Here is a 224,568-nt window from a genome sequence, read left to right as displayed (position 1 = left end):
TCCTGGGTGGAGGATGTCGCTCCCGTCGGGACCACATAGCGGGGGACCGAACCTCTTCGGTGGACAAGAGGCGCGCCCCATGTCACGAACCGACATCCGTGCACAGCAGTGCTGAGTATGTAGAGGAATGGAAAGCTTGGAAGGTTTGATATAGTTAATCTATGACGGGTGACGAGCGAGAGTTGAAGTCGGAGTTCAAGCAGGAGTTCCTGCGCGTCGCGGCGGCCGCCGAGTACGTGGGCGTGTCCGCCCAGACGCTGCGACGCTGGGACCGTGATGGGCGACTTCCCGCGGTCAAGCGCCCGGGCAGCAGCCATCGCTACTACCGGGAGGCTGACCTGGAGGAGTTCAGATTGGAGTACCGGCGTGCGCAGGACGCGAGCGGCAAGGTGTCGGTCTTTGCCACCGCGAACGCAGACATTGAGGCGAACGAACTGCTGCGCGAGCCGCAACGGGAGGCGCACCGCGCAGTGCGCGAGCACTTCGCCTCGTCGAACGAACCGGGAATCCTGCAGATCCCCGTGGGCTGCGGCAAGACCGGCATCATGTCGACCCTCCCGTTCGGAATCGCCGACGGCCGGGTGCTCGTCATCACGCCAAATCTGACTATCCGCAAGGGGGTGCAGGATGCCCTCGACATAACCAGCCGCGAATGCTTCTGGACAAAGACCCGGGTCCTGTCTGACTTTACAGCCGGACCATGGACTGCAGTGCTCGACGGTCCAGCGGCCAACGTCCATGACGCTATCGAGAGCGACTTCGTAGTGACCAATGTGCAGCAGCTCGCGAGCCGCGCCGACCGGTGGCTACCGAAGTTCCCACAGGACTTCTTTGACATGATCCTGGTCGACGAGGGCCACCACGCGCCTGCGGAGAGCTGGCAGAAGGTGCTCCGGCGGTTCCCGCATGCGAAGGTAGTGAGCCTGACCGCGACACCCTTCCGCGCCGACGACAAACAGATGCACGGCCAACTGCTGTACAAGTTCTCCTTCACCAAGGCGATGGTGCAGGGGTACATCAAGCAGATCCATTCCCGGAATGTCGCGCCGGCCGAGCTGTACTTCACCTACAGCGACGACAAATCCGTCAAACACACCTTGGACGAGGTGCTTGAACTACGCGAGGAGGCGTGGTTCCGTCGCGGTGTCGCGTTGAGCCCGGAGTGCAACCGACACATCGTGGAGGCCAGCATCCAGCAGTGCGAGGCAATGCGCGCGCAGACCGGGGTGAAGCACCAGGTGATCGCCGCAGCATGCTCGGTCGACCACGCGCGCCAGGTCGCGGCTCTGTATGAGGAGTGCGGCTACGACGCCGCGGAGATCCACTCGGACATGGACGAGGACGAGCAGGAAGCAGTTCTTGAGCGCCTGCGGACTGGGACTCTGGACTGCATTGTGCAGGTCCAGATGCTCGGCGAGGGGTTCGACCACCCACGGCTCAGCGTGGGCGCGATCTTCCGGCCGTTCCGGTCGTTGGCCCCATATATCCAGTTCGTCGGGCGGGTCATGCGCGTGGTCCAGCAGAACAAGCCCGACCACCCTGACAACCAAGGCACCGTGGTCTCGCACGTGGGCTTGAACAACGACGGGCGGTGGTCTGAGTTCCGGGAACTTGACCTCGATGATCAGGAACTTATCCACGGGTGGGTTGTTGGCGAGGAGATCAACCTAGAACCGACCGAGCCGACCGGCGAACCTCGTTCTCGGCGTTTCGACGGCGGCATGCTGGTGAATGATGAGATCCTGACCAGCTTCATCGACCAGGCCTACCTGGATCCGAGCGACGACCGCGTCCTGGAGGAGATGCTCGCCAAAGAGGTCGCCCCAGGCCTGACGCTCGGCGACATCGTGCCTTTGGAGCAGTTGCGAGCGGCCCTCCTGGAGCAACAGGCCGCGCGAGCCGCCCACGTACCGACCGCCATCCCGGTATCTCCGCAGCGTCGTCGCCAGTCGGCTCGGAAGCGGCTCAACCAACGGGCCGGGGCGGTCGCGAACAGGGTCCTTGACGAGCTGCATCTGCCGCGGCAGGGACGGCAGCTCGCGAAGCTGCTGAAGGGGCCGATGGCCCCGAACAGCCAAGTCGTGATTCGGCAGCTGAACAAAGCGGTCACCGCAGAGGTCAACAACGACCGCGGTGAAGCGTCCGTCGACGACCTTGAGCGCGCGTACAAGAAGCTTGACGCCATCGCGGACGAGGTTCGTGACGACATTGCCAAGAGGCTCTAGAAGGAGTGGTTCATGCCCCAGATCAAGTCCGTTCTCCGCCACGTTTCTGTGCAGACCGCCAAGCGAAAGCGGGACTGCTATCGCCACCGTACCGGCAAAGCAGCCCACGCCATCATCCAGGGAGAGGGGTGCCTGGTCATTCACGGCCCCGACGGCAGCGACCGCAACTACTGTCGTGATGCCGCCGAGGAAATCCTGGGCAAGGCGCAGGTCGATCTCGACGCGCTCAAAAGGGCTCTCGGTCTGTGAGGAGAATCAGACCTGATCGCCTGAGGGGGCTCACCCGTCAGGTCCCCGAACCTGTGCTCGGCCGAGTGAAGGTGGATGTTTGCTCGAACAGGCGCTGCGCCCGTTCCAGGGGACAGGCCGGTGCCCTTGGGGAAGTACTGGCGGAGCAGTTCGTTGGTGTTCTCGTTCCTCCCGCGCTGCCAAGGGCTGTGAGGGTTGGCGAAGTAGACCGGGATGCCGGTGTCGATCTTGAATGCCGCATGGGCTGAGAGTTCCTTGCCACGATCCCAGGTCAGCGACCGGATGAGCTGGTTGGGCATCGTCGTCATCATCGCCGACAACGCCTTGTTCATCGACACGGCCCCGTAGCCGCTGAGCGCGGGGCCGTTCTTCACCGGAGCTGTTGCGGCCCAGCCTTCCTCACGAGGGAGGTGGACGAGCATCGTGAACCTGGTCGTGCGCTCGACGATGGTGCCGATCGCCGAGCGTCCGGTGCCGATGATGAGGTCGCCCTCCCAGTGGCCGGGACCGCGCGATCTTCGGCCTCAGCGACGCCTCCACGGCGCCTACGTTCCGAGAAAGGCGGCGGCCGTTTGGTGACCGGGCCGGGGAACTCGTTCAAGAGGGCTTGCTGAGTCTAGAAATGGACCCACGGTTCGCGGTCTCCTCCGGGGGTACGGTCAGCGGCGCCCCGACGGAAGCTCGGCACTTTTCGACAGCGGTGCCCCCCGCCAAGCCACGCGCGCGAGCAGGAGACCAGCCCCTCCCAGTACGACGAGTATCGCTGCGGTGGGCGCGAGCCCGAGCACGGCTCCGAGCGTCCCTGCAAGGGGGTAGGTGATGAGGAAACAGGCGTGGGACAGGGAGAACTGCGCGGCGTACACCGCTGGACGTGACCGCTCGGTGGAGTTGCGTTGCAGGATGCGGGCCGACGGGGTGAGGGTCGCCGACGTCGCCGCGCCGATGATGAACCACAGCGCGAGCAGCAGTGGCCAGGCGCTGCCGGCGTCGGTCCAGGCGAGCATCCCCGCCACCGCTGCCAGGCCGATCGGTAGTGCGGCAGCACCAACGAGCATGACTCCCCTGTCCGGCAGACGATCGAGGAGCGGGGGCATCGTTAGTGCGACGATCATGGATCCGGCACCGTTGGCTGCCAGCAGGATCGCCAGATCCGTTTGGCCGAGTCCCAGATGAGTCCGCACCACCACGACCGAGTTGACGATCACCATGGCCGTCGTCGTTGCGACGACAAGGTTCAAGCCCAACAGACCTCTCAGTTCGAGGTTGGTCCAGAACTGGCGGGCTCCACTGGTGAGGCGCTGCAGGAACGGGGAGGCCGGGGGTGGTTCGATGTTTGGCAGCCTGCTGACAGCTACCAGCGACGCGGAACCGATGAAGCCCACTACCGTACCCACGAAGAGGTTCTGGTATCCGATGACCGCTAGCAGCGCAGCGGCGATCATCGGGCTCACGAGCGCCTCCATGTCGTAGGCCAACCGCGACAGCGAGAGTGCGAGCGTGTACTCACGCTCGCCGGGTAGCACGGAGGGGATGAGCGCCTGGAATGCTGGTGTGAACGTCGCCGATGCCGCCTGCAGGAAGAAGATGAGGAGGTGTATCTGCCACGGTTGGCTTACGAAAGGCAAAGAAAGGGCGACGGCGGCACGCACCAGGTCAGCTGTGATGAGCAGAGGTTTGCGCGGCACCCGGGCCAGGACAGCCGAGACGAGTGGCGCGACCCCGACGTAGGCGACCATTTTGATGGTCATCGCCAGCCCCATCACCGCGCCGGCGTCGTCCTGGGCTATGTCGAAGGCCAACAGCCCGAGGGCGACGGTGAGCAGGCCAGTTCCGAGGAGAGCGATCACCTGGGCGGAGAACAGCTTCCGGTAGGTGGCGTTCCGGAGGGTGTTGATCAAGGGATTCCCCTGGCTGGGTCAGGCGTCGCTGGTGTGGTGCAGTGGGATCTGTCCGGTGGCTGCCACCGAATGCTCCGCTTGCTTGACGGCTTCGAGGATCACGCGTGACGCATGCTCGTCTGCCAGCTTGTAAAGGACTCGGGTCCCCTCGTGGCGGGTGGTGACCATGCGTGCCATCCGGAGCCTTGCCAAGTGCTGGGAAACGCTCGAGGGGGCCCTGTCCACCGTGGCCGCCAACTCTCCCACCGACATCTCTTTGGCCGCTTCGAGAGCCAGAACGAGGCGGATGCGCGTCGGGTCGGAGAGCAGCGCGAGCACTTCCGCCGCGAGGGCAATGTCCTACGGACACTGGGCGGGATGTTTCATTTTCCGCATTCAAACGCACATGTTGACACAGTTCGATGCCGATGTCCCAATCCGGGGGTATTCTCGAGCCGAAACCGATGGGTTCTCTACGGTGGTGACCTCGGCGATCCGAGCGGAGCTACTGCCGGAATCACTGCAGACAAACCCGGCAGCCCCAGCATGCTCGAACCCGTACACATGCAACGGCTCGGCCGGTCGCTCGGCGCCGACGCGTGAACCTCCAAGGATGTCATCCCGCACAACGTGACAAAGGGTTCACGCAGCGCAGCAGGAGAGTCTGGCGACGTCTCTGGTGAATGACTGAGCAGTGAGTTTCAGCCCTTCTGCCATGGTCAGGTATGGGCTCCAGAGGTTGGCGACCTGGTCCACCGTCATTCCTGCGGCAAGGATGTAGACGCCCGCGGCGGCGATCTCTCCTGCGTCCTTCGCGAGGGCGGTGATGCCGAGGATGCGGCCGGTGTCCGCGTCGGCGACCATCTTGATGAACCCTCGGGTGTCCCTGTTCACGATGGCCCGGGGTACGTGTTCCAAGTGCACGACACGGCATTCGCATCGGATCCCGGCCTCGGCCGCCTGCCTGTGGGTCATGCCGACGGCGGCGAGGGCCGGGCTGGTGAAGATCACCCGGGGCAGGTGGCTGTAGTCGACCTGACGGTTGGCGCCGGAGAAGGCGTTGTCGACGGCCAGGGTGCCGTGGGATGCGGCTACGTAGACGAACTCGCGGTGCCCGGTGACGTCACCCGCCGCCCAGACCCGCGGGTGGGTGGTCCGCAACTGCGAGTCCACGACAACTTTCCCCAGGTCCTCGGTATCCACCCCGATCCCCTTGAGGCCGAGCCGGTCGGTGACCGGGCGCCGGCCGGTGGCGACGAGCAGTTGCGAGGCGCGAAGTTCTTCGATGGTGCCGTCTGTGAACGCGGCTGCGACCAATATGTCCCCCGAGGAGTCGTCACGGCGGGCAGCGAGCGGCGTGGCGTGTTGGAGCACGCGGATGCCCTCGTCGGCGAAGATCTCCAGGAGGGCCTCGGAGGCTTCGGGCTCCTCGTGGGAGGCCAGGCGTGAGCGAACCAACATGGTCACGCGTGAACCGAGGCGGGCGAAGAGTTGGGCCTGCTCCAGTGCGACGTAGCCGCCGCCGATCACCAGGAGGGAGTCGGGAACCTGCTGGAGTTCCATGGCGGTTGTGGAAGTGAGATGGCCGACGCTGTCGAGCCCTTCAACTGGTGGGGCCCACGGGGCAGAGCCGGTTGCGATCAGGTAATGCTTCGCACGCACGGCCCGGACCGAACCATCCGGCGTGGTTATCTGCAGTCCGGGCGACGTGGCGGAGCCGGTGAACGTGGCTTCGCCTCGGAGCAGGTGCCATCCGTACTCGGCCGCCAGGTCCAGGTATTTCTCTGCGCGCATGGCACGGACCAAGTAGTCCTTGCCTGCCGCCAGGGCAGGCATGTCGACCCGGCCGGCGTTGGTGGTGATCCCGGGGAAACGTGAATCATCCAGCGCGCCGTGCCGAGCCTCTGCCGCCGCGAGCAACGCCTTCGACGGCACGCAGCCAGTGTTCACGCAGGTTCCCCCGATGGTGCCGCGTTCGATCATCACCACCCGCTTGCCGAGTGTGGTGGCGCGGATCGCGGCGGCGAACGCTGCGCCACCGGATCCGATCACCGCGAGGTCGTAGTCGTCTTGATCGGTCATCGTCATGGGCCGTTTCCTCCAAAGTCGTTGTTGGAGTAGCCTCTACCTTCCAGTGCACTGGAAGGTCAAGCGGAGGATGCAGGCATGCGAATCGGACAGGTGGCCCAGGCCGCTGGAGTGACCACAAAGACGCTGCGCTTCTACGAGGACGTCGGGCTGTTACGGCCCGCTGGACGCACATCGGCCGGGTACAGGGACTTCGACCCGGACGTGCTCGAGCGTCTGGACTTCATCCGCCGCGGCCAGGCAGCCGGTTTGACCCTTGCCCAGGTCCGTCAGGTACTGCAGATCCGCGATGACGGCCAAGCACCCTGCGGGCATGTGACGCAACTGCTGACCAGTCGGCTCGAGGACATTGACCGGCAGGTCGCCCAGCTGGAGCGACTGCGCGCCACCGTCGCCGACCTGCGTGACCAAGCTGCCGGAGCGGACCCTACGGCCTGCCTACCCGAAGACGTCTGCCGCTACCTGTGAGAGTTCCTCAGTGGCGGTGACCTGAACCCATGAACTTGTGCATGACCATCATCATGGCCATGCAGGCCAGCCCGACGAGGAGGCCGCGGCCACCGCCCCCGCTGAAGAGCGACCAGAGTCCGATCGCGACCAGCGGCAGGCACATCAGGAGCATGTGCCACTTGTGTCCTCCATGGGAACTGTGGCGATGCTCGGCCGGGGTCCCGGCCTGAGTATGCGTCTCAGTGTGACTGGCCCGGTCGTCGGCGATTCGATGTTGGCTGTGGAGACTCATGGTCGGGTCCTCTCGGGTTGCTCCCTCAACTCTGCGGTGTCGGGCTGTGGATTCCGTTGCGGAAGGGTCAGCATGCGGTCAAGAATTCGCGGGAGGGAGACCTGGGACCGCCATTCGGAGCCGTTTGGGTCCGATCGCGTCCTGCAACCCAGCGTCCCTGCGACCCGGCCGCAACACGGTTGAGATCGGATCCGGCGGCTCGGATGCGCTCGCTGTGGGTGTCTCAGCCAACGGCCGGACCGGCTTTTCGGCTGACCTCCGCACACACCGAACTCGATTTGGTCGCACGCCCCACCGACGACCTGCCGGCCGGCATGCACCGGCCTCACAGCGACCGCTGCGGCCGTGCTTCGCCCTTGGCAAGAGACATCAGGCGTGCGCGGTTGATCGCCGACGCGAGAGCGGCGTGACTGTGGGCGCCGATGTAGCGGCGGCCGTTGACAAAGAAGGTGGGCGTGCCGGCGGCGCCGCTGTCGTCGGCACTGGCTACGTCGCGTTCGACGCGCAGTGCGTGACGGCGTTCCTCCAGGTCGTCTGCGAACCGGTCGCGGTCGAGACCAAGCGTGCCGGCGTAGCTGGCCAAGTCGCCAGGGGCGAGGGCGTCCTGGTGGTCGAAGAGGGTGGCGTGCATCTCCCAGAACCGCCCGTGCGCCGCGGCGGACTCGGCGGCCTCGGCGGCGAGCTGGGCGTGGGGATGGATCTCGGGTATGGGCAGGTGGCGGAAGGCCACCGTCAGGGTCGCCCGCGGATGCCTGCCGGAGGCGCTCCACGACGGGGCGGGACGCGCGACAGTGGCCGCACTCAAAGTCCCCGTACCACACGAGGGTGACCGGCGCGTCGGGGGCGCCTTGGAGATGGTCGATGTCGGGATCGACCGGTTCGGATAGATCGCTCAGCGGTGCGGCGAGCCGACCCGAGCCGGCCGAGCGTAAGGAGTGTGGTAGGTGCTCGATGATCCGGAAGATGACCCAAGTCAGGACCGCGGCGAGCCCGGACGCGACGAGAATCCCTGCCTTCGCGGCCTGCAGGTCGGTCCCGGTGAAGGAAGTGTCGGCGATGAGCAGGGAGACGGTGAAGCCGATGCCTGCGACCGAGGACGCTCCTACCAGCGCCGGCCACGGCAGCGGCAGCGGGAATGCCCCACCCAACCGGCGGGTGACGAGCCAGGTGGTCGCGCTGATGCCCACCAGCTTGCCCACCACGAGCCCGATCACAATCTCGAGCGTGATCGGCGACGTCGTCGCCCGCGCGATGGTGTCGGCGTCCAAGGGGATCCCGGCGTTGGCCAGGGCGAAGACGGGGACGACAAGGTAGCTGGCCCACGGGTGGAACAGGTTCTGGTAGCGCTCGTTGGGCGAGACGGCCCGGACCATGGCCCGGCCCGCCTGACGGGCGCGCACAGGAGAGGGATCCATGCGGAACCGCTGCCACACCGTCCCGGCACGGCGCAGCCCGGCGCGGCCGGGCGGGTACGCAGTGAACAGGCGGGGCTGATGACGGGGAGCCTGCGGTGCGGTCACGGCCCTCGCTCCAGCAGTCTCGTGCACGCCGACCCGCAGCCTGACACACGCGTCAGGCCAGGCAAGGCTGGCCTGTGACAGGCGGGGTGCCATCGTCGATCGAGTCCCGGAGGCGTTGCCCGCGCTGCCTCAGACGCAAGCTGAGGATGGGTGTGCAGCCCGCCCGGCACAGCGCTGTCCAAGTCCCCGGCCGTAGTATTCTCAGAGACCTGCGGCGGGACGCCCCGGTCGAGGCAGAGGTGACGGTGTCCGGCGTCGGGTGCGTCCTCCGGTATGTCAAGGTCCTCCCCCTGTCGGCGAGTCGGGTCTAGCGGCCGTCCCACGGCCCACGCCGCGGAACAAGTTCTGGTCCGACAACCGTCGGGAGCGCGGTGGTCGAAGGGTGATCCACATGGCCACCAGCACCGCGAACAGCCCGGCGGCGTTCCATCCGCCCGGGCGCTCCCCCAGTGCGACGGCACCCAGCACGACACCAAGCACCGGAGTGAGAAACGTCCACGCCGTCAACCTGTCGAGCCGGCTGCGGCGCGCCTCGGCGAACCACGCCAGGGTCGTCGCCGCGGTACCAACAAAGGCCAAGAACGCCAGAGAGAAGGTGAAGCGGGGGGTCCACGCGATCGCCGGCGCGCCCTCGACGGCAGCCGCGAGCACCATAAGTCCAGCCGCCCCAATCAGCAGGTGCCACGCGGTAGCCGTGACCAGATCCAACCCGGTCAACCGACGGGAAAGCAGCGTGCCGGCGGTCACAGCGGCAGCCGACACCAGCGACAATGCCGCGCCGCTGCCCCCGCCGCCGGGCAGCGCAACGACGACCAGTCCGGCGAAACCGACGATCAGGGCGGCCGACGTCCTGAGGGAGAGTTTCTCGCCGTGGAGCCACCAGGCAGGTAGCAGGATCAGCAGGGGTTGGGCGTTGGCCAGCACTGCGGCGGTGCCGGTCGCGCCACCGGCGACCCCGGCGAACATCGCGGCGAAAGCCACCGTGACGTTGACCAAGCCCAGGACGGTGAGGAGTCCCCATGCACGCCGGCCACGGGGAACCGGGCGGTGCAAGGCCGCACCCAAAACCAGCAGAGCCGCCCCCGCGACCAAGGCACGCAACGCGGCGAACCACAGCAGGGGGGCGTCGCGCAGGCCCCAGTCGATCGCTACGAAGCACGTCCCCCAGGCCGCTGTGATCCACAGCATCCGCAAAGGCTTCGGCCGCAGCCGTTCTCCGGCCACCGCTCCCGTCGCCGGAGCGGCCGGAGCGGTGGGGCCAACGGGGACGTCCACGCCGACCCCGGTCAGCGGGTGCCGACCGGTACCGGTGCGTTGGGCTCCGGCTCCCGAGCGGCGCGCTGCGGCGCGGCCGGGTCCTGCTGCGTGGGCAGCCTGAGCCGTTTGAGCAGCAGCGCGTTGATCGTGACGATGACCGTGGAACCCGACATCGTCAACGCCGCGATCTCCGGACGCAGCATCAGGCCGAAGGCGGGGTAGAACACCCCCGCAGCGATGGGCAGCGCGATGGCGTTGTACCCGACCGCCCACGCCAAGTTCTGGCGCTCCTTGCGCACCGTACCCTTGCCGATGCGCAGTGCGACGGAGACGTCCAGCGGGTCCGAGCGCATCAGGACGATGTCCGCGGTCTCGATCGCCACGTCCGTGCCGGCACCGATCGCGATGCCGATGTCGGCCTTGGCCAGCGCCGGCGCGTCGTTGACGCCGTCGCCGACCATCGCCACCGTCCTCCCCGCCTGCTGCAGCTCGGCGATCTTCTCGGCCTTGTCCCCCGGCAGGACCTCGGCGATGACGGTGTCGATGCTGAGCTGCTCGGCGATGCGCAGGGCGGTGGCCTCGTTGTCGCCGGTCAGCATGACGACCTCGACCCCGGACTCGTGCAGGGCGGCGACGGCCGCCGCGGCCGTGTCCCGGGCGGCGTCAGCCAGCGCGATCACACCCACCGCGCGCCCGCCCACCGCGGCGAGCACCGCAGTGCGCCCGGACGCGGCCAGCTCGTTCCGCCGCTCGGCCAGGTCGCCCAGGTCGACGTTCTCCGTGGCCATGAGGCGCAGGTTACCCACCAGGACTCGACGCCCATCGACCGTAGCCGTGGCGCCGTGGCCGGGGACGTTGAGGAACTCGCTCACAGCCAGCACGGGCACGCCGCGCTGGGCGGCGTGGCTGTCGATGGCGCGGGCCAGGGGGTGCTCAGACTCACGTTCAACGGCAGCGACCAGGGCCAGCATCTCCTCCTCGCTCATGCCGACCGCGATGATGTCGGTGACCTCCGGCTCGCCCTTGGTCAGGGTGCCGGTCTTGTCCATCACCACCGTGTCGATCTTCGCCGTCCCCTCCAGGGCGGAGGCGTTCTTGAACAGCACCCCCCGCTTGGCGCCGAGCCCGGTGCCGACCATGATCGCCATCGGTGTGGCCAGACCCAGTGCATCGGGGCAGGTGACGACCACGACGGTGATCGCGAACAGCATCGCCAGAGGCACACCCGCGCCGGCGAGCATCCACACGGTGAAGGTCACGGTGCCGCCGATGAGAGCGACGAACACCAGCCAGAACGCGGCCCGGTCGGCCAGCCGCTGGCCGGGGGCTTTGGAGTTCTGGGCCTCCTGGACCATCTTTACGATCTGCGCCAGCGCGGTGTCCGCGCCGACCTTCGTGGCCCGGGCCCGCAAGGTGCCAGTGGTGTTGATCGAGGCGCCGATCACCTCCGCACCGGGCGCCTTCTCCACCGGCATGGACTCTCCGGTCACCATCGACTCATCGACCTCGGACTCCCCCTCCTCCACCACCGCATCGGTGGGGATCTTCGAGCCCGGCCGTACCAGCAGCAGATCACCGACGACGACCTCGGCGGTGGGAACCTCCACGGGCTGGCCGTCACGAATCACGAGTGCCTGTGAGGGCGCCAGCTGCAGAAGCGTACGCACCGCGTCGTTCGCGCCGCCTCGGGCTCGCATCTCCAGCCAGTGCCCCAGCAGCACGAACGTGGTCAGCACGGTGACCGCCTCGTAGAAGACCTCACCACCGCCGGTGAGGGTGACCACCAGACTGTAGAGCCAACCGGCCCCCACTGCGACCGCCACCAGGACCATCATGTCCAGCGTCTTCGCCCGCAGCGCCCGGTAGGCGCCGTCGAAGAAGATCCACGCCGAGTAGAACACCACGGGCAGCGACAGGATCAAGGTGAAGACATCATCGCGCAGCCCGAACGCCAGCGGCGGGTTCAGCCCCAGCACATCACGCCCGAGCGGGGACCAGATCGTGATGGGGATCGACAGGATCAAGGCAACCAGGAACCGGTTCCGCATGTCCCTGGCCATGTCCTCCATCGACCCACCATGACCGCCGTGGCCCATCGCTGCCTGTGCGGAGCTGTCAGCCTCGTCCTCACCGCCCCTGTGCCCGGTATGCACTTCGTGGTGGTCGGCCTGGGCGTCATCGCCGGCGTTGGCATTGTGGCCGGTGGGGACCGGTTCTTCCATGGGGTGGCAGATGTGGCCCGGTACCGACTGTCCGGTGCAGTGGTAGCCGCAGTCGTTGATCCAGTCGACCAGCTGGGTGACCGAGGTCTTGTCCGGGTCGTAGGTGACCGTTGCGGTCTGGGAGACGGCGCTGGCCTCGACGGCCAACACGCCGGGCAGCCCCAGTAACGTCTTCTCGATCACCGATTCGGAGGTGGCCCAGTGCAGGCCACCGGCTTCCAGGACCGTGGTTTGACTCTTCATGATCGGGTCTTCCTTTCCGGCCGTGTGGCCGACGGGTCATGCGACGGGCTGGGCGGATGTTGGCCCGGCGGTCGGGTCTCAGGCCGTTGTCGCTGGGACCGGAGCGGGGAGGAATGCCCGCCGCATGCCCAGGGCCTGGTCAGTCATGGTGATCGAGGTGGCGCCGTCGGTCACGGCGCCGACCAGAGCGCGGATGGCGTCGATGGTCTCCGGGACAACGATGGCCTCGTTGTAGACTTGGTAGGTCAGGTAGGCCTCGTCCCCCTCGACGGTCAGGACGTCTTCCCACAGTGCGACCTCCCACATGTCCCCCCGCGGCCGGCCCAGGTCGCGCATGAGTTCGACCGTGGTGTTCAGGGCCGTCAGTCCGTCGGCCATGCGGATGAACGCGATCCTCGGTGCGGACCGCAGCGCATCGAGAATCTCCTCGCGGCCGGCCGGTCGGGTCAGTTGCAGCGTCCAGTAGTGGTTGTGGGTCTGGGTGTGGGCGGCCTTCGCGGCTATGGTCACCACGTCTAGGTCAGGCAGGACTGTGCGGGCGTCCGGGCCCTGGTGGGACGGGATGGACCCCTCGGGGACCATGGTGTTCATGATGCCGCTCTGATGGGACTCGCCGGGGTCGGTGGCCCGGCGGATGAGCACCCCTCGTGCGCGGGAGAGGAGCTCGGCGTTCTGCAGCGCGCCGAGGACACGCACGATGCTGGCGGTGTTGCACGACACCACCCGGGTCGTGTCCCGGCCGAGCGCAGTGGCGTAGTTGGCCTGAGCGACGAAGGAGTGCCCGATGGTGGCGTGGGACTCCCCACCTTGGAAGATGGCCTTGACTCCCGCGGCACGGTAGGCATCCAGGTTGGTGGCGGCGACCTTCTTCGGCGTGGTGTCCACTACCACGTCCACCCGGTCTAGCAGGTTCGGCAGGGTGCCAGCCAGGGGCACCCCAGCTGCCTGCATCGCGGTGCGCGCGTTCTCGGTCGCCGCGAACACCTCGAAGCCGAGCCCAACAGCGGTGCGCACGTGCCAGTCCGTTGCGATGTCTGCCACCCCGACGAGGTTCATGTCGGGCATTGCCAGGACCGCGTCTGCGACCCGCTTGCCGATCACTCCGTAGCCGTTGACGGCAACTTGGGTATTCATGACAGCCTCCGGTGCTTGTTTCGTGTCGTGTGTTCTCTGAGCCGTGCGTGGTGGTCGGTCGATAGGGCAGCGTGCAACCGTGAGCTCAGGTGCGCCGAGGCCCCCTGGTGCTCTGCCCCCGAGGCGGGGGTGGGGCAGAGCGCAGGGGGGCTGCCCTGTTCAGCTGCGCAGGAGTCGTCCGATCGCTTCGGATGCCTCCACGACTTTGGCTTCGTGGAAGTCATGATCTCCTGACTGGACCGCCTCGGCGAGGCAATGCTGAATGTGGTCCTCGAGCAGTGCCAGGGCGACCGACCGCAAGGCGCTCGATGCTGCGGAGATCTGAGTGAGGGTCTCGATGCAGTAGGCGTCACGCCCAATCATTCGGGTGATGCCTCGTACCTGACCCTCGATCCGGTTGAGCCGGGTGACGAGCGCGTCGCGGTCTGTGCCGGTTTCGGGCATGTCCTGCACCTCCTCTTGCGATACTTCCTAGCTGTGGCTGTGCCCCGTGCCGTGTCCGGGGGTGTGGGACTGCGGCTGCGGGTGGCCGTAGGTGTGTGGGTCGGCGTCGAACGTCTCGGCGCAGTGGGTTGAGCAGAAGTAGAAGGTGTTCCCGTCGTGATCACGGGTCGCGGCGGCCTTGGCGGGTTGGACCTTCATCCCGCAGACGGGATCGATCTGGGCGGTGCTGGACTTCTTCTTTCCGAACATGGTTGGTTCCTTTCCATTGAGTTGGGTGGGTTCGGTATTGGTGCCGCCGATTTCGACGGTCGGGATGTCGGTGGATGCGGGCCGGGTGGCGGCTGGGATCAGTTGGGGTTCCCATCGGCGTAGTCGGTTGGCGTTGGCGACCACCGACAGCGACGAGAGCGCCATGGCGCCGGCGGCGACCATGGGGCTCAGCAGGATCCCGAAGAACGGGTAGAGCACGCCGGCGGCGATGGGGATGCCGAGGGTGTTGTAGAGGAAGGCGAACACCAGGTTCTGTTTGATGTTGCGCATCGTGGCTCGTGACAGGTCGACGGCGGTGACCACCCCGGACAGTGCACCGGAGATGAGGGTGATGTCAGAGGATTCGATGGCGACGTCGGTTCCGGTGCCGATGGCGGAGCCGACGTCGGCCTGGGCCAGCGCTGGGGCGTCGTTGATGCCGTCGCCGACCATGCCCACGACCTTGCCCTCGTCCTGCAGGCGGCGAACCTCCGCGGCCTTGTGCTCGGGCATGACCTCTGCGACCACCCGGCGGATCCCGACCTGGCTCGCGATTGCCGCGGCAGTGGCACGGTTGTCGCCTGTCATCATGATCACCTCGATACCGCGCTCCTGCAGTGCCGCCACCGCCGCCGGAGATCCTTCCTTGATGGTGTCGGCCACCGCGATGACGCCTGCAGCTCGGCCGTCGACGGCCACCAGCATCGGGGTCTTGCCCTGGGAGGCGAGGGCGTCGTGAAGTGGAGTGAGGTTGTGGGTGGGCACGCCGGCTCCTTCCAGCAGCCTCCGGTTGCCGACCAGGATTTCGCGGCCACCGATGAGGCCTCGAACTCCTTGACCGGTGATCGAGTCGAAGCCGGTGACCTCTGGCAGTGTGAGTTCGCGATCGGCTGCACCGGTGACGATGGCCGCGGCGAGCGGGTGCTCGGAGCTCTTCTCTACGGCAGCCACCCACCCGAGCAGCTGGTTCTCGTCCAGTACGCCGACCACCGCGACGTCGGTCAGGGCGGGGACGCCCTTGGTGATGGTGCCGGTCTTGTCGAGGATGATGGCATCGAGCTTGTGGGCGGTTTCCAATGCCTCGGCCGAGCGGATCAGGATGCCGTGTTCGGCCCCCTTGCCGGTGCCGACGGTGATGGACATCGGGGTTGCCAGCCCCAGGGCGCAGGGGCAGGCGATGATCAGGACCGAGACGGCCGCGACGAGCGCGAACACGAACACTGGCGGGGGCCCGACCAGGAGCCAGATCGCCAGGGTCCAGACGGCGATCACGATGACGGCCGGGACGAAGTAGCTGGAGACCTTGTCCACCAGCCGCTGGATGGGGGCCTTGGATCCCTGGGCCTCCCGGACGAGCTTGATGATCTGGGCGAGCATGGTGTCGGATCCGACGCGGGTGGCGATGTAGCGCAGGGCGCCGGTGGAGTTGATCGTGGCGCCTATCACCGCGTCGCCGACGGTTTTTGTGACCGGTATGGACTCCCCCGTGACCATGGACTCATCGACCGCGGAGGACCCGCTGATCACCTGACCGTCGACCGGCAGCTTCTCGCCGGGCCGGATCAGCACGACGTCCCCGACGACCACGTCCTCGACGGGGACCTCTACCTCGGTGTCGTTGCGAAGCACGCGGGCGGTTCGCGGTTGCAGGCCGATGAGCTTGCGGATGGCTTCACCGGTGCCGGCCTTTGCCTTGGTCTCCAGGAGCCTGCCGAGCAGGATCAGGGTGATGATGACGCCGACGGCTTCGTAGTACACCTGCCTGAGCTCCTCAGGCAGGATCCCGGGCACAAACGTGACCACGAGGCTGTAGCCGAACGCCGCCACCGTCCCGAGGGTGATCAGCGAGTTCATGTCCGCGGTCCGGTGCGACAGCGCCCGCCACCCGACGCGATGGATCGGCCAACCCGACCAGAACATCACCGGCGCGATCAGGGCCAGCTGCAGCCACGGGCTCATCAGGATCTCAGGCACCCAGCCGGCACCGAACAACTCCACGGCCATCACCGCGATCAGCGCGGGGAGGGTCAGCAGGGCACCGATACTCAACCGACGCGTCAGGTCCCGGATCTCCGCGGCCCGTTCCGCCTCGTCGTCCTCCGATATCGCCGTCGACGCTTCGGCTGACGAGACTTGGCTCTCACTGTTGTCGTGTGCCTTGGCCGCGGTTGGGGCCGGTGATGCAGGAGGATCGCCGGTGACACGGATCAGGCCGGAGACCATGTTCATGCCGCAGGCGAAGCGGTACTCGCCGGCTGCGGCGGGCACGAACTCGACTGCCGTGGTGCGGAAGGCGGGCAGCCCGGCGTTGATCTTGAAGTCGGGCATCACCACCCGGGAGGTGCACTCGCCGCTCTCCTTGCGGTCGAACAGCATCCGGACGGGCATCCCGGGGCGGACCCCTTCGATCACTGCGGGGTTGTAGCCACCGTCGACCGTGACATCAACAACCTGGACTCCATCCTCGATGCGAACATTGCCGGCCCGCTTGGGGCCGAAGAAGTACCAGATCAGCAATCCCGTCAGGACGACCGCCCCGCCAATCACTAGCCAGACCATCACGCCTATCCCCTCACTCCTTTGATACCCGGGGGGGGTATCTCTATGAGGTGATGCTACGCCGGTGGTTCTCGGGAAACCACCAAGCTTGGGTCAGGATTTGATCAAGGTTGGAACTGCTGAGCGGGACTAGGTCCGGCGCTGTCGGTACGGAACGAAGGTCTCCCAGCCGCGGTGCTGCTCGCGACGCCGTCGGGTGAGCTCGAACCCTGCGGTTCCCAGGCTGGCGCGCACTTGGTCGCCGGTCACGGCGTCGGCCGGGGCGACGGTGAGTAGCGACTCACCCGACGGCACGAGATCCATCGCCACCGCCCGGACGCCGGGCAGCGCGCGCACGGCATCGAGCGCGCTCACCAGGCACCGCTGGCAGCTGAGTCCCCGCACCCCGTACGTGGTCTGAGTCATCTTCCGCATCTAGCACTCCTTTCGCGATTCGTCCCCGCTGTACCCATGATCACCCGACCGGTGTTGAAAGCCGGTAAGGCTTCGATCAAGATCCCGTCAACACCCGACGGCCCCATGGATCTTGACCAAGCCTTGGCAAGATCTGACCTGATGCTTGATCCGGCCGGCCGAGACTGGGGTCGGCTCCCCAGCACGGGGGCGCGACAAGACGGGTGTTCTCAACGATGGGAGTTGGCCGTGTGGCCTGAGCTGTTCTCGGTATTCGGATTCCAAGTCCAATCCTATGGAGTCAGCAAGGCCCTGGCCCTGTTGGTCGGGGGCTTCCTGCTCGGCCGCACCTTCCAGCGGATCGGCTACGACAGGGACCTCGCCTACTCGCTTGCGTTGTGGGCAACGGTATGGGGATTTGTGGGGGCAAAGTTGTACTTCCTAGTGGCGAACCTCGACCACTTGAGTTGGCACATGCTGGGTGGCTCCGGATTCGTCTGGTACGGGGGACTGATCGGCGGCTCACTAGCGGTTCTCGTGCTCACCCGCCGCAACCACCTGTCCCTTGCCAAGGTCGTCGGCGCGATGGCAGCGCCACTGTCGGTGGCCTACGGCATCGGCAGGATCGGCTGCTTCCTCGCCGGCGACGGCACCTACGGCAAACCCACCGACCTGCCCTGGGGCATGGCATTCCCCAACGGCGCAGTCCCCATCAACGTGCCCGTCCACCCCGCCCAGCTCTACGAGGCCGCCGGAGCGTTCCTGATCGCCGGAATCCTGTGGATCATCGCTCGTCGAATGCAGCCGGCCGCGGTGTTCGGGTCCTACCTGATCCTCAGCGGCTTGGCCAGGCTGCTCGTCGAGTTCGTCCGGATCAACAACCCGATCCTGCTCGGACTCACCGAGGCGCAAGTGTTCGGTGCCGCAAGCATCCTCGGCGGCGCAATTCTGCTGGTTCGCTACGCCCTGCACGGGCAGGCCACGACTCCAGAAGCCGACAGGACAAGCGAACCAGAGATTCCAGCTGTCCCGGTAGTGGCCGCACGCACGTCTGCGCTTCAGGGCTGAGCACCCGCCGGAGCGGCCGAGCCGATTGGACGCGAGTTCGCCGACCACGTCCGCATGTCCCAGACCCACATGGGCTTCAACGGCACGCACAACCCCGGCGTCATGCACCAGGGAGTGTCCGGCTGGGAAACTCATCACTCTTCCTGAACGGTTGGTCCGTGCGATATCAACTTCCCGATGCTGCTCGGACTCACAGCGTCGCTGGTCTTTTGCGCCGCCAGGATCCTCGGTGGCAGGTTCCCGCTGATCCGGTGCGCCGTGCAGTGGCGGCCACGTCTCCATGAGAGGACGAGATCATAACCGGGATAGATCAGGCTGTCGATGTCGTGGCCGCGTCCACGCCGGCGCCTCTGCGCTCACTATGGATCGGGCTCACAGGATCGTTTCGAAGGCCGAGGCCCACTGCCGCAGATAGGCGACGAGAATGGTCCACAGACCGGTCACCATGGCCAGACCGACCCCCACGAGCAGCCCGCCGCCGACGCGTTGGAGGATGCGTTGGTGGCGTTTGAGCCACTCGAGATGCCCAGCGAGCTTGGTGAAGGCCATCGCGAAGGCCAAGAAGGGCAGGCCAAGCCCCAGCGCATAGGCGAAAGCCAGCAGCCCGCCGCGAGCCGCTGAGCCTTCACTGAGAGCCAAGGTCAGTACCACCGACAGGGTGGGTCCGATACACGGCGTCCACCCCAGGCCGAATGCAATGCCCAGAAGGGGGGATGCGAGTGCTCCGGCGCGGGGGGTCCGCGGCCGTCGCTGTGCGGGTAGTGGGAGCCATCCGACGAAACCGAGTCCCATGACGATGATGAGGATCCCGGCAATGATGGTGATGAGGCGCTCGTGGGTGAGCAGCACCGCGCCGAGGCCTCCCAGGGCCGCGCCGGTGAGCACGAAAACGAGCGCGAACCCAAGCACGAAACCGACGGTACCGAGCACCAGTAGTCGGCGGTTGCCGGTGCCTTCGGTGATCTCGGCGGCCCCGAGACCCGAGGCGTAGGACAGATAGCCGGGCAGCAGGGGAAGGATGCACGGTGAAGCGAACGAGATGATGCCGGCCAACATCGCTACCGGGATCGCGAGGAACAGCGACGAGGACATCGCCTCGTTGGCCCAGGACTCAAGAAGGATCACGCGCCCTCCTGGGTGTCCTGGATTACGCCGGCCAGTGTGGACGCTGTTGTCTCGCCCAGTATCCGCGCTGCGACCTGCCCCTGCGCGTCGATGATCAGGGTGCTCGGGATCGCCTTGGGTGGCAGTTGTCCGAAGTCGAGCAGCAGCGCACCGTCGGGGTCATAGATGTTGGGGTAGGGGATGTCGAAGGCACGCACGAACGCTTGCGCCGGTGCTGGGTCGAGGTCGCGGGTGTTGATGCCGATGAACTGGACCTCGGGCAGCTGCGTGGCTACCTCCACGAGGGCGGGCGCTTCGGCCCGACAGGGGGCGCACCATGATCCCCACACGTTGAGTACGAGGGTCTGGCCACTGAAGTCGCCTGTGGACAGCGGCTCACCCTCCAGAGTCTGACCGGCCAGCACCGGTGCCTCCTGTCGGTGTTCAGGCGGGATGATCGTGACTGATCCATCACCTACCTGGAAGCCGACGGTGTCGGCGTCCACCCCTACTCCTCGGGGATCTGAGCAGGCTCCGAGGAGCATGGCGGCGGCTGCTGTCAGCCACACCACGGCGGCCTTCACGGGCTGCATCACGGCAGCACCCCGTGACAGTTGTTGCTCCTGGCCGCCAGATGGTGCGTTACGGGTGTGGGATGGCAGACGGCAGCGACAGCAACTGGCACCGACGGTGCACTGAGCGACGTCGGCGCGCTGCTTCTGGGATCAGATTCAGGAACCTGCCCATGTCCTACGGCATGGATGGTGCAGTGATTGGGGCCCACTGGTGCCTACCTCCAGAGTTGTGATTGTGCATGGGGGAAATGTGTCGTTCGGTGATGGGTTCCGCGCCGGGCATGCGGGGCTGGACAGCTGGTCAGGTGAGCTGGAGCGTCGTCAGACAGGTTGGGTCTTCAGGGTTTGCGGTGGAGATCGTCGTGCTCGCCGACTGCCCACCTGTTTCAACTGTGAGGGTCGCGTCGACGCCTCGGGGGAGCCAAAGGCCGAGGAAACCGTTGTCGTAGGTTCTGCGGGATTCGTCGATCAAGGTTTCGCCGGTGTCGTTGTCAGTCACAGTGACCTGGACGTCGATGTTCGCCAGTTCACCCTGACAGGTGGTGAGGCTGTGGAAATAGCAGTCGTGTGTCTGGCTGCGGAATGGGGCCAGCGACAAGTAGAACTCGTCGTCCGGCATCGGCAGGCTCGCCCCGGCCTGATCGTCGGTGAGGACGAGTTCATCCGGACGTACGGAGGCGATCAGACTGGGCCGTTGCGAGACCGGCATCGTGTCGAGCATTTCTATGATCTGCCTGGCGTCCAGTCCGGCGAGACCGTGGTCAGCCAGGTATGAGTCGGTGCCGCTGGGCGGTTCAACGGCCACGTCGGTGGTTGCTGTGGCGCAGCTGGCCAGGATGAGAGTTGCCAACAGCGAGGCGATGATGGCGTGGGACCGCCAGCGTGGGCGTGCGTGTTGGAGTGACATCGGGATCCTTTTGAGGGTTGGGAGAGGTTGTCAGAAAGATGGTGCGACCGCCAATTGAAAGGCCGCGCTGGATAGGTCACGGCTGCGATGGGAGAGTCGCATCGAGGGCCGCTGGACCAGGCGGTGCAGGGCCGTGGCCGTACCTGGCCCCAAAGCCTGGGGTTGCGGATCCTGACCGATCAGATGCGGCTGACGCAGAGAACGTGCAGCGATGGGGCACGGTTGAGAAGTCGTGTGACGACGGCGAGAGGGCTGGCCCTTCCGGCGCCGCTCATCCACGCTGGAAGAAGGACCGGGGGCGGAACCACAAGCAGGAGTATCACTAGTGCAAGCACGCAGGCTATCGCGATGCCCAAGTGGTCACCGGGGGTTCCACAGTCGGCGCATGACGCAACTGCGGGACCTGCCTGATGGTGTTGTTCCGCCGCGCCAGCGCCGAGGGGGGTCCCCTGAGTCGTGGAGATGGTCAGCATGGAGGGTCCGCGTGCGGCCGGGGTGCCGTGCAGGTTCAGAGTGTGCATCGTAAGCAGCCCCAGGATGACGGCGATCACCGAGAGGCTGGCGAGCAGCACGAAGGCGCGCACGAACCGGGGACGACCGCCGGTTCGCGCTGCCATCATCGATGCCATGGCGGCCAGTATATGGGTGCGCCATCGGTGCCGGGCTGCTGCGCCTTGCCGGGGCTGGGGAAGGTGCCTCGGAGCACCCCTATCGCCCAAGTCGTGGCCAAGGGAGGGACTCAGGAAACCGGTGCGCTTCCTACAGTTGAGGAGGCTGTGTTCCAAGTCGGCGAGTCGGGACTGCCTGCCCCCGAGCACTTTGGAGCCTTCCGCGACGCCGTGAACACCCAGGCCTGAAGGTTGCCTGCACAACCTTGGTGTCCACGTCGTCACCGCACCCCACCTGCCGAGACGTATGGCGAGACAGACGATGCAACTGCCAGGATGAAGGTGCTTTGCTTCTTGGCCGGATCTTGACCCAGTCGATGCCCTTCCCTGATGTCATCGCCGGATGCTTCAGACATGGACGCCACATCAGTCGAAAGCGGTCAAACCAACCCTGTTGTGGTTGTCCGTGCGCGGGGACGCTTGGGGACGATCTGGGCCGGCACACGCGCCACCGTCGGGGCATTGATGGGGCTCGCTCCCCACGTCATGCACCACGTCGGTTTCCTCGCCGGCGCCGCGATCCTCACCGGCTTCCTGGGCAACACAATCCTATATGTGGTCGGGCTCCTGTTGAGCATTCCCCTCCTGCGGCGCATCCGCCGTCGCTTCGGCACCTGGAAAGCACCGGCCATCGGGGTGGCGGTGTTCTCGGCATTGTTCGCCTTCTCGGCTTTCGTCATTGGCCCACTGTTCAACCCTGTCGCGCCCAGTGCCCCCGAGTCCCAGGTGCCCACACCCACAGCGACCACCCCCGACGAGCACACCGGCCATCACGAGTGACCGCTGTGCTGACTCACAGAAAACCCCCAGAGATCGAAAGGAAATCAGATGAAGAATCATCAGTGCAGCGAAGGGAACCACAGCGGGTGCTGTGGCGATTCGGGAGCCCACGGCGGCCACCCGCACGGTCACCGTCAGCGCCATGACGTGGTTGCGGGGCCGGGCGACGAGGTCGTCAGCTGTGTGGTGCGTGGCAACGCCACGCTCAGGTCCAGGGCCGAGGCTGACGGACTGGTTCGCGACGTCGGCGACCAACGGTATTTCTTCTGCTGCAGAGACTGTGTTGACCTGTTCGACGCCGATCCCACGTCTGCAGTCCCGGCAGCCTGATCCCGGGGCACCTGCTCAAGACGCCCCGCCCCGCCCCCGCTCGTCCAAGGACGCGTCTGCCCAGCACGGGGAAGAACCGCACCCACTCCGGCGGACGGCCGGGATGGGTGCGGTTCCTTGGGTGAGACGTGTCATAGCCCCGCGAGCAGTTCCTCCATCTCGGTGATCTCTGCTTGCTGGTCGGCGATGATCTTTTCGGCCAGCGCCAGTGCTTCGGGGTTCTGACCGTCGGCGAGTTCCTTTTCGGCCATCTCGACGGCGCCCAGGTGGTGGGCGAGCATCCCTTCCAGGAAAGCTTTGTCGAACTCGGCACCTGAAAGGCTTTCGAGTTCGCCCATCATCTCCTCCTGGCTCATGCCGTTCATGTCCATGCCGCCCATGTCCATCCCGCCGTGCCCTGACGGCGTGGTCTCCTCGCCCCAAGCTGTGAGCCAGGCGCTCATCTGCTCGATTTCGGGGCCCTGGGCGGTGGCGATCCGCTCCGCGAGCGCCTCGACCTCGGGGGTTTCGGCTCGCTCGATGGCCAGTTCGGACATCTCGATCGCGCCCTCGTGGTGGACGATCATCATCTGCGCGAACGTGGTGTCGGCCTGGTTGTGCTCGGTTGAGACGTCCGCGGTCGGATCAGACGTGGTGTTCGGGGACTCCGATGCCGTGGCCGAGGATGAGGCCGTGGGCGTGGCGGTGTCCGACGTGGTCGTTGGGGCTGCGCAGGCCGAGAGAGTAGCCGCGACCAGCAGACCGCCCAGAGTGGCTGCGATCTGGTTCTTGCGAGACATTTCTGGCTCCATTCCTGGCCGACGGGGGTGCCGGTCCGCAGTGGATGCTACGAAAGGTGGGTCAGGGTTGCGTCTGCGAATGGTCAAGATTCGGTCAAGAAGCGTCCCGGTTCGGAGACGCGCGGAAGATGCAGCGTGAACGTCGAGCCGCGGCCCGGTCCCGGGCTGGATGCCGTGAGGGAGCCGCCGTGTGCGAGCGCGAGGCTGCGTGAAATGGTGAGCCCGATACCTGACCCCCCGGCGTCCCGTGCGCGGGCCGTGTCGGCACGGTAGAACCGGTCGAACACCCGCACCAGCTGGTCTGCGAAGAGACCGTCCCCTGAGTCCCTGACCGTGATAACGGCATCCTCGCGGGCTTCTCGCGCCTCGATGCGCACGTGACCACCGGGAGGGGTGTGCCGTAACGCGTTGTCCAGCAGGTTCCCGAGGATCTGGCCGACTCGCTGCGGGTCCGCGGCGACGATGCTGCCGTCCGAATCGGACTCCAGGTCCACGCCCTTGGACACAAACCTGGCTTCGAATGAGGCGACGGCGTGGTCGGCGAGTTCGGCCACCGACAACGGCTGGGTGTCCAGTGAGAATCTGCCCTCTTCGGCGCGGGAGACGTCGTGCAGGTCGAGGGCGACCTTCTGGAGCCTGGCCGCCTGCAGCGCCAGGAGGTTCTCGCTGTCCTCGTCCCACGGGATCACGCCGTCGGCCAGGGCCTCGAGTTCGGCCGTGAGCGTTGCCAAGGGTGTGCGGAGTTCGTGCGCGACGTCGGACAGCAGCCGCCGCCGGCTCTCCTCTGTTGAGTCCAGCCTGCCTGCCATGTCGTTGAACGCTTTCCCGAGGGCTTCGAACTCCGGGCTCGTCCCACCCGCCGCGACCCGCGCCGAGTAGTCACCTGCCTCGAGCAGGCTGGCGGCGGCGGTCAGTTGCTCGAGCGGTAGTTGCAACCGTCTGGTCTCCAGCCACGCGAGGCCCAAAGCCAAGGTGAGCGCCACGACAAGTCCCATGCCCAGCGACCTGACACCGGCGTCGAGGAAGGCCTCCTCGACGTGCGCCATCTCCGCCGACCCGCCCGAGTGCCCGAGTTTCAGCAGGTGCTCGTGGAACAGGGGCGGCCCGACGACGACCGCGACGAGTGCGGCGGTGATCACGCTGGCCGTCACCACCAGCGCCTGGGTCAGGAACGTCCGGGTGCCCCACCGCAAACTGCCCACGAACTCCCCCGGCCGCCTCATCCCGCGCCCATCCGGTAGCCCACCCCGCGGACCGTGAGGATGTAGGCGGGTTCAGCCGGCGGGTCACCGAGCTTCTTGCGGAGGTTGGCCACGTGGACGTCGACGACGTGATCGTCGCCGACCCAGCCCGGCCCCCACACCTCGTCGATGATCTGGCGCCTGCTCAGCGCGAGGTTCGGGCGGGAGGACAGGACGTCGAGGATGTCGAACTCGGTCCGAGTCAGCAACACCAACTCTTCCCCGACCCACGCGTCGCGGCCACCCGGATCCACGCGCAACCCACCAAATTCGCGCCAGGGTTCGCCCGCCGCTCCATTCGGGGGTCGTCGGGGTCGTCGGAGCACCGTCTTCACCCGGGCGACGAGTTCCCTCGGGCTGAACGGTTTGGTGAGGTAGTCGTCCGCACCGACGGACAGTCCGATGAGTCTGTCGACCTCGTCGACGCGGGCGGTCAGCATCAGGATGTAGCAGTCCGAGAACGTCCGGACCTGCCGACATACCTCGATCCCGTCCAGTCCCGGCAGCCCGAGGTCGAGGATGATCACGTCTGGGTCGAGTTCCCGGGCCAGCGCGACGCCGTCGGGTCCGGTGTAGGCCTCGGCGATCCGGAACCCATCTTGCCGCAGGTAGGAGGAGACGATCCCTACCAGCGCGCGCTCATCATCGACCACCAACACCCGTGCACCCGTTGACTCAACCATGAAGACAAGTATTAGCCCAGGTTGACACCGCGTATGGCCTCCGCTGGTCGGACCATGATGGACCTTGGCTGAACCTTGACCGCACGTGGACCGATACCAGACTTCCGCCCGCGAGTCTGGACCCATGGACGAGATCACGGCATCGCCGCCCGACGTCGTGGAGGTCACACTGGTCACCACGACGGCGTGCCACTTCTGCGAAGACGCGCACGCGCGCCTCGGCGAACTCGCCGGCAGGGGGCTCCTGAAGCTGTCGACGGTGCCCGCGGACTCCCCCGCCGGCCAGGCCCTGATCGGTGAACATCGCCCCCGGATGTTCCCGCTCACCCTGGTCGGGGGGCGGTTCTTCAACGACGGCAGGATCTCCCGCGGCAAGCTCGCCCGGCTCGTCGAACAGCTGGACGCGCGCTGATGGGTGCCGACCTGCTGAGCGCCGGGGGCCCTGGTGTCGGTCTTCGTCCTGGCGACCCTGCGGGACCGCAGCAAGCACTCCCTCGCCCCGCCGTCGAAGAGCACGCCTGCTGCGACGACACGGAATCCGCCCCGGTCCCCGCCGGAACCCAGCCCTTGGCAACCGCCCCGTCGAAGGAGCACAGATGAGCCAGACCAAGCCCGAACGTTCCCGGCGGACGCAGCTCCGGGTCCAGCAGGAGGCCGAACAGGCACGCAACCGACGGAACCGCACGTTGACGCGCGCGCTCAGCGCCGTCGTCGCGGTGGTGGTGCTGGCCATCACCGGCTACGGCCTCTGGACGGCGGTCCCCGAGCAGGGCGACACCTCGCGCCTGGCTCCTGACTTCACGCTCCCCACCACCGACGGGGGCACGGTCACGCTCAGCGCGCTCCGGCCCAGCCCGGTCATCATCTACTTCAACGAGGGCGCGGGTTGCGCGTCGTGCACCATGCAGATGGCCGAGATCGAGAAGCATCCGGGCTTCGCAGAGGCCGGCATCGAGGTGATCCCGATCGTCATGAACACCGCAGAGCAGATCCTGCCTGACATGCAGCAGTTCGGCGTCACCACGCCCTACCTCCTCGACGACGGGACCGTCTCCAAGGCCTACGACGTCCTCGACAAGGGAATGCACCCCGGAATGCCCGGGCACGGCTTCGTACTCATCGACGGCGAGGGCGTCCAGCGCTGGAACGGCAACTACCCCTCGATGTGGCTCGAGCCGCAAGAACTCCTCGACGAGGCTGTCAAGCGACTCAGCTGATCTCGACTCTCCCTTGCGCCGAGATCAGGAAGGGTGCAGCGGCGGTCAATCTGTCACCAGCGCTGTGACGAGCGGGGCCTTACCCAATCGGGTTCGGCGCAACCCATCGACTGCGACAACCTCTATCGGCATCGTCTCGACCCCGAGATTCCGTAGCGCCTTCTCAACTTCTACCCCTGCCTGGTGCGGGTCGTCGACTGGGGAAACCAGACGGACGAGAAGGTGGTCGGAATGCTGTTCCACCTGCCAACCGTTGGGCGCCGAGTTCTGCAGCGCGGTGGCGAACACCACCGGATGGACCCTGACCTCCCGATCGTGGCCGGGCAGTGTCAAGGTGTCTTGGCTGCGTCCATCAACCGATTCGAGCAGGGCGAAGGGGAGACCGCACGAGCAATTCGCGGTTGACAGGCGAACACTGTCGGTGAGTTCGTAGCGGATCAGTGGGAGCGTGCGGGAGAACAGGACTGTGACGAGAACTCGTTCAGAGGGGCTGCCCGCAGGCACCGGCTGGTAGGAGGAGTCGACAGGCTCGATGATGACGAAATCCTCGTACAAGTGCCATCCGCCCCGCGAGCAGGTCGAGGCGATCCCTGCAGTCTCCGTCGCAGCGTAGGTATCCACCAGCGCGTGGTGCCCCCAGGCCGACATCGCTGCGGCGCGGGCCGGTGCGGGCAGGACTTCGGAGGCGGCGACAACCTTCTCAGGCGAGATCTGAAGGGTTCCTTCAAGTTGGGCGTTCGCCAGCGGCCCGACGAGGGAAGAATATGCCACCAGCAGGCGAGGCTGGAACGCGTTGATCTGGGCCACCATTTCCTTCACGGGGAGGTGGGCGTCCAGCCGCAGGGTGGGAACAATGCCGGACCGGAGGCTGGCTCCGACCACTGCTGACTGGTGGCTCGGGTCGCGGGAACTGACGATCACGGTCCGCAACGGTGCGCCGGGGCCAACGTGGACATCGGCCCAGTCATTCACCCGCGCGTAGGAGGCCAAGACCCTGGTCCACTCTCGTCTGTTCCACGCGAACGTCGCACGCACTCCGGTGGTGCCGCCCGTCGCCGCCAGCCACCGACGCCGCCACGCCCGCGCCGGGTCATCACCGGTGGTCTGGAGATCGCGCAGCCGCTGTTCGACATCAGCCAGCCGTAGATCGGCGGACGTGCAGATCCGATCCCAGTGCCTCATCAGGTCCTTCTTGGTCAGCACCGGCAGCGCTGATAGCGGCGCGCCTTCCTTCCCATCCAAGACCTCGCTGTAGTAGGGCGAGTGCGCCCTGGCGTAGTCCAGCAGGCGCCGAAGCTGAGCGTGCTGGAACCCCAGCAGCCGGCGCCGATCCCAGCGGTCACGGCGCCGCACCCGAGAGCGCATGACCAGCACTCCGCCGAGCAGGAAGAGATTGGGGTTCATCCGGCAACTCCTGCCCCCGCCGGCAGTAGCGGCCCGGCCTCACATCCACACCGCACGGGTGTGCTGACCAGGGTCCTGCTCAAGTGCTCCACGGCCACTGTGATCACCCCGTCGAGACGGTCGTTGATGCACCCCCAGGGTGGGGATGGGACCTATTGTGCGCCCCCGGCACCCGTGCATTCGCCAACGATCCGACGAAGTTTCGGTCAAGGTAGGCCGCGTCCGCGGTCAGTGCTCATCGTGGCTGCCCCCGGTTCCCGTGGCGTACTCAGGGACAACAACCTCCACGGCCGACGGACCGGCCGCGGGCGGCAGGGGGCTATAGCTGATGCCGTTGGGCTTGTCCCCGACAGGCACGGAGGCCACGCTCTCGTCCGTGGTCAGGTCGATGACGGAGACGGTGTCGTCGTAGAGGTTGGTGACCCAGGCACGCTTTCCGGTCGGTTCGATGACGACGCCGTGCGGACCAGACCCTGCGGCGATGGTGGCCTCCACCGTCATGGAGTCCGGGTCGATGACGGAGACGGTACTGCCCGGGGTGTCGTCGGTGCCTTGGTCGGCCGACAGCAGCCGCGTCCCGTCATCAGTCAGGTACAGCTGGACCGGCGGCGCCGGAACGGCGACCTCGCCGGTCACTTTCTGTTCCTCCAGGTCGACCTTCACAACCGAGCTGGTTCCGATGAGGCTGACGTAGGCGTATCGCCCGTCGGCGCTGACCGCCACCTGTGGTGGGGAGTCCCCAACCGGGATGGTGGCGGTGACCTGGTTCGTGGCCGTGTCCACGACGTCGACGGTGCCAGCGGTGGTGTTGGCCACGACCACCGCCGAGCCGTCCATGGTGGGGCGCAGGCCGTGGGGCCCCGCGCTGAGGTCAACGGTGGCGCGGACTTCGAGCGAGGCGGCGTCATAGACGGTGAGCGTGTCGTCCCCGGCGTTGGTGACGTAGACCCGATCGCCGTCGGGTGTCAGGACCACGTGGGCGGGGCTGGCTCCGGTGGGGGCGGTGCCCCGCAGCTCGTAGGTTTCAGCGTTCAACGCGACCAGCGCATTGTTGTGGCCGCTGACCGCCCATACGGTGGAACCGTCGGGGCTCACCTGCACGTTGTGCGGGCTCTCGATCCCCGTCACCGTGGTCACCACTTCACCGGTCGCCGCGTCGATGGCAGTCAGGGAATCACCGTCCTCGTTGGCGACCCACACCGTGCCCGTGATCCCAGCCGCGTCCTCGGACTGCCCCGGCTCCCGCCCCTGGTCGTTCGCCCGGGTGGCCGCGGATTGGCTGGCCCGCGTCGGGGCGGTGCTGGTCGGTTCGAGTGTCGAGCCTGGCTCTGTTGCGCTCTGCCCGCAGGCCGTCAGCGACAGGGCTACCGTCGCGATGAGAGTGGCCTGTAACGCTGGGCGGCGCCAGCCGCGTTGAACATGAATCACCGAATTTCTCCTTGTTTCTTGTAAGAACTCTGCAGGGACAGCATCGCGCCCCGTCCTGTGCGGCAGGTCCTGATTCGATCAAGGTCCCGTCAAGACCGGACGTTCGCATCGGAACCAAGCAGTCGAAGTAGGAGGCACATGAAACCTTGACCATTCCTGAACCTTCCGGGGATGGCTTCTCCGTGAGCGGGAGGCAGTATCGAATACATGAACTACCTGAATCGACGCCAGCTGCTCCTGGCGGGCCTCGGAGTCGCTGGCGGCGGCCTGTCGGCGTGCGCTGCCCCCTCAGAGCCGGCGACGCCGGGGGCACCGCCATCCAGCGCACCTCCCCCGTCCATCAGTCGGACGCCCGCGTTGAGTCCGGCGCCCGGTGGAAGCACCGTTGAATCTGTCCTGCGCCCACGACCCGTCACCCTCGACCTCGGCGGCGTCACCGCCAAGACCTGGGCCTACGACGACTCGGGCGCCACTGTCCTGCGCGGGACTGCTGGAGACCTGTTCCGCATCAACGTCGAAAACCAGTTGCCGACGTCGACCAGCGTGCACTGGCACGGCATCCGCCTCCACAATGCTGCCGATGGCGTGCCCGGCGTAACGCAGCAACCCATCGAGCCGGGTACCACCTTCAACTACGAGTTCGTCGCGCCCGATCCCGGCACCTACTTCTTCCACCCCCACTCGGGAGTCCAGCTCGACCGGGGTCTGTATGCGCCGCTGATCATCGACGACCCTGCCGAGCCGGGTGACTACGACGACGAGTGGATCGTCGTCCTCGACGACTGGACCGACGGAGTCGGCCGGAGCCCGGATGAGATCTTCGAGGAGTTCGCCGCCAAGGACGGCTCAGTTTCCATGGGCATGGGCCATGGAAACATGGGCGACATGGGGCACGGATCCGGTTCCGCTCTGGGAGATGCTGGAGACGTGGCCTACCCCCATTACCTGATCAACGGCCGCGTCCCCGACGCCCCAGCCAGCTTCGACGGCGAACCCGGACAGCGGGTCCGGCTACGGATGATCAACGCCGGTTCCGACACGATCTTCAAGATCGCGCTCGGCGGCCACACCATGACAGTCACGCACTCCGACGGCTTCCCCGTCGAGCCCCGCGACACCGCATCCCTCTACATCGCCATGGGTGAACGCTACGACGCCACCGTCACCCTCGGCGACGGAGCATTCCCGCTCGTAGCAAGACCAGAAGGGAAGCAGGGGCTGGCACTGGCGGTAGTACGAACCGCATCCGGGACCGCGCCCACCGCAGAGACACCCGTCCCTGAGCTCGACGGCGACGCGCTGCTCGGCACGCAGCTACGGGCCGCAGACGGTTCGCGGCTGACTGACGGCGATGTCGACCTCTCGTTCGGCGTAGAACTAAATGGCCAAATGGACCCCTACGGGTGGGGCATCAACGGCCGAAAATTCGGCGACCACGAGCCCCTCGAAGTTGCAGCCAACAACCGGGTGAGGATGCGGATGACCAATATGACCATGATGGCGCACCCAATGCACATCCACGGCCACACCTGGGGACTCCCAGACAGCGGGGGGCTGCGCAAAGACACCGTCCTGCTGACCCCGATGCAGACCCTGGAACTGGATCTGATCGCCGACAACCCAGGCGAGTGGATGCTGCACTGCCACAACATCTACCACGCAGAAGTCGGGATGATGACGTCCATGCGCTACCTCTGATCGCCGGACCTCTGGGGTGGCCAACCCGGCTCCGGCGCCTGTTCCAGCGCCAGCAGTCCAGCGAGATTCGTTAGCGCTCCAGCCAGGCAACGGCCGGCCTTGGGTTTCGGACCACCTGCTCGTCTCCGTGCGATTCAATCACCGTGCAAGTCTCCCTGACCGACACCATCAAGCCCGGCGTCGCCCGCGCCATCGCAGCCCGCCGCAAGCAGGGCTGGAGACGGTGCTGCTCACCGGGGGACTGGGCATCGGCTACAACGTCGCCGCAATCCCCATCGCAGCCGCCGGACTCCTCAACCCCCTCATCGCCGCCGCAGCGATGTCATTGTCCTGGGTGCTCGTTGTCCACAACAGCCTCCGCCTCCAGAACTACGGCAGCCACCGCTGAGCCGCCGCACCACGAACGGCCGTCCACTCTGACCGGGGACGGTCAGCGCACGCCGGGTTCACTCGTGTGTGGTGTATTCGTGTTCGGCGTGGGAGGCTGCTTCGAACTGGATGGTGGAGTGCTCTACCGCGAAGTCGTCGCGGATCTTGGCTTGGACGTCGTCGAGCATTTGTTGGAGGTGGCCGTCGTGGAAGCAGGAGTCGACGACGACCACGTGGGCTGTGAGGACGGGGACGCCGGTGGCGACCTGCGTGGCGTGCAGGTCGTGGACGTCGTGCACGTGGGGCAGGCCTTGGATGCTGGTCCGGACTGCTTCCAGGTCCAGGCCCGGTGGTGTTGATTCCAGGAGCACGTGTAGTGCGTCTCGTGCGATGCGGATGGTCCTGGGGACGATGAGGGCGACGATGACGAGGGAGGCGATCGCGTCTGCGCGTTGGAATCCTGTGGTGGCGATCACCAAGGCGGCGACCAGGACCGCGACTGAGCCGAGGGCGTCGTTGACGACCTCGAGGAACGCTGCGCGCATGTTCAGGTTGGCCTGCCGGGACTTTGCCAGGATCAGCATCCCGATGATGTTGCCGGCCAGGCCGATCAGCCCGAACACGACCATCCCCGTGGTCGTGACCTCGGGCGGGTCGAGGAGGCGCTGCATGCCCTCGAAGAGGATAAACATCCCGACTCCGAACAGCAGCAGCGCCTGTGCGGCGGCGCTGAGGATCTCCACCCGAAGGAACCCCCAGGTTCTGAACGGTGTAGCGGGGCGCCGGCCGAGCACGGCAGCCACGAGCGCCATCGCCAGGCCAGCCACGTCGGTGAGCATGTGTCCCGCATCGGCTAGAAGCGCCAGGCTCCCGGTGAGGGCGGCCCCGACCACCTCCACCAGCAGGACCGTGGCGGTGACCGTCAGGACCACGGCCAGCGGCTTCCTGTGGTCGTCTGGACTGGTGTTCTGGTTGTGGTTGTGGTTGCCGCTCATGCTGCAACCTCTTCTCGTGTGGTTTCCACGGTAGCTGCCGACCGGGAACGCAGGCCGGTTGCTCGGCCGGCGCGCATGCCGTTGCCGATCACGACCACCTCGGCCAGCTCGTGGATGAGGACTACTGCGGCCAGTCCGAGGACCCCGAACAGCGCCAGCGGGATCAGGATCGCGATCAAGGCGAGGGACAGGGTCACGTTCTGCAGCATGATCCGGCGGACTCGGCGGGCGTGGTCGAATGCCTGAGGCAGCAGCCGCAGGTCGTCGCCCATGAGCGCGACATCTGCGGTCTCGATGGCCACGTCGGTGCCCATCGCCCCCATAGCTACGCCGAGATCAGCCGTGGCCAGGGCGGGGGCGTCGTTGACGCCGTCACCGACCATGGCCGTTGCGCGACCCGACCGCCGTAGGCGGTCGATGCTGGCTGACTTGTCCTCGGGACGCAACTCGGCATAAACCTGACCGATCCCCGCCTCACGGGCGAGTCCGCGGGCGGTGAGTTCGTTGTCCCCGGTGAGCATCACGACCTGGTATCCCGCCACCTGCAACAGCGCCACCACCCCGGGCGCTTCGGGTCGCAGTTCATCACGCACCGCGATCGCTCCGACCACTTCCCTGTCGACCTCCAACAACACAGCCGTCGCTCCAGCCTGCTGCATCCGGGCCACATTGTCGGCCAGAGCGCCCGGCTCGATCCAGCCAGGGCGCCCGAGCCGCACCCTGCGCCCGTCCACGTGTCCGAGCAGCCCGGCACCGACCTCTGCTGCGACATCGTCTGCAGGCCACACATCCTCGGCCGCAGCGAGGATCGCACGGGCCAACGGGTGTTCGCTGCGGACCTCCAGTGAGGCAGCAAGCCCAAGGACACCACTGCGGGTGTGGCCTGGTGTGGTGACGACGTCGATGACAGCGGGCTTGTTGCGGGTGAGGGTGCCGGTTTTGTCCAGTGCGACGATCCTGATCCGGCCCAGGGTCTCCATGGCTGCCCCGCCCTTGATCAGGATTCCGCGGCGGCTCGCCGCACCGATCGAAGCCACCACTGTCACCGGCACCGAAATCGCCAACGCGCATGGTGAGGCCGCTACCACCATCACCAACGCCCGAGCCAACCACACCGACGGATCACCCAGGAGAGAGCCGATGATTGCGGTGAGCGCGGCGGCGATCAGGATGCCGGGCACCAGCGGCTTGGCGATCCGGTCCGCGAGCCTCTGCGTGTCGCCCTTGCGGGACTGCTCAGCCTCCACGATGTGCACGATCCGCGCCAACGAGTTGTCCTGCGCGCCTGCGGTCACGTCCACCTCGAGGGCACCGGAGCCGTTGATCGAACCCGCGAACACCTCGGCGCCGGGTCCGACCTCGACGGGCATGGACTCACCGGTGATCGCCGAGGTGTCCAACGCTGTCCGGCCCGCCTGAACCCGGCCGTCCGTCGCCAGCCGCTCACCCGGCCTCACGATCAGCAGGTCACCCACCGCCAGGTCACCGGCCGCCACCTCCACATCCCGACCCCCGCGCCGGATCGTCGCTTCACGCGGGACCAGATCCAGCAGGGCCCGCAGCCCGTGGCGGGTCTTGGTGATCGAGTAGTCCTCCAGGCCCTCGGCCAGGGAGAACAGGAACGCCAACATGGCCGCCTCTTCGACCCGACCCAGCAGCGTGGCACCGACCGCGCCGATCGTCATGAGCAGGCCGACACCGACCTTGCCCCGAATCAGCTTCTTCAGGGCGCCCGGGACGAACGTCGACGCCCCCACCACCAACGCAACAGCGCTCAACACCAGCTCAGCGGTCTCCCAGCCCAGCTTTCCCGAGACGAAACCGGCCAAGAGGAACGCACCCGAGACCAGCCCGAACTGGATGTCCCTGATCTGCCACCAACGCTCCACGCCCTCGTCAGCGCCGCTGCCACCAGGCTTGACAGGGTCTGGTGCCTCGCATCCGCAGGCGCCCTCGTTCCCGGCGGGTTCCCCATCGCCACGGCCGGTCATCGCTCCACCCCTTGGGAATCGTGGGGCCTCAGCTGCTCGACACTCGGGTTCGTGCCGGTTCCCACGCCGTAGTTCGGGCACAGCGCCACCCCCTGACCCGTCGCCTCCAACAGACGCTCCGCCGCCGCCAACACCCCCAACACCTCCGGGGCACTGGTCAGCGAGAACACAGACGCCCGACCCTCCGGCCGCGACACCACCAGCCCACACTCCCGCAGGCACGCCAAGTGACCGCTCACAGTCGACTGCGCAAGCCCGAGATGCTCGGTCAGGTCTCGGACCCGATGCTCACCCAACGTCAGATGCTGCAGAATCGCCAACCTCGAAGGATCAGACAAACCATGGAACAAGGCCGCCGCAACCGGCAAACCCTCCAACAAAGACACATCCCCACCCGCCGTTAACATCGTCATATGGCGATGCTAGCACGTGGGCGGCGGCGGGCTGGAATCGACGGCGCTGACCGGCGCCTGGAGGTCCATGCGGTTTCGGCCGAGCCCCGGTGGCTGTACAGGCATGGCCGATGTTCCCTGTGCCCGCTTCGACGCCCTCTGAGGCGTTTATGCTGATCAGCGGCGGATTGGTAGGTTCACTGCTATGGACCCGGTCACGCTTGCACGGTGGCAGTTCGGCATCACCACCGTGTATCACTACTTGTTCGTCCCGATCACCATCGCGCTGGCGATGATCGTGGCCGTCATCCAGACTGTCTGGGTGCGCACGGGCCACGACAAGTACCTGCAGTTGACAAAGTTCTTCGGCAAGTTGTTCCTCATCAACTTCGCTCTGGGGGTTGTGACCGGCATTGTGCAGGAGTTCCAGTTCGGCATGAACTGGTCGGAGTACTCGCGATTCGTCGGGGACGTCTTCGGCGCCCCGCTGGCGTTGGAGGCGCTGCTCGCGTTCTTCCTGGAGTCGACCTTCTTGGGGCTGTGGATCTTCGGCTGGGACAAGTTGCCCAGGCTGGTCCACCTCGCCTCGATCTACATGGTGGCGTTCGGGACGGTGCTTTCGGCGGTGTTCATCCTGGCCGCGAACTCTTGGATGCAGAACCCGGTCGGGGCCAGGTTCCGAAACGGCCGCGCCGAGATCGACGGCATCGACGGCTTCCTTCAGGTGCTGACGAATCCGGTGTTCCTGGTGACGTTCCCGCACGTCAACTTCGCCGCCTACATGGTCGGCGGGGCTGTGGTGGCAGGCGTCAGCGGCTGGCACCTCGCCAGGCTCAGCGGGCTCGGCACCGAGGCGTCGGCCGACGAGATCTCGGTCTTCCGTTTCGGTGTCAAGCTCGGCGCCTGGATCCTCATCGGCGCCTCCGCCCTGACCGCGCTGACCGGCGACTTCCAGTCCAAGGTGATGATCCAGGTCCAGCCGATGAAGATGGCGGCGGCAGAGGGGCTCTACGACACCGAAACCAATGCCGGGTTCTCCGTGCTGACCATCGGCAACCTCGATGGCACGGAGGAAGTGTGGGCCCTCAAGATCCCCGGCCTGCTGTCATTCATGTCCGGCCACGAGACCGTCAAGGGCATCAACGACCTGCGCGCAGACTTCGCCGAGGAGGGCTTCAAACGCTTCGACGGGAGCCGAACCACCCTCCAATCCGAGTTCGCAGAGGAGTTGGCCGCCAACTACCCCCAAATCGACCCGACACCGAACATCTTCCTGTCCTACTGGACGTTCCGGCTGATGATCACCTTGGGCATGCTGGGCGCCGTCGTGGGTGCGTTCCTGTTGTTTGTCGTACGCAGGGACCGGTTGCCGACGCCGAGCAAGTGGTGGACCGGCCTGATGTTGGCGATGCCGCTCTTGCCGATGCTCGGCAACTCCTTCGGCTGGATCTTCACGGAGATGGGCCGCCAACCGTGGGTGGTGGCTGGAGTCCTGCCCACCGCAGCCGGTATCTCACCAACCGTCAGCGTCGCCGAAGTGTGGACGTCGATGATCGTCTACACGCTGCTCTACGGGGCTCTGGCCGTCATCGAGGTGTGGTTGTTCCTCAAGTTCAGCCGGCTCGGGTTGCCCGACGTCACGGCGCCCGCCCCCCGCCCCGATGATGATCTCGACGCCCCCGCCACGTTCGCCTACTGACAAGGGTCCAGAACTTCCATGATGTTCCTTGAAACAGTCCCCGCACTCACTTCCGTCTGGTTCGCCCTGATCGCAGTCCTGTGGATCGGGTTCTTCTTCCTCGAAGGATTCGACTTCGGCGTCGCCATGCTCATGCCCGTCATCGGTCGCTCCGAGAAGGAACGACGCCTGATGATCAACACCATCGGCCCGGTGTGGGATGGCAACGAGGTTTGGCTCATCACCGCCGGCGGTGCCATGTTCGCGGCGTTCCCGGGGTGGTACGCCACCACCTTCTCGGCCCTCTACTTGCCGCTGCTGCTGGTGCTGGTCGGATTGATCCTCCGGGGCGTCGCGTTCGAGTACCGGCAAAAGGTCTCCGACCCTCGTTGGAAGACGATGATGGACACCTTCGCGATCGTCGGTTCCTTCCTGCCAGCGTTGGTGTTCGGGATCGGGTTCGCGAACTTCGTGGTCGGTCTGCCCAACGACGGGCTGCTGTGGGACGGCACCCTCCTGACCGTCTTCAACCCGTTCGGCCTCCTCGGCGGACTCATGCTCGTGCTCGTGTGCCTGAACCACGGCGCGACGTTCCTCACGCTCAAGACCCGCGGCTCGGTACGCGACAAGGCCCGCCTGGTCGCCGGCCGCGTCGGCTGGGTCACAGCCGCTGTGGTGACCGCGTTCGTGGTGCTCCAAAACACCTTCTGGCCCGCGCACAGCGAGTTCGGCCACTTCGGGTCGCTCGGGTGGATCACGGCGGTCGTCGCGATTGTCGCCACCGCCGCCTCGGTGACCCTCACCCGCGTCCGCCGGGAGGGCTGGGCGTTCCTGCTGGGCGGGCTCGGCATCATCGCGATCTTCAGCGGCATCTTCCTGCGGATGTACGGCAACCTGGGATTCGCCCAGGACACCACCGTCCCTGCGGGCGAACGGCTCAACATCCTCACTGCGGCATCGTCGGAGACCACGCTGGTGATCATGACGTGGGCAACGGTGATCTTCCTGCCGCTCGTGCTGGCCTACCAAGCCTGGACCTACTGGGTGTTCAGGAAACGGATCAGCACCAAGAACATCCCCGACGAGGTCCACCTCGAAGCTGCCGCCTGACCCGTGGCCGGCCCCATCCATCCGCGCCTGCTGCGACGTGCCCGCGCCACCAGGAACTACCTGGTGGCTTCTATCGTCGTCGGCATCCTCACCGCCGGTCTGTTGATCGGGCAGGCCTTGTTGCTCTCGCGGAGCATCGTCACGGTGTTCACTGCTGGGGCTTTCCCCAACGACTGGCCCCAGATGCTGACCGGGCTCGGGGCCATTTTCGTGGCCCGCGGGGCCCTGGTTTGGGTGAACTCGGTGCTGGCGCACCGCTCCGCCGCCGCTGTGAAGTCGCAACTGCGCCGCGAAGTAGTGGCCGCCCGGGCGTCCCGTCCACTTTCGACACGGGTGTCGTCGGCCACCCTCGTGCACGTAGCCACCACCGGACTTGACGCCCTGGACGGCTACTTCTCCAAGTACCTGCCGCAGCTCGGGCTGGCAGCAACGGTGCCGTTCCTCATCGGAGGTGCGATCCTCCTCACGGACTGGCCCTCGGCAATCATCGTCGCCTTCACCCTGCCGCTCATCCCCATCTTCATGGTCCTGATCGGGTGGACCACCGAGGCCGCGACCAGACGGAGCTTCGCCGTCGCCGAACGGCTGGGCAACCACTTCGCCGACCTGATCCAGGGGCTGCCCACGCTGCAGGCATTCGCACGCGCCCGTGCGCAACGCGTCGGCGTTGACCTGAACGAGTCGAATTACCGCGACGCCACCATGCGGGTGCTATACGTGTCGTTCCTGTCCGCCCTGGCGCTGGAACTGCTGGCCTCGCTGTCGGTGGCGGTGGTGGCCGTCACCGTCGGGTTCCGGCTCGTCTACGGTGACGTCGGGTTCGAAGCCGCGCTTTTCGTACTCATCCTGGCACCAGAGGCCTTCCTCCCGGTGCGGCAAGTGGGGGTCCACTTCCACGACTCAGCCGACGGTGTCGCCGCCGCTGACCGGGCGTTCACCATCATCGAGGAGGCCACCACGGCCGCCGGCTCGGACCGAGTCGCGGACCTGCGGGATGAGGTGATCACGCTGGAGGACGTCGACTTCACCCACGACGGTGCTCCCGCCCCGATACTGGACGGGTTCAGCCTGCGGCTTGCCCCCGGCGAGGTCGTGGCGCTGACCGGCCGCTCGGGCGCAGGCAAGTCGACGGTCCTGGGACTGCTCATGGGGTTCCTGGTCCCGGACCGCGGGCGGGTGCTGCTCGGCGGACAGGACCTTGCCTCCAGCGATCCTGCTCAGTGGCGCCGCAGCGTGGCCTGGGTGGCGCAGGAGCCGGGCCTCGTGCACGGCAGCGTCGCCGCCAACGTCCTGCTCGGGGACCCTGCTGCCGGCCCGGACGCGGTCGCCGAGGCGCTACGCCGCGCCGGAGCCGACTTCGCACCGGACAAGCCCGTCGGAGACGATGGGGAGGGACTCTCGGGCGGCGAACGGCGGCGGGTGGCCGTGGCGCGGGCGCTGCTGCGCATCGAAGCCGGCGGGACGCGGCTGCTGGTGCTCGACGAACCGACTGCCGGGCTGGACTCCCACACCGAGTCCGCCATCATCGACGCCGTGCGCGCCACCGGTGTGGGCGCCCTCATCGTGACCCACCGCCCGCAAGTGCTGGCGCGTGTGGACCGCGTCGTGGAACTCGAACCGGTCGGCGCCGAGGCAGGCGCGTCGTGATGGCACGTCCGCTGTCCACGTCCCGGCTGTGGCGCCTACTGCGCGACCTGATCGACGCAGTCCCCGGTGGCCGGATGCGGTTCCTGCTGGCCACGCTACTGGCCGCGCTGGCGTCGGCTTCGTCGGTGGCGCTCTTGGGCACCTCAGCGTTCCTCATCAGCTTCGCCGCGCTCACACCCCCTGTGCTGTTCCTTCAGGCCCCCGCTGTGCTGGTGCGGGCGTTCGGCATCTCCCGGGGTGTCTTGCGCTACCTCGAGCGGGTCGTGGGCCACGACATCGCCCTGCGGATGCAGTCCACCCTCAGGCTACGGATTTACGACAAGCTCGCGTCCACCACGTTGATCGGACGCCGCCGCGGCGACCTGCTGACCCGCATCGTCGCCGACGTCGCGGCAATCCAGGACCTTGTGGTGCGGGTGGTGATCCCCGTGCTGGCTGCTGCACTGGTGCTACTCGGCACCACCGTGATGCTGGCCTTCTTCGACCTCGGCTCGGCAGCCGTGCTGCTGCTCACTGCCATCCTCGGCGGCCTCATAGTTCCCTGGATCGCGCAGCGCGCCTCCCAACGCGTCGACCTGGCAGCCGTCCCCACCCGTGGCAGGCTCGCCGACAATGTGCGCGAGTTCTCCCGCACCGCCCCCGATCTGGTTGCCTACGGCGCAACCGACGCGGCACTGACCCAACTGCTGGACATCGACGACGAGCTACGTCGGCAGGAGTCCCACGGCGCCTGGGTACGGGGCATCGCGACCGGAGCACAGGTGGTGGCCGCCGGGATCGCCGTGGTGGCAGCCCTGGTGCTCGGCGGCTCCGCCGTGGTGGCCGGCACGATGGATCCCAGACTGCTGGGGGTGCTGGCCCTGACCCCACTGGCGCTCCACGAAGTGCTGGGCACCTTCACCCAGTCCGCACAGACCTACACCCGAGCCTGGGCAGCCCTGCAACGCGTCGCCGATACTCTGGACGCCGATCCCGTCGGTGCCGGCGACGTCACACTCGCCAACCGATCGGAACCCGGGCTGCTGCTCGACGACGTCACCGTCGGCTGGCCCGGCGGCAGCACCGTGCAGACCCGGCTGAACCTGCAGGTTCTCCCCGGGGAGCGGGTGGCGCTGGTCGGGCCGTCAGGGGTAGGCAAGACCACTGTCGCAGCCACCGTGATGGGACTGATCCCGCCGCTCGCTGGCACCATCCACCGCGGTGGCCGGGTCGGTTACCTGGCCCAGGATGCCCACATCTTCGCCACCTCCATCGCCGAGAACGTGCGGATCGGCAACAAGGAAGCCAGCAACGATGAGGTGCTGACGGCCCTGGCCCGCGCCGGTCTGGACCTCTCCCCGGACCACGTCGTAGGCGAGGGCGGCCACAACCTGTCCGGCGGTGAACGGCGCCGCCTCGCCTTCGCCCGTGTCATCGCAGCCGAGCGCGACCTACTCGTTCTCGACGAGCCCACCGAACATCTGGACCGCGCCACCGCCATCGCCCTCGTCGACGACATCCTCGCCACCACGCGCCATGACGCCGTGCTCGTACTGACCCACGACCAAGAACTGATCGCCCGCTGCAATCGTCAAGTCCGCCTTCGAAGCCCAGCGCCTGTCGCCCGGAGCGCACCATCGCCCGTCCGCCCCTGGCAGGGCAATCCGGTCTCACGGCGGCAGGTCACCTAGCGACCAAGCCGGCCCGGACGGGAATCCGGAAAGTGACTGACACCGTGGGTCAGGTGAAATGCCACCGGGGCCTTGCCATGTGGTGCCGTGCACGTGGGCGGGTCGGGGCTGGCCACGTCAGGCGGTCTTGAGGTAGTCCGCGCCAAGGAGGATTTCGACGGCCCTGGCGCTGGGATCGACCGGGTCTCCGCTGGTTCTCTCACCGAGTGCATCGGCGAGAAGTTCGTGCGCAGCGTGACTGTTGCCCTCCTGGACCATGATGCCGGCTAGGTCCAGGGCGGCGGTCTCCGACTCGGGACACACGCTCAGCGCTGTTTGGGCTGCCTGTCGGGCTGCCGTGGGGTTCCCGGCGTGGAGGTGGTGGGTGACGAGGGTGTGGGCGACGTCCCCGACAGCGGCGACCATGTGGTGGTCGATGCGGTCGCCCTGGGCGAGCCATGCCCAGCCGGTGGGTCGGAGTTGTTCGAATGGTCTTCCGGTTACAAGTCGGAGTGCGGTTTCGAGGTCCGGAATGCCTGCGGGACCGCGGGCGTGGGCTCGGGTCCGCAAGCGGCGGAACAGGTCGGCATCAATCAGGAGGTCATCGACGAGATAGAGCCCAACTCCTCTGGTGATTGCTTGAGGGGATGCCTTGGCGTCAGGGATGAGCGGCTTCCCAGTGGCGGGGTTGATGCCGACCCATTGCCGCAGGTTCGATATGACCGTGCGGGCGCGTTCTGGGGTGATGCTGAAGGCGTCGACGAGTTCGTCGTTGGTGACGCCATTGGGGTGGGCGGCGAGGTAGGACAACACTTCGGTGTAGTAGGCCTTCGACTTGGTAGGCGGCCTACCGTGGCAGCGGGCCTTGACCGGCCCCAGCCATGTGAGGCGGGGACGGGAGCAGCGGTCGGAGAACCAGTCCTCGACGTCCCGGTCGAGGTCCGGGTCACGCTCCATGATCTTCTCGGTGACCTTCGGGCTGGTGCGGGGCGCCAGAAGCTGCAGGTCAGTGGCGGTGACCGGGGCGGCGGCGATGAAATCCTCATCGGGAGCTGGCAGGACTGAGTTGCTGCTGCCGCTGGCGCTTGCTCCCCTGGGGACGGTGACTTCGGGTAACAGGTTGCCTGTCTTGTCGGTGAGGTCGTCGGCGGGCGGGACGGGCTCTCCAGGGGAGATCTCCTCTGCCGCGACGGCGAGGAGCGCGGCGCAGCCGGCTGCTTCATCGACTGTGAGCCCGACGGCCACCAGGTCGAACCCAAGTCCGGTGACTCGCCCGGACGACGTGACAACGAGGTCTGCGCCTTGCTCGACACATTGAAGGAGCGCCGCTCCGCTGCATCCGGCGTGGTCATCGATGAGCCGTCGGAACTCGTCGGCGGGGACGGTTTCGCTGCTGATCACGAGAATCGCTGGCCACGCTTCGTCTTCGAGCTGGTGCAGGCGGCCGGAAGCGGCGTCGGTGCCGGTGCGTGTGGCGCGATTCACGTTGTCTGCGGCCAGTCGCGTCACGCGGTCGGGTGTGGTGGTGAACCGCTCGGGTGCCATGGGGACGGTTTCGGTGGCGATGCCAAGGCAGGCGACTTGAACGTCGCCGGCCCAGGGGTTGACTGCCAGTTCTGCTGCGATGTATCGGAGTAAGTCGTCTCGCATCAGCGGGTCCCCGCCGATGGTGATCAGGCCGACGGTTTCGAGGTTCAGTAGCCAGGCTCCGTCGGAATCGTCGGCGCCGATGGTCACCAGCAGCGGGTACGGGGCGGGCTTGTCGGGGTTGAGCGGGCCGACGTCGGCGGGGGCTGCTTCTGTGGGGAGTTGCCATCCTTCAGGGACTGGCAGCCACGGTTCCTGCAGTTCACTGCTGGTGTGGAGGGTGATCGTGCCGTCGCGGGCGACGCAAACTGCTGTCACGGCCGGTGGGGCGGGGTGGGTGGCTGCGAGGCGGCGCAGGGTTGAGTCGAGGTGCGCGAGCCGGTCGGCTGTCAATCCGGCTGCTACGGTGGCGGTCATTTCGATGGGTGCGGTCACCGGGTCGGGCACGGCAATCGTGAGGCCGGGCTGGCGCTGCCGGAACTGGTCGCGTCGTTGGCGGGACAGCACCGCCAGTACCCCTGCTCCGAGGAACGCCCCGGCACCGAGCAGGCCAGCGACGTGCCAACCCGGAGCCGTGGGTGACTCAGCCACTTCCTGGAGCTCGTCACCTGGTGGCATGGTCGCCGCGGTGGGCCTGGCGGTCGGCACATTGGTCGGTGTGGACGGTGTGGCTGCCGGCGTTGGTGGCGGCGTTGCTGGCGATTCCGGTTCAGGCGTTTCCGGCCGGATGGTCTCCTCGCTGCCGGCGTCGGCCGGGTGCCCCGGAGGTGCTGGGACAGGCTGTACGACACCGTCGGGTTGCGGCGCGACGGCCGCGGGGATGGTGAGGACCCAGCCAGGGTGGATGATGTCGGGATCGGTGAGGACGTGCCCGTCTACTTGCTGGATGCCCTCGTTCGCGTCGAAGATCTCAGGCCAGCGGGCACCGTCGTGCAGGTGCCGCTCGGCCAGGTCCCAGAGCGTGTCCCCCGGGCCCACAATCACCCTCCACTCCCCTGCATCCCCGGCGCCGCCCACGGCAGTGGACTTTGCCGACGGTGGGATGGCCAGTTTCCAGCCTTCGTTGAGCAGGTCAGGGTCGGTGAGGGTGTTTCCGTCGAGTTGTGGGCGGCCGCGGTTGGCTTCGAAGATCTCGGGCCACCTGCCTCCGTGGCCGAGGTGTTCCGCTGCGTACTCCCACAGGGTGTCGCCAGGATTGACGGTGACTTCGACCGTGTCGGCCTTGTGGGCGGGCGCGACTGTCACCGCCGTTGGCTCACCCCCAGGATCTGCGGCAGCTGCGGGGGCGGCTCCGCTCACGGCAATGGGTGCGGCCACGAATAGCATCGCCGCGGTGACCACCATTTGGCGGACGAGACCTTGGGGCACGGAAAGCGCCCGGAGACGTGGGGCTTCTAGGCCGCGGACGGCGGCGATGATCTCGACGCAGATCAGCCAGCTCAGCGCCAGCCACGCGATCCAGCTGACGGTCCACAAGAACACCAGCATCAGCCGGCCGTCATCGGGAGAGATCAGCGCCACCTGAAGTCTGTCCCAGGTCGGGAAGAAGCCGGGCTTCAGCGCGAGCTGAAGCAGCACTACCGGGACTCCCGCCAGGATTCCCAGGATCGCGAGGCAGGCGGCCAACCCCTTGAGTCTGGATGCCATGGTCAGCTCTCCTCCCCGTCGATCACGGGCGTCACCGCGGCGGCGCCGTCGCCGCGCAGCGGCAGCGAGTCGACCCCGATGATGCCCAGGAACTGGGTGCGGTAGCTGCCGCTGACGCTGACCCGGATGACACCCGCGTCAACGGTGGCCGATCCGGTGAAGTCGGAGGCGGCAACATATGCAGTCGCGGCGCGGGTGGCTGCATACACATCCGGTCGGGGCCTTGTGCCGGGGCGGGTTTCGAGAAACTGCCCCCCGGCACGCGCCGCCTCCGCCGCGACGGCACGGACGTGTTGCTCCGCGGCGGCATGGCCGGCGAAGTCGACCCCCAACCCGACGCACACGACGAACCCAACCATCGCCACGCTCACCCACACGCTGATCGCGCCACGATCACCCTCGGAACGTGTCATGGCTCCCCCTCCCGCCTTCGGCAAGTCCCGACCTTGCAGTGCCGACATGCCATCAGTTGCTCCGGTAGGTGTCGACAGGGGAAGAGCGGGTGGCCGTCACCGAGCTGGTGTTCGGGAACCCCGGCAGCGTGACATCGTGCTGGACGAGGCACTGGACAGTCACCGACACCGCCGCCGGTGTCCCCGGCGCAGAGTTGACGGCCGCTGCGTCCACCGAAACCGTCCGGCTGGAACAGCTGATGCTCGACTCACGTAGCGCCGTCGTGACCGTTGACGTCGCAGCCGCCGTGGCCTCTGCGGTGCTGCGTTCGATGGAGGCGGCGCGGGCGGCGCTGGCCGCTGCGGAACCCACAGCCTGTTCAGCCAACGCGTCGCGTCCAAGCACGATCACCAACCCAACAATAAGGAACAGCACGGGCAACAGGATCGCTGCCTCAACCCCCACCATGCTGCCCCGCTCACAACGATCCCGTCGCACCGCCGCCCTGGTCCCAGTCATCGTTGCCTCACTGGGATGTTGACCACTTGGATTTCGGCGATGGAGAGCTGCTCCGAGGCGGTGAGCTGCATAGGGATCGTTCCGGACTGGCCGATGCCGACCCAGTTGATCTCCCAGTATGCGGTGGCCGAGAGGGTGTAGTGCCCGTCACTGGAGTAGAGGTAACCGCAGTCCGGCGAAGCCGGGTCGTCTTCTGTGCTCGCTGGGTACGGGGTGCCGCCGCCGCAGTTCACGCTGTCACCGTTACCCATATCCCACACCACCTCAACGACGCTGGCGGTTGCAGTGACGGTGAAGCCTCGCTCAGTCACAGACCGGGTAATCGGACCGAACGTCGAGGCAGACGGCCCATCCACCCACATCCACACATTCCGGCCGACCACACCCAACGACATTGGAGACCGATCCACCGTGTGCGGGAACGAACCGATCCTAATAGCTGAGAGGTTCATACGGGAGATCGCTGCCTGGGCCAGCACCCCGGGGTCTGGCGGTGGCGGTTCGTCGCGCTCCGCCAAGTAGTACGTTTCCAAACCACTCTGGCGCGTGCACTGCATCAAGACCCACTCCTCGGCCAGTGCCGGATCCACCGGGATGGCGTTCTGGTTGGGAGAGACCCTGCTGTAGCAGCCGCGTTCACCGTTCCACGAGCCGAGCTGCGAGCTGCATGGGATGACGGCGCCTGTCTGGGAGTTACAGGTACGAGATTCACTCCGGTCACCCGCAGAAGGGCGGTCTCCTCCGCTTGGGTTTTCCGGGCATCGGAGTGTTTGAATGACTTCCCCAGCTAGGTCGGTGTACCGAACGAGAACGCCACCCTCGCATGCGTACGCCGGGGTTGAAAGCACCGTGCCCGACAGACATAGCGCCATGCACGCCATGAGAAGGAGCCTCAGCCGAATGTTCACGGGCATGCCTCGATGGGCGTAGACGCGATGGTGCTGATAAGCCATGACTGGTTCTCGTTGATGACATTCAGGTGCAGCAGGTTCACAGGCGTGCGGTCCTCCGAGAGGACGGATTCTCCGGTGTCTTTGCTCACGATGTCGGTTCCGGTGGCATCGGTGCAGACTTCGACCTGAACGGTCTCGCCTCCTTCGTCCTGAACTGCGTGTCCGATCGTCAAGATCGTCGATTCAACCGGTGCCGTCATCTCCGCGTTGAGTTCGCGGTACTTCTCAACCGATGCGATGGTCAGCAGTTGCGCGTCACCCGTCGTAATGCTCGAGATCGCTGTCAGGTCCTTTAGCGTGCTGTCCATAAGGAACTCATTCTGGAGTTGATAGAACTCCTGGACGACGTCCCTGGCGGCGGTCTGTGCCTCGTCGAGGGAGGGCGACGGGGCTGACGTGGTGGGCGTGGGCGTTTGCGACTCGGACGGGGTTGGCTCAGGGGGGCTCGGGGACGCCGACGACGGGATCGCCGTGGTGGCCTCCGTGGCTGTCGGTGTTGGTGCGGGGTTGTCGTTGGTGCAGGCTGTGAGTCCACCGAGCGCCAGTGCGAGGGTGATGAGTGTTGTGGTGGTGGGTTTCATGGCGCTCCTGGGTGGTTTCAGGATTGGGTGAGGCGTTCGGTGGGTGCTTGGGCGGACTTGGTGATGGTGGGTGTGTAGCCGGGGATGATGCTGAGCGCTGTGCCGGTGACGGTGGCTGCTGTCTGTGTGGGGCCTCGGTTGATGGTGGTGGTGACGGCGGTGAGTGATCCGTTGTTGGCGGCTGCTGCGGCGGCTGCTTGGCCTGCTGCGGCGGTGGAGTGGCGTGCTGCGGCGAGCCGGGCGCCGTCTTGGGCGGCTGCGAGTGCGGTGGCGTCGGCCCACGTGATCATGGCCCATTGCAGCGTGGCCAGGAACGCTGCGAAGACCAAGGGGAACAGGAGCGTCAGTTGGACGCTGCTGCTCATGCCCCTTTCGTCAGCCGGGGAGATTGGCCTGAACATATCCGGTGATGGCTGCGACGATGAGGCTGGCGATGAGGACTGCGCCGGCGAGCAGGATGGCGTTCTCGGTGGACTGGGACAGCCCGCGCTCATCTCCCCTCCCGGCGGGGGTAAGGGCGGTGGTGAGGGTGCCGATGATGAGGTTGAGGATGGACATGGCGGTGTCTGCCTTTCGCTGCTAGAGCATCATCCGCAGGAATGCGGGGGTGATGAGGGTGACGGCCAACACGAGGACGAGGAGGCCGACGGGGATGGCGATGCGTTCGCCAGCTTGGTTCGCTCGGGCGATGTGGCTGTTGAGGAGGGCGTTGCGCATGCTGGCGCCGCGGGCGCGGAGCGAGTTGTAAACCTGGGTGCCGGCACCCGCCAGACGCATGATGTCTGCGAGGTCGACCAGATCGGTGAGGTTCAGTTCCTTGCCGAGGTCGGCCAGGGCGTCCCAGGGGTTGCGGCCGGTGTACTGGGTCCGTTTGAGGGTGGTAGAGATCCGTTTGAATGCCCAGGAGTCGCCGACGTCGGCTGCCCGCTGCAGGGCTTGCGGGACCCCGGATCCCGACAGGCGCTCCAGGGCGACCATCTCCACGAAGGCGCCGAGCGCGTGGGAGAACTCTGCTCGTGCCTCCCGGGCCTTGTCCTTGACTTCCGAGCCTGGAAGCGTCCACATCACGGCGGCAAGGGCGAGGGATCCCAGAACCGGAACCGCGAACGGTAGTTGGAAGCTGGCAAGGGCGGCCAGGACTGTGATGAGCGGGCCGATGACGAGCCCGATGGCGCCGGTGATGATCCTGGCTCCGTGGAGGGAGGCGCGGCTGCGTTGGAGGATCGCCAAGTCGGCCTCTGCGGGTGCGCCCCAGGTGATGGCGGGGAGGTGCTTCAAGGCCCAGGCTCCGATGCGGGTTTCGATGTCGGGTCCGCCGTCGTCGGTGTTTGGGGTGGCGGTGTCGACGGTGATGGGGCTTAGGCGGTTCAGGGCGTCGCCGAGGTGGGTCGGTGCCGGGACCAGGCGCATCAGTGCGAGCGTGATGCCGGCGGCGAACAGGGCGCCGGAGGCGATGGCGAGTTGGAGTCCGGTGATCATCACTGCCCCCGCGGTTGGGTGGTGGTGCCGAGGAAGCGTGGGATGGGTTGTTCCTTGGTCATGTGGGCCATCCATCCCAGGACCGCGAGATAGGCCGCCAGATACGTGGTGAGCAGTAGCTGCCCGAATGGTGTGCTGTAGGGGGCGATGTAGTCGCCGGTCACCACCAGGCCAAGGAGCAGGGTGGTGGTGATGAGGGTGATCATGCCGGCGGCGGTGCGGGGTTTCTGCTGCTCGGTCTCGACCTCCCGGCGGGCCCTGACCTCCTGGTCGACCGATGCGGCGATGTCCTGCATCACCGCGGCCAGACCCGGGCCGCGGCGCTCGGAGGCGAGCAGCAGGGTCGCCACGAACAGGTCCGCCGTGGCGTCGTCGAAGTCGTCGGCGAACGCGCACAGCGCCCGCTCGATCTCCCAATTCGCCCGAATCCTGGCCGCGAGTTTCGCGACCTCTGGCTCGATCGCCTGCGGCGCGGACAGCGCGGCCTGCAGGATGGCCTGCTCGATACCGCGACCTGCCTCAAGCACCCCGGCGATACCGCGGGCGAACTCCGCCAGCGCATCCAGCCGTGCGGTACGCGGCCGTGCCCGACGCGTGACCACCCGCCGCACCAACACGAGAACAGCCGGCAGGATCACGACCGCGACCAGCCACCCCGTGACCAGCGCGATCACCACTCCCCCGCCGACCCCCAGCACGATCATGGTCCGGGAATCGGCACTGAACCGCGGCCGCCGGATCCTAGGCCGGGGTTCGGGCGCGGGTTGGAACGCCCACATCGCAGCGACGACGCCCGCGGCGACGAGGGCGCCCGAGATGGTTGCCACGAGGGTCATGCGACTGCGCCCCGTTCCGCGTTGAACGCGTCGAGGTCGAATCCCCAGCGGGTGAGGTCCTGCAGCCGGGCGGGCAGCTGGTGCGCCACCGCATGGCGTTGCCCGGGCGGGGTGCTGAAGACAGTGGTGGCGGCGTAGCCCTTTGCCTGTTCGCCCGGTTCGACGGCGATGATCTCTGATACCCAGCGGTGTTTGCGCCACGTCCCCTCAGGCATGGGGATGGTGTCGACTTGGAGTTGGATGATGATGTCGATGTCCTCGGCGATGACGTTGAGTGCGTACTCGCGGGTTATGTTCGCTCCGGCTTGGGTGGCGCAGGTGACGAGTTTGCGGATCGCCCCCTCAGCGGAGCGGGCGTGGGTGGTCGACATCGACCCGCTGCCCGATTGCATGCACTTGAACATCGTCACCACCTCGTCGCCGCGGACCTCCCCGACGATGGTGTAGGCTAGGTTCGCCCGCAGTGAGTCCTCCAAGGCGTCACGGACCGTGTACTCCCCCGCCTTGCGGCCGGTCGGTCCGATCTCCCCGGACCCGGGGTTGGCCTGCCACTCGTGCACCACCTGGTGGCGGCCGGTGTCCTTCAGGAACAGCTCGAACTCGGTTTCGATCGTCCCGATCTGGACATGCGCCGGCAGCTCGTGCGCCAGCGCCCGCAACATCGTGGTCTTGCCCGTGCCCTGGTCACCCGAGACCACCAAAGACATCCGCCCCTTCACCGCCGCCGAAAGGAAACTCGCCGCGACCGGCGACATCGACCCAAGGGCGACCAGGTCGGAAAGGCCTGCGTGGGCGAGCCGGTTGCGGCGGATGATGACAGTCGGGCGGGATGTCACCCAGGCGGCGGCGAACAGCCTGGCCCGGCCAGGCAGGGCGAGGTGGAGTTTGGAGTCGGTCTCGCTGAACTGCCGCGGCCGGGGCTGGTGGGAGGCGACAAACTGGAGGTAGCGGATCAGGTCCTCGTCGGAGTCCGCGACCGGGTCACCGGGGACGAGGCTGCCGTCGGCGCGCTCGAGCAGGACGTTGTCGTGGCCGGAGATGATGATGTTCTCCAACCCATCGTCATCCAGGTAGGGCTGCAATCGGCCGAGCCCGAACACCGAATCGAACAAGGCTGCGGCCAGCCGGGTCTGCTGCTGCAGCGTCCACGTTTCCTGACCGTTGCTGGTGGCCGCCCGGGACTCCCTGGAGAGCACCTCCGAGATGACCTCCCGCCCGACCGCTTCCCGATCCACATCACCGGTGAGATCACGCTGGGCGAGTTCGTCGGAGACCTGCTCCCGCAACGAGTCCACCAGCCCCCAGTCCACCGGTCCGGTGACGGTCCGAGACACCCGAGGACGCAACTCCTGCCGACCCGTGGGTGCGGGCGGTGGCTGCGCGGCCACGGGCGGGGCGGGCTCTGGGTTCATAGAGAATGTGCCTCTGCGCCGGCCGGGCAGTTCGGTGCGGAACAGGGGTAGCGCGGCCAAGTCGGCAGCATCCATCGTCTGGTCAGACATTGAGTTCCTCCCGCCGCTGCTCCGCGCGCCACTGCAGGCCCTGCGCCACAGTTCGAAACTGCTGCCGCAGCAGCTGCCGAGGCCGCCCCAACATTCCCTTGCCCTCCAGGGTTCCGTGGCTCAGGACCGTCGCCTCCCGTGGTTCCCAAGGCAGCTCCACCTCCACCGGCAGCTTCAGCGCATTCCCGATCGCAGCGGCGCTGTAGCAGCTGGGCCGTCCGGCGCCGATCACCGCGGCCGCCGCCGGTACCTGCGTTGGCAACTCGGTCATCGCCGCCACCGCAGCGACGCTCACCAAGTCGGCGCGCATCACCACCAGCACCTGGTCGGCCACCTTCAACAACGGGACCGCAGAACAAGCATGGCCGATGCGGCCGTAGTCGATGATCACATCCACCCCGAGTGTCTGCAGGCCTCTGAGTTCGTATGCCAGCGCTGGCCACAAACCGCTTATGGAGGCTGCCTGCGCTGCGCCGGCAGGGCCGGGGATGAAGTCGACCAACTCCCCCATCCTGAGCACCGACTCGGTCAACAGTTCCGGCAGCCGGCCCTGGCGCTGCGCCACCCACAAGTCCACCAACGTGCCCGGGTTGGCCACCCCACCCCGGTAGTGCCCGGCCAGGATCGCAGATCCCCCGACCGGGTCGGCCTCCACCAGCAGCACTTGCCGTCCCCACTGCAGTGCCAACCCCACCGCAGTAGTCGTCACCCCCGGTGACCCGGAGGCAGACGCCAGCACCAGGATGGCCACAGTTCAGCGCTCCCTGCTCTCCAGCACCACCGCAGCCTTCCCCAACGCCGCCGCGGAAGCAGCCAACCCCGCCGCCTCCTGCTTCACCTGAACGCCAAGGAACAACTGCGAACTCGCCGGATCCTGCGACACCGACACCACCCGACCCGGCACCGTGAGAGCATCTCCGATGCAATCGCTGGCCGGGGCGGCGGTCTCAGCCGCGCCATCACTCACAGGTGCCGCGGCGCAGGCATAGCTCGGCTCCACCAGCACGATCCGCACCTCGTCGCCAACCAACAACTCCAACCCAGGGTGGAACCCGGGCCCCAGGGACAAACCGATGACTGTCTCCCCCGCAGGTGGCAGCAACTCATCTACGGCGACCGAACCTGGAACCAGTCCACCAGCCGCGACGTCGTGGGCAGCCCGCTTGCCCAGCAGGTCCGGGATCCGCTCCGGTGGGAGCAGCTGCAGCTGCGGGTCGGGGTTGACCTGGACAACCACAAAGTCATCGGCCGCAAGCACCTGCCCGCGTTCAATCGCGGCGCGTGCCACCACGGCCTCCACCGCTGTGCCGATCGAGAACCAAGCCAACGCCCCACCGGCCGCGCCCAGAAGCACCAGCAACACCGACGCCACGATCAGCAACGGCCGCCGCTGCGGCCGCGCCGCGACCGGCGTGAGGAGGGCGCGTTCCTGCGGTGGGTGGGTGGCCGTCGCGTTCGTCATGCCCATATCCCCTATGGCCCGCCGGAGAGTCCCTGTGGCGCAAAACAGCTTTTGCGCCGGTACACCCACAACCTGGGTGCAAATCCCAAACAAGAAGGGTGGGGATCACCGACAGCAACTCGGCCACGGTGAGCTTCTGTGCTCCCCGGTGTCCGGACTTCCCAGCCGACGGCGGTGCAGTTGTTGGAGACCCCTACCGCGGCTGCCAGTCAACCACTGACAGTCGTTGCAGAATGATAGAACCCCACAGGGTCACCCCGGGCCTGCCACCCGCTTCCGTCGGAAGTTTGTCCGGCGCCGGATGATCCCGGTCCGCTTCCTTCGTCACCACCTTGGGCGGCGGTTCATCGTGAGCCTGACCGCACTCGACTCCATCACGGCATCCAACTCGTCCAGATCCACCAGCACCCGACGTCCCATCCGGTAGCGACTGAGCGTGCCGTCACTGAAACGACGAGTGATCGTCTTCGGATGGCAGCACACATACTGAGCCGCCTCCTTCAACGTCGCCCACCGGCGCGAGCGACCCGCCGACGACCCCGGCGCCCTCATCGCCCCAACCCTCCCACAACAGGTGCAAGCAAGTGCCCGGACTGCGAAGGCCTGGAACACCCACCATTCGCGTAAGGCACCAGCCGGCGCGGTATCTCGCCGAACACCCGAACGAGGACTTGGCCGAAGCTCACCATGCCAACAAATGGCCCACCCCGCGATCAATGTGGCGCACCAAAACAGTGAACCCGGCTCCCAAGGGGACAGCGGACAAGGTGGGCCAAAGCGTGCCACTCCTCCCCGGGGAAGGCTCCGGTCGTCAGATCCGGTCCCGCAGTCTCCTCGCATCTGAGGCGTCGTCACTCGCAGGCGACGCCATCCCCATCGCGATCCAACCCACTCCGGTACCCGGGATCTCCACGGAACTCGGTGCCGCGCCCGCGGCCCTCGCGGCCTTACAGTCCCCGAAGTAAACACTCCGGACAGGATCTTCCTCCTCAACCGGCTCCACGGCAGTCGATGCCGGAGCCAGCGGCACCTCCGGTGAAGCAGACACCTCCGCCTCTGCCGGGGACGGAGTAGTTGGTGATGGGGAAGAGCTGATGATCGTCGTCACAGCCGTGTCACTGCCGGGAACGGTCTGGCTCGGGCAGGTCCGGAGAATGCGTTCGACAGCGTCGTGCTCGGCTCGGGTCATCCACAACTGGTACCTGTGCTTGACCGCCACCTGCCGGGCGACGTTTCGCACCTGAAGGCCTTGTTAGGCGGCAGCCAGGTTGCAGCATCACCATCGCCCTTGGCACGCATTCTGCCGACCGTCGACCGCGAGCAGGTTGACAGGGTCATTAGCGAACAGGGTCCGAGTCTCGATCGTGAGCTGCTGAGCACCCTTCTGCCACGCATCGGACAATGCGACCACATGATCAATCTGAACCGCATTGGAGGTGTCCTCAAGTCAGCATCCTTCTCACGGGACAGCAGGTGTCCAGAGGAGGCCTGCCGCCACGAGGCCGAAGGTGATCACGCCTGCAATCACACCCAAGCCTTGCGCCACGATGCCGCAAGTCAGAGCGAGTGCCTTGACGTTGTTTCCCGGCCGGAGCCGTTCCAACGTCGTGACGTTGAGCCACGCCGCGAAGTTGCGGCTCGTGATCTCTGTATCTATCCAGTGCTCGGCGGCCAGCATCTTCTTCAGCGTGGAGGGAGTCGCCATGCGGTAGCGGAAGAGGACCGTGGTCACGACGCCACCGAGGAAAGATACGACGAGGAGCGCGACGGTCACAACGAACATCGTGAGCCCGCCGCCGGTGAGGTGCTGATCCTTCCCAAGGAGCATGCCGAGGGCCGCCACGAACAGCCCTACCGTGACGCTCGCTGACTGCTGGAGCTTGGAACCGCGCTCGTCGAGAGAGGTGCGCCTGGAAAGCTCGGCCTTCAGTTGTTCCTCGATGAAGGCTGTATAGACGCTCCCTTGGTCCCTACTCACTCGCGGTCGCGGCGCTTGTGGGTGATGCCGCCGTGGTCACTGTCAAACGTGATGCCGCGGTCGGGATCGGAAGCGCGGAGGGACTCGGTTTCGAGCCACTCGCGCCCCACCGGGGGCGCCTCAGGTTGAGAAGCGCCCTGGCTGGTCTGCTGGGTGGGCGGCGATGGATCGTTGTCGTCGGCCATCACTTCTCCAAGACATCAGGCGGGGTGGGTGACGGCAGGCGCGGGCTCTCCTTGATGAACTCGGTCTGCAACCACGTGTAGTCTTGGGGAGGCGGCTCCGGCATCGAGGCCGGATGCGGCGGCTGAGGTTGGTCTGCCGTGGAATTGTCATCACTCATGCGCTCATTGTCACCCACGCGGCTCACAGATCACGGCAGGTGGTCGGCGCGCCATTCTGGCTGAGCGCTTCCACCAAAGCCTCAACATCCCGCCGATGCCCCCTCCACCTGTGGTTGCCATACAGACCGACAAGGACAGCGAGTGCGTGGGGAAAGAGAATACCGCGCCCGTGACCGAAGATCACCTACATATCAAGCTACTTGTTTCTTTGACGTCAGGGTCGGTCCTGGCCAAGGCTCGACCTAGGTGCCTGGGGTTGTCGCTCTCACTTCGGCTGCCGCCCCTGCGGGCTGGCTCTCATTTGGCATGCGCAACCCCGGGCTCCGCACCATGATGGGCGGGAGTGGCTCAAGAGGGGTTTGCCCACCGGAACCACCCTCACCCAGCTGAACGGGATCGGGCCGTCGGCCGCCGCTCGGCTCCTGGTCGAGGTCGGCGACATCACCCGGTTCCCAGACCGCAACCACTTCGCGTCCTGGAATGGCACCGCACCCATCGACGCGTCCTCCGGCGAGCACACCCGCCACCGACTCTCCCGGGCCGGGAACCGACAGATCAACCGAGCCATCCACATCATGGCCATCGTCCAGCTCCGCAACCCCAGCGAAGGCCGGACCTACTACGACCAACGCAAAGCCGCAGGCAAGACCTCCATGGAAGCCATGCGCAGCCTCAAACGCAGGCTCTCCGACGTCCTGTATCGCACCATGCTCCACGACGCCATCGCCACCGGAGCGAGCCCGGGAGGGCAACGGGGCAACGACTCTGACTCCAGCGCGGCCAGCCCAACACCCCACACCGGCACTTCGGACAAGCCACAACCCGGACCCGCCAACCCCAGCCTACGACCACCCCTCCCCACCGCCCCTTGACACAGAGGGGAGCCATGAGCGTTCGGATCTCCTCGACTCGGCGGCCCTCCCGGCAGGTGGCTCCTTAAGCGCGACTGGACGCTCACCAGCGGCCCCAAGACCGCTCAACCGCGCTCCGCGCCCGCGCCCTCGCCCGCCAACAGTGACAGCCTACGAGCGATCTCCGCTTGACGTCCCTCGGCAACGTGCTGATAGCGCATCGCCATCTCGGCGGTCGTATGTCCAAGTCGATCCATCAGTTCACGGGTGGTCGCGCCCGCCTGTGCTGCGAACACCGCTCCCGTATGTCGTAGGTCGTGGAGTCTCAGGTCCGGTCGGCCTGCAGCTGCCCTGGCCTTTCGGTAGTGCTTGTGGAATGTGCCATGGTTCAGATGGCCCCCTCGGGCAGCTGGAAAGACGAGGCCGTTCACCGTCGGCTCTGCCCATTGCTTGAGATGCCGCAGCAGGGGTGCCAGAAGATGCGGCGGAACAGTTACGTCACGAGCACCCGCCTCGGACTTCGGAGGCCCGACGATGGGCTGTCCGTTCAGCCACGTTACCCCTCGCCTGATCTTCAGCACGGAGCCGTCGACTGTCACGTCCTTGCGGCGAAGTTCAGTTGCCTCTCCAAATCGGAGCGCACACCAGGCCGCCAGTTCGACGAGCATGGCCCAGCGCTCGGGTACGCCAGCGACAACGACGCGCAACTCGTCGAGAGTCGCCGGCTCGATACGTCTCACTCGCTTCGCTTTGCCTGCACCCCTGATCTGGCATGGGTTCGTTGCGATGAGTTCATCCTCGACAGCGTTGCCAAGAATCGTCCTGAGCAACGCGTACAGATGGGCGCGTCTCGTAGGTGTGGCAGCCCCGAGTCCTCGGTGCCAGGACCTGACTGCTTGGGGAACAATCGCTTCGAGTGTTGAGTCGCCGAACTCGTCCAGCAACGTCACCGCCGACTTGGCTGGTTGACGAACAACTCCCTGCCCATCCCTTGGCAGCCCAAGAAGCTTGCGGTACTCATCACGCGTTCTAGGCTTGAGTTCCCGGGTTACGAGCCAGCTGCTCGCGTACTGCCGGAAGGTCAACCGCTCTCGGGGCTCTCGGTCTGGGAGCTTCGGCTTCCACCGCCGTTCAGTGATAGCGGCCGATTCCATCGCCAACCACGCTTGGGCGTCCGCCTTTGTCTCGAACGTGGTTGGCGCTTTGTGCTCCCGGCCGTCGGGACCCGTGAATCGCGCCTGATAGCGTTTGGAAGGCAACCGGCGCACGCTGCCGAACCCGGCCCTGGTCCCCCGGCGGTTTCCTCCTCCGCGCTTCGCCTTGGCCGACGCTGAGCCCGCAGTCCGTTCCACTGTCGCCTCCATCCGTGCCAGATTCGTGCCAGATTGAGTGTACATCTCTGTCCACTCCAGACATCGGGAGTACCGACCCCTGGACGATCATCAGTGCTTGTGGAGTTAGGTTTGGAAGCATCTACGCCTGTCAGCGCAGTGTTGCGAATTGGCGCTTTACGCAACTTCGAGTCCTGTCGCCCCGACCAACCAGACCTGCCACCATCGACACGGCAATCCCGGATGCGACATGGCCGTTGAGTGTGGAGATGTTGACGGTCAACCTTCAAATCCGCCACACCCAATTCACCGCGCCTACGATTGGCCCATGTCGTCACCCATACCCGGGTTGTCCCGGCGAAGTCGGCCCGCAAGCGCCCCGGAAGGTCTGACATGGTTCTCCTCCCCCGGTTCCTCGCGCGCATCTGCGCAACCTTCGTCTTCGGTGTGACCATGTCGGCCTGCTCACAGACCCCAGCCACCTACTCGCTCGTGAACCTCGGAGACTCGTTCTCCGCCGGCGTCGGTGCCGGTGGGGTCACCCAGTCCCCGGTCGTTCCCGACTGCCTGCATGGCGAGGGCCCCGACCACATCTCCGAACTCGACAACCACCCTCGCGTCGAGGTGATCCTGAACGCGGCCTGCAGCGGACTGGACAGCGCGGCCATCAGCGCCGTCGTGGATCGCCCCGAGGTCAACGAAGCGCTTTCGCGAGCGGAGGTCGTCACCTTGACGATCGGGGGCAACGACGTGGCCTGGGTGCAGACCATACTGGCCTGCTCGACCTTCGGCTCCGAGGACGCCTGCGAGACTGCGATCCTCGATGTCTCCACTTCAATCGCCGCCGCGGCGCAGGCCGCGGGCACCACCGTCGAGAAGATCGCCGACGTCGGATCCGGCCGGATCCTGGTGCTCGGCTACCCGCACCTCATCGACCCGGCTCCCGGCACGCTCCCCGTCACCACCGCCCGGGCGGCGCAGGTCAACGCCCTGACCGACGAACTCAATGCCGCCCTGCGAGCTTCCGTGGAGAGCAAAGGTGCCACGTTCATCGACGTCACCGATCGATTCGCGGGGCACGGGCTGGGTTCGGCGGAGCCGTGGATCAACCTGGACCTGAGCAACTTCTCCGACTCCAACAACCTGCACCCAACGCAGGATGGCTATCTCCTCGGCTACCTGCCCGCACTCATGGCAGAACTGGGCATCCAGGAGTAGCCGGCCTGCGTCCCCCCACGCTGGCTACGATGAAGGGGCCGTCGAGCAGAAGGAATCAGCCCAATGGAGTACCGCCGACTCGGAAAGTCTGGACTTGTCGTCTCCGCCGTGGGACTGGGCTGCAACAACCTGGGAAGGGCCGGCACGGCCACGGAAACCCAGGAAGGCACCGACGCCGTGATCCAGGCTGCGCTGGACGCCGGCGTCACGCTCTTCGACGTCGCCGACACCTACGGCAAGGAACAGGGACTGTCCGAAACCCTGCTCGGCAAGGCCCTTGGGCCTCATCGCGACGAGGTCGTCCTGGCCACCAAGTTCGGCATGCCCATGAACGGAATCAACGGTGAGGACTTCGGGGCACGCGGTTCGCGTCGCTACATCGCGCGTGCGGTGGAGGCATCGCTGCGACGGCTGGGAACCGACCACATCGATCTCTACCAGTTCCACACCCCAGACCCCCTCACCCCGATCGAGGAGACCCTGGACGCGCTCGACGACCTCGTCCGCGCAGGCAAGGTCCGCTACATCGGCCACTCCAACCGTGCCGGCTGGCAGATCGCCGAGGCCGAGTTCGTCGCGCGAATCCGCGGCGGCGCCCGCTTCATCTCCAGCCAGAACAACTACAACCTGCTTGACCGTCGGGCCGAACTCGAGGTGACCCCCGCCGCGGAGGCCTACGGGCTGGGCGTCCTGCCCTACTTCCCGCTGGCCAACGGCCTCCTGACGGGCAAGTACTCCGGGGGCAAGGCCCCAGAGGGCAGCCGCCTGACCCATTCGCGCAAGTATCTGCTGGAGCAGGGTGACTCGGACCAGCTCAAGGCGTTCGGGAAGTTCGCCGCGGACCGCGGCCTCAGCGAGATCGAGGTGGCATTCTCCTGGCTCGCCTCGCGCAAGTCGGTCGCCAGCGTCATCGCCGGGGCGACCAGGCCCGAACAGATCAGGCAGAACGCGGCGTCGGCCGGATGGGTCCCCACCCCTGCCGATGAGGCAGCACTCGACGAGATCTTCCCGCCGGTCAAGAAGGTTGCCCTGTTCTGACCACCGGGCAAGAGGGAAGCCCGGCCTCAGGCCTCGAACAGCCAGGAGTCCGCGAGCAGCAACCACGCCACCTCGATCGGATCGGGCTCCACCGAGTTGAGCGCCAGGAGGTGAGCCAGGGTTTCAGCGGTGGCCCGGGCCACCTCCAGTTGCCCCTCGGAAGTCTCCCGCGTCACCAGCCACAGACTGGCCAGCGCCACGCCGCGGGCGCCGTGGACCGGCGGCAGCGAACTCACCGCGCCGTAGCCGACCCACTCGAGCACCTGACGGCGCAGGGCTTCGTCGTCGCGGGTGAGGACCGCCCACCAGTCGTCCGCAGGGCCGCCCGACGGGCTGTCGGGTCCGACGGGCACCGTCATCGCCTGCGAGACGAGGATCGGCCCCAACTCGGAGCCCGGGTCCGCGGCGAGCAGCCGTCCGGCCGCTGCCTCGGCTTCCGCCCGGACGGGCAGTTCGGTGGTGGCCGCAGCGCGCAGCCCTGCCAGCACGCCCCACATCGTCGGTTCCTCGAACGCCTCACCGAGCAGCATGTCCAGTTCGTCGAGCACGTTCGGGTCGTCGATGCCGCGGGCCGAGGCGGCCACGTGCAGCCAGGCGGCCAAGTCCCCCTGCCTGACGGCTCCAAGTGCCTCGGCCGCGATCTCCTCGGGCCCAAGGTGCCAGCCCACGTTGAACCTCGTGGTCCCGCGGGCGTCCGACAGCCGCACCTCATGGACGCCGGCAGGGCCGCTCAGAGTGGTGGACTCACCGTCCGACGTCGCCCTGATTCCGGCGACGGAGACGGCCGCGTCGGGAGCGGCCAGGTTGATCTCCTCCCCCACCGGCACGAAACTGCGCTCGGGGAGCCAACTGGGTTCCGCCGGCAGGTCGTCGCCCAGTTCCAGACGCCAACCTGCGCCAAGGGCCTGTCTGGGCCGCACCCACGCAGCGTCGCCGAACAGCGCCACGCCGTCGGCCGCGGTCCCTCCCGCCGGCGCCGAGCAGTACCCGCGCCACTGCCGAAACACCCCGGTCCCGAACCGCGACGGCAACAGCACCCGGCCAGTTGCACCTCCGACCCAGGGGATCTGCGGCCCATCCGACTCGAGCACGAACAAGGGTGAATCGTCCACCAGGACGTCGCTTGCTCCGGTGTTGTCGATCTCCACGTCCAGACCGAACCTCGGCGAGACCCTCACACGGACCCGCATGAGGAGGGCACCGAAGGCATAGGCGATCACGTCGGCGTCCGGCTCCTCGACGCGACTCCAGCCCTGCGGGACGACGAACTGCAGCGCGGTGAGAGGGCTGCTACCGAGGCTGACGCCGAACCCGGTAGGTGTCTCCTGGAGATGCACGCTCAATCGACGAACCCCGAGATGAACTGCTCGTGGGACTCGGGCACGTTCGCGGTGATGACCGAGCCGTCGGCCCGCCGCCCGCCGGTGACAGGGTGTTTGGCGTCCAGCGACGGCAACTCCTCGCCCTGGTGCTCCAGGGACACCACGACGGGCCCGTCAGATCCGACGACTACCGTGGCCCCCCGCACGGACAGTTCCACCTCGCCACCCCGCTCCAGGGTGAACGTGATCTCATCGCGCTCCAGGCGCACCCGGATGCGGGAACCCCGGATCTGGAGCGGGAAGCTCAAACTTGACCAGTCCTTGGGCAGGCGCGGGTCGAAGGTGATGCGGCCGCGGTAGTCCCGCAGGCCTCCGAATCCGTAGACCAGTGCGTTCCACACCCCACCCGCGGAGGCCACGTGGACGCCGTCGCGGGCGTTCTGGTGCAGGTCGGCGAGGTCAACGAACAGCCCGTCGAGGAAGTACTCCATTGCCATCTCCTGATAGCCGACCTCTGCGGCGATCACGGACTGCACCACGCCCGAGAGGGAGGAGTCGCCGGTTGTGATGGGATCGTAGTACTCGAAGTCGGCGCGCTTCTCAGCCCGGCTGAACTGGTCGCCCTGCAGGAACAGTGCCAGCACGACGTCGGCCTGCTTCAGGATCTGGAACCGGTAGATGACCAGCGGGTGGTAGTGCAGGAGCAGCGGGTACTTGTCCGGCGGCGTGTTCTCCTGGTCCCACAGCTCGCTCTGCAGGAACTTCTCGTCCTGCGGGTGGATGCCCAGGGTCTCGTCGAAGAGCACCACCATGCCCCTGGCGCAGCGTTCCCAGTCCACGACTTCCTCCGGGCGGACTCCCAGGGTGTCCTGGATCCGCTGGTAGGCCAAGGGGTCCTCGTTCTGAAGTTCCCTGACAAGGGACACTGCGGCCTGGAGGTTCCCGCGGGCCATCACGTTGGTGTACATGTTGTTGTTCACGACGGCGGTGTATTCATCCGGGCCCGTGACGCCATGGATGTGGAAGGTGCGCCTTCCGTCGCCCTCGGTCCGCCAGAATCCCAGGTCGGCCCACATCCGGGCGGTCTCGATGAGCACGGCGGCACCGTCGCGGTGCATGAACTCCGTGTCCCCGGTGACGTCGCGGTACTTGGAGAAGGCGAAGGCCACGTCGGCGTCGATGTGGTACTGCGCCGTGCCGGCGGCGTAGTAGGCAGACGCCTCCTCGCCGTTGATCGTGCGCCACGGGAACAGTGCCCCTGCCTGGGAGAGCACCCGGGCCCGTTCCCTGGCCTGCGGGAGGATGTTCACGCGGAACCTGAGGGCATTCCTGGCCATCACCGGGTTGGTGTAGATCAGGAACGGAACCAGGTACACCTCGCTGTCCCAGAAATAGTGCCCCTCGTACCCGGAGCCGGTGACCCCCTTGGCCGGTATGCCCATCTGGTCGCTGCGCGCGGCGGCCTGGGCCAGCTGCAGCAGGTTCCAGCGCACCGCCTGCTGGACCGCCGGCTTGCCCTCGACTTCCACGTCGGAATTGGCCCAGAACTCCTCCATCCAGGCGCGCTGGAGGTCGTAGTAGTACTCGAACCCCTTGTCCTGCACCCGGTCGAGGGTCCGGCGGCATCGGTCGAACAACTCCGGGACCGGCACGCCGCGCGACGTGTGGTAGGTCACGGCCTTCCGGATGATGGTCGGCACGCCCTCCCGGGCCTCCACCCGGAACACCTGCTTGCCGAGGTCGTCGTCGGTGGAGATGATCGACTCGAACTCGTTCTCGGTGTCGACGTAGTTGTCGGCGGCCACGGCCAACGTCATGCCCGAGTTGCTCGTCTCGTAGCCGAGCGCCATCCGGGAGCCTTGGTACCAGTGTCCTTTGGGCTGCAGGACGCGGCCGTTGAACTTCGCCGAACGGCGGGGGTCGAATCCCTCCTCGCTGGTGGGTCTGCGGTAGTCGTCGAACCCGTCCTGCCGGTTCACGATCTGGGAGCTCACCACCAACGGCGCGTCCCCTGCGAGCATCGTCACCTCGAGTTCGTAGAGCACCAGGTGCCTGTCGGTGAAACTCGTCATTCGCCTGGAGCGCACGCGGACTCGCTTGCCTGCCGGGGTTCGCCAGATCAGGTCGCGCTCCAGCCGCGCGCTGCGGAAGTCGAGTGCCCGCTCGTAGTTGTCCAGGTCAGCCACGGACAAGGTCAACGGCTCGTCGTCGACGTAGAGCTTGATCAACTTGCTGTCGGGGACGTGGACGATCGTCTGCCCAGTGTGGGCGAACCCGAAGGCCTCCTCGGCGTGCTTGATCTTCCAGGTCTCGTGGAAACCGTTGATGAAGGTGCCGTGGGCGTAGGAGGTCCGACCCTCCTCCGGATTCCCGCGCATGCCGATGTAGCCGTTTCCGACGGCGAACAAGGTCTCCGTCGTGCCCACGTCGAGTGCGGACGGCTCGCGCTCGACCAGACGCCACTCGTCGACGGGGAACCTCGAGCGGTTCAGCGGATCCGCGGAGACCACCCTGCGCATCAGGCCACCACCAGTTCAGCCAGGTCCTGCACCACGAGCGCGGCGCCTGCGGCCACGAGCGGGTCCCGCCCCACCCCCCGGTCGACGCCCACCACCAGCCCGAAACCACCAGCCGACGCAGCCATCACGCCCGAGATCGCATCCTCGAAGACGACGGCGTCAGGGGCTTCCACACCCAGTTCGCGGGCGGCGTGGAGGAAGGTGTCCGGCGCCGGCTTGCCCGGCAGCGCCAGGTCACGCGCGACGTTGCCGTCGACGACCACCGGGAAGAACTCGGCCAGGCCGGCAGCCCGCAGGATCGAGGGAGTGTTCTTCGATGACGACACGACCGCCAGCTTCGCGCCCACGTCGACCAGTTGCCGGATGAGGGCCACCGACCCGGGGTAGGCCTCCACGCCGTCGCGGTCGATGATCTGGTTGAAGACCTCGTTCTTGCGATTGCCGAGCCCGCGTACGGTGAGTTCCGTGGGAGCGTCGGCGGAGGCGCCCTCCGGGAGCGCGATCCCTCGGGAAATCAGGAAGTCGCGGACCCCGTCGTAGCGCGGCTTGCCGTCCACGAATCGGAAGTAGTCGTCGTCGGTGTAGGGCAACTGCCCGTCAAGGGTCGCCAGAAAGCCGTTGAACATCTCCGACCACGCCAACATGTGGACCTTGGCGGTGGGGGTTATGACGCCGTCGAGGTCGAACAGGTATGCCGAGTACGAGCCCAGGTCCATGCCTTCCACACTAGCGACCGTTGCCCGTAATGGAAGCAGACCCGGCCACCCCGGCTCAGCGGTTGATCAGGTGCCGCCAGTTCTCCGGGACCCGGCCCAGGGGCCCCGGGGTGGGCTGGTCCACGGGGTGGGAGTGCGGCGGTGCGAGTTCGGGTCCCTCGCTGTAGTCCTCGGCGACGTAGTCCCACATCCACTCCTCGCCCGGTTCGAAGCTCTGGATGACCGGGTGGGAGGTGGCGCGGTAGTGCGCCGTGGCGTGCTGGCTGGGGGACGTGTCGCAACAGCCGATGTGCCCACACGTGGCGCAGCGCCTCAGGTGAACCCACCAGCCGCCGCTCTCGAGGCACTCCAGGCAACCGGTACCGCTGGGCGGCACCTCGATGTTGATCGCCGTTTCACTCATGCGCCGACGATACGCCGTGATCAGCGAGCTCGACGGCGTCTCTGACAGTTGGCGCACCAGTACAGGTTTCGCCCTTCGAGAACGGCGGTCCGCGCCGGTCGGCCGCAGACCAGGCAGGGGTCACCCGCGCGGCGATAGACGTAGACCTCACCGCCGTGCCGGTCGACGCGCGGCGGCCTGCCCTGCGCCTCCGGGGTGTGGTCGTCGGTGACGGTGTCGATCCGCCCGACCTCGACCGCGGCGTTCATCAGGAGCACGAGGTCCTCCCAGATCACCTGCCAGGTGTGCCGATCGATGTTCCTGCCCGGTGTGGAGGGTGCCAGACGGTGCCGGAACAGGACCTCGGCTCGGAAGATGTTGCCGACACCGGCGGCGATCCGCTGGTCCATGAGCAGGGCCGCGATCGTTTTGCCGGATCTGCGCAACCGCTCGTACCCGACCCAGGGATCGGCGTCGGGCCGCAGTGGATCGGGTCCGCTGGCCGCGACGACGTCGTCGTACTCCGGGCGCGTGACGGCCCTGCACCACTGGGGGCCGTGCAGGTGGGCGGTCGTGTGGCCGTCGGTCAGCCGAAGCCGGATTTGTCCCTGGGAGGGCTCCCCCCGCGCGATGATCAGCTTCCCGATGAGCCCGAGGTGGATGTGCACGAGGGCCGGCTCCGGGACGTCGAACTCGATGAACAGGTGCTTGCCGACGGCCTCCCCCGCCAGGAGGACCTGCCCGTCGAGTCGCTCGGCCTCGAGGGCGAACCGGCCCTGCGGCGACGAGACCGACACAGGCCTGCCCCCGAACGAACGGGTGAGGGAACTGGCGAGCCGGTGGATGACGTGGCCTTCGGGCATGGCCAGATCCTAGCCACGCGCGCCAGGGGCGACGGATCGTCGGCGCCGCGAGGAGGCGCGTCATGACGACCCCGCCTCCGACGCGGGGGTGCCGCGGCCGTAGCCTCGTGACATGGCAGACAAGCCGCCGACGCGGCGCGACTTCGGCCGCGACGGCGTGAGCGGCATGGTCGACCACGACCGGGCGCTGCGCTCGAAACTCATCCCGAGGCCGAGCCGGGCCGAACGCGAGGCCGCACGACAGCGCATCGTGCAGGAGCGCGCCCATCGACGGGGCGACGAGGACTGAGCGCTCAGCCCTCGTTCTCGTAGGCGCGGATCTTGTCCACACGCCGCGCGTGGCGTTCCTCGCCCGAGAACGGGGTGTTGAGGAAGGTGTCGACGATCTCCCAGGACTCCTCGAGCGACTGCATCCGGCCGCCGAGCGAGACGATGTTGGCGTTGTTGTGTTCCCGTCCCAGCCGCGCGAGCTCCGGGTTGTAGGCCAGGGCCGCGCGGATTCCCTTCACCTTGTTGGCGGCGATCTGCTCGCCGTTGCCGGACCCACCCAGCACCACACCGATGCTGCCCTCGGCGGAGACGGCCTCCGCGCACGGGATCACCAGGTCCGGGTAGTCGTCCTCAGCCTCGTAGATGTCGGCGCCGTGGTCCACCACCTCATGGCCGGCCTCGGTCAGCTTGGCGACGAGGTAGTTCTTCAGCTCGAAGGCTGCGTGGTCGGTGGCAATGTGAACTCGCATGGCCCAACTATTCCATCCAACGGCTTGCATCGCGGGGTGCGCCCACCGTTAGGGTCGAGGGATGCCTGAGGTCCAGACGATTCCCTTGACCACTGAACTCACCCCCGAACTGCGCGCCTACGCCAAAGCGATGCGCGACGGCTTCTTCGAATCCCCACCCACCGAGCAGGGCCTGGCGGTGTGGCACTCCTACCTGGTGCAGGACAACACCAGGCTGCGCCAGATCATGGACGACGACGCACGCCCATTCGGCCTCCAGGGGCAACCTGTGGCCACGTTCGCGTCGTGGGACGGCACCATCAACACCGGCACCGGCCTGGCCCCCACCAACTTCATCACCGACGTCACCGTCCAGGCCAGCCACCGCCGGCGTGGCCTGATGAACCAGCTCATGAGGACCGACCTGGCCGAGGCCCGTGAACGCGGTGACGTCTTCGCCGTCCTCACCGCCACCGACGCCCGCATCTACGGCCGGTTCGGCTTCGGCGTGACGGCCACGGCCCGGCGCATCGAGATCAACACAGGCTCGCGCTTCCAACTCCGTACCAAACCGGTTGGCCGCACGGTGTTCGCCGAAACCGCCGAGATCGCCCCCGTGCGCCGGGAACTGTTCGAGAAGTTCCATGCCACTCAGTTCCTGTCCGTCGGCCGCGCGGCGCACTACTGGGGTGCCAACTTCGACTGGGCCACCCAGCAGCCGCGCGACGAGCGGGCTGCGGTCCACTTCGACGAGCACGGCGACCCGGATGCCACCCTCGTGTTCGTGGTGGAGGACGACCACCTCCGAATAGTGGACCTGCTGGGGCTGAATCCTCGAGCCGAGATCGAACTGCTGCGCCTCATCGGCCAGGCCGAGGGACACGAGAAGGTCGTCTGGCCGCGCTGCCACGACCCACGCCATCCCCTGCCGTTCGCCATGGTCGACTCCCGGGTCGTCCAGACCATCAAGGAGTTCGACACGGTGTGGGTCCGCATCCTGGATCTTGAGGAGGCGATCAGTCGACGAGCCTTCGACTTCGACGGCGAGGCGGTGCTGGCGGTCCGCGATCCGCTCGGGTGGTGCGAGGGCACCTACCGCATCTCGGTCACCGGCGGGAGCGCCACCGTCTCACGCACAGACGTGAAGGCCGACGCGGCCATCACCATGGAGGGGCTGTCCCCGCTCTACTCCGGCATCCAGGACGCCGAGGGTCTCGCGGCCGCCGGGCTGATCGAGGGAGACCACGAAGGCCTGGCCCGTCTCAGCAGGCTCTTCGGGAAGGCCCGGCCACCGGTCGCGGCCTCGATCTTCTGAATCACCCCAGAGCCGCAGGGCCGCCGTCGAGGAGCTTGCGGAAGCCGGCCTCGTCGAGGACGGGCCGGCCCAGCTGTTCTGCCTTGTCCGCCTTGGTGCCTGCGTTCTCCCCGACGACGACGTAGTCGGTGTTCTTGCTGACCGACCCTGCGGCCTTGCCCCCGCGGGAGAGGATGGCCTCCTTCGCCTCGTCGCGACTGAACCCCTCAAGACTCCCGGTGACGACCACCGTGAGGCCCTCCAGGGTGCGGGGGGTGTCCTCGTCGACGTCGTCGGCCATCCGGACCCCGGCGGCCGCCCAGGCGGCGACGATGTCAGCGTGCCAGTCCACCTTGAACCACTCGACTATCGCTTCCGCGATCACCTGGCCGACGCCCTCGGCCGAGGCCAGTTCGTCGACCGCGGCGTTCCGGATGGCGTCCATCGAGGCAAAGCGCGCCGCCAGCGCACGGGCCGCCGTCGGACCGACGTGACGGATGGACAACGCCACCAGCACCCGCCACAGCGGTTGCGACTTCGCCTCCTGCAGGTTCGCGAGCAACTTCTGTCCGACGGTGGACAGCACCCGTCCGTCCCGCACTCCTCCGGGCAGCAAGTCCGGATCCGCCAGCTCGGACTTCTTGCCGTTGCGGGTGTAGAAGTCGGTGCGGATGAGGTCGTCGGCCGTCAGGTCGAACAGCCCCGCCTCGTCGGTGAGAAGGCCTGAGCCCAGCAGCGCGGAGGCGCCCTCCCATCCGAGCGCCTCGATGTCCAGGGCGGAGCGGGAGGCCAGCGCGAACATCCGCTCCCGGAGCTGACTGGGGCAGGAGCGCGCGTTCGGACAGCGGATGTCCTTGTCGCCCTCCTTCTCAGGCCGCAGTTCCGTGCCGCAGGCCGGGCAGTGCGTCGGCATGACGAAGGGTCGCTCGGTGCCGTCCCGGAGCGCGACGACCGGGGCCACGATCTCGGGGATCACGTCACCGGCCTTGCGCAGCACAACGGTGTCCCCGATCAGGACGCCCTTGCGCTCCACCTCGTAGGCGTTGTGGAGGGTGGCCATCTCCACCGTCGAACCCGATACCACCACGGGTTCCATCAGTCCGAACGGCGTCACCCGGCCGGTGCGGCCGACGTTGACGCGGATGTCCAGGAGCTTGGTGTTCACCTCCTCGGGCGGGTACTTGTAGGCGATGGCCCAGCGCGGCGCCCGGGAGGTGGTGCCGAGCTCCGCCTGCTCGGCGAAGTCATCCACCTTGACGACGACGCCGTCGATCTCGTGTTCCACGCTGTGGCGGTGCTCCCCGTAGTACGCGACGTAGTCCTGGACTTCCTTGACCGACGAGACCACCTTGTAGCGGTCACTGACCGGGAGACCCCACTGCTTCAACAGTTCGTAGGCCCCGCTCTGCGACTCGGCATCCAGGCTGCCGCGGGCTCCCACCCCGTGGACGATCATGCGGAGTTTGCGGGCGGCCGTGACGGTGGGATCCTTCTGCCGGAGCGAACCAGCGGCCGTGTTGCGAGGATTCGCGAACGGCGCCTTGCCCGCCGCGACCAGGGAGGCGTTGAGGTCCTCGAAGTCGGAGACCGGGAAGAAGATCTCGCCGCGCACCTCGAGCTCGTCGGGCCAGCCCTCCCCCTGGAGGCGGTGCGGGATCCCGCGCACGGTCTCGACATTGGGCGTCACGTCCTCCCCCACCCGGCCGTCGCCCCTGGTGGCGCCCACGCGCAGCCTGCCGTTCACGTAGAGCAGGTTGACCGCCAGGCCGTCGATCTTGAGCTCGCACAGGTAACGCTCTGCCTTCGCGCGCTCCAGCCAGGCCAGGAGGTCCTCGTCGCTGAAGACGTTGTCCAGGCTGAGCATGCGCTGGCGGTGTTCGACGGGCTTGAAGTCGGTGATCCTGGCCGCTCCGACCTTCTGGGTGACCGACTCAGGGCCGGCGAGGTCGGGGTAGTCGGCCTCCAGCGCCTGCAGCCGGCGCATGGCCTCGTCGTAGGCCTCGTCGGACATGGTCGGGGCGTCGGCGCCGTAGTAGGCGTCCTGGGCTGCCTGCAGCAGGCCATTGAGTTCCGTCCACTCCTGCCGGAGTTCGTCGGTCGGTTCAGGTGTGGCCGTCGTCATGCGTCCAATGCTGACACAGGCATCCGACGCTTCGAGAGCGGAAAGTGCAGCACCTCGACGGCGTGGCGACCCCTTCACCGGCGGTGGGGTGGCCGACAGCGATAGCATCGGTGGGATTTCAGTACACAAGCAGATGGGGTCGCACATGTCCACAACCAACATCACCCGCGACGACGCCGCGCGCCGCTCGGAGCTCGTGAGCGCCCTGGCCTACCGGGTAACCGTCGATGTGACGGGCAACGGCGTCGACGATGCCGAGCGCCTCTTCCGCTCCACGACGGAACTGGACCTGCACGCCACTGGCGGCGCCACCCACCTCGACCTGATCGCCGCCGAGGTCCGCTCCGCCACCCTCGACGGTGAGCCCTTCGACACCAGCGGCTTCGACGGCTTCCGGCTGCCCCTGCCGGAACTGGCCGAGGGCGGCCACACCGTCGTCGTCGACGCCGTGTGCCGCTACTCGCGCACCGGCGAGGGCCTGCACCGCTTCGTCGACCCCACCGACTCACGCGTCTACCTGTACTCGCAGTTCGAGACCGCCGACGCGCGGCGGATGTTCGCCAACTTCGAGCAGCCGGACCAGAAGGCCACCTTCCAGCTGACCGTCCTCGCACCGTCGCACTGGACGGTGCTCACCAATGCCGCAGGCGTGGCACCCGAGGAGGTGGGCGATGGCGTCGGCCGCTGGGTCCACGCCGCCACGCCGCGGGTGTCCACCTACATCACCGCGCTGGTGGCCGGCGAGTACCACGTCGTCGACACCGAGATCACGTCCAACGGGCGGGCCATCCCGGCGCGGATCGCGTGCCGCCAGTCCATGGCCGAACACCTCGACGCCGACCGCATCCACACCACCACCCAGCGCGGCTTCGAGGTGTTCGAGGAAGCCTTTGCGACGCCGTACGCGTTCGACTCCTACGACCAGATCTTCGTCCCTGAGTTCAATGCCGGCGCCATGGAGAACGCCGGCTGCGTCACGTTCCGCGACGAGTACCTGTTCCGTTCCCGCGTGACCGCCCGGGAGATGGAGGCCCGGGACAACACCATCCTCCACGAGCTGGCCCACATGTGGTTCGGTGACCTGGTCACCATGCGCTGGTGGGACGACCTGTGGCTCAACGAGTCCTTCGCCGAGTGGGCCTCCCACTTCGCCGCCGACGAGATCTCACGTCGCTGGGACGGCGAGGCCAACCCGTGGGCGTCGTTCAGCAACGAGCGCAAGGCGTGGGCCTACCTGCAGGACCAGCTCAGCACCACCCACCCCATCGCCGCGGACATGAGCGACCTGGACAAGGTGGAACAGAACTTCGACGGCATCACCTACGCCAAGGGCGCCTCGGTCCTGAAGCTGCTCGTCTCGTTCGTCGGGCGCGAGGCCTTCCTGGCCGGCGTGGCGAACTACTTCGCGAAGCACTCCTGGGGCAACACCGAACTGCGCGACCTGCTGGTGGAACTGGAGGAGACCTCCGGCCGGGACCTGTCCTGGTTCTCCGGCGAATGGCTCGAGACCGCCGGCGTGAACACGCTGCGCGCCGACTTCGACGTCGACACCGAGGGCCGCTTCACCCGCTTCGCCGTCTCCCAGAGCGCCGCCGAGGGCTGGCCGACGTTGCGGACCCACCGCCTCGGAATCGGCCTCTACGCCGCCGACGGTGAGAAGCTCAGGCGCGTCCACTACGTCGAGACCGACGTCACCGGCCCCAGCACCGAGGTCCCCGAACTGGTGGGTGTGGAGCGTGGCGACGTCGTGCTCCTCAACGACGGCGACCTCACCTACGCCAAGGTCCGCTTCGACGACGCCTCCGTGGCGGCGCTGGTGGCAGGAATCGGGCGCCTGGCCGACCCGCTGGCGCGGGCGGTCACCTGGTCCTCCTTCTGGGATTCGGTGCGCGACGCCGAGTTGCCACCGCAGGAGTTCGTGTCGCTGGCCCTGGCGGGCCTGACGAGCGAGCAGGACATGGCCGCTGTGACCACCGTGGCCGGGCAGGCGGCGGTCTGTTCGACGCGGTTCATGGCGCCGGAACTGCGGGAAGAGGCCAACTCCAAGCTCGTAACCGGACTGGCGAGGCTGCTGAAGGACGCCGAACCCGGCTCCGACAAGCAGCTGATCTTCGCCAAGACCCTCATTGGCGTCGCAAAGTCTCCCACCGCGCTGGACCTCATCAAGGGCTGGCTGGAGGGCGAGGAGGTGCCCGCCGGGCTCGCCGTCGACACCGCGGTGCGCTGGGCGATCGTGGCCACCCTCGCCGCCCGGGGCGCCATCGGCCACGCCGAGATCGATGCCGAACTGCAGCGCGACAACACCAACGCAGGCGCCGAGCGTGCTGCCGGGGCCCGGGCCGGCATGCCCGACGCTGAAGCGAAGGCCGAGGCCTGGCGCCTCGCCACTGCGGATCCCGACGTCCCGAACGAGACCCACCGCAACATCTGCATGGGGTTCCACCGCTACGGCCAGGACGAGATGCTGGCTCCCTACGCCCAGCGGTACAAGGAGGTCGCGGCGCAAATCGCGGCCCGCGAGGGCGTCTGGGCAGAGCGGGGCTACGCGACGATCGGCACGACGTTGCGCTGGCTGTTCCCGGACACGATCGTGGACGAGTCACTGGTTGCCGATTTCGACGGCTGGCTCGCCGGGGTGGAGCACGAGCAGGTCCGCCGCTCGGTCACCGAACGCCTCGATGAGGCCCGGCGCACGCTGCGCGTCCAGGAGGCCAGTCGCCGCAGGGCCTGAGCGGGCATGAGGGCAACCGTTTCGAGTAAGGTTTGCGCCATGAACTGGATGCTGCCCCTCGAAACGCTGCCCGGATGGCCCGAGGCCCCGGAGGTCTCCACCGCCGACCAGCTCCTGCTGATGGTCGTCGCACCGCTGGCCCTGGCCGTCATCGTCGGCGTCATCGCGTTCACACCCAAGTTCTCCCGCCGGTTCAGGGGCGAGGACCGCGAGACCGCCACCGAGGTCGCCCGCCGGGAGCCCACCACCCACGCGCCCGAGCACAGCGCCTGATCAGCCACTGATGACGGAGTCCAACACGGTCCTGTCCAGCGAGGAGATGTCTCGCGCCATCCGGCGAATGTCGCACGAGCTGCTCGAACTCGATGCTGGCGCTGACAATGTGGTGCTGCTCGGCATCATCACCCGCGGCGTGCCGCTGGCCCACCGCGTGGCTGCCGACATCGCAACCGCGGAGGGCACCGAGGTGCCGGTGGGAGAGCTGGACATCACCATGTACCGCGACGACCTCCGCAAGCACCCCACCCGCCCGGTGGGCCGCAGCATCCTCCCCAAGAGCCTGGACGACGCCGTCGTGGTGCTGGTCGACGACGTCCTGAACTCCGGCCGCACCGTCCAGGCGGCGCTGCACGCCATTGCAGACCTGGGTCGCCCCCGGCGCATCCAGCTGATGGTGCTGGTGGACCGCGGGCACCGTGAACTACCGATCCAGGCCGACATCGTCGGCAAGTCCCTGCCCACAGCACGCAGCGAGCGGGTCCGGGTGCGGGTCGCCGAGATCGACGGCTCCGACGAGGTCATCATCGAACGCACGGAAGGCGCCGCGTGAAGCACCTCCTCAGCATCTCCGACCTGACCGACGGCGAACTGGCGGCCATCCTGGACACGGCCGAGGAGATGCACGACGTGCAGTCCCGGCCCATCAAGAAGCTCCCGGCGCTTCGGGGACGGACGGTGGTGAACCTGTTTTTCGAGGACTCCACCCGCACCCGCTCCTCGTTCGAGCTCGCGGCCAAGTGGCTGTCAGCTGACGCGATCAACGTCTCAGCCAAGGGCTCATCGGTGTCCAAGGGCGAGTCGATGAAGGACACGCTGCTGACGCTCGACGCCATGGGGGTGGACGCCATCGTGATGCGCCACGCCGGATCCGGCGCCGTCGCCCAGGCCGCACGCTGGGTGCGCGCCAGCATGATCAACGCCGGCGACGGCACCCACGAACACCCTTCCCAGGCTTTGCTGGACGCGCACGCGATGCTGCGCCACTTCCGGGCCAATGGCCTGGGGACGCTGGAGGGCAAGACGGTCGCCATCACCGGCGACCTCCTACACTCCCGAGTGGTCCGCTCCAACGTGCTGCTCCTCCCCCGGCTGGGTGCGCGGGTGGTGCTGGTGGCGCCGCCGACCCTCCTGCCGGCCGGGGTGCACGGCTGGGGCGTGCGCGTGACGCACGACTTCGACGAGGTCCTGGCAGAAGTGGACGTCGCGATGATGCTTCGGGTCCAGCGGGAACGGATGCAGGGCGGCTTCTTCCCCTCCGAACGGGAGTACATCGCGGGCTACGGCCTGACATCGGCGCGACTGGCGAGGCTGAAGCCGGGTGCGGCCATCGCCCACCCCGGACCGATGAACCGCGGCCTGGAGATCTCCTCCGACGCCGCCGACAGCGCCGGTTCCCTGGTGCTCGACCAGGTCTCCGCCGGCGTCGCCGTCCGGATGAGCATCCTCTATCACCTGCTCGCCGGCAATGATCCAGAAAGCTGAGCCCATGTCGAACCTCACCCTCACCGGCGTCACGCTGCCCGACGGCACCCGCACCGATCTGCACGTGAGCCACGGTCGCCTGGTCGGGGACGCGCCGTCGGACGCGGAGCGCGTCGACGCCGAAGGACTGGTGGCGCTGCCCGGCCTGGTGGACCTGCACACCCACCTGCGCGAACCGGGCCGGGAGGACACCGAAACCGTCGAGACAGGCTCGCGGGCCGCGGCTCGGGGCGGTTTCACCTGCGTCCACGCCATGGCAAACACCTCCCCCGTCACCGACACCCCGGAGAAGGCCACCCACATCCTGGACCTCGGCAAGGCAGCCGGTCTGGTGCAGGTGGTCCCCGTGGGCGCCATCACGAAGGGACTCGGGGGCACCGAGCTGGCCGAACTCGGACTCATGCACGACTCGCGGGCCGGCGTCACGGTGTTCTCCGACGACGGCTCCTGCGTCATGGACGCGGGGCTGATGCGGCGGGCCTTCGAGTGGGTGAGCCGGTTCGACGGCGTGCTCGCTCAGCACGCGCAGGACTCCAACCTCGCCGGCCCGGGCGCCTGCTGCCACGAGGGCGAGCTCTCCGGGCGCTTGGGGCTGCCCGGCTGGCCGCCCGTGGCCGAGTCCGTGATCATCGCCCGCGACGTGCAGTTGGCCCAGGCGACGGGCTCCCGCCTGCACGTCTGCCACGTCTCCACCGCTGAGGGCGTGGAGGTCATTCGGTGGGCCAAGTCCCGGGGCATCGACGTCACCGCCGAGGTGACCCCCCACCATCTCTACCTGACCACGGCCGAGCTCACCGACTACGACACCACCTACAAGGTCAATCCTCCGCTGCGGACCGACGAGCACGTCGAGGCCCTCCGAGCGGCGCTGGCCGACGGCACGATCGACGCCGTCGGCACCGACCATGCCCCCCACGCTCCCCAGGACAAGGACCACGCCTTCGTCGACGCCCGGCCCGGGATGCTGGGGCTGGAGCAGGCGCTGGCGGTGGTGATGGAGACCATGAACGAGCAGCTCGGCTGGGCCGGAATCGCGGAGCGGATGAGCATCGCCCCCGCCCGCATCGGCCGCGTCGCCGGCCAGGGCCGCAGCCTCGCCGTCGGGGAGCCGGCCAACCTCGTGCTGGTGGACCCGGACCGGCGCGCGACGGTGGACCGCGCGGACTCGGCCTCCCGCAGCCGCAACAACCCCTACCACGGCAGGACCCTGCCCGACCCGGTGGAACTCACGCTGTTCCGCGGCCGGGTGACCCACCGTCGCTGAGCGGTCCGGCCCAAGCGCTCCACTGTCGGATCCTGGCCCAGCGCTGGAGCGAGGAACCCACACTTGAACGGTGCCCCCCGCGCCGCTCAGCGCCCGTGCAACTGAGTGCACGCGGCAGTCACGGCCTACCCGCTCGGATAGGCTGACCGCCTAGGAACTCCTCCACTGTGAAAGGCGAACATGACCAACTCGAGCCTCGCGAACGTCGGTGTCATCGGGATGGCGGTGATGGGGTCCAACCTCGCCCGCAACCTTGCCCGCAACGGCTACGCGACCGCGGTCTACAACCGCACCACCAGCAAGACCGACGCGGTCGTCGCTGAGCACGGCCACGAGGGCGACTTCCGCCCCGCCGCCGAACTCGCCGACTTCGTCGCCTCGCTCGAGCGCCCGCGTCGCATCATCATCATGGTCAAGGCCGGCGCGGGCACCGACGCCACCATCGACTCGCTGATCCCGCTGCTGGAGGAGGGTGACATCGTCGTCGACGGCGGCAACGCCAAGTTCACCGACACCCGTCGCCGCGAGGCCAAGCTGCGCGAGCACGGCCTCCACTTCGTCGGCGCCGGCATCTCCGGCGGAGAGGTGGGCGCCCTCGAGGGCCCCTCGATCATGCCGGGCGGCTCGCCCGAGTCCTACGAAGCCCTCGGCCCCATCCTGGAGAAGATCTCAGCCCACGTCGACGGCGAGCCCTGCTGCACCTACATCGGCACCGACGGCGCCGGCCACTTCGTCAAGATGGTGCACAACGGCATCGAGTACGCCGACATGCAGTTCATCGGCGAGGCCTACGTGCTGCTGAAGGCGCTCGGCCTGAGCCACACGGAGATGGCCGACGTGTTCGCCACGTGGAACACCGGTGACCTGGACTCCTACCTCATCGAGATCACCTCCGAAGTGCTGCGCAAGGTGGACGAGAAGACGGGCCAGCCGCTCGTCGACGTCATCGTCGACGCTGCCGGCATGAAGGGCACCGGAACCTGGACCGTGCAGGCGGCCCTGGACCTCGGCACCCCCGTCAACACCATCGCCGAGTCCGTCTTCGCCCGCGCCGTGTCCTCCCACCCCGAGCTGCGCGCCGCCTCCCGCAACGCCCTCTCCGGCCCCGACGGCACCTTCCAGGTGGCCGACCGTGAGGCGTTCATCGACCAGATCCGCCAGGCCCTGTGGGCCAGCAAGGTCGTCGCCTACGCGCAGGGCCTCGATGAGATCCGCCAGGCCGGCGTCGAGTACGGCTGGGACATCAACGTCGCCGAGGTGGCCAAGATCTGGCGCGCCGGGTGCATCATCCGCGCCAAGCTGCTGGAGCGCATCCGCTCCGAGTACGCCGCGGGCAACCTGGTCACCCTGCTTGAGGCGCCGTCGGTCGCTGCCGACCTCGCCGCCGCCCAGGACGGTTGGCGTGAAGTGATCGCGACGGCGGTCCGCGCCGGCGTCCCCGTGCCCGGCTTCAGCGCCGCGCTCGCCCACTACGACCAGGCCCGAGCACCTCGCCTGAACGCCGCCCTCACCCAAGGTCTGCGGGACTACTTCGGTGCCCACACCTACCGTCGCATCGACGCCGAAGGCACCTTCCACACCAACTGGTCCACCGACGGCTCCGAGATCGCCGCGGAGGACACACACTGAGGAAGCGGACCCAATCGCGCCGCGAGAGCACGGCTGTGCGATCGAAATTCAAAGCCCGCCGATGAGGAAACCCCTTGTCGGCGGGCTTTCCTCAGTTCGCGGGAAGAACTTTCAAAGAAACTTTCAGCCGAGTGCATCCAAACCCCGGGTGGTGAGCGAAGTACTGGGTGTCAAGGCGAAAGCCGCCTACACACAGTGAAAGGCAGTCCAATGAAGCTCTCCCGCATTTTCCTCGCCGGATCCCTCGCTCTCGCAGCCACCGTCGGCACCGCGGCCACAGCGATGGCGGACGAACACACCGCCACGGTCTCGATCCTCCACGGCGTGCCCGGCGCCACCGTCGACGTCTACGCCAACGGCTCCGAGCTCCTCACGAACTTCGAGCCAGGCACCCTGACCGACCCGCAGGAGTTGCCGGCCGGAACCTACGACCTCAAGGTCGTCGCGGCCGGCGCCGGCGCCGACGGCGAAGCCGTGATCGAGGCCAACGACGTCACCGTCCCCGCCGACGCGAACATCACGGTGGTCGCCCATCTGAACGCCGACGGCGCCCCGGTGCTCACGCCGTTCGTGAATGACACCTCCGCCTCCAGCGAGGGCGCCCGCCTGACCGTCCGTCACGTGGCCGCGGCGCCCGCCGTCGACGTCCGCGCCGGAGGCGCCGTCGTGGTTCCGGGTCTGACCAACCCCTCCGAGGCGAAGCTCGACCTCGCCCCGGGCACCGTCGCGGCCGACGTGGTGGCTGCCGGCTCCGACACCGTCGTGCTCGGCCCCGCAGACCTCACCCTCACCGACGGCACCAACTCGATCGTCTACGCCTGGGGTTCCCTGGAGGACGAGAACCTGGCCCTCGCGGTCCAGGCCGTCGAACTGGGCGACCACGCCGGGCTGCCCAGCGCAGGCGCCGAGGGGCCCGCACCCGTGGCACCGATCACCATCGCCCTGGCCAGCCTGGTCCTGGTCGGCGCCACTGCGAGCTTCGTGGTCGCCCGCGGCGCCCGCGTCCGTTCGACCAACTGAATCTGACCATCAACCCCCACGGCTCCGTCCGCCTGATCCGGCGGGCGGAGCCGTGGGCGTCGTGGTCCTCGCCTGGATATGGAACACTGACTGCTGTGACCACGGATGTTCTCGCCACCCCAGTCGGGGTGCTCGCCGCGCGTCTCGCCTCTGGCGATGCCGCGGCCCTGCGTGAGGCGTTCACACGCTGGTCCCGGTTGATCCACACCATCGCCCGGAGTTCCCTGAATTCCACGGCCGACGCCGACGACGTCACCCAGCAGGTGTTCATCGCCGCCTGGAACTCGAGGGCCAGCCTGCGCGCCAGCGACGAGTCGCTGCCCGCCTGGCTCATCGGGATCTGCCGGCTCAAGGTCATCGACGCCCTCCGCGCGAGGGGCCGAGGCCAGCGCAACGAGGACGCGGTCGCCTGGGAACCTGCGGCCGTCTCCAACGGGCTGGACGACGTGATCGACTCCGTGGTGGTGCGCGACGCGCTCGCCGCGTTGGGCGATCCCCGGGCACGCATCCTGACCATGGTCTACCTGGAGGACCGCACCCACGACGACGTCGCCCAAGCTCTGCAATTGCCGTTGGGAACCGTCAAGAGCCATGTGAGACGGGGCCTGGAGAGGCTCCGCTCAATCTTCGAGGAGGTGGATTCCGATGTCTGAGGAGGCGAAGTACTCCCTCGACGACGTCGCCAGGCGCTTCCGGCGCGCGGCGGAATCCCGGCCCACCTGGTCCGATCCCTCGCCCGGAACCTGGGAGGCGATCGCAGCCGGGGCCGGCCTGCCCCAGCTGCCCCCTGCGCCCGCACAGCCGCAGCAGCTTCCTTCAGCGCAACGGTCGCCCGCTGCCCCGGGCGGACCGTCGACGTCCCGTCGTGCGTGGCTGTTCGGAGCCGGCGGTGTGCTCGCCGGCGGCGTCCTGGGCGCACTCGGGATGCGTCTGCTGACCGGCCCTGGGGACGAGGCCCTGGAGACGGTGCGCCGGGCAATCCTCACGCCACTGGACCGGCCCGACGATCCGCGCGGCACCGCCGAACTGCTGCGCCGGGACATCGGTTACAGCCTCGCCGTCGAGGTCCCCGACGGCGTGGCCAACCCTGACGGGTACGTCGAGGTCTGGCTCATCAACACCGACGGACAGCGGATGGTCTCGGTCGGGGTGTTCGCGGCCGAGTCGGTGGGACGCTTCGCGGTGGACGAGTCCCTGATCGAGTCCGGCTACCTGATCGTCGACCTGTCCAACGAGCAGTTCGACGACGAACCGCGCCACTCCGGCGACACCATCGTCCGCGGCCAACTGCTGTAACCACCCCAGCGGCGGGGCCGGTGGCAGACTTGGGGGATGAGCGCCCCCGAAGCCGGACTGGCCCGGTTCTCCGAGCCGGCGCGCTCCTGGTTCTCCGAGGTCTTCCGCTCCCCCACGCCGGTGCAGACGGCGGCGTGGGACGCCATCGCAGAGGGGCGCCACGCGCTCGTCGTCGCGCCCACCGGCTCCGGCAAGACGCTGGCCGCGTTCTTCCACTCCCTTGACCGGCTCTCCAACGAGCCCAAGCCTGCCGGCACCGGCACCCGGGTGGTCTACATCTCCCCCCTCAAGGCGCTGGGGGTCGACGTCGAACGCAACCTGCGCGCGCCGCTGATCGGCATTCGCCGGACCGCGGAGCGGCTCGACCAGTCCGTGCCGCACCTCACCGTCGGGGTCCGCTCGGGCGACACGACCTCGCGTGACCGGGCCGCGCTCGTGCGGCGTCCCCCCGACATCCTGATCACGACGCCCGAGTCGCTCTACCTCATGCTCACGTCACAGGCACGCTCCACCCTCACGGACGTTGAGATCGTCATCATCGACGAGATCCATGCGCTTGCCGGGACCAAGCGGGGGTCGCACCTGGCCCTGAGCCTCGAACGCCTGGACGCCCTGGTGGACCGGGACGTGCAGCGCGTGGCCCTGTCCGCCACCGTGCGCCCCATAGACAGGGTGGCCGCCTTCCTCGGCGGTGACCGGCCCGTCGAGGTGGTTGCCCCGCCCACCCAGAAGGCCTGGGACGTCTCGGTCCGCCTCACGGTCCCAGACATCACCTCCCCGGGGCCGCCGCCGGGCGCCAGCACCGAGCCACCCGACCCGCTCCTGAGCGCGCCTCCGGAGACCACCGAGTCGCTCTGGCCGCACGTCGAGGCCGACGTCTACGAATCCGTGATGGACGGCCGCTCGACGCTGGTGTTCACCAACTCCCGCCGGACGGCGGAACGGCTCACCGCCAGACTCAACGAAATCTGGGCGGCCGAGCACGATCCCGACTCGCTCGCGCCACCCGCCCGCAGGCCACCGGCGCAGGTGATGGCGTCCTCAGACGAGGTCGGCGCCGCTCCTGCAGTCATCGCACGGGCGCACCACGGCTCGGTCAGCAAGGAGGCGCGGGCTGAGATCGAGGGCGCGCTCAAGTCCGGGGAGCTCAGGTGCGTGGTGGCGACGTCGTCGCTGGAACTGGGCATCGACATGGGAGCGGTGGACCGGGTGATCCAGGTGTCCGCGGCGCCCTCGGTCGCGAGCGCGCTGCAGCGCATCGGCCGGGCCGGCCACGACGTCGGCGCCGTGTCCCGGGGGACGGTCTACCCCCTCCATCGCGGCGACCTGATCCCCTCGGCCGTCGTGACCGGGCGGATGCTGCGCGGCGAGATCGAGGAGATCCGCATCCCCCGCTCACCGCTGGATGTCCTGGCACAGCAGACGGTGGCTGCCGCCGTCGCGGCCGACGAGGCTGGGCTGGACATCGACGGCTGGTACGGCGCCCTGCGGCGGGCGATGCCTTACGCGGGTCTGGAGCGCTCCCTGTTCGACTCGGTCGTGGAACTGCTGACCGGGGCCTACCCGAGCGCAGACTTCGGGGACCTGCGGGCGCGCCTGGTGGAGGGCGACGGGCGGCTGTACGCGCGTCCAGGAGCGCTGCGGCTGGCGGTCACCTCCGGCGGCACCATCCCCAACCGGGGCCTGTTCGGGGTGTTCCTCGCCGGCGAGGAGGGGCCGGGCCGACGGGTTGGGGAACTGGACGAGGAGATGGTCTACGAGTCCCGCGTCGGGGACGTCTTCACCCTCGGCGCGTCGTCGTGGCGGATCGTGGAGATCACCCGGGAGCAGGTGCTGGTCATCCCCGCTCCGGGACACACCGGGCGGCTGCCGTTCTGGCACGGGGACCAGGAGCCCCGCCCCGCCGAACTGGGCCGCCAGATCGGACGCTTCCACCGCGAGGTGCTGCGGGATCCGCGTCGCCTCGACGTGGACGAGCTCACCCCCAATGTCCGGGAGAACATCCGCAGCTACCTGACCGAGCAGCGCGAGGCCACCGGCCAGGTCCCCGACGACACCACCGTCCTGCTCGAGCGGTTCCGCGACGAGGTGGGCGACTGGCGCTTTGTGCTCCACTGCCCCTTGGGCCGCTCCGTCCTCGCGCCGTGGGCGCTGGCCATCGGGTCCTCGCTGCGCGCGGCCACAGGCATCGAGGTCGTGCCGATGGCCTCCGACGACGGCATCATCTGGCGGCTGCCGGACAGCGAAGCGGCTGAGAACATCGTCGAGCACCTGCTGCCCGAACCAGACGAGGTGGGCGACATCGTGACCTCCGAGGTGGGTGGGACGGCGCTGTTCGCCGCCAGGTTCCGCGAGTGCGCCGCGCGGGCGCTCCTGCTCCCGCAGCGCGATCCGGGCAGGCGCAGCCCCTTGTGGCAACAGCGTCAGCGAGCCAGCCAACTGCTGGAGGTGGCAAGGCACCATCCGAGGTTCCCGATCATCATCGAGACCGTGCGGGAGGTGCTGCAGGACGTCTACGACCTCCCCGGGCTGGTCGAGGTCCTGCACGCGCTGCAGCGGGGAGCGGTGCGGGTGGTGGAGGTGACGACGTCGTCGCCGAGTCCCTTCGCGGCCACGATGTTGTTCCGCTACCAGGGCGAGTTCATGTACGAGGGGGACACGCCGCTGGCCGAGCGCCGCGCCGCAACCCTCTCGATGGACCCCGCGCTCCTGGCCGCGGTGCTGGGCACCGTCGACCTGCGGGAGTTGCTCGACCTCGAGGTCATCTCCCAGGTGGAGGCGGAACTCCAGCACACGGCCGAGGACCGGCGGGCACGAAACGTCGAGGAACTGGCGGACCTGCCACGGCTGCTCGGCCCAATCCCCCTTGCGGAGTTGTCGGCCCGGGTCACGGGAGGTCTGGCGGCCGCACTCGACGACGCGGTCGACGAGCTCGCGGGGCGGGTGTTCACCGTGCAGCTCGCCGGTCAGCCGCACCTGGCGGCGGCTGCGGACCTGGGACTGCTCCGCGACGCCCTCGGCGTCCCCCTGCCCCCGGGCGCTCCCGCGGCCGACGTCGCGGAGGCGGGACGCGACCCCCTCACCCAACTGGTGCTGCGCTACGCCCGCACGCACGCCCCGTTCACGACGGCGCAGGTGGCGGCCGCCTTCCGGATCGGGACCGCCACCGCGGACCTCCTGCTGGAACGCGAGGTCACGGCCAAGCGGCTCATCCGCGGCCACTTCACCCCCGGCCGTACCGAGGCGGAGTTCTCCGACCCGGAGGTGCTCCGGCGAATCCGCAGCCGCTGCCTGACGGCCGCCCGCGCTCAGGTGCAGCCGGTCTCGACCTCCGGGCTGGCGAGGTTCCTGGCGGCCTGGCACGGCGTCGACGACCGGCCCTTCTCCAGTCCCGACGAGGTGCTGGTCGCGCTGCAACGGCTCGGCGGAGCGGCGCTGCCGGCGAGCGCCTGGGAAACCCAGGTCCTGCCGGCGCGCCTGCGTGACTACTCGCCGTCGCACCTCGACCAGCTGGTGGCCGAGGGCGAGGTCCTGATCCGGCTGCGCGGCAGCCTCGGTCCCGAGGACCCGCTGGTGGCGCTGGTGCCTGCCGCCGACGTCGACCTCCTGTCCCCGCCGCCGCCCGCCGACGATGCGCTGCGGAAGCTGGCCGACGAAGTGGCCGCCGCCGGTGGCCTGTTCCTGGAGCTGCGATCCGCCCGGGAGGCGGCGGCCGGGGGCCTAGTCGGGACGCCGGAACTGGTCGAGTCGTGGTGGCGCGCTGCGGAAGCGGGACTGGTCGCACCGACGTCGATGGCGCCCGTCCGCGCCCGCATCGGTGGACCGGCGCGCGCGGCCCACAAGAGCCCCCGCTCCACACCGCGTGCCCGGGCACGGCTCCCACGGCCGGGGCGTTCGCTGCTAGGCAGGCCGGGCCTTGACGGCACCCCACCCACCGTGGCGGGCCGCTGGTACCGAGTGGGAGACCCGCGGCCGTCCCCCGCGGAGGAGATGATCGCGCGCGTGTCCGGGTGGCTGGAGCGCTACGGGGTCATCACCCGCGGCGCAGTCGTGGCCGAAGCCACCGAGGGCGGGTTCGCCGCCGCCTACCGCGTGCTGGCGGAGCTGGAGCGCGCAGGCAAGATCGCCCGAGGCTACGTCGTGGAGGGACTCGGTGGGTCCCAGTTCGCGACTTCCGCGACCATCGACCACATCCGGGGGTTCGCCGACAGCCCCGACGGGACCACCTGGCCCTCCGGCGCACACGACGTCAGGCCCGTGGTGCTGGCGGCGCTGGACCCGGCCAATCCGTACGGCAGCGTCGTCGGGTGGCCGGACCATCCGACGGCGCGGGTCTCACGTGCTGCCGGAGCCGTGGTCGTGCTCGCCGACGGGTTGTGCCTCGCCCACCTGACCCGCGGTGGCCGCAACCTCTCCATCTTCGACCCTGCCGGTGGCGGACCGGACCGCTCTACCCGGGTCGGTCTGGTCGGCCGTGCGCTGCAGCAAGCGGTGAACGAGAAGCGGATGGCGCGCATCCGGGTGGAGGAGATCGACGGCGAGCGCGCCGGCGTCGGTCCCGACGTCGCGGCGTTGCTGGGCGCCGGGGCAAGGATCACCCCCCGCGGCGTGGTTTTCGAGGCACGCCATGCCTGAGGGCGACACCATCTACCAGCTCGCGAAACGGCTGGAGCCGCTGGAGGGCCGCACGATCACGCACTGGGACGGCCGGACGCCCGCGCTGGCCACCACGGACGCCTCGGGCGCGGTGATCGAGCGGGTCTGGCCCTGGGGCAAGCACCTGTTCTGGCGGATCTCCACGCCCGAGGGTGCGGACATCCTCCACACCCATCTGCGCATGGACGGCACCTGGCGGATCCACCCCGCCGGCAGCCGCTGGTCCGCTCCCGCTCACACGGCCCGGCTCGTGGTCCGGGTGGCCGGGTCCCCGGATCCGCAACAGGAGATCGAGCTTGTGGGTCACGACCTCGGGATGCTCGAGCTGTGGCCGGCCGAACATTACGACGCCCGCACCGCCCATCTCGGCCCTGACCCGCTGGGCCCTGACTGGGACTCTCCCGGCCGCTGGCCCGTTCCTGGCCGCGACGAGGCGGTGGCGCGGCTGGAACGACAGCGTGACACCTCACTGGGTGAGGCGGTGCTGGACCAGCGGGTGATCGCCGGGCTGGGCAACGTGTTCCGGGCCGAACTGTGCTTCCTGCTGGGCATCCATCCCGCCTCGAACGTGGCCAGTCGCGACGCGGACGCTGTGGTGGACCTGGGCGCGCGGCTCCTCCAGGCCAACCGGGACCGTCCCGTCAGGGTGTTCACGGGCAACGACCGCCCGGGTGAGAACACCTACGTCTATGGGCGGCAGCGCCTCCCCTGCAGGCGCTGTGGGACCGCCGTCCGCTCCGGTGAGCTCGGGGGCGCGCACACCGTCGCCGACCCCCGGGCGGGACAGGAACGGTTCATCTACTGGTGCCCCACCTGCCAGCCGCGATCCTGACTGGTTGTGCCCTGCCGATGTTCATCCGGGGGACTGGTGGCTCAGCATGCCCGGACAGATTCCTGAGTCCCACCGCGAACGTGGCTTCGCAAAGCCTCTGACTCCGACCACGCCTGAGGCCGGTACACAGCCCGGCACCGGAAGGCGTGGATGTACTTGCCGTCTCAGAGGCCTACAGAATTCACACCAAAGATGGCCTGCTCATGTGTGAATCCCTCATAAAGCAGCTGGTCAATCAGCCCAATGCGAGAGAAAGCCATGAAATTCAAGTACTCCCTTGCTGAACGCGCTGCCTGCGCGTACCAATCAACGCGCAAGTAGTCAACCGCGAAGACGGAGTCGGCATTGCTGAAACCCTCGTACTCCAACTGCTCGATCAGTCCAATACGCGAGAAGCTCAACACCGCCAGATACTCCTCGGCACTCCTGACGGCTTGTTGTTGTGAAACCGTGACCGGCTTGGTCGGCGTCGGTGCGGGCGTTGTAGATGGCGCAGGGTAGGCAGCGGTTCCCGGCGTGAACCGAGTGATGTTGTTGAAGGTCCACTGGTTGAGAGCCGTGTAGCCGGTGGTGGTCCTGGCGTAGACCGTGCTGTAGATGTAGCTACGGCAGGCGTCACGCCCGGTAGCGGGGGTGCCGCACTCAGTGCGCCACTGGCGCCCGTCCTTGGTCCAGGTTCCTGGACGTGCCAGTGGGTTGGTGCCCCAGAGTGGGTAACTCACCGGCTTGTATGTCAGGTTATTGAACGCCCACCCGTTCACCTGGGTAAAGCGCCCAGCTTGGGACAGGTGAATCACGCTGGCCCAAATCTCGGTTCGGCAGCGCTCAATGCTGGAGGAATAAGGCGCGCACGTGGTTCGCCATTGGCGCCCGTTCACCTGGTGGGTGCCTGGGGTGGTGTAGACGTCCACCTCTGCGGCGGCCGGCGCTGCGGACAGAACCGGAAACACGCCGACGGTGCAAATCGCGAACAAGGCAATCGCGGTGGTCCGGATGGATCTCATTGGCTCTTCTCCCCCTCTTGGCCAGGCCCAGCGCCGAAGCCCACAGGCGGAGCCTAACAGCGTTTATATACGGTCGGATAGCGGGGGTTGAATTCTTAAGTGTGAACCCCGTGCACCGGTACGTTCGAGCGCCCTTGGGTCGCCGAACATCACGAGGATCGAATGTGAGAAGATCGGAAGGTAATCGAAGAAACGGGAGGTTGGGCGCATGGCGGCCACGATGCAGGATGTCGCCCGGCTAGCCGGCGTCTCGGCCAAGACGGTCTCGAACGTGGTGAATGACCAGCCGCACGTGAGCGCCGCCACCCGCACCAAGGTCCAAAAGGCCATCGAGAAGCTCGGCTACGAACTCAACTTCACCGCCAGGAACCTACGCAAGGGGCGCACCGGACTGATCGGGCTCGCGCTGCCGGAGCTGAAGCTTCCCTACTTCGCCGAACTCGCGGACTCGGTGATCCAGGAGGCCGAGAAAGTGGGCCTTCGTGTCCTGATCGAGCAGACCAACTCCGACCGTGACCGTGAGATCGACGTCCTCCACGGGCAGCGCCGCTTCATGACCGACGGGCTGATGTTCTCGCCGCTGGCGCTCGGGCAGGACGACGTCCACCTGTTCAAGGTGGACTTCCCCATGGTGCTGCTCGGCGAGCGGGTGTTCGGCTCGACCAACGACCACATCACCATGAGCAACGTCGAGGCCGCCAGGGCCGCCACCAGGCACCTGCTGGCATCTGGGAGGCGACGCATCGCAATCGTCGGCTCCCACCCCGGGGAGAAGGTCGGCTCCGCGGCACTGCGTGAGAGCGGCTACCGCCAGGCGATGGCCGACGCGGGGATCGACGTCGACGAGCGGCTCGTCCGGGCCACCGGCCTCTGGCACCGCAACACCGGCGCCGAAGCCACCGACGCCCTGATCGGGGAGGGCGTTGGGTTCGACGCCGTCTTCGCCCTGAACGACGCCCTCGCCATGGGCGTTCTGCACAGCCTCCACGCACACCGCATCAGCGTGCCGGAACAGGTCGCCGTGATCGGCTTCGACGACATCGAGGACGCCGCCTACACGCGCCCCACGCTCAGCAGCGTCTCCCCCGGCAGGGAGGAGATCGCCCGCCGAGCCGTCGAGCTCCTGGCACTCAGGATCTCCGAGTCCAGCAAGGCGATGGAGGCGCGCCAACCAATCCAGCGTGTCTACGCGGACTTCGAACTCAAGATCCGCGAGTCGTCGAGCTGACCCCAGCGGTCCGGCACCGTTCGCCGTCGCCTCCGAGCCCCTGGCCCTGCCCACCCCGTAACCAGCGCTCCCGCCGCCGTCACCAGCCCTCCCTCGCGTCCACCAGCCCTCCCACGCGTCCACCAGCGTCGTTCGTCGCCACCAGCGCTACACGGCTGGTCACGAGCAACAACGCTGGTAAACCGCGCAGGGGGCGCCGGTGACCGGAGAAGTAGCCCCGGAGCCACTCCCGGTTCACCAGCCCTCCCACGCGTCCACCAGCCCTCCCACGCATTCACCAGCGTTGCTCGTCGCCACCAGCGCTCTACGGCTGGTCACGAGCAACAACGCTGGTAAACCGACCAGGGGGCGCCGGTGACTGGAGTAGGCAGCCCGGTAGTCAATCCGCTCCACCAGCCCTCCCACGCGTCCACCAGCCCTCCCACGCATTCACCAGCGTCGTTCGTCGCCACCAGCGCTCTACGGCTGGTCACGAGCAACAACGCTGGTAAACCGCGCAGGGGGCGCCAGTGACTGGAGAAGTAGCCCCGGAGCCACCCCGGTTCACCAGCCCTCCACGCATTCACCAGCGTTGCTCGTCGCCACCAGCGCTCTACGGCTGGTCACGAGTAACAACGCTGGTAAACCGACCAGCGGCGTCGCCGACGGGAAGCGGCGCCGAGAGTCTCCACGTTCGTATTAGGAGGTAACCGATGGGTTGAGTGCGAGAGGAGGCACCGGGTCGCGTCCTGACCATGTCAGCTCCAAGCGGAACGGGACACCGGCGCTCGCGGCTAGTGCGGAGCGACCTCGGCCAGCAGTTCCTGCTCGGAATCGTGCGCGACACCGGCGTTGTGCAGGCGCCGACGTGTGAGCCAGCTGGTCACCAGGATCACGTAACCCGGCGCGCAGAGCACCGCGACGATGGGCACGAACCTCGCCACGACAGCCAGAAGCCCAAGACACACCAGCCAGATCAGCGTTGTCCCGGGCGAGGCGAGGGGCATTACCAGCGAGGTCCGCCAGAGCCTGGCCATGGGCAGGCTGTGGGTCTCGGCCAACATCAGCAGGCTCATCAGATAACCGACGGCGAGCACCAGCCACGCCGCGAACACCATGTTCGCGACGACGACAACCGCCAACCAGGAAGGGCCACCATGGGACAGGATCCACAGGTCGAGCAGGAGCACCGGAATGGCGATCGTCGCCGGCCAGCCGACGGCGTTCGCGCGGCCGAGGTTGGAGCGCCAGACTTCGAAGAACTCCGCGATCGGCCGATCGCTCGGCTCTGGCCCCGTCAACTTGTGGAGCACGGAACCAGCAGCGACTCCCGCGGGGAGCCAACCAAGGACTATCCCACCGGCCATCACGCCCAAGACCCAGCAGGCGGTCACCTCGACCAGTTGGGTGGCCCTGCCAAGCCAGGACATGGCCGTGCCTGCCCAGCCGACTCCGCGTCGGGGCTCAGCACGCGTGATCACGCCTTGACCAGCCACCCCACCACGCCTCGCTCATCCATCCCGGCCACGGCAACACCGTCGGCCTCGACGAACAGTACTGCCTCGAAATCGCGTCCCTCCACGGTAACCTTCGCGCGGCCGGACTCGGCAAGCGCGGTGAAGGTTTCGGCGGCAAGATCGACGCGACGCGGTCGGTGGGGCGACTTCGCCTCGGCGTCGAGGCTGTAGAACAGCCACTCGCCCCCCAGATCACCCGGGACCGACGCCACGGGCCCACCCCAGGGCAGCGGACTGGCCAGTGGCCAGCCGGTGCGAGTCCACTCGAGACGGCGGACGTGGGCGGTGTGCCGAGTGGGGTCCGACCCGTCGCGGACGTGGTGCACCAGGAACACGCCGGAGTCGGTGACCAGATGGGAGCTGTGACCGGGCGCGATCCAGGTCGTGCCGTCGGGGGCCTCGTAACCGGCGAGGATCACCGCCCCCACCTGCGTCGGCGGCTCCGAGGTGTCGATCATCGGCCGGTCCAGAGGATCCACGTAGGGACCGGTCACCGACGTCGCCCGCGCCACCCGCACGTTGTAGGTGTCGAAGAGGGAGTCGAAGGAGCACAACAGCGCATAAGTGCCCGACTCCTCGTCGTAGATGGCGTGGCCACCCTCGACGGCGCCGTTGATCGAACGCGCCCTTCGGACGACGGAGGTGCCGACGTCGTCGGTGACCAACGGCCGCCCATCGGCCCCGAGGGGCAGGATGCGCAGCCCGCCGAAGAAGGACCCGTAGAGCAGCCAGTCTGAGCCGTCTGAGTCGACGACGACAGCCGCGTCGATCGCGTTGACCTCGCTCGTCTCGTGATGGGTGGAGACGACCAGTTCCCGGTGCTGCCAGGGGCCGGTGGCGTCGGGTGCGGTGGCCAGGCCGATCGCCGAGGTGCGGGAGCCGAATGAGCTGACCGAGTAGTACATCCTGTACTCATCGCCGCGCCGGATCACCTCCGGTGCCCAGATGCCGATGGCGTTGCTCCACTGGGCCGCGTCCGAGGGGACCCCGTCGAAGGCGTGTCCGAACCACCTCCAGTGGACCAGGTCGTCGGACTGACGGATCTGCGCGCCGGCGCCGGGCCCGCCGGCGACGGCGGTGTCGGTGGAGAACATCAACCAGCGCCCGTCGCGCGCCCTCACGATCGTCGGGTCGTGGGCGCCCCAGGCAGCGGGGTCCCCGCCGCTGCCGGAGGTGGCGGCGGCCAGGTAGTCGGGTTCCATGTCAGCCCTTCGTTCCGGTCAGCGCCACGGACTCGATGATCTGACGCTGGAAGACCACGAAGATCACGAAGACCGGGACGAGCGCGATCACCGAGGCAGCCATGATCATCGGGTAGTCGGTCTGGATGGCGTAGTTGGCATTGAAGTTCGCGATGACCACCTGGAGGGTCTGCTTCTCGGGCGTGTTCAGGTAGATCAGCGGGGCGAGGTAGTCGTTCCACACCGCCATGAACCAGAGGATGAACTGGGCGGCGATGGCCGGGCGGATCAGGGGCAGGATGATCGAGGAGAAGATCCTCAGGTATCCGGCGCCGTCGATCTTCGCGGCTTCGATCAGGGAGTCCGGCACCGATGTCAAGTACTGACGGAGGAAGAAGATCATCATGATGTTGCCGAACAGGCCCGGCACGATGAGGGGCAGCAGCGTGTCGACCCAGCCAATGTTGGCGAACATCACGAACTGCGGGATCATCAGCGTCGGGAAGGGGACCATCAGCCCTGCGAGCATGAACAGGAAGATGCCGTTCTTGCCGGGCATCCGCAGCTTGGCGAACGCGAAGGCCGCCAGGGTGGAGGTGATGGACCCGACGATGGTGACGGTCAGCGAGACGATCAGCGAGTTCTTGATGCCTGCCAGCAGGGGCCCGGCGGACCAGACCCGGACGTAGTTGTGCCACTGGGGCTCCGGCGGGATCCACTCGGGAGGGAGTGAGAACACGCCCTCCTGGGTCTTGAGGGAGGTGGAGATCATCCACAGCAGTGGGGCGACCATCACGATGCCGCCGATCAACAGGGCGATGGCGACGATGATGTTGCCGGTGCGGTAGCGCTTCTGCGCAAGTGTTGCGGCCATGTCACTCAGCCCCGTCCGAGTTGTTGCGGGCGTTGATCCAGAACTGGATGGCGGTGATCACGAACACAAGGAGTCCGAGCAGGACGGCCATGGCGGAGGCATATCCCATGGACAGGCTCGAGAAGGCCTGGCGCCAGATGTACCAGACGATGGAGGCCGATGAGTACTCCGGACCACCGGTGGGGGTCATGATGTTGATCTCGGTGAAGATCTGGGAGCCGGCGATGACGCTGGTGACCACGAGGAAGAAGGTCACGGGCTGCACCATCGGCAGCGTGATGTGCCAGAACCGCTTGAAGCTGCTGGCGCCGTCGAGCTCCGCAGCCTCGTACAACGAGCGCGGGACGCTCTGCAGGGCGGCGAGGTAGAGCAGCATCGAGTAGCCCAGACCCTTCCAGACGGCCATGATGATCAGTGCCGGCTTGACCGTGTTGGTGTCCATCAACCAGTTCGGGCCGTCGATCCCGAAAATGTCCAGCACCTGGTTGACCAGCCCGAAGTCCCCGTTGTAGGCCCACTGCCAAAGGATCGAGACCGCGGCCAGCGAGGAGACCACCGGAACGTAGTAGATGCTGCGGAAGAAGGCGCGGCCGGGCATGCGACGGTTCATCGCCAGCGCGAGGGTGAGCGAGAGCACCAGTCCGATCGGAATCCCGATCATGTAGAAGAAGGTGTTGCCCAACGACTTGATGAAGTACGGGTCGCCGAAGGCCTGGGCGTAGTTGGCGAGGCCCACCCAAGTGGGTGCGCTCAGCATGTTCCAGTTCGTGAAAGACGCGTAAACGCTGTAGAGGAACGGTCCGATGGCGAACACGAGGAACCCGAGCAACGGCAGCGCGATGAACGCTGCGGCCACGAAGTTCTCCCGGCGGTAGAGCGTGCTCTTGCGGGGCCGCGACGGCGACGGCGGCGCCTCGCGCGCGGCGGTCCGCAACGGCTCGGTGGTGGTACTCATGCGCACCCTTCCCGGTAGGAGGGGCGGGACCCGGCCGGGTCCCGCCCCTGGGACGACACGTGGATCAGATGCCCGCGGCCTGGTTGGCCGCGTCAAGCTTCTGCTGCATCTGGGGCTGCAGCTGGGCGACGTAGTCGGCGGCGGTGGTCTTGCCGTCGAGGACGGGCTGGATGCCCACCCAGAAGTCGTCGTACCACTCGGGGGTCCAGGTGGTGGCCGCCGGCAGCGCCCGACCGTAGTCCTCGGCGACCTGGATGAACTCCTCCTTGTTCGCGGGCGCGCCCTCCGCCTCCAGGTACTCACCCTTGGCCATGTCCACCAGGTTCGGGATCTGCACGCCAGCCTGGTAGAGCGTGCGCTGCGCGTCCTCGTCGGCGGACAGGAACATGGCCAGCTGGGTGGCCAGTTCGGCGTTCTTGGTCTTGTTGGACACCGAGATGCCCAGTGAGCCGAGCCAGGTGGCGGTCTCGCCGGTCTTGCCGACCGGGTACGGGATCAGGTCCCACTCGAAGTCCAGGCCCTGGTAGGTGCTGACGTCCCAAGGACCGACGGGGAAGAAGCCGATCTGGCCGCGCATCCAGCGCTGGTAGGTGTCCATGGTCTGCGCCTGCTCGATCGACGGCGTGGAGCCGTCGACGATCTGGATGTCGGCGAAGTCCTGCAGTGCCTCGGCGAACTCGGGGGTGTCGATGGTGACGGTGCGACGCTCGGGGTCAGCCCAGTCCCCGCCGTTGGACCAGACCCACGCCTGGAGGTTCCACACCACGTTGAGTCCGGTTCCCCAGCGCTCTTCCTCCGGGGAGGTGAGCTGCTTGGCGACGTCGCGGAACTCGGCCCAGGTGTAGGGCTTGTCCTTGTCCGGCAGCGGGATGCCCAACTCCTCGAACATGGTCTTGTTGTAGCCGAAGGAGAACGGCCCGACATCCTTGGGCAGGCCGTAGATGGCGCCCTGGCCGACGCGTTCGCCGTCGAAGCGGTAGGAGTCGACGCCGTACTTCCAGACCTTGGAGATGTCCAGGCCGGCGCTCTCGATGTCTGCGGTGATGTCCTTGACGATGCCGTTCTTGGCGAAAGCCATCACGGAGCCCTGCTCGAGGTAGAAGACGTCTGGCACCTGACCGCCGGTGATGGCCGCCTGGAGCTTGGTGCGGTACTGGTCGGCGTCGGTGACGATGACGTTCACCTTGGCGCCGGTCTGCTCCTCGAAGGCGGCGATCGCCTGGTCGTAGGCCTTTCGCTCGTCCTCACCGCCGCGGAACATGTACGTCAGTTCGACGCCGGCACCTGTGCCGCCGCTCGAACTGGAGCCCGAGGGCTGGTTGGTGCTGCTGCTGTCTCCTCCACAGGCCGCGAGGCCGGTGGCCATGGCTGCGACGCCCGTGCCTGCGAGGAGAGTACGACGGCTGATGTTTCCGAACATGCTGGCCCTTTCGATCTGTGGGGCCGAAACGAAGACCTGCCAACTTTGGCGACCTCTGCGGTGAGGTTCCGACCCTGGAACACTTGGCACATGTATAGTCGGTAATCGATGAAAGAGTCAAGCCCTCGTCTGCGCCGTGACCAAACTGTGACCAACTGAGCGTAAATCAGGAACGCCTGCAGCGAAGCTTTGACCGAACGCGCAGCCGCGTGTCATTCTTCGTTCATCGATGAAAGCACTTCAGGCGAAGGAGCCCGCATGAGCATCGCACGTCTCGTCATCAACCCCGCGTTCAAGGTGGGGCCGGTCAGGCGACGGACCTTCGGGTCCTTCGTCGAGCACCTGGGACGGTGCGTCTACGAGGGTATTCACGAGCCAGACCATGCGACCGCCGACGAAGACGGCTTCCGCACCGACGTGCTGGAGCTGGTCCGCGAACTCGGCGTGAGCACGGTCCGGTACCCGGGCGGCAACTTCGTGTCCGGTTATCGCTGGGAGGACGGGGTGGGACCGGTGGCGGATCGCCCCAAGCGCCTTGACCTCGCCTGGCACTCCAGCGATCCCAACACCGTCGGCACCGACGAGTTCATGAAGTGGGCGGCAAAGGCCGGGGTCGAGCCGATGATGGCCGTCAACCTGGGAACCCGAGGGGTGGCCGAAGCACTCGACCTCCTTGAGTACTGCAACGTGCCCGGAGACTCCTTCCTGGCGGAGAAGCGTCGCGCGAACGGCGCTGAGGACCCCTACCGCGTGAAGCTGTGGTGCCTCGGCAATGAGATGGATGGCCCTTGGCAGATCGGCCACAAGACCGCCGAGGAGTACGGTCGTGTGGCCACGGAGACCGCCCGCGCTATGCGCATGATCGATCCGGACCTTGAGCTCGTGGCCTGCGGCTCGTCCAGCAGGGCCATGCCCACCTTCGGCGAGTGGGAGCGCACGGTCCTCACGGAGGCCTGGGACCACGTGGACATGGTCTCGGCACACGCCTACTACTGGGAGAAGGAGTCCGGGCTGCAGGAGTTCATGCTGGGCGCCGAGGACATGGACCGCTTCATCGACCAAGTCGCGGCCACGGCCGACACCGTCGGGGCTGCCCGAAAGAGCACGAAGAAGATCGGGATCTCCTTCGACGAGTGGAACGTCTGGTACCAGGACCGCACCCCGTCGAAGGCACCCACGGGCGACGACTGGCCCGTGGCCCCCCACCTGCTGGAGGACACGTACTCGGTGGCCGACGCCGTCGTCGTGGGCAACCTGCTCGTCTCGCTCCTGCGCCACACCGATCGGGTGTGGGCGGCCAACCAGGCGCAGCTGGTCAACGTCATCGCCCCCATCCGGACGGAGAAGGGCGGCAAGGCCTGGAAGCAGACGATCTTCCATCCCTTCGCACTGACCTCGCGGCACGCCGCCGGCGACGTGCTGCGGGTCATCATCGACGGGCCCACCATCGCCAGCGAGGAGTTCGGCGACGTCCAGGCGGTGGACGCCGTCGCCACCTGGTCCGACGACGAGTGCGTGCTGTTCCTCGTGAACCGAGACGAGACCGCCGCCGTCCCCGTCGCGTGCGAGGTGCCTGCCGGCCTCCGACTGGTGGAAGCGGTGACGTTCACCAGCGACGACCCCCGCTGGCACGCCAGCGCCGACGACGACACCTCCGTCCTCCCGGAGGCGAACGACTCCGTCGCGCTGGACGGGACCGCACTCAAGCTGGAACTGCCGGCGATCTCCTGGACGATGGTGCGGCTGGCGCGATGAGCCGCACGCTCGGCATCGTCGTCGCCGCCACGCTCCTGCTCGGCGCCTGCAGCCCCTCGACCTCCCCCGTGGCCAAGGAGATCCCCGTGACGGGCGACCTGCGAACGCACGACCCGGGTCTGGTGGTGGGCGACGGCGAGCGCCCCTGGTTCGTGTTCTCCACGGGAGACCCCAGGGTGGGGCTCGGCGCCATCCAGGTCCGCACCTCCCCCGACGGCCGCGAGTGGACCTACGCGGGTGAGGCCTGGACGCCGTCGCAGGAGCCGGACTGGGCGGTCGACAAGATCGCGGGGATCACGAACTTCTGGGCGCCGGAGGTCATCGAGCACAACGGGACCTGGTACCTGTACTACTCGGCCTCGACGTTCGGATCCAACACCTCCGCCATCGGCCTGCGCACCGCCGACGAACTTGACCCCGACAGCCCCTCGGCCGGTTGGACCGACCAGGGTGAGGTCATCAGCTCCGACGGCGCCGCGGACTACAACGCCATCGACCCCGCTGTGCTCGTGGACGAGGAGGGCCAGGGCTGGATGGCGTTCGGCTCCTTCTGGGGCGGCCTGCAGATGGTCGAACTCGACTTTCCCTCCGGGAAGCCCTCCCCCGGTGCTGAGCCGTTCAGCATCGCACATCGGGGCACGGCCACCAACGCGAGCGAGGCTCCCGCTCTCTTGTACCGCGACGGCTGGTACTACCTGTTCGCCTCGTTCGACTCCTGCTGCCAGGGGACGGCCAGCACATACAACATCAACGTCGGGCGCTCGGAGGAGCCGCAGGGACCCTACCTCGACGCAAACGGCGTTGCGCTCACCGACGGCGGAGGCACGCTACTGCTGGAGAGCGAAGGCACCCGGATCGGCCCGGGAGGCCAATCGGTGTCGCAGAACCACATCGCGTTCCACTACTACGACGAGGAGCAGGGCGGGGACTTCAGGCTCGCCATCCGCGAGCTGGGCTGGACATCCGACGGCTGGCCGGTCGTGGCTCTTGGCGAGTGATCCGCCCTCCGGTCGGCGGCGCCACCGAGGGCAGGTGCTGGCAGAGGAGGATCTGCCAGAAACCCCGGTTTCTGCGCACTCCTCTGCAAAGAAAACGGGGTTTCCGGTCATTCCTCCCGGCCTCCTCGCAGCAGCAACTCGTCCACCCACTTCGGCACCTCGACGGTCGCGGGACCGAGGCGGCTCTCGCTGAAGTCCGGGTTCACCCACGACGGCTCCAGGTTCAGTTCCACAGTCTTCGCGCCCACCCCGTTCGCCACCTGCACAAAGCCGGCCGCGGGGTAGACGTTCCCGGACGTTCCGATCGCGGCGAAGATGTCGCACCTCTCCAGCGCGTCGAAGATGCGCTCCATGTGCAGCGGGATCTCGCCGAACCAGACCACGTGGGGCCGGAGGCCGCCTGCGCGACCACATGACGGGCAAGCGGTGACGCCGTCGACGTCGCCCCGGGTCTCGAACTCCGCGCCGCAGCGCACGCACCGGGAGACCAGCAACTCGCCGTGCATGTGCAGGACGTCGCGGGAGCCGGCACGCTCGTGCAGGTCGTCGATGTTCTGGGTGACCAGGAGCACCTCCCCGGGGAACTCCGCCTCGAGCCGGGCCAGTGCGCGGTGCGCCGCGTTCGGAGAGATCTCAGCGCTGAGGAGCTGGCGACGGCGGGCGTTGTAGAACCGGTGGACCAGCTCGGGGTTGGCGACGAACGCCTCCGGAGTGGCGACATCCTCAGGCCGGTGGTCCTCCCACAGTCCGTCAGTGTCCCGGAAGGTGCGGATCCCCGACTCTGCGGAAATGCCGGCGCCGGTCAGCACGACGATGCGCTCCAGACGGCTACGGGCCACTGCCGCAGCCTATGCCTTGACGGACTCAAGCCATGCGGCGAAGGGATCCGGATCGCTGACCTTGAACCACCGCTCCGGCACTTCGACGTCGAAGGTCTCCTCCACCCAGGTCCTGAATTCCCGGTGCGCCTCGACAGCCTCGTCGCTCTCCGGCGGAAGCGCCAGGAACCATCCGACGATCTCCTCGTACCCGATTGCTGTCAGCCGGAGGAAGTCGACGGCTGAGTCCGCGAGGACATAGCTGGAGCCCATCGAGTCGAGCGCCACGAAGCGGACTGCTCCGTCGTCGTCGAGCCAGAGGGCTGCGAGACTCCCGCTACCGGAGATCTCGGCAATAGGCAGCAGCCTTTCCTGCGCTGGGTCCCCGGGCTCGAACCACCCGTCCAGAGACCCGTTGGAGACGAACACCACACCCAGTTGGCGTTCCCCCGGGTAGGGGGTGAGGTGGTACTGGCCGCCCATGTCAGAGCCCCACCCGCGCTCTTCCATCCACGCCCAAGCGCGCTCAAGAGGTTCGGGGATGCTCATGCCGTCCGAGAGTGATTCCTTCAACAGTTCATGCATGCGTGACATGACCCGAAGCCTAGGGCTTCGGAGTTCCACGGCCTCCTCCTTTCGCCAGCAACAGAGGCATTGCCCTGCGACGTGCGCGCGTGCAAAGATGTCCTTACATCGATGTAAACGCGAGTTTCAACGGAGGACTCCCACACATGAGCAGCACCTCGCCCACCACCGCCGTCATCAACCTCGACGTCACCGGACCCCGGATCAGCAGGCACATCTACGGTCACTTCGCCGAGCACCTTGGCAACTGCATCTACGGCGGGTTCTGGGTCGGTGAGGACTCCGAGATCCCCAACGTTCGCGGCATCCGCAGCGACGTCGTCGCCGCGCTGAAGGAACTGGGCATCCCCAACCTCCGCTGGCCCGGCGGCTGCTTCGCCGACGAGTACCACTGGCGCGACGGCGTGGGACCCCGCGAGGAGCGCCCCACCGTCGTCAATACCCACTGGGGCAACGTCGTGGAGGACAACTCCTTCGGAACCCACGAGTTCATGGACCTGTGCGAGCAACTCGGGGCCGAACCCTACATCTGCGGCAACGTCGGCTCCGGCACCGTGCGCGAGATGGCGGACTGGGTGGAGTACCTAACCCGTTCCGGCGAGGCGCCGATGTCGTCGCTGCGGCGCGAGAACGGCCGCGACGAGCCGTGGCGCGTCCCGTTCTGGGGGGTCGGCAACGAGTCCTGGGGCTGCGGCGGCAACATGCGCGCCGAGTACTACGCCGACCTTGCGCGCCAGTACTCCACCTACTGCCGCGAGCACGACGGCAACTTGCTCTACAAGATCGCGGGCGGCGCCAACGTCGACGACTACCACTGGACCGAGACCCTCATGAAGACGCTCGGCGACCTCGGCTGCGGCTGCAACCCACGTCACTTCTTCGACGCCATCTCGCTGCACTACTACACCTACCCCGGCGAGTGGGAGCCCAAGAACAGCGCCACCGACTTCACCGACGACGACTACTACGACACCATGCGCTCGGCACACCGGATCGAGGAGCTGCTGACAAGGCACTCCACCATCATGGACGCCTATGACCCCTCCAAGCGCATCGGTCTGGTGCTCGACGAATGGGGCACCTGGTTCGCCGTCGAACCCGGAACCAACCCCGGCTTCCTGTTCCAGCAGAACACGATGCGCGACGCCCTCGTGGCAGCCGTGCACTTCGACTCCTTCCACCGCCACGCCGACCGGCTGGTGATGGCCAACATCGCCCAGACCGTGAACGTCCTGCAGGCGATGCTGATCACCGACGGCGACCGCCTGGTCCGCACGCCGACCTATCACGTCTTCGAGATGAACCGCGGCCACCACGACGCCGATTCGCTGCAGGTGTCGTGGATCGGCGAGGCGCTGCCCGAGCGCGAGGTCAACGGCGTCACGGTGCCGACGGTGTCGGCGTCGGCGAGCACCCGGGACGGCAAAGCCCTGGTCTCCCTGACCAACGTCGACCTTGAGGCCGCCCAGACCGTCCGTCTCGACCTGCGCGGTCTCGACGTCGCCGCCGCCTCCGCGCGGATCCTCACCGCCGCCGGCATCGCCGACCACAACACAGGCGACCAGCCGGACGTCGTCGCGCCGCAGGACTTCACCGTCGACGGCCTCGCCGCCGGGAAGCTCACCCTCGAAATCCCACCCCGCAGCTTCGTGACCGTCAGCCTCGAGCTGGCCCAGAACTGAACCCGACCGAAGGAGCAACAACGATGTCACTCCGCATTCCACGCCTCACCGCGCTGGTCGCCCTGGCAGCGGGACTGGCGCTCGTCGCCACCGGGCCCGCCGTCGCACGGCCACCCGCGCCACCCCGGCCCCCGGCACCCGAGTTCACCAACGCCACGGTGCACGACCCGGACCACATCGAGGTCGACAGGACCCACTACGTGTTCGGCTCCCACCTGCAGGCAGCGGCCAGCCCTGACCTTGTCTCCTGGACGCAGATCGCCGAAGGAGTCACGCCCGAGAACCCGCTGTTCGAGGACGTGACGCAGGAGCTCGAGGAGGCCCTCACCTGGGCCCAGACCGACACGCTCTGGGCACCAGACGTGATCCAGCTGGGTGACGGCCGGTTCTACATGTACTACAACGCGTGCAAGGGCGACTCGCCGCGTTCCGCTATGGGCATAGCCGTCGCGGACTCCGTGACCGGCCCCTACGAGGACCTGGGGCTGATTCTGAAGTCCGGCATGTGGGGCGAACCCAGCGAGGACGGCACCGTCTACGACGCCCGGGTCCACCCCAACGTCGTCGACCCCGATGTCTTCTTCGACGCCGAGGGCCGGCTGTGGATGACCTACGGCAGCTTCTCCGGGGGCATCTTCATCCTGGAACTGGACCCCGCCACCGGGTTCCCGCTGCCCGACCAGGGCTACGGCAAGCACCTCTGGGGCGGCAACCACTCCCGCATCGAGGGACCCGCGGTCATGTTCGACGAGGATGCCGGGTTCTACTACCTCTTCGTGACCTACGGCGGACTGGACGCTAACGGTGGCTACAACGTCCGCGTCGCGCGGTCCCTCAGCCCGGACGGCCCCTACCTCGACGCCGAGGGTCGCGACATGGCGACGGTCAAGTCCGACCCCGCCCTGCCGCTGTTCGACGACGCCAGCATCGCCGAGTCCGGCGTGAAGCTGATGGGCAACTTCGAGTTCCAGCGCGTCCCCGGCGACCCGGGCACAGGCAGGGGATTCGGCTACGTCTCCCCCGGCGGCAGTTCGCCGTTCATCGATGAGGCCACCGGTCAGCGCTACCTCGCGTTCCACACCCGGTTCCCCGGGCGCGGCGAGGAGCACCAGGTCCGCGTCCATGAGCTGTTCCTCGACGCCGCGGGCTGGCCGGTCGTCTCGCCCCTGCGGTTCGGCGGCGAGACCGTCCGCGACCTGAAGCGCGCCGACCTTGTCGGCACCTACGCCGTCATCGACCACGCCCCGCGGACCATCGACGCCACGCTCCACCGTGCCGAGACGATCACCCTCACCCAGCAGGGCCAGGTCACGGGCGCGCTCACCGGAACGTGGGAGCGTGAGGGACGCAACCGGCTGGTCCTGGTGATCGACGGCGTGCGTCACGTCGCCGAAACCAGCCTGGGCTTCGACGCCGACCAGGACCGCTGGGTGACCACGTTCACAGCCCTCTCACCCACGGGCTCCGCCTTGTGGGGCGTAGGCAAGCAGCAGGTGTCGCCGTCGGAGGCGGTGGCCCGCGTGCTCGCGGACCTCAGCCTGCCGACGACAGCCATCAGTGACATCGCGCTGCCCACCGTCGGTACCCAGGGCTCTGTGATCGCCTGGTCGAGTTCCGATGAGGCCACCATCTCCGGATCTGGTGCCGTGACCCGCCCGGAGGCCGGGCAGCCCGACGCCGTCGTCACCCTGACCGCGACCGTGACCAACGGTGACGAGAGCGGCACCAGGAGCTTCACCGTGCTCGTGCCTGCCCGCGAGGAGGGTGGCTTGGTGGCCACCTACTCGTTCGACGGCGACCTCACCGAGGCCAGCGGCACGCTCCCACCCGGAGTCGTGAGCGGACCCCGGATCGGCACTACCGGCGGTGCCGTCGGGTACACCGACGGCGTCGCCGGTCAGGCGGCACTGTTCGACGGGGCCTCAGGCGTGCGCCTGCCCGACGGGCTCGTCGCCGGCCCTACGTGGTCCGTCTCCCTTTGGCTGAACCCAACCACCACGACACCGTTCACCACGGCCTTCTTCGCGGCGCGGAACGACTCCTCGTGGGTCAGCCTCCTGCCCGAGGGGCACGGTGGCGTGGGCGGGGACAGCATGCTGTGGTCGGGCTCCGCCTGGTACGACGCCGGCTTCGGCGAGCGGATCGCAGACGGCGAGTGGACCCACGTGGCCTTCACCGTCGACTCCGGCAGATTGACGGCATGGGTGGACGGCGAGCAGGTGTTCACGGGCACCGGGTTCCCCGACGTCCTGACCACCCCCGACGGCATCTTCAGCCTGGGCGTCAACTGGTGGGACACGCCCTACAACGGCGCGATGGATGAGCTGCGCATCTACGACTCGGTGCTCACCGACGCGCAGGTGGCGGAACTGGCAGCCGGCTGAGCCGGAGGTCGACGGCGGCTCGGCCCCAGTGTCGGAACTTCGCCCAGACGTGGAGCAAGGAACCCACACTGGGGCGAGTTGGCCCCGTCGGCCGGACCCACCTCAGCGCACGCTGGCCCGGACCCGCAGTTCGGGAGTCAGGCGCTCCACCGTCGGCGCTTCACCACCGATGGCGCGCACCAGGAGTTCCAGCGCCACCGAGCCGAGCTTCTGGAACGGTTGGGCGACTGTGGTGAGCGGCGGGGAGTAGTACTTCGCGCCCGCAAGGTCGTCGAAGCCGACGACGCTGACCCGGCCGGGGACGTCGACGCCGGCGCCGCGCAAAGCCGCGAGCAGGCCGACGGCCATGCCGTCGTTGCCGCAGAAGATGCCGTCGGGCAGTTCCGCCGTCGCAAGCAGTTCCTGCCCAAGCGCGTAGCCGCTGTCCGGGCTCCAGTCCCCCTCCATCACGGGCAGCACCTCCAGGCCTGCCTCCTCCAGCGTGCGCTGCCAGCCACGGGCACGGGCCTGGGCGTCGAACCAGTCCAAGGGCCCCGAGATGTGCAGGATCCGACGACAGCCGCGCTCCACCATATGACCGGTGGCTAGCCGGCCACCGAGTTCCTGGTCCACCGACGCGACGTGGAAGTCGGGGTGCGGACCCACGTCGGCGACGAGCACCGTCGGGATCCCCGCAGCGCCCCTGCGTGCCAACTCCTCCACGCGTTCGTACGGTGCGACGACGGCGAGCCCCTCCACTCCGCGGTCGCGGAAGATCCGGAACAGGTCTGCGACCTCATCCTCGTCGAACTCCTCCAGGGCGCCCACCAGGGTGGAATAGCCGGCGGCCCGGGCGGCAACCTCGATGCCGCCGACGGTGCTGGAGGGGCCCAGGAAGTGGGCGCCAGTCCACACCACGCCCAGCAGGGAAGTCTGCTGGGTCACGAGCGAACGGGCCGCGAGGTTGCGGCTGTAACCGAGCTCGCGCATGGCGGCCAGCACCTTCTCCTGGGTGACGGGGCGCACGGTCTCGGGCTGGTTCAGCACGCGTGAGACCGTCTGGTGGGATACCCCAGCCAGTCGCGCCACCGCCATCATCCCGGGTGGCCGCTTGCTCCGTTGCGCCATGGCGGTCAGGTTATCGGTTCGGAAAGGGGAGGTTCCGACGCCGGCCACCCTCCCACCCGACGCGTTGGCCTCATCAGATCCCCTGCGTCAGCCTGTGGTGGGCGGCCTCGAGACGCAGGTCCCGGGCGAACCCGCGAGCGGTGGTGTCGGCGTCGATGACGGCCAGTTCCATGCCCGCGATCTCGGCCAGGTCCTCCCACATCTCGCGAGTCGTGCCGGTGGTCATCACGGTGTGGTGCGCCGCGCCGGCGGTGAGCCAGCATTCAGCCGACGTCGCGAAGTCGGGCTCGGGCACCCAGACGGCGCGCGCCACCGGCAGGTTGGGCAGCGGGGCGTCGGGTTCGACGTTCTCGACGACGTTCATGGTGAGCCGGAACCGCTCGCGCATGTCGCTCATCGCGATCACCAGCGCGGGGCCCGGGTCCGCGTCGAACACGAGGCGGACGGGGTCCTCCCGGTTGCCGATGCCGAGGGGGTGGATCTCAAGCCTGGGCTTCGACGTCGTCAGCGACGGGCAGATCTCCAGCATGTGGGCGCCCAGGATCTTCTCCTCGCCCGGGACCAGGTGGTAGCAGTAGTCCTCCATGAGCGAGGCGCCGCCGGGGAGTCCGTGGCCCATCACCTTGGCCGCGCGCACCAGGATGGCCGTCTTCCAGTCGCCCTCGCCGCCGAAGCCGTAGCCGTCGGCCATCAGCCGCTGCACCGCCAGCCCGGGCAGTTGCTTGAGCGCCCCGAGGTCCTCGAAGTTGGTGGTGAACGCTTCGAACCCGCCGTCGGTCAGGAACTTTCGCATGCCGATCTCCTGGCGGGCACCGTAGCGCAGCGACTCGTGGCGCTCCCCACCCTTGCGGAGTTCGGGAACGACGTCGTAGAGCTCCTCGTACTCAGCCACCAGCGCGTCGACGTCAGCGTCGTCGACAGCCTCCACCACGGCGACGAGGTCGTTGACACCCCAGGTGTTCACGGAGACACCGAGCCGGACCTCGGCCTCGGTCTTGTCGCCCTCAGTGACGGCGACGTTGCGCATGTTGTCGCCGAAGCGCGCCAGGCGGAGGTCGTGCAGCGCGTCCCAGCCGGCGGCGGCGCGGGCCCAGGTGCCCACCTTGGCCTGCACGGCGACGTCGGAGGCGTGGCCCACGACGGTGCGGCGCGCCTTGCCCATCCGGGAGACGATGTAGGCGAACTCACGGTCGCCGTGGGCAGCCTGGTTCAGGTTCATGTAGTCCATGTCGATCGTTGCCCACGGCAACTCGACCGCGGCCTGCGTATGCAGGTGGAGCAGCGGCTTGGCCAGCGCGCCCAGCCCGAGGATCCACATCTTGGCGGGTGAGAAGGTGTGCATCCATGTGATGACGCCGATGCAGTTCGGGTCCGCGTTGGCCGCCAGCATCTCCGCCCGGATGGCGTCGCGGTCCTTGAGGGTGGGGCGCCACACGATCTTCACGGGGATCTCGTCGGCACCGTCGAGCAGCGCCACGACCTGCCTGGACTGCTCTGCCACCTGCTCCAGGGTCTCGGGGCCGTAGAGGTCCTGGGACCCGGTCAGGAACCAGATCTCCAAGCCGTCGAATGGGTTGCGCATCACTTGCCTTCTTCCGGGTCGGTGGCCTGCTGGCCGTAAACGTTCTGGTACCTGTCGTAGAGGCGGGTCACGTCCGCGTCGTCGATGCGGACGGGCTCACCGAGCTGGCGCGAGATGTGGATGGTCCGCGCCACCTCCTCCACCATCACGGCCGCCTTGACGGCCGCCTGGGCGTCCTTGCCGATGGTGAAGGGGCCGTGGTTGGCCATGAGCACGGCGGGGCTGTTGGAGTTGCGCAGCGTCTCGACGATGCCGCGGCCGATCGAGTCGTCACCGATCAGCGCGAAGGGCCCGACGGGGATGTCGCCTCCGAACTCGTCGGCCATCATCGTGAGCACACACGGGATGGGTTCGCGCCGCGCGGCCCACGCTGTCGCGTAGGTGGAGTGGGTGTGGACCACCCCGCCCACCTCCGGCATGTGGCGGTAGACGTAGGCGTGGGCGGCGGTGTCCGACGAGGGTCGCAGGGAGTCCGGGGTGCCGTCGACGACCTTCTCGCCGTCGAGCGTGCACACCACCATGACGTCGGGGCCGAGCTCGTCGTAGGAGACCCCGGAGGGTTTGATGGCGAACAGGTCCATGCCCGGGACGCGCTCCGACACGTTGCCCGCGGTCCAGACCACCAGCTCGTTTCGGGGCAGCTCGACGTGTAGCCGGGCCACCCGTTCCCTGGTGGCGGCCACTGCGGCCTGTTGATTCGCCGACAGTTCGGCAAGGACGATGGTCATTTCGCCTCCTATGATGTGAACGCTCACATTACCATTGCGGGAGGATCCGCAACCGTTGTGGGGCGTGTCCGGACACAATGTCTGCGAATGCTCGGGCCCGCGCGGTCGGAGCGGCCCGCGACAGCTAGATTGAACCCACGGCACCGGCGACGGTGTGCGCGGATCTCGAAGGAGAGGTTGAAATGCAGGACGTCACGACAGCCCGCGAGGCCATCGCAGGTGGAGACACCTCGATGGGCATCGAGTTCGGCTCGACCCGCATCAAGGCGGTCCTCATCGGGCCAGACCACCAGCCACTGGCCACGGGGGGCTTCGACTGGAAGTCGACGCTGGCCGACGGGGTGTGGACCTACGACCTTGACGCCGTCTGGGCAGGGGTCCAGGCCGCCTACGCGGACCTCGCGGCCGACGTAGAGAAGACCTACTCCGTCGCGCTGGAGCAGGTGGGCTCGCTGGGAATCTCCGCCATGATGCACGGCTACCTCGCCTTCGACACCGACGGCGAACTCCTCGTGCCCTTCCGCACCTGGCAGAACACGATGACCTCCGAAGCCGCTCGCGAGCTGACCGAACTCTTCCAGCACAACATCCCCCAGCGCTGGAGCGTCGCGCACCTACACCAGGCCATCCTGGGTGGTGAGGAGCACGTCGGGCGGATCGACTACCTCACGACGCTGTCCGGCTACGTGCACTGGCGCCTGACCGGGGAGCGCGCGCTGGGCGTCGGCGATGCGTCCGGCATGTTCCCGATCGACGGCGCAACCGCCGACTACCACCGGCCGATGCTGGCCAGTTACGAGGACCTCGTCTCGAACCGCGGCTTCGGGTGGCAGCTCTCCGGCATCCTCCCGCGGGTGCTCTCGGCAGGGCAGGACGCAGGCACGCTGACCGAGGATGGTGCGCGGTTGCTGGACCCGTCCGGCAAGCTCCGCGCGGGCATTCCGCTCGCCCCACCCGAGGGTGACGCCGGCACCGGGATGGTGGCCACCAACGCCGTCGCGCAACGCACCGCCAACGTCTCGGCCGGCACCAGCATCTTCGCCATGGTGGTGCTGGAGGGTCCGCTGGGGGCCCTCCACGAGGAGATCGACCTGGTGACCACCCCTGCCGGGGACCTCGTCGCGATGGCGCACTGCAACAACGGGGCGCTTGACCTGCAGGCATGGGTCGGGTTGTTCGGCGAGGTCGCCAAGGCGCTGGGGTCCGAGGTCGACACCAACACGCTGTTCCAGACCCTCTACAGTTCAGCGCTCGAAGGCGACGCCGACGGGGGCGGCATGCTCGCCTACAACTACCTGGCAGGTGAGCACGTCGTCGGCATGGAGGCTGGCCGGCCGTTGTTCGTGCGGACCCCGAACAGCAAGTTCACGCTGGCGAACTTCATGCGCACCCACCTGTTCGCGGCACTTGGCGCGCTGCGCGTCGGCATGGACATCCTGATCAAGGACGAAGGCGTGCGCGTGGACTCTATGTTCGCCCACGGCGGCCTGTTCAAGACCAAGGGCGTGGCGCAGCGGTTCCTGGCCGCCGCGATGAACACCCCGGTGTCGGTGGGCGACGTCGCGGGCGAGGGCGGCGCCTGGGGCATGGCCCTGCTGGCGTCGTTCCTGCGCAGCGGCGAGTCCTCACTTGCCGACTGGCTGGCCACGTCGGTGTTCGCCGACGCCGCCGTCGAGACGGTGGAACCGGACCGGGCCGACGTCACGGGCTTCGAGGAGTTCATGGAGCGCTACCGCGCTGGCCTGGCAATCGAACGAGCTGCCATCGACGCGCTGACCGCCTGAGCTGCCTCAGTCGCCGACCAGGTGCTGCTCCAGGCGCTCGCGCGTGGCGCCGGGCAGCGCCGTCGGGCGCAGTTGGGGGTCCGCGCAGACCAGAATCGTGCGGCCGCGGGCGAACACCTCACCGGAGTCGGGATCGAAGATCTCCGAGGCCAGTGTGATCGAACTGGAGCCCAGCCGCGCGGGAGCGGTCCGCACCGCGTACGGCGCCATCCGGTGGGACAGCTGGGCCACGTAGTCGACGTCCTGGCGCGCCACCAGCCACAGGTACTCGGCGCCCTGCGTGCCGACGCGGGCCATCGTCGGATCCCAGCCCGATGTGGCGGTCACCCGGGCCTGCTGCAGGTAGTCGTAGGTCTTGGAGTTGTTGACGTGGCCGAACGAGTCGAGGTCGGACCAGCGGACGTGGAGATCGGTGATCGTTCCCCGACCATCGAGGTGCGGGGTTCGCAACCCGCGCAGCGGTTCGACGTCCCCAAGGCGCGCCTTCAGGTAGTCGCGTGCTGCCGTCGGCAGCCGGGCGGGGCGGTCGGTTTCGAAATCGAAGGGACAAAGGACTGTGCGTGCCCGCGCGGCCAGGCGCTCGCCCTGGACCATCTCGTAGGCGATCTCGAATCGTGCACCCCCAACGGCGGCAACCACGAGCCTGATGTCCAGGCCGACGTCGGAGTAATCGACGGGCGCCTTGTACTCCACCTGGTGACCGACCACCACCACCCCGGACTCCAACAGGTCCGATGCCGGGCCGGCCATGAAGAAGGCGACGCGCGCTTCCTGCAGGTAGTCGACGACGACGGCGTTGTTCACGTGCCCCTGCGCATCGAGGTCGGACCAGCGCAGCGGGCAACGGAATTCGAACAAGTGCCTCAGTCCTCCGCGGGGAACAGCGACTCCACCACTTCGGCGTTGTTCTCGATCACGAGGTTGCGCCGGATCTTCTGGTTGGCCGTGACCGAGTCGTTGTCGACGGTCAGTTCGTGGTCGAGGATGGCGAACCTCTTGACGGTCTCCCAGCGCTCCAGCCTGGCGTTGACCTTCTCCATCTGGCGCTCGATCGAGTCACGGATGTCGGGCAGTTGGGTGAGTTCCTCGTAGCTGAGATGGCCGAGCTGGCGCTTCTCGGCCCACGTCTTCAGCAGGGCCGGGTCCATCACGAGGAGCGCTGCGACGTACTTGCGCCCCTCACCGACGGCCACTGCCTGCGACACGTAGGGGATGTTCGCGGTGATCGCCCCCTCCACCTTCTGCGGTGCGACGTACTTGCCACCGGAGGTCTTGAACAGGTCCTTCTTCCGGTCGGTGATCCTGAGGTTGCCGTCGTCGTCCAACTGGCCGATGTCACCGGTGTTGTACCAGCCCTCGGCGTCGATCACAGCGGCGGTCTTCTCGGGGAGGTTGTGGTAGCCAGGCGTGATGATGGGTCCGCGGACCAGGACCTCACCGTCCTCGGCGATCTTCAGCTCGCAGCCGGGAACCACCTTGCCGACGCTGCCGAACAACGGCTCGTCGGGGAGGTTGAGGCAGGCGATCGCGCTGGTCTCGGTGGCGCCGTAGCCCTCGACGATCAAGATGCCCGCGGAGTAGAACCATTCCTGCACCTGGGAGGAGAGCTTGGCCGAGCCGGAGATCATGAAGCGCAGACGCCCGCCCAGCTTCTCCTTCAGCTTGCTGAACACGAGCTTGTCGGCGATCTTGTACTGCACTCCCAGCGCACCGGGAAGCTCCTTGCCGGCCAACCGGTAGGGGTGGGACTTGCGACCCGTGGCGAACGCCCAACGTGCGATCCGGCCCTTGATCCCCTTGTTCCCCGTGAGGACGGCGGCCCGGACCTTCTCGAAGATGCGCGGGGCGCCACACATGAAGGTGGGCTTGACCTCACCGAGTCCGGCGACGATCCGGTCCAGCCGGCCATCGACCGCGGAGGTGAAGCCGTAGGCCAGTTGGACGGCGATGAGTGCCTTGCCGAAGACGTGGCTGAGCGGCAGCCACAGGTATTGCAGGTCCTCGGTGGACAGGACGTTCCAGTGCTTGGTGGCCGCACCCTCGTAGACCCACGAGACGTGGTTCAGCCGTACTCCCTTGGGGCGGCCGGTGGTTCCCGAGGTGTAGATGAGAGTGGCCAGGGTGTCGTGGTTGGTGCTGGCGACGGCATCGTCGACGACGCGGGCGTTGTCTGCCAGGAGCTTGCGTCCGGCGTCCCTGAGCTGGTCGTAGCTGATGACCCGGTCTGACAGTTCCACGCCGTCGGTGTCCAGCACGACGATGGTGTGCACCTGGGACGCAACCTCCGGGTCGGCGTCCACCTTGGCGGCCTGCTCGGCGTCCTCGGCCACCACGATCACGCTGCCGGAGTCTTTGAGGATGTAGTCGACGTCCCCGGCGGCCGTGTTCGGGTAGACGGTGGTGGTGGCGCCCGCCGCGCACGCGATGGCGAGGTCCAGGAAGATCCACTCGATGCGGGTGCCGGAGATGATCGCGACGCGCTGCTCGTAGGTGAGTCCACGCGACAGCAGCCCGGCAGCAAGCAGGTCCACCTCGTCCTTGGTCTGCGCCCAGGTGTGGTTGGTCCAGGTGTTGGGACCACTTGGCGCCTTGTCGGGCTCCATGAAGGCGACCACCTGCGGCGTCTCTGCCACGCGGTTGCGGAACATCTCCCCTACGGAGCTGGCGAATCCGAGCAGTTCATTCTGCAGGCTCATGTGTATCCCTCTCGTTCGGGCACATACTAGCCGTGCTGAACGTTTTCCTCCGGGATGAAGACGATTGAATCCTAAACCACTTTGGGATATGATGGGCTGATGGAAAAGACTCAATGGCTCTCCCACGAGCAACAGCAGGTTTGGCGCAAGTACCTGCGCGCAACCGCGCGCGTGAGCCAGTTCCTGGACGCCGACCTGCGCCGCTTCGGCCTGAACCTCGCAGAGTACGAGATCCTCGTCGCACTCTCGGAAGCAGACGGCCGCCGGATGCGGATGAGCGACCTTGCCGACGCGGTGCACCAGTCCCGCTCGCGCCTCACCCACACCGTCACCCGCCTCGAGCGCGACGGGCACGTCAGCCGCGTCACCTGCGCCTCGGACGGTCGGGGTGTCTGGGCCGAGCTCACTGGCAAGGGCTTCTCCCTGCTGGAGGAGAGCGCCCCCAGGCATGTGACCGCCGTCCGCAAGATCCTGATCGATCCGGTGGAGCCCGATGACCTGCAGGCCGTGGGCCGTGCGATGGAAGCTGTGCTGTCGGTGGCAGACTAGGGCGCATGCTCGTTGATGCCCTCACCCGTCTGCGTTCCGCTCTCGGTGGGGCCGCGTCGATCATCGACGACTCGACGCTGACCCGGGGCCTCTACTCCTCCGACGCCTCCCTCTACCGTGTGCCGCCCCTGGCGGTGGCAGCACCTCGTACCACCGAGGAACTCATCCAGCTGGTCCGCGCCGCCCTTACGGCCGGCATCCCCATCACGCCCCGCGGGGCGGGCACGTCCTGCGCCGGCAACGCCGTCGGTCCGGGGCTGGTTATCGACGTCGCCAAGCACCTGAACCGCATCCACTCCATTGACCCCGAAACCCGCACCGCCGTGATCGACCCCGGCGTTGTTCAGGACGCGCTGCAACGTGAGGCCAGGCCGCACGGGCTGAGACTGGGGCCGGACCCGTCGACGTCGTCGCGGTGCACCGTCGGGGGCATGATCGGCAACAACGCCTGCGGCCCCCGGGCGCTCGGCTACGGCCGCATGTCGGACAACGTCGTGGAACTCGAGGTGGTCACCGGCACCGGGGAGCTGCTCGTGCTGGGGCGCGACGACGTGGCGGGGCTGCGCGAGCTCGTCGCCGCCAACCTGGGGACCATCAGGACGCAGTTCGGGCAGTTCTCCCGTCAGGTGTCCGGCTATTCAATGGAACACCTGCTCCCGGAGAACCGGTTCGACCTGCCCAAGTTCTTCGCCGGGACCGAGGGCACGCTTGGCATCATCACGCGCGCCACGGTCCAACTGGTCACCGACGCACCCGAGCGGGTCGTCGTCGCGCTCGGTTACCCCACGATGGCCGACGCCGGTGACGACATCTCCAACCTGCTGGCCTTCAAGCCGGTGGCGTGCGAGGGCCTCGACCGTAGGATCCTGGACGTCGTCAGCCGCAAGCGTGGGCCCGGAGCCGTTCCCGACCTACCGGTCGGGGACGGCTGGATGTTCATCGAACTGGTGGGCGATGACCGCCGTGAGGTCCGTGGGCGGGCCGAGGCACTGCTCGAGGCCGCCACCGGCAGGGGCTGGCTCGTCGAGGACGCCGCGTCGGCCGCCGCCCTGTGGCAGTTGCGTGCCGACGGCGCCGGCCTAGCCGGGGTGAGTCTGGCCAAGCCGGCCTTCGCCGGCTGGGAGGACGCGGCCGTGCCCCCGGAACGGCTCGGGGACTACCTGCGAGACTTCGACGCCCTGCTCGACGAGCACGGGCTGCACGCTCTCCCCTACGGCCACTTCGGCGACGGCTGCGTCCACGCCCGGATCGACTTCCCCTTCGATGAGCCCGACGGCGCCGCGCGGTTCCGCGCGTTCATCGTCGCCGCCGCAGAGCTGGTGGGCGCCCACGGCGGCTCGATGTCGGGCGAGCACGGCGACGGCCGCGCCAGATCCGAGCTGCTGCCGAAGATGTACTCTCCGGAAGCCATCGAACTGTTCGGCGCGGTCAAGCACATCTTCGATCCCGACAACCTCCTCAACCCGGGTGTGCTGGTGGACCCGTCCCCGCTGGACGCCGATCTTCGGATGGTGGCGGTCACCCGCTCGCCACTGAACATCTCCGACCCGGAGTTCGTCGCGGCCGTCCACCAGTGCAGCGGCGTCGGCAAGTGCATCGCCGACAACACCGGCGCCGGTGGAGTGATGTGCCCCAGCTACCAGGCAACGCGCGATGAGAAGGACTCCACCCGCGGACGCTCCCGCATCCTGCAGGAGATGGTCAACGGGGACCTCGTCTCGGGTGGCTGGCGCAGCCCGGAGGTCCACGAGGCGCTGGACCTGTGCCTGTCGTGCAAGGGATGTGCCCGCGACTGCCCCACCGGCATCGACATGGCCGCGTACAAGTCGCGCGTGATCCACGAGACCTACAAGGGCAGGCTCCGGCCCCGCAACCACTACGCCCTCGGCTGGCTGCCGCGCTGGGGTCGGCTGATCACGGCGCTGCGCGGGAGCGGATCGCTGATCAACTTGGTGGGGCGCACGCCGGGACTCGGCCGGGTGCTGCGCTGGGGAGCCGGGGTGGACCACCGTCGCGAGATCCCCCGGTTCGCGAACCGGACCGCGAAGGGGCAGTTGAAGGCCCTCGTTGCGGCGCAGCGTCCTGCGCTGGAGTCAGCTTCCGGGCCTTCACCGACGCCGGGCCGCAAGGGCGAGGTGCTGGTCTGGGTGGACTCATTCTCCGACTGCTTCGAGTCGAACAACTTCGCCGCCGTAGTCCAGGTGCTGGTGCGGCTGGGCTACGAGCCGCGGGTGCTGAACAAGACCGCCTGCTGTGGGTTGACTTGGATCTCCACCGGGCAGCTCGACGGCGCCCGCCGTGAGATCGAGCGGGCCGCATCGGAGCTCGCGCCCTACGTCGCTGCCGGGACGCCGATCGTCGGGGTGGAGCCGTCCTGCACCGCGGTCTGGCGCGGGGACGCCGTCGAACTCCTGCCGGACAACGCCGACGTGCGAGCACTCCACGGCAACGTGCTGACCCTGGCTGAGTTCCTGGCGAAGGATCCCGACTTCAAGGCGCCGGACCTGAGCGGTCACACCATCGTCGCGCAACCCCACTGCCACCACGCGTCGGTGATCGGTTGGGAGGCTGACGCGGCCCTGCTGCGGGCCACCGGGGCTGACGTGCGCCGCGTGGGCGGCTGCTGCGGGCTCGCGGGCAACTTCGGCGTCGAGATCGGCCACCACGAGGTGAGCGTCAAGGTGTTCGAACACGACCTGCTGCCAGCGGTCGAGGAGGCTGGCGACGACGCGATCGTCCTGGCTGACGGCTTCAGCTGCCAGACCCAGCTGCGCACGCTCGCGGGCCGGGATTCCATGAGCCTCGCCGAACTGCTCGCAACCCACTGACCTTTGCCCACCCACCCGCTGATCGAGCAGCGCCCCACCCCGCTGATCGAGCAGCGCCCCACCCCGCTGATCGAGCAGCGCCGCGCGAGCGCAGCGAGCCGGCCGCGTGTCGAGATCAACACCCGCGCCCCACCCCGCTGACCGAGTAGCGCCCCACCCCGCTGATCGAGTAGCGCCCCACCCCGCTGATCGAGTAGCGCCGCGCGAGCGCAGCGAGCCGGCCGCGTGTCGAGATCAACACCCGCGCCCCACCCCGCTGACCGAGTAGCGCCCCACACCGCTGATCGAGTAGCGCCGCGCGAGCGCAGCGAGCCGGCCGCGTGTCGAGATCAACACCCGCACCCCACATCAGAGACCCGCCCCCTACTCATCCCGTCGATACTTCGACCGTGATAATCCAGGAAGATCGCCGTACCGCCCCTCGATCAGCGCCAGCCTCTTCGCCCGCGACCACTTCTGGATCTTCTTTTCCAACTCGAAGGCCTCTCCGACGTTGTCCGTCTCCGTCGCCCAGACCAGCTTCACAGGCAACCTCCGGGAGGTGTACTTGGCTCCGAGCCCGTTCATGTGCTGTTCGACGCGAGCCTCGAGATTGCGGGTACTGCCGACGTAGTACGAGTCGTCGCGGCATTGAAGGATGTACACCCAGGGCATGTCACCAATGATTCCGACTCAGCGGTCCGGATAGCCTGCCCCGAAACGAATCTGTGGATAAGACGGCTCCGGGCTCGGGTCTGATCTCGACACGCGGCCGGCTCGCTCCGCTCCCGCGGCGCTACTCGATCAACGGGACCGGCGGCCGGCTCGCTCCGCTCCCGCGGCGCTACTCGATCAACGGGACCGGCGGCCGGCTCGCTCCGCTCGCGCGGCGCTACTCGATCAACGGGACCGGCGGCCGGCTCGCTCCGCTCGCGCGGCGCTACTCGATCAACGGGACCGGCGGCCGGCTCGCTCCGCTACTCGATCAACGGAACTCAGTCACAACCGGAATCAGCGGGTCAGTCGGCGGTGCGCGGTCCGGTGCGGACGCGCGGCCTCGGGGCCGAGGCGCTCCACCTTGTTGATCTCGTAGTCAGCGTAGTTGCCCTCGAACCAGAACCAGCGCGGCTCGCCGTCCTCGTCCTCGCCCTCCCACGCCAGCATGTGCGTCGCGACGCGGTCCAGGAACCAGCGATCGTGGGAGATCACGACGGCGCAGCCCGGGAACTCCAGCAGTGCGTCCTCGAGGCTGGAGAGGGTCTCGACGTCGAGGTCGTTGGTGGGCTCGTCGAGGAGCAGCACGTTGCCGCCCTGCTTCAGCGTGAGGGCCAGGTTCAGTCGGTTGCGCTCACCTCCGGAGAGCACGCCGGCCTTCTTCTGCTGGTCCGGGCCCTTGAAACCGAAGCTCGCGATGTAGGCCCGCGATGGCATCTCGAAGTTGCCGACCTTAATGAAGTCCAGCCCGTCGGAGACCACCTGCCAGACGTTGTCCTCGGGGTTGATGCCGGCACGGTTCTGGTCGACGTAGCTGAAGCTGACGGTCTCGCCGATCTTGACGTCGCCGGAGTCGGGTTCCTCCTGACCTGTGATGGTCTTGAACAGCGTGGTCTTGCCGACGCCGTTGGGGCCGATGATGCCGACGATGCCCGCGCGCGGCAGCGTGAACGACAGGTCCTTGATCAGCACGCGGTCGTCGAAGCCCTTGGTGAGATCCCTGACCTCCAGCACCACTGAGCCAAGCCGGGGGCCGGAAGGGATGTTGATCTCCGCCGTATCAATCTTGCGGTTGCGATCGGCCTCGGCCGCCATCTCCTCGTAGCGCTGCAGACGAGCCTTGCTCTTCGCCTGGCGGGCCTTGGGCGACGAGCGGACCCACTCGAGCTCTCGCTCCAGGATCTTGGCCCGCTTCGCGTCCTTCTTGCCCTCGATCTGCAGGCGCGCCCGCTTGGTCTCAAGGTAGGTGGAGTAGTTGCCCTCGTACGGGTGCAGCTTGCCGCGGTCGATCTCGCAGATCCACTGTGCCACGTTGTCCAGGAAGTACCGGTCGTGCGTGACGGCCAGGACTGCGCCCGGGTAGCTCTTCAGGTGGCCTTCCAGCCAGTTCACAGACTCGGCGTCGAGGTGGTTGGTGGGCTCGTCAAGGAGCAGGAGGTCGGGCTGCTCGAGCAGCAGCTTGCACAGCGCGACGCGACGTCGCTCACCACCGGAGAGGACGTCGACGATGGTCTCCGGCGGCGGGCACTGGAGGGCATCCATGGCCTGGTCGAGGCGGGCGTCGATGTCCCAGGCGTTGTGGTTGTCCAACTCGGTCTGCAGATCACCCATCTCCGCCATCAGGGCGTCGAAGTCGGCGTCGGGCTCGGCCATCTCCTGGCCGATCTCGTCGAAGCGGCGCAGCTTGGCCTTGATGTCGGCCACAGCCTCCTCGACGTTCTCCTGGACGGTCTTGCCCTCGGTGAGCGGCGGCTCCTGCAGGAGGATTCCGACGGTGGCGCCCTTGGCCAGGTTGGCCTCGCCGTTGTTCGGGTGCTCCAGCCCGGCCATGATCTTGAGCATGGTGGACTTGCCGGCACCGTTCGGGCCGACGACACCGATCTTGGCTCCGGGGTAGAAGGACAGCGTGACGTCGTCGAGGATGACCTTCTCGCCCGCGGTCTTGCGGACCTTGTACATGGTGTAGATGAACTCAGCCACTTGGGCGTTTCTCCTTTGTCGGGGACCGCAGGCCAGTATGCCAGCTTGCCGCCCACAGCCCCATTTCGTGGGGGCTACCGAAGCGCTGAGACGAGCTCCCTGGCCCTGGAATAGCGGGCAAGCTCGGCCTTGGCAGGTTCCAGCACATCGCGCTCACCCACGTGCGCCACCCGACGTCGCAGCACACCCCGCGCACGCCGTTCGGCCGCCCGCGCCCCGAGCCCCACGAACACCCGTGAGAACACCGACAGAAGCAGCCCGACGGCGAGTCCGCCGAAGACGAGCACCGTCGGCAGGGGTACCTCCAGCCCGTTGGGGAGGACCAGCGGAACCCCTGGAAGGGGTGGCAGACCGAAGTAGGCCAGTACGACGTTGATGGTCAGCCACAGCGCGCCGACGGCCACTGCCGCGATCAGGAGCCACTGCACCACCCGCAGGAGTTGCCACCACACCGGCGTGCGTTCGGTCCCAAGGTCAGCGGTGACTATGGCCCGGTCGAGGGTGTCCGGGAGCGTGCCGGTGTTGGTGTGGACGGCGTCGTGGACCGCCTGCTGCCAGGGCGCCGGCATTCCCTCGCCCAGTTGGCTCGACAACGTCCTGAGGCCTGTGCGCAACTGCGCGTCGGCAACACTCCCCCGCATCGGGAGCGAGCTGCGCTCCGTCACCGCGGGTTCGATCTCACCCTTGGCCCTGCGCCCGCCGATGCGCAGGCGGCGCAGCGGATCCGGCCGGAACCGACCCAGCCACTTCACCAGGGGCCAGCCGGTGGCGAGTTGACCGCGGTGCACCATCGAGCGGCGGACCGCGTCGGTCACCAGTGGGACGCCGGCCGACGCCTCGAGGCTGCGGTTGAGCGTCGCGACGACGGCCGGCGACGGCGAACCCGGCTCCCCGCCCGCGGTGGCATCGTCGAACCGCCTCGTCAGGGTGGTGACGTCGGCATTCAGGCGGGCGACGGCGGCGGTCTTCCTCGCCGCCATGTCCGCCAACCTGTCCCGAAGTTCCTCGACACCCTGCCCCGTACGAGCGCTCGTGGCCAGCAGGGGGACGTCGTGCAGACCATCGTCGTGCAGGAGGCGGCGCAGGTCCTTCAAGCACGCGGCGAGCTCGTCCCGGCTGAGTTTGTCTGCCTGGTTGAGCACCACGGTGATCACGTCTCGGTAGCCCGCCAAGGGACGCAGGTAGCGCTGGTGAATTGCGGCGTCGGCGTACTTCTGGGGATCCACCACCCAGACGAACTGGTCAACCAGCCTGACCATCTTGTCCACCTCCGCGTGATGGGACAGCTCTGTCGAGTCGTGGTCCGGCAGGTCCAGCAGCACCAGGTTCTCCTGGCCCTTGTGTGCGGGCGGCATCTCGTTGCGCCGCTTGACTCCCAGCCAGTCCAGGAGGGCGACGTTGGTGGGACCGAAGCTGACCGCGAACGACTCCGACGTAGTGGGACGGCGGGCACCGACGGCAGCGAGGTCCCTGCCTGCGATGGCGTTGAACAGCGAGGACTTGCCCGACCCTGTGGCGCCCGCCAGCGCGACGACGGTCTGCTCACCGAACCTCAGCCGCTTCCCGGCGCGGTCGGTGACGTCCCTCGCCCCCGAGGACAACTCGGCCGGCACCCGCCCGTCGGTGACCTCGCGGAGTTCCCGAAGGAGCGCAAGGCGATCCGTGAGCGACTTCGCCTTCATCAGTAGCCCTCCGGCCTCGTGAGGTCGTCGAAAGCTCCACGACTGGCAGCCTGCAACTGGTCGGCCGCGTCCTCGAGCCTGGCCGCGGCCGCGTCCTCGATGCTCAGGGTGGCCAGGACGTCCTCGAACCGGGCGAGCTGGGTGGCCAGCAGCCCCTCGATCCGGGCGTCGAGATCCGCCTTGGCCCTGGTGGCCAGGCGGCGCACGGCATCCTCACCGAAGACGCCCTCCAGGATCCGCTGGGCAAGCAGGGAGGTTCCGCCCGCGATCCCGACCTCCGCCGTGGTGAGCCCACCTGTGGTGGCGAACACCAGGATGATCAGCGCAGCACCGATGGCGTTGGTCCCCAGTGCCAGGATGCGCGCTTTCACGCGCTTGCCGCGCCCCTCCTCGGAGACCAGTTCAAGCACCCCGGCCTGCCATTCCCGGATGGTGCGGGTGGCCATTTCGTTGAAGTCCGGCGTCGGTCTGGCGAGCTCCGGGGAGACCGAGACGATGTCGCGTCCCCAGGGTGTCAGCGACCAGTGCGAGACGGCGTTCTCGCACGCTGCCTGCCCGTGCTCGACGATGAGCGCGGCCAGCCCGTCGGAGATGGCGACCTGCACCTCCGCGGCTTGCTGCTCCCCGCGGAACCAGCCGGTGAGACGGTCGCGCCAGGCCGAGATCTGCTTCTCGATCCCCCGCATGAACTCCCCGGTACCCACGAAGTCCTGCCAACGGCTCAGCACCTCACCGCGCAGCATGGTGCCGTCGCTCGTGGCTCGGGCGATCGCGTCACGCGCATCCCGGAACTGCTGCTCCGCGCCGCGTCGGAGATCCGCGACCGCCTCCACCTGGCGGCGGGCCCCCGCAGCCAGTGCGCGCAGTTGCGGGTCGATGGCCTTGACCGTCCCAGCGAGGGTCTGGACCGCGACGTCGGCGCGGGCCTCGCTCTGGGCGGCGAGCCCACCGAGCCAACCGCGGATCGGCTGGACCTCCGCTGGGGGGACCATCCCGTCGTCGCCGAGATGGTGCTCCGCGACGGCGAACAACCGGGCCGCGTGGACCCCGCGTTCGGCGAGCATCTGCCCCAGATGGCCGAGCAGGTCCTGCATGGACTCGGGTGGGCAGCGGTTGAGGACAACTGAGACGACGGCGTTGCGCGCAGCCGCCTGCGCGAGCACCTCCCAGCCCACGAGGTCGGCGTAGCGGGCGGCTGAGGTGACGAACAGCCAGAGGTCCGCGGCCTGGAGCAGCTGACGGGCGAGGCGGCGGTTCTCGTCGTCGACAGAGTCGATGTCAGGAGCATCCAGCAGGGCCAGGCCCGAGGGCAGCCCGGCGAACGGGACGATCTGCAGTGCCCGCGAGTCGTGGACCTGCGTCTCGCTGCGCACCAGCCCGGGCAGGGTTCGACCGGAGCGGAACCAGTTCGCGTCGTCTGGGTGGCAGATGAGGACGGGCGACTTCGTGGTGGGACGCAGGACGCCCGGCCTGGTGAGCGCAGCGCCAAGGATGGAGTTCACGATCGTCGACTTGCCTGCGCCCGTGGAGCCACCGACCACCGCCAGCAACGGTGCGTCGAGGGCAGCCGCCCGGGGCAGCAGGTAGTCCCGCAGCTGGTTCGCAAGGGATGTCGCGAGTTGGCGAAGTTCCGTCGACCCGTCGAGCGGCAACGGGAACTGGGCGACCGGCAGCGTGGCGTCCAGGTGCTCGAACGCCTGCGCCAACTGCTGCGGCCCGCTCATCGCGGTGCGGGCCAGTTCCCCCCGATGCCGGCGGGGCCGGGGGCCTGCGGCGGCGGGAGAGTCGACTTGGGTTTGCGCTTGCGGGGCGGGAAGACCTTCAGTCCGGCCGTGTCCGTCAGGGCGGTGGGCCGGAGCTCCTCAATCTCGTGGATCAGTTCGTGCGCTCGCCAGTCACCCGCGGTGGCGACCAATCCGCGGGTGCGACCCTCGCGCAGGTAGGCCAGCTCGGTCATGCGACGCATGAACTTCGCCGTGGCCCACCACTTCCGGGGTCCACGAAAGATCCCCGCCAGATGGAGTTTCATCCGCTTGAACGGGCTCGAGAACACCACGAGGTCGCGGTCGGTCAGCCAACCGACTCGTCTGTAGTCCCCCAGACGACGTCGGATCAGCTGGGCCTGGGCCACCACCGTCAGGACGAGGAACAGCGTGAGGACGGCGACGAGCCCCAGGGCCATGTACCACTGGGTCTTCAACTGGTCCGGAGCGTTGGTGGACGCGACACCGTTGAACAGCATGTGCCCACCCGACGCCGCCACGAAGCCGCCGAGCGGCGCGGCCACCCGGACGATCTTGCTGCGCGCCGCGAGGCCAATGGCCAAGCCGAACGCGGTCATCATCCCGAACAACGGATGGCCGAAGGAGGTGTAGACGCCCCGCAGCATCACCAGTTCCATAACTTCGGCGTACGGGTCCTCGATGCCGATGGTGTTGGTGGCGTAGACCACCGTGCGGGCGTAGTAGATGATGTTCTCCACGAACGCGAACCCAATTGCCGACAGCCCCGCCAGTGTGACGATGCTCAGCCGCGAGACGATCTGGCGACGGTTCAGGATGACCAGCAGGAAGAGCACCGTCGCCTTGGTGGACTCCTCGACGAACGGCGCGATGAAGATGGCCGCTCTGGTGCCCATGTCCGCGTTCGCGTCGGTGGTGGCCATCATCTGGCCGGCCCAGGAATTTGCGTGGATGGACATCCACGTGGAGGCGCACGCCCCCCAGGCGAAGGTCAGCAGCCACACGAGCGGACGTTGTGGGCGGAACCGGTCCAGCCACAGGAAGAGCAGGAAGTAGGCGATGGCAGTCCACATCGCCCAGAACGCGGCGAACCGCAGCGAGTCGTGGTTGAGGCCCAGCGCCACTGTGCCGTCGGGGAACGTCGTGTCGGGGTGCAGCATCCGGTACTGGTCCCACAGCCCGTAGGCGTAGAACGGGAGCAGCACCACCGTCAGCCAGAACAGGGGGCTGCGGAGCATCCGCCGGTACCAGGGCAGTCTCGGCCCGGGCACCCGCGGCACCCCGGACAACCAGCGTTCCCGGTTCTGGATCTGGACGGTAGACATGATGCTGAACAGACTAGCGGGCGGCACCGACGGCGACGCTGCTGCGACTCAGTCGCCCCCCACACTCCCAGTCGGCTCATGGCGTTCTGACAGCTTCGTGACAGGTGGGGAGTGGAACGTTGCTGTCATCGGGCATCCGCTCCGGTGCAGGACGGAAGGAAGAACATGTTCAACAAGAAGATCACCGCCATCTCCACCGCTGCGATCGCAGCTGGACTCGGACTTGGGGCTGTGCAGCTCGCCAACGCCGAGACTCCCACCCCCACCCCTGATACGACGGCGTCCCCCTCGGCGACCGCGTCGGCGGCTACCGAGGACGACCAAGCCTTCGGCAGGGGGCGACACGGGGCCATGGGCCACGGCCAGGACCTCGCAGAACTGGCGGAGAAGCTGGGCGTCGCTCAGGCTGATCTCGAGGCCGCCTTTGAAGCAGCACGGGATGAGGTCGGGATTCCGGAAATGGGTGCGGGGCGCCCAGCTGACCGCAGCGGCATGGTGGACAGCGAGCACCGCACGGCCATCGTCGAAGCCGTCGCGTCCGAACTCGGCCTCACTGCCGATGAGGTGACCGAGGCGATGGATGAACTCCGCGCCGAGCACCAGGCGCAGCGTGCCGAGTCGGACCAGGAGGTCCTGGACAGTGCGGTCAGCGCGGGCACGTTGACCCAGGCCGAGGCCGACGCGGTGGCGAAGGCGATCGAGGAGGGCATCGTCCACGTCCGCGGCGGGGGTCCCAACCGCTGACGTGATCAACGCGGGTGAAACTCCGGCCCAGCTGGGCCGGGGTTTCGCCCGTTCCGGATCAGGCGACGGTTTCTGCGTCAGCCTGGCGCCGCCGTCGGACCAGGACATAGACGACCACAGCGACAACGATTGCGGTCAGAGCGCCGATGACGTACGGATTCCCGGCAGCAGCGCTGATCGCCGCTGCCCAGACCGCGAATCCAATGGTGGTGTAGATGGTTGCCCACGCGAGGGCGCCGGGCACCTGCGCGAGTGTGAAATGCCACACCTTGAGGCGCAGTACCCCGGCAGAGGCGATGATCACGGTCTGCAGCCCCACCGTGAGGTACGCGAACGGGACGATGGACAGCCCGAACTTGCGCACCAAGCGTGAACCCTTGGCGATGGAGTCGCCCTGGAGCCAGTCGTGCACGGTCCTGCGCCACCCAGAGGTGGGGTGGGTCCGCTTGAGCGACTGCTCCGTGACCACCCTGGCGATCCAGTAGGTCGCCTGGCCGCGCACCATGGCCCCGAAGAAGAACAGGATGAACGTGATCCAGAACGGGAAGTTGCTCCAGGATTCAGGCATCAGCGCTCGGGCCAAATCTGTGGCGGGGTGACTTGAAAGGCACTTCGGAGGAGGACTCGTTCAAGGCTGCCTCCACTCCGTTTCAATACCCCCAACCATATTTGGCAACGCCATCGTTTCGCAACTTTGTTCACCGCTGGATGACACCGGAGTAGTCTCCGGCAAGGAGGCGCAATGAGAGACTTTTTCGGGCAGATGGACCCATGGAAGCGCGACGACGGAGCGCTGCACCTTTACGTGCTGCCGGACGACGAGGCGATCGACCGTGTGGCGGCGACGCAGCGCCTGCTGGCAGGGATGGATGAGCTCCCGCCGATGCCTGCGCCCTACCTGCATGCCACCGTCCAGCGGCTCGCGCAGTTCGACGACGAGCTGACGCAGGTGGAGCTGAGCCGTCTTGGTGACGCGCTGACGGCTGCCCTGAGGGACGTGCCGACATTTGAGCTCGAGTTCGGGGATCCCCGCGTCGAGGAGTCCGCCGTGGTCTGCCACGCCGAGGCGAACGAGGGGTGGGATCGGCTGCTGGCTGCAGTCGTCACCGGCTTGGGTGACGCCCTGCCCGGCGAGTTGCCCGAACCACCGCGCGGACCCCACGTCTCGCTGGCCTACGCAAAGGGAGACGTCAGCGACGACGAGGTCACGGCCCGCCTCGCGGAGGCACCACGCGTCGGGACCCTGCGCGTCGACGCCGTTCACCTGGTATCGGTCACGGTGCGGCCGGAGGTCGGTATTTTCGACTTCACCCACCTGGCGAGTTGGGATCTGGCCTGACCCGCCCGGTGGGAGGCGGACCGGCCATGTCCACGGCTATCATCGGATGCCTGCCCCTGTAGCTCAGCGGATAGAGCGCCTGCCTTCTAAGCAGTCGGCCGCAGGTTCGAATCCTGCCGGGGGCGCTTGCAGTCAAGCGGGAAGGTTGGCGATGGCGTAGTCGGCCTCAGCTGTCGTGAACTTCCCCCCGTAATCGGATGTCAACTGGTCCCAGATTCCAGCGCTCGACATCGACAGGGTGTCGCGGTAGGAAATGGCCGCCTCAAGCGCCTCCTCATTCCAGTCGACCACGACGTTGTCGACAGCATACTGCGCGGCGTCCGCGGCGAACTTGTTGCCGAAATCGGATGTCAGTTGGTCGAACAGTCCGGCCTTGCTGAACGGCATGAACCGCAGGTAATTCTCCGCGGCACCCAGCGCAGCGCGGAATTCCGCAGGTACGTCGTCGTTGACGGCGGGTTCGCTGCTGGTGACGACGGGTGTCGGCTGCTCCGGGGGTGTTTCAACGACGACCAGGTTGCCTTCGGGCACTTCAGCTGTCTCGGTGATCGTGATTGTCGCGGCCGGCGCGGCCTCCCCCTCGACTGTCTCCGTGGCGGTGGCCGTCACCGTGACCGTGGTTTGCGCAGCCGGGTCAGCGTCCGACCCGCCGGCAGCGGCGGAGCCGATCCCCACGCCCACAACACCGGCCACTACAGCGACGAGCCAACCCCGCTTCCACAATGGGGTCTTCGACATCACCGCCGCCGGCTGGGGTTGCGGGGTCGCAACGTAGTGGGGGTGCGGGTTGCTGGGTGGCGGTTGCCAACCGCTCGGAGGCTGCTGCGTCATTGTTGGTCCTCTCATACGGTGAGGATCGCCGTCGATCCCCGCCCCGGATATTTGATTGTCCCAGACCGCTCCCTGGCGTCCCGGGCCGGGGTCGGCCAATCGTCCCCGCGGCGTCCAATGTCAATGCCCCTCTTTCAGGCCGCAAGCAATGCTGCGCGCGATCGAAGGGACCGGCCGGACAGACGGGCGATGCGAACTGTCGGCGCGTGGGCCTACTGTGTAGGCCATGAGTGACGAACTGGTGTGGATCGACTGCGAGATGACCGGGCTGGACCTGACAGGAGACGCGCTCATCGAGCTTGCGGTGCTGGTCACCGACTCCGAACTCAACGTGCTGGGCGACGGCGTGGACATCCTCATCAAGCCCTCGGACGAGCAACTGGCCAACATGGGTGACTTCGTCCGCGAGATGCACACCAAGTCAGGTCTGCTGGAACAGCTGTCCCAGGGACTCACACTGGAGGAGGCCCAGGCCCAGGCCTTGGCCTACATCAAGGAGCACGTTCCGACGTCGCGCAAGGCACCCATGGCCGGTAACACCATAGGCACGGACCGCTCCTTCCTCGCCAGGGACATGCCCGAGCTCGAACAGTGGGTCCACTACCGCAACGTCGACGTCTCATCGGTCAAGGAACTCGCCCGCCGCTGGTACCCGAAGGTGGTCTACCAGGCGCCGGTGAAGATGGGCAACCACCGCGCACTCGCCGACATCCAGGAGTCAATCGAGGAGTTGCGCTACTACCGGGAGGCGCTGTTCGTCCCCCAGCCCGGCCCAACGTCTGCGGAGGCTCGCGTCATCGCCGCCCGGCACCAGGGCACCCTGACCAACAACGCTCTGGGAAGCGGCGCCAGCGGTTAGGCCCGGGTGGCCGCAGCCCCGGTTTCGTACCAATCGCACTGATGCGCTATCGTTGTTCGTCGCTGACCCACACCACTGGGTCAGCACCTTGGTGGGTATAGCTCAGCTGGTAGAGCACCTGGTTGTGGTCCAGGATGTCGCGGGTTCAAGTCCCGTTACTCACCCCAAGCCGAAGGCGCAAGCCGCCACTTGGAGTCACTCCGGGTAGCGGGTTGCGCCTTCATTCATCCGCGACTCCGGCGCGAGCACCAACTCCCGGACATGGTCCTCGGGCAGCGTCTGGCTCCCGACGGTGAATGCCTTGGTCCCGACCAACGCAAACCCGTGCTTCTCATAGAAGCGGTTGGCTCTGGCGTTCTCGCGGCTCACTCCCAGCCAGATCGTGTCGGCTCCAGACGCAGCCGCCGCGTCCAGGACTGCGCGCATGAGGGCGGCGGCTGTTCCCGCTCCGTGTTCACTCGCCAACAGGAAGAACTTGTTCAGTTCGACCGCGTGGGACCCCGCCAGGAGCGAGCGGATCTCCCCCCGGGATGGTTGCAGGTCGAGCAGCGCGTAGCCCAGAAGTTGCCCATCGCGCTCTGCGACGATCACCGACTTCGTCGCCGTCCGCAGGTGTCGCGCGAAGACCTCAGAACTCAGTTGCGTCGCGATGAACTGCTCGATGTCCTCGGCAGCGAGGCCCGGCGGGCAGGCCAGCGGGAAGGTCTCGGCGGCGAGTTCGGCCAAAGCGGCAGCCTCCAGCGGTAGGGCGGCGCGTATGGTCAGCACGGCTCACCAACCACGCTTGGGCGTGGGACCTGGGAGCCTGCTGAGGACGCGACGTCCCAGCTTCTCAAGCACCTCGGCCTCACCCGGTTCGAGTGCGTCGGCGAAGAACTGCTTCACCGCGCGGAGATGCTCACCCGTCGCGGCCCGGATCAGTCCGTACCCTGCGTCGGTGGCCACGACGTCGACGCCAGGACCGGGCTCAGCGGCAGCGCGACGCACCAGCCCGCGGGACTCCATCCGGGCCAGGTGGTGGGAGAGCCTCGAGTAGGACCACTGGAGGTGCAACATCAGGTCCTTCATGGGCATCCGTCGATCCAATCGCGGCGCCACCGAGGACAGCACGTCGTAGTCCTGCATGGACAGGGGGGTGGACTCGGAGAGGCGCCGCGCAAGTTCGGCGTCGACCTGGCGCGTCATGAGGCGCAGCGTGGACCAGGCAGCCAGGTCCCCCTCTGCCAGACGCTTTCCGTCGTTGCTCATGCTGCCACCATAGATCGACTTGACATGTCAAGTCAATCCGTCCATCATCTGTTGTGGAGGTGGGAACATGACAGCCGTCGGGGTGATCATCGCGAGCACGCGGCCCAGCCGCATCGGAGACAAGGTGGGCGCCTGGGTGGCGGAGGAAATTCGCCGCCGCACGGGTGCACGCGCAGACCTGATAGACCTTGCCGAGGTCGCCCTGCCGTTCATGGACGAGCCTGAACCCTCCTCCGGTGTGTACCTGCACCCGCACACCCGAGCCTGGGCACGTCGTGTCGAGAAACTCGGCGCCCTGGTCCTCGTGACTGCGGAGTACAACGGATCATTCCCCGCGTCCCTGAAGAACGCCCTGGACTTCCTCGGCCCCGAGTGGAGCGATCTTCCCGTGGCGGTGGTCGCCTACGGCAACTCATCCTCAGGAGCCCGTGCCGCGACGGCTCTGCTCCCGGTACTGGTGGGACTCGCGATGATCCCGGTGGGTTCCTTCCTGTTGGGTCTACGGACCAGGCGCACCGACACGGGGATCGAGTTCAGCCAGCGGGACGCGGATGGACTGGCAGCGCTCACGAGACGCCTGCTCCGGGTGGCCGCAGCACTGGAGGAAGAGCCCTCCCTCACGGGCCGGGCGATCTGAGACAGCCAGACCGTCGGAGTCGGCCCCCTCTACTAGCTGTTCGTTGGCTGCTCCGAGCTCGAGCCGACATCGCACAATCAGGGCGCTGACGCGGACGCGACGACAGAGCGTCGCGAGGCTTGCCGCAGCAAACTCTAGACGCGCTCCAGGAACGCTACGACGTCGGCCAACTCCTCCGCGACGATGGTGTGGCCCCTGGGATAGGTGTGGCGCTCGACGTCGAAGTGCGCGTCCAGCCACGGCCCTGAACGTTCGCGCTTGTCGGGGTTGATCACCTCGTCGAGTTCGCCGATCGTCGTCAGCAGCGGCAGCCTGGGCTGTCGGGCGGCCAGCGCCGCGTCTCCGGGGAGTTCGCCGTTGTGCACGAACGAGGCGAGGTGCATGACGGAGGCGAACCGGTCAGGAGCGAGTCTGGTGAGTTGGACTGCCACGGCTCCCCCCTGCGAGAAGCCCAGCAGATGGACCCGCTCGAACCGGGCGTCGAGTCCGTCGAGCCAATCGAGCACGGCCTGCGACGACTCGTCGATGAGGCGGTGGTCGTCGCTGTCCCCCGGGGCGAACTCGAACCAGGCGAAGCCCGGGCCGTAGGGGATCGGAGCGCGGAGGGCGGCGACCGTGAGAGCGGGGGGAAGGTGTGGCGCCAGGGCGAACAGATCGCCCTCGTGGGAGCCGATGCCATGCAGGAGGATGAGGAGTTCGCCCCCTGTCCCCTGCTTCCAGAGGACGCATTGCGGATCCAGCTTCATTCGGGGCTCCTGTCGAGTACTGGGCGTGCTTGCAGCCTAACCCCAGGGCGACCTTGACCGAGACTGAACGGGCGTATAGCATATTGAACATGCGTTCAACGCAGGAGGATCTGACCACCAAGGCCCGGATCCGGGACGCGGCCATCCGCCGCTTCGCCGCCGATGGTCTTGACGCTCCCCTGCGCCTCATCGCCGCCGACGCCGGTGTCAGCCCGGGGCTGATCATGCATCACTTCTCCTCCCGCGCCGGGCTGCGCGAAGCCTGCGACGAGTACGTGCTGGCCCGCGCGAGGGACAGCAAGAAGGAGGTCCTCGGTGAGGCCGGGCCCGGGGCAATGCTCGCGGGACTGGCCCAGATCGAGGGGTACGCGTCCCTGGTCGGCTACGTGCTGCGCTGCCTGCAGGCGGGTGGCCCGCTGACGGACCGATTCGTCGACGCCATCGTCGCCGACGCCGTCAGCTACCTGGCCGACGGCGTGGCCGCCGGCACCGTCTCACCCAGCCGAGACCCGGAGGCCCGTGCGCGCCTGATCGCCGAGATGTCGCTGGGAGCGCTGCTGCTGCAGTTGCCTGCAAGGCAGTCCCACCTCGACCTCGAGGAGCTGCCCCAGTGGCTCCACCAGTACAGCGCCCGGATCGTCCTGCCCCTCCTCGAGCTCTACACCCAACCCCTTCTCACCGAATCAGGCCTGTTGGACGCCTACCTCGAATCAATCGACAGGAGCAAAGCCCAATGACCGACCTGGCAATCGAGGCCACCGGCCTCGTGAAGACGTTCGGGGCCACTCGTGCGCTCGACGGCTTCAACCTCACGGTTCCGACAGGAAGTGTCACCGGCTTCCTGGGTCCGAACGGCGCGGGCAAGTCAACAGCGATCCGCGTGCTGCTCGGCATGCTGCGGGCGGACTCGGGGACGGCCCGTGTGCTCGGGCACGACGCCTGGTCCGACGCCGTCTCGATCCACCGACGACTCGCCTACGTCCCCGGTGACACCAACCTGTGGCCCAATCTGACCGGTGGTGAGGCGATCGACGTCCTCACCCGGATGCACGGCAGCGGGAACGCCAGGCGTCGCGCCGAACTCCTGGAGCGATTCGAGCTCGACCCGACGAAGAAGGCCCGCACCTACTCGAAGGGCAATCGGCAGAAGGTGGCCCTCGTCGCGGCGCTGGCCTCCGACGTCGAGCTGTTCCTCCTCGATGAGCCGACCTCCGGTCTGGACCCGCTCATGGAGGCGGTGTTCACCGACGAGGTCCGCGCACTGCGCAACGAGGGCCGGACGGTGCTGCTGTCCAGCCACATCCTCGCCGAGGTCGAGAAACTGTGTGACACGGTCACCATCATCCGGGCGGGCAAGGACGTCGAGAGCGGCACCCTGGACGAACTGCGACACCTGACCCGCTCCACCGTCACCGCGACGACGTCGGCGAGCACCGAACAGTTCGCGGCCTCTCCCTACGTCCACGACCTCGCCCGTGACAACGGCCGGGTCTCGTTCGACGTCGACAACACCCACATGGTCGAGGTGCTGCGCCTTCTCGCCGATGGGCACGTCGGCAACGTCACCATCACTCCCCCGTCCCTGGAGGACCTGTTCATGCGGCACTACGGTGACAGCTTGGCGGAGGTGGACGCGAAGTGACCACCACCGCAGCACGGCCCACCCGGGCCCGTCCGCGCCCGGCGGGAGATTCGCCCTTCACAGGCGCCGCCAGCCTCATCCGCCTGAACCTGCGGCTGGACCGGGTGCGCATCCTGGCGTGGACGCTCGCAATGGGTGTGAGCGTCTGGTCGAGCGTCATCGCCCTCCGGGACGCGTACCCCACCCAGGAGGCCCTGCAAGGCAGGGCCGCACTGCTGTCCAACCCGGCCACGATCATGATGACCGGGCCCGCTTTCTCACTGGACAACTACACCTTCGGTGCCGCGGTCGCCAACGAACTCTCCCTGTACGTCTTCATCGCGTCCGCGATCATGTCCGTGCTGCTCTCGATCCGCCACACCCGCGCCGAGGAGGAGGCCGGACGGCTTGAGCTGGTCAGGTCGCTGCCGGTGGGCCGGTTCGCCCCTGCGACGGCCGCAGTCGTGACGGTGGCCGTCGCCAACCTCCTTGTCGGGGCCGCGACGAGCGCCGGGCTACTGGTGGGTCGCATGGAGACTGAGAGCTCGCTGGCCTTCGGCGCGGCCACCGGCATGACCGGTCTGGTCTTCGCGGCCCTGGCCACCGTCGCCGCCCAGTTGACCGAGCACGCCCGCGGAGCCAGCGGCATGTCCATGGCGGTCCTGGCGGTCGCGTTCCTGGTCCGTGGCGTCGGCGATGTGATCAACGACCAGGGCTCGTGGCTGTCGTGGTTCTCGCCGCTCGCCTGGGGGCAGCAGACCCGCCTGTTCGTCGACGTCCGCTGGTGGCCGCTGGCGGTCTCCCTCGTGGCTACGGTGGCGCTGTTCGCCGTGGCGGTCTACTTCGCCCAGCGCCGCGACATCGGCGCCGGCCTCCGCCCCACGCGGCCCGGACCAGCGACGGCGTCCCGCGCGCTCCACACCCCTGCCGGACTGGCGGAGCGGCTGCTGCGGAGCTCGCTGCTGGCTTGGGGAGTTGGCGCCTTCTTCTTCGCCGTCGCGATGGGCGCGCTCGCCAACGAGCTCGACGCGATGCTGGAAGCCAACCCCGCGCTGGAGGAGTGGCTGGCCATCGAGGGCACGGACCTGACCGCCGAGTTCGCCGGCGTGATCCTGACGTTCGAGTTGCTGGCACCCGTGATCGTCGCGGTAGCCGGGGTCCTGCGTCTGCGCTCCGAGGAGGAGTCAGGACGGACCGAACAGATGATCGTTGCGGGTCTGTCCCGCGTCGGCTACCTGGCTGGCTGGCTGGGCACCGTGGTGGTCCACACATTGCTGCTGACGCTGATCAGCGGGGCGGGTGTGGGGCTGGGAGTGACCCTGGGAACGGGCGAGGGGAAGTGGATCGGCGAGCTGACGATCGCTGCCCTGGTGTTCCTGCCTGCCATCCTCCTGGTCGCGGCGCTCGCCGTCGCCCTCCACGGGGTGTTGCCGCGGCTCGTGGGGCTCGCCTGGGCGTTGGTGGTCTGGATCTCGTTGGTGCTGTTCCTCGGCGAGCTGCTCCGGCTGCCCGACTGGGCCAAGAACATCTCGCCCTTCACACACACCCCCGTGCTGCCCGGGCAGGACTTCGAGGCAGCGCCGCTGCTCGTCATGGCAGCACTTGCCGTGATGCTGCTGGCTGTGGGGCTGGCTGGCTTCCAGCGCCGCGACATCAACTCCCGCTAGGAGTTCCGGACAGCCAGGACCGCGTCCCAGAGCGCCTCGGCGACCTCCCGCTTGGAACCCTGGGCGCGGGCGGCCACCGCGTCGTGGGCGTCCAGGAACACCAGCAGGTTCTCACCGGACTCGAACCCCTTGCTCCAGCCGACCTCATTGACCGCCAGCAGGTCCACGCCCTTGCGGCGGCGCTTCGAGCGCCCCTTATCGAGGAGTTCCTCCTCTGTTGGGGCGGTTTCTGCAGCGAAGCCGACGACGGTCTGCCCGGGCGCGCGGTCAGCCACGAGCCCCGCGAGGATGTCAGGGTTCTGGACGAGTTGCAGCGTCATGCCCTCATCCCCCTTCTTGGACAGTTTGGTGTCGGAGGCCTCCGCGACGCGGTAATCGGCCACGGCTGCGACCATCACCACGACGTCCGCGCCATCGGAGAGCGCGACCACCTCATCGCGCAGTTCACGGGCCGAACCCACCCTGCTGACGTTGATACGGGGGTGAGCTGCGGCTTCGTCGATCACCCCCGCGTCGACGTGGGCCGCCACCAGTTCCACCTCCGCCCCGCGGTCTGCAGCCGCGAGGGCCACGGCCGCTCCCTGGCGGCCGCTGGAGCGGTTGCCGATGAACCGGACCGGGTCGATCGCCTCGCGGGTCCCACCTGTCGAGACCACCACACGCAACCCCTCGAGATCCCCACGACTAACGCCATCCAGAGGTGGGTCTCCGTCGTCCTGGACCTTCGTTCCGTTGTCCTGAGATTGGCGAAGGACCTCCATCGCCCGCTCGAAGACCACCTCCGGCTCCGAGACGCGGCCGGGGCCGACATCGCCGCCGGTGAGCGGTCCGTCGTCGGGGCCGACGAAGACCACTCCGCGCTCCCGCAACGTCTCGACGTTGGCGACGGTGGCCGGGTGGCGCCACATCTCGGTGTGCATCGCCGGCGCGACCACCACCGGCGCCTGCGTCGCCAGCAGTGTGGTGCCCAGGAGGTCACCGGCGAGACCGACAGCCATCTTCGCCAAGGTGTTCGCCGTTGCGGGGGCGACGATGATCAGGTCGGCGCGCTGGCCGAGCGCCACGTGCCGGACCTGCGCCACGTCGTCGTGCACCGACGTGGTCACGGGGTTGCGGCTGATGGCCTCCCAGGTGGTCAGGCCCACGAACCGGAGCGAGTCCTCGGTGGGGATCACGTGCACCTCATGGCCCGCCAGCACAAGCAGCCGCACCAGATGAACTGTCTTGTAGGCTGCAATACCACCGGTCACACCGACTACGACGAACATTGCCCGATCGTCTCACACCCGCGGTGGAAGGAAGCCAATGTGCACTGTCATCGTCCGGGTCCCCGAGGATCCGTCTGAAGCCGCGAGAATCCTGGCGGTCCGCGACGAGGACCCCGACCGCCCCTGGAACCCGCTGGGCGAGCACTGGCCCGAATCCCACCCGCGCGTCAGCGGGGTGCAGGATGCACGCGCGGGCGGAGCATGGCTGGCCACGCTGCCCGAAGCCGGTCGGCTCGCGGTGCTGCTGAACGTGGGTGGTCCGGCGCCCCAGCCCGGTCTTGCATCACGCGGCGAGGTGGCGCTGGACGCCGTCGAGGGCCGCGCTCCCGACCCCAACCGCCGCACCCAGCCCTACAACCTGGTCACCGTCGCGGGCGGCAAGGTCACACTCAGCCTCTCCGACGGCGAGTCGGTGAACACGCAGACGCTTGACCCTGGCGTGCACATGCTCGTCAACAGCGAGCTACCCAACGACGAATCCTTCACCCGGGTCCAGCGCTGGCTGCCCGAGTTCCGGGCCGCCACTCCCCCGGGTTCAGGGCCCGACTGGTTCCAGCCCTGGCTCGAAGTGATGGACCGCAGCGCGGCGCTGCCACCCACCGACGACGCATCGATCATCCGCGACAACCGCCCGTGGGGAATTCCGACGCAGTCGCTGCTCATGTGCACGGCAACCGTCTCGGACCACGCCGTCGACGTCGACTACACCGAGTTCGAACGGCCGGGCGAGTGGGCCACCCGATTTCACATTTCCTGAATCCACCACTACAGTTGTTCTTCGGTTCAAGCACCACTAGCTCAACTGGCAGAGCAGCTGACTCTTAATCAGCGGGTTCAGGGTTCGAGTCCCTGGTGGTGTACGAATGACCTAGTCAGCTGGCCCTCACCCCTCACGGGGTGGGGGCCAGTTTCTTCCTAGCGTGCTTGGCGATGAGGCGGGCGAACTGGAAGTGCGTGCTGAAACTGGCACCCATCCGTTCATGTGAATTGAAGTTGAGAACCACGTGCACCCGCTGCTCGGGGTAGAAGTACATGTGAGTCCCGAAGTAGCCCAACCCACCGACCGGTTGGGGCAGGTGGCGCACCGCGGTTCTCACCAGTGGGGGCAGGAACTCGTGGAAGCGGAGCGTCACCATTCCCGTTCCGTAGTGGATTCCGGCCCTGAAGCGGTTGCGTGGAGCGCTCATCCGAGCCAGGCTCGCAGGCTTGACCAGACGGCCGCCGTGCAACGCTTCCTGGAATCGGACCAAGTCCTCGGCTGTTGTCACGATTCCACCGCCGGCCCAGTCAACGCTGGCCGCCAGCGCCCGACTCGCCTCCACTCCCCCCAGCCAGAACGGAGCCACGTCGACTTCGGCCAGGTCTTCGGGCGATGTCGCGTCGGTGTACGGGGTGGAGGTGTGCTCCATGCCCAAAGGCTCGAAGATCCGATCCTGGAGGAGCCGGTTGAACGCAGTGCCGGTCTGCTCCTCTGCGATACGGCCGAGCACTACGTAGCCGGTGTCGCCGTACGCGAATGATTCGCCGGGGAAACCCTCGGCCGGCCGGCCCCTGACCTGCTCCAGAAGATCCGTCGGGGTCCACCGTCGGTCAGGATTCTTCAAGAGGGACCCGGCTGAGCTTGAACCGGGGACCCCACCTGGTGGGTCAAAGTAGTCCGGCAGCCCGCTTGTGTGCGAGAGCAGGTGGTCGATCGTCACGTCGTTGCCGAATGCGACGCCCGGAGCTGCGGGGAGGCCATCGAACTCATTGGCGGGCAGCAGATGCCCAACGGGAGTGTCGAACCCGAAGCGACCCTCGTCAATCATGGCCACAATGAGGGCGGCTGTCATGACCTTTCCCACGCTGGCCGCGTGATGGGGCACGGCAAGAGCGCCGTGCCGGAACTCCCACTGCGGGGTTCGGACCAATACCTGCGGCGCGGGCATGTCGGGCCAGCGGCGTCCCATACGCGTCAGGGCTCGTGTGAGCCGGTCCATTTCTCGGGTCAGCGTCACGATGCCTCCGTACTTGGGATCTCTCTGAGAGATGTCTACTAGACATGTCTCTGAGAGTCAATGGCGTAGAGTCCTGTCATGGCACATGTGATTCTCGGATTGCTGCTCATCGCCCCAATGAGCCTCTACGACCTGATCAAGGGGTTCGAGGCCGGGGTCTCGTTGTTCTACAGCGCGAGTTCGGGCAGCATCAAGCGGGCACTAGACGGGTTGCTTGAGCGCAGGCTCATCCAAGTCGCAAGCGTCGAGCCCGGCACCAGGGGTCGGAAGGTGTACCGGGTGACCGACGAAGGCCGTCGAGAGTTCCACGACTGGATGGTGTCCCAGCCGATTGCGGGCCACCTTGAGACCGCGGCCTTGTCACGGCTCTATTATCTGGGCCTGCTGGACGCGGACGATCGGGCCACGGTGCTGCAGAACATTACCCGACGAGCAGAGGAAGACCTCGCCCAGTTGCGCGCGCTGGCCGGCTGGATCGAGGGCATGGAGGTACCCCTTGAACAGCGCGATCTCGCCCACTACCAGCGGGCGACCCTCGACTTCGGGATAGCTTCCCATCAGTTCGCGATCAACTGGTTCCGGCAGAAGTTGGCCGAGGGAAGCCCAACAGTAAGGTAGATCGGTGGGGCGCAGCGGGCCGGCCACCTGAGCCGGCTTCACACGGAGCGGCGCAAGCAGCACTCCTCTTGGCTACAGGTAGAGCCCCGTCCCGCCGTCGGTGTCTCCCTCGGAGGCGACGGCGTGGATGTCGCGCTCGCGCAACAGGACGTAGGTACGGTTGTGGAGTTCCACCTCGGAGCGGTCCTGGGGGTCGAACAGGACCCGGTCACCGGCCTCGACCGAACGCACGTTCGGACCCGCGGCCACCACCTTGGCCCACGACAGCCGCCGACCCATCTGGACGGTGGCCGGAATCAGGATGCCCCCGCCGCTGCGCCGTTCGGAGGAGGCGGCGTCGACGTCGACGAGCACCCTGTCGTGCAGCATGCGGATGGCCAGGCCGGCCTCGCTCACTTGGCCGCTTCCAGTGCCTTGCGGACGCGGTACTCCACCGAACGCCGGTTGGCGATCGTGTTCAGGGTCGCGACGAACACGACCACGCCCAGCACCGCGCCACCGATGGCGAGCAGTCGGTCCGTGCGCCAGCCGTTCTCATCCTTGACCTGCGACTTGACCGCCTCGAACTCGTCGGAGACGAACCCCTTCGCGCTCTCGATGCCTCGCTTGGCGATGTTCTTGGGGTGGACCTCCTCGACGAACTCCCCGAGTGACTCCGAGACCTTCGCGCGGTTCCTCGCGAGGTCCGCCCGGATCTCCGCCACTGGGCGCGGCTTGCTGCTGGCCATGGAATCTCCTTACGTCGATCACCCACAGCCTAGCCCCTAGGATGGGCGCATGACTGCGCGCTTGACACAAGGCTCGAAGGCCCCGGACGTGCCCCTGCTGGATTCCGAGGGCAACTCCGTTTCGCTGTCGGACTACGCCGGCTCGTCTGTGATCCTCTACTTCTACCCGGCGGCCATGACGCCGGGCTGCACCACCCAGGCCGTCGACTTCTCGGAATCGCTGGAACCGCTGAAGGAGGCCGGCTACTCGGTGGTAGGCGTCTCGCCGGACCCGGTGGAGCGGCTCGCGAAGTTCAAGGAGAAGTCCGACGTCGGGTTCACACTGCTCTCCGACACCGACAAGGAAGCGCTGAACGCCTACGGCGCCTACGGCACCAAGAAGCTCTACGGCAAGGAGATCGAGGGCGTGCTCCGATCCACCTTCGTGATCGACGTCGACGAGCAGGGCGAGGGCACCGTCCGGGTCGCGCAGTACAACGTGAAGGCCACCGGCCACGTGGCGAAGCTCCGACGCGAACTGGGTGTCTGACCCGCTCCCGCAGGGACCATCGGGGTTCCTGACCATCGACGCCCCGCCCCGTGGCGGCGTCGACGTGGAGCTAGAGATCAAACGCTCCAGGTTCCTCACGAGGCTGCGCAGGGTCACCTCCGAGGACGAGGCGCGCGCCGTCATCGAGGACCGCCGAAGGACCCACTTCGACGCCAGGCACCACTGCAGCGCGTTCGTGCTCGGCCCCGACGCGCGCACTGCCCGCTCCTCGGACGACGGCGAACCCTCCGGCACCGCCGGGGTGCCGATGCTCGGCGTCCTGAACAGCAACCACCTGACCGACGTCGTCGCCGTCGTGACCCGCTACTTCGGCGGAGTGAAGCTGGGCGCGGGCGGGCTGGTCCGGGCGTACTCCGACGCCGTCGCCCGGGCCGTGGCCGCGGCTGGAACCAGGACCGTCGTACTGTGCAGCGTGCTGGCCGTGGAGGTTTCGGCAGCCGACGCAGGCTCGGTGGAGTCCCAGTTGCGGGGGCTAGTGCTGGGCGACGGGACACACGTGGTTGTCGACGGCGTGGACTGGGCCCAGACCGCAACCATCCGCCTCGCGGTCCCGCGGCGGAGCCGTGAGGACTTCGACGTCGCCCTCACGGCCCTGTCATCGGGATCACTGGTGGCCCGGTTCGTCGACGAGCGCTGGGTGGATCAGACCTCGCCCGACTCCAGCAGCCGGTCCAGCTTGGCATAGCCTTCGTTGATGCCGACCTCCATGCCCGAGGCGATCATCCCATCGCGGCCCTCGAAGCTGTCGAGCAGCGACTGGCTGTGCATCCGCGTGACGCCGTTGCCGAGATCCTCGAACACCATGGTGTCGAGAGAGACGGCGTCGGGCATGCCCTCCCAGGTGAACGTCTGCACGAGGCGATCCTCGGAAACGGTGTGGAAACAGCCCCGGAACGAGTAGACCTCGTCGCCGCTGGTCTGGTGGAACCGGTAGCTGCCCCCGGTTCGGGCGTCCCACTCGTCGATGACCGTGTCGAGGTCGTCGGGGCCAACCCAGCGGGCGAACAAGTCCTTGTCCGTGTGGGCCCGGACCAGTTGCGCGGGGGTGGCCCGGAAGTCGCGGGTGATGCGGACTATGGGCAGGTCGGGGTCGACCGTGATGGTCGCCTGCGTGATGTGTGTTGAGGTGCTCATGACACCATTCCCTTCGGTGAGGATTGCTGGTCCCCCGGGACGTCGGTCCCGGAGGTGTCGTTGAGTTCCGCCAGCACGGCGTCGAGGCGCTGGTAGCGCTCCTCGGCCTGCCTGCGGTAGCGCTCGATCCATTTCGTCATGAGATCGAAAACGTTCGCGTCCAGGTGCACCGGACGCCGCTGCGCCTCCCGGCTCCGAGTGACCAACCCCGCGTCCTCCAGCACTTTCAGATGCTTGGAGACCGCCTGGATGCTCACGTCGTAGGGTTCGGCGAGCTCGCTCACCGTCGCATCCGCTGCGGCCAGCCGCGCGACGATGTCCCGCCGCGTCGGGTCCGCCAGCGCCGCGAACACCCTCGACAACTCATCCGCCATGACCACTCCTAAACCGTTTGGTTGAATACCATGCTGCGCCCCCGACAAGAACTTGTCAACCATTTGGTTGAATTCGTTTGGAGCGCCCTGTCCCGGTTCTACAATCGACCGATGGGCCCCCAGGACAAGGCAGCCGATTCAGGCTCTCAGCGCCGCCATGAGACCGAGGCTGAGCGGCTGGACCGCAACTGGGGTGAACTCCTGCAGGAGTTCAGGGTGGCGCAGACCGGCATCCAGATCCTGTTCGGCTTCCTGTTGATTCTGCCGTTCCAGAGCGGATTCGGGGACCTCGACGCCAGCCAGCGCCTGCTCTACCTCATCGTCTTCGCCTGCATGACCGCCTCGACCATCTGCATCCTGGCGCCCGTCATCGCGCACCGGATCCTGTTCAGGCAGAGGGCAAAGGACCGGCTCGTCGACTTCGGTAGCCACGTCGCGAAGGCGTCCATCGGCTTCCTGGGCGCTGCGTTCGTGGGTGCCGTCGGGCTGATCGTCAGCCTGGTGGTCGGGGTGACGACCGCCTGGATATCTGCCGGCGCGACCTTCCTGGTGATCGTCGTCCTGTGGCTCGTGGTTCCCCTGACCGTCCTGCCGAAGGATTCCAATGACGAGCGGTCCGATCAGGCGACCCAACCCGGCACCAGCAGGTGACCACCAGCCCGGAAGGCACGGTACCGAAGAAGGGACTTGAACCCTCACGCCCGAAGGCACAGGAACCTAAATCCTGCGTGTCTACCAATTCCACCACTTCGGCTCGCCCACACTGGGAGCGTCGTCAAGCATAGGCCACCCAGCTGTCCGGATCACGTCGACGACAACCCGAAGCGCTCAACGACCTCGTAGCGGTTGCCCTTGTCCGCCAGGTGGGATTCCACTAGCACCACGTCCTCCACCGGCCAGGACCATCCGGGAAATGCGTCTACGACGTGGAACCACTTGGTGGCGTCGAACGGGCGCCGGGCTCGGGCCAAGGTCAGGTGTCCGACGAAGGCGGAGCCGTCGGGTGCTGCGCCCGCGTGTGCGGCGACCGCTCGGCACTTGCGCGCCAGCGCGGCCAGTTCCTCCTTGCCGTCTGCCAACCCAAGCGCGAGCGCCTTGGCGCGCTCGACTCCGGGGAAGCAGACCGCTCCCTGGACCCCGACGTCGAACCTCTGCACCCGTCCGAGGGACTCCGCCAACCCCTCCACCAGCCGGTCCCGGGCATCCACCGGCACCGACGACATGAACGCCGTGGTCAGGTGCCACCCCTCCGGTCTGGTCCAGCGCCACACCTCGACGCCGGCCTCGCGACGCGGTTCCAGCCAGGTGGTCAGTTCGTGCACCACCGAGGGTGGCGGCAGCACCGCGGTGAAGAGTCTGGCTCCCATCCCTGGATTCTATGCGGCGCGTCCCGCGGCCGGTCACTCCCCGGGCGACGCGTCGGTCAGTGCGGCGCTGCCCGGCAGGTCCGGCAGCTCGGTCGCGGGGCGCAGCGCGGTGTCGTCCTCCTTGAAGGTACGGATCGGACCTGGTCCCGTTTCGCGGGTCTCGAACCGGACCGTGACGCGCCCCAGCCCGGCACCCCAGACCCAGCCCCGGCCGTGCGCGTCGTGCTCGACGTCGGCCCCGGGGTAGTACCCACTGCCACGGACTCCCGAGACCGCCACCTCGCGCATCGTTTCCGTGGGCCCGACCGGCCTCTCGGACTCGTCGTCGAAGAGCTGCTCCTGGGCCGCCCTGGTGAAGTTGGACACCCCGATTCCGAGCAGCCGGACGCCGCCGCGGACATCCACCTCCGCCAGCAGTTCCCCACCCACGCCCGTGATCACCTCGACGCGGTCGGTCGCACCGGCGAGCGAGCGCGCCTTGGAGATGGTGGTGAAGTCCCCCATCCGCACCTTGACGCTGATGGTGCGGGCGAACAGGCCCGCGGCCTGCACGCGTCTGGCCACCTGCAGAGCGTCGCGGCGAAGGATGGTCTCCAACTCGCCACGGTCCTTGATGTCGACGGGAAAGGTGTCCTCGGTGGAGATGGACTTGGCCTCGCGCTCGGCGGACACCGGTCGGTCGTCGCGGGCGAACGCGAGCTGGGCCAACGCCTCGCCCGCCGCCCTGCCCAGCTCACGAGTGAGCTCGGCGGGGTCCGCCCCGCGGAGGTCCTCGACGGTGTACATGCCGATGGTGATGAGTTTCTGCTCGGTGACGGGACCCACGCCTGGGATCGCGCGGACAGGAAGGGGCGCGATGAAGTCCAGTTCCTCCCCCGTGCGGATCACGCGGAAACCATCCGGCTTCGCCGCCTCGGAGGCGAGCTTGGCCAGGAACTTGCTGGAGGCCACCCCCACCGACGCCGTCAGTCCCCCAGTCCGTTCCGCGAGTTCGGCACGAAGCCGGGTGACATGTTCCTCTACATCGCCCAGGTCCCAGTTGCTGGCCGCGAGGTCCACGAACGCCTCGTCCAGGCTGAGAGGCTCGACCAGGGGCGAGATCTCCCTGAGCAGCGCCATCACTATTCGCGACGACTGCCGGTAGGCATCAAACCTGCCACCGAGGAAGGCCGCCTGGGGAGCGCGGCGCCGTGCCTCGGTGCCCGGCATGGCGGACCGGACACCGAAGCGTCGGGCCTCGTAGCTCGCCGTGGCGACGACGCCGCGCGGGCCAGCACCACCCACAACCACCGGCTTGCCCCGCAAACTCGGCTTGTCCCGCTGCTCGACGGCGGCGAAGAACGCATCCAGGTCCAGGTGGAGGATGCTGGCCGACGAGCGCATGCCCCGAGGCTACCGCCGTCAGGATTGGGCGAGGACGGCGTCGATCTGCCCAATGGCCCCCGTCATGCCTTCCTCCATTCCCATCTTCACCATCTCCTCCAGTTGCTCCCTGTTCTCGAAGTGGGACACGACCGTCATCCGGGTGCCGCCCTCGGTGGGCGACAGCGTCACCTCGCACCGTGTCGTGCCGAGAAACCCGCTGGGTTCGCCGTCGTCACCGGCGAATCCGTCCTCGAAGACCAGCCGCGTGGGCGCCTGGATCTCCAGGAACCGCCACCACCCCGCCGCCTTCTCACCGTCGGGTCCGGACATGTAGTAGCGGGCCTGGCCGTCGGTGCGAAACTCGTGGCGGGTGAAGGTGGCCGGCCAGGTGGGCGGACCCCACCAGCGTTCGAGCTGGCGCGGGTCCTCCCAGACCTGCCAAACCCGCTCCACGGGGGCGTCGAACTCGTTCACCAGCGTGAACGTCAGCTCCTGGGCATCCAGATTGGTGCTGGAGATCGTCATGTTCAGTGTCCTTGGCTGTCGTCGGAGAGGATGTCCCCGATCCGGCTGGCGCGTGCGCGCCAGATTTCGTCATAGGCCCGCAACAGTTCCATCGCCCGGTTCAGGCCTTCGGGATTGCCGTGCACCAACTGCTCCCTTCCGCGTCGCTGCTTGACCACCAGCGAGGCCCGCTCCAGGACCGCGACGTGCTTCTGCACGGCAGCGAAGCTCATCTCGTAGTTGCGGGCCAGTGCCGAGACCGACTGCTCCTGCAGCATCGCCCGACGAATGATGTCGCGACGAGTCACATCCGCCAGTGCCTGGAAGATGCGGTCGACCTCTGCGTCACTCAACTGATCTACAACCATTTGGTTGCAGGTTACGCCCTTACGCCATCGGAGGCAAGGTTTGCGGATCGCCGAACGGACGACCGGCAGCGTTGACCCCTTCGAATGGCATCCTGTGGCTACAGAAAACCTATTCTGTAGCCACCGAAGGAGTTGGAGCATCATGAACAACGACGTACGAGCCGGACAGCCGATCCGGGCCAGCAGGCGTGCCGTCATGGGAGGCACGCTCGCCGTCGGCGCTGGGGCACTCACCAACTGGGCGGGCATCTTCCCGGGCCACGAGGCGGCAGCGGCAGGGGGCCTGCGCAACGCGGGTTTCGAGGATGTCACCAGCGGTTGGCCCGCACACTGGGAATCCATCAGCGAGGTGACCAGCGAGCGCATCCGCCCCGAGACGACGGCCGTCCGCACCGGCGCCAGGGCAGTCCGCCTCGAGGGTGCCGACGCCGCGGAAGTCGGGCTGCGAAGCACCCGCGTACCGGCCCGGCCAGAGGTGACGCACGAGGCCAGCAGCTACGCCCTCGTCGAGTCCGGCGAGGCCTCGGTGACCCTCGAGTACTGGGGGTCCGGAAACACGCGCCTGGCAACCCACAGCAAGAAGTTCGCCGCCGGAGACGTGTGGAGACGCGTCGACGTCAACGGCGAGGCACCCGCGGGAGCCACCCACGCGACGATGCTGCTGCAACCCATCGCCGACGGTGTCGCCTACTTCGACGACGCGTCGCTGACCGCGATCGACCCCTTCCCGATCCAGCGCTTCGGCCCTGCCGCACCGGCTGCGGCGGTGCGCGGTGCGACGCTAATGGGCGACCGGCTGTTCGTCACGGCCCGCTTCACAGTCGAGGAGATGCTGCGCATCGCCGAGGTCGACGCGCAGGGCAACCTCGTCCAGTACCTCGACATGGACCTCGGTGGTGCCTCCGGCAACTGGTTGGCCAACGACGGTCGCTACGTCTACGTCGGGGCTGCGGGCCACGGAAACGTCTGGCGCTATGATCCGGAGACAAACCAGGCCGGGCCGTGGGCACAGATCGGCGGCAACAACATCTGGGTCTACCAGATGCTGGTGGACGGCGAACACCTCTACCTGGGCACCTACCCTGACTGCACGGTCCGGCGCGTGCGCCTGTCCGATGCCACCGTCGAGGAGTACGGACGGATCTCCTCCTCGCTGTACGCCACCGGCCTCGCCGTCGACGACAACTACGTATACGGCGGTTCAGCCGCACCCGGCGGCGTCGTGCGCTGGGCCAAGGAGGGCGGCGAGGATCCCCTCGACCTGAGCGAGCACCTCACGAACTCCCCCGTCGGCATCCTCGACATGACTCACTCCGGTGAGCACGTCTACGTCGCCAGCGGCGCAGAGGTGGTGAGTTTCCGCTCGGACGGCTCCGACCGTGTCGTGCGCCCCATCGCGCCCGAGGACCGCTTCGCCGACCGCCTGACCGTCGCCGAGGACGGCACCGTCTACGCCATCGTTCGCCGGACCACCAACCTCTACCGCGTCGACCCGGATACCCTCACCAAGATCGGCCAGCCCTACGACGAGGTCGAGAACGTGTTGCTGGACATGACCACCGACGGCCGCTTCGTCGGCGTCACCGGCGTCGGTGACATCTGGACCTTGGGCGTCGACGGCACCGGGCTGACGGTGAACACGCTGCTGTCCACGGACTTCGTGTACCCCGACGAGGCGCAGAGCATGGTGTTCCAGGAGTACGGCCAGCGGGTGTTCGTCAGCGGCCACTTCACGATGACCGTCCACGAGACCAACCCCCACAGCTCGCAGAGCCTGCCCGCCCGCGGCGAGGCGAAGGCCATGACGGAGGGACCCGACGGGTCCGTCTATGCCGCCATGTACCCGAGCTGCTCGATCGTCAAGTACGACCGCGACACACTCGAGACCACGGACTTCGGTCCCATCGGCGGCAACCAGCAACGGCCTGTCACCATGCTCACCGACGGCGTCCGCAACCAGCTGGTCGTGGCCACCGGCCCTCGCAACAGCGCGTGGAACGGTGCCCTGACGTTCGTGGACCTGGAAACCGAAACCTACGACATGCGGGAGGGCATCCTCCCCGACCAGCGGGTGACGGGAATGGCCATCGACGGCGACGTCCTCTACATCTGTGGCGACACCTACGGTCAGTCGACGCCGGGCCCGATCCGCGACGCCGCCGAGGTGGCGGCAATCGACCTCAACACCCGCGAGGTGCTGTGGCGAGAGGTGCTTGACCCTGAGTGGGACTCCTACGAGCGCATCGCAATCCAGGACGGATTGTTGTACGCGATGGGACGCCGCCCCAATGGGGAATGGTTCAGCTACGACCTCTCGAAGCGGCGCGTCGTGGAGCGCGGCAACCTGGGCGGCTACGGGGACTTCGGTCAGTCCAAGGGGCGGATGTTGGTGTGGGTGAACAGAGTCAATGAGATCCGGGAGCTTCCCACCGTCACGAACCCCGAAGCAACCCTCATCTACCCGGAGGTCCCCGTTGGTTGGTACAACAACGCCTTCTTCTCCTTCACCTCCGACGGCACCGCCACCTGGGGCATGTGGGCCAACGACCTCGCGCTGTTCCCACTGATCACCCAGCGTCCCGGCAAGCGCGTCCCGAAGGCTGGTGGCTAGTCAGCGACCACCAGACATCGATGCGGCAGGGGCTGCAGCGCCTCTGGCCCCTGACCCGGTCTCCTGCCATTCGATCGCCCGGCCTCGAGGGCCGGGCGATCGTCGTGGTGCTACCGGAGCAGCCGTCGGTCGAGCGACTTGCGCGTTGGCCCGCGAAGTCTGGAGAACCCCGAAGATGGCGAGAGTCGGTTGTCCGGAACTGGCGAAGCTCGAGCTCACTGTCATGCCGATGTGCGAGCCTGCAATCTGTCTGATTCATGCCATGCTAATTGACTGATTCGAATCCTGCTTCTTGTATGGTTCATGCATGGAGTATGCGCGCCGGATTCTTGATGACGAGTTGGATGAGCTGTTCGGGCAGGTTCCGGCGATCGCGGTTGACGGGCCCAAAGGGGTGGGGAAGACCACGACCGCTGAGCAGCGGGTTGCCGGAGTGGTGCGGTTGGACTCGAAGGCTATTCGTGAGTCGATCGCCGCGGAGCCGGAGCAGGTGTTGGGGCGTGGGCGCTCGCTGTTGATTGACGAGTGGCAGAAGGTCCCCGAGGTGTGGGACGTCGTGCGCCGTGCGGTGGATGCTGATCCGACGGGCGGGCAGTTCCTGCTGGTCGGCAGCGCCTCCCCGGCGCCGGGGGCCACGGCGCATTCCGGGGCTGGTCGGATCGGTCGGTTGCGGATGCGTCCGATGACCTTGTCCGAGCGGGGAGTGACGCAGCCCACGGTCAGCTTGCGGGGTCTGCTGGGTGGAGGTCGCGGACCGCTGGCCGGGTCCTGCCCGCTGACCTTGAGCGACTACGTGGAGGAGATCGTCGCGTCGGGTTTCCCGGCGATGCGGCCATTGGTGGGGAGGTCGCGGCGGTTCCAGCTCGACTCCTACCTACACAACGCGGTTGATCGTGACGTCCCGGAACAGGGGCTGGCGGTGCGGAAGCCTGAGGCGATGTTGACGTGGTTGCGTGCCTACGCTGCGGCGACGGCGACCACTGCGAGCTATGCGCAGATCCTGGATGCCGCGACACCGGGGCAGGGCGATAAGCCGGCCCGCTCCACGTCGATCGCCTACCGTGACGTGTTGTCCAGTTTGTGGCTGCTGGACCCGGTGCCGGCGTGGGCGCCGACCGGGAGTCTGTTGACCCGGCTGGGGCAGACGCCTAAGCATCATCTTGCAGACCCGGCGCTTGCCGCGCGTCTCCTCGGCCTCAGCCGTGACGCTCTGCTTGATGGCGTTGGCACGTCGGTGGGTCCGCAGTCAGGCAGCGTTCTGGGTCACCTGTTCGAGTCGTTGGTGACCTTGTGTGTCCGGGTCCCGGCGCAGGCGGCGGAAGCCTCTGTCGGTCACCTGCGTACCCGCAATGGCGACCACGAAGTCGATCTGGTTGTCGTCCGCGACGACGGCCGAGCCCTGGCGGTCGAGGTGAAACTGGCCAACACCGTCACCGACCAGGACATCAAGCACCTCCACTGGCTAGCCGACCGTATGGGCGACAGGCTGCTAGACGCAGTAGTGATCAACACCGGGCCAAACGCCTACCGGCGTCCCGACGGCATCGCTGTGGTCCCCCTCGGACTCCTCGCACCGTGACTGGCCGACATCCGACTCTGCCGCAGGTTGATCGGACGCCGAGCGGGATCGCGGTGGGCGGCTCACTGATGGACGGCGTTGCGTACGCCGCTATTGGACGAGTGCCGGCGAGTGATGTCAGGCTTCGGCGGCGTGACGCCCTGGGGGTGCGTGTTCTGGGTGGTTCAGGTCCAGTTGACGATTTCTAGTATCTCCTCGGCGTCGTCGTCTACTGGCCATAGGTCTTGGAAGTCGTTGGGGTTGGCGATGGCTTGTGTCCACACTTGTTTGCCGCCGCAGATGAGGGCTGCGGCATGTATTGCCTCACTGTCGGTGATGCAGCCGAGTTCGGAAGCGTCCTGGTAGGCGTCCATGTAGTCATCGATGTGCCATCGCACCGCGGTGGCCACTTGTTTGCGCTGCTTGGTCGGCAACCGCGAGAATTCGTGGCGGAAGTGCGCGATGGGGTCGCCCAGGTCTCCGGGGAAGTAGTGCCACACGTCCAGCTTGGGGGGTGGCTGGACAGGGTGGGTTTCTGGCTCGACTTTGGCGGTCAGCTCGACTGGTCGGTCTCCGATGTGGACCGTCGGCTCCCCGTGCTCGTTGAGCCATTCAACCTCCTTTGCGTGGAGCGACACCTTGGGTGCTGGCTCCTTGATTGCGAGGCACTTGCCCATGCGTTCCAGGCCGGCTTCCACGACCCGGATCATCGCGACATCCTCGGCGGTTCGATCTGGGTCGTCGGTGTCGGGGATCTGCAGGGAGCACACCAGGCTGGCGGACCTTCCGGTTCGGGTGGTGATCACCGACATCATTGAGTCTCCTGCCCGTCTTGGGTCCGCATACACTTGGATGGACACTTGGGTCAGGGTTGGGATGGCTTGCTGAAACCACGTGTGCACGGATTCCTTGAACGCCGGGTCTTGATCCAGGCGGCGATTGGGTCCGCTGTACCGCTCGTCTCCACGGTTGATCCCGAGCCAAGTGGCAACCTTGTGGAATCTCGCGTTCTTTGGCGTCATGCAGGAACCCGCTCTCGATTGTCAGACGCGCACATGCTGCCGATGCCGACGCAGTGGTGCACCCAGCCGGGAACCCGCGGGATCCGGCCGTAGGGGTGATTATGCCCGCTGCTAACCGCGGACAGGTCAGGGGGTGGGTCCTGCTGAAGTTCGGACCCGCTAGCTGCCGTCCTGACAGGACCGCCCTCTTGGGGATTCACGAATGGATCCGTCTGCAGACGCCCTCAATTGCCGCAGTGTGCGAGGGTAGCCTTCCGGCTTGCCTGGCACCCGAGCACCACCGCCCTCAATTGCCGCGCCTCGCACGGGAGCTTCACAGCCCGCCGTGATCTCATCACCATCTGGTTCCTCGGCGATCCATTAGCGATCCACTATCGGGCCTGCTCCCGGGTCAAGTGCTCGGTGGCCCAGTCTGCGATGCGCCGATTCCGGGCTTCGATGAAGCTGATCGAGGAATCACGGAAACGCTTGTACTCATCGACAGTACGGGGAACACCGGACGGGGCAAAGCCCTCGAAGGCGGTGAAGAAGCGGACCATGCCGGAGGAATCGACCAAGTCTTGCAGGAGGAAGAAGTCGACGTAGCCATCGAAATCCCGGAAGAGCGAGAAGAAGTCCGCGTACCGCCCGATGGTTGCACTCAGTGGCGTGGCGTGGTCACCCTGGTACCAGCGGCGGATGCACTCCAGGGTGAGGTCCATCCGGTCTGCGATCTGTCGAGTGACCCCGCGCGCCTGGTTGAGGGTGTGAAGGCGGTCGATCATGTTGTTCGGGAAGATCATCATGCCGCCAATCGTGTAGCCGACGGCATCGAAGTGCTCGATTTCCCGCGGCGGGAACTGACGGATCAGGTGTTGCGCTGATAGCCAGTTGCTGAAGCTCGCCATCACCGCGTCGCTGCCGAGCCAAAACTCGCCGAGATGGGAGCTGTGGTGCAGATACGCGAACCGGGTGTGAGCGTCCAAGGTGAAGGTCGGCCCGATCGGCAACGGCTTGCTCCACAGCAGCTGGTGGTAACGCTTCAGGGTGGGACTGGTGGCGTCCGGATCGCCGCCGGCAGCGTCGCCGCGGAAGTCGAAACTCGTATCTATGGGCATGACCCAGCCTCCTTTGTGGCCGAGCATACGGACCACCACAGCGGGAGATGTGCCGATTCAGCGGCGCAGCGAGTGGTCAGAGCCTGGCCTGGACTTGCACTCGGCCGTGCGGGCTGATCGCTGCGTACCCATCGTCCGGACATGCCGCACGCGGTGTGGTGTGATCTCGATCCTGAGCGGTTGCGTTCGCGGGGGCGCAGGATCTGGCCATGAGCACTCCTGATCTTGTCTTGTTTCCTGTTCTCATCGACGCTGCCACCGATCCGCTGGTCAGGGCGGTGGCCGCATACCTGGCTCGTTACCGTGGCCAGACCCGTGCACATACTGAATCAGACCTGCGGGCATTTCTGGTGTGGTGCCGCGAGCGGGGTCTGGAACCGTTGGAAGCCAGCCGGGCGCAGATCGAGTTGTACGTGCGCTGGATGCAGGAGGTGCGACACTTTCAGCCCTCGACAGTGAGCCGTCGGGTCTCGGTGATGGCAGGCTTCTATCGCACCTGCGTTATCGACCAAGTAATCCCGGCGTCGCCTGCTGACTACGTCAGGCGCCCTAACGTGCCGCCAGAGTCCCCGACTCTGGGCCTTTCACACCTACAGTTCGAGGCCTTGCTCAGCGCCTCACGGCTGTCGGCTAACGTCAACGACTTCGCCTTGGTGGTGATGCTTGGACTACTTGGACTCCGGATTTTCGAGGCATGCGGCGCCGACATCCAGGACCTCGGCGAGGAGCATGGCCACCGCGTGCTGAAGGTCCACGGCAAGGGCGGCAAGGTCGTCCTCACGCCACTCCCGCCCGCGGTTCAACGGGCGGTCGAACAAGCCGTCGCCGGAAGAGCGGAGGGGTCGATCCTGCTCAACCGTCGCGGCTCGCGGATGGACCGACACGCCGCCACCCGCCGGCTGAAGCACCTCGCCGAGGCTGCTGGCGTCCCGTTGCCGCGGATGCACCCACACATGTTGCGGCACACTTTCGTCACCACGATGCTTGATGCTGGGGTCGACCTGCGTGACGTGCAGATCGCGGCCCGCCACGCGGACCCACGAACCACCATGCGATACCGCGCCCGCAAGAACCTCGACAGGCATCCCAACTACATTTTTTTCTCGCCGCCTACATGGCCTCCGGCACCTGACAGCCTTCGAACCCGGTTTCGTACTACATTGTCGGACGCTATACTCGGCGACGTGGGAGAGGAACTCAACTGGGACGACGAGTCCGTGGCATACATCCGGAATCGCGGCGATCGTTACCCCGGCGCGGGTGGCGTCGAACCGAATTGGGCGCAGCAGGTGATGGATGATCCAGACATGGCGGCGTTCGAGCCGGACCCGAAATCACGGATGGGTGCTTCTCGCTTCATCGGCTTCTCCCCGACTGCTGGCCGAGTGCTGGTCGTCATCGCGTTTCGAGACGCTGATGGAGATCTCCACGGGATCAATGCGTGGCCGGCAACGGGTGCCGATCTGAGGTTGTATCGAGAGGGGACCAACAATGGCAAAGACAATTGACCGTGCGCTGGCGGCTCGCCTGCGAGACGAGTCCGAGAGAACCCGCGACAACGACTACCCGGAGGATGCGCGACCATCCCGCCCGAACCGGAATAAGGTGTACTCGATCCGGCTCAGCGAAGACGAGCAGGCCCGGGTGCAGCAGGCCGCCGACGCCCAGCACCTTCCACCGTCGACCCTGGTGCGTTCCTGGATCCTCGACCGACTCAACCAGGACAAGACCGTCTGAAACCATCCGGATCTGCCGCTGGTGGTCAGTGCCAAGACGCGAGGCGCGCCGATACTTCCTGGTACGTCGCGGTCCCGCTGGCGACCGCGATAACCAGGTCGTACGCTTCGTCGTCAGGCGCGTCCAAGTCGATGCCATTGAGTCCGTAGAAGATCACCAGCGACAGCCAGCCCAGGCGCTTGTTCCCGTCGACCAGGGCATGGTTTCCAACCAGCGATTCGAGTAACACCGCTGCCTTGTCGTCGAGGCCGGGATACGCATCCCTGCCGAAGACGCTCACGCGCGGGCGGTGGACCGAGGAGTCGAGCAGTCCGATGTCGCGAACGGGGCCAACTCCAAGGTCTTCCACCAACGACAAGACGTCCTCGAGGGTGAGGTACTCGATCACTGGCCCAACCGGTCGAGCAGATCGGCGTAGCGGGCCCTAGCCGCGGTGGACAGGAGTCGTACCTTGTCCTCGCGGAGCCGTCGTGCGGCTGCTTCCCGGATAGCGCGCACGGTGGCTTCCTGCTTGCTCACCCCTTCGGCCTCGGCGAGCAGTGCGAGGGCCTTCTCGTCCTCAGGTTCCAGCCGGAGTGTCATAGCCATGCCATCATGATACCAGGGTGGTATCGCACGCTCATGCCGCGTTCCGCCAACTTGTCATCGGCGTGACATCGCGTCTTGCGGGCTGGCGGCCGTTAGGCGGGTTTCGAGCGTGAAGCGGCGTGCCCACAGCCTCCACTCCCACAGAGTGACCATGAAGAAGACTGCATTGCCGACGACCGCACCTGTCTTCCTGTGCTGATGCGCAGCCACCATGGCGCCCACGAGCGATGCACTTGCCAAACCGGTCAGGGCCAGCAATTTCGGTTCGGACGTAGGGTTTCCGCGTCCAGGACTCTTCGCCCAGAATGGCCCGTGTCGCGAACGACGACGTGTCGTGGGCCCGGGGGGTGATCACCGGGTTGACCGCGAACCAGGCACCGATGGGGACGGACAACCGCCAGCGCCGAGTCCACAACGGGACCAACAGCAGTGGAGTACTCAAGAGCCTCGACCAAGCACTGAACGGATGCGCATGTCGCTGAAAGACCCAAGAATAAGAGTCCTCATTGGAAGCCACCGTCCAGCTTGACAGCTCGATCACAGTGGCGCCAACAAACGCACGACTCTTCGGCTATGAGCGAGGGTAGCGCAGCCCAAAGCGCGCACGAGCCGTCGATTGGCTTGTCAACCAGGGGGACCACGCTCGGAGTGCCATGGACGGCCCTTCCAGCTGCGCGGATCACATAGCATCGCAGCATCACTAGGGACGAGGTGTGATGAACTTGGTGGAACGGGTCGCCGCGCGCCTGGCGGGCGGAGTAAGGGGCTGGATGGCCCTGGGGGCGCTGGTGCTGTTCGCGTTGTTCACCGCGATGGTGCTGCCGGCACAGGCTGAGGCCGGGGCTTTCTACACGGTCCGCTACGCCGCCCCGGACACATCCTTTTGGTACCACCCGGACGACCTCTACGCAGCGGCCGAGGCGTGGGGACGACACGGTCGATCTGCCTATGTCCACGCGCGCGTGACGTTCGATGTCATCTGGCCGCTGGTGTACGGGACGTTCCTGCTGACGGCGCTCGCCTGGGTCTGGGCGCGAGCGACAGCTCCCGGGAGTCGGTGGACGGCGGTGGCCCTGCTACCGGTCGTCGCGGTGGCGCTGGACTACGCCGAGAACATCTGCGCCGCGACGGTGATGGCACGGTATCCAGCCCGGACGCCAGTGCTCGCGGAGCTGGCGCCACTCTTCACCGCCGGCAAGTGGCTAACACTCTCGGCCAGCTTCGTGCTGCTGGCGATCGGCGCGATCATCGCCCTCGGAGCGCGATGGCGCCCCCGCAGTTCGCATCCGCCCAAGTCAGAGTCCGGGTGAGGCGACAAGAATGCAAACGTTCCGCTTCCGGGCCGTTCCCTGACGGGTCGAAACGCGGAGACAGCGACCTGGGGATGGTCCATGCTGCAGGAATGAAGCGTCCCCTCCACTTCCCCGTTCAGCGCCACCCTCAGCGGTTTGTGGCATCCAGCTCGGCCATCTCCTCTTCCGTGGCCTGGCGGAAGGGCCCTGACGGCTCGGCGGGCGTGACTGTGACGCCTCGGGTGGCTCGGAGACTGGTGATGACGGAGACGGTCAGGATGGTCGCGATCACCGCCAGCGAGACTGGCGTCGGGATGTAGTAGACGTCGATCTTCAGCGCCATCTTGATGCCCACCCACACCAGCACCAGGGCCAGGCCGATCTTCAGGTGCACGAAGCGGTGCATGAGGTCGGCGAGCAGGAAGTACATCGCACGCAGGCCTAGCAGGGCGAACGCGTTGGCCGTGAAGACCAGGAACGGCTCGTCGGTGACCGCGAAGATCGCGGGGATCGAGTCGACGGCGAACACGACGTCGGTGGCCTCGATGAGAACCAGCACCGCCAGCAGCGGCGTAGCCAGCAGAACCCCGCTACGGCGGACCAGGAAGCGCTGCCCGTAGTAGGCGTCCGTCATGGGAACGAACCGACGGAACAGCCGCAGCACCACCGATTGCTCCGGGTCCAGGTGCTCGTTGCGCTGCTTGATCATCCGCCAGCCCGTGTAGAGCAGGAAGGCCGCGAACACGTACAGGACCCAGGAGAAGTTCTCGATGAGGACCGCCCCGACGGCGATGAACGCGCCGCGCAGCACCAGAGCGCCGAGCACACCCAGGAAGAGCACGCGGTGCTGGAAGCGAGCCGGGACGGCGAAGTAGCTGAAGATGACCGCCCACACGAAGACGTTGTCGACGGCCAGTGACTTCTCGATGAGGTAACCGGCGAAGTACTGCTGACCCACCTCCGCGCCCTGCCACCACCACAACCACGCACCGAAGCCGACACCCAGTGCCACCCATGCAGCGCTCCACGCCGCTGCCTCACGGACCTTGATGACGTGGGCGTCGCGGTGGGCCACGAGGTCGATGACCAGCATTAGAAGAATGGCGCCGATGACGGCACCCCACAACCACAACGGGACGTTCATGACGGATTCCTTCCGATCGATACTCCGATCGGAGGTCTCTCCCGGCTCTGAGAGCCGGCTCGCCGGATCCGATGGCGGACCGTAGTGACGACGAAGCGCTTGGGGGATACTCCCCTCCGTGTCCCACAAGTGAACCCGAGACGGGACAGGGCGTCAAGGGGTGTGTGGGGCACCACCAAGGACTCCAGGCTCCGCCACGCCGCGTTGGCGGCAGGCACTCGGCATCGAAGCCATGGACGACTGAGCGTCCCTAGGCAGCGGCGGCCTCGGCCAGATATGCACCAGCTTCCTCGACGGTGTCGACCAGCGCGATCCGCGCGGCCATCGGCTTCCCGGCAGCCAACGACTGCAGCAACGGCCAGGCAGGCAACTTCCTGGTCCACTGCTCCACACCAACCAGAACCAACGGCGTGATAGACGACGGGTCGGCGGCGTAGTAGTTGCCGGTGACGGCCTGGAACAGCTCCTGCACGGTGCCGGCCGCGCCGGGAAGGTAGACCAACCCGCCCCGGCAGCGGTGGAGCAACACGTCTTCTCTGAGGGCGTTGGAGCAGAACTTTGCGATCCGGTTGGCGAAGACGTTGGGCGGCTCATGACCGTAGAACCACGTCGGGATCCCAAGGGTGTCAGACCCGCCCGAGAACAGCGCGCGCACCTCGAAGGCCGCCCGCGCCCACTCGTCCACCGACGGCTTGAAGCTCGGCACCGTCGCGAGCACGGTGAGGGCCTCTTCGAGCGCGTCACCACCGTGAGGGGCCAGACGCGCCCCGAGGTTTGCCGCTTCCATGGCGCCCGGGCCACCTCCCGAGACCACCAGCATGCCCGCCAGGGAGAGGTGCATGCCAAGTTGCGCCGTCGACGAGTAGCCCTCGCTGCCGCGCTCCATCGCGTGGCCGCCCATGATCCCCACGACGCGACCAGGGTCGATGGTGGAGAGGTAGTCGTCCAGCGCATCCGAGATCGCGTGGTCGTGGAGCGCCTCCGCGAGCGTCTGGTCCAGCGACGGCTGACCCGCCGCGCCCCGGATCCAGGCATAGCCGCGGGCGTCCAGACTCTCCTCGTACTTGCGCTCGGGAAGGTTGTCGTACAGGTCGATCGGCGAGTACAACGTGGCGCGGTAGGTGTCCAGTGGAGCCTCGGGCAATCGGGGGAAGATCAACGCACCTCTGGAGCGCAGTGACGCCACCCCCTCGTCGGTGAGGGTGCAACCGAGGAGCAGGGCGCCATCAACGCGACAATCGGCCAGAACCGTCTCCCGGCCCCGGAGGTCCAGGGACTGGATCACCGCTCGGGAGAGGTCACCGCCCGCCGCCACCGCATCGTCCAACTGTGCAAGGGTGTCGACCTCGGTGCGCATGCTGATGAGCTTAGGCGAGAGGCGGTGTCCCGGGTGCTCAGTACCAGCTGACCCAGCGGCCGTGAGGGCTGGCGAAACCCAGCGGTTCGCCGTCGAGAGCGACGACGAAGTTTGGCGTCCCGCGGTGCCGTTCCAGGTCGGGGATCCGCTCCCTGATGGAGGCCAGCACGCCGACTCCCTCAAAGGACAGCCAGTGTGCACCGGCTTCCCGGACCCGCCCGACGAATTCGTTGCGCTCTTCCTCCCGCAGGTAGGCGAGCGTCGCGGAGTGCTGCACCACCACGGTGCCCTGCGACGGCGCGTGCGCGAGCAGCCGGTCCAGATCCGCCAGCGCGTCGCCGGCGATGACTCTGGGCACGTCCTCGGCCACTGCCGACAGCGCGCGGGCCAAGCGTTCCTCCCTGTCCGCCTCACCGGGCCAAACCAGTGCGCGCAACCAGCGGACCACGTCGGGATCGTCGGCGCGGAGCGGGTTGCGGTCCAGTCCTGCCCGGTCGCTGATCCGCAACCCGGTCACATCACCTGGTGCGACGCCGGTGACCCTGCACTCCAACTCGAGCGACCCGGGCCTCGCATGCGAACCGGTGACCGCGGGGTCGTCGTCGTAGCGGTAGCGGTAGCGGTCGGGCACCAGCAGGAGTCCGGCTGACGCGCCCACCTCCAGCAGCGTGATGGGCTGCGGCAGCCACGCCAGCACCGGCGCCAGTACGGCGCACCGGCCAGGCTCGTTGGTCTGGGTGGCATGGGAGAGGACCACGGCCTCGACCTCGGCCCAGCGATCCATCACCCATTCGGTCAACCCCGGACCAGGCTCCAGCGGGGCGTCGAGGTACTTCAGTGCCCCTAGGAAGAGGTTCGGCTGGCGCTTGGTGCCGGGGAGCCGGTCCAGGATCCCAGTCAGCTCCCGCGACTCCGCGACCCAAAGGCAGACGGCCTCCCAGGTCTTCGACGTCGGCGCGGTCTCCTCCGCCATCCAGCGGTACAGCTCCGCGATGGACTTCGTGGCGAAGGCGTGGGAGTCCTGCATCAGGGCTTGGGGGTGGGCCGGAACTGCACGAAGTCGAATCCCGGCTGCGGCTCCCGGGAGATCTCGGTCCATTCGCGCTGGCTGATCACGGGGAACTTCGCCTCCCCTTCCGGGGACTGGTGGACGTGGGTGATGTCCAGTTCGGTCAGGTACGGCCAGGCCGCCGCGTAGATCTCCGCGCCGCCGCCGACGTAGCAGACCCTGTCCGGGGTCCTGGCGGCCAGTTCGAGAGCCTCCTCGATGGAGTGGGCCACCTCGACGCCGTCCTCGGACCAGTCCCGGTTCCGGGTCACGACGATCAGGCGGCGGTTGGGCAACTGCCTGCCGATCTGCTCGTGCGTGCGTCGGCCGAAGATGAGGGTGTTCCCGCTGGTCACCTCCTTGAACCGCTTGAAGTCCAGGGGCAGGTGCCACAGCATGTCGTCCCCGGAGCCGATGACCCCGTTGTCCGCGACTGCTGCGATGGCCACGATGCGCATGACGAAGGTGCTCCTAGACGGCGATGGGGGCCTTGATGGCCGGGGCTGGGTTGTAGTCGAGCACCTCGATGTCGGAGAGTTCGAACTCGTCGATGGCACGGACTTCCGGGTTCAGGCGGAGCTTCGGCAGCGGGCCAGGGGTCCGGCCCAGCTGTTCGGCCACCTGGTCGAAGTGGTTGGAGTAGATGTGGGCGTCGCCGAAGGTGTGCACGAAGTCGCCCACCTCGAGGTCAGACACCTGTGCCACGAGGTGGGTCAGCAGCGCGTAGCTGGCGATGTTGAACGGGACACCGAGGAACAGGTCCGCGGAGCGCTGGTACAGCTGGCAGCTGAGCACGCCCCGGCCTCCCTCCTCGGCTGCTGGCGCGACATAGAACTGGAACAGCGTGTGGCACGGCGGCAGGGCCATGTCATCGACGTCGGCCACGTTCCACGCGCTGACGATGTGCCGCCGGGAGTCCGGCTTGGTCCGGAGCGACTCGATGACCTTCGCGATCTGGTCGACGTGCTGACCGTCCGGAGTCGGCCAGGAGCGCCACTGGTAGCCGTAGACGGGACCGAGGTCACCGAACTCGTCGGCCCACTCGTCCCAGATGCGGATCCGGTTCTCGTGCAACCAGGCGATGTTGGTGTCACCACGCAGGAACCACAGCAGTTCGCCGAAGACGCTGCGGGTGTGGACCTTCTTGGTGGTCAGCAGCGGGAAGCCCTCGCGCAGGTCGAACCTGAGCTGGTGACCGAAGATGCTGCGGGTGCCCGTGCCGGTGCGGTCGGACTTGTCGACGCCGTTGTCCATCACGTGACGGAGCAGATCCAGGTATTGCTGCACTTCAGGCCTCCTTGAGCCATTCGACGAATGCGCGCACCGCTTGCCCGCGGTGGCTGATGGCGTCCTTCTCTGCGGGGTCCAGCTCCGCCGTGGTCACGTCGAAACCGTCGGCGACGAAGATCGGGTCGTACCCGAAGCCGTGCTCACCGGCGGGCAACTCCGCCACCCGGCCGGGCATCTCGCCCCGCCACAGCCGCCGCTGCCCCTCGGGGGTCACCAGGGCCAGCGCGCAGACGAACCTGGCACCGCGCCGGGCCGCGGGTACGCCGTCGAGCTGGCGCAGCAGCAGCCTGAGGTTGGCATCGTCGTCGCACTCCGGCCCCGCCCAGCGCGCTGATCGCACACCGGGCATGTCGTTCAGCTCGGCCACCTCGATGCCCGAGTCGTCGGCGACGGCGGCGATGCCCGTGGCCGCCACGGCAGCTTCGGCCTTCAGGAACGCGTTGCCCTCGAAGGAGCGCTCCGTCTCCGCGGGGTCCGGGTAGGGCTCGAAGTCGGCCAGTCCCAGCACCTCGACGTCGACCCCCGCCGCCTCGACCACGCGGCGGAGCTCGGCCAGCTTCTTGGCGTTGTTGGTGGCCAGCACCACCTTTTCGGGGCGAGTCACCGGGCGAGGGCCTCCTTCTGGATGCGGGTCAGCTCGGCGCAACCGGCAGCCCCCAGGTCCAGCAACTGGTCCAACTCCGCACGCGTGAACGGCTCCCCCTCCGCGGTGCCCTGGACCTCGATGAGCTTGCCCGACCCGGTCATCACGATGTTCATGTCCGTCCCGGCGCTGGAGTCCTCCTCGTAGGCCAGGTCCAGCATGGCGACGCCGTCGACGAAGCCGGCGGAGATGGCGGCGACGGAGTCCTTGAGCGGTTCGCCCTTGAGGGCCTTGAGTCCGCGGAGGTGTTCGACGGCGTCAGCCAGCGCCACGTAGGCGCCCGTGATGGCGGCTGTCCTGGTGCCACCGTCGGCCTGCAGCACGTCGCAGTCCAGCACGATGGTGTTCTCCCCCAGGGCCTTGTAGTCGATGACTGCACGCAGGGAACGGCCCACGAGGCGCGAGATCTCGTGGGTGCGGCCGCCGATCTTCCCGCGGACGGACTCACGGTCGCTGCGGGTGTGCGTCGCCCGCGGCAGCATCGCGTACTCCGCAGTAACCCAGCCGAGTCCCGAGTCCTTGCGCCACCGGGGCACGCCGACGGTGACGCTGGCGGCCACCAGCACCCGGGTGCGCCCGAACTCGACGAGCACGGAACCCTCCGCGTGGTCGAGCCAGTTGCGCGTGATGCGCACTTCACGGAGGTCTTCGGGGGCGCGGCCGTCCAGACGGGGTGATTCAGTCATGGCCCAAACCTAGCGTCACCAGGACCCGAGGCGTCCCCCTCCCAGCGGGCCACCATGTGCATGGCCGGTCGCGGGGCGGAACTCGCTCCTGGGGCAGGTGCAACGCTCACTCGGAGCGACGCCCGCCAGCGCCTGCTCGATGTGTTCGCCGCAGCCCTCCCAGGAGGGCTTTCCGCAGTTTGCGCAGGTGACTCTCGTACACATTTGTTCCAGAACCTCCGGTTGTGGTTGGTCAGTCGATCTTCACTTTGGTCACATCGGTCACGAATCCCCCCAGCAGCCGCTCGCCGATCCCCTGGAAGTCCGTGGGGTCACCGGTGGTGAGGAAGGTGCGGGTGGACTCGCGGGGCTGTTCGTGGACCAGCCCGCGGCGGGTGAGCATGGAGAACGCGGCCTGGGCGGCCGCGTCGGCACTGGAGACCAGCGTGACGCCGTGGCCCATCACGTAGTTGATGACGCCGCTGAGGAGCGGGTAGTGGGTGCACCCCAGGACCAGGGTGTCGATCTCGGCCTCGGAGAGTGGGTCGAGGTACTCACGCGCCACGCCGAGCAGTTCCTCCCCGCCGGTGATGCCCGCCTCCACGAACTCCACGAACCTGGGGCAGGCCTTGGTGGTGAGATCGATCTCGGTGTTGATGGCGAAGGCGTCCTCGTAGGAGTGCGAGCGCGCCGTCGACTCGGTGCAGACCACCCCGACCTTCCCGCTGCGCGTGGCGGCGGCGGCCCGTCGTGCGGCAGGCAGGATCACCTCGGTGATGGGGACCGAGTAGCGCTCCCGGGCGTCTCGCAGCACCGCAGCGGAGGCCGAGTTGCAGGCGATGACCAGCGCCTTCACGTCCATGGCCGCCAGGTAGTCCAGCCCTTGGAGCGCGAACTCCCGGACCTGGGCGATGGGCCGGGGGCCGTAGGGTGCGCGGGCCGTGTCGCCGAGGTAGATGAAGTCCTCGTTGGGCAACTGGTCAACCAGCGCTCGCATGACCGTGAGGCCACCAAAACCCGAGTCGAAGATTCCGATGGGCCGGTTCAGGTCGTTCACATGTCCTCCAAAGCAATGGCCCGGGCCTCGAGCGCGTCCTCGATGAGATAGCCGAGCCAGTCACACACCGCGACGGCGGTGGGGTTGGTGGCGATGTCCTTCCTGGTGGCCTCAGCGAGCCTTTCCGCGCTGCCGGTCAGTTCGACGTTCCACTGCGCGCGCATCGCCGACATCGTCTTCACCCAGGCATCGATCCTGCCCAGGGTGACGTAGACCACCGAATCGTCCTCCAACGAGACGTCGGCGAGCACCATGCGGGCGGCCTCGAGCCGCTCCCGGGCCTGCTGCGTGATGGCGTCGCGGCGGAACTGCCTGGCCTGCTCCGGATCGTCGAGGGCGGGCGGGAACAGCCTCGCCAGACCGGGGTCGGCGTCGACGAGCTCGTCAGGCCGGTCCGCGAACTCGGCGGCCAACTGGTCCATCGGGTCGTCGTAGTCCTCAGGGAGCAGGTCGTCGAGCGCCTCGATGTAGCGCAGCACAAGTGCACCCATGACGTTGGCGTGCCCGTCGGACCCGTCGAACTCCCACACCACCTCGTTGTCGCGGGGCTTCATGCGCGTTCCATCGTGGCCCACAGGGTGTAGTTCTGCATGGCCATGACGTCGCGTTCCATCGCTTCCCGGTTTCCGGTGGAAACCACTGCCTTCCCCTCGTTGTGCACCTGCAGCATCAGCTTCTCCGCCTTGTCCCGCGGGTACTTGAAGTACTCCTGGAAGACATAGGTGACGTAGCTCATCAGGTTCACCGGGTCATCCCAGACGATCGTGACCCACTGCTGGGAGGTCAGCGCAGCCTCCGACGGGGCGTCCAGGACATCGACGCCCCCACCCTTGCGCGGCTTGGCTTGCTCGGTCATGCCCCCATTTTTACCAGCCTCCGCCAGCCGACGGCCCCGGACGGACCCGCGAGCCCCCATCGGGCGGGACCCCGCCGCTAGAGTCTGTCCATGACAACGGCCCTCTTGACCGACCACTACGAACTCACGATGGTGCAGGCAGCCCTCGACGCCGGTACGGCCGACCGCCACAGCCTGTTCGACCTGTTCACGCGTCGGCTCCCGGAGGGCCGGCGCTACGGTGTGGTCGCCGGGCTGGGTCGCGCCATCGACGCCATCGCCGAGTTCCGGTTCGGGGAGCCGGAGATCCAGTACCTGCTGGAGCACCACATCATCAAGGACAACCTGGCCGAGTGGCTGGCCGACTACCACTTCTCCGGCGACATCTGGGGCTACCCCGAGGGCGAGATCTATTTCCCCGGGTCGCCCGTGCTCAGCGTGGAGGGCTCCTTCGCCGAGTGCTGTGTCCTGGAGACGCTGCTGCTCGCCATCTACAACCACGACTCGGCCATCGCGGCCGCCGCCTCCCGGATGACTGCCATGGCCGACGGCCGGCCCTGCGTCGAGATGGGCGCGCGGCGCACGCACGAGTGGTCCGCCGTCGCCGCGGCCCGGGCCGCCTACGTGGCCGGCTTCGCATCGACGTCCAACCTCGAGGCCGGACGGCGCTGGGGCATCCCGACCATGGGGACCGCCGCGCACTCGTTCACGCTGCTCCACGACTCGGAGGAGCAGGCCTTCAAGGCCCAGCTGGCCAGCCTCGGCGAAGGAACCACGCTGTTGGTGGACACCTACGACGAGGAGGCCGCCATCCGACTCGGCGTCGAACTCACCGGAGGCCGCCTCGGCGCAATCCGCCTGGACTCGGGCGATCTCGCGATCATGGCCCGCCGCGCCCGGGACCTACTGGACGACCTGGGCGCCCACGACACCCGGATCACGGTCACCTCGGACCTCGATGAGTGGCAGATCGCCGCCCTGCGCGGCGCACCCGTCGACGGCTTCGGCGTGGGCACCTCGCTCGTCACCGGTTCCGGTCACCCCACCTGCGGCTTCGTCTACAAGCTGGTCGCCCGTGCGGAGTCGGCGGACCCGGACGCGCCAATGACTCCGGTGGGCAAGAAGTCAAAGGGCAAGAACACCCTTGGCGGCCGGAAGTTCGCGATGCGGCGGCGCGACGCCGACGGCGTTGCCGAGGCCGAGATCATCGGACTGGGCGCGGCACCGTTCAACGACGGTGACGACCGCGACCTTCTGGTGGACGTCTTCAAACGGGGAGAACTGGTTCACCACGCCACCCTCGAGGACGCCCGCCGCCGTCACAACGAGTCGCTGGCCGAACTGCCGATCTCGGCACTGCGGATCAGTCGCGGGGAACCCACGATCGAGACGATCATCCTCGACGCCCAGGGGGAGCAGACCACCAACCCGTACCAGGCTGCCCCCAACCCCGCCAACATCTAGGCGTCCGCGTCGGGGTCCCAGCGCGAGTGGGGCTGCCGCTCCAGGCCGTTCATCACGGCCGCGAGCCGCCGCGGCAGTTCGGCGCTGAAGATGTCCTCCAGCCAGATCGGCTCTCCCGACGAATCGGCCAACGGGATCCGCCAGTTGGGGTACTCGTTGTGGGTGCCGGGCTGGTTCTGCGCCCGCCGCTCCCCCACCGCGTCGACCAGGGCGGCCTGCAGCACCTTCGACGGCGTGAGCCTCAGGTAGCGGTGCAGCGCCAGCATGACCTGCTCCGGGTCCTCCCGGTGCTCGTGCGTCAGCAGGCCCCTGTCAAGCAACTGCTCCAGCCATCCTGCCTGCTCGCCCCTGGCCGCCGTCAGTTCCTCCTCCAAGGGTTCGGTCAGGAGGCCCAGGTCGTCGCGAAGCCGGACGTGGTCGCCGGCCAGGTAGCCCAGCGTCGGGGGCAGGTCGTGCGTGGTGACCGACGCCATGCAGTACTCCCGCCAGCGGTCGGCCGCCAGCGGGCGCCCGTGCTCGTCGGCCTCGAACCACAGCACCGAGGTTCCCAGGATCCCCCGTCGGGCCAGGTAGTCACGCACCCAGGGCTCGACGGTGCCCAGGTCCTCTCCCACCACCAGTGCCTGCGCGCGGTGGGCCTCCAGCGCCAGGATGCCCACGAGCGCCTCATGGTTGTTGCGGACGTAGGTGCCGAACTTCGGGCCGAGCCCCTGCGGCACCCACCACAGCCGGAACAGCCCGATGATGTGGTCGATCCGCACTCCGCCCACCCGCCGGAGCGTGGCGGCGACCATGGCGCGGAACGGGGCGTAGGCAACCTCCTCGAGCCGATCCGGGCGCCAGGGCGGCTGGCCCCAGTCCTGGCCGGCCTGGTTGTACTGGTCCGGCGGGGCGCCGACGTGGATGCCGTCGGCGAACAGGTCCCGCATCATCCAGGTCTCGGCACCGCTGGCGCTGACCCCGACGGCCAGATCGGTAACGACCCCAACCCGCATTCCCACCTCGCGCGCGACCGTCTGGGCGGCCGAAACCTGGGTGTGGGCAATCCACTGCAGCCATTCGTAGAACTCGATGCGGCCGGCGTGGGCGGCGGCGTAGTCCAGAACCTCGGGGGTGCCCGGGCTCCGGTAGGCCTGCGGCCACTCCATCCAGTTGGTCCCGAACTCCTCGCTCAGGACGCTCCAGACGGCGAAGTTGCGCAGCGCCGAGCCCTCCCGGTAGCGGAAGTCGTCGAAGGCGATGTCCCGGGCGGCTCGACGCCCGACGGCATGGACCAGTTCCAGGGCCTCACGCTTGGCCAGCCAGGCCGAGTTCCTGTCGATGACGGCAGGGTTGCTGTCCTTCTCCAGCTGGGTCCGCATCCGACGGATCCGCGTTCGGGCGACGGGGTCGAGGTCGGCGAACTCTGGGATTGACTCGGGCCGGATGTAGATGGGGTTCATGAACCGCCGGCTGGCCGGCAGGTAGGGCGAGGGCTCCATCGGCGCGGTCGGTTCGGCGGCATGCAGCGGGTTCACCAGGACGTAGCCCGCGAACTGCCTCGTACCCGACCAGGTGATGAGGTCCGCGAGGTCCGTCAGGTCACCCAGCCCCCACGACTTGCGCGAGCGCACGCTGTACAACTGGGTCGCGTAGCCCCAGATCCGTTCGTCGCGCATCGCCAGCGGGAAGCCCACGAACCTGGGCGTGACGATGAGCGATGCCTGCGAAACGCCTTCCTCGCCGCTGGCGATGAGGGTGTGGTACCCGAGCGGCAGGTCCTCGGGGACGACGAAAGTCGCCTCCCCTCGGATCCCCGTGCTCGTCTCGACGTCGGGAAGGTCGTTGTCCACCTGCCCCAGGCTGCGCCGCTCCCCCGACTCCAGGAGCACCTGCACTCCCACGGACGTGCCGGCGGGAACGTGGACGGGAATGCGAGTCACGTCGCCTTCGACGACGACGGTGCACGGCGGCAGCACCCGACGCCAGTACACCTCGTGCAGACGTGCCCGGGCGGCGTCGCGGTCCTCCTGGGTCTCGGCGGTCACCCCAAGGGCGCCCAGGACGTGGATGATCGTCTCTGCCGGAATGAGGGTGTGGCGGCCCTTCCAGTCCCAGAACTCGCGGGCGATTCCGTAGTGGTCGGCGAGCTCCGCGAGTCCGTCGGGAAGTTGTGACACAGGGATTTGCCTATCCGTGGTGGGAGGTTACTTCTTGACGACCACGGTCTTGGCCGCCATGTCATGCAGGGTCTGCTTCTTGCCGTTGAACAGCGGCATCAGCGCGTTCACCAATCCGAGCACCGGAACCTGGAAGAGCACCACCGCCAGGACGCCGCGCACGGCGGAGCTGCCCCAGCTGACGTTGGAGAAGCTGTGGTCGCCGTCGCGCACCACGCGCAGCCCGGTGGCGAGCTGGCCGACGGTGCCGCCGAACTGGGCGACCATCACGATGCGGTAGGCGATCACCAGCAGGGCCACCACCAGGCCGTAGGCCAAGTACCCCGAGTACACCTCCGGTGGTATCGGCGGGAGGGCCGTGGAGTTCCTCTCGGTGGCGATCATCGCCTCCTCCAGCCAGCCCTCCAGGAGCCTGGTCGCCTCGACCAGCATGAGGGACTGCAGCACCCCCTGCGGGATCAGGAACACGACGCCGTCGATGATGCTGGCCAGCACCCGCCACCACCACCCGGCGAGTTGGCCGGATCCGTAGCCCGCGCGCCCGGGACCACCGTAACCGGCGCTCGGGTAGGAATACTGGCCGTAGGGCTGCTGGCCGTAGGGCTGCTGCCCGTAGGGCTGCTGGCCGTAGGGCTGCTGCCCGTACGGCTGCTGCCCGTACGGCTGCTGGGGTTGCTGGTCGTAGGACTGCTGGGACTGCTGGTCAGGTTGTCCGTAGCTGGCCTGACCGCTCAGGTACCCGTCGGGCTGGTTGCCGTTGTTGAGTCCGCCCGCGGGCCTGGTCACATGGGACCAGCTGCCGCCGTCCCAGTAGCGTTCGTCGCCGGAACCGGCAGGATCGGGGTACCAACCGGCTGGCGGCTGATTGACGGATTGACTCATGCGCCCAAGGATGCCAAGGATTTCCAGCTGGTGCACAACCACGCGGAAGTCGCTCCCCAGCATTGGCTGCGGCGCATGTTCATGGGCGACAATGGTCGCAATGGAGATGATCGGTCGCTACAGGATCACCGGACGCATTGGTTCCGGGTCTTTCGCGACCGTTTACCGCGGTCAGGACGACGTTCTCGAAGTCCCCGTCGCCGTCAAGGTCCTGGCCGACAACTGGGCGGGCAACGACGACGTCCGAGCCCGCTTCCTCGCCGAGGCTCGCCTGCTGCGAAGGCTGGCCGACGAGCGGGTGGTGCGCGTCTACGACATCGGCACCAACGAACGCAACCAGCCCTACTTCGTCATGGACCTGGCCGACGGCGGGTCCCTCGACACGCTGCGCAAACGCCTGGTCGCCCCCGGGCTGGCGCTGCGGCTGTGCGCCGAGGCGTGCCGCGCCCTCGACGTCCTGCACCGCAACCAGCTCGTCCACCGCGACGTCACCCCCGGAAACATCCTGCTCTCCAACGGGCCGGGCGGCGTGCGCGTGATGCTGGCCGACCTCGGCGTGGCCAAGTCTCTGCTGGACGAGTACCGCGACACCATGACGGCGGGCACACCCGCCTACATGGCCCCGGAACAGGCCCGCTCCACACAGCTCGACCACCGCTCGGACCTCTACTCGATGGCTTGCGTCACGTACGCGATGCTCACCGGGAGGCCGCCCTTTCCCGCCCGGAACCTGCAGGAGGTGCTGGACCGCAACCCCCACATCGGCCCGCCCCCGATCGCGGCCCAGATCGGTGCCCCGTTGCTGCTCGACGAGGTGCTCGCCTCCGCCCTCGCGGTGGATCCCAATCGCCGGCCGCAGACGGCCATCCAACTGGCCGACGCACTGGACCGGCTGGCGGACGCCACCCCCGGTGGCGACCAGTTCGCGCCCCGCCGCGTGGGTGGCGGCTCCGTCCAGACCCCGACGTCGGCCGGCTCGGTTCCCAGCGCGCCCGCACCCCCGGTGGTCGCGACCAGCGGCGGTCACCAGTCCAGCAGCCTACGCCCGCACCCGCAGACCCCGATGGTGATGCTTGACAACTACATCGGCAAGGACCGCTACCGGCCGAAGAAGTCCACCGAGACGCACTCGCCCTGGTTCTACGTCTGGATCTCGTTCAGCGCGCTGGCGCTCCTGGGGCTGACGATGTGGGCCACCGTCTACTTCCTGACGGGTTAGCCGTTCACAGCCGGTTCCCGGAGCGAGGAGTTCTGGATGGGACCGATCCGCAGCGTCACCAGCAGGCCCAGCGCACACAATCCAGCCAGCATGACGAAGACCGCCAGGAAACTGGAGTGCAGCGCGGGCAGCAGGGCCGCGTAGATGGCACCTGCGATCGCCGTCATCAGCGCGTTGCCCAAGCCCTCCGCCAGTTGCAGGCCCGCGTTGTTGGCCCCCTGTTCGTGCGCGCCGGACAGGTCCATGGTGGCCACGGCTGTGCTCGGCAGCTGCACCCCCATGCCCAGGCCGGCGAACAGCCACCCGGACAGGGCCACGAGGACCGGCCACTCCCACTGGATGAAACCGACGATCACCAACAGCCCGAACAACACCAGGGCAGTGCCCGTGCTGATGAGCTGGTCGCGGCGGAGCCGGATCCAGGCCCGGGACTGCAACCACGCCCCCAACGACCAGCTGACACTGCCGATGGTGAGCACCAGCCCGGCCTGCAGCGGGGAGAGGCCCCGCAGTTCCTTCAGGACCAGCAGCAGGAACGCCTCGGCTGCGAAGAACGAACCCGCCTGCAGGGCCCGCGACGTCACCACGGCACCCAGGCCCCTGCCCAGCAACCGGATGGCCGGCGGCATCACCCTGCCCAGGCCGAGGACCAGCCCGAGGACGCCGACCACGGCTGCCACGGCGCTCCAGATCCCGAGTCCCTCCCCCGCCAACTGGATGAAGCCGGGCGCCACCGAGACCATGAGGATCGCCCACCAGGCCACGCCCGGGGTCGACTCGCCCGGCCTGAAGGTCTGCTGCACCCTGCGCATCGACGGCAGCGCGAGGGCGGCGGCGACCAGCAGGAACGGCACCATCAGGGCGAACACCAGTCGCCATGTGATCGTCGTCAGTCCGGCAGCCAGCGGGGGCCCGACGAAGGCGGGCAGCAGCCAGATGAAGCTGATCCAGCCCAGCACCGTCGACCGCTCGGGCCCGGAGAAGACCATCGCGATGGTGACGTAGAGGGACAGGTTCAGGCCGCCCGCGCCCAGACCCTGGATGAACCTCGCCAGGAGCAGGAGCCAGACCGAGGGCGCAAGGGTGGCGACCACCAGCCCTGTCAGGAACAGTGCGAAGCCGGCGAGCATCGGGGGCAGCGGTCCGCGGCGGTCCGCGAGTCGGCCCGCCAGCATCGTCGAGAGCAGCTGGCCGATGATGAACGTCGAGAAGGCCCACGCGTAGAGGTGGGACGCCTCGAACTGGGCCATCACCGTCGGCAGTGCGGTGGCGATCCCGATCATCTCGAACGCCACCCCGAAGACGCTGAGGAACAACCCGAGGAGCAACTTCCTGCGCCCGGGCATCACCTCGCGTGTGTTCTCCATCGTTCCTCCGGCCTAGACTCTATCCATGAGCGAACTCGCCCCAGGCTCCCAGACAGTCGTCGACGAACGAACCCAGCAGTTCGAGGACGGCGACCACGAGCGATTCTCGCACTACGTGCCCAAGGACAAGCTCGTCAAGGCCATGGTGACGGGGAGCCCCGTCGTCGCGTTGTGCGGGAAGGTCTGGGTGCCCACCAAGAACCCGGAGAAGTACCCCGTGTGCCCGGAGTGCAAGGAGATCTGGCAGTCCCTCAACCCCGGCAAGTGAGGTGCGTGGACGTCAGTAGCGGTAGTGGTCCGACTTGAAGGGACCGGACACGTCGACGCCGAGGTAGTCGGCCTGTTCCTGCGTGAGCTGGGTCAGTTCCACGCCCAGGGCGGCCAGGTGCAGTCGAGCCACTTCCTCGTCAAGGTGCTTGGGTAGCGTGTAGACGCCGATCGGGTACTGCTCGGGCTTGGTGAACAGCTCGATCTGGGCCAGCACCTGGTTGGTGAAGGAGTTGCTCATCACGAACGACGGGTGCCCGGTGGCGTTGCCGAGGTTCATCAGGCGGCCCTCGGAGAGCACGATGATGGCGTGCCCGTCGTCGAAGGTCCACTTGGCGACCTGCGGCTTGATCTCGTCCTTGGTGACGTCGCTGCGGGCGGTGAGGCCGGCCATGTCGATCTCGTTGTCGAAGTGCCCGATGTTGGCGACGATCGCCTGGTGCTTCATGCGCGCCATCTGTTCGGCGCTGATGATGTGCAGGCCACCGGTGGCGGTGATGAAGATGTCGGCGGTCTCGACGACCGAGTCGAGGGTGGCCACCTGGTAGCCGTCCATGGCGGCCTGGAGCGCGCAGATCGGGTCGATCTCGGTGACGATGACGCGCGCGCCCTGTCCCCGCAGGGACTCGGCGCAGCCCTTGCCCACGTCGCCGTAGCCGCAGACGACGGCCACCTTGCCGCCGATCAGCACGTCGGTGGCGCGGTTCAGCCCGTCGATCAGGGAGTGGCGGCAGCCGTACTTGTTGTCGAACTTCGACTTGGTGACCGAGTCGTTGACGTTGATCCCCGGGAAGAGGAGCATCCCGTCACGGGCCATCTCGTAGAGGCGCATCACGCCTGTGGTGGTCTCTTCCGTGACGCCCTTGACGGACGCTGCGATCGCCTTCCAGTCCACCGAGCCGTGGTCCTCGCGGAGGGCAGCCTTGATGATCCGGAACTCCTCGGAGTCCGACGCGTCGTCGGCCGGGACCTCACCTGCGTCCTGCGCCCAGACCCCCTGGTGGACCAGCAGGGTGGCGTCGCCGCCGTCGTCGAGAATCATGTTGGGCAGCTTGCCGTCCGGCCACTGCAGGATCTGGCGGGTGCACCACCAGTACTCCTCCAGCGTCTCGCCCTTCCAGGCGAACACGGGAATGCCGGCTGCGGCAATCGCGGCGGCGGCGTGGTCCTGGGTGGAGAAGATGTTGCACGACGCCCAGCGCACCTCGGCGCCCAGGGCGACCAGGGTCTCGATGAGGACGGCGGTCTGGATGGTCATGTGGATACTGCCGGCGATCCTGGCTCCGGCCAGCGGCTGGGAGGCGGCGAAACGCTCCCGCATCGCCATCAGGCCGGGCATCTCGTGCTCGGCGAGTTCGATCTCCTTGCGTCCGAACTCGGCAAGGGACAGGTCTGCTACTCGGTAATCCACGCGGGCGAGTCTAGCCCGGGATGCGGGAAGGGCGTCAGTCGGCGGCGGTGACGGCGGCGATGTGGGTGAGCGCCAGGTCGTAGCCCCCGAGACCGAGACCGGCGATCACTCCGGTGGCGTAGGGCGTGACGACGAGGTGCTTGCGGAAGTCCTCCCGGGCGTGCACGTTGCTGATGTGGACCTCCACCACCAGTTCCACCTGCGCGACGGCGTCGGCGATGGCGATGCTGTAGTGCGACCACGCCGCAGGGTTCAGCACGACGGGCAGCCCGCCGTCGGCGGCCTCACCCAGCCAGTCGAGCATCTCGCCCTCGTGGTTGGTCTGGCGCACCTCGACTTCCAACTGCAGGGCGGCGCCGGTTGCCACCAGATGCTCGGCCAGCTGGGCGTGCGTGGTCGAGCCGTAGATCTCGGGCTCCCGCTTCCCGAGCCTTCCCAGGTTGGGACCGTTGAGGACAAGCACCTTCGTCATGGCACGAAGTCTGCCAGAATCCTCACTCGCTACGTCCCAGTCCGATCCCGAGGTAGGCCGCGGCGTAGCGGCCGTGCTGCAGCAGGGTGACGTAGCGCTCGACGTCGGAGCTCTCGAGGCCGGGTTCTCCCGACGAGAGACTGCACACCCTCACCCCGATCGACTCGGCGATCCGCCCCAGGCGGTCGGAGACGCCGTGCAGCCGCTCGGGCACCTTGTCCTCGTCCAGCAGCATCAGCACCGGCGGGGCCTCGAAGTCCGACTCGAACGGATCCGCGAACGGGTCCTGCGGGGGCACGGCGCGCAGGACGGTCTCCAGTTCCTCCGCGTCGGCCGCGAGGGCGGGCCGACCGCTCGCCCGGCGCATGGCCTCGGCGATCCGGCGCGACGCCCGGGCGCCCAGCACGGGCGGTCCCCAGATGAGCGGGAGCCCTTCCGCGAGGCCGATGGCGCAGTCCTTGGCCGGGTTCTGACCGATCCCGTGGTAGGGCGAGCACATCCCCGCCACCAGGTCAGCGGCGTCGGCCACCAGCTCCGGCTGGAACTCGGGCCCGAGCCCGAGACGCCCCAGCAGGTCAAGGACGGCGATCGCGGCAGCCATCGGGTCCGCGTCGGAGGTGGGCACCAGGGTGGTGGCGCTGGAGGAGGCGGCAGCGGCCAGCATGGAGTTCTCCGGGGCCGCGACGATGATGGTCGCCCCCCGACGGGCCGCCTCTCCCGCGCAGTCGATCTCCCACTCGCTCGCCTGACGGCCACCGAGGATGACGACGAGGTCCAGCGGACCCACCCAGGCGGGCAGCATCGGGCCCGGCCAGGCCATGAACGGGACCGGGCACACGGGCTCCAGCACCGCCCGAACCAGCCGCGCCTCGGCTCCCATCGTGAGCACACCGCGGGGCCGGTCGGCACCGTCGACGTCACCGATGGGCTCGGTCAGGATCGCGCGTCGGATGCGTGCACCGGTCTCGGCAAGCCAGCGAAGCTCGCTGTCGTCGTGGGTCGCTGGGTCCTCGAGGCGCGCCTCGTCGAAGGTCTGGCGTGTCATGGCCACTCCTACTTCGTGCTGCGCGCGCGGTCGATGAGGAGCACCGGGATGCGGTCCTGGACCGGGTAGGCGAGGCCACAGTCCTGCCCCGTGCACACCAGCTCGGACAAGTCGTAGTCGACGGCGAACTTGGAGTGGCACGCGGGGCACGCGGCGATCTCCAGGAACTCCGGCGAAAGATCCATGTTCTGCTCACTCATCAGCGGTTCTCCTCATCGATGGCCTCGCCCTGCAAATCTAGCGCCCCCGCGCTCGCGGCAACCAGTGCCAGAACTTCGTCGCGCAGTTGCTCCATGCGGGAGGCGTCCCTGGCCTCGACGTTGAGTCGCAGCAAAGGCTCGGTGTTGCTGGGACGCAGGTTGAACCACCAGCCCTCGGCATGGTTCGCCACCGTCAGCCCGTCGGTGCGTTCAGCCGTGCCACGCCCCTCGAAGGCATCCTCGACGGCCCGTTGGCAGGTGGCGGCATCCGCCACCGTGGAGTTCAGTTCACCGGAGCGGTGGTAGCCGTCGAACTCCCTGGCCAGCGCCGAGAGCGGCTCCCCGGAGCGACGCAGGAGTTCGATCACGTGCAGCGCCGCCAGCATCCCGGTGTCGGCGGACCAGAAGTCGCGGAAGTAGTAGTGGGCGGAGTGCTCGCCACCGAAGACTGCGTTCTCGCGCGCCATGACAGCTTTCACGTAGGTGTGGCCCACCCTCGACTTCACCAGGCGGCCCTTGCCCTCGACGGCTTCGGCCACGGCCCAGGACGTGATGGTGTTGGTGACGATGGTGCCGCCCGGCTCCTTCTCGAGCTCGGCCAGCGCGATCATCGCCGTCACCACCGACGGGTCAACCACTTCACCGCGCTCATCGATGATGAAGCAGCGGTCGGCGTCGCCGTCGAACACCAGGCCGAGATCGGCACCGTGCTCAAGCACCGCGGCACGCGCGTCGACGAGGTTCGCCGGCTCGAGTGGGTTTGCCGGGTGGTTGGGGAAGCTGCCATCCGGTTCCAGGTAGAGGCCGACGATGTCGAGTCGGCGACCCGCCAGGGCACTGCGGCAGGTGTGGCCGGCCATGCCGTTGCCGGCGTCGACGACGACGACCAGGTCCCGGCCGTCGCCCGGCGGGACCAGTTGCGAGAGCTTGCCCGAGTACGCCGACAGCGTCTCGACGCTCCGGTAGCCACCCTCCAGGGTCTCCCCCATGGCGACGGTGCCGGCAAGGTCACGCAGCCGGGACATGAAGTCCGGGGCGACCGGGCGGGCGTCGGCGAGGCAGAACTTGATGCCGTTGTACTCACCCGGGTTGTGACTGGCGGTGAACTGCACTCCCGGCAACGACAGCCAGCCCGAGGCGAACCAGAGCTGGTCGGTTGCCGTCAGGCCGACGTCGACAACACCAGCGCCGGCGCGGCGGGCACCGTCGGCGAACGCCAGTGAGAGCTCACGACCCAGCACGCGCATGTCGCGGCCCAGTACGAACTCGCGTCCCTGCAGGCCCATCAGGTCGACGAACGCGGCACCCAGCGCTCGGGCGCCGTCGACGTCCCATTCCGGGGCATCCCCGGTGACGACTCCGCGGATGTCATTTGCCTTGAAGATGTCGGGAGCTAGCACCCCCGAAGCCTACTTGACCCTCAGTTGATGCTCGGCAACAACCGCAGGTGACCCAGCTGGCGGCCTTCCTCCGACGAGGCGGTCATGGGTGCGGCGGCCGCGAGGGGCTCGACGTCGTCGTGGCGCAGCCCGATCGCCCGCACGGCGTCGGCCAGCGCCAGCAGGTCGTCATCGTCTTCGGCAAGGACCTCTCGGGGCAGGACGTCGAGGGGCAGCCGGATGACCTCCCAGCCGCGGGGGACGCTGGTGCGCTCCGCGTGCTGGGCACACAGGTCGAAGGCACCGGGCACGTGGGCGACGGCAAGGGGGCCGAGCACCGCCGTCGAGTCGGCGTAGGCGTAGGTCATGGTGGCCACCGCCGCTGAGTGGCAGGCCGTCCTGGAGCAAAGGCGCACGGGGAACAACCTAGCGGCGTCGCGGCTAGAGTTGGCGCATGCCACGCAGCCGAGACCGACATGGGCGGGGAATCCGTGGCCCGCTGGCGCTGCCGCACACCTGGTCATCGCGCCCCGTTCCGCTGCGCCGCCCCAGCCGGACGGACTACTTCAACGAGTGCGTGACCTCCGCAATGGCCGAGATCGCCTCCGTGAACCCGCAGGCCCTGACGGGCATCGTCGTGGGCGTGGAGGACGTGCCACACTTCAACATCAACTGGTCCGGGGACCGGGTCCCGATGTCGGCGGCGCTCGAACCCAGCCGGGATCGGCGAGCCCAGATCGTGATCTACGAGCGACCACTGGAACACCGCGCCGACTCGCGTGCCCAGCTGCGGCGTCTGGTCCACCGCACCATCGTCGAGCAGCTCAGCGCACTGACCGGGCTGGACATCGACTCACTCGTCGACCGCGAGATCGGCGACGACTGGGACGACTGACCGGGCCAACTCAGGCGGCGCGGGCGACGATCTGCGCCACGGCCCACGTGACCACCGGAGCCAGGGCCAGCGCGGGGAGCAGGTCCGCCACGCGCACCGCCTTGAGGTCCAGCAGGCGGATTCCCAGGCCGATGAGGATGATCCCGCCAGTGGCGTTGAGCACGTCGATCTGGGCGGCGTCCAGGAATCCGCCCAGCGCGAAGGCCGCGAGGGTCAGCGAGCCCTGCAGCACCGCAACCGCGCCGGCCGAGAACAGCACGCCGATTCCGAGGCTGGCAGCGAACGCGATCGAGGCGAACCCGTCCATCACGGACTTGACCATCAACTGCTGCGCGCCCAGGCCCAGCCCGTCGGAAATCGATCCCAGGATGGTCAGGGGGCCGACGCAGAACACGAGGGTCGGCGTGACGATGCCCTCCACGAAATGCAGGCCGTCCTCCCGCCCGAACCGCCTGGCGACCCAGCGCGCCCCGCTGTCCAGCCGGTCCTCGAGCCGCAGCGCCGAGCCGATGAGGGCACCGGGCAGGAGGGCGCCCAGGACCAGAAGCATCCCGGCACCGGAGCCGACGGCGTCGTTGATCGCGTCGCTGTTCATCGATGTCGCCGCGAACACCCCCAGCACTATCGTCACCAGCCCCAGGGTGTCCACCACCAGCGAACGGGAGCGCTCGGGCAGGCGGTTGCCGATGAGCAGGCCCAGCGTCGCACCCACCACCACGGCGACCGTGTTCACGACGGTGCCCATTCCAATGAACATTTCTGACCCGTTTCCCTACTTCAGCGATGGATCGAGTTCAGCGGCCAGCGGCTCCACGACCACGTCACCGCTGGGCTCCAGCGGTGCGACGGCGACTCCGGAGCCGTCGACGAACGTGACGGCACCGAACAGCTCGGTTCCAGCGGAGACCTCGATCAACTGCCCCTGGGGTGCCTCGGCGGACAGCGGCACCGTGACGGTGCGTCCCCCGGGGACCAGGAGCTCGCTCGCCTGCGAGGCGCCACCCAGGATGACGTGGTTCACCTCCACGGTCACGTCACCGGCACCGGATGACAGCTGCAGCACCCCGGCCGCGGGTAGCAGGGCGGCCAGCCTTGTGCCACCCTCCGTCGGTGCGAGGAACGCCTGCTCCGAGGACACCGGACCAGCCGGATCCAGCAGCTCAGGGCCGGTCACCACGGCCGTACCGACCTCAAGGTCGGAGGTGATCCGCAGCGCCGTCGCCTCACCCGCCAAGGAGCCGCCGAGCGCGACGGCGACCGTGCTGTGCGGGGCGACCGAGATGCCCCCGCCGCCCGCCGGCGTGTAGGTGGCGGTAGCGCCCAGCGCGGCCACCTCCACCGAGGCGCGTTCATCGTTGGGGTTGGCCAGCAGTATGGTCGCGTTCCCCGCTCCGGCAGGGATGCCGGCGATCACCTGCTCGGTGGCGGGCTTGGAGGCAACCGCCGAGTCGAGCGCGGTGGTGGTGGCGGTCCTGGCGATGATGGTTGCCCGCCCCCGGCTTGCGGTGTATCCAACCCCCACCGGACCGGGCGCATCAGTCAGCACCGACAGCGCGATCACGCGGCTGGAGTTGGCCGCAACGGCGATGCCCCGGGACCCGAGTGCCTCGATCTCCCCGTCTGCGCCCAGCAGGGTCAGGTCGACCGCCGCCTCGCTCTGGTCCGAGTTCACGATGAGCAGTTCGGTGTCGGCCGCGGAGGGCACCACCAGCAGGCCGCTCGCCACCGCCGGGGAGCAGGGCGTCCAGGATCTGGTGGCGCCGATCGCATTCAGGTATCCGCCGATCGGTGATCCCGTGCCGGTCAGCACGACGGGCTCTGTCTGGTCCCCCAGGACAACGGAGTCCAGAGCTGCCGACGGTGGCTTGCCCAGCTCTGCCACGGTGTCGGCCTCTGCCGCGAACAACGCCCCGGTTCCTCCGGCGGGCAGGCACACCGACTTGTTGTCCTGTGGTGGGGTGACCCGGGTCACGCGTGGCAGCGCGGCCGGGGTCAGGGACGTGATGGCCAGCACCATCGCCACGAGCACCAGGACGAGGCCCGCAGTCTCCAGCACTCTGCGGATCATTGGCTCCCCCTCCTTGCCTCGGTGCCCCCGGCGAGCGTCGGCAGTGCGAGGATCAGGATCCCGCCCAGCACCACGAGCTGCCAGGCGACCCAGCCCCACGCCGGTCTGAGCGAGTACTCGAGTTCCCCCTGCACACCCTCGGGCACCTCGAAGGTGACGGCCGGCCGCTGCGGGGACATCACCAGCTCGGTACCCCCGACGCTGGCCCGCCAACGCGCGTCGGCCTCCTCAGCCAGCAACACGTATCGAGTGCCGCTGCCGGCCGGCACGACGCCGTCGGCCAGAGGAGCGCTGAGGCCGTCGTCGATCAGCTGCGCGCGGCTGACCAGCCCGAGTACCGTCCAGACGACCGTGTCCTCGTCCGCAGCCGCCCTGGAAAGACCAGCCGCGTTGCCGATGGCGGCCAGTCTGTCCGCGTCGAAGCCCCTCATCCAGACGTGTCCGACGCCCAGTGAGCTGAGCTGCTCGGCGAGGTCCTCGGGCGCGTCTCCCCCGCTGAACGCCTGCACGAGTCCGGCGAACTGGGGGGCGAAGGTTCCGGCGGGATTGCGCTCGCCGGCGCCCCACCTGGGCTGCGCCTGGTCCACCACGTTCCAGGCGAGCGACCCTTCGCTGGTGAGTTCGATCATGAGAGCCCGGGTGTCACGAGGGGAGTCGATGACGTCGCGGACGTAACCGGGCAGTTGCGAAGGCGAGGGCTGCACCGGCCCACGGAAGCCGTACCACCCCCACACGCCGACCGCCAGCAGAGCGGTCAGGGCCAGGACCGCACCTCCCACCCGCGCGAGGCGCGACATCGTCAGCTCCCTGCCCTGCCGGACGAACGGGGTGAGCACCGGCGCCAGCGCGGCGGCGACCACCAGCAGGGACCAGCCCGACAGCAGCGCCCTGGACTGGCCACCGTTGACTTGCAGCGAGAGCCGGGAAAGAACCACCCCGACCAGCAACGGGAACCCGACGCCCATCGCGGCGAGCAACCTGTCCCGGGAGGTCTCCGCCCGGACCAGCGCCACCAGTGCCGCCACGGCAAGCACGCAGAAGAAGACGATGTTGGCCCAAAGCGGCAGTCCCGAGGGCAGGATCCGCCCCGCCAGGGTGGCCGACGACGCCGGAGGATACGCGGGCCAGGCGAGCGGGTCCGCCCCCGTCAGGATGCGGCCGGGCCAGCGCAGCAGGGTGGGAACCCAGGGCAGCAGGAACAGCCACGGGATGCCGACGGCGACGAACAACTCCGCCCAGCGACGCCGGTCCCGGAACAGCCAGACCAGTCCGACGATGCTCGCCAGCACCAGGGCGATCGGCCAGGCCGCAGCGACGGCGAGCAGCCAGAAAGCGGTCCCGGCGGGCCCACGCAGGCGCTCGGCACCGGCGGCGGTGCTGGTGACACCGCGGTGGACGCTGCGGGCGAGCAGGGGGCCGGCGACGCTGAGCACCATCCCGGACATGTCACCGGCGGTGACGATCCCGAGCAGTATGACCGCACCCGCCCAGAGCGCCCCGCCCAGCGCTGAGACGCTCCGGGCGGCGCCGACCTCCTTGAGGAACAAGTGTGCAGCTACCGCCGCCGCCAGGGGCACCAGCAGGAGCGCCGCGAAGGTGAACCACGCCGGGCTGCCGAACGCGAAGGTCGAGAGGAACGCGTTGAAGCCGAGCCAGGGAGCCGTGCCCCCCGGGACGCCGTTCAGGGGGGTCAGGAATGCCGACCACGCCTCGGCGAGGCCAGTGGGGGCAGCCAGCAGACCGCCACCGGCGACCGGTCCGGAACCAAGCAGCGTGCGACCGGCCAGCACCCCGGCCAGCAGCAGGACGGCGACCATGACGAGCACGGGCGAGGTGATGCGCCGCACCCGACGGCCGGAACCGGCGAAGTCGTCCCCCGTAAGTTCGTCGATCCCAGTGTCGCCCTCGGACGTGGTCGCGTCCCGATAGCGTTCGGCGACCGCGTTGCCGAGGCGGTCGAAGGCGTGCCGGATGCCCCAGAAGCGATCCGGCAGCACCTCGGCGAACTCCGCATCCTCGGCCGGCACCGAGCGCTCCCGCAGCGACGCCGTCGCGGCGGCAGTCGAGGAGAGGATGGCGGCGGCCCTGACCTCGGCGGCCGCACGACTGGGGGACTTCAGGAGCAGGAAGCCGAGGGCGCGCAGCCAACTGCCCGCCACGAGACCCGCCGGGGAGGCCGGCTGGCCCCCACGGGCGGCCACCACGCGCATGGCCGCCAGTCGGTCCACCTCGTGGGCGTTGCGCCCGAGGGCCGACTGACGCTCACCGAGCCGACCGGACTGGCGGTGCGTCAGCGCCGCGTCGGGCCACGTCATGACAAGGTGTCCCGCGTCTGCGGCGCGCCACCCGAGATCCACTCCGTCGCGATGGAGCGGGAGCTCCGGTGAGAGTCCCCCCAGCTCGCGCCAGAGGTCGCCGGCCACCAGCAGGCCCGCGGTGGAGCCGCCCAGAACGCGCTGCGGTTCCTCCTGCTGCTGGTCGATGTCGCCCTCCTCGACGCTGAGCACGCGCCGTCCGCTGCGGCTGATGCTCTGCCCGATCTCCGCGAGCGTCTCGGGGTAGTTACGGCGCTTCGGCTGCAGGAGCTTGGGCACCAGGATCTCGGCGCCCGTCAGCTGCAGGCCCCGCAGGAGCTGCTGCAAGGCGTCCGGTCTGGGTGCGGAGTCGTCGTGGAGCAGCCAGAGCCATTCCGGCTGCGAGGCCCCGAGCGCGACGTCGACCGCCTGCCCGAAGCCGAAGGCGGCGTCACCGTCGGTGAACTCGTGCAACACGCCTTCGGCGAGGGCGGCCTCGAGCAGGACCCTGGACCCGTCCGTGGAGCCGTTGTCGACGGCGATGATGCGCCCGGGGCGGGGGTCGAGCCGGGCGAGGCTCAGCAGTTGAGCGGGTAACCAGTCCTCTGCGTTGTGTACGACCATGACGGCTGTGACGAGGGCGGGGGCCACGGCCGGGTGTTCGAGGACGGCATCGTCCTCATCGGCCCAGGACCACAAGTCCGCGAGGCCACCCACCGGTTGGTCTTCGCCGGACAAGCTCTGCTCCCATCGTCGATTCGCTCGTGACGACGATAGCCGACGCAAGCCGGCTGACCTCAGACGGCTGCGCGCTTGAGCTTGCGGCGTTCCCTCTCTGAGAGACCACCCCAGATACCGAACCGTTCATCATTTGCCAGCGCGTATTCCAGGCACTCGGTCTTGACGGTGCAGCCCTGGCAGACCCGCTTGGCCTCCCGGGTGGATCCCCCCTTCTCCGGGAAGAACGCCTCGGGGTCCGTCTGTGCACACAGGGCCTGTTCCTGCCATGCGAACGCGCCCTCATCCTCCCCAACGATCGAAAAGATGTCCTCCATTTGCTGCCTCCCTTCGGGGATCGGGTGGCGAGGACGCTGTGGGTCGTTCGCCGTTGAGTGAATTACACACTTGTCATTCCCCCACGTCAAGCGGATTCGGCGATTCGCCCAACGTCATCGGCGTGTTGGGTTGACTTGGTCAGCGACGCCGCGGCGGACGCAACAATGTTCCGTCCGGATCGTCCTCGTCCTTGCGCGGCCAAGGCGTGGAGCCCCGCTGCCAGGCGACGGCGGCCACCCCGCGGAACGGAGCGCCCCGCGAGGGAGGGGTGACCTGGGACAACGGTTGGACGCTGCGGACCTGCAACGGTCTGGGCGCCGCCGGCCGAGCGGTTGCGGGCGACGGGTGCGGTGCGGGCGAGGCAGGTTGCGCACCCGCTCCGGTGGCGGTCACCGGCTGCGTCGGTGGCGGGACGGGCACCACCTGATGCTGGGAGTGGACCGCCCGGACCCTGACCCGGGCAGTGTGGGACTCGACCGCTGCCCATGCCGCAATGGTCAGCCCGAGGACCACGCCTGAGACCGCCCCCAGCACCTCCTCGATGCCGGTCGCCGCGCCGCCGGCCGCCGTGATGGCCACCAAGCCGATCCGGACCAGCGCGAAGGATGCGGCACCGACGGCCGTGACGGCCTTCACGGGGAGGGCGCTGCGGTTGGCGCGCAACAGCGTCGCGAAGACCACAGCCAACGTGACGGGAACGAAGGCACCCGGCCCGGCGACGGCTGCGGGGTCCGGCGGCTCGGCGCCGACGACGACCGAGCCGAGCACGGCGCCCAACTCGATTACCCCGAGGGTCAGGAGCACCAGCGGCAGCGCCCGTTGCGCATTCCCGAGCAACCTCGAATCCCCGCTCATCGGCAAGCCTCCCTGGTCCGGATCAGGAAAATTCTGCACCATGGGTGGTCCGCACCAGCTCCACCAGCAACTTGACGCGCTCGGTCTCCCCCAGCGGGGCCACCAGGGTGGCGTCCGCGGTGTGCACCACCAGCGCATCCCGCAGTCCGAGCGTCGCCACCAGATGGTCCTCGACGGTGTTGATCACGATGCATCCCGAAGAGTCCAGGCTGGCGGTCCTGCCGTCGAGTCGGTTGCCTTGCTCGTCGGTGGTGAATTCCTCGGCGAGGCTCAGGTATCCGCCGACGTCGCGCCAGGTGACGTCGAGGCCGACCGCCACCACGGACGCGTCCGTGCGCCCCTGGGAGACCGGCTCCATGACCGCGTAGTCCACCGAGGTCTTCGCCAGGGTCGGGAAGACCTCATCGAGGCACCCGGGATCCTCGACGATGCGTCGCACCTTCGCCGCGGTGTCGGGCAGCAGCACGTCGAGCTGCCCGAGCAGGGTTGAGGCCCGCCAGACGAACATGCCCGCGTTCCACCAGTACTCACCACTGGCGAGGTACTCCTCGGCGACGGCGCGCTCCGGCTTCTCCTTGAACGCCGACAGCCGGAACACTCCGTCGAAGCCCGGCAGTTCCTCCGCGCGATGGAGATAGCCGTAGCCGGTGTGGGCGGAGGTGGGGACCACCCCGAGCGTCACCAGCGCCAACGGGTCCGCGTCCACCACCTCGAAGGCCTGGGAGAGGCTGCGCTGGAACTCATCCACAGGCGAGATCAACTGGTCCGCGGTCAGCATGGCCACCACGGCCTCCGGGTCCCGGTCCGCCAGCACGGCGGCAGACCAGGCCACGGCGTTGAGCGAGTCCCTGCCCACCGGCTCGCCGAGGATGTTCTCGCTCGGGAGTTCGGGCAACTGCGCTGCCACCACGTCGGCGTAGGCGCGGGACGTGCAGGTCAGGATGCGCTCGTCGGGCACCAGCCCGGCCAGCCGCTCGTAGGCGAGCCGGAGCAGGCTCGCGCCATCGAAGATCTCGAGCAGCTGCTTTGGCGTGCCCTGCCTCGACAGGGGCCACAGCCTGGTGCCGGACCCACCGGCCATGATCACGACGTAACGCATTGGCCTAAGGTATCCAAACCCTCCCGGCACGTGGTGATGACGATCCCCACTACGATCGGGCAATGGCCATTCCAGCGCTCCGTCGGCGGGTCGACTCCTCCCCCGGCAACCCCTTGTTGACCCATTACGACGCGGCGGCGGGTTCCCGCATCGAGCTCTCGGCGGTGACGTTCGCCAACTGGGTGGACAAGACCTGCAACTTCCTGGACACCCTCGGGGTGGAGCCGGGTGAGTCGGTCAGGGTCGAACTGGCGAGGACGCACCCGGGCCACTGGGTGACGGCGGTCTGGATCGCCGCCTGCTGGCAACGGGCCTGCACCGTGACCCACGACGGTGACGACGTCGCCCTGGTCGTGGCCGGTCCCGATGCGTTCGCCTTCCGAACCCAGACCGTGGCCTGCTCGCTGCACCCGCTGGGGCTCGCCTTCGAGGAGGTTCCGGCGAACTGCGTCGACTACGCCGAGGTCCTCTCCGAACCCGACGTCCACCATGCCGAGGCGACCTCGCCCGCGCAGGTGGCCTTCGAACCCGACGTCACGTTCGCCTCGATGGCGACGGTGGAACCTCGCAGTACCCGGGGCCTGTTCGTGGACCCGCCCCCGGGGTGGGAGACCGTCAGCCAGTTGCTCGTGGCGCCGCTACTGGGTGGCGGTTCCAGCGTCGTGGTCACCGGTGGCGACGCGGACTTCATCGATCGCGTCCGGCGCGAGGAGAGGATCTCCTAGCGCCCGGGGCCACGGAGGAATCCGGCCCCCCAGCAGACGTGCATGGTGGCGAGCACCACGGGCAGCCGAAGGCGACCAGCCGGGCTCACGTCCTTCATCGCGGCCGTGGCCACCACCAGGAAGACAAGGTAGACAGCTGGCGCCAGCAGAAGCGCGCCCAGCCAACGGTTTCGCACGACCAGACCCAGCAGGCCGCCGACCAGCCCGACCGCGAGTCCCGCAACCGCCACCGGTGGTGCGAGGTAGCGGAGGTTGAGGGTCTCGGGGTGACGGCGAGCCACCTCGCGACGCCACTGCCCGGTGGTCCAGAACTGACGGGCCAGCGCCCTGAGCGAAGACCGCGGCCGGTAGAGCACCGTCAGGTCGGGCGAGAACCAGACGACGTGGCCGGCCTGCCGAAGACGATAGTTGAGCTCCCAGTCCTGGGCCCGGTGCATGGTCTCGTCGAAGCCGCCGATCTCCGCCAGCGGCGCCCTTCGGAAGGCGCCGAGGAACACCGTCGGGGCAGGCCCGGCTGGAGTGTCCGCGAGGTGGAAGCCGCCGCCACCCAAGCCCAGGCGGGAGTTGTAGGCGGCTGCCACGGCCTCCTCGAACGGCGTCTCCCCCCGGGCGTCCATCCGCCCGCCGACGTTCGCGGCACCGGTCTCCTCCAGGAGCTTGACCGCCCTGGCGATGTAGCCCTCGCTCAGTTCCCCATGGCCGTCGACGCGCACGAGGATGTCGTGGCTGGCCGCGGCGATCGCGATGTTGAGGCCCGCCGGTGTCAGGCCGGTGGGGTTCTCCACCACCCGAACGTGCGGCTCGGACGCCGCCAGACGCGTGGCCACCTCCCAGGTCCTGTCCTGGCTGGGGCCGACGCTGAGCACCACTTCGAGGTCGCCGGCATAGTCCTGGTGGAGGACACGTTCCACGGCCCGGGCCAGGTGCCGTTCCTCGTTGCGAATGGGCATGACCACGCTCACGCCGGGCTGATCCACCATGGCCTCAAGCTAGCTGACGCGGCAGATCCACGTCGATTCGCCGGTGGCCGCGTCCTCGGTTTCGGCGGCTTCGTCGGCTTCATCGGTGTGCGCGTCCGTGGTTGCCTCCGCTTCGGCCGCAAGCGGTTCGTCGGAATCGGAGCCGGTGAGGCTCTCCTCGGACTGCTCGCTGGCATCCTGCGACGGCGTCTGGGAAGCCGGCGACTCGGTGGGGGCGGGTTCGTCGGCCTCAGGGCTGGGTGACCCATCGGGACCCACGCCTTCGTCGAGCGCCTCGGCAGCGGCAATGGCGTCCGCCACGGTGGCGCGGATCAGCCCGAAGTCCGGGTCCGCGGTGACGATGAGCGGCGGTGCCATGTCCACGGACTCGATGTCGAGCGCCTGGGCGCGCAGGGCCAGCTCGGCCAGTTCCGCGACGTGACCGGCGCCGACGTCGGTGCGCAGGATGTTCTTGCCCGCTTCCGACAGTTCGAGGAACTGGGTCGCCACCAGCCCCGGATCCAGCTGCTTGGCCATGGCTGACATCACGCACTTCTGCCTGACCATGCGTTCGTAGTCACTCGAGTCGTGGCGGGATCTTGCGTACCACAGCGCGTGGTAGCCGTCGAGGAAGATGCCCTCACCCGGCTCGATGTATCCGCTGACCGACGATCCACCCCCGCCGATGGGGATCCGACGATTGCTGTCCAGCCGGATGCCACCCATCGCCTCGACCAGCGACTGGAAGCCACCCATGTCCACCATCGCGTAGTAGTTGATCTCCAGACCCAGGGTCTCCGAGACCACCTCCGAGGTGGCGGCCAGGCCGGCGTCCTGACCCGGGTAGAGGTCGGCGTGCTCCTCCCCGAGGGTGTGCACGCCGTTGATCATGCAGGTGCCGTCCTCGCACCGGTATCCGTCGGGGTACAGCTCCTTCAGAGGCGAGGACTCGGGGAACGGTACGCCCTGCAGGTTCCGCGGGAGGCCGAAGATCACGGTGCGGCCGGTCCGGGCATCCACCGAGGCGACGTTGATCGAGTCCGGACGGATGCCGTCGCGGCCCCGCGCCGCATCCACCCCGAGGAGCAGCACGTTGTAGCGGCCGGCCTTCTCTTCCGTGTCGCCGCCGCCCTGGAACACGTCGGAGACGTTCGAGACGGCCGTGAAGGCGCTCGCCATCAGGTTCGTGCCGAAGCCCGCCGCCACCACGAGGGAGAAGCACGACAAGGTGAGCAGCAGCCGGTTGTTGCGCGACAGCCGGGGCGGGTGGGCCAGGCGCCACGCGTCGATGAGGAGCAGGACCCACACGGCGAACAGGGCCCAGGCACCGACCTTCAGCGACGGCGCGAGCGCCGGGCTCAGGAGGAACCCCACCGTCGGACCACGCAGGACCAGCAGTCCGAGCCCGATCACCAGCACCGCTGCGAGCAGGGCCAGCCAGACCCGCATGATCCAGCGCCCAAGTGTGCGGTTGCCCGCGACGAACTGCGCGGACCCGGGCAACAGCGCCGACATTGCGACCAGGCCCACGGCACGCCGGTTCCGCAGTCGTGCTTCGGCGACGCTCACGGGTACTCCTCAGGGGTTGGGACTTCCAAGAGCCTGCCTCCTGCGCACGATTCGGTGTGGGGGGCGCGCCGGGGAACCACCCGATTCGATGGCGCCCTCCCCGACGGTAGCCTTGGTGGCCGGCAGGAGGAACATGAACGACAACCGGTCCAACGAAGACATCAACTGGCTCTACCGACGCAGCGACGCAGAGCCGGAGGAGACGCGCGTCTTCACCGCCGAGGAGTTGGCGCGCATGAACCCCGATCCGGTGGACCGACCCCGGCAACGCCCTGAACCGGGCAGGTACCAGGGCGCCCCCATCCGCCCGGCAGCGGCTTCGAGGACCGTGCCGCCGCCCGCCGCTCCGCCTCTGAAGGGCCGGGGCCGCAAGCGTCGTCGTCGCCACCCCGTCCGCAACACGATCGGGTTGCTGCTGGTGGCCTGGCTGGCCTTCATGATCGGCACCCCGTTGTACGCGTGGATCCTGGGGACTGTGGTCGACGCCTCCCCTGACGGCGAGCGCCCTGCCGAGCAGCCGGGCAGCGCGGTGCTGCTCGTCGGCTCCGACGGCCGGGACGGACTCACCGCCGAGGAGCGCAGCCGGCTGGGCACCGGTTCGGCGGAGGGCCGCCGGACCGACACGATGATGCTGCTCTACACCCCGCCGTCGGGACGCTCGGCCCTCATCTCCCTGCCTCGCGACTCCTACGTCAGCATCCCGGGCCACGGCAACAACAAGCTGAACGCCGCCTACGCCCTGGGTGGGCCGGAACTGCTGGTCCAGACGGTAGAGAGCAGCACGGGAATCCGGGTGGATGGCTACCTGGAGATCGGCATGCTGGGGCTGGTGGACACGGTCGACGCGCTCGGCGGCATCGAGGTCTGCCCGGAGGCGCCCATCCAGGACAAGGACTCCCACCTCGACCTCGAGGCGGGCTGCCAGACCATCGACGGCGTCACCGCGCTCGGCTATGTCCGGATGCGCAAGGCCGACCCTCGGGGCGACCTGGGTCGGATCGAACGCCAGCGCGAAGTGATCGGCACTGTCGTCTCGAAGGCCATGAGCCCGATCCACCTGCTCAACCCGGTGACCTACTGGAACCTGAACATGGCGGTGTCGGGCTCGGTGGGTCGCGGCGACGAAACGGGGCTGGGCCAGGTGTTCACCATCGGGAGGGGCTTCTTCAGCACGGCCCTGGGCTCCGGTCTCAGCCTCACCGTCCCCGTGGCAAGCGACAACGCCAGCACCGACGCCGGCTCCGCGGTGATCTGGGACGAAGCCGCGAGTTCTGAACTCTTCGCGGCCATCCAGGAGGGCGACACCAGTGACCTGGAGAAATTCGAGCGCTGATCCAACCACATTTCGCTGACCTTCGCAGCGGATACGCTGGTTTCTCATCCAGGTCGTACGAGGGAGACTTTGTGAGCGAGAACCAGCGGCCGGGCAACGGCCCCTACCTTCCCCAGGGCCCGGAGGGGTCCTTCCAACAGCCGCAGGGCCAGCCTCACCCCCACCAGCAACAGCAGGATCCCCATCAGCAGTACGCGCACCAGGCCTATCAGCAGGGCTACCGGCCCAACCCGCAACAGCAGTACGCCCAGCAGCAGTTCCAGGGGTATCCGCAGCAGTTCCAGGGGTATCCGCATCAGGCTGAGGTTCCCGTCAGGAAGTCGAAGACCCCGCTCATCGTGGCGGCAGTGGTGGCCCTCGCCCTGGTGGCAGGTGGCGGTTTCCTGGCGGTGTCATTGCTTCGCGGTTCCACACCGGTGGCGGCCAACGGCCTTCCCGGGGACGCGCTCGCCGTGATCGAACTGAACCTCAACCCGTCAGCCGCGGACAAGCTCGCCGTCAAGGACTTCGCGAGCAAGTTCCCGGACCTGGCCGGTGATGTGACCGACGTCGGCGACGACTACAAGTTGGCACTGTGGAACTTGATCCCCGACGACCAGGACAAACCCGACTACGACACGCAGATCAAACCGTGGCTGGGGGATTCCGCTGCTCTGGCCCTGACTGGTGACGTCCAGACTCCCGACTACGTGGTCGCGGTGCAGGTGACCGACACCGAGGCCGCCCGTTCCTTCGCCGAGTCGGAGCTGCAGGACTCGGCCGTCGGGTTCATCGACGAGCTGATGATCATCTCCGAGCGCGACACACCCGCTGACATCGACGCGATCAAGGCTTCGCCGGTGGCCGACAACGAGGAGTACAAGGCTGACATGGCCAAGCTCGGCGGCGGGTACCTCGCCACCGGCTGGATGTCAGAGGGCCTCGTGCAGGCAGCAATGGACCAGTCCGAGACCGACACCGGCATCCAGACCGCCGACCTCTCGGTCCACGGGGCCGCGGGCCTCAGGATCGAGGACGGCACGGCCGTCATGAGGGCAGTGTCCTGGTCCAGCCAGAGCGCCGGAGACTCCGAGCTCGACGCCGAGTTCGTGCGTTCGCTACCTGCCGCAGGCCTGGGCGCTCTCGGCTACGCCTTCAGCGACGAGGCCGTGAACCTGCTCTGGGAACAACTGGCACCGACGCTTCGCGAGAGCCCGGAGATGGGGTCAATGTTCGGCGTGGAATCGGAGGAGGACCTCAGGACCCTGCTGGGCAGCCAGTTCGCGGCCAGCGTCGGTTGGGAGGGTTCCGAGCCCCGCGTCGGCATCAAGGTGAAGACCGATGATCCTGCCGGGCACCAGCAGATCATGCAGACCTTGGCTCAGGCCCTGGGTGTCCCAGGCGTCCAGCACAGCACCGACGGGAACACCGTGTACACCACCTACGGAATGCGTCCCGAAGAACTGTCCAACCCGTCCGAACGCCTTGGCGACAAAGAGGAGTTCGACGAGCTGACGGCCAGCACGGGCGACGCCCAGACTGCGGTCTGGGTGGACCTGCCCGCAATTCTGGCCAGCGAGTCCCTCGGCCTGAGCGGCAGCCCACAGGCACAAAGCCTGGCGCCCATCAGCGGCGTCGGGATGTCCGGCGGCACGGTGGGCGACGGCTACACGGAGATCTTCCTGCGGGTCGGCACCAGGTAGACGGTTGCACATGCGCAGGGGCCCGACGGTTCGCCGTCGGGCCCCTGATCGTTGGTTCTGCGGGAGCTCAGCGCCCCGACGCCGAACGAACGGCTTCCCCCTTGGCGTGGGCCGCGTCCCGCAGCGAGGACTGGAAGGCCACCATCTTCTCGATGAGCGCCGGGTCGGACGCAGCCAGGATCCGCACGGCCAGCAGGCCGGCGTTTCGGGCGTTGCCGATGGAGACCGTGGCGACGGGAACCCCGGCGGGCATCTGGACTATCGAAAGCAGCGAGTCCATGCCATCGAGGTGCTTCAGCGCCACAGGCACCCCGATCACAGGAAGGGGGGTCAGTGCGGCGAGCATCCCTGGCAGGTGGGCCGCTCCCCCGGCCCCCGCGATGATCACCCGCACTCCGCGCGCGTGGGCGCCGCGGCCAAAGGAAACCATCTCGTCGGGCATGCGGTGCGCCGAGACGACGTCGGCCTCCCAGCCGATGCCGAACTCGTCCAGCGCCGCTCCCGCAGCCGCCATCGTCGGCCAGTCGGAGTCGGAGCCCATGACGATCGAGACCTGCGGGTTCTCAGGCATTGGGGTCTCCCATCAGGTAACCGGCGGCGTGCCGGGCGCGGCGCAGCGCGTCGTCGAGGTTGTCGGAGCAGGCTGTGACATGCCCCACCTTGCGGCCCGGGGTGACCGGCTTGCCGTAAAGGTGGACGCGGATCTCGCGGTCGCGGGCGAACACGTGCAGCAGCGCGCCCGTCAGGTCGGTCTCGGTCCCGCCGAGCACGTTGGTCATGACCACGTGGGGGGACCGGAGTTCCGGGGAGCCGAGAGGCAGGTCGAGCACGGCGCGGATGTGGTTCTCGAACTGGCTGGTGCGCGCGCCGTCGATGCTCCAGTGACCGGTGTTGTGGGGCCGCATGGCGAGTTCGTTGACCACGACGCGGCCGTCGCGGGCCGCCATCAACTCGACCGCCAGGATGCCGACCACCCCGAGTTCACCTGCGATCCGCAGCGCCAGTTGTTGCAGTGAGGCGGCCTGCTCCGCCGGGAGTCCGGGCGCGGGCGTGATGGTCTCGACGCAGACGCCGTTGCGCTGGGTGGTCTCGCTGATCGGGTAGGCGACGGCCTGCCCGGACGGGGAGCGCACGACGATGGCCGAGAGTTCGCGGGTGAAGTCGATGAACTCCTCGGCGACGATCACGACCCGCTCGCCTGCTGAGGTTTCCTTCTTGCCCGCGAAGGGCTCGGCGGCCTGCTCCGGACCGTCGACCTTGAAGACGCCCTTGCCGTCATAGCCGCCGCGGGAGGTCTTGGCGATGACGGGCCAGCCGATGCGGTCTCCGAAGGCGACGAGGTCAGCCTCGGTCTCGCAGATCGCGAACGTGGGGCAGGGCACGCCCGTCGCGCTCAGGCGTTGCCGCATGAGGGCCTTGTCCTGCGCATGGGCCAGCGCGTCGGGGCCGGGACGGACCGCCACCCGCGACTCCAGTTCGTGCAGATGCCGGGTGGGGACGTGCTCGTGATCGAAGGTGATGACATCCAGGCCCTCGACGAAGGCGCGCAGGTCGGCCAGGTCGTCGTGGTCGGCCACCATGGTGTTCGGAATCACCTGGGCAGCGGAGTTGCCCTGCGCCTCCGACAGGAGCGCGACGTCGATGCCGAGGCTGATCGCAGCCTGCTGCATCATGCGTGCCAGCTGGCCGCCACCGATTATGCCTACGCGATACCGTTCCACGGCGACGAGCGTACCGTCACTCGTCGGAGGTGAGGCTCTCGCCGACGTCCCCGTGGGCGAACAGGAGCTCGTTGATCATGAGGTGCACCTTCTCCACCTGCGGCACATCGGGCAACACCAACGGCTTGCCCGCGGCGGTTTCGAGTACCAGCGTGCCGCACCCGAGGATCCGGTCCGAGAGGCTTCGTTCGGTGTTCACGTTGTTGATCCGTCGCAGCGGCAGGTCGTGTCCGGTCTTGTTCAGCACGCCCTTGCGGGTGGCGACCCGGTGGTCGGTGATGGTGTAGGTGGAGGTCAGCCAACGGACGAAGGGAGCGATCACCACCCAGCCGATGAGTACGACGTAGAGGGCCACCACCATCCAGGTCCCCCAGGGCTGCCACGACGGCGGCGTCGCGGCGATGCCGATCCCCAGCGCTGCCGTGAACACCACCAGCGCCGCCGCCGGCAGGAAGAGCACCTTGGCGTGCGTGCGCGACGAGTGCACGATGCGCTCGTCGCGCCCGAGGCTTGCCTTGCTGAGTGCCATGGAGTCGAGTCTCGCACACGCGGGCCCTGCTCAGGCGGTCTTGTCCTCGTGGCGACCCTCGGCAAACTCCTCACGGAGCTTGGCGCGGGAGGCGGGCAGGTTCGTCTGGCGGCCTGGCCAACGAGGCTGGTGATCAAGTCCCAAGGCGGGCGTGCACGACGTCGCCGGCCGCGAAGGCCGAGATGCCCGCGGACGTGGCCACCAGCAGCCTCCCGAACTCATCGACGCCATGGCCGCGGCCCTTGGTGGTGTGCCGCTCGTCGACGATGACCTCCAGCTCCGCGCCAATCGACGCGCACCTGGCCTCGTACTCGGCGCGCAGCTGCCCGGTCTCCTGCCAGCGTCGGTACCGGGACTCGAAGTGCCGCAGGATCGCCGCGACGAGCTGGCTGGGATCGACCTCGGCACCCTCCAGGCGCAGCGAGGTCGCCGTCGGCACGGGCAGGTCCTCCTGCTCCAGAGTGAGGTTCACGCCGATGCCGACGACCGCTCGCGCCCCGCTGCTGTGCTCGATGCGCTCCGAGAGGATCCCGCACAACTTCCGCCCGGAGATGAGGACGTCGTTGGGCCACTTCAACTCGACCCGTTGGGGGTCGGGAACCAACTCGGACAACGCACCGGAGACCGCGAGGCCGGCGAGCAGCGACAGCCAGCCCCAGCGGGGCAGGTCAGGACCGGGCTGGAGCAGCAGGGAGATGGAGACCGACTTGCCGGCGGGGCTGGCCCAGGTCCGGTCGCGCCGCCCACGGCCACCGGTCTGTTCGGAGGCGACCAGCACCAGGCCCTCGGCTGCACCCGCTGCGGCCCGCGCCGCGACGTCGGCGTTGGTGGAGCCGGTCGTGGCCACCGTCTCGATCTCGCGCCAGAGCGTGCCGGGCTCGAGCGCGTCGGCGATGACACCTGCGTCGGGTTGGTTCTCCATCACCGGGCCACCCTAACGGGCAGGACGATAGTGTTCCCAGCATGGAGATCGACATCCACAAGACCGCGGGCAAGCTCGCAGATCTCGGTCGACGCATCGACGAAGCCGTCCATGCAGGTTCGGCCGCGGCCGTCGAGAAGCAGCACGCGAAGGGCAAGATGACCGCGAGGGAGCGGATCCTTGCGCTGTTGGACGAGGACAGCTTCGCAGAGTTCGACGAATTCGCCCGGCACCGCTCCACCGGGTTCGGCATGGAGGCCAGGAGGCCCTACGGCGACGGCGTCGTCACCGGCACCGGCGCCATCCACGGGCGCCCCGTGTGCGTGTTCAGTCAGGACGTCACCATCTTCGGCGGTGCCCTGGGCCAGGTCTATGGGGAGAAGATCGTCAAGATCATCGATTTCGCGCTCAAGACGGGCGTGCCGCTGATCGGGATCAACGAGGGCGGCGGGGCCCGGATCCAGGAGGGGGTCGTGTCGCTGGCGCTCTACGGCGAGATCTTCCGACGCAACACCCGCGCCTCCGGCGTGATACCGCAGATCTCGCTGATCATGGGGCCTGCGGCCGGCGGCCACGTGTACTCCCCCGCGCTGACCGACTTCGTGGTGATGGTTGACCAGACCTCGCAGATGTTCATCACCGGACCGGAGGTGATCAAGACCGTCACTGGCGAGGACGTCTCGATGGAGGAACTGGGCGGTGGACGGACCCACAGCACCAGGTCCGGCAACTCCCACTACCTGGCCGCCGACGAGTCCGACGCCCTGGAGTACGTGCGCGAGTTGATCAGCTACCTGCCGCAGAACAACCTGGAGGATCCGCCCGTCTACGACGCCGACGAGGTGGACCTGACCATCACCGACCACGACCGGTTCCTGGACTCCCTCATCCCCGACGGCGCCAACCAGCCCTACGACATGCGTGAGGTGATTCGCTGCGTCCTGGACGACGACGAGTTCCTGGAGGTCTCGGAGCTCTTCGCGGGGAACGTGATCGTAGGATTCGGCCGGATCGAGGGCCGGGCCATCGGGATCGTCGCCAACCAGCCGCTGGTGTTCGCCGGCTGCCTGGACATCGACGCCTCGGAGAAGGCCGCCCGTTTCGTGCGCACCTGCGACGCGTTCAACATCCCCGTCCTCACGTTCGTCGACGTGCCCGGTTTCCTCCCGGGTGTGGGCCAGGAGCACCAAGGCATCATCCGACGCGGTGCCAAACTGATCTATGCCTACGCTGAGGCAACGGTCCCCCTGCTGACGGTGATCACCCGCAAGGCCTACGGCGGCGCGTACGTGGTGATGGGCTCCAAGCACCTGGGTGCCGACATCAACTTCGCCTGGCCCACGGCCCAGATCGCCGTGATGGGCGCGCAGGGGGCTGTGAACGTCCTGCATCGCAAGGCCCTTTCCGCCGCCGAAGACCCGGAGGCCCTCCGCCAACGGCTCGTGACGGAGTACGACGAGGAACTCGCCAACCCGTACCTCGCGGCCGAGCGCGGTTACGTGGACCAGGTGATCTACCCACACGAGACCCGCGCCCAGGTCATCCGCGCGCTGCGACTGCTGCGTACCAAGCGGGAACAGCTGCCGCCCAAGAAGCATGGGAACATCCCACTGTGAACGGCTCAGCGGACTACGAGTTCTCGGCCACCTCCGCGTCCGAGGAGGAGGTCACCGCCGTGCTGGCCGTCCTGCGGGCCAGGGAGCGCGAAGCAAGATTGCAGCCCGCCGACGACCGGCCCCTTGCCGGCGGTTGGAAGTCCTATTACCGAACCGTCCGGGCGCCGCTGGTCTATGGTCGCGACGCGTGGCGGACCACCTCCAGGAAGCCATGACCACGCCCCGATTCATCCTCGCTTCCCGCTCACCCGGCCGCCTCCGACTCCTGCGGCAGGCAGGGCTCGACCCCGAGGTGATGGTGTCCAGCTTCGACGAGAGCCAGGTCACCGACCCCGACCCCGCCCGGCTCGCGATGACCCTCGCCGAGGCCAAGGCCACCTCCGTGCTCCACCGCGTCCACGGTGACGCCATCCTCGTGGCCTGCGACTCCGTCCTCGAGTTCGACGGCAGGCCCCGCGGCAAACCGGGGACGGCTGCCAGCGCGGCCGAGCAGTGGCGTCGGATGCGTGGTCGCCAGGGCGTGCTCCACACCGGCCACCACGTCTGGGTGCGGCGCGGAGACCAGGAACTGGCCGCCCAGCGGATCGGCAGTACCGTCGTGAAGTTCGCCGACATCACCGACGAGGAGATCGAGGCCTACGCCCAGAGCACCGAGCCCCAGTGGGTGGCAGGCGCCTTCACGATCGACGGACTGGGCGGCGCGTTCATCACCGGCATCGAGGGCGACCCGCACAACGTCGTGGGCATCTCCCTTCCCTTGGTGCGCCAGATCCTGCTGGACCTGGGGATCCTGTGGCACACGCTGTGGCGGGAAGACGCCGTCAGCCACTGAGACGGGTCGGTCGCCTATCAGTCCGAGAGCTCCTGACCCCGGTCCAACCGATCCGGTCGAATGCTCGCGAGGGTTGCCCTGCGCCCGATCCATGAGAGACTGTCCACGTATCGGCAGCTTCCGGGAGGGATTCGATGAATCGTCACACGGATGCCGCCCAGACCTCCGAGATCGCAAAGGCAGCCGGCGTGGGTCGAACCCCTCACAGTCCCCTGGGTGAGGTCGGGAGCAAGGCGACCGCCATCCTCGACCGCGCACAGAAGATGGCCGACCAGTTGCGTTCCGAGGCCCGCGAGGAGGTGGACGCCATCCTCCGCGAGCATGCGGCGGCGAAAGCCGAGGCAGCCGACCTCGCCACCGCCAACGCCGCGGCCCGCGCGGAGCTCACGTCCCTGAGGGACGCCGCCAGGAAGCGTGTCGAAGCGGCGGACCTCGAAGCTCGGGAAACCATGCAGGAGGCTGGGGTGGCCGCGGCACGGCTCGTCGCCGAGGCCGAACAGACCTGCGAGACGCTACGCACCACCAGCCAGACCGACGCCGAGACCATCCTGCGGCGAGCGCATGAACAAGCAGCCGCAATCGTGGCCCAAGCCCAGTCCCAAGCTGAGAGCCAGCACCAGGAACTGGCTGCCGTGCGCGCACAGGTGGAGCAGGAGCTCGCCGAACGGCAGCGCCGGACTGCGGAGGAGCTGGCCGCCAGGTCGGCCGAGGCCGAGGCCCAGGCCGCGGCTCACCGGGAGGCCGCACAGACCGATGCGGAGCAGGTCCGGGAGACCGCCAGGGCCGACGTCGAACAGTTGCGCGTCGACACCGTCGAGTGGCGTGCCCACGAGGTGGAGACGGCGCAGCGGAGCGTCGCCGAGGCTGCCCGGGAGCGGGAGGAGTTGCTTGACCGCGCCACGGCCGAGGCCGGCGAGATCCTCGCCCAGGCGAATGCGCAACTGCACTGGATCGAACAGACGATGGCGGACCTGCGTGCGGGAGTCAGCGCGGAACTGGACGCACAGCGCAGAGCGGTCGCCGCAGAACTTGCAGAGGTCAGGGAGCGCGCACGAGCAGAGCTCGACGCCTTCACCGCCGCCCGCAGGCATGAACTCTCGGTCCGCGAGGCCGAGTCTCGTGCCACCGTCGCGGAGGCCGAGGAGAAGGCACGGGCCCTCCAGGCCGCAGCCGATTCCGAGGCCAAGCGGGTGCGCGACAGCGCGCACGAGGAGTCGCAACGGTTGCTGCAGGAGGCCACCCTCGACGCCGAGGAGGCCCGGGATCGGGCCGAGCGCGTGCTGGCATCCGCACGCGAGGAGGCCCGCAGCCTCCGCGAACAAAGCCTGGCGGAACTCAAGGCGCTGCACGGGGACCACTACGAGCGCCTCAAGGAGGACCGGGAGGCCGCGACGGCGCTGGTCCGCAAGGCCCGTACCGAGGCGGATGAGATCCGTGCCCAGGCGCGGGAGCGGCTGGAGGAGGCTCGAAGCGAGATCGAGCTCCTCACCAGGCGCAAGGCCGAAATCACGGCCCAGCTGGGCAAGCTTTCCGGGGTGATCGAGGCGCTGGCCGTCCCCGGTGGAACCGACAGAACTGAGGACTGAGAGAGCGATGACCGATTCCTTCAACAGCGTTCGACGCGGCTACGACCCGGCGCAGGTGGACGAAACCCTGCGTCGGATGCGCCAGACCCACTCGGCGACCCTGCAGGAGTCCGCCGAGAAGACCGTTGAGGTCAACCGGCTGCAGGCTGCGCTGGAGCAGTCGTCTGCCGAGTCGGCTTCCCTGCGCGAGGAGATCGCTTCGCTGCAGCAACAGCTCGCTCAGCTCGAGTCCTCGAGGGGTGCCCTCAGCTACACCGACCTGGGCCCGCGGATCAGCCAGATCCTGACGCTCGCGGACGAAGAGGCCGACGAACTCCGGAGCCGGGCGACGGCGGAGTCACAGAGCCTCATCGCCGACGCCCGCACCGACGCGGAGCGGATCCGGACAGCCGCCGACAACCACGCCATCGAGGCACGCTCCCGGGCCGACGCGGAAGCCGCCCGGATCCTGGAACAGGCCCGCCGGGAAGCCGACGACCTGCTCGACCACGCGGACCGCGAGTCGTCGGCCCGACGTCGCGAGGCAGAGGCCGTCTACGAGCAGCAGCGCGCGGCCGCGGCTGCAGCCGCGGCGGACTTCGAGAAGACACTGGCCACCCGTCGGGAGAAGTCCAGCACGGAGTTCTCCACACAACTGGCCAACCAGGAGCGCGCACTGGCCGCGGCCTCGGAGAAGCTGGAGGCCGCGGAGGAGGAAGCCGTCCTGGTGCTCCGGCAGGCCCAGGCCGACGCCGACGCCGAGCGCGAGCGCGCCTCCGCAGAGGCCCAGCAGCTGCTCGACGCCGCCCGCATCCACGCCGAGCGCGTCCGCAGGGACTCCGAGCGGGAACTCCAGGCCCTGGCGGCCCGGCGCGATTCGATCACCGAACAACTGACCAACGTCCGGCAGATGCTGACCACGCTGAGCGGAGGTGCGGTGGCCGCCGCAGTGGACCCGCAGGTCGTGGAGGAGGAGTCAGGACTGGCCGTCGGAGCGGATGCTGAGAGCGGCGAGCTGGCCGGTGACGGTGAAGGCGCCGCGGAACTCGCCTCGCTCGAAGAGCAGTGAGTTCTGGCCGTCGGCGGTGATGTCCCAACCGTCGGCGGGCAGGGCCGAGCGGAAGAAGGACGCCAGTTCCAGACCGGAAGGGGCCGTGAAAACCACCGCGATCGCGTTGGTCTGGTCCACCCGGTCCGCCACCACCGACGACGCCGGCACCGGGAATCCCTCAGGCGCGTGCTTGAAGCCGAAGCTCTGGATCGCCACAGCACCGTCGGGCATCGGGGCGCGCGTGCCGGCAGGCTGTGACGACGGTTCGGGAACGGGCTCCTGAGCGGCGGCGCAGCCGACCAACAGGACACATGCGAGGGCAGCGACGATCCGACGAATCACACCCGAGACTCTACCGACCCGGGTGAAGCCCCCAGGTGGAAGCGGACGCCGTCGACGGGCTCGACGGCAGCGCGAACCCGGGACTCGAGTTCGGCCCGCCCCGGCGACGGGAGCGAGTCGACCGGGAACCAACCCACCGCCGTCGACTCGTCGTCGCCCACCACCGCCTCCCCGGATACCCATCTCGCCAGGAAGCCGTGGTCCAGGAACTGGCACTGGTCGCCGTTGGGGTAGGTGATGGGATCACCGACGGTGAGCCACAGCAGTTGCTCCACCTCGATCTCCACCCCCGCCTCCTCCGTGGCTTCCCGCACCAGCGTGTCCACGGGGTGTTCACCCGGGTCGACGATCCCGGAAACCAGTGACCACTCCCCCGTGTCCGAGCGGCGCACCAGCAACACCTCAGGCCCTGCCGGCCCGTCGCGCAGGATGACGGCGGCGGCTCCGGCCAGCCACAGAGGTGCGGTACCGATGCGGGACCTGAGCTCGGCGATGAAATCCGGGATGGGCATGCACCGAACGCTACCGGCAGGGCGGCCGCTAGACTCCCGATCAGGACACCAATACCGAGGAGCAACCGGTGGGCAACGTCGCCATCTCGAAGGTTCTTGTCGCCAACCGCGGGGAGATCGCGGTCCGCGTGATCCGCGCTGCCCGGGACGCCGGGATCTCCTCGGTGACGATCTACGCCGACTCCGACGCCGAGTCGCTGTTCGTCAAGCTGGCTGACGAGGCCTTCTCGCTGGGCGGCGCCACCCCTGCCGATACCTACCTCAACATCACCAAGCTCCTGGAGATCGCCGAACGATCCGGCGCCGATGCGGTGCACCCCGGCTACGGCTTCCTGGCGGAGAACGCTCAGTTCGCACAGGCGGTGATCGATGCCGGCCTGATCTGGATCGGTCCTCCCCCGGTGGCCATCGAATCACTCGGTGACAAGGTCCGGGCCCGCCACATCGCGCAGCGCGTCGGAGCGCCCCAGGTGCCGGGCACCGCGGACCCGGTCTCGGGTGCCGACGAGGTGGTCGCGTTCGCGAGGGAGCACGGGCTCCCGGTTGCCATCAAGGCGGCCTTCGGTGGCGGTGGCCGCGGCCTCAAGGTGGCCCGGACCATGAACGAGATCCCCGAACTGTTCGACTCGGCCACCCGCGAGGCCGTCACGGCCTTCGGCCGCGGTGAGTGCTTCGTCGAGCGCTACCTGGACAAGCCACGCCACGTGGAGACCCAGTGCCTGGCCGACTCCCACGGCAACGTCGTGGTGGTCTCCACGCGGGACTGCTCCCTGCAGCGCCGCCACCAGAAGCTCGTGGAGGAAGCACCCGCGCCGTTCCTGACGGCGGAGCAGAACGAGTTGCTCCGCTCCTCCAGCAAGGCCATCCTGCGCGAGGCGGGCTACGTCGGCGCCGGGACCTGTGAGTTCCTCGTCGGCACCGACGGGACCATCTCTTTCCTGGAGGTGAACACCCGGCTCCAGGTCGAGCACCCGGTCTCCGAGGAGGTGACCGGCATCGACCTCGTGCGTGAGATGTTCCGAATCGCGGAGGGTGACGAACTCGGGTACGACGACCCCGAACCGAGGGGCCACTCCATCGAGTTCCGCATCAACGCCGAGGACGCGGGGCGCAACTTCATGCCGGCGCCGGGAACGCTGGTGAAGTGGCATCCGCCGTCGGGGCCTGGCGTGCGGGTTGACGAGGGCTACCACGCCGGGATGACGGTGCCCGGCGCGTTCGACTCGCTGGTGGCCAAGGTGATCGTGACGGGCGCGGACCGGGAACAGGCTCTCGCCCGCTCCCGCAGGGCGCTCGGCGAACTGCAGGTGGAAGGCATGCCGACGGTGCTGCCCTTCCACAGGGCAGTCCTGACCGAGCCGGCCTTCACCGCCGCCGACGGCGTCTTCGCCGTCCACACCCGGTGGATCGAAACCGAGTTCACCGGCGAGATCCCTCCCTACGCCGGCATCCTGGGCGACGCGGAGGACGCAGGCGAGCGCGAGGTCATCGCCGTCGAGGTCAACGGCAGGCGCATGGAGGTCAAGCTGCCCGCCGGGTTCGGCGCCCGGCCCACCGCCGCCAGGACCCCGAGGAAGCCGACCAGGCGCAGCCGGGGTGGCGCGAAGGTCTCCGCCCCGAGCGGCAATGCCCTCTCCGCACCGATGCAGGGAACGATTGTGAAGGTCGTCGCAGTGGAAGGTGCCCTCATCGAGGCGGGCCAGCCGGTGGCGGTCATCGAGGCCATGAAGATGGAGCAGCCGTTGAACGCCCACCGCGGCGGCATCGTGCGCTCACTCGCGATCGAGCCGGGTCAGAGCGTGTCCGCAGGGATGGTGCTGTGCGAGATAGTCGACGCCTGACCGGAAGCACCTTTGACCCCGGGAGTACGCTGGAAGCCCCAGTGGTCGGAGGAAAGCGTGGGTGGCTCGGGTATGGACATGATCTTCATGCTGATCTTCTTGGCCATCCTGCTGAGCGCGATCGGTGGCGGGATCACGCGAGGACGGCTCAACCGCATGGGTCCCGGCGGGCCACCGCCGTCGTCGCTGTACGGTCCGCAGCAACCGAGGATGCTGCAGGATCCCTACTCCCAGCAGGATCCCTTCGCACCGCATCGTGATCCCTTCGCCCAGTACAACCCCTACGGCATGCAGCAGATGGGCGGCTGGCAGGGCGCCCAGCAGATCGAGCAGCCGCTCAGCGATGCCTCCAAGGAAGCCGTCGACACCGACATCACCCGGTTCGGTGGGGAACTGCGTGATCTGGACCTCGACGTCGTCGGCCTCGAACTCAGCCCGGAGGCGCAGGCCGACTACACCAAGGCTCTGGACGCCTACGAGAACGCGAAGCAGTCACTTCGGAACGCGGAACTCGACTCCGACGCCACGCACATCACGCACATCCTCGAGGAGGGTCGCTACGCGATCGAGTGCGTGAAGGCCCGCGCCCATGGCCGGCCGCTGCCGGAGCGTCGGCCCCCTTGCTTCTTCAACCCGGCCCACGGGCCGTCCGTCGCCGACGTCGACTGGGCGCCCGACGGCGGGGTGGCACGCCGCGTCCCCGCTTGTGCCCTGGACGCCGCACGAGTGCAGTCCGGCGCCAACCCGCACATCCGCATGGTCCCGGTCATGAACGGCCAGCTGGTCCCCTACTGGGAGGACAGCCGCCAGGCGGCCTGGGCGCGCGGCTACTACGAGCCCTACGGCATGGATCCCGCCATCCGGCAGTTGACGCAGGGCGCCCTGATGATCGGCGGCTTCAGCCTGCTGATGGGGCTGTTCCACGACTGAGGCGGCCTCAGCTGGTCAGGACCTCAGGGGTGTGGTGGTGGAGCCGTCGAGCGGCCTCCGCGAGTGATCCGGACATGGATGGGTAGACGGTGAACGACGCACTGAACTTGTCCACGTCGATGCGCTGGCCGACCGCGATGGACACTGCGTGGATCAGCTCGGAAGCATAGGGTGCGACCACCACGCCGCCCACGATGATGCCGGTGGTGGGCAGGCAGAAGAGCTTCACGAAGCCGTCGGTGAAGCCCTGCATCTTGGCCCGGGCGTTCCCGCCGAGCGGAAGCAGCACCGAGGCCACCCGCATCTCCCCGGCGTCCACCTGCGCCTGCGTCACTCCCACCGTCGCGATCTCCGGTGACGTGAAGACGTTCGAGGAGACCTCGCGCAGGTCGAGCGGGGATACCGCATCCCCGAGGGCGTGCCACATCGCGATCCGGCCCTGCATCGCCGCCACCGAGGCGAGCGCGAACACGCCTGTCACGTCCCCGGCCGCATAGATGCTGCGGACGCTGGTGCGCGACACCCTGTCCACCTGCACGTGGCCCGACGGCGTCAGCTGCACTCCCGCCTCCTCGAGCCCGATTCCTGCGGTGTTGGGGATGGCGCCGACCGCCATCAGGCAGTGGGAACCGCGGACCACGCTTCCGTCGGTCAATGTGACCAGCACCCCGTCCCCCTCGGTGCGTGCGGCCTGGGCGCGGGACTCGCTCATGATCTCCATGCCGCGGTCCTTGAAGGCGCGCTGGAGGACGTTGGCGGCGTCCTGGTCCTCACCCGGCAGCACCTGGGTGCGTGACGAGACCAGCACGACGTCGACGCCGAGCGCGTCGTAGGCGGAGGCGAACTCGGCGCCCGTCACGCCCGAGCCGACGACGATCAGGCGTTCCGGCAGCTCCTCGAGGTCGTAGAGCTGCTTCCAGTTGAGAACGCGGACCCCGTCGCAGGGGGCTTCGGGGAGCTCGCGCGGCGTGGTGCCGGTGGCCAGGAGCACGATGTCGGCTTCGAGGATGCGCTCGCCCCCGTCGGCGGTGTCCGCGACCACCCGGTTGGGGCCGTCCAGCCGGGCGCTGCCCTTCATCAAGGTGACTCCCTCGCGCTGCAGGCGCGACAGGATGTCCTTGGACTGCGCCGTGGCGAGTTCACGCACGCGGCCGTTCAACTCGGCGAGGTCGACCTGGATGGCGCTCTGGAAGTCGTCGTCGCCCGCGAAGTGGAGGCCCAGCCCGGAGGCCTGGCGCATGGTGCTCATGACCTCGGCCGTGGCGATCAGCGTCTTGGAAGGCACGCAGTCGGTCAGGACGGCCGCGCCGCCAAGGCCGTCTCGCTCGATGAGCGAGACCTCACCCCCGAGCTGGCTGCCCACCAGCGCCGCCTCGTACCCGCCTGGACCGCCACCGATGATCACTACCTTCGTCACGCCTGTCATCTTGTCACAGGCACCCCGGCGGCTGTTGACCGATCCGCTGCGGAGGCTCACCGTTTCCCGGGACGGTCACCGCCCTCCCCTGCCTGCAGGGGACACGCTGGCAGAGCGCATCACCCGGTCCAACGAGTCCTTCGTGGCCACCTTCCGGCAATTCAGCCCACAACTGGTCACCGACCTGCTGTCGCACCTCGGCCCACAGCTCGACGCCCACTGGGCGGGCCAGTCCCTCGACGGCCCGGCCGACGCAGACGTCTCCTGGGCCGGCGAGGGCCGCTCACCACGGTGGATCGATCTGGCGCGCGAGTTCACCGAGAACTGGGTACACGAGCAGCAGATCCGGGAGACGGTCTCCCAGGGCGGCTCGGTGGAGTACGCCGACACCGTCGTGGACACGTTCGCACGCGCACTACCCCACACCCTGCGGGGGCTCGACCGGCCTGCCGGCACCCGGGCGCGACTCAGCGTCACCGGCCGGGCGGGAGGCACCTGGGACTGCGTGCGGAGCGACTCCGGTTGGGGGCTCGTGCCCGTCGAGGGCGCTCCCGATGCCGAGGTGGTAATGGACCAGGACACGTTCTGGCGGCTGGCCACCCGCATGATCTCCGTCGGAGACGCCCGGGCCCGCTCCCGGAGCGTCGGCGACGCCGAGATATCGGACGCGATGACCACCCTCCTGGCGATCGTGCGCTGAACCCTGCCTCCGCGTCCCGGGCAGTGTGCGAGTGCCCGCTCGGGTGCGGGCTCGGGATTCTGGGACGCCAAGTCGGCGTGTCGTGGAGGGCGGGCGTCCACGACACTCCGAGTTCGCGCTCGGCACCCGGCGAGGTGCTGACGCAACCAGCCGACGTGTTGTCCGGGCATGGGGATCTGTTGCCGACGGAGCAATCGGTGTTGTCTGACACCGTCAGGGACCTGTCGACGAACCCCCTCAAACCCGCCAATGGGTGACATGAGCCTCATTGACCCTGCCGCGCACGACGGCGGCGTACTCCGGATAGCGGACCACCCCGGCAAGCGCAGTGCTCTGTCGCGCCTGGTTGCGGAAGGGAGGCTCATCAAAGCCTTACCGGGGGTGTTGATGCACCCGGACCTCAACGACGACGCGGACGCGTGGCTCCGCGCGGTGCTGCTGTGGCAACCCAACGCCATCATCTCTGGCCGACTCGCAGCCAACTGGGGCATGGGCCTCACCCTCGACGTCGCCGAGGTCCTGGTGAGCGCCAAGACCCGGATGAAGAAGCGGGGACTGGTCCGGTTCCAGTACCTGAGCTTCCCTACCGAGCTCCTGGAGTGGGGCCCTGACGTCTGCTTCACGGGGGCCGAGGCGACCTGTCTGGCCGCAGGACTCGCGGGTGACTTCGATCCGGCGACGGCAGCCCTGCGAGGATCCCGAGTAACACCTGAGTCGCTGCTGACGACGGCCCGGCGTTGGCCCGGTCGACATCATTCCGAACGTCTGGAGCTGGCTCGTGAGTTGTCCCGGAATCCCTGGTCGGTGGCGGAACTGCAACTCCACCGGTTGCTGCGCGGGAGCGGCATCATCGGCTGGACCGGAAACCACGCGGTGACCGTGGCCGGGAACAGGTTCGTGATCGACGTGGCACTGCCGCGGATGAAGCTCGGCTTCGAGGTCAACAGCTTCGAGTTCCACAGCACCCGGGAGGCCATGGAGCGCGACAGCTCCCGCATGAACGCCCTCGCTGGCGCCGGCTGGACCGTCTACGTCCTGACACCGAGGCAGATCACCGAGGATCCGGACGAGACTGTGGAGTTCATCAGGTCCGTGGTCAACAAGCGTCACAAGAGAGGCCGCGGGGGCCATTCGGGATAGTTGTCTCAGGGGTGGGAATCTGGGACACGAACTCGGCGTGTCATGGACGGCCAGCGTCCACGACACGCCGAGTCAGTGTTCCCGGCTCGCCTGAGCCCAGGCACCCTCACAAGTAGGCTGTCGGTGTGAGCAGCGAAGCCATTGATCCAGCCCAGTCCGCAGCGACGGCCGCCCGACATCTCGCCGACAGTCTCGGAGTGCCGAGCATCGACGTCGCACTGGTACTCGGCTCCGGTTGGTCCTCGGGCGCCGACAGCCTTGGAGAGCCGCTCGGGGAGCTTGAACTCGCTGACGTCCCCGGCTTCAGCAAGCCTGTCGTGAGCGGTCACGGCGGCCAGCTTCGTGTGGTCCGGACCGCGGGCGGCAAGACCGCCGCCATCCTGACCGGCCGCACGCACCTCTACGAGGGCCGCGGCGTGGACCCAGTCGTGCACGGCGTCCGCACCGCCGCCGCTTGGGGTGCCAGGACCATGGTCCTCACCAACGGCTGCGGTGGGCTCAACCCGGCCTGGGCGCCCGGCACCGTCGTACTGATCGGTGATCACATCAACCTCACCGGCACCACCCCCCTGCGGGGTGCGACGTTCATCGACATGACGGAGGCCTACTCCGGGCGTCTTCGCGCGCTGGCGCAACGCATCGACCCACGCCTGCCCGAGGGCGTCTACGTCCAGTTCCGTGGCCCGCAGTACGAGACTCCCGCCGAGGTTCGGATGGCCGGCATCCTGGGGGGCGACCTGGTCGGCATGTCAACGACGCTGGAGACCATTGCCGCCCGGGAAGCGGGCATGGAGGTGCTCGGGCTCTCGCTGGTCACCAACGCCGCCGCAGGACTCGGCGAGGGGGATCTTGACCACGCCGAGGTCCTGCAGGCCGGGAGGGACGCCGGCCCACGCCTGGCGGAACTGCTCGCCGGCATCGTCGGCGCGCTCTGAGGGCCGGCCATGATCGACGCCGTACTCGCCACCGCCCGCGACTGGTTGGCCGACGACCCGGACCCGGACACCGTCGAGGAACTGCAGGGACTGCTGTCGGCCGCTGAAGGGGGCGACGACGTCGCGATCGCCGCGCTGCGGGCCGCGTTCGCCGGACCGCTGGAGTTCGGCACCGCGGGGTTGCGGGGCCGGATCGGTCCGGGACCCGCGCAGATGAACCGGGTGGTGGTGGGTCAGGCTGCCGCCGGTTTCGCCGCCTGGCTCACGCAGCAGGGCCTGGCCGGTGGCAAGGTGCTGATCGGCTACGACGCCCGACGCAAGTCCGACGAGTTCGCCCGCGAGACGGCCGAGATCTTCGCCGGTCAGGGTTTCGAGCCGGTACTCACCGCCGGTCCCATTCCCACCCCGGTCGTCGCGTTCGGCATCCGGCACCTCGGGTGTGTCGCCGGCGTGGTGGTCACAGCCTCCCACAACCCGCCCGAGGACAACGGCTACAAGGTCTACCTGGGTGACGGCTCGCAGATCATCCCGCCAGTCGACGGCGAGATCTCCGAGTGCATCCGCAAGGTCACTCCCGAGCTCCTGCGCGCCATGGAGCGAGAGGGCGACTACGCCACCATCGGAGCCGAACTCCTCGAGGCCTACGTCGCGCGGGCTGCCACGCTGGTACCCGGAAGTGCCCCCCGCGACGTGGTCTGGGTCCACACCGCGATGCATGGCGTCGGCGCGGGCCCAATGCGCGCCGTCGCCGCGGGGGCAGGGTTCCCCGCTCCTATCGAGGTGCCGGAGCAGTCCGCGCCCGACCCGCGCTTTCCCACCGTCTCCTTCCCGAACCCGGAGGAGAAGGGTGCGATCGACCTGGCACTGGCCCTCGCACAGGCCAGCGGCGCCGACGTCGTCATCGCCAATGACCCGGACGCGGACCGCTGCGCGGTTGCTGCCCCCGTCGACGGTGTCTGGCGCATGCTGACCGGCGACGAGCTCGGCGGGCTCCTGGGTGACTACGTCATCCGGCTGGGCAGGCCGGGACAGTTCGCCAACTCGGTGGTGTCCTCGACGCTCCTGCGAGACATGGCACTGGCCGCCGGGCGGCGCCACACCACCACCCTGACCGGCTTCAAGTGGATCGGTCGGGTCCCGGAACTGGCCTTCGGATATGAGGAAGCCATCGGCTACTGCTGCGACTCAGCGGCCGTCCCGGACAAGGACGGCCTCACCGCCGGCCTCCTCGTTCTCCGCCTCGTCGCTGAACTCAAGGCCCAGGGCCGCACCTTGGGCAACAGGCTGGACGAGATTGCCGCCACCCACGGGCTCCATGCCACCAGCCAGCTGTCGGTACGGGTGACGGAGCTGTCGGAGATCACCGACGCGATGGCGAGCCTGCGCGCTGATCCCCCCACACATCTGCTTGGCCGGCGCGTTGGCGTCGCAGATCTCCTGACCGGGACCGACGACCTGCCCGCCACCGACGCCGTCGAGTTCACCGGCGAGCGGATCCACGTCGTCGCGCGCCCGTCGGGCACCGAGCCGAAACTCAAGGTCTACCTCGAGGTGGTGCTCACGCCAGAGGAATCCAGCGATGCCGCAGCGGCTCGTGCCCGCGCCGCGGCCGAGCTGGACGAGCTCCGTTCAGAGTTGGCCACGGCACTGGGCATCTGATCGCAGCCGCTGTTGCCGCGGCCGGTACGCTGGAGTCATGCGAGCATGGCGTGCTGTCCTGGTTTCCGTTGTCGTGAGCCTCTTCGGACTGCTGGCGGTGGCCGCCCCAGCCGCTGCCGAGGACGGCGCCCCTTACACGCAGTTCCACACCACCGTGGACCTCTCGGCCGACGGGGTCGCCTCCATCACCATGGAGATGACCCTCGACTTCGGGCAGGTGAGCGGCCGGGGGCCCCTGATCGCCCTCACGGAGCGACAGGCCGACGGCCAGAACCCCGACGAGTGGTTCTCGTTCCCCATCTCCAACATCAACGTCACCTCGCCCACGGGCGCCCGGACGGAGACGCTGGTGGAGCGGGATTCGGGTCAGGTCGTGATCCGGGTCGGCGAGGAGGACGTGGTCTACCGCCAGCCCCAGTCCTACGTGCTCACCTACGACGTGGAAGGGCTGATCGTCTCCGACCACCCGGAATCCGGGCTCGATGAGTTCAACTGGAACCCCATCTCGAGCGCGATGGCGAGCCGCATGAGCGACGTCCAGTTCACGGTCAATGGCCCCGCCGACATCTCCCGGACCGCCTGCTTCTACGGTCCCAGCTACGCCAGCGAGTGCACCAACAGCTCTGACGGCCCGACTGCCACCTACTCGATCCCGGAACTCTCGGCCGGCTCCCCCGTCCAGATCGTCGCCGGATTCCCGGCCGGCACCTTCGGAGGTGTCGAGCAGATCAAGACCCGACGCGTCACCGTCGGCAACATGTTCGAGGTCAACGCCGGGACCGGGATCGCGGCGGGCGTGCTGGGGCTGGGTGCCATCGTCGCGTTGGTCGGCATCCACCGTCGCCACGCCCGCGACGACGTGTTCCTCGGCCTGACTCCCGGTCTGGCTCCCAAGCCGGGCGACGAGGCGCTGATCGGCAAGAAAGCCGGACGTCAGAACGTGGCCGTCGCGTTCCGCCCGCCGAAGGGCGCGCGTCCCGGCGAGATCGGGACGTTGATGGACACGACAGCAGACAGCATCGACGTCTCGGCCACTCTCATCGACCTCGCGGTCCGGGGACACGTGCGGATAGCGACCGTCGACGAACGCGGTTCGGACCATGTCATCACCCGGGAACGCGGCGGCAAGGACGAGCTGGTGTCGTACGAGAGCAAGCTGCTGTCCGCGATCTTCAAGCGCGGCGACACCGTGCGCATCTCCGACCTGGCCGACGCCGACTACCACGAGGTCCAGCCGAAGACCAAGGAGCGCCTCTACAAGCGCGTCGTCGAACTGGGCTGGTTCAAGAAGAACCCGAACACCGCGCAACTTGCACCGATCGCGATCGGGGTCGGGCTGCTCGTCGTGGCCGTCCTGGTGGCCCTCGGGCTCGGTCAGATCGGCTGGGGTCTGCTGGCTGTGCCGATCGCCGTCCTCGGTCTGGGACTCATCGTGATGTCCGGCAAGTTCCGCACGCGTTCGGCGAAGGGATCCGCCGTCCTGGCGGAGGCGAAGGGCTTCGAGCTGTACCTGCGCACCGCGGAGGCGGACCAGATCAAGTTCGAGGAGGGCATCGACGTCTTCAGCCGCTACCTCCCCTACGCGATGATCTTCGGCGTTGCAGACCGCTGGGCCAAGATCTTCGCGGAACTCGGCGCACGCGGCATCTACGAGCCCGACCTGGGCTGGTACTACGGCGCCAACCTGTACAACTACTCGCTGTTCACCATGGGCCTGAACAACTTCGGGCACGACTTCAACAACGCCATGAGCCAGGCGATGAGCGCCAACATGCAGGCCCAGATGGAGTCCATGGGCTCCTCCGGCGGTTCGGGCTTCTCCGGCGGCGGTGGCTTCTCCGGAGGTGGCGGCAGCTTCGGCTCCTGGTGACGCTCCCGTGGCCTGAGGCCGCACCCGTCGCCCTGAGGCTGTCGAAGGGCTAGTCGAGGCAGAACTCGTTGCCCTCCGGGTCCGCCATCACGATGAAGCCGTGGCTCAGCGGTGGCGCGGGCTCGAACCTGCGCAGTCGCGTGGCGCCGAGCGCGAGCAGCCGCTCACACTCAGCCTCCAGGATGGCCATGCGCTCGTCGCCCTCGAGGCCCACGGCATTGCGGACGTCGATGTGCAACCGGTTCTTGGCGGTCTTGGGTTCGGGGACCCGCTGGATGAAGATCCGCGGCCCGACGCCGTCGGGATCAACGAGCGCGAACGCCGAGTCCCACTCCGACTCCGGGACGTCCGATGCGGCCAGGGCATCCATCCACGCCGCCACGGTCTCCTCGACGCCTCCCAGCTTGCCTCCGGGCGGCGGGTCGACTGAGTAGCCGAGGACCTCGGCCCAGAAGAGCCCCAGTGCGCGGGGCGATAGCGCGTCGAACGTCAGTTGGATCTGCTTGGCCATCATCGGTCAACAGTTGCACAAACCGTCGAACGTATCAGGCGTCCCGCACGATCGGTGCCCAGCTGGGGCCGGTCTCGGCCAGCAACTCGTCGACCTTCGTGAACAGCGGCGACGGCTTCCCCAGCGGCGTACCGGCGACCAGGGGGATGGACTCCCAGCGCGCGAGTTCGTCGGCGTAGTTGCCGGTGAGGACGGGGTACTGGAAATCGCCCTCGGAGACCTCCACGAGCTCCGGGAGGGCTGCCCATGTGCCGGCGTTGCCCAGCGCGAGGTGGATCTTCTGCGCCGCGTGCGGCATGAAGGGCGTGAGCAGGGTGTTGCAGTCGCTGACCACCTGCAGGGCGACGTGCAGCACGGTGTCGCGCCGGTCCGGGCGCTCCTTCAGCTTCCACGGCTCCTGGTCGGAGAGGTACTTGTTGGCCAGCCCGACGATGCGCATCGCCTCGGTGATGCCCAGCTTGAACCGACGGGCGCCGAGGTGCTCACCGACGACGTCGAAGGCCCGGCGGGACTCGGCCAGCAGCGCCTCGTCCTCCGTCGTGAACTCGCCCGCCGCCGGAATCGCCCCGTTGTTCTTGTGTGCCATGGAGATGGAGCGGTTCACGAGGTTGCCCCACTCGTTGGCCAGTTCGAAGTTGATGCGGCGGACGAACTCCTCCCACGTGAAGTCGGTGTCCTGGTTCTCCGGTCCGGCGACGGCGATGTAGTAGCGAAGAGCGTCCGGCCCGAACTCGGCGAGGAAGTCCCCGACGAAGATCGACGCTCCGCGCGAGCTGGCGACCTTCGAGCCCTTCATGGTCAGGAACTCAGACGACACCACCTCCGTCGGGAGCTGGAGTTCCCCCAGTGCCTCGTGCACGTCGCCACCCACGGCACCCTGACCGTTGGCGCCGAGCAGGATGCTCGGCCAGATCACCGAGTGGAAGACGATGTTGTCCTTGCCCATGAAGTAGAACGACTTGGCGGTCTCCTCGTTCCACCACTTGCGCCAAGCCTCCGGGTCTCCGGTGCGGCGCGCCCATTCGATGGAGGCCGACAGATATCCGATGACAGCGTCGAACCAGACGTAGATCCGCTTCATCGGGGCGTCGCGCCACCCGTCGAGGGGGACCGGCACACCCCAGTCCAGGTCCCGGGTGATGGCCCGCGGCCTGAGGTCGGCCAGCAGGTTGTGGCTGAACTTCAGGACGTTCGGCCGCCAGTCCTTGCGTCCCTCCAGCCACTCCCCCAGCTTCTCGGCCGTCTTGGGGAGGTCCAGGAAGAAGTGCTCGGTCTCGACGAACTTGGGGATCTCGCCGTTGGTGCGGGAACGGGGGTTGATCAGGTCTGCGGGATCCAGCTGGTTGCCACAGTTGTCGCACTGGTCGCCACGGGCACCGTCGAAGCCGCAGATGGGACAGGTGCCCTCGATGTAGCGGTCCGGGAGGGTGCGGCCCGTCGACGGCGAGATGGCCCCCATCTGGGTCTTGGCGACGATGTAGCCGTTCTCGTACAGCGCCGAGAACACCTCCTGCACCACGCGGTAGTGGTTGGGGGTGGTGGTGCGGGTGTAGAGGTCGTAGGACAGTCCGAGTCCCTGCAGGTCCGTGGCGATGATGCGGTGGTACTTGTCGGCGCACTCACGGGCAGTGAGCCCCTCCTGCTCCGCCTTGACCTGGATCGCGGTGCCGTGCTCGTCGGTACCGGAGACCATCAGGACGTCATGGCCGCTCATCCGCATGAATCGGGAGAACACGTCGGAGGGCACACCGAAGCCCGAGACGTGCCCGATGTGACGGGGGCCATTGGCGTAGGGCCAGGCGACGGCAGCAAGAACATCAGCACACATGGGCGTCATCCTAGCGTCCGCCGTCCCTGGCGCTCTCCGCGGGCTTTCCCCAGCCCGGGCCGTCAGTCCCGCCCTGACGGCCCGGTCAGGGCTGGTCAGTCCCAGCTGAGACTGGAGCCGGTCTGGTACTCGATGACCCGGGACTCGAAGAAGTTCTTCTCCTTGCCCAGGTCCATGGCCTCCGACATCCAGCCGAACGGGTTCTCGACCGGCCCGAACACCGGAGCCAGCCCAAGTTGCACACACCGCCGGTTGGTGATGAATCGCAGGTACTGGGCGCAGCTCTCGGCACTGAGGCCGAGCATTCCCCGCGGCATGGTGTCGTGGGCGTAGGCGACCTCCAGCTCACACGCCTCCGCCAGCATGCCGCGCACCTCGGCCTGGAACGCCTCGGTCCACAGCTGCGGGTTCTCGGCCTTGATCTGGTTGATGGTGTCGATGCCGAAGTTCAGGTGGATCGATTCGTCGCGCAGGATGTACTGGTACTGCTCGGCTACGCCGACCAGCTTGTTGCGGCGCCCGAGCGAGAGGATCTGCGCGAAGCCGGTGTAGAACCACATGCCCTCGAACACGACGTAGAAGGCGATCAGGTCTCGCAGGAAGGCCCGGTCCTTCTCGGGCGTCCCCGTCGTGAACCCCGGATCCTCGAGGTGCTGGGTGTAGCGCAGCGCCCAGGAGTCCTTGTCGCTGATGGAGGGGATCTCGCGGTACATGTTGAACAGTTCGCCCTCGTCGAGGCCGAGACTCTCGCAGATGTACTGGAAGGTGTGGGTGTGGACCGCCTCCTCGAACGCCTGCCGCAACAGGTACTGCCGGCATTCCGGGTTGGTGAGGTGCCGGTAGACAGCCAGGACGATGTTGTTGGCGACGAGCGACTCGGCGGTGGCGAAGAATCCCAGATTCCGCTTCACCATGAGCCGTTCATCATCGGTGAGACCGTCGGTGCTTCGCCACAGCAGGATGTCGGCCTGCATCGAGATCTCGGTGGGCATCCAGTGGTTGTTGCAACCGGCCAGGTACTTCTCCCACGCCCAGCCGTATTTCATCGGCAGCAGCTGGTTGACGTCGGCGCGGGAATTGATCATCGACTTCTCGCTGACCTGCACGCGGCCGCCGCGCAGGTCCGGGCTGAGGCCGCTTCCGGTGAGGTTCTCAAGGGGCGTGCTGTTCACTGGCAGGCCTCGCATTCGGGATCGATGACTGCGCACGGTTGGGGCGCCCCGTCGGGCTGGACAAGGGACGGAATCGCGCCCAGCAGGGTCGCACTCGGGACTTCGACGGCGTTCAGGCGGCCGTCGGTGCCGGCCAGCGTGGACTTCTCGACGTGGGTCCTGGCCTGGGAGCGCAGGTAGTAGGTGGTCTTGCATCCGCTTCGCCACGCCAATCGGTACATCTCGTCGAGCTTGCGCCCATCGGGTTCAGCCACGTAGAGGTTCAGCGACTGCGCCTGGTCGAGCCACTTCTGACGCCGCGAGGCAGCCCGGATGAGCCAGCTCGGGTCGATCTCGAAGGCAGTGGCGAACAGTTGCTTCACGTCGTCCGGCACGCGATCGATCGGTCCGAGGACGCCGTCGAAGTACTTCAGGTCCTGTGCCATGACCTCATCCCAGAGACCGCGTTCGGCCAGGACCTCGACCAGTTGGCCGTTGAGGACAGTGAAGTCGCCCGACATGTTGGTCTTGACGTAGAGATTTCGGTAGAAGGGCTCGATGGATTGCGCGACTCCGACGATGTTGCTGATGGTCGCCGTCGGCGCGATGGCCAGCAGCAGGGAGTTGCGCATCCCGGCGCGGACCCGCTGCCGCAAGCCAGCCCAGTCCAGCCGGGTCGACGTGCCCTGCCCAAGGTCTCCCTGACGCTCCTGCGCGAGCATCCGGACCGAGTCGATCGGCAGGATCCCGCGCGACCAGAGGGATCCCTCGAACGAACCGTATGCCCCCCGCTCCTCGGCAAGCTGCGCCGACGCCGTGATCGCGGCGTGGCTGATCAGTTCCATCGACTCGTCGGCGAACTCGACCGCTGCCTCGCTGGCATAACCGATTCCCAGCTTCACGAGCGCGTCGGCGAAACCCATGAGTCCCAGACCGACGGGACGGTGTCGCTGGTTGGCCCGCTCGGCCTTGTCGACGGTGTAGAGGTTCAGGTCGATCACGTTGTCGAGCATCCGCACCGCGGTCGCGATGGTGCCCCGGAGCCGCTCGACGTCGATCCCGGACCGTGTGACGTGCGCCGCGAGGTTGACCGAGCCGAGATTGCAAACCGCGATCTCGTCCGCGGAGGTGTTCAGGGTGATCTCCGTGCACAGGTTCGAGGAGTGCACCACTCCGACGTGCTGCTGGGCGGAGCGGATGTTGCACGGGTCCTTGAACGTGATCCACGGGTGCCCGGTCTCGAACAGCATGGTCAGCATCCGCCGCCACAGGTCGACGGCGCGCACGCTCCTGTGGACCTTCAGGCGCCCAGCTTCCGCGTCGGCCTCGTAGCCCTCGTACAACTCCCGGAACCGCGAGCCGTAGGCGTCGTGGAGGCCGGGCACCTCGTCGGGTGAGAACAGCGTCCAGACACCGTCGGACTCAACTCGTTCGAGGAACAGGTCCGGCACCCAGTGCGCAGTGAACATGTCATGGGTGCGCCGTCGCTCGTCACCGGTGTTCTTGCGGAGTTCGCAGAACTCCTCGATGTCGATGTGCCAGGTCTCCAGGTAGGCGCAGACGGCACCCTTGCGCTTGCCGCCCTGGTTGACTGCCACGGCGGTGTCGTTGGCGATCTTCAGGAACGGCACCACTCCGGCGGAGCGTCCGTTGGTCCCGTGGATGTGGGCCCCGAGCCCACGCACGGGCGTCCAGTCGTTGCCCAGGCCGCCGGAGAACTTCGCGAGCATGGCGTTGTCGTGGATCGCGTCGAAGATGCCCGACAGGTCGTCGCCGACGGTGGTGAGGAAGCACGACGACAACTGCGGCCGGACGGTGCCCGAGTTGAACAGCGTGGGGGTGGAGCACATGAAGCCGAAGCCAGACAGCAATCGGTAGAACTCGATCGCCCGGTCCTCTTTGGCATCCTCGTTCAGCGCCAGACCCATGGCCACCCGCATGAAGAACGTCTGCGGCAGTTCGTAGCGACGCCCATCCTCGTGGAGGAAGTAGCGATCAGCCAGCGTCTGCAGCCCCAGGTAGGTGAACGCGAGGTCACGTTCGGGGTCGATCGCCGCTCCCAGCTTCGCGAGGTCGAACTCCGCCAACCGCGGGTCGAGTCGCCCAACCTCGATCCCGAACGCCACGTACTGCTTGAGGTGGTTCGGGTAGAGGTCCGCCATCTCCTCGGCCGTCGCAGTCGTGGTCTCGCCCGAGAGCAGGGTCAGCACTTCCGACCGCAGGCCGTCCAGCAGCAACCTGGCGCTGACTACGGAGTAGTCGGGGTGGCGCTCGACCAGGCCCCGCGCCGCCAACACGGGCGCGATCGAGAGTTCCTCGGACGGCAGCTCGTCGTACAGCGCTTCCGCAGTCTGCTGGAGCACCAGTTCAGGATCGACGCGCGCGAGCCCGTCGCACGCCTCCGCGATCACCCGCATCAATCGCAGGCCGTCGAGCGGCTGAAGCCCGTCAGGGGTCCGTACCCGGAGGCCAGCGAGGCGGGAGGGGACCTCGGGCGTCGCGGTGGCACCCTCCCTGATGCGGGCGTGCTCCTCGCGGTAGAGGACGTAGGCCCGGGCCACCTTGTGCTCCCCGGACCGCATCAGCGCCAGTTCCACCTGGTCCTGGATCTCCTCCACATGGACGCTCCGTCCACTCCCGTAGCGGCGAGTGAGAGCGGCCAGCACCTGAGCGGTCAGGGTCTCCACCAGGTGTCGCACTCGCGACGACTGAGCGGCCGCCTGGCCGTCCACCCCGATGAACGCCTTCGCGATGGCGACCGAGATCTTCTCGGTCTCGAACGCGACGACGGCGCCCTCCCGTTTGACGACGGCGAAGGCGTGCGGGGCTGTTGTGGGCGGTTGGGTGGGCAACGCATGGTTGAGCGTCGTGGTCATGTTTCTCCCTCGAGTCCTGTCGCAGCGACGGGGAGGAAAACGAGGCGGACCCATCCCGGCAGGTGCGCCGGGATCCCGCGACGTCGTCGGCCCTCCCACGAGGCCGCGAACACTTCCGGGCACGGTCGCGCCCGGGCCGAGGCAGGTCTTCGGACTCACGGGCGAGGCTCCTGGAGAGCCGTCTACTGGTCGACGCTTCCCGGACTCTGTCCAGTGCTTTACCACCAGGCGGGCCTGGTGGTGACGACGGTCGTTCCCGTTCACCGCTGCGGGGCAGTCCCGGATTCGCACCGGGTTCCCTGTTTCCTCCCGGGGGCCTCGCGACCACCGGGAACCTTCAGCGCCATGAACACTACATGTTGAACTGTTAGACGACTTGGACCACAACATGGTGTGTCGTTGAGGTTCTCCGCAAGGCATGCACGAAGACGAAATCGCCCGCCCCCGAAGGGAGCGGGCGATGTGTTCGAGACTGCTGGTGGCTAGTGGCGCGGCAGGACCGTGAGCACTCGTTCGATGTGCTCGCGGAACTCGCCCATGAAGCCCGTCAGGATTCCCTTGAGGCCGTCGTCGTTGACCTCGCCGTCGGGCCCGTAGGCGTCGGCGTTGAAGTGGATGTAGGCCTCGGGAGCGGTCATCTGGCGGGCGTTGCAGAACGCCATCACTGCGCGCAGGCTCTGCTGTGCAACGGCCGTGCCGATCGACCCGATGGACGCCCCGATGATGGCGGTGGGCATGTGGTCGAAGGAGTTCTGACCCCAGGGCCGCGACGCCCAGTCGATGGCGTTCTTCAGCGCACCGGGGATGGAACGGTTGTACTCGGGCGTGACGAACAGCACGGCCTGCACCCCTGCGATGGCATCCTTCAGCGCCTTGCCCTCTGGCGGGTAGTCGGCGTCGTAGTCCGGGGAGTAGAGCGGCAGGTCCTTGATGGGGATCTCGACGAACTCGAGATCATCGGGGGCGCACTTGATGAGCGCCTTCGAGAGCGTGCGGTTGATCGACGTGGAGGACAGGCTGCCAACGAAGTAGCCCACTTTGTACGTGGTCATGCGTGTTTCCCTTCTCCTGGCTACCGGGCCGTCCTTGGTCCGGAAGGACGAGTCTAACTCCGTCAGGGATCCAGAACCGAGGGACGGGAAACCTGCATCCGGCGGCTTCAGACCCCGTTGGACTCCCCCACTACCGGGGTGACCTGCGCGAACCGCAACTTCCAGCCCGACGGCGTCTTCTGCCACAGCGAGAACCGCAGCCTCGCCCTGTCAGCCCCTTGGATCCACCGCATCCCGACGAGGCCCTCACCATAGGCGTCGATCGCCAGCACCTCGAAGTCCGGGGACGTCGGCTCCCAGGGGCCGTACTCGCGGGTGACCACCTGGCCGTCGACGCTGTGGGCGACGAAGTCCGGATGCAGCAGCTCCGCCAGCCTCGCGGCGTCGGTTCGTACCTGGTCCGAGAGCAGTTCACGGGTCAGTTGCAGGAGGGCGGTCCGGACTCGTGGGCTCGCGGTGCCGGGAGTCGGGGCAGCGCCAGTCTGGTCACCTGATTGGTCCGGGACAGGTTCGGTCAAGCTGAAGAGGGCGGGAGCCTCCTCGATGGTGTTGGGCTCGAACAGCCTCCCCCGCGCGGTCGCCGTCGCCTTCGGAAAGCCGGGTCCCGGGTTCGGGGCGCGCCCCTGCTGGAACGCGGTGGCGGCAGCCCGCGCGCGTTCGTCGGCGGCCTCGTTCATCGCGTGCCCGGCGTGGCCCTTCACCCATTCGAACTGGACTTCACGGCCCTGGAGGGCCTTGTCCAGTTCCTTCATGAGTTCCACGTTGATGACTGGCTTCCCGTCCCCCTTCTTCCAACCCCGGCGCTTCCACCCCGGCATCCATTTGGTGAGGGAGTTGATGACGTACTGGGAGTCGCAGAGGATCCGTAGTGGCTCGCCGGTGTGGGCAGTGGACTGCAGGAGGTCCAGGACCGCCATGAGTTCGCCCATGTTGTTCGTGCCGTGCGGCCAGCCGCCAGCTGCCCAGATGTCGTCACTGATGTACCAGGCCCATCCGGCAGGACCGGGGTTTGACAGGGCCGAGCCGTCGGCGGCAGCAATGATCACGGGTGAGATGCTAGCGGGCGCTCATGAATCCCAGCCTGCACGGAACGCCGTGTAGGAGGGCTTGATGATCCCGTGGATTAGGGCGAGCCGCTGATCGTGGGGCAGGAACGCGGCAGCCATCGCGTTGGTGGTGGCCCGTTCGACGTCGTCGATACCCCATCCCAGGTCGGAGACCAGCCTGCCGAACTCGCGGCTCATGGTGGTGCCGCTCTGGAGCCGGTTGTCGCAGTTGATCGTGACGTTGAAGCCCAGGCTCCACAACAGAGCAACCGGGTGCTCGGCGATGCTGTCCGCGATCCCGGTCTGGAGATTCGACGAAGGCGCCACCTCCAGCGGGATCTGCGCGTCCCGGACGTAGGATGCGAGCCTCCCGAGCTTGACCTTCCCCCGCTCGTCCCGGGTGATGTCCTCGATGATCCTGACGCCGTGGCCGATCCGGTTGGCACCGCACACCGCGATCGCCTCGTGCATCGATTCGGGTCCAGCGGCCTCGCCGGCGTGGACGGTGTAGAACACGCACTCGCTTCGGAGGAAGTCGAACGCCTCCCTGAACCGCGCCGGCGGGAAGCCGTCTTCGGCGCCGGCGATGTCGAAGCCGCACACGCCCTGGTCGCGGTACTCGACGGCCAACCGGGCGATCTCGAGCGTCGGGTCCCCGTGGCGCATCGACGTGACGATCTGCTGGACCACGATGGCGTGTCCGGTGGCCTCAGCCTCCGCCATCCCGGAGTCGAGACCGTCCCGGACCGCCTCCACCACCTCCCTGAGCGTCAGACCCCGACCCAGATGTTGCTCGGGCGCGTAGCGAGCCTCGGCATAGACCACCCCGTCCAGCGCCTGGTCCACGGCGAACTCGTGCGCCACCCGCCTGATCTGGGCCGCGGTCTGCATGGCGGCGACGGTGTGCTCGAAGGTCTCCAGGTACCGCACCAGCGTGCCCGAGTCGGCGGCTTCGAAGAACCAGCGGCGCAGCTCGTCGGGGTTCGTGGTGGGCAGGTCGTGCCCGTTCTCCGTGCAGTGTTCGATGACGGTCTCGGGGCGCAGTCCGCCGTCGAGGTGGTCGTGCAACGCCACCTTTGGCAGTCCGCGCAGGTCTTCGACGCTCAGCATTGGTACTCCTTCAGGCGGTTGGTGCAACGCTACCGGTGCTGGGAGGTCTCTCCTGGAGGTTCTGCGGACCGAAAGCCTGCGGCAGCACTTCATCCAGGGTCCGGATCCCGGCGGGGGTTTCCATCACCAGTTCCGGGCCGCCGAACTCGTAGAGCAGTTGCCGGCACCGCCCGCACGGCATCAGCACCTCACCGCGGCCGTCGACGCAGGTGAAGGCGACAAGCCTGCCGCCGCCGCTCAGCGCCAGCGCGGAGACCAGTCCGCACTCGGCGCACAGCGTCACGCCGTAGCTGGCGTTCTCCACGTTGCAGCCCGAGACCACGCGGCCGTCGTCAACCATCGCCGCCGCTCCCACCGGATAGTCGGAGTACGGCACGTACGCGTGCCCCGACGCCTCGACGGCGGTGGCGCGCAGGGCGTCCCAGTCCACTTCCATCGTGCTGTCCCCAGTCATGACTTGATGAAGGGTTGACCGTCGGCCGCCGGCGCCCGGACGCGTCCCACGAGTCCGGCCACGGCGATGATGGTTGCCACATAGGGCAGCATGAGCAGGAACGAGCTGTCGATCGGGCTGCCGAGCGGGTTGAGCGTCTGGCCCAGCTGCGTCACGAAACCGAAGAACAGCGCCATGAACGCAGCCAGCACAGGGTGCCAGCGGCCCATGATCAGGGCCGCCAGGGCGATGAACCCGTTGCCGACGGTGAGGTCGGGCCGGAAGGAGCCGGTGGAGCCGATCGTGAAGTAGGCACCGCCCAGGCCGGCCATCACGCCACCGAGCAGGACCGAGGCCGTCTTCGTCCACACCACGTTGATGCCCACAGTGTCGGCGGCGTGGGGGTGCTCGCCGACTGCACGGACCCGCAGTCCCCACTTGGTGCGGAACAGCAGGAACCAGGCGATGGGGACGGCGATGATGGCCAGGTAGGCCAACGCGGTCTGGTTGAACAGGATGGGCCCGAGGAACGGGATGTCCTTCAACACCGGGATGGGGATCCGGGGCATGATCGGCACCGCGTTGTAACGCGAGGTGTCGGACTGCACGAGCTGCTTGAACAGGAAGCCGGTCAGTCCCGACGCCAGGAGGTTGATGACGACGCCCAGGATCACGTGGTCCATGAGGTACTTCAGCGCGAACAGCGCGAGCACCCCCGCCATCGCGACCCCTGCGAGGACGCCCGCGAACAGGCCAGCAAGCAGGGACCCGGTGAGGGAGCCGGTGATGCCCGCCGCGAAGGCCGCAGTCAGGAACTGGCCCTCGATCGCGACGTTGACCACGCCCGCCCGCTCCGAGAAGACGCCACACAGGGCGCCGAGCACCAGCGGCGTGGCGACGGCGAGGGTCCCGCGCAGCTGGTTGGTCAGCGTGAAGGGCAGCGTGCTGCCGGCCGCCACCCAGGTGACGAAGCCGAGCAGGACGGCCACGCCGGCCACCACGCCCATGATGGTCCGCGCCCGCCCGACCGGCCGGTTCAGCAGGTAGGCGACGCCGGCTACGAGCACCAGAACCGCACACACGCCGACGGTGACCATGCCAGGGAGCGTGATGACCGGTAGCTGAACGGCGTCGAAGGCGTCGGACAGCGCGATCCGGGCCTCGCCACGGGCGCTGGTGGTAGCCCACGCGAGGAGCACTCCGACCACCACGAGCAGTGAGCCAGTCGAGATGCGCTGGATCCGGTCCTCGGGCGCCTCGACGGCCACCGGGCCGACCGGGATCGCAGGGGTCTCGATAATGGCAGTCATGCGGCCACCGCCTTCTTGTTCCTGCTCACCCGGGGCGCGCGACGCTCCCTCAGGGCGGGCACCAGCCACGTCACGAACTTGGGTGCCGCGACAAAGAGCACGATCAACGCCTGGATGAGGCTCGTGAGCTCCGACGGCGTCTGCGCCTCGGCACTCATCGTCAGACCCCCGGCCTTCATCGCACCGAACAACAGGCCGGCAACCACCACGCCGAGCGGGCGCGAGCGTCCCAACAGCGCAACGGTGATGGCGTCGAAGCCCACGCCCCCCACGATCCCCGCGGAGAGCTGCGGCGGGAAGCTGGTCAGCAGTGTTGGCGCCATCACCATCTGCGCGCCTGCGAGGCCGGCCAGGCCGCCGGCGATCGCCATCGCGACGATGGTCACGCGCGCCACGCTCATGCCCGCAGTTCCCGCCGCGTACGGATTGTGGCCGACCGCCCGGATCTGGAAGCCCAGGGTGGTGCGCTCCAGCAACCACCAGACCGCCACGGCTGCCAGGAGCGCGAGCAGGAAGCCGAGGTGGAGACGGGTACCGGCGATGCGCGGAAGCGTGGCGGTCCACTCGATGACGGGCGAGATCGGGTCAGTGCGCCCGGGCATCTGGAACATGGAGGTGATGAGCAGGTAGCTCAGCATCGTGGAGGCGATGTGGTTCAGCATGATGGTCGTGATGACCTCGTGGGCGCCGGCCTTTGCCTTGAGGAAACCGGCGATTCCTCCCCAGATCGCTCCGAAGACCATCGCGCAGATGAGCGCCAGCGGAATGTGGAGGATCATCGGAAGGCCGGTGACGCTGAAGCCGATCCAGGCGCCAACGATGGCTCCCCAGATCGCCTGCCCCTGACCTCCGATGTTGAACAGGCCCGCCCGGAAGGCCAACGCCACGCCGAGCCCGGCGCAGATCAGGGGGGTGGCCTGCGCCGTCGTTTCGGTGATCGCCACCCACGAGCCGAGGGAACCGCGCAGGAGGGCGCCGTAGGCGAGGGTGATCTTGTCCCAGGAGGCCGACAGTGCGTCGCCGGGCCTGCTGAAGAAGTAGGCGAACTTCCCCACGACGTCGGGGTCGGCGAGCACCATGACGACGGCACCGACGACGAACGCCAGCACGAGGGCGATTGCCGTGACCACCACACCCGTCCACCAGCGGGACCTGGGCGCGGCCACGGACGCGGGTGTCACGACCTTCTCGGCCGCGCTCTCCTCAGACATCCGAGGCCTCCTTCTGCTCGATACCCGCCATCATCAGGCCCAGCACCTCGCGGGGGGTGTCCGGGGGCACCACCCCGACGATCCTGCCCCGATACATCACGGCTATCCGGTCCGCGAGGGACTCCACCTCGTCCAGTTCGGTGGAGATGATCAGGACGGCCGTCCCGCGGTCGCGCTCCTGGATGATGCGCTTGTGGAGGAACTCGATGGCTCCGACGTCGACGCCGCGGGTCGGCTGGTTCGCCACCAGCAGGCTCAGCGGTCGCGACAGTTCGCGGGCCAGCACCACCTTCTGCTGGTTGCCGCCTGACAGCGACTTCACGGGCTGGGACTCGCCGGAAGCCCGGATGTCGAACTCGACCAGCCGTTCCTTGGCGTTGTCCTGGATCCTGCCGAGTTGGAGGTTGCCCGCCTGGGCGAACTCCGACGGACGGTTCAGGACGAGGTTCTCGGCGATCGTGAAGTCACCCACGAAACCGTCACGCTGCCTGTCCTCGGGAACGAACCCCATTCCGGCCGCGATGGTCTTGCGAGGAACCGCGTGCGTGATGTCGACGCCGTCCAGGAAAGCAGACCCCTTGATCACCGGCAGCGTGCCGAGGAGGGCGGCGGCGAGTTCACTCTGGCCGTTGCCCTGGACACCCGCCACACAGACCACCTCTCCGCCCCGGACGGTGAGGTCCAGGCCGTCCACGACGACCGCTCCGCCGGCGTCAGCGACGGTGAAGTCCGTCAGCACCAGGCGGTCCGCCGACGTCTTTGCCGGCGCCTTCTCCACCTGCAGGTTCACGGCTCTGCCCACCATCATCTCCGCCAGCTCCGACTCCGTGGCGGTGGGCTCGGCCCGCCCCACCACCTTGCCCCGCCGGATGACCGTGATGTCGTCGGCGACGGCGAGCACCTCGCGGAGCTTGTGGGTGATGAAGCAGATCGCCCGTCCCTCGTCGCGCAGTGCCCTCATGATGTCCATGAGTTCGTCGATCTCCTGGGGCGTCAATACCGCGGTGGGCTCGTCGAAGACCAGGTAGCGTGCGTCGTTGGCCAACGCCTTGAGGATCTCCACCCGCTGCTGGATGCCTACCGGGAGGTTCTCCACGAGGGCGTCCGGATCCACGTCCAGGCGGTAGCGGTCGGACAGCTCGCGGACCTTCTGGCGTGCCTGGTCGAGGTCCAGCAGTCCGAGCCGGCCAGGTTCGCGACCAAGCACGAGGTTCTCGGCCACGGTGAAGACCGGGATCAGCATGAAGTGCTGGTGCACCATCCCGATGCCGGCTGCCATCGCCTTCTTCGAGCTCGTGAGGTGGAGTTCACGCTCACCGATGGAGATGGTGCCCTCGTCGGCCTCCAACAGGCCGTAGAGGATGTTCATGAGCGTGGACTTGCCGGCGCCGTTCTCGCCGAGCAGGCAGTGGATGCGCCCGGGCACCAGGTCCACAGTGATGGCGTCGTTGGCGGTCAGGGAGCCGAATCGCTTCGTGATGCCGCTGAGGTGTAGCACCTCTGATTCGGACACTGTGGTGGTCACATCAGCTCCTGGGTAAGGGCCGCCGCTGGCCGCATCGGGTTCTTTCAGACATTGAAGCAGAAGCGCTGGGGCCTCCACGTTGAAGGGGCCTGATCGGGAGCGCCGCTCCCGATCAGGCCCTGGCGAGGGCTCAGGCCGAGCCCACGTTGGATCACTCAGCTCACTTGGGCTGCGCCGTCGAGGTGATCGTGATGTCGCCGGCGATGATGTCTGCCTTCAGCTGCTCCAGTTCGGACTTCAGCTCGGCCGGCACCTCCTCCTCGAACTCGTTGAACGGCGACAGGCCGGTGGCCTCGTTCTCAAGCGTCCCGACGAACGGGTCAGAGCTGAACTCGCCGTCCATGGAAGCCTTGATGGCCTCGAAGACCGCGACGTCCATGCCCTTGTAGATCGAGGTGATGATGGACGAGCAGTACTCCTCCGCAGAGACGCAGCCGTCGGTGTCCACCCAGATGGCGTTGACCTGGCCACCGGAGGCCTGGGCCGCCTGGAGGCCGCCGAGACCGGCAGGACCCGCCACCGGGAGGATGATGTCGGCACCCTGGGCGATGAGGGTCTCGGCGGTGTTCTTGCCACCGTCGATGTTCTGGAACGGGTCATCACCGGGGACGAACTGGCCGTCCTGGGCCTCCGGGTTCCAGCCGATGACCTTCACATCGGTGCCCTTGGTCTCGTTGTAGTGGTCCACGCCCTGGGCGAAGCCGTCCATGAAGATGGTCACGGTGGGGATCTTGGCGCCGCCGAAGGTCCCGACGGTGCCGGTCTTGGTCATGCCAGCAGCGAGGTAGCCCCCGAGGAACGACGACTCCGCAGTGTTGAAGACGAGGCCCTTGGCGTTGTCGACGCCCTCGAAGGACCCGAAGTCGACGATCGCGAAGTCCACTTCCGGGTTCTGCTTGGCCGCGGCCTCGGTGGCCCCTGCGAGGAGGAAGCCAACGGTGACGACGATGTCACAGTTGGCGTCGATCATGGCCTGCACGTTGGGAGCGAAGTCGGACTCGACGGTGGACTCGATCTCACCGGTCTCGATGCCGAGCTGGTCCTTGGCCATCAGCAGGCCGTTGTAAGCGGTCTCGTTGAACGACTTGTCGTCGAAGCCGCCCGAGTCCGACACCATGCAAGCCTTGAAGTCGACGGCACCGGCCGTCTCCGACGCCGAGTCGTCCGTGGTGGGCTCCTCGGACGTGGTCTCCTCAGGAGAGGTCTCCGAAGCAGTGTCCTCCGCAGACTGGGAGGGTGCGGTGGTGGCATCCGTCGGGGGCGCCTCGGCGCAGCCGCTGAGGGCAAGGGCACTCGCGCCGACGATGGCCGCGAGTTTGAGCAGGGACTTCTTCACTTCGGTGATCCTCCTGAGGCTGATTGGGCAACCCGAAGATATCGCTACGGGCTACGGAGCCGCATGTGAAACCTGCAATCGTTACAGACCTGCAACCTCGCTCAGTCGCGGTCCTTCAGGCCACCTGCCGGACGAGCGCCAGAGCGGAACGGACCATCTGCCGGGTGGTCTCCTGCCAGTTGGGTTCCTGGCCCCGGTACGGCCCGGTGGCCAGGCTGATCACCACCGCAGCGGCCCGGAGGCGCAGTTCCACGGGGTCCACGCGCTCGTCGAAGACCGGCACCCAGCGGGCCAGCAGGTCCCGGACCTTCGCAGCCTGCTCCGGGTTCATCCGCTGGATGGTGGACAGGTGCGCGATCAGGCAGGCCAGGTCGTCGGCACGCCGGCCCGGACCGATGGTGTCCACGTCGAGGATGCCCACCACGTCTCCGTCCGCAACCCGGATCTGGCCCTCGTGGAAGTCGCCGTGCGTGGGCTCGTTCCCCAGTGGGTACTCGGCGAGTCCGGATGTGATGGCTGCGCTGGCCCACTCCAGGTCCGGACCCACCTCCGGGAGCGCGGCGGTCACCATCGCCGCATAGTGCGCCACGGCATCCGACCACGGCGGTCTGCGCTCCAGCGCCGCCACCGATTGCGGCATGGCGTCCAGAACCGCGATCAGTTGCTCGGCGGTGCAGGGATCGCCGGGCTCGAAGATGGCCTTGGCCAGGCCGCGGCCCGGGAGCTCACGCAGCATCATGAGGTTGTCCGGGGTGTGCAGCGCGACCTCCGGTGCCGGCACGCCTGCTTCTCGCAGCATCAGGTGCTTGCCAAGGACGTCGGCGAACAGCTTGGGCCGCAGCACCTTGATGTAGAAGACCTCGCGCGGGTCGTTGACAACGAGCTTCACCACCGCCCGACGACGTGGCCGGTAGCCGATCATCGTGAGGTTGAGCTGTTCCGCGGTCACCGGCCTGCCAAGGGTGTTGCCGGCATTGAGGAGGGCGGCGAGCTGGTCGGGGTAGGCCGCGCGCGGCAGGCCGGGGAGGTCCGGGTCGTTGGGGTAGATCCACACGGCCACCTCGCGGTTGCCGTCGGCGAAGATCTCCGCGTTCGCGTCGGACTCCACCAGTTCCCCCGAGCGGGCGCTCACTCCCAGCAGTTCGCTGCGCTCGCCGTAGGGCCACCGCACCTGCGCCAGATATGTGGCCGTCGTGGAGTGCTCGGGGTTCGTGTCCACGTGGTCCAGGGACCACGACAACATCACTCCGCCGGCGTGCTCCACGGCGGCGCGCAGCAGGGACTCGACGTCGGGGCCCGTGAGCAGGCGGGAACCATCATCCATCGGAGGCCTCCCTGGCGCGGCCGACCGCATGTCCGGCCGTCGACTCGCCACCGCGCACCACCGTCAACCAGGCCGCGCGGCGACCGTCGAGTTCGGAGACGACGAAGGTGAAGGGGACTTCGCCGTCGGATTCGTCAGCCGGGCGTTCCCGGGGCTCCAGGTGGACGGTCACCTCGTCCCCGACTGCGGGGATCCGCCCCAGCCTGGACATCACGTATCCAGCCACCGTGTCGTAGGGGCCCTCGGGGATGACGTGCCCACTGGCCTCCGCGAACTCCTCGATCGTGGTGAGTCCGTCGATGCGGTCCACCTCGTCGGTGACGGTGTCGCCCACGACGTCGTACTCGTCGGTGATGTCACCGATGAGTTCCTCGATGAGGTCCTCCATCGTGACGATGCCCGCGGTGCCGCCGTACTCGTCGCGGACGAGCGCCATGTGTGCACCCGCGGAGCGCATCGAGCTGAGCGCCCGCAGGATCTTGACCGTCTCGGGCAGGCTGAGCACGGGACGCACTATCGATCGCAGGTCCCCCTGCCGCGCGGAGCCCTCGAGGTCCATGAGGTCTCTCACGTGCAGGAAGCCAATGACGCGGTCCACCGAGCCGCCGGTCACGGGGTAGCGGGAGTGTGGCGCGCCCCGGACCTCCCGGTAGGCCCGCTGGATCGGCATGTCGCCGGGCAGGAAGGTCACCTCGGTTCGGGGCACCATCACCTCGCGGAGGGTGTGCTCCCCGGCGTCGAAGACCTCATCCACGATGCTGCGTTCCACGGTGCCCAGCGTCGGAGAGCCCGCGACGATGGCGCGGATCTCCTCGTCGGTCACCGCGTCGCGTGCCTGCTTCGGGTCCCCTCCGAAGAGTCTGACCAGCAGGTCGGTCGAGACCCCGAGCAGCCAGATGACCGGCCGCATCACAGTGGCGATACCGCTCACCAGCGGCGCCAGGGCCAGCGCGAAGCCCTCCGCGCGTTGCATGGCGAGTCGCTTGGCAGTCAGTTCTCCCACGACGATCGAGAAGTAGGAGATGACCACGGTGATCAGCACCAGCGCCGTCGTGTCGGACACACCGTCGGGCAGACCGATCGACTCCAGAGTGGGAGCGAGTCTGTCCGCCAGCGTCGCCCCACCGAAGGCTGCGGACAGGAAGCCGGCCAGCGTCACGCCGATCTGCACCGCGGACAGGAACAGGTTGGGATTGCTGGTGAGCCGCTCGATGGCACGACCCCGCTTGCCCTTGGTGGCGAGTTGCTTCACCTGGCTGTCGCGGAGACTCACCAGGGCCATCTCGGCTGCCGCGAAGACGCCGCCGATCACTATGAACAGCGCGATCAGCGCGATGTCACCCAGTGCACTCATCTGAAGATGACCGTGCGGTGCGCGTCCGCCAGCACCCGGTGCTCCGCGAACAGCCGGACCGCCTCGGCGAGCGTCTGGGACTCCTGGGCCTGCCCCTTCCGGACGAGCTTGGCCACCGACATGGTGTGGTCCACCCGCACCACGTTCTGCTCGATGATCGGCCCCTCGTCAAGGTCACCGGTGACGAAGTGCGCCGTCGCACCGATCAGCTTCACTCCGCGGGTGTGGGCCTGGCGGTAGGGATTGGCCCCCTTGAAGCCCGGCAGGAACGAGTGGTGGATGTTGATGGCACGGCCGGCGAGGAACTCGCAGAGCTCGGGGCTCAGGATCTGCATGTAGCGGGCCAGGACGACCAGTTCGATGTCCTGCTCCTCGACGATCCGACGAACCTCGGCCTCGAACGCGGGCTTGGTCTCGGCATCCACGAAACGGTGCTCGAACGCGACGTCATAGAAGTCCGCCATGGGCGCCAGCACGTCGTGGTTGGCCAGGATGCCGCGCACGTCGATGGGCAGTTCCCCGCCCCGCCAGCGGAAGAGGAGATCGTTGACGCAGTGACCGGCCTTCGAGGCCAGGATGAGGGTGCGGGTCGGCGTCCCGGCCTCGTGGACCTGGAAGTGCGCCCCGAAACCACCAGTGGCCTCCGCGACCTTCCGTGCCAGCGACTCCTCGTCGGGCCCATCCAGCTGGATGCGGGTGAAGAACTCGCCGGTGTCGGGCGAGGAGAACTGCTGGAGCTCGGTGATGTTGCCCCCGGCCTCGACGATCGCCCCGGAGATGGCGTGGACTATTCCGGGGCGATCGGGGCACTGCAGGGTCAGGACGAGTTCGGACATGCCCGAAACTCTAGCGGCAAGCCAGCGGCTCAGATGAGGCCCAACTCCGTGACCGCGGCACGCTCGTCCAGCAACTCGGCGACGGAGGCGTCAATCCGGGCACGGCTGAAGTCGTTGATCTCCAACCCCTGCACGATCTCGTAGCGGCCGTCGGTCACGCGGCACGGGAAGGAGCTGACGATCCCCTCGGGCACCCCGTAGGAGCCGTCGGAGGGCACCGACATGGACACCCAGTCACCCTCCGCCGTCCCCAGCACCCAGTCGCGCATGTGCTCGACAGTGGCGTTGGCAGCCGAGGCCGCCGACGACGACCCGCGCGCCTCGATGATGGCCGCGCCCCGCTTGGCGACGGCGGGGATGAACTCGTTCTCGATCCAGGACTGGTCATCCACCACCTCTGCGGCGCTCCGCTCACCGATGCGGGTGTTGAAGAGGTCCGGGTACTGCGTGCTGGAGTGGTTGCCCCAGATGGTCATGTGGGAGATGTCGTCGACGGCTACGCCGGTCTTCTTCGCCAGCTGGCTGAGCGCCCGGTTGTGGTCCAGGCGGGTCAGCGCGTTGAAGCGCTCCGCCGGGATGTCCGGGGCGTTGCTGAGGGCGATCAGGGCGTTGGTGTTGGCGGGGTTGCCGGTCACCAGCACCTTGACGTCGTCGGCGGCCACCTCGTTCAGGGCCCGGCCCTGGGCGGTGAAGATGGCCCCGTTCGCGCTGAGGAGGTCGCTGCGCTCCATCCCGGCCTTGCGCGGCATGGCACCGACGAGCATCGCCAGGTTCACGCCGTCGAAGACCTTCTTCGGGTCATCGCCGATCTCGACCCCGACGAGGTTGCCGAAGGCGCAGTCGTCGAGTTCCATGACCACACCCTCAAGCGCCTTGAGCGCCGGCGTGATCTCGAGCAGGCGCAGTTCGATGGGCCGGTCCCCCAGGAGGGAACCGCTGGCGATGCGGAACAGCAGGCTGTAACAGATCTGGCCGGCAGCGCCGGTGACGGCAATCTTGACGGGAGCCTCAGTGCTCACTTTCGACCTCTTTCCAGGTTCGGATCTCGCGGATCATTCTTCCGCGACTCTACCGAATCACCGCTGGCCGGGCACCACCAGGGCCAGCACCGCGATCGCCGCCCCGAGCAGGAGCATGCCGACCACGTCGATCCAACGTCGCCGCACCACGAGCAGGCCGGCCAACCGGTCAGGCAGGACCAGACGCAGGAGGGCTGCCAGCGCCAGCGCGCCGGCCATCACCACCGGCCCCCGGCGCCAGTGGCCCATGGTGATCAGGACCACTCCGACGGCGAAGATCACCAGCGCGGCCAGCAGTGGCCACGGGTTGCTGGGGAACTCGTCGGCCGGCTTGTCCGGCCTATCCGGCATGCAGGGCTTCCGCGCGGTCCACGACGTTGGTCAGGAGCATGGCCCGCGTCATGGGTCCCACGCCGCCGGGAACGGGAGCGACGAGCGAGGCCTTCTCCCAGACGTCGGGCGCCAGGTCTCCCACCAGGCCGTCGTCGGTGCGGCTGATGCCGACGTCGACGAGCACAGCCCCCTCCTTGATCATGTCGGCGGTCACCGTGCCAGGGTGGCCGGCCGCCGTGACCACGATGTCGGCCTGCCGGGTTAGCGAGGCCAGGTCTCTCGTGCCGGTGTGACACAGGGTCACTGTGGAGTTCTCCGACTTGCGGGTCAGCAACAGGCCCAGCGGACGGCCGACGGTGGTGCCGCGGCCGACGATGACCGTGTGCGCTCCGTTCAGCTCGACCTCGTGGTGCCGCAGCAGCGCGACGATTCCGCGGGGGGTGCACGGCAGCGGACCGGGGATGCCCAGCACGAGCCTGCCGAGGTTGACCGGGTGCAGCCCGTCGGCGTCCTTGTCCGGGTCTACCTGCGCCAGTGCCCAGTTGTCATCGAGATGCGCCGGGAGGGGCAGTTGCACGATGTAGCCGGTGCAGGCCGGATCGGTGTTGAGAGCGTCCAGCTCTTCGGTCAGACGTTGGGCGGAGGTGTCGGCTGGGAGGTCCACGCGGATGGAGTGGATCCCAACCTCGGCGCAGTCGCGGTGCTTGCCGGCGACGTAGGAGCGGCTGCCGGGGTCGTCTCCGACGAGCACCGTCGCGAGCCCGGGCACAACGCCCTCGGCGCTGAGCGCGGCCACGCGTCGCTTGAGGTCTTCCCTGATCATCCTTGCGACGGGTACGCCCGCCATCTTGGTCGCTGTCATGTTTGCCCTCTCAGTGGAAGAAGTGGCGGGTGCCGGTGAGGTAGAGCGCCACACCGTTCGCGCGGCACAGTTCGATGGTCTCCTCATCGCGGATGGAGCCGCCGGGCTGCACGATGGCCCTGACGCCGCCGTCGATCAGGATCTGGGGGCCGTCGCTGAACGGGAAGAACGCATCGGACGCGGCGACGGCACCCTTCGCGCGGTCACCGGCACGCTCGACGGCCAGCCTGCAGGAGTCGACGCGGTTGACCTGCCCCATGCCCACCCCGACGGAGGCGCCGTCGGAGGCGAGCAGGATGGCGTTGGACTTGACGGAGCGGCAGGCCCGCCAGGCGAACTCGAGGTCCGCCAGGGTCGCGTCGTCGACGGCCTCCCCCGCTGCGAGGGTCCAGTTCTCCGGGGAATCGCCGTCGGCGTCGATCCGGTCGGGTTCCTGGCTCAGGGCGCCACCGCTGATGGTCACCAGGGTCCTTGGCCGGTGGCTGAAGGGCACGGCCCTGAGCAGCCGGATGTTCTTCTTGGCGGACAGGATCTCCAGGGCGCCGTCGTCGAACCCGGGGGCGATCACGACCTCGGTGAAGATGTCCTTGACCGCCTCCGCCATCGCCACCGACACCGGCCGGTTGGTGGCGATCACGCCACCGAACGCCGAGACCGGGTCGCACTCGTGGGCCTTGCGGTGCGCCTCGGCGATGTCCGCCCCCACCGCGATGCCGCAGGGGTT

Annotated in this window: 212 protein-coding genes, 4 tRNA genes, 3 pseudogenes and 1 riboswitch (1 of these 220 only partly in view); of the genes and pseudogenes, 77 read left to right on the top strand and 142 right to left on the bottom strand. The window is 67.8% G+C overall.

Annotated elements, in window-relative coordinates:
* The first annotated feature begins 161 nt into the window (after positions 1-161).
* Both LKO27_RS03670 and LKO27_RS03665 read left to right on the top strand, forming a co-directional pair.
* On the top strand, positions 162-2,225 hold the full coding sequence (locus LKO27_RS03670; protein ID WP_227735524.1) for a DEAD/DEAH box helicase: 2,064 nt from the start codon (positions 162-164) through the stop codon (positions 2,223-2,225).
* A 12-nt stretch (positions 2,226-2,237) separates the two neighbouring features.
* Entirely contained in the window at positions 2,238-2,474 is a 237-nt protein-coding gene (locus LKO27_RS03665) for a hypothetical protein (protein ID WP_227737279.1), read from the top strand.
* On the opposite strand, the pseudogene LKO27_RS03660 reads toward LKO27_RS03665, so the two are convergent.
* From LKO27_RS03660 to merA, 4 genes and pseudogenes are all read right to left on the bottom strand, one after another.
* A pseudogene (locus tag LKO27_RS03660) lies at positions 2,393-3,003 on the bottom strand (IS30 family transposase); the annotation flags it as partial. The gene LKO27_RS03665 and the pseudogene LKO27_RS03660 overlap by 82 nt on opposite strands.
* Before the next feature lie 130 nt (positions 3,004-3,133).
* Positions 3,134-4,372 (bottom strand): MFS transporter, encoded by a 1,239-nt coding sequence (locus tag LKO27_RS03655; protein ID WP_227735523.1) that lies wholly within the window; start codon positions 4,370-4,372, stop codon positions 3,134-3,136.
* Positions 4,373-4,390: 18 nt separating this feature from the next.
* On the bottom strand, positions 4,391-4,690 hold the full coding sequence (locus LKO27_RS03650; RefSeq protein WP_227735522.1) for a metalloregulator ArsR/SmtB family transcription factor: 300 nt from the start codon (positions 4,688-4,690) through the stop codon (positions 4,391-4,393).
* 303 nt (positions 4,691-4,993) lie between these two features.
* Positions 4,994-6,433 (bottom strand): mercury(II) reductase, encoded by a 1,440-nt coding sequence (merA, locus tag LKO27_RS03645; protein ID WP_227735521.1) that lies wholly within the window; start codon positions 6,431-6,433, stop codon positions 4,994-4,996.
* 84 nt (positions 6,434-6,517) lie between these two features.
* Here merA and LKO27_RS03640 point away from each other — a divergent pair, with 84 nt between their 5' ends.
* Positions 6,518-6,907: a heavy metal-responsive transcriptional regulator gene (locus LKO27_RS03640; RefSeq protein WP_227735520.1), complete on the top strand. Its 390-nt coding sequence runs from the start codon at positions 6,518-6,520 to the stop codon at positions 6,905-6,907.
* 7 nt (positions 6,908-6,914) lie between these two features.
* Here LKO27_RS03640 and LKO27_RS03635 read toward each other — a convergent pair whose 3' ends face one another.
* From LKO27_RS03635 to LKO27_RS03600, 9 genes and pseudogenes are all read right to left on the bottom strand, one after another.
* Complete coding sequence (locus LKO27_RS03635) at positions 6,915-7,181, bottom strand: hypothetical protein (RefSeq protein ID WP_227735519.1); 267 nt, start codon at positions 7,179-7,181, stop codon at positions 6,915-6,917.
* A 325-nt stretch (positions 7,182-7,506) separates the two neighbouring features.
* Positions 7,507-7,986, bottom strand: a complete 480-nt coding sequence (locus LKO27_RS15105) for a DsbA family protein (RefSeq protein WP_255621755.1) — start codon at positions 7,984-7,986, stop codon at positions 7,507-7,509.
* A 1-nt stretch (position 7,987) separates the two neighbouring features.
* Positions 7,988-8,794: pseudogene (locus LKO27_RS15485) on the bottom strand (Na+/H+ antiporter NhaA); the annotation flags it as partial.
* Between the two features lie 183 nt (positions 8,795-8,977).
* On the bottom strand, positions 8,978-9,889 hold the full coding sequence (locus LKO27_RS03625; protein WP_227735518.1) for a DMT family transporter: 912 nt from the start codon (positions 9,887-9,889) through the stop codon (positions 8,978-8,980).
* A gap of 98 nt (positions 9,890-9,987) precedes the next feature.
* Positions 9,988-12,423, bottom strand: coding sequence for a cation-translocating P-type ATPase (locus LKO27_RS03620; protein ID WP_227735517.1), 2,436 nt, complete (start codon positions 12,421-12,423; stop codon positions 9,988-9,990).
* A 78-nt stretch (positions 12,424-12,501) separates the two neighbouring features.
* Positions 12,502-13,557: a type II glyceraldehyde-3-phosphate dehydrogenase gene (locus tag LKO27_RS03615; protein ID WP_227735516.1), complete on the bottom strand. Its 1,056-nt coding sequence runs from the start codon at positions 13,555-13,557 to the stop codon at positions 12,502-12,504.
* A gap of 159 nt (positions 13,558-13,716) precedes the next feature.
* Positions 13,717-14,001 (bottom strand): metal-sensitive transcriptional regulator, encoded by a 285-nt coding sequence (locus tag LKO27_RS03610; RefSeq protein ID WP_227735515.1) that lies wholly within the window; start codon positions 13,999-14,001, stop codon positions 13,717-13,719.
* A gap of 27 nt (positions 14,002-14,028) precedes the next feature.
* Complete coding sequence (locus LKO27_RS03605) at positions 14,029-16,809, bottom strand: heavy metal translocating P-type ATPase (RefSeq protein WP_227737201.1); 2,781 nt, start codon at positions 16,807-16,809, stop codon at positions 14,029-14,031.
* Between the two features lie 129 nt (positions 16,810-16,938).
* Positions 16,939-17,223 carry a hypothetical protein gene (locus LKO27_RS03600; protein ID WP_227735514.1) on the bottom strand — a complete coding sequence of 95 codons (285 nt, stop codon included), beginning with the start codon at positions 17,221-17,223 and terminating at the stop codon, positions 16,939-16,941.
* A 228-nt stretch (positions 17,224-17,451) separates the two neighbouring features.
* Here LKO27_RS03600 and LKO27_RS03595 point away from each other — a divergent pair, with 228 nt between their 5' ends.
* Complete coding sequence (locus tag LKO27_RS03595; protein WP_227735513.1) at positions 17,452-18,270, top strand: prolipoprotein diacylglyceryl transferase; 819 nt, start codon at positions 17,452-17,454, stop codon at positions 18,268-18,270.
* Between the two features lie 372 nt (positions 18,271-18,642).
* Here the strand turns inward: LKO27_RS03595 and LKO27_RS03590 are convergent, their stop codons facing one another.
* From LKO27_RS03590 to LKO27_RS15480, 4 genes are all read right to left on the bottom strand, one after another.
* Complete coding sequence (locus tag LKO27_RS03590; protein WP_370629981.1) at positions 18,643-19,362, bottom strand: cytochrome c biogenesis CcdA family protein; 720 nt, start codon at positions 19,360-19,362, stop codon at positions 18,643-18,645.
* A gap of 29 nt (positions 19,363-19,391) precedes the next feature.
* A complete protein-coding gene (locus tag LKO27_RS03585) occupies positions 19,392-19,958 on the bottom strand; it encodes a TlpA family protein disulfide reductase (RefSeq protein WP_370629980.1) in 567 nt (188 codons plus the stop codon).
* A gap of 292 nt (positions 19,959-20,250) precedes the next feature.
* Positions 20,251-20,856, bottom strand: coding sequence for a CueP family metal-binding protein (locus tag LKO27_RS03580; RefSeq protein ID WP_227735512.1), 606 nt, complete (start codon positions 20,854-20,856; stop codon positions 20,251-20,253).
* A 179-nt stretch (positions 20,857-21,035) separates the two neighbouring features.
* Entirely contained in the window at positions 21,036-21,473 is a 438-nt protein-coding gene (locus LKO27_RS15480) for a DUF6153 family protein (protein ID WP_227737198.1), read from the bottom strand.
* A 516-nt stretch (positions 21,474-21,989) separates the two neighbouring features.
* Between LKO27_RS15480 and LKO27_RS03570 the strand changes: the two genes are divergently transcribed.
* Positions 21,990-22,304, top strand: a complete 315-nt coding sequence (locus LKO27_RS03570) for a hypothetical protein (RefSeq protein ID WP_227735511.1) — start codon at positions 21,990-21,992, stop codon at positions 22,302-22,304.
* A gap of 461 nt (positions 22,305-22,765) precedes the next feature.
* Here the strand turns inward: LKO27_RS03570 and LKO27_RS03565 are convergent, their stop codons facing one another.
* The 3 genes from LKO27_RS03565 to LKO27_RS03555 all read right to left on the bottom strand — a co-directional run bounded on the left by LKO27_RS03565 (position 22,766) and on the right by LKO27_RS03555 (position 25,337).
* Positions 22,766-23,413 (bottom strand): DUF305 domain-containing protein, encoded by a 648-nt coding sequence (locus LKO27_RS03565; RefSeq protein ID WP_227735510.1) that lies wholly within the window; start codon positions 23,411-23,413, stop codon positions 22,766-22,768.
* An 83-nt stretch (positions 23,414-23,496) separates the two neighbouring features.
* On the bottom strand, positions 23,497-24,636 hold the full coding sequence (locus tag LKO27_RS03560) for a cell wall metabolism sensor histidine kinase WalK (RefSeq protein ID WP_227735509.1): 1,140 nt from the start codon (positions 24,634-24,636) through the stop codon (positions 23,497-23,499).
* A complete protein-coding gene (locus LKO27_RS03555) occupies positions 24,633-25,337 on the bottom strand; it encodes a response regulator transcription factor (protein WP_227735508.1) in 705 nt (234 codons plus the stop codon). Before LKO27_RS03555 ends, LKO27_RS03560 begins: the two co-directional genes overlap by 4 nt.
* A gap of 124 nt (positions 25,338-25,461) precedes the next feature.
* On the opposite strand from LKO27_RS03555, the gene LKO27_RS03550 reads away from it, so the two are divergent.
* Both LKO27_RS03550 and LKO27_RS03545 read left to right on the top strand, forming a co-directional pair.
* The gene (locus LKO27_RS03550) at positions 25,462-25,749 is read left to right on the top strand and encodes a glutaredoxin (RefSeq protein WP_227735507.1); all 288 of its coding nucleotides are present in this window, start codon (positions 25,462-25,464) and stop codon (positions 25,747-25,749) included.
* A 184-nt stretch (positions 25,750-25,933) separates the two neighbouring features.
* Positions 25,934-26,554: a peroxiredoxin gene (locus tag LKO27_RS03545; protein WP_227735506.1), complete on the top strand. Its 621-nt coding sequence runs from the start codon at positions 25,934-25,936 to the stop codon at positions 26,552-26,554.
* A 45-nt stretch (positions 26,555-26,599) separates the two neighbouring features.
* Here LKO27_RS03545 and LKO27_RS03540 read toward each other — a convergent pair whose 3' ends face one another.
* On the bottom strand, positions 26,600-27,958 hold the full coding sequence (locus LKO27_RS03540; protein WP_227735505.1) for a hypothetical protein: 1,359 nt from the start codon (positions 27,956-27,958) through the stop codon (positions 26,600-26,602).
* Positions 27,959-28,186: 228 nt separating this feature from the next.
* Complete coding sequence (locus LKO27_RS03535) at positions 28,187-29,386, bottom strand: beta-propeller fold lactonase family protein (protein WP_227735504.1); 1,200 nt, start codon at positions 29,384-29,386, stop codon at positions 28,187-28,189.
* A gap of 207 nt (positions 29,387-29,593) precedes the next feature.
* Between LKO27_RS03535 and LKO27_RS03530 the strand changes: the two genes are divergently transcribed.
* Together LKO27_RS03530 and LKO27_RS03525 are read left to right on the top strand one after the other, a co-directional pair.
* Positions 29,594-31,084 (top strand): multicopper oxidase family protein, encoded by a 1,491-nt coding sequence (locus LKO27_RS03530; RefSeq protein ID WP_227735503.1) that lies wholly within the window; start codon positions 29,594-29,596, stop codon positions 31,082-31,084.
* A 223-nt stretch (positions 31,085-31,307) separates the two neighbouring features.
* Positions 31,308-31,472 (top strand): hypothetical protein, encoded by a 165-nt coding sequence (locus LKO27_RS03525; protein WP_227737278.1) that lies wholly within the window; start codon positions 31,308-31,310, stop codon positions 31,470-31,472.
* Between the two features lie 58 nt (positions 31,473-31,530).
* Here LKO27_RS03525 and LKO27_RS03520 read toward each other — a convergent pair whose 3' ends face one another.
* From LKO27_RS03520 to LKO27_RS03510, 3 genes are read right to left on the bottom strand one after another with little or no spacing between them, the layout of a single operon-like run.
* Entirely contained in the window at positions 31,531-32,448 is a 918-nt protein-coding gene (locus LKO27_RS03520) for a cation diffusion facilitator family transporter (RefSeq protein WP_227735502.1), read from the bottom strand.
* Entirely contained in the window at positions 32,445-34,439 is a 1,995-nt protein-coding gene (locus tag LKO27_RS03515; protein WP_304650885.1) for a cation-translocating P-type ATPase, read from the bottom strand. Before LKO27_RS03515 ends, LKO27_RS03520 begins: the two co-directional genes overlap by 4 nt.
* On the bottom strand, positions 34,436-34,852 hold the full coding sequence (locus LKO27_RS03510; protein WP_227735501.1) for a helix-turn-helix transcriptional regulator: 417 nt from the start codon (positions 34,850-34,852) through the stop codon (positions 34,436-34,438). The genes LKO27_RS03515 and LKO27_RS03510 overlap by 4 nt, the downstream gene beginning before the upstream one ends.
* A gap of 184 nt (positions 34,853-35,036) precedes the next feature.
* Between LKO27_RS03510 and LKO27_RS03505 the strand changes: the two genes are divergently transcribed.
* The 4 genes from LKO27_RS03505 to cydC all read left to right on the top strand — a co-directional run bounded on the left by LKO27_RS03505 (position 35,037) and on the right by cydC (position 40,936).
* Entirely contained in the window at positions 35,037-36,530 is a 1,494-nt protein-coding gene (locus LKO27_RS03505) for a cytochrome ubiquinol oxidase subunit I (RefSeq protein ID WP_227735500.1), read from the top strand.
* Between the two features lie 18 nt (positions 36,531-36,548).
* Positions 36,549-37,619: a cytochrome d ubiquinol oxidase subunit II gene (gene cydB / locus LKO27_RS03500; RefSeq protein ID WP_227735499.1), complete on the top strand. Its 1,071-nt coding sequence runs from the start codon at positions 36,549-36,551 to the stop codon at positions 37,617-37,619.
* 63 nt (positions 37,620-37,682) lie between these two features.
* Positions 37,683-39,266, top strand: coding sequence for a thiol reductant ABC exporter subunit CydD (gene cydD / locus LKO27_RS03495; protein WP_227737197.1), 1,584 nt, complete (start codon positions 37,683-37,685; stop codon positions 39,264-39,266).
* The gene (cydC, locus tag LKO27_RS03490) at positions 39,266-40,936 is read left to right on the top strand and encodes a thiol reductant ABC exporter subunit CydC (RefSeq protein ID WP_227735498.1); all 1,671 of its coding nucleotides are present in this window, start codon (positions 39,266-39,268) and stop codon (positions 40,934-40,936) included. The genes cydD and cydC overlap by 1 nt, the downstream gene beginning before the upstream one ends.
* 117 nt (positions 40,937-41,053) lie before the next feature.
* On the opposite strand, the gene LKO27_RS03485 is transcribed toward cydC, so the two are convergent.
* The 17 genes and pseudogenes from LKO27_RS03485 to LKO27_RS03400 all read right to left on the bottom strand — a co-directional run bounded on the left by LKO27_RS03485 (position 41,054) and on the right by LKO27_RS03400 (position 54,195).
* Positions 41,054-44,149: a LysM peptidoglycan-binding domain-containing protein gene (locus LKO27_RS03485; RefSeq protein ID WP_227735497.1), complete on the bottom strand. Its 3,096-nt coding sequence runs from the start codon at positions 44,147-44,149 to the stop codon at positions 41,054-41,056.
* 2 nt (positions 44,150-44,151) lie between these two features.
* A complete protein-coding gene (locus LKO27_RS03480; RefSeq protein WP_227735496.1) occupies positions 44,152-44,562 on the bottom strand; it encodes a hypothetical protein in 411 nt (136 codons plus the stop codon).
* 52 nt (positions 44,563-44,614) lie between these two features.
* Positions 44,615-45,010 carry a TadE/TadG family type IV pilus assembly protein gene (locus tag LKO27_RS03475; RefSeq protein ID WP_227735495.1) on the bottom strand — a complete coding sequence of 132 codons (396 nt, stop codon included), beginning with the start codon at positions 45,008-45,010 and terminating at the stop codon, positions 44,615-44,617.
* Between the two features lie 47 nt (positions 45,011-45,057).
* The gene (locus tag LKO27_RS03470; RefSeq protein WP_227735494.1) at positions 45,058-45,651 is read right to left on the bottom strand and encodes a hypothetical protein; all 594 of its coding nucleotides are present in this window, start codon (positions 45,649-45,651) and stop codon (positions 45,058-45,060) included.
* 314 nt (positions 45,652-45,965) lie between these two features.
* Complete coding sequence (locus tag LKO27_RS03465; RefSeq protein WP_227735493.1) at positions 45,966-46,595, bottom strand: hypothetical protein; 630 nt, start codon at positions 46,593-46,595, stop codon at positions 45,966-45,968.
* A 17-nt stretch (positions 46,596-46,612) separates the two neighbouring features.
* A complete protein-coding gene (locus LKO27_RS03460; RefSeq protein ID WP_227735492.1) occupies positions 46,613-46,960 on the bottom strand; it encodes a TadE/TadG family type IV pilus assembly protein in 348 nt (115 codons plus the stop codon).
* Between the two features lie 10 nt (positions 46,961-46,970).
* Entirely contained in the window at positions 46,971-47,153 is a 183-nt protein-coding gene (locus LKO27_RS03455; protein WP_227737277.1) for a hypothetical protein, read from the bottom strand.
* 21 nt (positions 47,154-47,174) lie between these two features.
* On the bottom strand, positions 47,175-48,074 hold the full coding sequence (locus LKO27_RS03450; protein WP_227735491.1) for a type II secretion system F family protein: 900 nt from the start codon (positions 48,072-48,074) through the stop codon (positions 47,175-47,177).
* Positions 48,074-48,910 (bottom strand): type II secretion system F family protein, encoded by an 837-nt coding sequence (locus LKO27_RS03445; protein ID WP_227735490.1) that lies wholly within the window; start codon positions 48,908-48,910, stop codon positions 48,074-48,076. The genes LKO27_RS03450 and LKO27_RS03445 overlap by 1 nt, the downstream gene beginning before the upstream one ends.
* The gene (locus LKO27_RS03440; protein WP_227735489.1) at positions 48,907-50,412 is read right to left on the bottom strand and encodes a CpaF family protein; all 1,506 of its coding nucleotides are present in this window, start codon (positions 50,410-50,412) and stop codon (positions 48,907-48,909) included. The genes LKO27_RS03445 and LKO27_RS03440 overlap by 4 nt, the downstream gene beginning before the upstream one ends.
* The gene (locus LKO27_RS03435) at positions 50,405-51,106 is read right to left on the bottom strand and encodes a hypothetical protein (RefSeq protein WP_227735488.1); all 702 of its coding nucleotides are present in this window, start codon (positions 51,104-51,106) and stop codon (positions 50,405-50,407) included. The genes LKO27_RS03440 and LKO27_RS03435 overlap by 8 nt, the downstream gene beginning before the upstream one ends.
* A 60-nt stretch (positions 51,107-51,166) precedes the next feature.
* A complete protein-coding gene (locus tag LKO27_RS03430) occupies positions 51,167-51,874 on the bottom strand; it encodes an SAF domain-containing protein (RefSeq protein WP_227735487.1) in 708 nt (235 codons plus the stop codon).
* Between the two features lie 324 nt (positions 51,875-52,198).
* The gene (locus LKO27_RS03425) at positions 52,199-52,426 is read right to left on the bottom strand and encodes an excisionase family DNA-binding protein (RefSeq protein WP_227735486.1); all 228 of its coding nucleotides are present in this window, start codon (positions 52,424-52,426) and stop codon (positions 52,199-52,201) included.
* A 571-nt stretch (positions 52,427-52,997) separates the two neighbouring features.
* Positions 52,998-53,312: pseudogene (locus LKO27_RS03415) on the bottom strand (HNH endonuclease family protein); the annotation flags it as partial.
* A gap of 21 nt (positions 53,313-53,333) precedes the next feature.
* Positions 53,334-53,852 carry a hypothetical protein gene (locus LKO27_RS03410; RefSeq protein ID WP_227735485.1) on the bottom strand — a complete coding sequence of 173 codons (519 nt, stop codon included), beginning with the start codon at positions 53,850-53,852 and terminating at the stop codon, positions 53,334-53,336.
* The gene (locus tag LKO27_RS03405) at positions 53,849-54,037 is read right to left on the bottom strand and encodes a hypothetical protein (protein ID WP_227735484.1); all 189 of its coding nucleotides are present in this window, start codon (positions 54,035-54,037) and stop codon (positions 53,849-53,851) included. Before LKO27_RS03405 ends, LKO27_RS03410 begins: the two co-directional genes overlap by 4 nt.
* Positions 54,037-54,195 carry a hypothetical protein gene (locus LKO27_RS03400; protein ID WP_227735483.1) on the bottom strand — a complete coding sequence of 53 codons (159 nt, stop codon included), beginning with the start codon at positions 54,193-54,195 and terminating at the stop codon, positions 54,037-54,039. Before LKO27_RS03400 ends, LKO27_RS03405 begins: the two co-directional genes overlap by 1 nt.
* Positions 54,196-54,555: 360 nt before the next feature.
* Between LKO27_RS03400 and LKO27_RS03395 the strand changes: the two genes are divergently transcribed.
* Positions 54,556-55,068 (top strand): transposase, encoded by a 513-nt coding sequence (locus LKO27_RS03395; protein WP_227735482.1) that lies wholly within the window; start codon positions 54,556-54,558, stop codon positions 55,066-55,068.
* Between the two features lie 104 nt (positions 55,069-55,172).
* Here the strand turns inward: LKO27_RS03395 and LKO27_RS03390 are convergent, their stop codons facing one another.
* The gene (locus LKO27_RS03390) at positions 55,173-55,877 is read right to left on the bottom strand and encodes a site-specific integrase (RefSeq protein ID WP_227735481.1); all 705 of its coding nucleotides are present in this window, start codon (positions 55,875-55,877) and stop codon (positions 55,173-55,175) included.
* A gap of 894 nt (positions 55,878-56,771) precedes the next feature.
* On the opposite strand from LKO27_RS03390, the gene LKO27_RS03385 reads away from it, so the two are divergent.
* Positions 56,772-57,596 carry an SGNH/GDSL hydrolase family protein gene (locus tag LKO27_RS03385; RefSeq protein WP_227735480.1) on the top strand — a complete coding sequence of 275 codons (825 nt, stop codon included), beginning with the start codon at positions 56,772-56,774 and terminating at the stop codon, positions 57,594-57,596.
* 63 nt (positions 57,597-57,659) lie between these two features.
* On the top strand, positions 57,660-58,634 hold the full coding sequence (locus LKO27_RS03380; protein WP_227735479.1) for an aldo/keto reductase: 975 nt from the start codon (positions 57,660-57,662) through the stop codon (positions 58,632-58,634).
* A gap of 26 nt (positions 58,635-58,660) precedes the next feature.
* Here the strand turns inward: LKO27_RS03380 and LKO27_RS03375 are convergent, their stop codons facing one another.
* Genes LKO27_RS03375 through LKO27_RS03355 form a run of 5 tightly spaced genes read right to left on the bottom strand, consistent with a single transcriptional unit; the run spans position 58,661 to position 64,436 of the window.
* The gene (locus LKO27_RS03375; protein ID WP_227735478.1) at positions 58,661-59,977 is read right to left on the bottom strand and encodes a hypothetical protein; all 1,317 of its coding nucleotides are present in this window, start codon (positions 59,975-59,977) and stop codon (positions 58,661-58,663) included.
* Positions 59,974-62,475, bottom strand: coding sequence for a glycoside hydrolase family 65 protein (locus tag LKO27_RS03370; RefSeq protein ID WP_227735477.1), 2,502 nt, complete (start codon positions 62,473-62,475; stop codon positions 59,974-59,976). Before LKO27_RS03370 ends, LKO27_RS03375 begins: the two co-directional genes overlap by 4 nt.
* Positions 62,475-63,191 (bottom strand): HAD family phosphatase, encoded by a 717-nt coding sequence (locus LKO27_RS03365; RefSeq protein WP_227735476.1) that lies wholly within the window; start codon positions 63,189-63,191, stop codon positions 62,475-62,477. The genes LKO27_RS03370 and LKO27_RS03365 overlap by 1 nt, the downstream gene beginning before the upstream one ends.
* A 55-nt stretch (positions 63,192-63,246) precedes the next feature.
* Entirely contained in the window at positions 63,247-63,594 is a 348-nt protein-coding gene (locus LKO27_RS03360) for a UBP-type zinc finger domain-containing protein (RefSeq protein WP_227735475.1), read from the bottom strand.
* 20 nt (positions 63,595-63,614) lie between these two features.
* Positions 63,615-64,436 carry an Fpg/Nei family DNA glycosylase gene (locus tag LKO27_RS03355; RefSeq protein ID WP_227735474.1) on the bottom strand — a complete coding sequence of 274 codons (822 nt, stop codon included), beginning with the start codon at positions 64,434-64,436 and terminating at the stop codon, positions 63,615-63,617.
* A gap of 112 nt (positions 64,437-64,548) precedes the next feature.
* Between LKO27_RS03355 and LKO27_RS03350 the strand changes: the two genes are divergently transcribed.
* Positions 64,549-64,725, top strand: a complete 177-nt coding sequence (locus tag LKO27_RS03350) for a hypothetical protein (RefSeq protein ID WP_227735473.1) — start codon at positions 64,549-64,551, stop codon at positions 64,723-64,725.
* Positions 64,726-64,729: 4 nt separating this feature from the next.
* Here LKO27_RS03350 and LKO27_RS03345 read toward each other — a convergent pair whose 3' ends face one another.
* Positions 64,730-65,176, bottom strand: coding sequence for a ribose-5-phosphate isomerase (locus LKO27_RS03345; protein WP_227735472.1), 447 nt, complete (start codon positions 65,174-65,176; stop codon positions 64,730-64,732).
* A 61-nt stretch (positions 65,177-65,237) separates the two neighbouring features.
* On the opposite strand from LKO27_RS03345, the gene eis reads away from it, so the two are divergent.
* Positions 65,238-66,470, top strand: coding sequence for an enhanced intracellular survival protein Eis (eis, locus tag LKO27_RS03340; RefSeq protein ID WP_227735471.1), 1,233 nt, complete (start codon positions 65,238-65,240; stop codon positions 66,468-66,470).
* A gap of 1 nt (position 66,471) precedes the next feature.
* Here the strand turns inward: eis and ligA are convergent, their stop codons facing one another.
* A complete protein-coding gene (ligA, locus tag LKO27_RS03335; RefSeq protein WP_227735470.1) occupies positions 66,472-68,571 on the bottom strand; it encodes an NAD-dependent DNA ligase LigA in 2,100 nt (699 codons plus the stop codon).
* A gap of 145 nt (positions 68,572-68,716) precedes the next feature.
* On the opposite strand from ligA, the gene pepN reads away from it, so the two are divergent.
* The 11 genes from pepN (at position 68,717) to LKO27_RS03280 (ending at position 83,760) form a co-directional block, all read left to right on the top strand.
* Positions 68,717-71,302 (top strand): aminopeptidase N, encoded by a 2,586-nt coding sequence (gene pepN / locus LKO27_RS03330; RefSeq protein ID WP_227735469.1) that lies wholly within the window; start codon positions 68,717-68,719, stop codon positions 71,300-71,302.
* Between the two features lie 39 nt (positions 71,303-71,341).
* On the top strand, positions 71,342-71,575 hold the full coding sequence (locus LKO27_RS03325) for a hypothetical protein (RefSeq protein ID WP_227735468.1): 234 nt from the start codon (positions 71,342-71,344) through the stop codon (positions 71,573-71,575).
* Between the two features lie 10 nt (positions 71,576-71,585).
* Positions 71,586-72,131, top strand: a complete 546-nt coding sequence (gene pyrR / locus LKO27_RS03320; RefSeq protein WP_227735467.1) for a bifunctional pyr operon transcriptional regulator/uracil phosphoribosyltransferase PyrR — start codon at positions 71,586-71,588, stop codon at positions 72,129-72,131.
* A complete protein-coding gene (locus LKO27_RS03315) occupies positions 72,128-73,063 on the top strand; it encodes an aspartate carbamoyltransferase catalytic subunit (RefSeq protein ID WP_227735466.1) in 936 nt (311 codons plus the stop codon). Before pyrR ends, LKO27_RS03315 begins: the two co-directional genes overlap by 4 nt.
* 4 nt (positions 73,064-73,067) lie before the next feature.
* Complete coding sequence (locus tag LKO27_RS03310; protein ID WP_227735465.1) at positions 73,068-74,327, top strand: dihydroorotase; 1,260 nt, start codon at positions 73,068-73,070, stop codon at positions 74,325-74,327.
* 180 nt (positions 74,328-74,507) lie between these two features.
* A complete protein-coding gene (gndA, locus tag LKO27_RS03305; protein ID WP_227735464.1) occupies positions 74,508-75,956 on the top strand; it encodes an NADP-dependent phosphogluconate dehydrogenase in 1,449 nt (482 codons plus the stop codon).
* A 210-nt stretch (positions 75,957-76,166) separates the two neighbouring features.
* Entirely contained in the window at positions 76,167-76,976 is an 810-nt protein-coding gene (locus LKO27_RS03300; RefSeq protein ID WP_227735463.1) for a DUF4397 domain-containing protein, read from the top strand.
* A gap of 95 nt (positions 76,977-77,071) precedes the next feature.
* Entirely contained in the window at positions 77,072-77,629 is a 558-nt protein-coding gene (locus LKO27_RS03295) for an RNA polymerase sigma factor (protein WP_227735462.1), read from the top strand.
* Positions 77,622-78,272: an anti-sigma factor domain-containing protein gene (locus tag LKO27_RS03290; protein ID WP_227735461.1), complete on the top strand. Its 651-nt coding sequence runs from the start codon at positions 77,622-77,624 to the stop codon at positions 78,270-78,272. The genes LKO27_RS03295 and LKO27_RS03290 overlap by 8 nt, the downstream gene beginning before the upstream one ends.
* 36 nt (positions 78,273-78,308) lie before the next feature.
* Positions 78,309-82,907, top strand: a complete 4,599-nt coding sequence (locus LKO27_RS03285; RefSeq protein WP_227735460.1) for an ATP-dependent helicase — start codon at positions 78,309-78,311, stop codon at positions 82,905-82,907.
* Positions 82,900-83,760, top strand: a complete 861-nt coding sequence (locus LKO27_RS03280) for a DNA-formamidopyrimidine glycosylase family protein (RefSeq protein ID WP_227735459.1) — start codon at positions 82,900-82,902, stop codon at positions 83,758-83,760. The genes LKO27_RS03285 and LKO27_RS03280 overlap by 8 nt, the downstream gene beginning before the upstream one ends.
* A 164-nt stretch (positions 83,761-83,924) precedes the next feature.
* On the opposite strand, the gene LKO27_RS03275 is transcribed toward LKO27_RS03280, so the two are convergent.
* Entirely contained in the window at positions 83,925-84,764 is an 840-nt protein-coding gene (locus LKO27_RS03275; protein WP_227735458.1) for an Ltp family lipoprotein, read from the bottom strand.
* Positions 84,765-84,972: 208 nt separating this feature from the next.
* Here LKO27_RS03275 and LKO27_RS03270 point away from each other — a divergent pair, with 208 nt between their 5' ends.
* A complete protein-coding gene (locus LKO27_RS03270) occupies positions 84,973-85,992 on the top strand; it encodes a LacI family DNA-binding transcriptional regulator (RefSeq protein WP_227735457.1) in 1,020 nt (339 codons plus the stop codon).
* Between the two features lie 773 nt (positions 85,993-86,765).
* On the opposite strand, the gene LKO27_RS03265 is transcribed toward LKO27_RS03270, so the two are convergent.
* The 5 genes from LKO27_RS03265 to LKO27_RS03245 form a co-directional block, all read right to left on the bottom strand.
* On the bottom strand, positions 86,766-87,452 hold the full coding sequence (locus LKO27_RS03265) for a DUF624 domain-containing protein (protein ID WP_227735456.1): 687 nt from the start codon (positions 87,450-87,452) through the stop codon (positions 86,766-86,768).
* Positions 87,449-88,690: an arabinan endo-1,5-alpha-L-arabinosidase gene (locus tag LKO27_RS03260; protein ID WP_227735455.1), complete on the bottom strand. Its 1,242-nt coding sequence runs from the start codon at positions 88,688-88,690 to the stop codon at positions 87,449-87,451. Before LKO27_RS03260 ends, LKO27_RS03265 begins: the two co-directional genes overlap by 4 nt.
* Before the next feature lies 1 nt (position 88,691).
* Positions 88,692-89,543 carry a carbohydrate ABC transporter permease gene (locus LKO27_RS03255; RefSeq protein WP_227735454.1) on the bottom strand — a complete coding sequence of 284 codons (852 nt, stop codon included), beginning with the start codon at positions 89,541-89,543 and terminating at the stop codon, positions 88,692-88,694.
* A 1-nt stretch (position 89,544) separates the two neighbouring features.
* Complete coding sequence (locus LKO27_RS03250; protein ID WP_227735453.1) at positions 89,545-90,498, bottom strand: carbohydrate ABC transporter permease; 954 nt, start codon at positions 90,496-90,498, stop codon at positions 89,545-89,547.
* A gap of 64 nt (positions 90,499-90,562) precedes the next feature.
* Positions 90,563-91,918, bottom strand: a complete 1,356-nt coding sequence (locus LKO27_RS03245; RefSeq protein WP_227735452.1) for a sugar ABC transporter substrate-binding protein — start codon at positions 91,916-91,918, stop codon at positions 90,563-90,565.
* 258 nt (positions 91,919-92,176) lie between these two features.
* On the opposite strand from LKO27_RS03245, the gene LKO27_RS03240 reads away from it, so the two are divergent.
* A complete protein-coding gene (locus LKO27_RS03240; RefSeq protein ID WP_227735451.1) occupies positions 92,177-93,673 on the top strand; it encodes an alpha-N-arabinofuranosidase in 1,497 nt (498 codons plus the stop codon).
* A complete protein-coding gene (locus LKO27_RS03235; RefSeq protein ID WP_227735450.1) occupies positions 93,670-94,671 on the top strand; it encodes an arabinan endo-1,5-alpha-L-arabinosidase in 1,002 nt (333 codons plus the stop codon). The genes LKO27_RS03240 and LKO27_RS03235 overlap by 4 nt, the downstream gene beginning before the upstream one ends.
* Positions 94,672-94,778: 107 nt before the next feature.
* Here LKO27_RS03235 and cobB read toward each other — a convergent pair whose 3' ends face one another.
* Positions 94,779-95,510, bottom strand: coding sequence for a Sir2 family NAD+-dependent deacetylase (gene cobB, locus LKO27_RS03230; RefSeq protein WP_227735449.1), 732 nt, complete (start codon positions 95,508-95,510; stop codon positions 94,779-94,781).
* A gap of 9 nt (positions 95,511-95,519) precedes the next feature.
* A complete protein-coding gene (locus LKO27_RS03225; protein WP_227735448.1) occupies positions 95,520-96,083 on the bottom strand; it encodes a hypothetical protein in 564 nt (187 codons plus the stop codon).
* 137 nt (positions 96,084-96,220) lie between these two features.
* Here LKO27_RS03225 and LKO27_RS03220 point away from each other — a divergent pair, with 137 nt between their 5' ends.
* Positions 96,221-97,756 carry an alpha-N-arabinofuranosidase gene (locus LKO27_RS03220; RefSeq protein ID WP_227735447.1) on the top strand — a complete coding sequence of 512 codons (1,536 nt, stop codon included), beginning with the start codon at positions 96,221-96,223 and terminating at the stop codon, positions 97,754-97,756.
* A 23-nt stretch (positions 97,757-97,779) separates the two neighbouring features.
* Positions 97,780-100,140 (top strand): LamG-like jellyroll fold domain-containing protein, encoded by a 2,361-nt coding sequence (locus tag LKO27_RS03215; protein WP_227735446.1) that lies wholly within the window; start codon positions 97,780-97,782, stop codon positions 100,138-100,140.
* Between the two features lie 102 nt (positions 100,141-100,242).
* Here the strand turns inward: LKO27_RS03215 and LKO27_RS03210 are convergent, their stop codons facing one another.
* The 3 genes from LKO27_RS03210 to LKO27_RS03200 all read right to left on the bottom strand — a co-directional run bounded on the left by LKO27_RS03210 (position 100,243) and on the right by LKO27_RS03200 (position 103,557).
* Positions 100,243-101,247, bottom strand: a complete 1,005-nt coding sequence (locus LKO27_RS03210) for a LacI family DNA-binding transcriptional regulator (RefSeq protein WP_227735445.1) — start codon at positions 101,245-101,247, stop codon at positions 100,243-100,245.
* 73 nt (positions 101,248-101,320) lie between these two features.
* The gene (araA, locus tag LKO27_RS03205) at positions 101,321-102,829 is read right to left on the bottom strand and encodes an L-arabinose isomerase (RefSeq protein ID WP_227735444.1); all 1,509 of its coding nucleotides are present in this window, start codon (positions 102,827-102,829) and stop codon (positions 101,321-101,323) included.
* Positions 102,829-103,557, bottom strand: coding sequence for an L-ribulose-5-phosphate 4-epimerase (locus tag LKO27_RS03200; RefSeq protein WP_227735443.1), 729 nt, complete (start codon positions 103,555-103,557; stop codon positions 102,829-102,831). The genes araA and LKO27_RS03200 overlap by 1 nt, the downstream gene beginning before the upstream one ends.
* A gap of 182 nt (positions 103,558-103,739) precedes the next feature.
* Here LKO27_RS03200 and LKO27_RS03195 point away from each other — a divergent pair, with 182 nt between their 5' ends.
* Positions 103,740-105,341 (top strand): xylulokinase, encoded by a 1,602-nt coding sequence (locus tag LKO27_RS03195; protein ID WP_227735442.1) that lies wholly within the window; start codon positions 103,740-103,742, stop codon positions 105,339-105,341.
* Positions 105,342-105,347: 6 nt separating this feature from the next.
* On the opposite strand, the gene LKO27_RS03190 is transcribed toward LKO27_RS03195, so the two are convergent.
* Both LKO27_RS03190 and LKO27_RS03185 read right to left on the bottom strand, forming a co-directional pair.
* Positions 105,348-106,199, bottom strand: a complete 852-nt coding sequence (locus tag LKO27_RS03190) for a thioesterase family protein (protein WP_227735441.1) — start codon at positions 106,197-106,199, stop codon at positions 105,348-105,350.
* Between the two features lie 5 nt (positions 106,200-106,204).
* Positions 106,205-108,037 carry a long-chain fatty acid--CoA ligase gene (locus LKO27_RS03185; RefSeq protein ID WP_227735440.1) on the bottom strand — a complete coding sequence of 611 codons (1,833 nt, stop codon included), beginning with the start codon at positions 108,035-108,037 and terminating at the stop codon, positions 106,205-106,207.
* A 99-nt stretch (positions 108,038-108,136) separates the two neighbouring features.
* Between LKO27_RS03185 and LKO27_RS03180 the strand changes: the two genes are divergently transcribed.
* The 3 genes from LKO27_RS03180 to LKO27_RS03170 are packed head-to-tail and all read left to right on the top strand — an operon-like array spanning position 108,137 to position 111,555.
* Entirely contained in the window at positions 108,137-108,586 is a 450-nt protein-coding gene (locus LKO27_RS03180) for a MarR family winged helix-turn-helix transcriptional regulator (RefSeq protein WP_227735439.1), read from the top strand.
* 5 nt (positions 108,587-108,591) lie between these two features.
* Positions 108,592-111,414 (top strand): FAD-binding and (Fe-S)-binding domain-containing protein, encoded by a 2,823-nt coding sequence (locus tag LKO27_RS03175; RefSeq protein WP_227735438.1) that lies wholly within the window; start codon positions 108,592-108,594, stop codon positions 111,412-111,414.
* A 3-nt stretch (positions 111,415-111,417) separates the two neighbouring features.
* Positions 111,418-111,555, top strand: a complete 138-nt coding sequence (locus LKO27_RS03170) for a hypothetical protein (protein WP_227735437.1) — start codon at positions 111,418-111,420, stop codon at positions 111,553-111,555.
* Between the two features lie 222 nt (positions 111,556-111,777).
* Here the strand turns inward: LKO27_RS03170 and LKO27_RS03165 are convergent, their stop codons facing one another.
* The 5 genes from LKO27_RS03165 to LKO27_RS03145 all read right to left on the bottom strand — a co-directional run bounded on the left by LKO27_RS03165 (position 111,778) and on the right by LKO27_RS03145 (position 118,836).
* The gene (locus tag LKO27_RS03165) at positions 111,778-112,068 is read right to left on the bottom strand and encodes a GIY-YIG nuclease family protein (RefSeq protein WP_227735436.1); all 291 of its coding nucleotides are present in this window, start codon (positions 112,066-112,068) and stop codon (positions 111,778-111,780) included.
* Between the two features lie 336 nt (positions 112,069-112,404).
* Positions 112,405-114,087: an energy-dependent translational throttle protein EttA gene (ettA, locus tag LKO27_RS03160; protein ID WP_227735435.1), complete on the bottom strand. Its 1,683-nt coding sequence runs from the start codon at positions 114,085-114,087 to the stop codon at positions 112,405-112,407.
* A gap of 74 nt (positions 114,088-114,161) precedes the next feature.
* Entirely contained in the window at positions 114,162-115,769 is a 1,608-nt protein-coding gene (locus LKO27_RS03155) for a GTPase (RefSeq protein ID WP_227735434.1), read from the bottom strand.
* The gene (locus tag LKO27_RS03150; RefSeq protein ID WP_227735433.1) at positions 115,769-117,493 is read right to left on the bottom strand and encodes an ABC transporter; all 1,725 of its coding nucleotides are present in this window, start codon (positions 117,491-117,493) and stop codon (positions 115,769-115,771) included. The genes LKO27_RS03155 and LKO27_RS03150 overlap by 1 nt, the downstream gene beginning before the upstream one ends.
* Positions 117,490-118,836, bottom strand: coding sequence for a PrsW family intramembrane metalloprotease (locus tag LKO27_RS03145; RefSeq protein WP_227735432.1), 1,347 nt, complete (start codon positions 118,834-118,836; stop codon positions 117,490-117,492). Before LKO27_RS03145 ends, LKO27_RS03150 begins: the two co-directional genes overlap by 4 nt.
* A gap of 165 nt (positions 118,837-119,001) precedes the next feature.
* Here LKO27_RS03145 and LKO27_RS03140 point away from each other — a divergent pair, with 165 nt between their 5' ends.
* Complete coding sequence (locus LKO27_RS03140; RefSeq protein ID WP_227735431.1) at positions 119,002-119,580, top strand: hypothetical protein; 579 nt, start codon at positions 119,002-119,004, stop codon at positions 119,578-119,580.
* Positions 119,581-119,638: 58 nt separating this feature from the next.
* On the opposite strand, the gene LKO27_RS03135 is transcribed toward LKO27_RS03140, so the two are convergent.
* Positions 119,639-120,148, bottom strand: a complete 510-nt coding sequence (locus tag LKO27_RS03135; protein ID WP_227735430.1) for a DedA family protein — start codon at positions 120,146-120,148, stop codon at positions 119,639-119,641.
* A gap of 174 nt (positions 120,149-120,322) precedes the next feature.
* Between LKO27_RS03135 and LKO27_RS03130 the strand changes: the two genes are divergently transcribed.
* Together LKO27_RS03130 and LKO27_RS03125 are read left to right on the top strand one after the other, a co-directional pair.
* Entirely contained in the window at positions 120,323-120,919 is a 597-nt protein-coding gene (locus LKO27_RS03130; protein WP_227735429.1) for a 2'-5' RNA ligase family protein, read from the top strand.
* Between the two features lie 52 nt (positions 120,920-120,971).
* Positions 120,972-121,044: transfer RNA gene (locus LKO27_RS03125), tRNA-Arg, on the top strand.
* 7 nt (positions 121,045-121,051) lie between these two features.
* On the opposite strand, the gene LKO27_RS03120 is transcribed toward LKO27_RS03125, so the two are convergent.
* Positions 121,052-121,594, bottom strand: a complete 543-nt coding sequence (locus LKO27_RS03120; protein WP_227735428.1) for an Ltp family lipoprotein — start codon at positions 121,592-121,594, stop codon at positions 121,052-121,054.
* A gap of 382 nt (positions 121,595-121,976) precedes the next feature.
* On the opposite strand from LKO27_RS03120, the gene orn reads away from it, so the two are divergent.
* Together orn and LKO27_RS03110 are read left to right on the top strand one after the other, a co-directional pair.
* Positions 121,977-122,609: an oligoribonuclease gene (gene orn, locus LKO27_RS03115; RefSeq protein ID WP_227735427.1), complete on the top strand. Its 633-nt coding sequence runs from the start codon at positions 121,977-121,979 to the stop codon at positions 122,607-122,609.
* A 91-nt stretch (positions 122,610-122,700) separates the two neighbouring features.
* Positions 122,701-122,776 (top strand) — tRNA-His (locus LKO27_RS03110).
* 28 nt (positions 122,777-122,804) lie between these two features.
* Here the strand turns inward: LKO27_RS03110 and LKO27_RS03105 are convergent.
* Together LKO27_RS03105 and LKO27_RS03100 are read right to left on the bottom strand one after the other, a co-directional pair.
* Positions 122,805-123,377 (bottom strand): GNAT family N-acetyltransferase, encoded by a 573-nt coding sequence (locus LKO27_RS03105; RefSeq protein WP_227735426.1) that lies wholly within the window; start codon positions 123,375-123,377, stop codon positions 122,805-122,807.
* 3 nt (positions 123,378-123,380) lie between these two features.
* The gene (locus tag LKO27_RS03100) at positions 123,381-123,857 is read right to left on the bottom strand and encodes a MarR family winged helix-turn-helix transcriptional regulator (protein WP_227735425.1); all 477 of its coding nucleotides are present in this window, start codon (positions 123,855-123,857) and stop codon (positions 123,381-123,383) included.
* Positions 123,858-123,924: 67 nt separating this feature from the next.
* On the opposite strand from LKO27_RS03100, the gene LKO27_RS03095 reads away from it, so the two are divergent.
* Positions 123,925-124,494 carry an NADPH-dependent FMN reductase gene (locus LKO27_RS03095; protein ID WP_227735424.1) on the top strand — a complete coding sequence of 190 codons (570 nt, stop codon included), beginning with the start codon at positions 123,925-123,927 and terminating at the stop codon, positions 124,492-124,494.
* 134 nt (positions 124,495-124,628) lie between these two features.
* Here the strand turns inward: LKO27_RS03095 and LKO27_RS03090 are convergent, their stop codons facing one another.
* Positions 124,629-125,240 (bottom strand): alpha/beta hydrolase, encoded by a 612-nt coding sequence (locus tag LKO27_RS03090; RefSeq protein WP_227735423.1) that lies wholly within the window; start codon positions 125,238-125,240, stop codon positions 124,629-124,631.
* A gap of 89 nt (positions 125,241-125,329) precedes the next feature.
* On the opposite strand from LKO27_RS03090, the gene LKO27_RS03085 reads away from it, so the two are divergent.
* Genes LKO27_RS03085 through LKO27_RS03075 form a run of 3 tightly spaced genes read left to right on the top strand, consistent with a single transcriptional unit; the run spans position 125,330 to position 128,528 of the window.
* A complete protein-coding gene (locus tag LKO27_RS03085; protein ID WP_227735422.1) occupies positions 125,330-125,977 on the top strand; it encodes a TetR/AcrR family transcriptional regulator in 648 nt (215 codons plus the stop codon).
* Complete coding sequence (locus LKO27_RS03080; RefSeq protein WP_227735421.1) at positions 125,974-126,882, top strand: ABC transporter ATP-binding protein; 909 nt, start codon at positions 125,974-125,976, stop codon at positions 126,880-126,882. Before LKO27_RS03085 ends, LKO27_RS03080 begins: the two co-directional genes overlap by 4 nt.
* Entirely contained in the window at positions 126,879-128,528 is a 1,650-nt protein-coding gene (locus tag LKO27_RS03075; protein ID WP_227735420.1) for an ABC transporter permease, read from the top strand. The genes LKO27_RS03080 and LKO27_RS03075 overlap by 4 nt, the downstream gene beginning before the upstream one ends.
* On the opposite strand, the gene LKO27_RS03070 is transcribed toward LKO27_RS03075, so the two are convergent.
* Positions 128,525-129,796, bottom strand: a complete 1,272-nt coding sequence (locus tag LKO27_RS03070; protein WP_227735419.1) for a phosphopantothenate--cysteine ligase family flavoprotein — start codon at positions 129,794-129,796, stop codon at positions 128,525-128,527. The two genes, LKO27_RS03075 and LKO27_RS03070, sit on opposite strands and share 4 nt — an antisense overlap.
* Positions 129,797-129,833: 37 nt before the next feature.
* Between LKO27_RS03070 and LKO27_RS03065 the strand changes: the two genes are divergently transcribed.
* Both LKO27_RS03065 and LKO27_RS03060 read left to right on the top strand, forming a co-directional pair.
* Entirely contained in the window at positions 129,834-130,553 is a 720-nt protein-coding gene (locus LKO27_RS03065) for an NRDE family protein (RefSeq protein ID WP_227735418.1), read from the top strand.
* Between the two features lie 30 nt (positions 130,554-130,583).
* A tRNA-Lys gene (locus tag LKO27_RS03060) sits at positions 130,584-130,656 on the top strand.
* Positions 130,657-130,686: 30 nt separating this feature from the next.
* On the opposite strand, the gene LKO27_RS03055 is transcribed toward LKO27_RS03060, so the two are convergent.
* Positions 130,687-131,724: a serine hydrolase gene (locus tag LKO27_RS03055; RefSeq protein WP_227737196.1), complete on the bottom strand. Its 1,038-nt coding sequence runs from the start codon at positions 131,722-131,724 to the stop codon at positions 130,687-130,689.
* A gap of 147 nt (positions 131,725-131,871) precedes the next feature.
* On the opposite strand from LKO27_RS03055, the gene LKO27_RS03050 reads away from it, so the two are divergent.
* On the top strand, positions 131,872-132,411 hold the full coding sequence (locus LKO27_RS03050; protein ID WP_227735417.1) for a PadR family transcriptional regulator: 540 nt from the start codon (positions 131,872-131,874) through the stop codon (positions 132,409-132,411).
* A 72-nt stretch (positions 132,412-132,483) separates the two neighbouring features.
* Here LKO27_RS03050 and LKO27_RS03045 read toward each other — a convergent pair whose 3' ends face one another.
* On the bottom strand, positions 132,484-132,780 hold the full coding sequence (locus LKO27_RS03045) for a co-chaperone GroES (protein WP_227737195.1): 297 nt from the start codon (positions 132,778-132,780) through the stop codon (positions 132,484-132,486).
* Positions 132,781-132,803: 23 nt separating this feature from the next.
* Positions 132,804-133,139 carry a DUF3618 domain-containing protein gene (locus LKO27_RS03040; protein WP_227735416.1) on the bottom strand — a complete coding sequence of 112 codons (336 nt, stop codon included), beginning with the start codon at positions 133,137-133,139 and terminating at the stop codon, positions 132,804-132,806.
* A 49-nt stretch (positions 133,140-133,188) separates the two neighbouring features.
* Here LKO27_RS03040 and LKO27_RS03035 point away from each other — a divergent pair, with 49 nt between their 5' ends.
* Both LKO27_RS03035 and LKO27_RS03030 read left to right on the top strand, forming a co-directional pair.
* The gene (locus LKO27_RS03035; RefSeq protein ID WP_227735415.1) at positions 133,189-133,668 is read left to right on the top strand and encodes a peroxiredoxin; all 480 of its coding nucleotides are present in this window, start codon (positions 133,189-133,191) and stop codon (positions 133,666-133,668) included.
* Complete coding sequence (locus tag LKO27_RS03030; protein ID WP_370629940.1) at positions 133,661-134,374, top strand: YigZ family protein; 714 nt, start codon at positions 133,661-133,663, stop codon at positions 134,372-134,374. The genes LKO27_RS03035 and LKO27_RS03030 overlap by 8 nt, the downstream gene beginning before the upstream one ends.
* On the opposite strand, the gene LKO27_RS03025 is transcribed toward LKO27_RS03030, so the two are convergent.
* Positions 134,332-134,823: an SRPBCC family protein gene (locus LKO27_RS03025; RefSeq protein WP_227735414.1), complete on the bottom strand. Its 492-nt coding sequence runs from the start codon at positions 134,821-134,823 to the stop codon at positions 134,332-134,334. The genes LKO27_RS03030 and LKO27_RS03025 overlap by 43 nt on opposite strands.
* Positions 134,820-135,197, bottom strand: coding sequence for a helix-turn-helix transcriptional regulator (locus LKO27_RS03020; RefSeq protein WP_227735413.1), 378 nt, complete (start codon positions 135,195-135,197; stop codon positions 134,820-134,822). The genes LKO27_RS03025 and LKO27_RS03020 overlap by 4 nt, the downstream gene beginning before the upstream one ends.
* 111 nt (positions 135,198-135,308) lie before the next feature.
* On the opposite strand from LKO27_RS03020, the gene LKO27_RS03015 reads away from it, so the two are divergent.
* Positions 135,309-135,848 carry a DUF6328 family protein gene (locus tag LKO27_RS03015; protein WP_227735412.1) on the top strand — a complete coding sequence of 180 codons (540 nt, stop codon included), beginning with the start codon at positions 135,309-135,311 and terminating at the stop codon, positions 135,846-135,848.
* A 21-nt stretch (positions 135,849-135,869) separates the two neighbouring features.
* Here LKO27_RS03015 and LKO27_RS03010 read toward each other — a convergent pair.
* The 5 genes from LKO27_RS03010 to LKO27_RS02990 all read right to left on the bottom strand — a co-directional run bounded on the left by LKO27_RS03010 (position 135,870) and on the right by LKO27_RS02990 (position 138,786).
* Positions 135,870-135,951: transfer RNA gene (locus LKO27_RS03010), tRNA-Leu, on the bottom strand.
* 49 nt (positions 135,952-136,000) lie between these two features.
* Positions 136,001-136,564, bottom strand: coding sequence for an RNA 2',3'-cyclic phosphodiesterase (gene thpR / locus LKO27_RS03005; RefSeq protein ID WP_227735411.1), 564 nt, complete (start codon positions 136,562-136,564; stop codon positions 136,001-136,003).
* 33 nt (positions 136,565-136,597) lie between these two features.
* Positions 136,598-137,947, bottom strand: a complete 1,350-nt coding sequence (locus LKO27_RS03000) for a DNA polymerase IV (RefSeq protein ID WP_227735410.1) — start codon at positions 137,945-137,947, stop codon at positions 136,598-136,600.
* Positions 137,948-137,965: 18 nt separating this feature from the next.
* A complete protein-coding gene (locus LKO27_RS02995; RefSeq protein ID WP_227735409.1) occupies positions 137,966-138,454 on the bottom strand; it encodes an SRPBCC domain-containing protein in 489 nt (162 codons plus the stop codon).
* A 2-nt stretch (positions 138,455-138,456) separates the two neighbouring features.
* Positions 138,457-138,786 (bottom strand): helix-turn-helix domain-containing protein, encoded by a 330-nt coding sequence (locus LKO27_RS02990; protein ID WP_227735408.1) that lies wholly within the window; start codon positions 138,784-138,786, stop codon positions 138,457-138,459.
* A gap of 157 nt (positions 138,787-138,943) precedes the next feature.
* Here LKO27_RS02990 and LKO27_RS02985 point away from each other — a divergent pair, with 157 nt between their 5' ends.
* Together LKO27_RS02985 and LKO27_RS02980 are read left to right on the top strand one after the other, a co-directional pair.
* Positions 138,944-141,412: a hypothetical protein gene (locus LKO27_RS02985; protein ID WP_227735407.1), complete on the top strand. Its 2,469-nt coding sequence runs from the start codon at positions 138,944-138,946 to the stop codon at positions 141,410-141,412.
* Positions 141,413-141,719: 307 nt separating this feature from the next.
* Positions 141,720-142,991 carry an ATP-binding protein gene (locus tag LKO27_RS02980; RefSeq protein ID WP_227735406.1) on the top strand — a complete coding sequence of 424 codons (1,272 nt, stop codon included), beginning with the start codon at positions 141,720-141,722 and terminating at the stop codon, positions 142,989-142,991.
* Positions 142,992-143,155: 164 nt separating this feature from the next.
* On the opposite strand, the gene LKO27_RS02975 is transcribed toward LKO27_RS02980, so the two are convergent.
* Complete coding sequence (locus LKO27_RS02975; RefSeq protein ID WP_227735405.1) at positions 143,156-143,992, bottom strand: hypothetical protein; 837 nt, start codon at positions 143,990-143,992, stop codon at positions 143,156-143,158.
* A gap of 371 nt (positions 143,993-144,363) precedes the next feature.
* Positions 144,364-145,089, bottom strand: a complete 726-nt coding sequence (locus LKO27_RS02970) for a hypothetical protein (protein WP_227735404.1) — start codon at positions 145,087-145,089, stop codon at positions 144,364-144,366.
* 209 nt (positions 145,090-145,298) lie between these two features.
* Here LKO27_RS02970 and LKO27_RS02965 point away from each other — a divergent pair, with 209 nt between their 5' ends.
* Both LKO27_RS02965 and LKO27_RS02960 read left to right on the top strand, forming a co-directional pair.
* On the top strand, positions 145,299-146,597 hold the full coding sequence (locus tag LKO27_RS02965) for a tyrosine-type recombinase/integrase (protein ID WP_227735403.1): 1,299 nt from the start codon (positions 145,299-145,301) through the stop codon (positions 146,595-146,597).
* On the top strand, positions 146,581-146,826 hold the full coding sequence (locus LKO27_RS02960; protein ID WP_227735402.1) for a hypothetical protein: 246 nt from the start codon (positions 146,581-146,583) through the stop codon (positions 146,824-146,826). The genes LKO27_RS02965 and LKO27_RS02960 overlap by 17 nt, the downstream gene beginning before the upstream one ends.
* Positions 146,827-146,851: 25 nt before the next feature.
* On the opposite strand, the gene LKO27_RS02955 is transcribed toward LKO27_RS02960, so the two are convergent.
* Genes LKO27_RS02955 through LKO27_RS15475 form a run of 3 tightly spaced genes read right to left on the bottom strand, consistent with a single transcriptional unit; the run spans position 146,852 to position 147,931 of the window.
* Positions 146,852-147,214 carry a type II toxin-antitoxin system death-on-curing family toxin gene (locus LKO27_RS02955; RefSeq protein WP_227735401.1) on the bottom strand — a complete coding sequence of 121 codons (363 nt, stop codon included), beginning with the start codon at positions 147,212-147,214 and terminating at the stop codon, positions 146,852-146,854.
* Complete coding sequence (locus LKO27_RS02950; RefSeq protein ID WP_227735400.1) at positions 147,211-147,414, bottom strand: CopG family transcriptional regulator; 204 nt, start codon at positions 147,412-147,414, stop codon at positions 147,211-147,213. The genes LKO27_RS02955 and LKO27_RS02950 overlap by 4 nt, the downstream gene beginning before the upstream one ends.
* A 31-nt stretch (positions 147,415-147,445) precedes the next feature.
* On the bottom strand, positions 147,446-147,931 hold the full coding sequence (locus LKO27_RS15475) for a DUF6653 family protein (protein ID WP_370629979.1): 486 nt from the start codon (positions 147,929-147,931) through the stop codon (positions 147,446-147,448).
* Positions 147,932-148,130: 199 nt separating this feature from the next.
* Between LKO27_RS15475 and LKO27_RS02945 the strand changes: the two genes are divergently transcribed.
* Entirely contained in the window at positions 148,131-148,724 is a 594-nt protein-coding gene (locus LKO27_RS02945; protein WP_227735399.1) for a hypothetical protein, read from the top strand.
* Positions 148,725-148,854: 130 nt separating this feature from the next.
* Here the strand turns inward: LKO27_RS02945 and LKO27_RS02940 are convergent, their stop codons facing one another.
* The 10 genes from LKO27_RS02940 to clpS form a co-directional block, all read right to left on the bottom strand.
* Entirely contained in the window at positions 148,855-149,850 is a 996-nt protein-coding gene (locus LKO27_RS02940; protein WP_227735398.1) for a TerC family protein, read from the bottom strand.
* Positions 149,851-150,100: 250 nt separating this feature from the next.
* Positions 150,101-151,207: an LOG family protein gene (locus LKO27_RS02935; RefSeq protein WP_227735397.1), complete on the bottom strand. Its 1,107-nt coding sequence runs from the start codon at positions 151,205-151,207 to the stop codon at positions 150,101-150,103.
* Between the two features lie 37 nt (positions 151,208-151,244).
* On the bottom strand, positions 151,245-152,234 hold the full coding sequence (locus tag LKO27_RS02930; protein WP_227735396.1) for a DUF2332 domain-containing protein: 990 nt from the start codon (positions 152,232-152,234) through the stop codon (positions 151,245-151,247).
* Positions 152,234-152,713, bottom strand: a complete 480-nt coding sequence (locus LKO27_RS02925) for a dihydrofolate reductase (protein WP_227735395.1) — start codon at positions 152,711-152,713, stop codon at positions 152,234-152,236. Before LKO27_RS02925 ends, LKO27_RS02930 begins: the two co-directional genes overlap by 1 nt.
* A gap of 13 nt (positions 152,714-152,726) precedes the next feature.
* Positions 152,727-153,542, bottom strand: coding sequence for a thymidylate synthase (locus LKO27_RS02920; protein WP_227735394.1), 816 nt, complete (start codon positions 153,540-153,542; stop codon positions 152,727-152,729).
* Between the two features lies 1 nt (position 153,543).
* Positions 153,544-154,149 (bottom strand): RdgB/HAM1 family non-canonical purine NTP pyrophosphatase, encoded by a 606-nt coding sequence (rdgB, locus tag LKO27_RS02915; protein ID WP_227735393.1) that lies wholly within the window; start codon positions 154,147-154,149, stop codon positions 153,544-153,546.
* Complete coding sequence (gene rph, locus LKO27_RS02910) at positions 154,146-154,874, bottom strand: ribonuclease PH (RefSeq protein ID WP_227735392.1); 729 nt, start codon at positions 154,872-154,874, stop codon at positions 154,146-154,148. The genes rdgB and rph overlap by 4 nt, the downstream gene beginning before the upstream one ends.
* Before the next feature lie 232 nt (positions 154,875-155,106).
* Positions 155,107-155,850 carry a glutamate racemase gene (murI, locus tag LKO27_RS02905; RefSeq protein ID WP_370629978.1) on the bottom strand — a complete coding sequence of 248 codons (744 nt, stop codon included), beginning with the start codon at positions 155,848-155,850 and terminating at the stop codon, positions 155,107-155,109.
* 56 nt (positions 155,851-155,906) lie between these two features.
* Complete coding sequence (locus LKO27_RS02900) at positions 155,907-156,464, bottom strand: DUF2017 family protein (protein ID WP_227735390.1); 558 nt, start codon at positions 156,462-156,464, stop codon at positions 155,907-155,909.
* On the bottom strand, positions 156,461-156,766 hold the full coding sequence (gene clpS, locus LKO27_RS02895) for an ATP-dependent Clp protease adapter ClpS (protein WP_227735389.1): 306 nt from the start codon (positions 156,764-156,766) through the stop codon (positions 156,461-156,463). The genes LKO27_RS02900 and clpS overlap by 4 nt, the downstream gene beginning before the upstream one ends.
* A 90-nt stretch (positions 156,767-156,856) precedes the next feature.
* Here clpS and LKO27_RS02890 point away from each other — a divergent pair, with 90 nt between their 5' ends.
* A complete protein-coding gene (locus LKO27_RS02890) occupies positions 156,857-158,209 on the top strand; it encodes a nicotinate phosphoribosyltransferase (RefSeq protein WP_227735388.1) in 1,353 nt (450 codons plus the stop codon).
* Here the strand turns inward: LKO27_RS02890 and malQ are convergent.
* Together malQ and LKO27_RS02880 are read right to left on the bottom strand one after the other, a co-directional pair.
* Positions 158,206-160,368, bottom strand: coding sequence for a 4-alpha-glucanotransferase (malQ, locus tag LKO27_RS02885; RefSeq protein WP_227735387.1), 2,163 nt, complete (start codon positions 160,366-160,368; stop codon positions 158,206-158,208). The two genes, LKO27_RS02890 and malQ, sit on opposite strands and share 4 nt — an antisense overlap.
* Positions 160,369-160,395: 27 nt before the next feature.
* Positions 160,396-161,250, bottom strand: coding sequence for an RDD family protein (locus LKO27_RS02880; RefSeq protein WP_227735386.1), 855 nt, complete (start codon positions 161,248-161,250; stop codon positions 160,396-160,398).
* Positions 161,251-161,350: 100 nt separating this feature from the next.
* Between LKO27_RS02880 and LKO27_RS02875 the strand changes: the two genes are divergently transcribed.
* On the top strand, positions 161,351-162,469 hold the full coding sequence (locus LKO27_RS02875; protein WP_227735385.1) for a serine/threonine-protein kinase: 1,119 nt from the start codon (positions 161,351-161,353) through the stop codon (positions 162,467-162,469).
* On the opposite strand, the gene LKO27_RS02870 is transcribed toward LKO27_RS02875, so the two are convergent.
* On the bottom strand, positions 162,466-163,836 hold the full coding sequence (locus tag LKO27_RS02870) for an MFS transporter (RefSeq protein WP_227735384.1): 1,371 nt from the start codon (positions 163,834-163,836) through the stop codon (positions 162,466-162,468). The genes LKO27_RS02875 and LKO27_RS02870 overlap by 4 nt on opposite strands.
* A gap of 25 nt (positions 163,837-163,861) precedes the next feature.
* On the opposite strand from LKO27_RS02870, the gene LKO27_RS02865 reads away from it, so the two are divergent.
* Entirely contained in the window at positions 163,862-164,104 is a 243-nt protein-coding gene (locus LKO27_RS02865; RefSeq protein WP_227735383.1) for a DUF3039 domain-containing protein, read from the top strand.
* Positions 164,105-164,116: 12 nt separating this feature from the next.
* Here LKO27_RS02865 and ahcY read toward each other — a convergent pair whose 3' ends face one another.
* From ahcY to LKO27_RS02835, 6 genes are read right to left on the bottom strand one after another with little or no spacing between them, the layout of a single operon-like run.
* Positions 164,117-165,514 (bottom strand): adenosylhomocysteinase, encoded by a 1,398-nt coding sequence (gene ahcY / locus LKO27_RS02860; RefSeq protein ID WP_227735382.1) that lies wholly within the window; start codon positions 165,512-165,514, stop codon positions 164,117-164,119.
* A 34-nt stretch (positions 165,515-165,548) separates the two neighbouring features.
* Positions 165,549-165,986 carry a type II 3-dehydroquinate dehydratase gene (gene aroQ / locus LKO27_RS02855; RefSeq protein ID WP_227735381.1) on the bottom strand — a complete coding sequence of 146 codons (438 nt, stop codon included), beginning with the start codon at positions 165,984-165,986 and terminating at the stop codon, positions 165,549-165,551.
* Between the two features lie 22 nt (positions 165,987-166,008).
* The gene (locus LKO27_RS02850) at positions 166,009-167,031 is read right to left on the bottom strand and encodes an SIS domain-containing protein (RefSeq protein WP_227735380.1); all 1,023 of its coding nucleotides are present in this window, start codon (positions 167,029-167,031) and stop codon (positions 166,009-166,011) included.
* 8 nt (positions 167,032-167,039) lie between these two features.
* The gene (locus LKO27_RS02845; protein ID WP_227735379.1) at positions 167,040-167,231 is read right to left on the bottom strand and encodes a Trm112 family protein; all 192 of its coding nucleotides are present in this window, start codon (positions 167,229-167,231) and stop codon (positions 167,040-167,042) included.
* Positions 167,231-168,631 (bottom strand): phosphomannomutase/phosphoglucomutase, encoded by a 1,401-nt coding sequence (gene manB / locus LKO27_RS02840; RefSeq protein WP_227735378.1) that lies wholly within the window; start codon positions 168,629-168,631, stop codon positions 167,231-167,233. Before manB ends, LKO27_RS02845 begins: the two co-directional genes overlap by 1 nt.
* Positions 168,632-168,651: 20 nt before the next feature.
* Positions 168,652-168,978, bottom strand: a complete 327-nt coding sequence (locus LKO27_RS02835) for a DUF3499 family protein (protein ID WP_370629977.1) — start codon at positions 168,976-168,978, stop codon at positions 168,652-168,654.
* 86 nt (positions 168,979-169,064) lie between these two features.
* Here LKO27_RS02835 and LKO27_RS02830 point away from each other — a divergent pair, with 86 nt between their 5' ends.
* Complete coding sequence (locus LKO27_RS02830; RefSeq protein ID WP_227735376.1) at positions 169,065-169,505, top strand: metallopeptidase family protein; 441 nt, start codon at positions 169,065-169,067, stop codon at positions 169,503-169,505.
* A gap of 10 nt (positions 169,506-169,515) precedes the next feature.
* Here LKO27_RS02830 and LKO27_RS02825 read toward each other — a convergent pair whose 3' ends face one another.
* The 6 genes from LKO27_RS02825 to LKO27_RS02800 form a co-directional block, all read right to left on the bottom strand.
* Complete coding sequence (locus tag LKO27_RS02825) at positions 169,516-170,262, bottom strand: DUF554 domain-containing protein (protein ID WP_227735375.1); 747 nt, start codon at positions 170,260-170,262, stop codon at positions 169,516-169,518.
* A 15-nt stretch (positions 170,263-170,277) separates the two neighbouring features.
* Positions 170,278-171,573: a DUF5719 family protein gene (locus LKO27_RS02820; RefSeq protein ID WP_227735374.1), complete on the bottom strand. Its 1,296-nt coding sequence runs from the start codon at positions 171,571-171,573 to the stop codon at positions 170,278-170,280.
* A complete protein-coding gene (locus LKO27_RS02815) occupies positions 171,570-174,605 on the bottom strand; it encodes a glycosyltransferase family 2 protein (RefSeq protein WP_227735373.1) in 3,036 nt (1,011 codons plus the stop codon). Before LKO27_RS02815 ends, LKO27_RS02820 begins: the two co-directional genes overlap by 4 nt.
* Positions 174,606-174,664: 59 nt before the next feature.
* Complete coding sequence (locus tag LKO27_RS02810; RefSeq protein WP_227735372.1) at positions 174,665-174,922, bottom strand: WhiB family transcriptional regulator; 258 nt, start codon at positions 174,920-174,922, stop codon at positions 174,665-174,667.
* A gap of 139 nt (positions 174,923-175,061) precedes the next feature.
* On the bottom strand, positions 175,062-175,778 hold the full coding sequence (locus LKO27_RS02805; RefSeq protein ID WP_227735371.1) for a hypothetical protein: 717 nt from the start codon (positions 175,776-175,778) through the stop codon (positions 175,062-175,064).
* Between the two features lie 22 nt (positions 175,779-175,800).
* Positions 175,801-176,877, bottom strand: a complete 1,077-nt coding sequence (locus LKO27_RS02800) for a mannose-1-phosphate guanylyltransferase (RefSeq protein ID WP_227735370.1) — start codon at positions 176,875-176,877, stop codon at positions 175,801-175,803.
* 62 nt (positions 176,878-176,939) lie between these two features.
* Here LKO27_RS02800 and LKO27_RS02795 point away from each other — a divergent pair, with 62 nt between their 5' ends.
* Entirely contained in the window at positions 176,940-177,602 is a 663-nt protein-coding gene (locus LKO27_RS02795; protein ID WP_227735369.1) for a TIGR03089 family protein, read from the top strand.
* Here the strand turns inward: LKO27_RS02795 and LKO27_RS02790 are convergent.
* A complete protein-coding gene (locus LKO27_RS02790) occupies positions 177,599-178,582 on the bottom strand; it encodes a glycosyltransferase family 2 protein (RefSeq protein ID WP_227735368.1) in 984 nt (327 codons plus the stop codon). The genes LKO27_RS02795 and LKO27_RS02790 overlap by 4 nt on opposite strands.
* Before the next feature lie 9 nt (positions 178,583-178,591).
* Positions 178,592-180,130 carry an LCP family protein gene (locus LKO27_RS02785; protein WP_227735367.1) on the bottom strand — a complete coding sequence of 513 codons (1,539 nt, stop codon included), beginning with the start codon at positions 180,128-180,130 and terminating at the stop codon, positions 178,592-178,594.
* A 133-nt stretch (positions 180,131-180,263) separates the two neighbouring features.
* Between LKO27_RS02785 and LKO27_RS02780 the strand changes: the two genes are divergently transcribed.
* Together LKO27_RS02780 and LKO27_RS02775 are read left to right on the top strand one after the other, a co-directional pair.
* Positions 180,264-181,463, top strand: a complete 1,200-nt coding sequence (locus tag LKO27_RS02780; RefSeq protein WP_227735366.1) for an LCP family protein — start codon at positions 180,264-180,266, stop codon at positions 181,461-181,463.
* A gap of 71 nt (positions 181,464-181,534) precedes the next feature.
* Positions 181,535-183,145 carry a DUF3352 domain-containing protein gene (locus LKO27_RS02775; RefSeq protein ID WP_227735365.1) on the top strand — a complete coding sequence of 537 codons (1,611 nt, stop codon included), beginning with the start codon at positions 181,535-181,537 and terminating at the stop codon, positions 183,143-183,145.
* A 67-nt stretch (positions 183,146-183,212) separates the two neighbouring features.
* Here the strand turns inward: LKO27_RS02775 and purE are convergent, their stop codons facing one another.
* The 4 genes from purE to LKO27_RS02755 form a co-directional block, all read right to left on the bottom strand.
* On the bottom strand, positions 183,213-183,716 hold the full coding sequence (purE, locus tag LKO27_RS02770; protein ID WP_227735364.1) for a 5-(carboxyamino)imidazole ribonucleotide mutase: 504 nt from the start codon (positions 183,714-183,716) through the stop codon (positions 183,213-183,215).
* A complete protein-coding gene (locus LKO27_RS02765; protein WP_227735363.1) occupies positions 183,709-184,866 on the bottom strand; it encodes a 5-(carboxyamino)imidazole ribonucleotide synthase in 1,158 nt (385 codons plus the stop codon). The genes purE and LKO27_RS02765 overlap by 8 nt, the downstream gene beginning before the upstream one ends.
* A gap of 16 nt (positions 184,867-184,882) precedes the next feature.
* Entirely contained in the window at positions 184,883-185,395 is a 513-nt protein-coding gene (locus tag LKO27_RS02760) for a PH domain-containing protein (RefSeq protein ID WP_227735362.1), read from the bottom strand.
* Between the two features lie 133 nt (positions 185,396-185,528).
* The gene (locus LKO27_RS02755) at positions 185,529-186,317 is read right to left on the bottom strand and encodes a biotin--[acetyl-CoA-carboxylase] ligase (RefSeq protein ID WP_227737193.1); all 789 of its coding nucleotides are present in this window, start codon (positions 186,315-186,317) and stop codon (positions 185,529-185,531) included.
* Between the two features lie 41 nt (positions 186,318-186,358).
* Here LKO27_RS02755 and LKO27_RS02750 point away from each other — a divergent pair, with 41 nt between their 5' ends.
* The 5 genes from LKO27_RS02750 (at position 186,359) to LKO27_RS02730 (ending at position 191,399) form a co-directional block, all read left to right on the top strand.
* Positions 186,359-187,933 carry an acyl-CoA carboxylase subunit beta gene (locus LKO27_RS02750; RefSeq protein ID WP_227735361.1) on the top strand — a complete coding sequence of 525 codons (1,575 nt, stop codon included), beginning with the start codon at positions 186,359-186,361 and terminating at the stop codon, positions 187,931-187,933.
* Positions 187,930-188,148, top strand: coding sequence for an acyl-CoA carboxylase subunit epsilon (locus tag LKO27_RS02745; protein WP_227735360.1), 219 nt, complete (start codon positions 187,930-187,932; stop codon positions 188,146-188,148). The genes LKO27_RS02750 and LKO27_RS02745 overlap by 4 nt, the downstream gene beginning before the upstream one ends.
* Positions 188,145-188,765: a nucleoside triphosphate pyrophosphatase gene (locus tag LKO27_RS02740; RefSeq protein ID WP_227735359.1), complete on the top strand. Its 621-nt coding sequence runs from the start codon at positions 188,145-188,147 to the stop codon at positions 188,763-188,765. Before LKO27_RS02745 ends, LKO27_RS02740 begins: the two co-directional genes overlap by 4 nt.
* 134 nt (positions 188,766-188,899) lie before the next feature.
* Positions 188,900-190,351: a hypothetical protein gene (locus LKO27_RS02735; RefSeq protein ID WP_227735358.1), complete on the top strand. Its 1,452-nt coding sequence runs from the start codon at positions 188,900-188,902 to the stop codon at positions 190,349-190,351.
* A 7-nt stretch (positions 190,352-190,358) separates the two neighbouring features.
* Positions 190,359-191,399 (top strand): DivIVA domain-containing protein, encoded by a 1,041-nt coding sequence (locus LKO27_RS02730; RefSeq protein WP_227735357.1) that lies wholly within the window; start codon positions 190,359-190,361, stop codon positions 191,397-191,399.
* Here LKO27_RS02730 and LKO27_RS02725 read toward each other — a convergent pair.
* A complete protein-coding gene (locus tag LKO27_RS02725) occupies positions 191,307-191,723 on the bottom strand; it encodes a hypothetical protein (RefSeq protein ID WP_227735356.1) in 417 nt (138 codons plus the stop codon). The genes LKO27_RS02730 and LKO27_RS02725 overlap by 93 nt on opposite strands.
* Positions 191,720-192,235, bottom strand: a complete 516-nt coding sequence (locus tag LKO27_RS02720; protein WP_227735355.1) for an NUDIX domain-containing protein — start codon at positions 192,233-192,235, stop codon at positions 191,720-191,722. Before LKO27_RS02720 ends, LKO27_RS02725 begins: the two co-directional genes overlap by 4 nt.
* A gap of 68 nt (positions 192,236-192,303) precedes the next feature.
* On the opposite strand from LKO27_RS02720, the gene LKO27_RS02715 reads away from it, so the two are divergent.
* Positions 192,304-194,076: a biotin carboxylase N-terminal domain-containing protein gene (locus tag LKO27_RS02715; protein ID WP_227735354.1), complete on the top strand. Its 1,773-nt coding sequence runs from the start codon at positions 192,304-192,306 to the stop codon at positions 194,074-194,076.
* A gap of 78 nt (positions 194,077-194,154) precedes the next feature.
* Positions 194,155-195,006: a hypothetical protein gene (locus tag LKO27_RS02710; RefSeq protein ID WP_227735353.1), complete on the top strand. Its 852-nt coding sequence runs from the start codon at positions 194,155-194,157 to the stop codon at positions 195,004-195,006.
* Positions 195,007-195,013: 7 nt separating this feature from the next.
* Here LKO27_RS02710 and LKO27_RS02705 read toward each other — a convergent pair whose 3' ends face one another.
* Positions 195,014-196,423 carry an NAD(P)H-quinone dehydrogenase gene (locus LKO27_RS02705; RefSeq protein WP_227735352.1) on the bottom strand — a complete coding sequence of 470 codons (1,410 nt, stop codon included), beginning with the start codon at positions 196,421-196,423 and terminating at the stop codon, positions 195,014-195,016.
* Here LKO27_RS02705 and LKO27_RS02700 point away from each other — a divergent pair.
* The 5 genes from LKO27_RS02700 to LKO27_RS02680 all read left to right on the top strand — a co-directional run bounded on the left by LKO27_RS02700 (position 196,404) and on the right by LKO27_RS02680 (position 202,727).
* The gene (locus tag LKO27_RS02700; protein ID WP_227735351.1) at positions 196,404-197,123 is read left to right on the top strand and encodes a hypothetical protein; all 720 of its coding nucleotides are present in this window, start codon (positions 196,404-196,406) and stop codon (positions 197,121-197,123) included. The genes LKO27_RS02705 and LKO27_RS02700 overlap by 20 nt on opposite strands.
* Positions 197,124-197,381: 258 nt before the next feature.
* Complete coding sequence (locus LKO27_RS02695) at positions 197,382-198,263, top strand: DUF559 domain-containing protein (RefSeq protein WP_227735350.1); 882 nt, start codon at positions 197,382-197,384, stop codon at positions 198,261-198,263.
* Positions 198,264-198,388: 125 nt separating this feature from the next.
* Positions 198,389-199,198 carry a purine-nucleoside phosphorylase gene (locus LKO27_RS02690; protein ID WP_370629937.1) on the top strand — a complete coding sequence of 270 codons (810 nt, stop codon included), beginning with the start codon at positions 198,389-198,391 and terminating at the stop codon, positions 199,196-199,198.
* Between the two features lie 9 nt (positions 199,199-199,207).
* Positions 199,208-200,857, top strand: coding sequence for a phospho-sugar mutase (locus tag LKO27_RS02685; RefSeq protein ID WP_227735349.1), 1,650 nt, complete (start codon positions 199,208-199,210; stop codon positions 200,855-200,857).
* Between the two features lie 37 nt (positions 200,858-200,894).
* Positions 200,895-202,727, top strand: coding sequence for a DUF2207 domain-containing protein (locus LKO27_RS02680; RefSeq protein WP_227735348.1), 1,833 nt, complete (start codon positions 200,895-200,897; stop codon positions 202,725-202,727).
* A gap of 49 nt (positions 202,728-202,776) precedes the next feature.
* Here the strand turns inward: LKO27_RS02680 and LKO27_RS02675 are convergent, their stop codons facing one another.
* From LKO27_RS02675 to purH, 19 genes are all read right to left on the bottom strand, one after another.
* On the bottom strand, positions 202,777-203,238 hold the full coding sequence (locus tag LKO27_RS02675) for a VOC family protein (protein ID WP_304650895.1): 462 nt from the start codon (positions 203,236-203,238) through the stop codon (positions 202,777-202,779).
* 34 nt (positions 203,239-203,272) lie between these two features.
* A complete protein-coding gene (gene metG, locus LKO27_RS02670; RefSeq protein WP_227735346.1) occupies positions 203,273-205,066 on the bottom strand; it encodes a methionine--tRNA ligase in 1,794 nt (597 codons plus the stop codon).
* A 95-nt stretch (positions 205,067-205,161) separates the two neighbouring features.
* The gene (locus LKO27_RS02665; RefSeq protein WP_255622047.1) at positions 205,162-206,187 is read right to left on the bottom strand and encodes a ribonucleotide-diphosphate reductase subunit beta; all 1,026 of its coding nucleotides are present in this window, start codon (positions 206,185-206,187) and stop codon (positions 205,162-205,164) included.
* Between the two features lie 47 nt (positions 206,188-206,234).
* Positions 206,235-209,093, bottom strand: a complete 2,859-nt coding sequence (locus LKO27_RS02660) for a ribonucleoside-diphosphate reductase subunit alpha (RefSeq protein WP_227735344.1) — start codon at positions 209,091-209,093, stop codon at positions 206,235-206,237.
* A 122-nt stretch (positions 209,094-209,215) separates the two neighbouring features.
* Positions 209,216-209,447: riboswitch (cobalamin riboswitch) on the bottom strand.
* Positions 209,448-209,575: 128 nt separating this feature from the next.
* A complete protein-coding gene (locus LKO27_RS02655; RefSeq protein ID WP_227735343.1) occupies positions 209,576-210,145 on the bottom strand; it encodes an NADPH-dependent FMN reductase in 570 nt (189 codons plus the stop codon).
* A 107-nt stretch (positions 210,146-210,252) separates the two neighbouring features.
* Positions 210,253-211,191 (bottom strand): ribonuclease HI family protein, encoded by a 939-nt coding sequence (locus LKO27_RS02650; RefSeq protein ID WP_227735342.1) that lies wholly within the window; start codon positions 211,189-211,191, stop codon positions 210,253-210,255.
* Between the two features lie 21 nt (positions 211,192-211,212).
* Complete coding sequence (locus LKO27_RS02645; protein ID WP_227735341.1) at positions 211,213-212,301, bottom strand: adenosine deaminase; 1,089 nt, start codon at positions 212,299-212,301, stop codon at positions 211,213-211,215.
* 10 nt (positions 212,302-212,311) lie between these two features.
* The gene (locus tag LKO27_RS02640) at positions 212,312-212,737 is read right to left on the bottom strand and encodes a cytidine deaminase (protein WP_227737191.1); all 426 of its coding nucleotides are present in this window, start codon (positions 212,735-212,737) and stop codon (positions 212,312-212,314) included.
* 14 nt (positions 212,738-212,751) lie between these two features.
* Entirely contained in the window at positions 212,752-214,044 is a 1,293-nt protein-coding gene (locus tag LKO27_RS02635; RefSeq protein ID WP_227735340.1) for an ABC transporter permease, read from the bottom strand.
* Complete coding sequence (locus LKO27_RS02630; protein WP_227735339.1) at positions 214,041-215,255, bottom strand: ABC transporter permease; 1,215 nt, start codon at positions 215,253-215,255, stop codon at positions 214,041-214,043. Before LKO27_RS02630 ends, LKO27_RS02635 begins: the two co-directional genes overlap by 4 nt.
* The gene (locus LKO27_RS02625) at positions 215,248-216,780 is read right to left on the bottom strand and encodes an ABC transporter ATP-binding protein (protein ID WP_227735338.1); all 1,533 of its coding nucleotides are present in this window, start codon (positions 216,778-216,780) and stop codon (positions 215,248-215,250) included. Before LKO27_RS02625 ends, LKO27_RS02630 begins: the two co-directional genes overlap by 8 nt.
* Before the next feature lie 160 nt (positions 216,781-216,940).
* Positions 216,941-218,116: a BMP family ABC transporter substrate-binding protein gene (locus tag LKO27_RS02620; protein WP_227735337.1), complete on the bottom strand. Its 1,176-nt coding sequence runs from the start codon at positions 218,114-218,116 to the stop codon at positions 216,941-216,943.
* Positions 218,117-218,231: 115 nt separating this feature from the next.
* Entirely contained in the window at positions 218,232-219,470 is a 1,239-nt protein-coding gene (locus LKO27_RS02615; RefSeq protein WP_370629935.1) for a phosphotransferase, read from the bottom strand.
* Complete coding sequence (locus LKO27_RS02610; RefSeq protein ID WP_227735335.1) at positions 219,433-220,794, bottom strand: hemolysin family protein; 1,362 nt, start codon at positions 220,792-220,794, stop codon at positions 219,433-219,435. The genes LKO27_RS02615 and LKO27_RS02610 overlap by 38 nt, the downstream gene beginning before the upstream one ends.
* Positions 220,791-221,630: a formyltetrahydrofolate deformylase gene (purU, locus tag LKO27_RS02605; protein ID WP_227735334.1), complete on the bottom strand. Its 840-nt coding sequence runs from the start codon at positions 221,628-221,630 to the stop codon at positions 220,791-220,793. Before purU ends, LKO27_RS02610 begins: the two co-directional genes overlap by 4 nt.
* A gap of 29 nt (positions 221,631-221,659) precedes the next feature.
* On the bottom strand, positions 221,660-222,649 hold the full coding sequence (locus tag LKO27_RS02600) for a malate dehydrogenase (protein ID WP_227735333.1): 990 nt from the start codon (positions 222,647-222,649) through the stop codon (positions 221,660-221,662).
* A gap of 57 nt (positions 222,650-222,706) precedes the next feature.
* Positions 222,707-223,000 carry a DUF3017 domain-containing protein gene (locus tag LKO27_RS02595; RefSeq protein WP_227735332.1) on the bottom strand — a complete coding sequence of 98 codons (294 nt, stop codon included), beginning with the start codon at positions 222,998-223,000 and terminating at the stop codon, positions 222,707-222,709.
* Entirely contained in the window at positions 222,990-223,844 is an 855-nt protein-coding gene (locus LKO27_RS02590; protein ID WP_227735331.1) for a bifunctional methylenetetrahydrofolate dehydrogenase/methenyltetrahydrofolate cyclohydrolase, read from the bottom strand. The genes LKO27_RS02595 and LKO27_RS02590 overlap by 11 nt, the downstream gene beginning before the upstream one ends.
* A 10-nt stretch (positions 223,845-223,854) precedes the next feature.
* Positions 223,855-224,568, bottom strand: partial view of a bifunctional phosphoribosylaminoimidazolecarboxamide formyltransferase/IMP cyclohydrolase gene (gene purH, locus LKO27_RS02585; protein ID WP_227735330.1) — the 3' portion only. Its footprint extends 843 nt past the window's final position; the window shows 714 of its 1,557 coding nt (coding positions 844-1,557); its start codon lies beyond the right edge, outside the window — the gene reads right to left on this strand; the stop codon is at positions 223,855-223,857.

Source organism: Tessaracoccus sp. OS52 (genome assembly GCF_020687685.1).
In the GTDB taxonomy this organism is placed as follows: Bacteria; Actinomycetota; Actinomycetes; order Propionibacteriales; family Propionibacteriaceae; genus Arachnia.
The sequence above is the reverse complement of the archived record's forward strand: the minus strand, read 5'-3'. Positions and strand labels throughout refer to the sequence as shown.

What these genes read in the sequence shown, in the direction of transcription:
- LKO27_RS03670 (WP_227735524.1), top strand. Translation starts at nt 162, where the DNA reads ATGACGGGTGACGAGCGAGAGTTGAAGTCGGAGTTCAAGCAGGAGTTC.
- LKO27_RS03665 (WP_227737279.1), top strand. Translation starts at nt 2,238, where the DNA reads ATGCCCCAGATCAAGTCCGTTCTCCGCCACGTTTCTGTGCAGACCGCC.
- merA (WP_227735521.1), bottom strand. Translation starts at nt 6,433, where the DNA reads ATGACCGATCAAGACGACTACGACCTCGCGGTGATCGGATCCGGTGGC.
- LKO27_RS03640 (WP_227735520.1), top strand. Translation starts at nt 6,518, where the DNA reads ATGCGAATCGGACAGGTGGCCCAGGCCGCTGGAGTGACCACAAAGACG.
- LKO27_RS03635 (WP_227735519.1), bottom strand. Translation starts at nt 7,181, where the DNA reads ATGAGTCTCCACAGCCAACATCGAATCGCCGACGACCGGGCCAGTCAC.
- LKO27_RS03625 (WP_227735518.1), bottom strand. Translation starts at nt 9,889, where the DNA reads ATGCTGTGGATCACAGCGGCCTGGGGGACGTGCTTCGTAGCGATCGAC.
- LKO27_RS03620 (WP_227735517.1), bottom strand. Translation starts at nt 12,423, where the DNA reads ATGAAGAGTCAAACCACGGTCCTGGAAGCCGGTGGCCTGCACTGGGCC.
- LKO27_RS03615 (WP_227735516.1), bottom strand. Translation starts at nt 13,557, where the DNA reads ATGAATACCCAAGTTGCCGTCAACGGCTACGGAGTGATCGGCAAGCGG.
- LKO27_RS03610 (WP_227735515.1), bottom strand. Translation starts at nt 14,001, where the DNA reads ATGCCCGAAACCGGCACAGACCGCGACGCGCTCGTCACCCGGCTCAAC.
- LKO27_RS03605 (WP_227737201.1), bottom strand. Translation starts at nt 16,809, where the DNA reads ATGGTCTGGCTAGTGATTGGCGGGGCGGTCGTCCTGACGGGATTGCTG.
- LKO27_RS03600 (WP_227735514.1), bottom strand. Translation starts at nt 17,223, where the DNA reads ATGCGGAAGATGACTCAGACCACGTACGGGGTGCGGGGACTCAGCTGC.
- LKO27_RS03590 (WP_370629981.1), bottom strand. Translation starts at nt 19,362, where the DNA reads ATGTCCTCGTCGCTGTTCCTCGCGATCCCGGTAGCGATGTTGGCCGGC.
- LKO27_RS03580 (WP_227735512.1), bottom strand. Translation starts at nt 20,856, where the DNA reads ATGTCACTCCAACACGCACGCCCACGCTGGCGGTCCCACGCCATCATC.
- LKO27_RS15480 (WP_227737198.1), bottom strand. Translation starts at nt 21,473, where the DNA reads ATGGCAGCGCGAACCGGCGGTCGTCCCCGGTTCGTGCGCGCCTTCGTG.
- LKO27_RS03570 (WP_227735511.1), top strand. Translation starts at nt 21,990, where the DNA reads ATGGGGCTCGCTCCCCACGTCATGCACCACGTCGGTTTCCTCGCCGGC.
- LKO27_RS03565 (WP_227735510.1), bottom strand. Translation starts at nt 23,413, where the DNA reads ATGTCTCGCAAGAACCAGATCGCAGCCACTCTGGGCGGTCTGCTGGTC.
- LKO27_RS03560 (WP_227735509.1), bottom strand. Translation starts at nt 24,636, where the DNA reads ATGAGGCGGCCGGGGGAGTTCGTGGGCAGTTTGCGGTGGGGCACCCGG.
- LKO27_RS03555 (WP_227735508.1), bottom strand. Translation starts at nt 25,337, where the DNA reads ATGGTTGAGTCAACGGGTGCACGGGTGTTGGTGGTCGATGATGAGCGC.
- LKO27_RS03550 (WP_227735507.1), top strand. Translation starts at nt 25,462, where the DNA reads ATGGACGAGATCACGGCATCGCCGCCCGACGTCGTGGAGGTCACACTG.
- LKO27_RS03545 (WP_227735506.1), top strand. Translation starts at nt 25,934, where the DNA reads ATGAGCCAGACCAAGCCCGAACGTTCCCGGCGGACGCAGCTCCGGGTC.
- LKO27_RS03540 (WP_227735505.1), bottom strand. Translation starts at nt 27,958, where the DNA reads ATGAACCCCAATCTCTTCCTGCTCGGCGGAGTGCTGGTCATGCGCTCT.
- LKO27_RS03530 (WP_227735503.1), top strand. Translation starts at nt 29,594, where the DNA reads ATGAACTACCTGAATCGACGCCAGCTGCTCCTGGCGGGCCTCGGAGTC.
- LKO27_RS03520 (WP_227735502.1), bottom strand. Translation starts at nt 32,448, where the DNA reads ATGAGCGGCAACCACAACCACAACCAGAACACCAGTCCAGACGACCAC.
- LKO27_RS03515 (WP_304650885.1), bottom strand. Translation starts at nt 34,439, where the DNA reads ATGACCGGCCGTGGCGATGGGGAACCCGCCGGGAACGAGGGCGCCTGC.
- LKO27_RS03510 (WP_227735501.1), bottom strand. Translation starts at nt 34,852, where the DNA reads ATGACGATGTTAACGGCGGGTGGGGATGTGTCTTTGTTGGAGGGTTTG.
- LKO27_RS03505 (WP_227735500.1), top strand. Translation starts at nt 35,037, where the DNA reads ATGGACCCGGTCACGCTTGCACGGTGGCAGTTCGGCATCACCACCGTG.
- cydB (WP_227735499.1), top strand. Translation starts at nt 36,549, where the DNA reads ATGATGTTCCTTGAAACAGTCCCCGCACTCACTTCCGTCTGGTTCGCC.
- cydC (WP_227735498.1), top strand. Translation starts at nt 39,266, where the DNA reads ATGGCACGTCCGCTGTCCACGTCCCGGCTGTGGCGCCTACTGCGCGAC.
- LKO27_RS03485 (WP_227735497.1), bottom strand. Translation starts at nt 44,149, where the DNA reads ATGGCATCCAGACTCAAGGGGTTGGCCGCCTGCCTCGCGATCCTGGGA.
- LKO27_RS03480 (WP_227735496.1), bottom strand. Translation starts at nt 44,562, where the DNA reads ATGACACGTTCCGAGGGTGATCGTGGCGCGATCAGCGTGTGGGTGAGC.
- LKO27_RS03475 (WP_227735495.1), bottom strand. Translation starts at nt 45,010, where the DNA reads ATGGTGGGGGTTGAGGCAGCGATCCTGTTGCCCGTGCTGTTCCTTATT.
- LKO27_RS03465 (WP_227735493.1), bottom strand. Translation starts at nt 46,595, where the DNA reads ATGAAACCCACCACCACAACACTCATCACCCTCGCACTGGCGCTCGGT.
- LKO27_RS03460 (WP_227735492.1), bottom strand. Translation starts at nt 46,960, where the DNA reads ATGAGCAGCAGCGTCCAACTGACGCTCCTGTTCCCCTTGGTCTTCGCA.
- LKO27_RS03455 (WP_227737277.1), bottom strand. Translation starts at nt 47,153, where the DNA reads ATGTCCATCCTCAACCTCATCATCGGCACCCTCACCACCGCCCTTACC.
- LKO27_RS03450 (WP_227735491.1), bottom strand. Translation starts at nt 48,074, where the DNA reads ATGATCACCGGACTCCAACTCGCCATCGCCTCCGGCGCCCTGTTCGCC.
- LKO27_RS03445 (WP_227735490.1), bottom strand. Translation starts at nt 48,910, where the DNA reads ATGACCCTCGTGGCAACCATCTCGGGCGCCCTCGTCGCCGCGGGCGTC.
- LKO27_RS03440 (WP_227735489.1), bottom strand. Translation starts at nt 50,412, where the DNA reads ATGTCTGACCAGACGATGGATGCTGCCGACTTGGCCGCGCTACCCCTG.
- LKO27_RS03430 (WP_227735487.1), bottom strand. Translation starts at nt 51,874, where the DNA reads ATGACGAACGCGACGGCCACCCACCCACCGCAGGAACGCGCCCTCCTC.
- LKO27_RS03425 (WP_227735486.1), bottom strand. Translation starts at nt 52,426, where the DNA reads ATGAGGGCGCCGGGGTCGTCGGCGGGTCGCTCGCGCCGGTGGGCGACG.
- LKO27_RS03405 (WP_227735484.1), bottom strand. Translation starts at nt 54,037, where the DNA reads ATGGCCGACGACAACGATCCATCGCCGCCCACCCAGCAGACCAGCCAG.
- LKO27_RS03400 (WP_227735483.1), bottom strand. Translation starts at nt 54,195, where the DNA reads ATGAGTGATGACAATTCCACGGCAGACCAACCTCAGCCGCCGCATCCG.
- LKO27_RS03385 (WP_227735480.1), top strand. Translation starts at nt 56,772, where the DNA reads ATGGTTCTCCTCCCCCGGTTCCTCGCGCGCATCTGCGCAACCTTCGTC.
- LKO27_RS03380 (WP_227735479.1), top strand. Translation starts at nt 57,660, where the DNA reads ATGGAGTACCGCCGACTCGGAAAGTCTGGACTTGTCGTCTCCGCCGTG.
- LKO27_RS03370 (WP_227735477.1), bottom strand. Translation starts at nt 62,475, where the DNA reads ATGCGCAGGGTGGTCTCCGCGGATCCGCTGAACCGCTCGAGGTTCCCC.
- LKO27_RS03365 (WP_227735476.1), bottom strand. Translation starts at nt 63,191, where the DNA reads ATGGACCTGGGCTCGTACTCGGCATACCTGTTCGACCTCGACGGCGTC.
- LKO27_RS03360 (WP_227735475.1), bottom strand. Translation starts at nt 63,594, where the DNA reads ATGAGTGAAACGGCGATCAACATCGAGGTGCCGCCCAGCGGTACCGGT.
- LKO27_RS03355 (WP_227735474.1), bottom strand. Translation starts at nt 64,436, where the DNA reads ATGCCCGAAGGCCACGTCATCCACCGGCTCGCCAGTTCCCTCACCCGT.
- LKO27_RS03350 (WP_227735473.1), top strand. Translation starts at nt 64,549, where the DNA reads ATGGCAGACAAGCCGCCGACGCGGCGCGACTTCGGCCGCGACGGCGTG.
- LKO27_RS03345 (WP_227735472.1), bottom strand. Translation starts at nt 65,176, where the DNA reads ATGCGAGTTCACATTGCCACCGACCACGCAGCCTTCGAGCTGAAGAAC.
- eis (WP_227735471.1), top strand. Translation starts at nt 65,238, where the DNA reads ATGCCTGAGGTCCAGACGATTCCCTTGACCACTGAACTCACCCCCGAA.
- ligA (WP_227735470.1), bottom strand. Translation starts at nt 68,571, where the DNA reads ATGACGACGGCCACACCTGAACCGACCGACGAACTCCGGCAGGAGTGG.
- pepN (WP_227735469.1), top strand. Translation starts at nt 68,717, where the DNA reads ATGTCCACAACCAACATCACCCGCGACGACGCCGCGCGCCGCTCGGAG.
- LKO27_RS03325 (WP_227735468.1), top strand. Translation starts at nt 71,342, where the DNA reads ATGAACTGGATGCTGCCCCTCGAAACGCTGCCCGGATGGCCCGAGGCC.
- pyrR (WP_227735467.1), top strand. Translation starts at nt 71,586, where the DNA reads ATGACGGAGTCCAACACGGTCCTGTCCAGCGAGGAGATGTCTCGCGCC.
- LKO27_RS03310 (WP_227735465.1), top strand. Translation starts at nt 73,068, where the DNA reads ATGTCGAACCTCACCCTCACCGGCGTCACGCTGCCCGACGGCACCCGC.
- gndA (WP_227735464.1), top strand. Translation starts at nt 74,508, where the DNA reads ATGACCAACTCGAGCCTCGCGAACGTCGGTGTCATCGGGATGGCGGTG.
- LKO27_RS03300 (WP_227735463.1), top strand. Translation starts at nt 76,167, where the DNA reads ATGAAGCTCTCCCGCATTTTCCTCGCCGGATCCCTCGCTCTCGCAGCC.
- LKO27_RS03290 (WP_227735461.1), top strand. Translation starts at nt 77,622, where the DNA reads ATGTCTGAGGAGGCGAAGTACTCCCTCGACGACGTCGCCAGGCGCTTC.
- LKO27_RS03285 (WP_227735460.1), top strand. Translation starts at nt 78,309, where the DNA reads ATGAGCGCCCCCGAAGCCGGACTGGCCCGGTTCTCCGAGCCGGCGCGC.
- LKO27_RS03280 (WP_227735459.1), top strand. Translation starts at nt 82,900, where the DNA reads ATGCCTGAGGGCGACACCATCTACCAGCTCGCGAAACGGCTGGAGCCG.
- LKO27_RS03275 (WP_227735458.1), bottom strand. Translation starts at nt 84,764, where the DNA reads ATGAGATCCATCCGGACCACCGCGATTGCCTTGTTCGCGATTTGCACC.
- LKO27_RS03270 (WP_227735457.1), top strand. Translation starts at nt 84,973, where the DNA reads ATGGCGGCCACGATGCAGGATGTCGCCCGGCTAGCCGGCGTCTCGGCC.
- LKO27_RS03260 (WP_227735455.1), bottom strand. Translation starts at nt 88,690, where the DNA reads ATGGAACCCGACTACCTGGCCGCCGCCACCTCCGGCAGCGGCGGGGAC.
- LKO27_RS03255 (WP_227735454.1), bottom strand. Translation starts at nt 89,543, where the DNA reads ATGGCCGCAACACTTGCGCAGAAGCGCTACCGCACCGGCAACATCATC.
- LKO27_RS03250 (WP_227735453.1), bottom strand. Translation starts at nt 90,498, where the DNA reads ATGAGTACCACCACCGAGCCGTTGCGGACCGCCGCGCGCGAGGCGCCG.
- LKO27_RS03245 (WP_227735452.1), bottom strand. Translation starts at nt 91,918, where the DNA reads ATGTTCGGAAACATCAGCCGTCGTACTCTCCTCGCAGGCACGGGCGTC.
- LKO27_RS03240 (WP_227735451.1), top strand. Translation starts at nt 92,177, where the DNA reads ATGAGCATCGCACGTCTCGTCATCAACCCCGCGTTCAAGGTGGGGCCG.
- LKO27_RS03235 (WP_227735450.1), top strand. Translation starts at nt 93,670, where the DNA reads ATGAGCCGCACGCTCGGCATCGTCGTCGCCGCCACGCTCCTGCTCGGC.
- LKO27_RS03225 (WP_227735448.1), bottom strand. Translation starts at nt 96,083, where the DNA reads ATGTCACGCATGCATGAACTGTTGAAGGAATCACTCTCGGACGGCATG.
- LKO27_RS03220 (WP_227735447.1), top strand. Translation starts at nt 96,221, where the DNA reads ATGAGCAGCACCTCGCCCACCACCGCCGTCATCAACCTCGACGTCACC.
- LKO27_RS03215 (WP_227735446.1), top strand. Translation starts at nt 97,780, where the DNA reads ATGTCACTCCGCATTCCACGCCTCACCGCGCTGGTCGCCCTGGCAGCG.
- LKO27_RS03210 (WP_227735445.1), bottom strand. Translation starts at nt 101,247, where the DNA reads ATGGCGCAACGGAGCAAGCGGCCACCCGGGATGATGGCGGTGGCGCGA.
- araA (WP_227735444.1), bottom strand. Translation starts at nt 102,829, where the DNA reads ATGCGCAACCCATTCGACGGCTTGGAGATCTGGTTCCTGACCGGGTCC.
- LKO27_RS03200 (WP_227735443.1), bottom strand. Translation starts at nt 103,557, where the DNA reads ATGACCATCGTCCTTGCCGAACTGTCGGCGAATCAACAGGCCGCAGTG.
- LKO27_RS03195 (WP_227735442.1), top strand. Translation starts at nt 103,740, where the DNA reads ATGCAGGACGTCACGACAGCCCGCGAGGCCATCGCAGGTGGAGACACC.
- LKO27_RS03185 (WP_227735440.1), bottom strand. Translation starts at nt 108,037, where the DNA reads ATGAGCCTGCAGAATGAACTGCTCGGATTCGCCAGCTCCGTAGGGGAG.
- LKO27_RS03180 (WP_227735439.1), top strand. Translation starts at nt 108,137, where the DNA reads ATGGAAAAGACTCAATGGCTCTCCCACGAGCAACAGCAGGTTTGGCGC.
- LKO27_RS03175 (WP_227735438.1), top strand. Translation starts at nt 108,592, where the DNA reads ATGCTCGTTGATGCCCTCACCCGTCTGCGTTCCGCTCTCGGTGGGGCC.
- LKO27_RS03165 (WP_227735436.1), bottom strand. Translation starts at nt 112,068, where the DNA reads ATGCCCTGGGTGTACATCCTTCAATGCCGCGACGACTCGTACTACGTC.
- LKO27_RS03155 (WP_227735434.1), bottom strand. Translation starts at nt 115,769, where the DNA reads ATGAAGGCGAAGTCGCTCACGGATCGCCTTGCGCTCCTTCGGGAACTC.
- LKO27_RS03150 (WP_227735433.1), bottom strand. Translation starts at nt 117,493, where the DNA reads ATGAGCGGGCCGCAGCAGTTGGCGCAGGCGTTCGAGCACCTGGACGCC.
- LKO27_RS03145 (WP_227735432.1), bottom strand. Translation starts at nt 118,836, where the DNA reads ATGTCTACCGTCCAGATCCAGAACCGGGAACGCTGGTTGTCCGGGGTG.
- LKO27_RS03140 (WP_227735431.1), top strand. Translation starts at nt 119,002, where the DNA reads ATGTTCAACAAGAAGATCACCGCCATCTCCACCGCTGCGATCGCAGCT.
- LKO27_RS03135 (WP_227735430.1), bottom strand. Translation starts at nt 120,148, where the DNA reads ATGCCTGAATCCTGGAGCAACTTCCCGTTCTGGATCACGTTCATCCTG.
- LKO27_RS03130 (WP_227735429.1), top strand. Translation starts at nt 120,323, where the DNA reads ATGAGAGACTTTTTCGGGCAGATGGACCCATGGAAGCGCGACGACGGA.
- orn (WP_227735427.1), top strand. Translation starts at nt 121,977, where the DNA reads ATGAGTGACGAACTGGTGTGGATCGACTGCGAGATGACCGGGCTGGAC.
- LKO27_RS03100 (WP_227735425.1), bottom strand. Translation starts at nt 123,857, where the DNA reads ATGAGCAACGACGGAAAGCGTCTGGCAGAGGGGGACCTGGCTGCCTGG.
- LKO27_RS03095 (WP_227735424.1), top strand. Translation starts at nt 123,925, where the DNA reads ATGACAGCCGTCGGGGTGATCATCGCGAGCACGCGGCCCAGCCGCATC.
- LKO27_RS03090 (WP_227735423.1), bottom strand. Translation starts at nt 125,240, where the DNA reads ATGAAGCTGGATCCGCAATGCGTCCTCTGGAAGCAGGGGACAGGGGGC.
- LKO27_RS03085 (WP_227735422.1), top strand. Translation starts at nt 125,330, where the DNA reads ATGCGTTCAACGCAGGAGGATCTGACCACCAAGGCCCGGATCCGGGAC.
- LKO27_RS03080 (WP_227735421.1), top strand. Translation starts at nt 125,974, where the DNA reads ATGACCGACCTGGCAATCGAGGCCACCGGCCTCGTGAAGACGTTCGGG.
- LKO27_RS03070 (WP_227735419.1), bottom strand. Translation starts at nt 129,796, where the DNA reads ATGTTCGTCGTAGTCGGTGTGACCGGTGGTATTGCAGCCTACAAGACA.
- LKO27_RS03065 (WP_227735418.1), top strand. Translation starts at nt 129,834, where the DNA reads ATGTGCACTGTCATCGTCCGGGTCCCCGAGGATCCGTCTGAAGCCGCG.
- LKO27_RS03055 (WP_227737196.1), bottom strand. Translation starts at nt 131,724, where the DNA reads ATGCCCGCGCCGCAGGTATTGGTCCGAACCCCGCAGTGGGAGTTCCGG.
- LKO27_RS03050 (WP_227735417.1), top strand. Translation starts at nt 131,872, where the DNA reads ATGGCACATGTGATTCTCGGATTGCTGCTCATCGCCCCAATGAGCCTC.
- LKO27_RS03045 (WP_227737195.1), bottom strand. Translation starts at nt 132,780, where the DNA reads ATGCTGCACGACAGGGTGCTCGTCGACGTCGACGCCGCCTCCTCCGAA.
- LKO27_RS03040 (WP_227735416.1), bottom strand. Translation starts at nt 133,139, where the DNA reads ATGGCCAGCAGCAAGCCGCGCCCAGTGGCGGAGATCCGGGCGGACCTC.
- LKO27_RS03035 (WP_227735415.1), top strand. Translation starts at nt 133,189, where the DNA reads ATGACTGCGCGCTTGACACAAGGCTCGAAGGCCCCGGACGTGCCCCTG.
- LKO27_RS03025 (WP_227735414.1), bottom strand. Translation starts at nt 134,823, where the DNA reads ATGAGCACCTCAACACACATCACGCAGGCGACCATCACGGTCGACCCC.
- LKO27_RS03020 (WP_227735413.1), bottom strand. Translation starts at nt 135,197, where the DNA reads ATGGCGGATGAGTTGTCGAGGGTGTTCGCGGCGCTGGCGGACCCGACG.
- LKO27_RS03015 (WP_227735412.1), top strand. Translation starts at nt 135,309, where the DNA reads ATGGGCCCCCAGGACAAGGCAGCCGATTCAGGCTCTCAGCGCCGCCAT.
- thpR (WP_227735411.1), bottom strand. Translation starts at nt 136,564, where the DNA reads ATGGGAGCCAGACTCTTCACCGCGGTGCTGCCGCCACCCTCGGTGGTG.
- LKO27_RS03000 (WP_227735410.1), bottom strand. Translation starts at nt 137,947, where the DNA reads ATGCGCTCGTCGGCCAGCATCCTCCACCTGGACCTGGATGCGTTCTTC.
- LKO27_RS02995 (WP_227735409.1), bottom strand. Translation starts at nt 138,454, where the DNA reads ATGACGATCTCCAGCACCAATCTGGATGCCCAGGAGCTGACGTTCACG.
- LKO27_RS02985 (WP_227735407.1), top strand. Translation starts at nt 138,944, where the DNA reads ATGAACAACGACGTACGAGCCGGACAGCCGATCCGGGCCAGCAGGCGT.
- LKO27_RS02980 (WP_227735406.1), top strand. Translation starts at nt 141,720, where the DNA reads ATGGAGTATGCGCGCCGGATTCTTGATGACGAGTTGGATGAGCTGTTC.
- LKO27_RS02975 (WP_227735405.1), bottom strand. Translation starts at nt 143,992, where the DNA reads ATGACGCCAAAGAACGCGAGATTCCACAAGGTTGCCACTTGGCTCGGG.
- LKO27_RS02970 (WP_227735404.1), bottom strand. Translation starts at nt 145,089, where the DNA reads ATGCCCATAGATACGAGTTTCGACTTCCGCGGCGACGCTGCCGGCGGC.
- LKO27_RS02965 (WP_227735403.1), top strand. Translation starts at nt 145,299, where the DNA reads ATGAGCACTCCTGATCTTGTCTTGTTTCCTGTTCTCATCGACGCTGCC.
- LKO27_RS02960 (WP_227735402.1), top strand. Translation starts at nt 146,581, where the DNA reads ATGGCAAAGACAATTGACCGTGCGCTGGCGGCTCGCCTGCGAGACGAG.
- LKO27_RS02950 (WP_227735400.1), bottom strand. Translation starts at nt 147,414, where the DNA reads ATGGCTATGACACTCCGGCTGGAACCTGAGGACGAGAAGGCCCTCGCA.
- LKO27_RS02945 (WP_227735399.1), top strand. Translation starts at nt 148,131, where the DNA reads ATGAACTTGGTGGAACGGGTCGCCGCGCGCCTGGCGGGCGGAGTAAGG.
- LKO27_RS02940 (WP_227735398.1), bottom strand. Translation starts at nt 149,850, where the DNA reads ATGAACGTCCCGTTGTGGTTGTGGGGTGCCGTCATCGGCGCCATTCTT.
- LKO27_RS02935 (WP_227735397.1), bottom strand. Translation starts at nt 151,207, where the DNA reads ATGCGCACCGAGGTCGACACCCTTGCACAGTTGGACGATGCGGTGGCG.
- LKO27_RS02930 (WP_227735396.1), bottom strand. Translation starts at nt 152,234, where the DNA reads ATGCAGGACTCCCACGCCTTCGCCACGAAGTCCATCGCGGAGCTGTAC.
- LKO27_RS02925 (WP_227735395.1), bottom strand. Translation starts at nt 152,713, where the DNA reads ATGCGCATCGTGGCCATCGCAGCAGTCGCGGACAACGGGGTCATCGGC.
- rph (WP_227735392.1), bottom strand. Translation starts at nt 154,874, where the DNA reads ATGACTGAATCACCCCGTCTGGACGGCCGCGCCCCCGAAGACCTCCGT.
- murI (WP_370629978.1), bottom strand. Translation starts at nt 155,850, where the DNA reads ATGCGAGCGCTGGTTGACCAGTTGCCCAACGAGGACTTCATCTACCTC.
- LKO27_RS02900 (WP_227735390.1), bottom strand. Translation starts at nt 156,464, where the DNA reads ATGAAGCCCCGCGACAACGAGGTGGTGTGGGAGTTCGACGGGTCCGAC.
- clpS (WP_227735389.1), bottom strand. Translation starts at nt 156,766, where the DNA reads ATGACCGAGCAAGCCAAGCCGCGCAAGGGTGGGGGCGTCGATGTCCTG.
- LKO27_RS02890 (WP_227735388.1), top strand. Translation starts at nt 156,857, where the DNA reads ATGACAACGGCCCTCTTGACCGACCACTACGAACTCACGATGGTGCAG.
- LKO27_RS02880 (WP_227735386.1), bottom strand. Translation starts at nt 161,250, where the DNA reads ATGAGTCAATCCGTCAATCAGCCGCCAGCCGGTTGGTACCCCGATCCT.
- LKO27_RS02875 (WP_227735385.1), top strand. Translation starts at nt 161,351, where the DNA reads ATGGAGATGATCGGTCGCTACAGGATCACCGGACGCATTGGTTCCGGG.
- LKO27_RS02870 (WP_227735384.1), bottom strand. Translation starts at nt 163,836, where the DNA reads ATGGAGAACACACGCGAGGTGATGCCCGGGCGCAGGAAGTTGCTCCTC.
- LKO27_RS02865 (WP_227735383.1), top strand. Translation starts at nt 163,862, where the DNA reads ATGAGCGAACTCGCCCCAGGCTCCCAGACAGTCGTCGACGAACGAACC.
- aroQ (WP_227735381.1), bottom strand. Translation starts at nt 165,986, where the DNA reads ATGACGAAGGTGCTTGTCCTCAACGGTCCCAACCTGGGAAGGCTCGGG.
- LKO27_RS02850 (WP_227735380.1), bottom strand. Translation starts at nt 167,031, where the DNA reads ATGACACGCCAGACCTTCGACGAGGCGCGCCTCGAGGACCCAGCGACC.
- LKO27_RS02845 (WP_227735379.1), bottom strand. Translation starts at nt 167,231, where the DNA reads ATGAGTGAGCAGAACATGGATCTTTCGCCGGAGTTCCTGGAGATCGCC.
- LKO27_RS02835 (WP_370629977.1), bottom strand. Translation starts at nt 168,978, where the DNA reads ATGACCTACGCCTACGCCGACTCGACGGCGGTGCTCGGCCCCCTTGCC.
- LKO27_RS02830 (WP_227735376.1), top strand. Translation starts at nt 169,065, where the DNA reads ATGCCACGCAGCCGAGACCGACATGGGCGGGGAATCCGTGGCCCGCTG.
- LKO27_RS02825 (WP_227735375.1), bottom strand. Translation starts at nt 170,262, where the DNA reads ATGTTCATTGGAATGGGCACCGTCGTGAACACGGTCGCCGTGGTGGTG.
- LKO27_RS02820 (WP_227735374.1), bottom strand. Translation starts at nt 171,573, where the DNA reads ATGATCCGCAGAGTGCTGGAGACTGCGGGCCTCGTCCTGGTGCTCGTG.
- LKO27_RS02810 (WP_227735372.1), bottom strand. Translation starts at nt 174,922, where the DNA reads ATGGAGGACATCTTTTCGATCGTTGGGGAGGATGAGGGCGCGTTCGCA.
- LKO27_RS02805 (WP_227735371.1), bottom strand. Translation starts at nt 175,778, where the DNA reads ATGAGCGGGGATTCGAGGTTGCTCGGGAATGCGCAACGGGCGCTGCCG.
- LKO27_RS02800 (WP_227735370.1), bottom strand. Translation starts at nt 176,877, where the DNA reads ATGCGTTACGTCGTGATCATGGCCGGTGGGTCCGGCACCAGGCTGTGG.
- LKO27_RS02795 (WP_227735369.1), top strand. Translation starts at nt 176,940, where the DNA reads ATGGCCATTCCAGCGCTCCGTCGGCGGGTCGACTCCTCCCCCGGCAAC.
- LKO27_RS02790 (WP_227735368.1), bottom strand. Translation starts at nt 178,582, where the DNA reads ATGGTGGATCAGCCCGGCGTGAGCGTGGTCATGCCCATTCGCAACGAG.
- LKO27_RS02780 (WP_227735366.1), top strand. Translation starts at nt 180,264, where the DNA reads ATGAACGACAACCGGTCCAACGAAGACATCAACTGGCTCTACCGACGC.
- purE (WP_227735364.1), bottom strand. Translation starts at nt 183,716, where the DNA reads ATGCCTGAGAACCCGCAGGTCTCGATCGTCATGGGCTCCGACTCCGAC.
- LKO27_RS02760 (WP_227735362.1), bottom strand. Translation starts at nt 185,395, where the DNA reads ATGGCACTCAGCAAGGCAAGCCTCGGGCGCGACGAGCGCATCGTGCAC.
- LKO27_RS02755 (WP_227737193.1), bottom strand. Translation starts at nt 186,317, where the DNA reads ATGGAGAACCAACCCGACGCAGGTGTCATCGCCGACGCGCTCGAGCCC.
- LKO27_RS02750 (WP_227735361.1), top strand. Translation starts at nt 186,359, where the DNA reads ATGGAGATCGACATCCACAAGACCGCGGGCAAGCTCGCAGATCTCGGT.
- LKO27_RS02740 (WP_227735359.1), top strand. Translation starts at nt 188,145, where the DNA reads ATGACCACGCCCCGATTCATCCTCGCTTCCCGCTCACCCGGCCGCCTC.
- LKO27_RS02735 (WP_227735358.1), top strand. Translation starts at nt 188,900, where the DNA reads ATGAATCGTCACACGGATGCCGCCCAGACCTCCGAGATCGCAAAGGCA.
- LKO27_RS02730 (WP_227735357.1), top strand. Translation starts at nt 190,359, where the DNA reads ATGACCGATTCCTTCAACAGCGTTCGACGCGGCTACGACCCGGCGCAG.
- LKO27_RS02720 (WP_227735355.1), bottom strand. Translation starts at nt 192,235, where the DNA reads ATGCCCATCCCGGATTTCATCGCCGAGCTCAGGTCCCGCATCGGTACC.
- LKO27_RS02710 (WP_227735353.1), top strand. Translation starts at nt 194,155, where the DNA reads ATGATCTTCATGCTGATCTTCTTGGCCATCCTGCTGAGCGCGATCGGT.
- LKO27_RS02700 (WP_227735351.1), top strand. Translation starts at nt 196,404, where the DNA reads ATGATCACTACCTTCGTCACGCCTGTCATCTTGTCACAGGCACCCCGG.
- LKO27_RS02695 (WP_227735350.1), top strand. Translation starts at nt 197,382, where the DNA reads ATGAGCCTCATTGACCCTGCCGCGCACGACGGCGGCGTACTCCGGATA.
- LKO27_RS02685 (WP_227735349.1), top strand. Translation starts at nt 199,208, where the DNA reads ATGATCGACGCCGTACTCGCCACCGCCCGCGACTGGTTGGCCGACGAC.
- LKO27_RS02680 (WP_227735348.1), top strand. Translation starts at nt 200,895, where the DNA reads ATGCGAGCATGGCGTGCTGTCCTGGTTTCCGTTGTCGTGAGCCTCTTC.
- LKO27_RS02675 (WP_304650895.1), bottom strand. Translation starts at nt 203,238, where the DNA reads ATGGCCAAGCAGATCCAACTGACGTTCGACGCGCTATCGCCCCGCGCA.
- metG (WP_227735346.1), bottom strand. Translation starts at nt 205,066, where the DNA reads ATGTGTGCTGATGTTCTTGCTGCCGTCGCCTGGCCCTACGCCAATGGC.
- LKO27_RS02660 (WP_227735344.1), bottom strand. Translation starts at nt 209,093, where the DNA reads ATGACCACGACGCTCAACCATGCGTTGCCCACCCAACCGCCCACAACA.
- LKO27_RS02655 (WP_227735343.1), bottom strand. Translation starts at nt 210,145, where the DNA reads ATGACCACGTACAAAGTGGGCTACTTCGTTGGCAGCCTGTCCTCCACG.
- LKO27_RS02645 (WP_227735341.1), bottom strand. Translation starts at nt 212,301, where the DNA reads ATGCTGAGCGTCGAAGACCTGCGCGGACTGCCAAAGGTGGCGTTGCAC.
- LKO27_RS02640 (WP_227737191.1), bottom strand. Translation starts at nt 212,737, where the DNA reads ATGGAAGTGGACTGGGACGCCCTGCGCGCCACCGCCGTCGAGGCGTCG.
- LKO27_RS02635 (WP_227735340.1), bottom strand. Translation starts at nt 214,044, where the DNA reads ATGACTGCCATTATCGAGACCCCTGCGATCCCGGTCGGCCCGGTGGCC.
- LKO27_RS02630 (WP_227735339.1), bottom strand. Translation starts at nt 215,255, where the DNA reads ATGTCTGAGGAGAGCGCGGCCGAGAAGGTCGTGACACCCGCGTCCGTG.
- LKO27_RS02615 (WP_370629935.1), bottom strand. Translation starts at nt 219,470, where the DNA reads ATGCGGTCGGCCGCGCCAGGGAGGCCTCCGATGGATGATGGTTCCCGC.
- LKO27_RS02610 (WP_227735335.1), bottom strand. Translation starts at nt 220,794, where the DNA reads ATGAGTGCACTGGGTGACATCGCGCTGATCGCGCTGTTCATAGTGATC.
- purU (WP_227735334.1), bottom strand. Translation starts at nt 221,630, where the DNA reads ATGTCCGAACTCGTCCTGACCCTGCAGTGCCCCGATCGCCCCGGAATA.
- LKO27_RS02595 (WP_227735332.1), bottom strand. Translation starts at nt 223,000, where the DNA reads ATGCCGGATAGGCCGGACAAGCCGGCCGACGAGTTCCCCAGCAACCCG.
- LKO27_RS02590 (WP_227735331.1), bottom strand. Translation starts at nt 223,844, where the DNA reads ATGACAGCGACCAAGATGGCGGGCGTACCCGTCGCAAGGATGATCAGG.